The organism is Pseudomonas sp. S2_C11 (genome assembly GCF_054668395.1).
Genome location: NZ_CP162765.1, coordinates 4578972 through 4809657 on the forward strand (window position 1 = coordinate 4578972; position 230686 = coordinate 4809657).

Sequence of the window (230686 nt, forward strand, 5' to 3'; positions counted from 1 at the left end):
CCAAGGACGTTGACCAACTCATTCAGATCGGTCGCAGGGTCCTGCGGCAGAAATTCTTCGAAGCCGACATCGGCGTCTCCGGCGTCAACTTCGCCGTGGCCGAAACCGGCACCCTGCTGCTGGTGGAAAACGAAGGCAACGGGCGCATGACCACCACCGTTCCCCCGGTGCATATCGCCGTTACCGGCATCGAAAAAGTCGTGGAAAACCTGCGCGACGTGGTGCCGCTGCTGTCATTGCTGACGCGCTCGGCGCTGGGCATTCCGATCACCACTTACGTCAACATGATCTCCGGCCCGCGCAAGGAACACGAACTCGATGGCCCGCAGGAAGTGCATCTGGTCCTGCTCGACAACGGTCGCAGCCAGGCCTTCGCCGACAGTGAATTGCGCCAGACCCTGAACTGCATCCGCTGCGGCGCCTGCATGAATCATTGCCCGGTTTACACCCGCGTCGGCGGCCACACTTATGGCGAGGTGTACCCGGGGCCGATTGGCAAAATCATCACCCCGCACATGGTCGGCCTGGCCAAGGTCCCGGACCACCCGAGCGCGTCCTCACTGTGCGGCGCCTGCGGTGAAGTCTGCCCGGTGAAAATTCCGATCCCGGCGATCCTGCGCCGTCTGCGCGAGGAAAACGTCAAAGCCCCGGACGCACCGAATCAGGTGATGCGCGGCCAGGGCAGCAAATATTCGCGCAAGGAGCGTTTTATCTGGAACGCCTGGGCCAGACTCAACAGCTCGCCGACGCTGTACCGCATGTTCGCTTTTTTCGCCACGCGCCTGCGCGCCCTCACACCGAGCAACGTCGGCCCATGGACGCAAAACCACAGCGCACCAAAACCGGCCGCGCGTTCGCTGCATGACATGGCCCGCGAGCATCTGGCCAAACAGGGAGAGCGTCGATGAGCGCCAAGCAAAATATCCTCGGCAAGCTTCGGAAAAGTCTGACCGGCACCACGCCAATTGCCGACAACTTCGATGTCGATCTGGTCACCCAGCCCTACACCTACAGCGCCGAGCAACGCATCCCGCAACTGCGCAAACTGATGGAGGCGGTGCACACCGAAATCCACCTGACCTCGGGCGCCGAGTGGCCGGCATTACTGGCGCAACTGCTGCGTGACCGCCAGTTGCCGAGCCTGCTGATCGCACCGACCACAACGCACGGGCAACGCATCACCCAGCACTGGGCGAATAATCCCGAGCTGCCTGCACTGAAATCCTACGACCGGCCAATGGAAGAGTGGAAAGCCGAACTGTTCAACGACACCCCGGCCAGCCTCACCGGCACCCTCGGTGCGATCGCCGCGACCGGCAGCCTGATTATCTGGCCAACCCGTGAAGAACCGCGCTTGATGAGTCTGGTGCCGCCGGTGCATTTCGCCCTGCTCAAGGCCAGCGAAATCCGCGACAACTTCTATCAGGTGCAAGAGGAATTCGAATGGGCGCAAGGCATGCCGACCAACGCGCTGCTGGTCTCCGGCCCGTCGAAAACCGCCGATATTGAACAGGTGCTGGCGTATGGCGCGCATGGCCCGAAAGATCTGGTCGTGCTGATTCTGGAGGATCAATGAGTCTTCCTGCTGCTTTCCTGCGAGATGCCGAGCGACTGATTCCAGCAGACCGGCGCTTCGACGATCCGCTGTCGACTCTGGCCTTCGGCACCGACGCCAGTTTCTATCGACTGATTCCGAAACTGGTGATCCGCGTCGAGTCTGAAGACGAAGTCGTGGCGCTGCTGCAACTGGCCCAGCGCGACAAGGTGCCGGTGACCTTCCGCGCCGCCGGCACCAGCCTGTCCGGGCAGGCAATCAGCGACTCGGTGCTGATCGTACTCGGGGATAACTGGAATGCCCGCGAGATTCGCGGCCAGGGCACGCAGATCCGCCTGCAACCGGGCGTGATCGGCGCGCAGGCCAACGCCTGGCTGGCGCCGTTCGGACGCAAGATCGGCCCGGATCCGGCGTCGATCAATGCCTGCAAGATCGGCGGCATCGTCGCCAACAACGCCAGCGGCATGTGCTGCGGCACTGCGCAGAATACCTATCACACATTGGCCGGAATTCGGCTGGTGCTGGCCGACGGCACGCGCCTCGATACCGAAGATCCAGCCAGCGTCGCGGCATTTCGCTCCAGCCACGGCGACCTGCTCGAACGCTTGGCGACATTAGGTCGCGAGACCCGCGCCAACGCCGAACTGGCCGCGAGAATCCGCCACAAATACCGTCTGAAAAATACCACCGGCCTGTCGCTCAACGCCCTTGTGGATTTCGACGAGCCTGTGGATATCCTGAGCCACCTGCTGGTCGGCTCCGAAGGCACGCTCGGTTTCATCAGCGCGGTGACTTACGACACCGTCATCGATCACCCGAACAAGGCCTCGGCGCTGATCGTGTTCCCTGATGTCGAAACCTGCTGCAACGCGGTCACCGTGCTGAAAAGCCAACCGGTGTCAGCGGTGGAGTTACTTGATCGGCGCAGTCTGCGCTCGGTGCAGGACAAAAAAGGCATGCCCGCTTTCGTACAGCTGCTGTCGGAAAATGCCTGCGCGCTGCTCATCGAATCCCGCGCCGCTTCGTCGACATTGCTGCAAGAACAACTGGCGCAAATCATGGCGTCCCTGCGCGATTTCCCCGTCGAGAAGCAGGTCGACTTCACTGAAGACCCGGTGGAAAACGCCCGCCTCTGGGCCATCCGCAAAGACACCTTCCCCGCCGTCGGCGCCGTGCGCAAAACCGGCACCACAGTAATCATCGAAGACGTGACCTTCCCGGTCGAACAACTGGCCATCGGCGTCAATCGCCTGATCGAGCTGTTCGACAAACATGCCTACGACGAAGCGATCCTCTTCGGACACGCACTGGAAGGCAATCTGCACTTCGTCTTCACCCAAGGCTTCAACAGCCCGGAAGAAATCGCACGCTACCAAGCGTTCATGGACGACGTCGCGCAACTGGTTGCAGTGGAATTCGGCGGCTCGCTGAAAGCCGAACACGGCACCGGCCGCAACATGGCGCCGTTCGTGGAACTGGAATGGGGCAGCGACGCCTATCAACTGATGTGGCAGCTCAAACGCTTGCTCGACCCCAACGGCATTCTCAATCCGGACGTGGTGCTCAGCGAAGATCCGCAGATCCACCTCAAGCACCTGAAACCGCTGCCAGCGGCGGACGAGATTGTGGACAAGTGCATCGAGTGCGGTTTCTGCGAACCGGTCTGCCCCTCGAAAGGCCTGACCCTTAGCCCGCGCCAGCGCATCGTCATCTGGCGCGATATCCTGGCGAAAAAGCGCGCCGGCGTCGACACCACCGACCTGGAAAAAGCCTTCGACTATCAAGGCATCGACACCTGCGCCGCCACCGGCCTGTGCGCGCAACGCTGCCCTGTAGGCATCAACACCGGCGAGCTGGTGAAAAAGCTCCGTGGCCGACACGCCACGCATCAGAAAACCGCTGACTGGATCGAAGGAAATTTCGCCAAGACCCTACAAGGCGCGCGCTTCACCCTGCACGTCGCCAACGGTGCACGAATGATGCTCGGCGCACCGCGTCTGGCGAAGTTGTCGGCGACGCTGACGCGCTTGTCCAAAGGCCAGGTGCCGTTGTGGACCAACGCCATGCCACAGCCGGAAAAAGCCATTCGCTTCAGCCCGAGCGTGGCCGACGAGCGCCCGCGCGTGGTTTATCTGGCAGCTTGCGTGTCGCGGGTCATGGGCCCGGCGGCGGGTGACAAAGAGCAGATGTCGCTGTACGACAAAACCCGTGGCCTGCTGGAAAAGGCCGGTTACCAGGTAGTCTTTCCCGATGATCAGGACAACCTCTGCTGCGGCCAGCCGTTCGCCTCCAAAGGCTACGCCGAACAGGCCGAGCACAAACGTCAGGAGCTGATCAGCGCCCTGCTCCACGCCAGTCGCGGCGGCCTCGACCCGATCTATTGCGACACCAGCCCATGTACGTTGCGGCTGGTCCAAGACATCGGCGAAACGCGACTGGATCTGTACGATCCAGTGCGCTTCATCCGCACGCATTTGCTGGATCGTCTGGACTTCACACCCCAGGAAGCACCGATTGCCGTGCACGTGACCTGCAGCACTCAGCACTTGGGCGAAAGCCAAGCGCTGATCGATCTGGCGCGCAAATGCAGCAACACGGTGGTGATTCCCGAAGGCATACATTGCTGCGGATTTGCCGGCGACAAAGGCTTCACCACACCGGAGCTGAACAGCCATTCGCTGCGTACGCTCAAGGACGCCGTGCAGCACTGCAGCGAGGGCATTTCCACCAGCCGCACGTGTGAAATCGGCCTGACCCAGCACGGTGGCATCGACTACCACGGGCTGGTTTATCTGGTGGATCGGGTGACACGGGCGAAAGCCTGCTGAGGAAAAAATCAGAACCCTTGAGCGAGGCGGTAGTCCACTGCACATGCCCCGGACCATTCGGGGCCTGTTCAACGGTCAGCGAAGTCTGAACCCTCAGTTCAAGGAGATACACATGAACCGCTCTGTAATGTTAGGTCTGTTTGTCACTGCCTCGATGATGGCGTCCACTTCGTTCGCCGCTGAAAAACCTGGCGATTTATGCGATGCCAATCTGCAGAGAATCGATAGCGCAAAATCCCAATACCTGACGTCGACAGACCTGAATGCGCGCGTATCGGCCAGTGTCAGCAAAGCCCGCGCCCTGAAAGCACAAGGCAAGATTGACGACTGCCTCGCTGAAACACAGCAAACCCTGCTGGACATTCAAAACGCTACCGGTGACACCAAAAAATGATTCATGCGCCGACCTTTTACAGGCCGGCTGCATCGGCACCTGGCCGACCGATCTGGCCTTTTGACATTCGTTGCAAATAAAACCGAATTCCTGCGCAGCGAAGCGGTCAACCAGACAGGTCCTATACTGACCTCGCTTGTCTTGACCTCGGCATCGCGGCCAAACCGTCCGGCAGCACCGAGCCCCCATCGTTCAAGGAGATACCCATGAAGCATTCTGCAATTGCTGGATTGTTTATCACTGGTGCACTTCTGGCCTCGCCGGTGTTCGCGGCGGACAAAGACCTCTGCGCCGGGAATCTTCAAAGCATCAAAGATTTCGTCACCAGCCAGCCGTCCCTTCCTGAAAGCTCCATGAATAACATCAAGGAAGCACAGGAAAAAGCCACTGCGGCCCAGGCGTCCGGCAACGACAAGGAATGCATCGAGGTTACCAACGGCATCATCAGCAAGATGCAGATCCGTAACCCGACGCGTAACTGATGTCCCGCAGGCCAACCTTCGGGTTGGCCTGCCAAGCGTTTTGACGTACACTGTGCACGCTTGTTGCCCGAACAGATTCACCGGGCAATGAGTTCGGGGCCGTTTAGGATTCGACGCCGGTTGCGAAACTCTAGGTGCATGCCGACTTGGTAACAGAAGTCGTAAATCCACTGTTGCAACTACTTATAGTTGCCAATGACGACCAATACGGTGTTGCTCTCGCTGCTTAATTGCAGCTGACAATGCTCCTGGTACCTTCGGGTCCAGCAATCATCAGGGGATGTCTGTAAACCCGAAATGATTGTCATATAGAACAGAATCGCCGTGCAGTACGTTGTGGACGAAGCGGCTAAAACTTACACAACTCGCCCAAAGCACCCTGCCCGTCGGGTCGCTGAGGGTTAACTTAATAGACACGGCTACGCATGTAGTACCGACAGCGGAGTACTGGCGGACGGGGGTTCAAATCCCCCCGGCTCCACCAAATAATCATCTAAAGACGTCCACGGACGTCTTTTTTTGTGCCTGAAATCCAGTAAATACGGGGGTTTCAGGGCCATTGAGCTCCACAGCGCTTCAGGCAGATCCATTTTGAACTGTATTCCAAGGCGTATTCCAAGCCCGTGACTGGTAAATTTTGGAATACACAAACAGCGTTGGAGTACCCATGGGAGCCCGAGCCACACGCCTTTCAGACCTAAAAATCAAAGCCGCCAAGCCCAAGGACAAAGACCCACCAACTCTCAACGACAAAGCCCGCCCAGTGCGGGCTTTGTCGCATCTGGGGTTAGTCGAATGGCCGCCCATTTCCTTCACATTCTCAAGCCTGCCGGTGGCTGTGAATGTTCGACGTTGTACAAAAGGACGCTGGGGCGGCACCGATTCGGCTCACTCTCCAATTAAACGAAACCAATTTGGCTGTAAGACGATTGCGCTTGTGTGATAGCAAAACCACAGCCATCCCCTTACCATTCCGCGGCTGGCTGGACGCCTCGCAGAGAAAACCGGTTCGCATGTGGAAACTCAACCTGCACAAGGAAGGCAATAAACCATGAGCTTCATCGAAACAATCCAATCCAAGGAAGTCGATATCTACATATCGGCGTTCTTCACCATCCTCGGCCTGATTCTGGGAGCCATTCTGGATCGGGTACTGAAAGGCGATTCTCCACAATCCACCAAACAGCCGGGCCATTCGGTAAACCTGACCTTCAACACGGTGGTCAATCCACCGCTGGGCGTGAACGCCGCCAGCACAAGCCAGGATATGACTCCAGTCATCTTCATGATGATGGTGATTGCCGGGCTGATTTATGTGTTTTTCCGGGCCGAGATACTCAACCTGCTTTCCTGGATCACGCTATTCACCATTTCACTATGGGCTGGCGGCACCTTGCATAGCCTTTACCGAGGCTTCTTCGCGGGCATTAAGTGGATCGTTGCGCTGTTGTTTTGCTTGGCATTTTGCGTGGCCGCGACGTATGTCACCGACGAAGCTTTTATGCCCACCCTAGCGCCGCAAAACTTTCAGTACAGCCAGCAGATCATCAATGAGCAGGGCCTGACGGGAATAAAAAAATTTTTCGTCTTGCTGGACATGCACTGGTTCTTGCTACACCTGATAGGCGTACTGCTGTTTATCTATACCAGCCTTCGGATGATGCTTTTTTCAACCTACTTCATCGTTGCGGGTGCACATGCCAATAACAACGGTACTCACGAACCTTGGCTTTCCAGAAAAACCCGCAAGTACGCCAATCTGCGCAAAAACATCATCTTCATGCCTATCCTGCTGGTTCTCGCGTACCTGCTTACCTCGGGTCTTGCTTTCGACTGGTTCATCCACACGATGCCAAATCAGGTCAATGCGTTGATGAACACGGTGCTGTATGGGCGCTGATATTTTCATCGTGCGCTGGAGATCGACTGTCGGGACATCAACCCGGTCGGCAGAAGCGAGATGAACTTTTCTTCACTACGCCCACCCGACCAATCCCATAAAATCCCCCCGCTCATTCAAGAAACTACGGTTCGCCCGCGCTCCTAGCGGGCTTTTTTTCGCCTCGGCTTCTCCATATCTTGCCGCTCCCCACCATATGCGCGACTCTGCCTGCAGATCCCTCGCCAAGGAGCGCTCGATGCCGCTGTTATCCCTGCCCTGCCCGCGCCTGACCCTTGCCATCCTCTCCCCCGATCAAGCCGAGCTCGAAAGCGCGTTCTACCAGCGCAACCTCCGCCACCTGGCGCCGTGGTCGCCCATCCGCACCACCGACTACTTCTCCACCGCCAACATCCGTCGTCGCTTGGAGATCCAGGCCAGTGCTTTCGAAGCCGGGTTAGCCATGCATTTCGCGCTGCTGTCGTCGGACGGTCAGCAGATGATCGGTGCGTGCAATTTCAGCGGGGTTATTCGTGGGGCGTTTCAGGCGTGTTATTTGGGTTATCACATCGATGAGGCGCATCAGGGGCTGGGTTTGATGCAGGAGGGGCTGGAGGCGGGGATTGGTTATATGTTCGATGTGCAGAATCTGCATCGGATCATGGCCAATTACATTCCGGGCAATGAGCGCAGTGCGCGGTTGCTTGAGCGTTTGGGTTTCGAGCGTGAGGGCTATGCGAAGGCGTATCTGAACATTGCCGGGCGTTGGCAGGATCATGTGCTGACGGCGCTGGTCAATCCGGGGTTCGAGGCGCCGGATCAGCGTTGGTCGCGGCGCCTGGGTTGAGTTGCGCGAAACCTGTCAGACAAAAATCCTTTCAGCTCTCGGGTTTGCGGCCGATACAGACCTGCTAACACCCCTGCTGGCTCAAAAGAACAACAATCTTCCAGCTTAACTGACGACCAAGAAACCCAACGTTTCTGGAGGATTTGCATGAATAGCTGGTTCGGTAACATCAGCGTGAACATGAAACTCGGCCTGGGCTTCGGCCTGGTGCTGGCCCTGACCTGCATTCTGGCGCTGACCGGCTGGACCAGCCTCGGCGGCCTGATCGACCGCAGCAACTGGATGAGCGACATTACCCAGCTCAACGCTGGCCTGACCAAACTGCGCGTGGTGCGCCTGCAATACATGCTGACCAACGGCGACGAAACCGCCGCGCAGAATGTGCAGACCACCCTGGAAAGCTTCGCCGCTCAGCAGCAGGCGTTGATCAGCAAGTTCAAGAGTCCGGAGAACGTCAAACTGCTCAAGCAGCAGGCGGCGACCATCGCTGAATACCAGACCTCGCTGAACAAAATGCGCAACGCCTATCGCACCGGCAACAGCGCCCGCGACACCATGAGCGTCAACGCTCAGAGCGCGTACAACCTGATCGAATCGATCAGCCAGCGCGTGCAGCAGATGGAGTTGAGCGATCAGCGTTTCGAGCAGTTCCAGGCGGTTACTGCAGCGAAGGAAGCGTTCATCCTCGCGCGCTATGAAGTGCGTGGTTACACCGCGACCAGCAACGCCGAGACCGAGCAGAAAGCCGTCGGCCAGATCGACGCGGCCATCGCCAGCCTCAAGCCACTGAATGCGCAATTTGCCGCGACTCAGCAGGATGCCTTGCGCCAATTGGAAACCGCGCTGACCAGCTATCGCGGCGCGTTGATGGCGTACAAGAACGCCAACACCGAAGCCGTGCAGGCGCGTAAGGAAATGACCGATCAGGGCACCACCATCGTCGCCCTGAGCGAACAGCTGTACCAGATCCAGCTTGATCGCCGTGACGCCGAAAGTGCCCAGGCGCGCACCTTCCAGTTGATCAGTACGTTGCTGGCGCTGCTGGTTGGCGTGATTGCGGCGGTAATCATCACCCGTCAGATCACCCGTCCGTTGCAGGAAACCCTCGCCGTGGTCGAGCGCATCGCCAGCGGCGACCTGACCCAGAACGTCACCGTCACCCGTCGCGACGAACTCGGCGTGTTGCAGCAAGGCATTGCGCGCATGGGCGTGACCCTGCGCGACTTGATCAGCGGCATCCGCGACGGCGTCACCCAGATTGCCAGCGCCGCCGAAGAGTTGTCGGCCGTGACCGAGCAGACCAGCGCCGGTGTGAACAGCCAGAAAGTCGAGACCGATCAGGTCGCCACTGCCATGCACGAAATGACTGCCACCGTGCAGGAAGTTGCGCGCAATGCCGAGGAAGCGTCGCAAGCTGCCGCTGCTGCGGACGGCGAGGCCCGTGAAGGCGACAAGGTTGTGAATGAGGCCATCGCGCAGATCGAGCGTCTGGCCAGCGAAGTGGTGCGTTCGACCGAAGCGATGAGCGTGCTGCAACAGGAAAGCGACAAGATTGGTAGCGTCATGGACGTGATCAAGGCTGTCGCCGAACAGACCAACCTGCTCGCACTCAACGCCGCGATCGAAGCAGCGCGTGCCGGTGAAGCCGGGCGTGGGTTTGCCGTGGTCGCCGATGAGGTGCGCGGTCTGGCTCAGCGTACGCAGAAGTCGACTGAGGAAATCGAAGGTCTGGTCGCCGGTCTGCAGAACGGCACCCAGCAGGTTTCGGCAGTGATGAACAACAGCCGCGCGCTGACCGACAGCAGCGTCGCCCTGACGCGCAAGGCCGGCGCCTCGCTGGAAAACATCACCCGTACAGTGTCGAACATCCAGTCGATGAACCAGCAGATCGCCGCCGCTGCCGAACAGCAAAGCGCCGTGGCCGAAGAGATCAGCCGCAGCATCATCAACGTGCGCGACGTGTCCGAGCAGACCGCAGCGGCGAGTGATGAGACGGCAGCGTCGAGTGTTGAACTGGCGCGGTTGGGTGGTCAGTTGCAGCAGATGGTCAGCCACTTCCGCGTTTGATTTTGGTTTTGCGCTGAAGCTGAAATCGAATCGCGGGCAAGCCCGCTCCCACATTGGATTTGTGTGGCTCGCAGGATTTTGAGCACACCGCAATACCCCTGTGGGAGCGGGCTTGCCCGCGATGGCGGTGGGTCAGTCAAATCAACATTGCCTGACGCTGCGCCTTCGCGAGCAGGCTCGCTCCCACATTGGATTTCTGTGGGTCGCTGGATTTTGAGCACACCGCAATACCCCTGTGGGAGCGGGCTTGCCCGCGATGGCGGTGGGTCAATCCAATCAACATTGCCTGACACTGCGCCTTCGCGAGCAGGCTCGCTCCCACATTTGGATTTGTGTGACTCACAGGATTTTGAGCTCACCGAAAATCCCTGTGGGAGCGGGCTTGCCCGCGATGGCGGTGGGTCAGTCAAACCAACGTCGCCTGACACTGCGCCTTCGCGAGCAGGCTCGCTCCCATATTGGATTTGTGTGGGTCGCTGGATTTTGAGCACACCGCAAAATTCCTGTGGGAGCGGGCTTGCCCGCGATGGCGGTGGGTCAGTCAAATCAACATTGCTTGACGCTGCGCCTTCGCGAGCAGGCTCGCTCCCACAGGGGTCTATGGTGTCAGGACTATTCGGGATACCCGGTGATTTTGCGGATGCTTTGGTACAGCGGTTTGAGCTGCCGGTACATCCGCAAATACACCTCTCTGTACAACTGCTCATAGATCCTCTGCGCCTCGGGTTGTGGGTTAAAGACCGCTCCAACCCGAGTCATCGCCGCAATGGCCGATGGGAAATCCCTGTGCAGTCCCAACCCCACCGCGCAGCATATCGCCGCCCCCAACCCGGACGCTTCATACACATGCGGACGCTCTGCCGGCAGGCCGAAGATGTTGGCGGTCAGTTGCATGGCGGCGTCGCTTTGTGAGCCGCCGCCGGCGACGCGCAGGCGTTTGATCGAGACCTTTGAGCGTCGCTCGATGTTCTCCATGCCCTGGCGCAGCGCGTAGGCCAGGCCTTCGAGAATCGCCCGGTAGATGTGCGCGCGGGTGTGTACGTCGCCGAAGCCGATCATCGCGCCTTTGGCTTCCACGCCCGGTTCGCGGATGCCCGGTGACCAGTAGGGTTGCAGCATCAGGCCCATCGAGCCTGGGGGCACTTCGTTGACCAGCGCGTCGAACAGTTGCTCCGGCTCGATGCCCTGGGCTTTCGCCTGCTGCATTTCGCGCAGGCCGAATTCGTTCTTGAACCAGCTGACCATCCAGTAGCCGCGATAGATCATCACTTCGCAGTTGTACTGATCGGGCACGGCCGAGGGGTACGGCGGGATCAGCGGGACGATTTCCAGGTAGCGCGAGCGGGTGCTGGTGATGGTCGCGGTGGTGCCGTAGGACAGGCACACGGTGCGCGCATCGACCACGCCGGAGCCGATCACTTCGCAGGCCTTGTCCGCGCCCGCCGCGATCAGCGGCAGCCCTTCGGGAATGCCGGTGTGCCGGGCGGCTTCGCCGCTGATATAGCCGAGGGTTTCGCCGGGTTTGTGCAGGGTCGGCAACTGCTCCGGGCGCACCGCCAGTGCCTGCCATTTCCAGTCGCGCGGCGCCGCCCATTTCAGCCGTTTGAAGTCGAAGGGCAGATAGCCGACGCAGCAGCCGACCGAATCGACGAAGCGCCCGCACAAGCGATGGGTGAGAAAACCCGAGAGCAGCAAAAACTTGTCAGTCGCCGCCCACACCTCGGGCTGATGCCGGGCGATCCAGTTGGCCTCGGCCTGGGCGCGGAAATAATCCACCGTCGCTTGGGCGCCGACCAGCTTGAACAGCCAGCCCCACGGCCCTTTGATGCTGCCCTCGACCTCAGCCTGACGTTGATCGAGCCAGACAATTGCCGGGCGCAGCGGTTTGCCCTCGGCGTCGACATTGATCACGGTGCCGCGCTGGGTGGTCAGAGACACGCCGGCAATCTGCGCACGGTCGATGCCGGTCTGCTGCCAGAGTTGCTGGCAGGCCTCGCCGAGTTTCGCCCAGTAATATTCCGGATCCTGCTCGGCCCAACCGGGTTGCGTCGAGTAGTACGCCTGCAAGTCAACTTTGCCTTTGCCGAGCAGATTGCCCTGCAGATCGAAGAGCAATGCGCGCACGCTCTGGGTGCCGTTGTCGATCGCTAACAGGTATTTCATGGCGTGATCTCCGGCAAGCCGTGATCGCGCAGCCACAACAATCGATAACGCTGAATTTCCGCTAGCCAGCGCTCATCGTCCCAAGCCAATCGCGACTGGCAGAGCGTGCGAATTGCAGGCAGATAATCCTCACCACCGCGCGGCAGCAACAGGCCCAAACGGGTGCGACGCAGCAGCAAATCATCCAGGTGCAGAATCATTTCCGCCTCGCAGGCGAACGCCAGCTCTGCCCACAACGTATCGGTGGCGCCAACCGTTTCCAGACCGAGTTCGCCGAGCAATTGCGCCAGCCTCGGCAGGTATCGACCGTGACGTCCGGCCAAGCGTCGCCATTGATTGCCGCTCAGTCCCGCAATCGTCAGCGGCGGCACAGCGGCGAACACCGGCGCGCCGTCATCGACAAAAGAACGCCCGAGCATCACCGCACACGCCTTGAGCACTTCGATCGCTTGCGGGCGAAATGTGGTCAGTTTGCCGCCGGCCAAAGTCACGCAACCCGGTTCCTGCCACAGCACATGTTCGCGGGTCTCGTTGGACGGTTTGCCCTGCTGCGCACCCGTCGCGCTACCGACCACCGGACGCACGCCTGACCAGGTCGACAGCACATCGTCGACACCAATTTCGGCGCCGGGAAATTGCTGCTGGCACGCGGCGAGCAGATAGTCGAGTTCGTCGCTGGAAATGCGCGCGCTGTGGTCGAGGTCCTCGCGGTGATCGAGGTCCGTGGTGCCGACCACCGTCGCGCCTTCCCACGGAAACACGAACACCGGGCGCCGATCGCGCGCATGCAGAAAAGTGAATGCCTGCGCCACTGGCAGACGCCAGCCCGGCAGCAACAGATGACTGCCGCGCAACGGTCGCAATTGCTTCGCAGCGTCAGCGGGACGGAGGCGCTCAGCCCACGCGCCTGTGGCCACGGCCAACACAGCGGAGCGCAATTGCAGCGTCGCGCCGCCCTCGCCATCTTCGATCTGAACCCCGCACACCCGCCCGCCTTCACGCAGCAGTTGCGTGACCCGCACACCACTGATAATCACCGCACCATCGGCCCGGGCCTCGCGCAGTACGCGCATCACCAGCCGCGCGTCATCGGTCAGGGCATCGACAAAACAGCTGCCGCCGAGCAGGCCGTTTTCCTTCACCCCCGGGGCGAGAAAACGCAGTTGCTGCGCGTCATGAAAACGATGGTTGCGCCGCCCCGCCAGCGCGTCGTACACCGAGAGCAAGCCGCCCATGACGCGCGGCCCGGGAAAGCCGCCGCGATAGTGCGGCATCATGAAACTCATCGGCTCGACCAGCCCCGGCGCTTCATCAAGCAAACGCTGGCGCTCGCGCACCGAATCGCGGGTCAGGCGCCACTGGCCCTTGGCGATGTAACGCAAACCGCCGTGGACCATTTTCGACGATCGGCTGGAGGTGCCCCAGGCAAAATCGCGCTGCTCCAGCAGCAGACAACGCCAGCCCCGGCGCGCCGCTTCGCGGACGATCCCGGCGCCGCTGATGCCGCCGCCGATGACGATCAGGTCCCAGGTTTCATCCGCCAGCGTCGGCAGAATCTGCTCGCGCCATTGCGCGTGCCAGTTCGCCATCATGGCCGCGACTCTGGCAATAACGTGCCGGGATTGAGGCGCCCTTCCGGGTCGAAATGTTCACTCAGCGCCTGCAACGTCTGCATCGCCAGCGGGCCTTTTTCGCGCAGCAGATAGGGCGCGTGATCCTTGCCGACGCCATGCTGATGGCTGATGGTGCCGTGGTTGTCGACGATGGTCTGGCTGGCCGCGTGTTTGAGCATCCGCCAGCGCGCCAGCGTCGCGGCATAGTCGGCTGCCGGGCGAAATACGTAGGTGGTGTAGATGCTTGAGCCCTCGCCGTAGACGTGCGAGAGATGAGTGAAGACATGCACCCGTTCGCCCTCGGCGGCCAAGGCGTCGCGCAGGCTGTTTTCGATGAGGCTGAGCAAGTGGTCGACGTTGCTCCAGTCGGTGGCGGTTTCGAGGGTGTCGACCACGTAACCGGCGTTCCACAGGTTCTCGCGCAGGTAGGGAAAGCGGAAACGGTTCTGCGCCCACTTCTTGCCCAGCAGCGTGCCGGTGAACACGCCGCCGAAGGCTTTCAGATGCTGGCGCGCGTGTTTCAGTGACAGTGCGTTTTGCTGGCGATTGCCGGTGACGCCGAAGGTCAGCAGGCATTTGCCGTCGCCGGCGCCGCGCAGCTTGAGGTACTTTTCCAGCCAGGCGATCTGTTGCGGATGGCCGGCCAGCGCCAGTTGCGTTTCGGTTTCCACCGCGTTCGACAGACGCAGCATCGACAGCGGTACGCGCGCCTGCGCCAATTGGCGGATCGCTTGCAGCGCCTGCGGCCAATCGGGCAGAAACACGCCGTAGAAACGCTCGTCCGCCGGCAACGCACTGACTCGCACTTTGACTTCGGAAATGATCCCGAAACGGCCCTCGCAACCGAGCACCATTTCACGCAGATCGGGACCTGCCGCCGACGCGGGAAAGGTTGGAATCTGCAGAGGCCCGGCGAAGGTTTCCAGGGTGCCGCCGGCAAACAATTGCTCGATCCGCCCGTAGCGCAACGACTGCTGGCCACTGGAACGACTGGCCACCCAACCGCCCAGCGTCGACAGCTCCCACGACTGCGGAAAATGCCCCAGCGTGTAGCCGCGCGCGCGCAATTGGCTTTCGACTTGCGGCCCGCTGGCGCCGGGGCCGAATGTCGCCAGCAGGCTCTGTTCGTCGAGGTCGGTCAGGCGATTCATCCGCGCCAGCGACACCGTCAGCACTGGGCGCGCGGAGTTTGGCGGATTGATGTGCCCGGCCACCGACGTGCCGCCGCCATAGGGAATCAGGCACAGATCCTGATCATGGGCGAGCGCCAGCAATTGGCGGATCTGCTCGGCGGTTTCGGGAAAGGCCACGGCATCGGGATACGTGCCCAGCGCACCTTCGCGTAATGCCAACCAGTCCGGCAGGCTCTGGCCGCGGGCGTGCAGCAGGCGATCGTGAGTATCGACGCTGTACAAGCGATGAGGCACCAGACGCGAGGTCGGCACTTGCGCCAACGCCGCCGCCAGGGTCGCATCGGGCAACGCGTGGCCAGCGCCCAAGCGTTCATGGAGAAACGTCGCGCCTTGGGCCGGCAGTTCGACCACCGTGCCTGCCTCTCCCCAGCCGTTCCAGCGTCGCATGCGTGTGTCCTTTTTCTGCCGTTGGATCAAGCTTGCATACTAGTCAGCGCTGGAGATCTGTCACGGTCGCATCCGGCCAGATCCTGTAGCGAATGGCGCCAAACGTCCGGGCATTTACTTTCGCCGGGCAATCCACTTACCTTGCGGCATTCATTCGCTCACGCGCCGTCGATCAAAGGACCGCGACCATGCCATCGCTCGGCTTCACTTCCGTTCCGCCGCTGCTCAAATACCTGCGTCACGCCGAACAGTTGGGCATGGCCATCGAGCCTGCATTGGCGGCGGCCGGGTTGCAGGCGCAGCAGTTGAGCGACAACACCTTGCGCCTGCCGGGCGAGGTTCACGAGCGCTTGCTGGATTATTTCTGCGAGCACTCGGGCGATGGGTTGTTCGGGCTGCATGCGGCGAATTTCGTCCTGCCCAATTCGTGGAGCGTACTCGGTTACATCACCATGAATTGCGCAACGCTGGGCGATGCGATGAGCCGGATCATGCCGTTCGAAAAACTCGTCGGCGACATGGGCGTCAGCCGCGCCGAGGTGCAGGGCGAGCACGTGCATCTGATCTGGACCTGCCGCTACGAGCGGCCACGAATTCGTCGGCATCTGGTGGAAAACGTGCTCGGTTCGTGGCTGCACTATGCGCGCTGGATCGCCGACACGCAGCTGTCGCCGGCCTGCGTATGGCTGGAGCATGCGCGGCCGGATGCGGTGACGCAGGCCGAGTACGAGGCGTTTTTTGGTTGCCCGGTGCGGTTCGATCAGGCGTGTTCGGCGCTGGTGGTGCCGCTGGATTATTTGCAGTTGCCGCTGCGCCAGGCCGATGCGCAATTGCTGCGAACCCTGGAAGAACACGCGATGGGTTTGCTGGCGACGCTGGAAGAGGCGTCGCTGGCGCAGCAGGTGAAAAACATCCTGCGCGGTTTGCTCAAGGAGGGCTTGCCGCGCAAGGAGCAAGTGGCGGAGCAGCTCAGCGTCTCGGTGCGCACGTTGCAGCGGCAATTGCAGCACGCGGGGACGTCGTATCAGCAGATTCTCGATGAGCTGCGTCAGGAACTGGCCGAGCATTATTTGCTCAACAGTACGTTGCCGATTCAGGACATTGCGCAGTATCTGGGCTTCACCGAACCGCGCTCTTTTCATCGCACGTTCAAGAGCTGGCGCGGGATGCCGCCGGGGGAGTTTCGGCTGCGGAATCGGCGGTGATGCAGATGGCCTCTTCGCGAGCAGGCTCGCTCCCACAGTAGTTCTCGGTTGTCTGCATTTCCGAGTTCACCGCAGATCCCCTGTGGGAGCGAGCCTGCTCGCGAAGGCGTCATTTGCCACACCGATTAAACGCGTCTTGGCACAACTGTTTAAAGCCGCCAGACATTCAGCGAAACCACCCACAATTCCTTGCGCCGCTGCCTACGCCTGCGCCAGAATCCGCCGGCTTGTGCGCCTTGGGGCCTGCCGTTAACTTGATTCGGTCACTGATTTCTCAGTGATCGAGCTTAGCGGCTCGGACAGCATTCCGGTTGTACAAGTCCAATCCGGTCAGGCTCCCGCCTGCACTCGATGGTGGCTGTGCGCATGGCATCTTCGGATGCACCGGGTTGAATGCTTACCGGTCCGCTAACTTGCGCACAGCTGCCTCCCTTTGCTTAGCGGCGAAACGGATGCAGCTTCATAAGAGGCAAGCATTCATGTTCAAAGTAACCCCAAACCCGCCCCCCACCGACTCGGCATCCCCCTACGAATCCGCCGACTCGAAGAAATTCCACGAAGCCGCCGACCGCGCCCTCGACCATTACCTCGGCCCGTCCAGCGCTGAGTTCATGGCCCCGCCCTACAAATCCAACACGCTGTACATGGCCAATCCCGAGGCCGACAACGAATCGCTGCTGGCCGATGCCTGCGAAACCCTGGGGTCGGCGACGGTGATGCTCAACGATCAGGCGGGGCTGGTGAACGGCTCGCAGCGCAAGACGTTGCAGGGCATTGCGCAGATTGTGATGGTCGCGGAGATGGCGGTGAATCGGGTGCTGGATCGGTTGGTGCCGACTGATTGAGGGTTTTTGGGGGATTTGGTGTGGGCTGATTTTGGTGGGGTGTCAGGGATTGCCCTCACCCCAGCCCTCTCCCAGAGGGAGAGGGGGCCGACCGTGCGATGCTCACGAAATACGCCGACCTGAAATGATCGCTGTGAATCCATATTCGACACGGTCGTTCAGGTAGACGTTTGAAGCACGGTCAACTCGGTCGGTCCCCTCTCCCCTCCGGGGGAGGGCTAGGGTGAGGGGCTTTTGATCTCAGGCATGCAGATCAAAGACTGATCGCATTGGTAAACACCAACCGATTGCCAAACGGATCGGCAATGGTCATGTCCTGACTCCCCCAAGGCATCGCCTGAATCTGCGGATGGGAAAACTTGTAATCCTTGGCCATCAGTTGCTGCTGAAACGCCTCCAGCTCATCGGTCTCGATACGCAGCGCCGAACCCGGGCAGGCATCGCCGTGATGCTCGGACAGATGCAGCACACACTCGCCCCGCGACACCTGCAGATACAGCGGAAAATTCGCTTCGAAGCGATGCTGCCAGTCGATCTTGAAACCGAGAAAATCGACGTAAAACTCGACAGCCTTGGCCTCATCGAAGATCCGCAGGATCGGGGTGGTTTTGCCGAAGCTCATGGGGTGCTCCCTGACTGATTGGCCCCACAATGTAGACGGGGAGGATGTCAGCAAATCGGCTTGTGGATGGCTTTCTTTAATTGCACAGTGCCACTATGAGACATGGATCAAAAGATCGCAGCCTTCGATCTCCTGTAGGAGCTGCCGAAGGCTGCGATCTTTTGGCGCCATCATCATCAATAAAATCCTTCGCGCAAATTACCTTCGCGAGCCAGAAACCGCCCTGCCCTGCTGCCATTCGCCTGCCCGTCGCGATAACTCAACACGCCGTTGACCCAAACCCCGTCAATCCCCTGCGCCGCCCGCTGCGGATCGTTGAAATCGGCCACGTCACGCACGGTTTGCGGATCAAACAACACCAGATCCGCCCAATGTCCTTCACGAATCTCGCCTCTTTCCTGCAAGCCAAAACGCGCCGCCGACAGGCCGGTCATTTTGTGCACGGCGGTGTGCAGCGGAAACAGGCCGACGTCGCGACTGAAGTGGCCCAGCACCCGTGGGAAAGCGCCCCACAGGCGCGGATGCGGGAACGGGTCTTCGGGCAGTCCGTCGGAGCCGACCATCGAAAGCGGATGAGCGAGGATTCTTCTGACATCGGCCTCGTCCATGCCGTAATACACCGCGCCCGCCGGTTGCAGACGTTTCGCGGTTTCTTCCAGCGACAGTTTCCATTCGCCAGCAATGTCGATCAGGTCGCGCCCGCTGACTTCCGGATGCGGCGTCGACCAGGTAATGGTGATGCGGTGGGCGTCGGTGACTTGCTTCAAATCCAGGGTCGAGGAACTCGCCGCATAGGGATAGCAATCGCAGCCGACCGGATGGGTTTTCGCTGCCTCTTCCAGAGCTTCGAGCAATTGCGGACTGCGCCCCCAGTTACCGACGCCGGCGCATTTGAGGTGGGAAATGATCACCGGTGACTGCGCGTGGCGGCCGATCTGAAACGCTTCGTCCATCGCCTCCAGCACCGGGGCGAATTCGCTGCGCAGATGGGTGGTGTACACCGCGCCGAACGCCGTCAGTTCTTCGGTCAGTTGCATGACTTCATCGGTGGACGCGTTGAAGGCGCTGGCGTAGGCCAGACCTGTGGATAAGCCCAACGCGCCGGCCTCGAGGCTGTCACGCAACTGCACGCGCATGGCGGTGATTTCGTCGGGCGTTGCAGTGCGGAACAAGTCGTCGAGGTGATTGCTGCGCAGCGCGGTGTGGCCGACCAGTGCCGCAACGTTCAACGTGGTGTTGGCCGCTTCGACGGCAGCGCGGTAGTCGCTGAAACGCGGGTAGACGAACGCCGCTGCGCTGCCGAGCAGGTTCATCGGATCGGGTGGATTGCCCTTCAAGGTGACCGGCGAAGCGCTGATGCCGCAGTTGCCGACAATCACCGTGGTCACGCCTTGGCTAAGCTTGGGCAGCATCTCGGGTTGGCGAATGACCACCGTGTCGTCGTGGGTGTGCACGTCGATGAAACCCGGCGCCAGCACCCGGCCGGCGGCGTCGATTTCTTCGCTGGCGCGGGCGTCAGGCAGATCGCCGATGCGCTCGATGCGGCCATTGAGAATCGCCACGTCTGCGCGGTAGCCCGGCGTGTTGCTGCCGTCGATGACCAGCGCGTTGCGGATCAGGGTGTCGTACTGCATGTCAGTCTCCCAGCGGCAGGCGATCGTCGCCGCCACGGTATTCGTCGAGGGCGAGTTTGATTCGCCGCAGACGTTCTTGATTGTCTTCAGGGCTGGCCAGCGCCAATTCGGTGGCGAGCACGTCGATGGCCAACAGCATGCCGTAGCGCGCCGCCGTCGGTTTGTAGATGAACGAGGTTTCCGCGCCTTGCAGCGGCAGGACGACGTCGGCCAGTTCGGCCAACGGTGAATCGCCGCGAGTGATGGCGAGAATGCGCGCGCCGTAATTGCGCGCCAGCTCCACGGTTTCCAAAAGCTCCGGGGTGATGCCGGTCAGCGAGCAGGCAATCAGCACTTGCTCGGCGTTCAAACTGGCGGCGGTGACGCGCATCATCACCGCGTCATGACACACCGCAATCGGGTAACCGAGGCGCACCAGACGCACCTGCAGTTCATCGCTGCACAGGGTCGAGCAACCGCCCATGCCGAACGCGTGAATCATCCGCGCCTGGCTGAGCAATTTCACTGCGTCGGCGAACCGCGATTCGTCAAATCCGGCCAGATGCTGGCGCAGGGTGGTTTCGATGTCGCCGACGATCTGCCCATAGAACGCCGACTGCTCGGGCGTGCCTGCCGGGTCGAGAAAACGGCTGCCAACGCCGCTGGCCTGGGCCAGTTGCAGGCGCAGATCGCGCAAGTCGCGGCAGCCGACCGTGCGGGCAAAGCGCGACAGCGTGGCGGTGCTGACCTCGGCGCGTTGTGCGAGGTCTTCGAGGCTGGCGCTGGCGGCAAAGCCGACATCGTCGAGCATCAACCGCGCAATGCGCCCCTCGCCGGCACTGAAGGAATCCTGGCGGGCGCGGATCTGGTAGAGGATGTCCATGGGCGGCGGGCTCCGGTTACAGCAGGTAGGAAAGGCCGACGGTCAGCGCGAAAGCGACCAGCGAAATCAGCGTCTCGAGCACGGTCCAGGTCTTGAACGTCTGCGCGACCGTCATGTTGAAGTATTCCTTGATCAACCAGAAGCCGCCGTCGTTGACGTGGGAAAAGATAACCGAGCCCGCGCCGGTCGCCAGCACCAAAAGCTCAGGGTGTGGATAACCCAGACCGATGGCCACCGGCGCGACAACGCCTGATGCGGTGGTCATCGCCACGGTGGCCGAGCCAGTGGCAACGCGCATCAGCGCAGCGAACAACCAGCCCATGATCAGCGGCGACAGATGAAATTCGTGAGCGAGGCCGACGATCTGATCGGTAACGCCGGCATCCACCAGAATCCGGTTCAAGCCGCCACCCGCGCCGACCAGCAAGGTGATGCTGGCGGTGGGCGCGAGGCATTCGTTGGTGAACTTGAGGATCGATTCGCGGTTGAAACCCTGAGCAATGCCCAGCGTCCAGAAGCTCAGCAAAGTCGCCAGCAACAGCGCGATCACCGAATTGCCGATGAACAGCAGGAACTGGTTGAACGCACTGCCGGGGGTGGAAATCAGATTGGCCCAGCCGCCGATCAACATCAGCACCACCGGCAGCAGAATGGTCGCCATCGTAATGCCGAAACCCGGCAGTTTGTCGCGCGGTTCACGGTCGAGAAATTGCTTTTCCAGCGGGTTGTCCGCCGGCAATTGAATGCGCGGCACGATGAATTTCGCGTACAGCGGGCCGGCGATGATCGCGGTCGGAATGCCGATCGCGATCGCGTACAACAAGGTCTGCCCGACCGACGCCTGATAGGCCTGCACCGCGAGCATCGCCGCCGGGTGCGGCGGCACCAGCGCATGCACCACCGAGAGCCCGGCAACCATCGGCAAACCGACCATCAGAATCGACACGCCAACCCGGCGCGCCACGGTGAAGGCGATTGGCACCAGCAAGACGAAACCGACTTCAAAGAACAGCGGCAGACCGACCAGAAACGCAATGCAGACCATCGCCCAGTGCGCGTTCTTCTCACCGAATCTGTCGATCAGCGTGCGCGCCATCTGCTCGGCGCCGCCGGACTCGGCCATCATCTTGCCGAGCATCGTCCCCAATGCCACCACCAGCGCAATATGCCCCAACGTCTTGCCGACGCCGGCCTCATACGCACCGACCACAGCCGACGGCGGCATCCCGGCCACCAGCGCCAGGCCCAGGGAAATCAGGGTGATGACAATGAACGGATTGAGCCGGTAACGGGCGATCAACACGATCAGCGCGATGATGGCCACAGCGGCGTAGACCAGCAGCCAATAGCCGAAGGAAGGCGTCATGCGGTACTCCTCGAAAGGGTCACGTTCGAATGGGTTGTGAAACTCATAAATCATTTCGAGATAGAGATTTCAAACCGCATGAAAGTAATTTTCGTGGAGAGACAAGGTGTGTCGCTGATGGGTATGGCGTGTCGTGATTAATGAAAATCGGAGGGCGGGATTTTCATGGCTTCCTGGCCACCACAAAGTCCCTGTGGGAGCTGGCTTGCCAGCGATGACGGCGCCACGTTCAACATGGGTGGCGACTGATCCACCGCTATCGCTGGCAAGCCAGCTCCCACAGGAATTACATTTTTCCAGGCAGAACGCGGTCACCTGTGGGAGCGAGCCTGCTCGCGAATGGCTTCACTCGGTGCGCGCTGGACTCACACCATTTCGTTACGAATCCATTCAACCACCGACGTGCGCTTCGGCGTCCAGCCCAGCAGTTCCCGGGCGTGTTTGCCGCGTACGCGGCTGTTGGAACCGAGGCCGTAGTTGGCCATTTCGTAGCCCCATTCGGCTTCGGCGTCAGGCAATGGCCAGTCTTGCGGTTTGCCCAGATCGAGGGCTTCGGCCATGGCGGTGGTCATGTCGATGAACGAGGCTTCACCGCTCTCGACAAAGTAGAAAGTGCCCGGCACATTCCTGGTCAGCGCCAGCAGATACAAGGCGACGACGTCTTCGATGTGCACGTTGGACCAGATGTTCTGCCCTGTCCCGACGTGGCGAACGACGCCGCTTTTGCGCGCCTGCTTGAGCAGTCGCGGCAATTGCACGCTGTCGCGTTTGACGCCCAGGCTGTGGCCGTAAATCAAGGTGTTGCAGATCACCGCCGAGTTCACGCCATCCTTCGACGCAGCGAGCACCAGGTTGTCGATGGCTACGCGATCGGCCTTATCGACAGTCGGTTCCGGCAGGTGGTCTTCGTAATAAATGACATCGCTGGATTTGCCGCCGGAGGCATCGCCAACGATGCTCGAACCGCTGGTGTGCAGAAAGACTTTATTAGAACCGCGCAAAGCGTCGAGCAACGCTTCAACCGCACCGCGATGATCGCTGCTCGCAGCATTGATCACCGCATCGGCGGCACGCGCCTGTTGCGCCAGCAACTGGCTGTCATCAAGGGTGCCGATCAGCGCGTTCATGCCCAATGCTTTCAGCTCATCAGCCTGCTCGGCGCTGCGCACCAGACCTGTAACTGTGTGCCCGGCCTGCACCAGGCCGGTGGCGATGGAACCGCCGATAAAACCGGCAGCGCCGGTGACGAATACGTTCATGGAGAAACTCCCTGCGTGAATAAGTGATGCAGCGAGTATCGGCCGATGAAACCCGGCGAAAAACCCGCCCTCGGCCAATTCACTCTTGCGCAGGGATCACGAATCAGCCTTTGAATTCGGCGCTGGCATAGGCGGCGAGTTTGCCCTGGATAAAGTCGAGGAAACACTGAATGCGCAACGCCAGTTGCGAGTTGCGGTAGTACACGGCGTTGATCGGCTGGCGATAGCCACTGTTGAATTCACCGAGCAGGACTTTCAGGCGTCCGGCGCGGATGTCGTCGATGGTCATGAAGTGCGACAGACAGGCAATGCCCTGCCCTTCCAGTGCCAAATGGCGCACGGTCTCACCACTGGAGGCGCTGATTGCCGGGGTGATCGGCCAACGGTCGCCATGCACATAGCGCAGCGGCCACTGGTTGAGGCCTTCGTTCTGGGTAAAGCCGAGCAACGTGTGTTCGCTCAAATCCGCCACTTGTCGTGGCGCACCGTGTTTTTTCAAATAGGCGGGGCTGGCGACGATCATTAATGGGCTGCAACCGAGCGAACGCGCATGCAGCGTCGAATCGGCGAGGGTGCCGATGCGGATGGCGACGTCGGTGCTTTGTTCAAGCAGGTCAATGATCAGGTCATTGCTGTTGAGTTCGAGCAGGATGTCCGGGTACAGCTGCCGGAATTCGTCGATGTAGGGAACGATGGCGTGGAGCATGAACGGCGAGGCAGCGTTGATGCGCAGGCGCCCGGATGGGGTCTGCTGGCGCGAGGACAGGCGTTCTTCGAGTTGATCCATCTGGTCGAGAATCAGCTTGGCCTGTTCGAAGAAATACTTGCCCTCCTCGGTCAGGTCCATGCGTCGCGTGGTGCGGTTGATCAGCGTGGTGTCGAGCTTGGCTTCGAGCTTCGACAGCGTGCGACTGACGGCCGACGGCGTCTGGCCGACCTGCTCGGCGGCGGCGGAAATCGAACCGCACTCGATCACGCAGACGAAAATCTGCAACTCATCGGATCTGGCTTTCACGGGTGTCCTCGCTGGAATCGCCGATCGCAGCCCGTCGCCATGCCCCCTGCAGGAGCTGCCAAAGGCCGCGATCTTTTGCTGTACCCGGATAGTAGCCCGAAACCCATCAAGCCTTGAGGCCAAACACCTCAGTCAGATGCTGCTCATAGCGCACCACATCATTCTCGATATTCGGACGCTTCATTACGTCGACGCAGAGGAAGGTCGGCAGCGCGGTCATGCCCAGAAACTCGTTGGCCTTGTGGAACGGGAAGTACACGGCGTCCACGCCTTTGGCTTCGAAGAAATCCGTCGGATCATCGAAGGCTTGCTGCGGTGCGTTCCAGGTCAGCGACAGCATGTATTGCTTGCCCTGAATCAGACCGCCACTGCCGTACTTCTGCGAAGCATCGGAACGGGTGCGACCGTCGCTGGCGTAGAGGCTGCCGTGGCCTTCGGTGAAGACTTCGTCGATGTACTTTTTCACCGTCCACGGCGCGCCCATCCACCAGCCCGGCATCTGATAAATGATCACGTCGGCCCAGAGGAATTTCGCCACTTCTTCGGCAACGTCGTAGCCTTCATCAATGAAAGTGGTCTTGACGTCGACACCGCCGCGATCGAGCACGCTCAGCGCGGTTTCGTGCAGGGTGGTGTTATAGCGGCCATCGGAGTGGGCGAATTTTTTACCGCCATTGAGCAACAGCACTTTCTTCATCGGAAAACCTCGGCGCAGCCTTTGAGGCTGGATTGAATCAAGAATTGGAATGGCCGCAGATTAACCATCGATCTCGCGCGGAAACAGCCACATCGACGCAAAATACATTTGATCAAAACGCACGAATCGATCGCCAATTGTTGCCGTAGCATCGCCGCTTTCTGCTTTTGAGGAAGTTGTGATGAGTGAACGCCAGGGTTTTATCCTGCACGCCAAGACCCGCCCGGAAAAAGCCGCCGAATTCGAAGCGCTGTTCCGCGCTTACGTCGAGCCGAGCCGCGCCGAACCGGGCTGCATCGAGTACCACATGCTGCGCGACCAGCAGGATCCGACACTGTTTATCTTCTACGAGATCTGGGCCAGCCAGGCGCATCTGGATGAGCACTCGGCATTGCCGCACATGAAAGCGTTTTTCGCCAGGCGCATGGACTATCTGGAGCGCGATTTCGATATCCGCGCGATCGACATGCTCAGCGAATCGTCGGCTAGCCGCTGATCAGCAAATGGGCGCCGAGCGCGCCCAGTCCGATAAAGAACACCCGCTTGAACAGCACCGCACTGATGCGCTGACGCAGCCACTGACCGAGCCACATGCCAAGCATGGCCGGGATCAGCGCCAGCAGCGAGGCGCTCAATTCGCTACCGCCGAGTGCGCCGTGCCAGAGCAGCCCAGCGGCCAGCGCCAGGGTCGAGACGGTGAAGGACAGGCCGAGCGCCTGCACCAGCTCATCGCGGCTCAGCCCCAGCGCTTGCAGGTACGGCACCGCCGGAATCACGAAGACGCCGGTGGCTGAGGTGATGACGCCGGTGATCAGGCCACACAGCGGGCCGAGCCAGCGTTCATGACGCGGGTTGACGTGCAAAGTCGGCAGAAACAGTCCGCTCAATGCGTACAGCAGCAGCGCCGCGCCAAGTCCGCGCACCACCCAATGGCCGCCGGCCATGCCGATCCACAGGGTGCCGATGCCGGTGCCGAGGAAGATCAGCAGCAGCATGGGCCAGAGGCGTTTGATCAAGCTTTTCAGGTGACCACCGAAGGCCAGTTGCCAGAAATTGGTGAGGGTCGCCGGAATGATCAACAGCGCGGCTGCCTGCGCCGGCGCCATAGCCAGACCGAGCAGGCCCATCGCGACAGTGGGCAGGCCGAGGCCGATCACGCCTTTGACCGTGCCGGCGAGGAGGAAGGTGGCGATGACCAGTAGAGAAAGGGTCAGGCCGAGGGTTTGGTAGAAGTCGGTCAGTGTGTGCATTGGGGTAATGTGCACTGATCCGGGCTGGGGGAAAATCTGCCATATACTTAGGCAGCCTCTTCCTTTGCAAGAGGCTGACATCGGCTTTGAGGCATCTGACCTCTTCGCGAGCAGGCTCGCTCCCACACGGGATCTGCGCTGTACATAAGTCCCTGTGGGAGCGAGCCTGCTCGCGAAAGGGCCAGCCCAGCCACCGCGAAACCACAGGCAAACCCCATGCACTTCGACCTCACCGACCTGCGCCTCTACCTGCACATTCTCGACACTGGCAACATCACCGCCGGCGCCGCCCGCAGCCACTTGTCCCTAGCCGCCGCCAGCGCCCGAATCCGCGCGATGGAAGCCTCGCTGGGCGCCGAATTCCTCGAACGTGGTCGGCGTGGCGTCACCCCGACCCCGGCCGGTAAAGCCCTCGCCCGCCATGCGCGCATTCTTTTGCAACAGGCCGAACGCATGCAGCAGGATCTGGCCGATTATGCGCATGGCGTCAAAGGCCAGGTGCGGCTGTTATGCAACACCACGGCGATCACCGAGTACCTGCCAGAAGTGCTCGCGGACTTTTTGCGCAGCCATCCCAATCTCGACATTGATCTACAGGAACTGCCCAGTGCGCGAATTACCCATGCCTTGCGTGAAGGCGCAGCGGATCTGGGCATCGTCTCCGACGCGGTCGACACCAACGGCCTGCAGACCCAGGCGTTTCGTGATGATCCGCTGGTGCTGATTCTGCCGCTCGATCACCCGTTGTCCGACGTCGCCGGGGTCAGTTTCAGCGACGCGTTGCAGCACGACTTTGTCGGATTGAGCGCCGACAGCGCACTGGCGATTTATCTGGAAGAACAGGCGCTGCACAGCGGCGCACGGATGCAGGTGCGCATTCGCGCCGATGGCTTTGATGGCGCGATGCGTATGGTCGCCCATGGCGCCGGCCTGGCCATCGTGCCGTTGGCCGCTGTCGAACGTACGGCGCTCAAACGGTTCCAGTGCTTGACCCTGAATGAGCCGTGGGCGCGCCGCACGTTATTGCTCTGCGCGAGAGACTTCGCCGCGCTGCCGGGTTATGCCAACGCATTGTTACAAGCGCTCACCGCTGCGCGCGTTTCTGAGCACTCCGATGTCGACCCCAGACAACTGAGCGACGACCGGCCGCTATAGGGTGCGACTTCAATTCTCAAGTCCACCTGCCCGGAGTCCCTCATGACCGCGACCGCCCCTATCACCGTTCTGCGCGACACCCACCCGCTGCCGGTACTCGACGCCTGCAAATGGGAAAAACTCGAAGGCGACCCGCACACCGTCAACCTCAATGCCTACACCAGCGAAGACGGCAGCAAGATCATGGGCACCTGGATCTGCACACCGGGCAAGTGGCGCGTCGATTATGTGAAGTGGGAGTACTGCCATTTCCAGGAAGGCTACTGCGTGATCACCCCGGACGGCATGGCGCCGATTCATCTGCGCGCGGGCGATATCTTCGTGGTTGAGCCGGGTATGAAAGGCACGTGGGAAGTGGTCGAGACCGTGCGCAAATACTTCGTCTTCGCCTGATGCAAAAAAGCCGGGAAATCACCCGACATGATTTCCCGGCAAATATCCCGGCGTTGCTAAAAACCTGTGGCGAGGGGATTTATCCCCGCTCGACTGCGCAGCAGTCGCAAACCCTGAGCACTCGGTTTGCCTGACACAATGTAGGGGGCTGCTGCGCAACCCAACGGGGATAAACCCCCTCCCCACAAAGGGCTGATCGCGTTACTGCGGCTTGCGATAGCTGTTGATGATCGCCGAGAAGTCTTTCCCACCGTCACCGCGCTGACTCATCGCCTGATACAACTGCTGTGCCACCGCGCCGAGCACCACCGGTTGATGCGCCTGCCGCGCCGCTTCCGTCGCCAGCCCGAGATCCTTGAGCATCAGTTCTGCACCGAACCCGCCGGTATAACCGCGCGAGGCCGGCGCCGTTTCGACGATGCCCGGCCACGGGTTGTACATCTCCGAACTCCAGCAGCGGCCGGTGGAGCTGTTGATGATCCCGGCCAACACGCCGGTGTCGATCCCCAGCGCATCGCCCAACGCCATCGCCTCACTGACGCCGACCATCGAAATCGCCAGCAGCAGGTTGTTGCAGATCTTGGCGATCTGGCCGGTGCCGACTTCACCGCAATGCACAATGTTGCGGCCCATCTGCGCCAGCACCGGTTGCAGGGTGGCGAACAGTTCCGGGGTAGCGCCGACCATAAAGGTCAGCGTCCCAGCCGTCGCACCGCCAGTGCCGCCGGAGACCGGCGCATCGGCCATGGCCACGCCTTGTTTGGCGGCGGCCGCTGCGACGTCGCGGGCGGTCTGCGGATCGATGGTGCTGCAATCCACCGCCGGCACGCCTTGGCGAATGCCGGCGAGCACGCCCTCTTCACCCAGCCAGACACTGCGCACATGCACCGCGGCCGGGAGCATGGTGATCACCAGTTCGGCATCTTCCGCCGCCTCGCGGGCCGAAGCGCGGATGGTGCCGCCCAGTTGCTCGAGTTCCGCCAGCACGGTTTTGTTCAGGTCGACCAGATTCAGCGAGTGGCCGGCCTTGATCAGGTTGCGCGCCATCGGCGCGCCCATGTTGCCCAGCCCGATAAATGCGATTTTCATGATCGAATCCTCAGCGCAGGTTGATGGTGGTGTTCACGCCGTCGTTGACGCTGTCGTCATCGAACCAGCGCGCCGTGACCGTTTTGGTCTGCGTGTAGAACTGCACCACTTGCTTGCCGTACGGGCCGAGGTCGCCGAGTTTCGAACCGCGCGAACCGGTGAAGCTGAAGAACGGTACCGGCACCGGAATCGGAATGTTGATGCCGACCTGACCGACGTCGATTTCAGTCTGGAATTTACGCGCCGCCGCGCCGCTCTGGGTGAACAGGCCGGTGCCGTTGCCGAACGGGTTGGCGTTGACCAGCGCAATCGCCTGATCGAGGGTGTCGACTTCCAGCACCACCAGCACCGGGCCGAAGATTTCCTGGGTGTAGATCTGCATGTCGGTGGTCACACCGGAGAACAGGGTCGGGCCGACAAAATTGCCTTGTTCATAACCCGGCACGCTGATGTCACGACCATCGAGTTCAAGCTTGGCGCCTTCCTTGATGCCGCTTTCGATCAGTTCGAGAATCCGCGCCTTGGCCTTTTTCGAAATCACCGGACCGACATCGGTGCCTGGCTCGCTGCCGGCGTTGACCTTGAGTTTTTGCGCCAGTGCTTTCAGGTCTGGCAGCCACTGTTTTGCGGCACCGACCAGCACCACCACCGACGTGGCCATGCAACGTTGCCCGGCCGCACCGAAACCGGCGCCGACCAAGGCATTCAGCGCTTGCTCGCGATTGGCGTCCGGCAGTACCACGGCGTGGTTTTTTGCGCCCATCATCGACTGCACGCGCTTGCCGTGTTTGCCGGCCAGGTCATAAACGTGGGTGCCGACAGCGGTCGAACCGACGAACGACACGGCTTTGATGTCCTTGTGCGTGCACAGACCATCGACCACATCCTTGCCGCCGTGCACGACGTTGAGCACGCCCGCCGGAACGCCAGCCTCAATGGCCAGTTCCACCAGCAGCATGGTCGACAGCGGATCCTGTTCCGACGGCTTGAGCACGAAGGTGTTGCCGCAGGCGATCGCCATCGGGAACATCCACAGCGGAATCATCGCCGGGAAGTTGAACGGCGTGATGCCGGCGCACACACCGATCGGCTGGCGCAGGGTGTAAGTGTCGACGCCGCCGGCGACGTTCTCGGCGAATTCACCCATTTGCAGGGTGCCGATCGAGCACGCGTGCTCGACCACTTCCAGGCCACGGAAAATATCGCCTTCGGCATCAGCAATGGTCTTGCCCTGCTCGGCGCTGAGGACCACTGCGATGCGCTTGGAGTGCTCGCGGATCAGCGCTTGCAACTTGAGCATGATGCGCATCCGCGCGCCGATCGGGGTCAGTTTCCAGGTCTGGAACGCGCGCTGGGCGGCGCTGACAGCGGCATCGACCTCAGCGGCGGTGGCGAACGGAACCTTGGCCAGCACTTGCTGGGTGGCCGGGTTGACGATGTCGTGCCACTCGGTGGTCTGCGACTCGACCCATTCGCCGTCGATCAGCAGTTTGACCTTTTGCAGCGTGGTGTCGTTGGGCGTAAGCGATGCGTTCATGCTGGTCTCCAGAACTTGTTTTTATCGTAGGAGCCAAGGCGAAAGGTTCGCCTTGAGATGAGGCGTGTGTCACGAATTGGTTGTCGGACTGTTTTTGGAGTATAGATGTGCAAACTTCTAATAAGAACGCACATATAAGCCCGACCATCATGCAAAAAAACATCACCTCGCTAGGCTCGCTGAACTGGGACGACCTGAAGTTTTTCCTTGAAGTCGCCCGCACCCGCAAGGCCAGCACCGCCGCCAAACGCCTGGCCGTGGACTACACCACGGTGTCGCGACGGATCAGTTCGCTGGAAGCGGCGCTCGGCACATTACTGTTCGAGAAATCCCGCACCAGCGGCTTCGTCCTGACCACTGAAGGCCAGCGCTTGCTCGGTTATGCCGAGTCGATCGAAAGCACATTGCACATGGCTTGCGAGCAGGTTTCGGGCTCGGGCGTGGCCCTGTCCGGGCACGTGCGCATGGGCTGCACCGAAGGCTTCGGCAGTTTTTTCATCACCCCGCAACTGAGCCATTTCGTCGACGCCTACCCGGCGATCTCGGTGGACATCCTGCCGCTGCCGCACTTCATCAGCCTGTCCAAGCGCGAGGCCGACATCGTCATCGCCCTCGAGCGGCCGGAGCACGGGCCGTACGTCTGCTGCAAACTCTGCGACTACCGCTTGCAGCTGTACGCAACCCAGGACTATCTGGACAAACACCCACCGATCCGCCGCCCGGCCGATTTGAGCAAGCATCAATTCATCAGTTATGTGGACGACCTGGCGTTCAGCTCGGAGCTGCTCTACCTGGCCAACGTGCTGCCCGGCGCCAGCGCAAACTTGCGCAGCACCAGCGTGATCGCGCAATACGTTGCCGCGCAGCAGGGCCGCTCGCTGGCAATCCTGCCGTGCTTCCTCGCCGCGCAGGATCCACGATTGCTGCCGGTGTTGCCGGAGGAAATCGACATCACCCGGCAGTTCTGGATGTACTGCCGCGAGGATCTGCGCAAGTTGAAGCGGATTACGTTGTTGTGGGATTACATCCGCGAAGTGACTGAACGCAATCAGGCGTTGTTGATGGGTGAAACGCGGGAGATGCGCTTTGCCGATTAGTCGGCGCTGACCACGATCGACACCCGGCGATTTTCCGTGCGCCCCGCTGCGGTGTCGTTGGAAGCCACCGGTTCGCTGCTGCCCAGGCCTTGCAGCTGGATGTTTTCCTGCTTCATGCCGACCGTACCGAGGACGTTGGCGACGCTCTTGGCCCGGCGCAGCGACAGTTGCTGATTGTAGGTTTCCTTGCCGGACGCATCGGTGTGGCCATCGACGCGCACCCGCTCGATTCCCACGCCGAGCAACGCCTTGCCGATGCGTTCGACGATTTCCGTGCTGGCTGCGTTCAGGCTTTCGACATCGCTGCCAAACAACACTTTGCCCGACAGGCCGAACTCCCAACCGTCGTCGGTCAACTCGAAACCCTGCTGTTTGAGCACGGCGACCTGCGCGGGTGTCAGGCCTTTCTGTGGGGTGGTCTGGCAACCGCTCAGGGTCAGCGCGGCGATCATCAGCAATGCGGAAAAAAGTCGAACGGGAAGAGTGAACACGGACATCAGCTCCTGGTATGAACGGAATCGACCGGGCGCTCCGACCCGGCGGTGAATTGCGCGCCACGCGACAGGCGCTTGGCCTGGTACATTGCCGCGTCGGCTGCGTTGAGCAAGGCACCCGGCGTGGCGCCATGATCGGGGTAAACGGCGATGCCGATACTCAGCGAGGTCACCACACTGCTGTCGCCGGGCAGGGTGATCGGCATGTCCATGCTGGCGAGAATCTTGTCAGCGATGTGCTCAGCGTCTTCGACCGTGTGCAGCGGCGCGAGCAGCACGGCGAACTCGTCGCCACCCAGCCGCGCGACCAGATCATCCTCGCGCAATTGCGCTCGCACGCGATTGGCGATGGCCACCAGCACTGCGTCGCCCGAGGCGTGGCCGAAGTTATCGTTGATGCCTTTGAAGCGGTCGCTGTCGAGAAACAGCACGGCGACCCGCTCATCGTGTTTTTTGCCGTTGCGCAAGGCGCGGATCAAGCGGCCTTCGAAAAACGCGCGGTTGGGCAAACCGGTGAGGCTGTCGTGGGTCGCTTGGTGAGCGAGAGTTTCGTTTTCGTTTTGCAGATGGGTTTGCCACGACTCGAGTTCGCCGAGCAAGGCATTGAAGTCGTTGCCCAGATTATCCAGCTCAGCGATCTGCGCCGGCGGCACGCGCCGATCCAGCGCTCGCTCACTGCGCGCGGCGTGGGCGACGGCGGCGAGGCTGTGCAACGGGCCGATGATCGCGCGCAACTGCCGCCGCGCCAGATAGAGCGCGACCCAGGCGCTGATCGCGGTGCAGAGCACAATCCCGGCCAGGCCGCTGAGCAGGAAGCGCATCAGGCTGCCGCCGTGGCCGATGAGCAGGACGCGACCGATTTCACGGTCCTGATGCTCAATCGGCAGGCTCACCGGTTTTTCCAGAAGAGCGCGGGTGATCTGCATTTCCAGCTCGGAGAACAAGCCGGTCTCGACGCGCTGCCATTGCGCGATCAATTGGCCTTGCGCGTCGAGCACTCGGGCATCTGCCACTTCCTCAGTGGCGGCGATGATCGCCAGCGCCTCGGTTGCCGCCGCTTTGTCATTGAACACGACGGCCGCTTCGACGGTGTAGCTGATCGAACGGGCGATCAAGTGCAGGTTGTGATCGGCATACACCCGCAGCGCGAGCACGCCCAGCAAGGTCAGCGAAACACTGGCCATCGCTACCGCCACCAGCGCGACAATCAAATGCCCACGGCCAATGACCGAACCAAGGGTGGGGCGAGCCTTCCAACTGAACAGCTTCATGGCGCCGCCGCTTTGCGACGGGACAACTGCAACACGCTGGGGTGAATGCGCACACCACTGCGAGCCACGGAGTCGAGATTGACCTCGAACGACACTTGTTCATCGCCAACGCGCAGGCAGAACAGACTGCCGACGGTGCATTGATCGTCTGCTTCGCTGATGCTCAGCACCGGATGCCCGATCAACGATGCAAACAGGCGACTGCGTTCATCGGCGGTGAGCTTGCCGATGTACACCGCATCGCATTCGCTGACGATGCCCGGGTTGTCCGCCAGCAGACGCCGCACAGCCACCGGCCGGCCCGTGGCTTGGGTGGTGCCTTTGACCAGGTCATCGGTGTATTCGGTGGGGCCGACGATGCACAGACGCAATTGCGCCGGCTCCACTGGCCAGCGTGCGTAACTGAGGATGCCAAGAACCACTTGCGTGACCGCTTTGGCCCGTTGCTCGGCCGGCCCGGTTTGCGCTTGGGCGATGGCGCTGCCCGTGAACAACCAGAGCAAAACGATCAGCAATGCGTGCTGGCAGGCCACCACACGCTGTGTCGCCCAGACGGCCACCTTCATGGAGGGATTCTCTTGGAGCGTAACGAAATGATGCCGCAACGATAGCACAGCGCCAGAACACCAGCGAGGCGCCTGCCTCTGACCGGTTGGTCAGTACTCGTTGTCGGTCATTCAGCGCTTCATCCCGGAGGCTCGGTGCCCTCTTCCAGTTCCAGCATCAGCCCGCTCAGACGCTTGACCTTGCGCAGCACCGCCTCTTCAAACACGCCGGCACGCGGCTCGATCAAGGTGAACCAGTGCCGGGCGCGAGTGATTCCGGTGTAGATCAGTTCTTTGGTCAGCACGGGGTTCAACGCATCCGGCAGGATCAGCGCCGTGTGGGCGAACTCCGAACCCTGGGACTTGTGCACCGTCATGGCGTACACGGTTTCGACATCATTGAGTCGACTCGGCAACACGAAGCGCACGCCGCCCTGACCATCGTTACGCGGGAAGGCCACGCGCAGAACCGTCTTGCCGATTTCTGCACCTTCACGCTCGGGCAGTTTCAGGGCGATGCCGATGTCGCCGTTCATCAGGCCCAGACCATAGTCGTTGCGTGTCATCAGCACCGGCCGACCTTCATACCACTGCTGATCGCTCTCGATCAGACGCGCCTTGAGCAATGCAGCGGTAATGCGCTGGTTCAGACCTTCAACGCCCCACGGCCCTTTGCGCACCGCGCACAGCAACTGGAACGTGTCGAACGCCTGCAAGACTTCGCGCGCCCAATCGATCCAGTCCGCATGCTCAAGTGGCCGCGTTGACGGTGGACGCTGATCGCGCAATACGCTCAGGTAATGGCGGTAACCTTGCGGGCCGTTGCCGTGACCTTCGAGCAACAGGCGTTCGAGCTTCTGATCATGTTCGCCTTTGAGCGGTAACGAATACACGTCGTCGTAGCTGCCGGCCGCGAGCAACTGTCGCGCCTCGTCGGCCAATTGCTGATTGACCCGGCGCGCGAGCTGACCGATGCCACTGCCCTCGCCGAAACGGCGCGAGTGACGCAGCATCACGACTTGCTGCGCCAGCGGGTGGGTGCCGTCGCGGTCTTCATGCAAACCGCTGCCCTGCAACGACTCGCCACTGACTGACTCCAGCCATTGCCGCGTCTGCGGGCTGTACCAACCGCCCTCGGCGTCACGGCACAGATCGCCCAGCACCGCACCGGCCTCGACCGAGGCCAGTTGATCCTTGTCGCCCAGCAGCACCAGCCGAGCATGGGCCGGCATGGCGTCGAGCAAGTTGGCCATCATTTCCAGGTCGATCATCGAAGCTTCGTCGACCACCAGCACATCCAGCGGCAGGCGGTTGCCGGCATGGTGACGGAAGTGGCGAGTGCCCGGTCGACTGCCGAGCAGACGGTGCACGGTGGTCACGTCGCTGGGGATCGCCGCGCGCACCGCTTCGGCGACTTGCAGTGATTGCACTTGCTGACTGATCGACTCGGTCAAACGCGCAGCGGCCTTGCCGGTCGGTGCCGCCAGACGAATGCGCAGCGGATGGCCAGCCTCGACGGCTGGTGCCTGCAGCAACGCGAGCAAGCGCACCACGGTAGTGGTTTTCCCCGTGCCCGGGCCGCCAGTGATGATGCTGAAGGCGCTGCGCGTAGCGAGAGCACAGGCGAGTTTTTGCCAATCGATGACAGCTGCGGATTCCGCGCCGCCGAACAATTCGTTCAGACGCTGCGGCAGATCATCCGGCGTCGGCTCCTGTTGCATCAAGCGTTGGCGCAACGCTGCATCGATGCGGCGTTCGTAGGTCCAGTAGCGGCGCAGGTACAGGCGTTTCGAGGACAGCACCAATGGACGTGTCTGCGCTGTTTCACTCGGGTCAGCAGCCAGGGCCACCAATGGACTGCTTGCCAGCACTTTGCACCAATGGGCTCCATCGAGCGTTTCGAGCAGTTGCGAGGGCAGCAGCAACACACCGCCCTGCACGTCGCCTTCGGGCGGCAATGACAGTGCAAAATCCGGCGCCTTGAGGGTTTCAAACAGGTCCAGACACACATGACCATGGCCGAGCTGGTGACTGGTCAACGCCGCTGCCAGCAACACCAACGGGTCGGTCTCGGGCCCGAGTTCATGCAGGAAAGCGACAAAGGCGCGGTCCAGCGCGCGCAGCCAGCCGCGCTCGACCCAACGGCTCAGCAACAACAGCAAATCATCGGCGCGGGTCAGCGGCGAGAGTTTCGACAGGCTGTCCGCTTCCAGCGGCGTCGGCAACAGATCGGCGAATGTGCGGCTCATAGCAGGACTCCCTGTTCCCAGGCGGGTTCGGACTTGGGTTCGGGTTTGCCCTGGAACATCCGGTCGAGGCGTTCGATCAATTCCCGTGGCGGACGCACGAAGTACACGCCGCGACTCTCCGCACGCGTACCGCGTAGAAACAGATACAGCGCCCCGCCGACATGGCGGTCGTAATCGTAATCCGCCAGCCGCGCTTTCAACTGGCGATGCAGTGCCAACAGATAAAGTACGTATTGCAGGTCGTAACGGTTGTCGAGGATCGACTGCTCCATGGCCTGCACGGTGTAGGCCTGATCATCCACGCCGAGCCAGTTGGATTTGTAATCGGCGACGTAATAACGGCCTGCGTGCTCGAAGGTCAGGTCGATAAAGCCCTTGAACATGCCGTTGAGTTGCACCGGTTCTGCCGCAACACGAGCGACGCCATTGTGGGTGTGCTGGCGCACCTGTTCGTCGAGCTTGAGCACGTCGACTTTGTGGCTGGCGAACCAGAACTCCATCTCGACGCGGTATTGCTTCAACTGCTCAAGAACCACCGGCGGTTGCCCGCCAGCGATCGGCAACGGCGACTTGAGCAAGTGTTGCAGCCAGTCAGTCAGCGTGGTAATCCAGCCTTGCCAGCCGCGCAAGTTGCAGCGCCGGGCAATCGCATCTTCCAGCGCTTCGCGGGTAACCCCAAAACCTTCAGCGCCCGCCCATTCGAGCAAGCCATGCAAAAACGTGCCGGGATTCGGTCCGCGAGGAAAACGGTGGATATCGGCGCCACCGCTGATGATTTCGCGGGGTGCGTCGGGGTCGAGGCGCTCGTCGTCGAAGAGCTTTTGCGCCTGCGGACTGTCCGGTGCTTCATCGCTGCCGATGCTCATTATGTCGCTGATGCGCAGGGCGCTGTACGACGCGATCCACCAGTTTTCACTGGCTTTGCGCTTGGGCCGTAGCGTCGCTCGCAGCACCGCTTCATTGCGCGGCGGCTGGTAATGCTCATCAGTGGGCTGAGGCATTTCGCCGATGCCAATCGCCGCGCAGTCTTGCTGCAGATCGCGCAGCCAGCGATTCAATTCGCTGGACTCGCCCAAAGCGGCACCGCCACCGAGTAAGTAACCCAACGCCGACAGATGCAACACCGAGCTGTTGTTATTGCCGCGCTTGAGATCGGTGACGCCCAGCCAGCAGGCATGCTGCGCGCGCGTTAATGCGACATACAGAAGACGCAGATCTTCGGCCAGACGCTCATCGTCAGCCAGAGCGATCAACTCGGGAGTCGGCTTGAGGCTGATCTGCGCCTTGCCCGCAGCGTCGTGGTAATGCAGCGGCAAGCGGCTGCCATCCACCGGTTTCGCCGAGCAAATGAATGGCAGGAATACCAGCGGATATTCCAGGCCCTTGGATTTGTGGATGGTCACCACCTTGACCAGTTGCTCGTCGCTTTCCAGACGCAGAATCTGCTCTTCACCGGCCTGACCGGACAGTGCCAGCAGCTCGGCCAGATGGCGGATCAATGCTTGCTCGCCGTCCAGTTCAGCGGCGGCTTGCTGCATCAGTTCCGAGAGGTGCAAGAGGTTGGTCAGTACGCGCTCACCGTCGCTGCGCTGCATCAGGGTTTGCGGCAGGTGGAAGTCGTGAAGCAGGCGCCGCAACATCGGCAGCACACCCTGCTTGCGCCAGAGCTCTCGATAGCTGCGGAACTGCATGACCCGGGCTTCCCAGACCATTTCATCCTGGTTCAGGCGCTCCAGCTCGATCAGCGGCAGGTTCAGGGTGGTGCAGGCCAGCGCAGCCTTGAGCGAGCGCTCGACATCGGGTTCGGCGCAAGCCTTTAGCCACGCCAGCAGGTCGTGCGCCTCTTGCGCTGCGAACACCGAATCCTTGTCCGAGAGATAAACACTGCGCACCCCTCTGGCGGCGAGTTCAGCGCGTACGGCCTGGGCTTCTTTACCGTCGCGGACGAGGATTGCAATATCCGAAGGACGCAAACCTCTGAAGTCATCCCCCTGAACAAAACCAGCGCTACCGTTTTGCCCGCCATTGAGCAGTGCGGTGATTTGACTGGCGCAGGCGGCGGCCATTTGCTGGCGATAAACCGAGCCGGACAGCGGCTGATCGCTAGGCAGTAGCCAGACATTGAGTGCCGCGACGTCTTGCCCGGCAATCCGCAGCGTTTCCTTGCGTCCCTGAGACTCGACCGGGAGGAACGGTACCGGGTTTTCGCCATTTCTTTCGCGAAACAAAAACGCGCCGCGTCCCTGCTCTCGGGACTCGGCGCGTTCGAACACGTGATTGACCGCTGTCACCATGCCGTGGCTGGAGCGGAAGTTGGTGCCTAGTGTATGCAAACGGCCGGTAGTGGCCTGACGTGCGCGCAGATAGGTGTAGATGTCGGCACCACGAAAGGCATAGATCGCCTGCTTCGGGTCGCCGATCAGGAACAGGCCGGTGTCAGGGTGATTGTCTTCAATGCGGTAAATGCTCTCGAAGATGCGGTACTGAACCGGGTCGGTGTCCTGGAATTCGTCGATCAGCGCGACCGGGAACTGCTCGCGGATCAGCGTTGCCAGACGCTCGCCGCCCTCCGATTGCAGCGCGGCATCCAGACGCAGCAACATGTCGTCGAACCCCATTTCCGCGCGGCGACGCTTCTCTTCTTCAAAACGCGCGCCGACCCACTTGGCAGCGTGTTGCAGAACAGCAGCATCGGGCGTCGGCAAGGCATCCAGGCTCGACTTGAGTCCGGACATGGCGTCCAGCCCCGGATGACTGGGAGCCTGGCCTTTCCAGGCCTCGGCCATGCCATCGGGTGTCAATCGGGTGAAGCCGGTGCCTATGTCCAGTTGCTCAAGCGACTCGTCTTCGGCCCAGGTCTTGAGTTTCTCGAACCAGGGCTCGAAATAACGCGCCTGCATTTTGCGGCCATCGACGGTTTTGCTGGCGACGCCTTCATGGCAGAGAGCAAGCAGCTCGTCTGCCCAGTCACGCCAAGGCATTTTCAGTTCGACCAACGCCGCTCGCCGCTCCAGCAAACATTCGGCGATCAGCTCCGCAGGCACCTTGCCTTCATCGGTGTCACGCTCGCTGGCGAACAAGCCGCGTACCCGAGGCAACAACGCGGCAGGGCCACCCCAATTGCTGCGCACCCAGTTCAGCGCATCGCCCTGCATCGGGTAGCAGAACAGTCGCCAGTAATCGCGCAACACTTCGCCAAGCAGATCACTGTGATCGGTTTCCAGGGATTGCGTGAAGAGGCTGCCGCTGTCGAACGCATGCTCGCGCAGCATGCGCTGACACCAGCTGTGAATGGTCGAGACGGCGGCTTCGTCCATCCACTGCGCGGCGATATCGAGGCGGTTGGCACAGCCTGGCCATTGTTGCGGATCGAACTGATCGCGCAGCTCGGCAATCAGTCCGTCCGGGGCAACAATTTCGTCGCGGAAGAACCGCGCGGCCTCAGCCAAGCGTGTCCGAATCCGTTCACGCAGCTCTTTGGTGGCAGCGTCGGTAAACGTCACTACGAGGATCTGCGGCGGCAGCAGTTCGCGTGCGAAACCGCTTGTCTCCCCGCCATGACCGAGAATCAGCCGCAGATAAAGTGCCGAGATCGTAAAGGTTTTGCCGGTGCCGGCGCTTGCCTCGATCAACTGACTGCCGCGCAACGGGAAGGCCAGAGCCAACGGTGTTTTCGTACTCATGCGCGCGCACCTTCGCTGGACAAGGAACGCCACGGCGCTTCGAATAATGGGCGGTACAACGCGTCGCACCAGCCGGTGAAGGTTTCGTCTGCCAACAATGCATCGAAGTCGGGATATTGCCGGAGCAGTGCCGGGCTTTCACGCCGCTCGCCGTTGCTGGTCTGGCCGTCACCGTCATAGGCTTTTCGCGCAGCTGCTTCGGCTTTGACCGGGTCAGTTTGAGACAACCAGGCGAACGCGGTTTTTATCGCAATCGGCAAGGGTTGGCGCATGCCTGATTGCCACGCAAGAAGCAGGTCACCGAGCAAACGCAACGCTCGGTCTCGCTCCATTGGCTCCAGCAACAACGTGTCGTCACCGGCGACCAATGCCGTGGTCAGCGCATGCTCGCTGGCGCAGGCGACCAGATGGGTAACCCACGGTTTGGTCAGCCGATGCCACTTGCGAGTTTTGATTGAGCCGATGCTGTTGGGAATGGTCGTGACCGACAGCAGACCGCCATCGGCGCGTTGATGCAGGTTTGCGAGCCAGCCCTCCAGCCGCGAACCCTGCAGGTCGAGACTGACCGGGATCGCACTGGTCAACGGCGTCGGCCATAACGTCAGCAACTGTTGATAACGCTGCAGAAGATCCGGTAGCGGTTCGATCAACTCTCGCTGCAGACACTCGCCAAAACCCGCCATCGGCAACAAACCACTGTTTTGCAGGCGCAGCGCCCGGGCGTGCAGTGCCTGATCGACATCGTCCGGCTGACTGAGTGCGGCTTCCAGCAAACTGTCGCTCAGCGTGTAGCGCTGTAGCGCGTCCAGCACGAAAGGTTCTTCATCGGCCAACGGCGCTTGCGCAGCCTCGAAATAGACCTTGAGACGTTGTGTGAAAAAATGCCGAACCGGATTACGCAGAAAGTCCTGCAGCAATGCCAGCGTCAACGGTTCATCTTGAACATATGGCGCGAGTAACGGTGCTTCGCTTTGCTGCGCTTTCTCTTGATGTAACACCTGCCACTCGCTGGCGTAGCTGAACATTTGCTCGCCTTCGTGGAAATAGCGGGCACTGAAAGGTTGCAAGGGGTGTTCTTCGGTCAGCGCGTCCAACAGATCCTGGATTGGGTCGATTGAACGCCAGCCGCTGGCGAGGTGATCGCGCAACTGGCCGATGAGCACCGAGGCGGGTCGTTCGCTGTTGTCGCGAATGCTGCGACCGACCCAACTGATATAGAGCTGAGTGCGTGCGGATAACAGCGCTTCGAGTAACAGGTAACGGTCGTCTTCACGTCGTGAGCGGTCGCCTGGGCGGTAATCACTGCCCATCAGATCGAAGTCCAGCGGCGGCTGCGCGCGCGGATAATCGCCGTCGTTCATGCCCAGCAGACAAACCAGTTTGAAAGGAATGGCACGCATCGGCATCAAGGTGCAGAAATTCACCGCACCGGCGAGGAATCGTTGCGACAATCGGCCCTGATCGAGCCCGGCGAGCCAGGCTTCGCGCACAACAGTCAGCGGCAATTCGTCAGTCAGGCCGACCGCCTCGCAGGTTTCCAGCCAGGTCTCGCGAAGCTCTTCGAGCTGGGTCAGCAGGTAGTCGTCGTGCTCGTTGCTCGCCTGAAAGAACACCTGCATCAGCGCCTGCAAGCGCAGCCCCCACTCTTTCGGTTGAGCCGGTTGAGTGAGTTGCTGATGAGCGATTTCCAAGGCATCCAGCAGCGCAACCAATGGCCCGATCAGGGCAGCATCAAGTCCACCAATTTCGTCGTAAGGCTCGATACCTGCACATGCATCGGCACTGCCGACGGCGTAGCCCAGCAGCATTCGGCGTAGACCGAAATGCCAGCTGTTCTGCTCCAGTTCCTCAGGCAATCCGAGACCGGCCCGTTGTTCGGCACTCATGCCCCAACGCACGCCGGCGCCCTCGATCCAGCGGTGCAGAGTTGGCAGGTCACGTTCCTCTACGCCAAAGCGAGTACGCAGAGCTGGAACATCGAGCAGGTCGAGGATCTCGCTGACCGGGAAACGGCTGTCCGGCAGCTTGAGCAGGTGCTCGACGGCGATCAGTAATGGATCACGTCCTCGCTGGCCCTGGTCCGCCAAAGTGAACGGAATGAAGCGCGGGTCAAATCGATCGAGCTGACCGAAAACCGCGCGGATATGCGGGGCATAGCTGTCGATATCCGGGACCATCACGATCACGTCCCGTGGGCGTAGAGCCGGGTCGGCGCTGAAACGCGCCAGGAGTTGATCGTGCAGGATTTCGACTTCACGCTGGGCACTGTGGGCGATGTGGAAACGTATTGAATGGTCTTGGGTTGCATCAACCGCAGGCCAGAGTTCGCGTGTCTCGTTGAGGGGACGTAACTCCAGAATGTCATCCTGAAGCTGGTTAAGCATGTTGTGCGGCTGGGCTTCGCTGAACAGGTCGATGCGGCCGTCACGAAAGGCTGCGCGGTAGCTGTTGGGATCGTCGTAGCTGTCGAGCAGGTTGATATAGTCGCGACCTTGTTTGCCCCAAGCGGCCAGCAAAGGATGTGCATGCTGATGCAGGGTCTCGGCATCAAGGACCACTGGCATCCCGCTTTTGCGTTGTTGCCGCTTGTATTGATGTCGCAGCAGGTCCTTGTCGGCGACGATATCGGCCCAGTGATGGCGACAGGGGTTGTGTACGCAAAGCAGAACCTGACTGAAGCGCGCCAGACCGGCGAGCGCTTCAAGAACTTGTGCGGGCAATGAAGAAATGCCAAAGACGATCACGCGCGGCGGCAGCGCAGCCGGGGCCTTGTCGAGTATGTTGATGCGCTCCATGAAACGTTGATGCACGCCGGCACGACTCTGCGCCATGCCTTGTTCGCCGACGTCATCCAGCAGCGCTCGCCACAACTCTGCCTGCCAGCAACTGGTCGCTGGCAGAGGCTTGATTTCACCTCGCACATTGCGCAGTTGATGACGCCCCTCAGCCCAATCTTCCAGCCAGTCAGCCCGGTAGACCTGATATTGGTCGAACAGATCGGCTAGACGCTCTGACAACTGATAGCGCTTGCGCAGATCGCTGTCGTGAGTGAGGAAGCGTTGCAGCGGCTCGAAATGGGGGCGATCGATTACCTGTGGCAAGAGGCGCATCAGACGCCAGGTCAGCGGAGCTTTATCGAGCAGGGATTTCGCCGGAATTTCTTCTCGTCCCAATACCATGCGATACAGCTGCCACATGAAACTGCCGGGTAGTTGAACGTCAATCGCCGCAGCGATCCCGCAACCGCCAAGGTCATCGTCTTCAGGATCTTCGGCCAATGCGAGTTTGAGCCATTGGGCGATGCCGTTGCTTTGCACCAAAGCGATTTCGTTTTCCAAGGGTGCCAGTGGGTAGCGCCGCATGATGCTGACCACAAGACTGCGCAGCTCATCGAGACTGTTGCTCTGAACCACCATGAATGCAGCGTTGAGGGACTGGGCGTCCGACATATGGATTCCTTGGAAAATCGCTAAAGCCGAGGCAGAACCTTAGCATTGTCGGCCGGCTGTGACAGCCGGACGAGGTCTGCGAAGCCTGTAAGAACTTTCTCGCAGGCAAAACAAAACCCCAACTGCTTTCGCAATTGGGGTTTCGGAATTTAATCTTGACGATGACCTACTCTCACATGGGGAAACCCCACACTACCATCGGCGATGCATCGTTTCACTGCTGAGTTCGGGATGGGATCAGGTGGTTCCAACGCTCTATGGTCGTCAAGAAATTCGGGTACTGACTCGGGACCGGATGGCCTCGCTTCAGCAAATTGGGTATGTGACAGCTAGGTGTTTGTGAACTTCGAACTTTCGGTTCGTTTCGTCTTCACACACCGCAATCTGGTGCCTTTTCAGGTCAGCAAATTGCTTGGGTGTTATATGGTCAAGCCTCACGGGCAATTAGTATTGGTTAGCTCAACGCCTCACAGCGCTTACACACCCAACCTATCAACGTCGTAGTCTTCGACGGCCCTTCAGGGAACTCAAGGTTCCAGTGAGATCTCATCTTGAGGCAAGTTTCCCGCTTAGATGCTTTCAGCGGTTATCTTTCCCGAACATAGCTACCCGGCAATGCCACTGGCGTGACAACCGGAACACCAGAGGTTCGTCCACTCCGGTCCTCTCGTACTAGGAGCAGCCCCTCTCAAATCTCAAACGTCCACGGCAGATAGGGACCGAACTGTCTCACGACGTTCTAAACCCAGCTCGCGTACCACTTTAAATGGCGAACAGCCATACCCTTGGGACCGGCTTCAGCCCCAGGATGTGATGAGCCGACATCGAGGTGCCAAACACCGCCGTCGATATGAACTCTTGGGCGGTATCAGCCTGTTATCCCCGGAGTACCTTTTATCCGTTGAGCGATGGCCCTTCCATACAGAACCACCGGATCACTAAGACCTACTTTCGTACCTGCTCGACGTGTCTGTCTCGCAGTCAAGCGCGCTTTTGCCTTTATACTCTACGACCGATTTCCGACCGGTCTGAGCGCACCTTCGTACTCCTCCGTTACTCTTTAGGAGGAGACCGCCCCAGTCAAACTACCCACCATACACTGTCCTCGATCCGGATAACGGACCTGAGTTAGAACCTCAAAGTTGCCAGGGTGGTATTTCAAGGATGGCTCCACGCGAACTGGCGTCCACGCTTCAAAGCCTCCCACCTATCCTACACAAGCAAATTCAAAGTCCAGTGCAAAGCTATAGTAAAGGTTCACGGGGTCTTTCCGTCTAGCCGCGGATACACTGCATCTTCACAGCGATTTCAATTTCACTGAGTCTCGGGTGGAGACAGCGCCGCCATCGTTACGCCATTCGTGCAGGTCGGAACTTACCCGACAAGGAATTTCGCTACCTTAGGACCGTTATAGTTACGGCCGCCGTTTACCGGGGCTTCGATCAAGAGCTTCGCGTTAGCTAACCCCATCAATTAACCTTCCGGCACCGGGCAGGCGTCACACCCTATACGTCCACTTTCGTGTTTGCAGAGTGCTGTGTTTTTAATAAACAGTCGCAGCGGCCTGGTATCTTCGACCGGCATGAGCTTACGGAGCAAGTCCTTCACCCTCACCGGCGCACCTTCTCCCGAAGTTACGGTGCCATTTTGCCTAGTTCCTTCACCCGAGTTCTCTCAAGCGCCTTGGTATTCTCTACCCAACCACCTGTGTCGGTTTGGGGTACGGTTCCTGGTTACCTGAAGCTTAGAAGCTTTTCTTGGAAGCATGGCATCAACCACTTCGTCACCCAAAGGGTAACTCGTCATCAGCTCTCGGCCTTAAGATCCCGGATTTACCTAAGATCTCAGCCTACCACCTTAAACTTGGACAACCAACGCCAAGCTGGCCTAGCCTTCTCCGTCCCTCCATCGCAATAACCAGAAGTACAGGAATATTAACCTGTTTTCCATCGACTACGCTTTTCAGCCTCGCCTTAGGGACCGACTAACCCTGCGTCGATTAACGTTGCGCAGGAAACCTTGGTCTTTCGGCGTGGGTGTTTTTCACACCCATTGTCGTTACTCATGTCAGCATTCGCACTTCTGATACCTCCAGCAAGCTTCTCAACTCACCTTCACAGGCTTACAGAACGCTCCTCTACCGCATCACCCGAAGGTGATACCCGTAGCTTCGGTGTATGGTTTGAGCCCCGTTACATCTTCCGCGCAGGCCGACTCGACTAGTGAGCTATTACGCTTTCTTTAAAGGGTGGCTGCTTCTAAGCCAACCTCCTAGCTGTCTAAGCCTTCCCACATCGTTTCCCACTTAACCATAACTTTGGGACCTTAGCTGACGGTCTGGGTTGTTTCCCTTTTCACGACGGACGTTAGCACCCGCCGTGTGTCTCCCATGCTCGGCACTTGTAGGTATTCGGAGTTTGCATCGGTTTGGTAAGTCGGGATGACCCCCTAGCCGAAACAGTGCTCTACCCCCTACAGTGATACATGAGGCGCTACCTAAATAGCTTTCGAGGAGAACCAGCTATCTCCGAGCTTGATTAGCCTTTCACTCCGATCCACAGGTCATCCGCTAACTTTTCAACGGTAGTCGGTTCGGTCCTCCAGTCAGTGTTACCTAACCTTCAACCTGCCCATGGATAGATCGCCCGGTTTCGGGTCTATTCCCAGCGACTAGACGCCCTATTAAGACTCGCTTTCGCTACGCCTCCCCTATTCGGTTAAGCTCGCCACTGAAAATAAGTCGCTGACCCATTATACAAAAGGTACGCAGTCACAGAACAAAGTCTGCTCCCACTGCTTGTACGCATACGGTTTCAGGATCTATTTCACTCCCCTCTCCGGGGTTCTTTTCGCCTTTCCCTCACGGTACTAGTTCACTATCGGTCAGTCAGTAGTATTTAGCCTTGGAGGATGGTCCCCCCATATTCAGACAAAGTTTCTCGTGCTCCGTCCTACTCGATTTCATGACTAAGAGATTTTCGCGTACAGGGCTATCACCCACTATGGCCGCACTTTCCAGAGCGTTCCGCTAATCTCAAAGCCACTTAAGGGCTAGTCCCCGTTCGCTCGCCACTACTAAGGGAATCTCGGTTGATTTCTTTTCCTCAGGGTACTTAGATGTTTCAGTTCCCCTGGTTCGCCTCTTGCACCTATGTATTCAGTACAAGATAACCATCTTATGATGGCTGGGTTCCCCCATTCAGACATCTCCGGATCAAAGTCTGTTTGCCGACTCCCCGAAGCTTTTCGCAGGCTACCACGTCTTTCATCGCCTCTGACTGCCAAGGCATCCACCGTATGCGCTTCTTCACTTGACCATATAACCCCAAGCAATCTGGTTATACTGTGAAGACGACATTCGCCGAAAATTCGAATTTCTCAACTAAGAGAACTCACAAATTTTACCTTAGCCTGATCCGTTACCAGTGAAAGTAACGTTCAGTCTATCTTTCTATCACATACCCAAATTTTTAAAGAACGATCTAATCAAAAGACTAGAAATCAATATTCAGCTCGAATATTCATTTCTAAACTCTCAAACTTCGAAGCAGTTTATGGTGGAGCCAAGCGGGATCGAACCGCTGACCTCCTGCGTGCAAGGCAGGCGCTCTCCCAGCTGAGCTATGGCCCCATAACAAAATTGGTGGGTCTGGGCAGATTCGAACTGCCGACCTCACCCTTATCAGGGGTGCGCTCTAACCAACTGAGCTACAGACCCAATTTCGAGCTTGTAACTGTTAGCTCAGAGCTATCAGCTTGGAGCTTAAAGCTGCTTCTATCGTCTTCTTCAATGAATCAAGCAATTCGTGTGGGAGCTCATGCAGCAGCTGATGTCGTCGATTAAGGAGGTGATCCAGCCGCAGGTTCCCCTACGGCTACCTTGTTACGACTTCACCCCAGTCATGAATCACACCGTGGTAACCGTCCCCCCGAAGGTTAGACTAGCTACTTCTGGTGCAACCCACTCCCATGGTGTGACGGGCGGTGTGTACAAGGCCCGGGAACGTATTCACCGCGACATTCTGATTCGCGATTACTAGCGATTCCGACTTCACGCAGTCGAGTTGCAGACTGCGATCCGGACTACGATCGGTTTTATGGGATTAGCTCCACCTCGCGGCTTGGCAACCCTTTGTACCGACCATTGTAGCACGTGTGTAGCCCAGGCCGTAAGGGCCATGATGACTTGACGTCATCCCCACCTTCCTCCGGTTTGTCACCGGCAGTCTCCTTAGAGTGCCCACCATTACGTGCTGGTAACTAAGGACAAGGGTTGCGCTCGTTACGGGACTTAACCCAACATCTCACGACACGAGCTGACGACAGCCATGCAGCACCTGTCTCAATGTTCCCGAAGGCACCAATCCATCTCTGGAAAGTTCATTGGATGTCAAGGCCTGGTAAGGTTCTTCGCGTTGCTTCGAATTAAACCACATGCTCCACCGCTTGTGCGGGCCCCCGTCAATTCATTTGAGTTTTAACCTTGCGGCCGTACTCCCCAGGCGGTCAACTTAATGCGTTAGCTGCGCCACTAAGAGCTCAAGGCTCCCAACGGCTAGTTGACATCGTTTACGGCGTGGACTACCAGGGTATCTAATCCTGTTTGCTCCCCACGCTTTCGCACCTCAGTGTCAGTATCAGTCCAGGTGGTCGCCTTCGCCACTGGTGTTCCTTCCTATATCTACGCATTTCACCGCTACACAGGAAATTCCACCACCCTCTACCATACTCTAGCTTGCCAGTTTTGGATGCAGTTCCCAGGTTGAGCCCGGGGATTTCACATCCAACTTAACAAACCACCTACGCGCGCTTTACGCCCAGTAATTCCGATTAACGCTTGCACCCTCTGTATTACCGCGGCTGCTGGCACAGAGTTAGCCGGTGCTTATTCTGTCGGTAACGTCAAAATTGCAGAGTATTAATCTACAACCCTTCCTCCCAACTTAAAGTGCTTTACAATCCGAAGACCTTCTTCACACACGCGGCATGGCTGGATCAGGCTTTCGCCCATTGTCCAATATTCCCCACTGCTGCCTCCCGTAGGAGTCTGGACCGTGTCTCAGTTCCAGTGTGACTGATCATCCTCTCAGACCAGTTACGGATCGTCGCCTTGGTGAGCCATTACCTCACCAACTAGCTAATCCGACCTAGGCTCATCTGATAGCGCAAGGCCCGAAGGTCCCCTGCTTTCTCCCGTAGGACGTATGCGGTATTAGCGTTCCTTTCGAAACGTTGTCCCCCACTACCAGGCAGATTCCTAGGCATTACTCACCCGTCCGCCGCTGAATCCAGGAGCAAGCTCCTCTCATCCGCTCGACTTGCATGTGTTAGGCCTGCCGCCAGCGTTCAATCTGAGCCATGATCAAACTCTTCAGTTCAAACATCTTTGGGTTTTTAAGAAACCCTAAACTTGGCTCAGCAATCGTTGGTTACATCTTTGATTTCTCGCGGAGTAACTTGTGATGCTGATAATCTTGTTGACTACCAGTCTGACTGCACAAGCACCCACACGAATTGCTTGATTCAGTTGTTAAAGAGCGGTTGGTTAAGATCTTTCGTCTCAACCGAGGCGCGCATTCTACAGCAGCCTCATTTGCTGTCAAGTGATTATTTTCAGAAGTTTTCGAAGAATTCTTCAACAACTTCAACCACTTGCGCTTCCGATCTCTCGTTAGCGGGAGGCGAATTCTACAGCGTTAATCGCTGCTGTCAACACCTCTTTTTCTCCGCTTTCGACCGAGAAAATCGAACCGTTAAAAGAGCTACACATTACTGCTCTTTCAACTCCTTCCAGGCTTCGATGACCTGAAGCAAGCCGCTGTCGAAAACCGCGCAACTCTTTGAATCTCAAGGAGTTTTCCGTTTCGACTGCGCCGGAAGTGGGGCGAATTATAGACCTCTGGAATCTGCCGTCAACACCTATTTTCATATTTCTGTCATATCGGTCAAAAAGCCCCGAAAACGCGAAGGCCGACCTGAAAGGTCGGCCTTCTGCACATCCAGCTACTTATAAGCTAGGAAATGCGAACTGCGAAGCTTCATGGCTTGCACGCTGCGGCCAGCGCTGGGTGATCGCCTTGCGACGAGTGTAGAAGCGCACGCCATCCGGACCATACGCATGCAGGTCGCCAAACAGCGAACGCTTCCAGCCGCCGAAACTGTGATAAGCCACCGGCACCGGCAACGGCACGTTGACGCCGACCATGCCGACTTCGATCTCGTCGCAGAACAGCCGCGCCGCTTCGCCGTCACGGGTGAAGATGCAGGTGCCATTGCCGTATTCGTGATCATTGATCAGTTGCATCGCCTCTTCCAGGCTGTTCACCCGCACCACGCACAGCACCGGCCCGAAGATCTCTTCTTTATAGATGCGCATCTCAGGGGTGACGTTGTCGAACAGGCAGCCACCGAGGAAGAAGCCGTCTTCATGACCGGCGACGCTCAGACCGCGACCATCGACCACCAGGGTCGCGCCCGCCGCCACACCGTCATCCACATAACCGCTGACCTTGTCACGCGCCTGACCGGTAACCAACGGCCCCATGTCCAGACCGCACGAGGTGCCCGCGCCGATTTTCAGCGCTTTGATCTGTGGAACCAGTTTCGCCACCAGCGCGTCCGCGACCTGATCGCCAACACACACGGCCACCGAGATGGCCATGCAGCGTTCGCCGCAGGAACCGTAAGCCGCGCCCATCAGTGCACTTACCGCATTGTCCAGATCGGCATCCGGCATCAGTACCGCGTGGTTCTTCGCGCCGCCCAGTGCCTGTACGCGTTTGCCGCGCTTGGTGCCTTCGGCGTAGATGTACTCGGCAATCGGTGTCGAACCGACGAAACTCAGCGCTTTGACTTCCGGCGCTTCGATCAACGCGTCCACCGCTGTCTTGTCACCATGGACCACACTCATAACGCCTTTCGGCAACCCTGCTTCCAGAAGCAACTGAGCGATCAGCAGCGTCGAGCTTGGATCGCGCTCGGATGGCTTGAGGATGAAGCAGTTGCCGCAGACGATCGCCAGCGGATACATCCACAGCGGCACCATGGCCGGGAAGTTGAACGGGGTGATACCGGCAACGATGCCCAAAGGCTGAAAGTCCGACCAGGCGTCGATGTTCGGGCCGACGTTGCGGCTGTACTCGCCCTTGAGGATTTCCGGGGCGGCGCAGGCGAACTCGACGTTCTCGATACCGCGCTTCAATTCACCGGCGGCATCTTCCAGGGTCTTGCCGTGCTCTTCGCTGATCAGTTGCGAGATGCGCGCTTCGTTCTGCTCCAGCAGTTGCTTGAAACGGAACATCACCTGGGCGCGTTTGGCTGGTGGCGTGTTGCGCCAAGCCGGGAACGCAGCCTTGGCGGCATCGATGGCTTTCTGAATGGTAGCCTGGCTGGCCAATGGCAGTTTATGGATCGCCTGGCCGGTAGACGGGTTGAACACATCTACCGCGCGACCGGTTTCGGTTACCAGTTCGCCATTGATCAAATGCGGGATAACGCTCATCGAACACTCCTGAATTCTGGTCCGCAGGCGCCGTGAGAGGCGCCCGCACTTTTGTACATATATAGAGGGAAAAATCAGTCGAGCTTGTTCAGCACTTCGCCGACCGCGTCGAACAGACGATCAAGGTCTTGCGGCTTGCTGTTGAAGGTTGGGCCGAACTGCAGGGTGTCGCCGCCGAAGCGTACGTAGAACCCGGCTTTCCACAAGGCCATGCCCGCTTCGAAAGGACGCACGATCGCGTCGCCGTCACGCCCGGCAATCTGGATCGCGCCAGCCAGGCCGTAGTTGCGGATGTCGATGACGTTCTTCGAGCCCTTCAGACCATGCAGCGCGTTTTCGAAATGCGGCGCGACTTCGGCGACGCTCTGCACCAGGTTTTCCTTTTGCAGCAGGTCGAGTGCTGCAAGGCCGGCGGCACAGGCCACCGGGTGTGCCGAATAGGTGTAGCCGTGAGGGAATTCCACGGCGTATTCCGGCGTCGGCTGGTTCATGAAGGTCTGGTAGATCTCGGAGCTTGCAATCACCGCGCCCATTGGAATCGCGCCGTTGGTGACTTGCTTGGCGATGCACATCAGGTCCGGGGTCACGCCGAAGCTCTCGGCGCCGAACATCGAACCGGTGCGGCCGAAACCGGTGATCACTTCATCGAACACCAGCAGGATGTTGTGCTGATCGCAGATTTCGCGCAAACGCTTGAGGTAACCCTGTGGCGGAACCAGTACCCCGGCGGACCCGGCCATCGGTTCAACGAACACCGCAGCGATATTGGAAGCGTCGTGCAGTTCGATCAACTTGAGCAGTTCATCGGCCAAAGCGATACCGCCCTGCTCCGGCATGCCACGGGAAAACGCATTGCTCGCCAGCAGCGTGTGCGGCAGGTGATCGACATCCATCATCGCCTGACCAAACAGTTTGCGGTTGCCGTTGACGCCGCCGAGGCTGGTGCCGGCGATGTTCACACCGTGGTAGCCACGGGCGCGGCCGATCATTTTGGTCTTGGTCGCCTGACCTTTCAGACGCCAGTAGGCACGGACCATTTTCACCGCAGTATCGGCGCACTCGGAACCGGAGTCGGTGAAGAACACGTGGTTCAGATTGCCCGGGGTCAGTTCGGTGATTTTCTCTGCCAACTGGAACGACAACGGATGGCCGTACTGGAAACCCGGCGAGTAATCGAGAGTGCCCAGCTGTTTCGAAACGGCTTCCTGAATTTCCTTGCGGGTGTGCCCGGCGCCGCAGGTCCACAGACCGGACAGCGAGTCGTAGATCTTGCGGCCCTTGTCATCGAACAGCCAGCTGCCTTCAGCGCCGACGATCAGCCGCGGGTCGCGCTGAAAGTTGCGGTTGGCGGTGTACGGCATCCAGTGCGCGTCCAGCTTCAGTTGGCTGGCCAGTGGCGACGGCGCGTTTTCAGGCATGTTCATCGGGCAAAACCTCGCAGGGCATAAGCGTCAGGGAGATGGAAAGCGTTGTTGCAGCTAAATTGCCACGGCGATAAAGTCGGTGAAATCCAACTCTTCTAACCTTCAGTTAGATCATCGCTAAACAAAGAGAACAAAAAATGAGCAGCCGCCGCGCCGATCCACTGGCTCAGGTCAGTGACTTTGATATCCGTCTGCTGCGGATTTTTCGCAGTGTCGTGGAGTGTGGCGGCTTCTCCGCAGCGGAAACCGTGCTCGGCATCGGGCGCTCGGCGATTAGCCAGCAGATGAGCGATCTGGAGCAGCGCCTCGGCTTGCGCTTGTGTCAGCGTGGCCGGGCCGGATTTTCCCTGACCGAGGAAGGTCGTGAGGTGTATCAGTCGGCACTACAGCTGTTAAGTGCACTGGAGAGTTTTCGCACTGAGGTCAACGGTCTGCACCAACATCTGCGCGGCGAGCTGATCATCGGCCTGACCGATAACCTCGTCACCCTGCCGCACATGCGCATCACCCACGCCCTCGCGCAATTGAAGGAACGCGGGCCGGATGTGCAGATTCAGATCCGCATGATTGCGCCGAATGAAGTCGAGCAAGGCGTGCTCGACGGGCGTCTGCATGTCGGCGTGGTGCCGCAGGCCAGCGCATTGTCAGGGCTGGAATATCAGCCGTTGTACAGCGAGCGTTCGCTGCTGTATTGCGCGGTGGGTCATCCGCTGTTTTATGTCGACGACAAGCAACTCGATGATCAACGCCTCGACAGTCAGGACGCGATTGCGCCGACCTTTCGTTTGCCGGCGGAGATTCAGGCGCATTATCAAGCGCTCAACTGCACCGCCAGTGCCTCTGACCGTGAGGGCATGGCATTTCTGATTCTGACCGGGCGCTACATCGGTTATCTGCCGGATCACTACGCCAGCCTTTGGGTGCAGCAGGGGCGTTTGCGTGCGCTCAAGGCCGGCACGCGTTTTTACGATTTGAGTCTGGCATCGGTCACGCGCAAGGGGCGGCGCCCTCATTTGGTGCTGGAAAGTTTCCTCGAGAGTCTGGCCGCGACGCGATAGATAAGCGCGCAGAGCCCAGCCCGGTAGGGCCTCATCGACAGAATCCAGGAATAACCTGAGCAAGTGGACAGGTTTTTGCAGTGAAGGGCTGACTCGTCCTTCAACAAGAAGCCAAAACCATGCAGCCAGATTCCGATTCGTCCAGTGAACTGATCTACGGCCTCAACGACCGCCCCAAACCACTCGCCGCCATTCTCGCCGCGCTGCAACACGTGCTCGCGAGTTTCGTCGGCATCATCACCCCGCCACTGGTGATCGGTTCCGCGCTCGGGCTGACCGCGCATCTACCGTACCTGATCAGCATGGCACTGATGGTCTCGGGCGTTGGCACTTTTATCCAGGCGCGGCGACCGTTCGGTATTGGCGCGGGGATGATCTGTCTGCAAGGTACCAGCTTCGCGTTTCTCGGTGCGGTGCTGTCGGCCGGGTTTCTGGTCAAGCAGCGCGGCGGCAGCCCGGAAGATATTCTGGCGATGATTTTCGGCGTGTGCTTTTTCGGCGCAATCGTGCAGATCGTGCTCAGCCGTTTCATCGGTCAGTTGCGCCGAGTGGTCACACCGCTGGTGACCGGCATTGTCATCACGCTGATCGGCATCAGCCTGATCAAGGTCGGCATCACCGATCTGGGTGGCGGCTTCAATGCCCCGGACTTCGGCGCGCCGGGCAATCTGGCCTTGGGCGTGTTCGTGCTGCTGACGATCATTCTGCTCAACCGTTCGAACACGCCTTGGGTACGACTGTCGGCGATCATCATCGGACTGGTGCTCGGCAGCCTCGCGGCGTGGTTCAGCGGGAAACTGGTCCCGCAGCCCTTGCCTGACTTGCCACTGGTGAGTTTTCCTACGCCATTCAAGTTCGGATTCAACTTCGACTGGACCGCTTTCCTGCCGGTCGCTCTGATTTACCTGATCAGCACCATCGAAACCGTCGGCGACCTCACCGCCAACTGCATGCTCGCCCGCCAACCGATCAGCGGCCCTTCTTATATAAGCCGCTTGCGCGGTGGCGTGCTTGGCGATGGCGTGAGCTGCATGATCGCGGCGACCTTCAGCGCTTTCCCCAACACAACGTTCGCGCAGAACAACGGCGTGATCCAATTGACCGGCGTTGCCAGCCGCTACGTCGGTCTGTATATCGGCGCGATCCTGTTCTGCCTCGGCCTGTTCCCGATGATCGGTGCGGTGCTGCAACAGATCCCGAAACCGGTGCTCGGCGGTGCGACGCTGGTGATGTTCGGCGCAGTGGCGGCGGCGGGTGTACGCATTCTCGCGCAGTCACCGCTGGACCGGCGCAGCATGTTGATCATCGCCACTTCGTTCGGCGTCGGCCTTGGCATCGCCGCGCAACCGAACCTGCTGCACCTGTTGCCGAAACTGGTGCAGAACCTGTTCGACTCGGCGATCACCAGCGGCGGGCTGACGGCAATCGTCCTTTGTCTGTTGTTGCCGGAAGGCAAAACCGCAGCGGCAAAAAGCTCCGCGTCATTGAACAAGATCGAACAGGCGTAACTGTTTTTCCGCGCAAGGACTTGTCGGATGCCTGTGGGTGCGCTATCAACGCAACTGGTTGCACCCACAGACAATCCCGGAAGTGCCTATGACCTTTGAAGTCCCAGCCCACGGCGGCAAACCCGCCAGCCGCATTCGTCAGAAGAACGAAGAGACCATTCTCAAAGCCGCCGAAGACGAGTTCGCCCGTCACGGGTTCAAAGGCACCAGCATGAACACCATCGCGCAGAATGCCGGGCTGCCCAAGGCCAACCTGCATTACTACTTCACCAACAAGCTCGGTTTGTATGTGGCAGTGCTGAGCAACATCATCGAGTTGTGGGACAGCACCTTCAACACCCTCACTGCCGAGGATGACCCGGCCGAAGCGCTGACCCGCTACATCCGCGCGAAGATGGAATTCTCCCGGCGCCAGCCACAGGCTTCGCGAATCTTCGCCATGGAAGTGATCAGCGGCGGCGAATGCCTGAGCGAATATTTCAATCAGGATTACCGCACCTGGTTCACCGGGCGCGCGGCGGTGTTTCAGGCGTGGATCGATGCGGGCAAGATGGATCCGGTCGATCCGGTGCACCTGATCTTCCTGCTGTGGGGCAGCACCCAGCATTACGCCGACTTCGCCACGCAGATCTGCCGCGTCACCGGGCGCAGCAAGTTGACCAAGCAGGACATGGAAGACGCCGGCAACAACCTGATCCGCATCATTCTCAAAGGCTGCGGCCTCACTCCTTCTCTATAAGACGTTTATGCCTTTCACCCTCAGCGGTTTTTGCGAATACCGCGAAGAGATTCGCAAAAGCCGCTTCATCACTCTGGCGACGCCAATCAGCAGCCCCGCCGACGCGCAGGCATTTTTCGAGCAGCACAGCGATTTGAATGCCACGCACAATTGCTGGGCGTGGAAACTCGGCGCGCAATACCGCAGCACTGACGACGGCGAACCTGGCGGCACCGCAGGGCGCCCTATTCTCGCGGCGATCGAAGCGCAGGACTGCGATCAGGTCGCGGTGCTGGTGATCCGCTGGTACGGCGGCATTCAACTGGGCACCGGCGGCCTGGCCCGGGCCTACGGCGGTGGCGCCAACAAGTGCCTGCAAGCGGCGGAAAAAATCGAGCTGATCAGCCGCGTGCCGCTGAGTTGCGCCTGCGGATTTGCCGAGTTGGCGCTGGTGAAGTTGCGCGTGGCGGATCTCGGTGGATTGGTGGTGGAGGAAAACTTCACGGCCAATGGGGTTGAGTTGAAGCTGGCGGTGGGGGAAGCGCAGATCGAAGTGCTGCAAAGTCAGTTGGCGGATCTGAGCCGGGGGCGGATTTTGTTGCAGCGTTGAGAGTAGAAGATCAAAAGATCGCAGCCTTCGGCAGCTCCTACAGGGTGATCGCATTCCACCTGTAGGAGCTGCGGAACGCTGCGATCTTTTTGGGGCATTACATGCATTCCATTTTCTGCCGACTTGCCCACATCGGCTGTGCACCCGACTGTGGATAACCTGAGCACATACCGCTGTAACCCTTCTGTCATGCGGCTTTGCGCGATTTGTTCACTTTTCGTTCAATTGATCCGACGAAACGAAAAATCAGCGTAAAAACAGATAGTTAACATCGTTTATCACCATTAGAAGAAAGCATCGCAGTGCTTATGCCCGACCTCGGCGCTTGCGCACAATTACTGTGGAACAACCTGTGGATAAGCCGTTCATGACCGTCGCTGTCGCTGGATCTGCCTAGGCCCCAAGTGATTGCTCGTTTTTTAACCAACGTAACACGAGCAAAACTGGAGCCTGTTCAATGGCTTTGCGCTGAATTGGTGCTCGATAGAAAGACAAAACGCCCGCCGATGCGCTGCTGTCGGCACATACGGACTGGCTCCGCAAGCGTTCCTGACTCAATGGCCAGGAAATTGCTTTATCCACAGGCACAACTCCAAGTCAGTCGAGCCTGTCATGTCCATCGCCCCTTCCCCGCCGCGCCTGCAACTGCGCCAGATCAGCAAACGCTACCCCGGTTGTCTGGCCAACGACGCCATCGACCTGAGCATCGCGCCGGGTGAAATCCATGCCCTGCTCGGTGAAAACGGCGCAGGCAAAAGTACGTTGATGAAAATCATCTACGGGGTTACCCAGTGCGACAGCGGTGAAATGCTCTGGCAGGGGCAGCGCGTGCAGATCCGCAACCCGGCACAGGCACGGCAGTTGGGCATTGGCATGGTGTTCCAGCATTTCTCCCTGTTCGAAACCCTCAGCGTCGCGCAGAACATTGCCCTGGCGATGGGCGCGGCGGCCGGCACGCCAAAGCAACTGGAGCCGAAGATTCGCGAAGTATCGCGACGTTACGGCATGGCGCTGGAGCCGGAGCGACTTGTCCACAGCCTGTCGATCGGCGAGCGGCAGCGGGTGGAAATCATCCGTTGCCTGATGCAGGACATCCGCCTGTTGATTCTCGACGAGCCGACCTCGGTGCTGACGCCGCAAGAGGCGGACGAATTGTTCATCACCCTGCGGCGCCTTGCCGACGAGGGCTGCAGCATTCTGTTTATCAGCCACAAGCTCGGTGAAGTGCGGGCCTTGTGCCACAGCGCCACGGTGCTGCGCGGCGGTCGGGTAGCCGGGCATTGCCTGCCGGCGCAATGTACGGATCAGCAACTGGCACAACTGATGGTCGGCGAAGCGGCGGGATTGATTGGCGAGTATCCGAAGGTCAGCGGTGGCCCGGCGTTTCTGCAGGTGCAGGGTTTGAGCTGGCACAACCCGGATCCATTCGGCTGCTCGCTGACAGACATCGACCTGCAAGTGCGCAGCGGTGAAATCGTCGGCATCGCCGGGGTCGCGGGCAATGGTCAGGATGAGCTGCTCGCCCTGCTCAGTGGCGAACAAACCTTGCCCCGGGCGCAAGCGGCGACCCTGCGCTTCGCCGAGCGAAACGTCGCTGACCTGCGCCCGGACGCGCGGCGCAAACTCGGTCTGGCCTTCGTGCCGGCCGAACGCCTTGGCCACGGCGCGGTGCCGGAGTTGAGTCTGGCCGATAACGCCCTGCTCAGTGCTTTCCAGCAAGGACTGGTGAGCCGCGGGTTGATCCAACGCGGCAAAGTCGAAACCCTCGCGCAGCAGATCATCCAGCGTTTCGGCGTGAAGACCCCGGACACGCAAACCGCTGCGCGCAGCCTGTCCGGCGGCAACTTGCAGAAATTCATCCTCGGCCGGGAAATTCTTCAGCAACCGAAACTGCTGATCGCCGCGCACCCGACATGGGGCGTCGACGTCGGTGCCGCCGCCACCATCCATCGCGCCTTGATTGCCCTGCGCGATGCCGGCGCGGCGATTCTGGTGATTTCCGAAGACCTCGATGAGCTGTTCCAGATCAGCGATCGCCTCGGCGCGCTGTGCGGCGGGCGTCTGTCGGCACTGCAAGACACCGGCCTTACACAGCTGAGCGATGTCGGCGCGTGGATGGCCGGCCAGTTCGATCACTCACCTCGCGCCGCCTCGGTTTAACGGAGTTCCAACCATGCTGCTTTCTCTCGAACCCCGTGGCCAGCAATCGCGCCTGATGCTGTGGTGCTCGCCGTTATTGGCGGCGGCGCTGACCCTCGGCTGCGGCTCGCTGTTGTTCATCGCGCTGGGCCACGACCCATTGCAAACCTTGCACACACTGCTGATCGCGCCCGTCAGCGATTTGTATGGAGTGTCCGAATTGCTGGTCAAGGCGCTGCCGATTCTGCTCTGCGCACTCGGCCTGGCCGTCGCCTATCAGGCGCGGATCTGGAACATCGGCGCCGAAGGCCAACTTCTACTTGGCGCGTTGGCCGGCAGTGCTCTGGCAGTGAACGTTATCGACATGCAAAGTCGCTGGGCGCTGGTGCTGATTCTGCTGACCGGCACGCTGGCCGGCGCCGCATGGGCCGGGCTCACCGCATGGCTGCGCACGCGCTTCAACGCCAACGAAATCCTCACCAGCATCATGCTCAACTACATCGCGCTGAACCTGCTGCTGTTCTGCGTGCACGGGCCGTTGAAGGATCCAGCGGGCTTCAATTTCCCGGAGTCGGCGATGTTCGGCGACGCCAGTCGTTTGCCGCTGCTGCTGGAGGACGGCCGCGTGCATGCCGGCGTGTATTTCGCCCTGCTCGCGCTGGTTGCGGTGTGGGTGTTGTTGCAGAAAAGCTTTATCGGCTTCCAGATCAAAGTGCTCGGGCTGGACAAGCGTGCGGCAGGTTTCGTCGGCTTTCGCGAGAAGCGCCTGATCTGGCTGGCGCTGTTGATCAGCGGAGCTCTGGCCGGACTCGCCGGAGTCTGCGAAGTGACCGGGCCGATCGGCCAATTGGTGCCTCAAGTGTCGCCGGGCTATGGATACGCAGCGATCACCGTGGCGTTTCTGGGACGGTTGAATCCGCTTGGCATTCTGTTCTCCAGTCTGCTCATGGCGCTGCTGTACATCGGCGGCGAGAGCGCGCAGATGTCGCTCAATCTGCCGCAAGCGATCACCCAATTGTTCCAGGGCATGATGCTGTTTTTCCTGCTCGCCTGTGACGTGCTGATTCTCTATCGGCCACGCCTGAAACTGCGCTGGAGCCGGCGCGCCTCGACCCCTGCCGTAACCGCCGGAGCGCTGTGATGGATATCGATCTGTTGAGCAATATTTTCTATGCCATGGTCCGCTGCGGCACGCCGCTGTTGCTGGTGGCATTGGGTGAGTTGATCTGCGAGAAAAGCGGCGTCCTCAACCTCGGCCAGGAAGGCATGATGCTGTTCGGTGCGGTGATCGGTTTTATCGTCGCGCTGAACAGCGGCAACCTGTGGCTGGGTGTGCTGTTGGCGATGTTGGCCGGGATGTTGTTGTCGTCACTGTTTGCCCTGGTCGCGCTGGTGTTCAACGCCAATCAGGTGGCCACCGGGTTGGCGCTGACGATCTTTGGTGTCGGACTTTCGACGTTTGTCGGCGCGGCATGGGTGGGTAAGCCGCTGGCGGGTTTCGAGCCTCTGGCGATTCCGTATCTGAGTGAGATCCCGCTGATCGGGCGGATGCTGTTTGCCCAGGATCTGCTGGTGTATCTATCGTTCGCGCTGTTTGCGCTGGTGGCGTGGGTGATCATCAAAAGTCGTGTCGGCCTGATCATTCAAGCGGTCGGTGAAAACCCGGATGCGGCCAGCGCGATGGGTTTGCCAGTGCTGACCGTGCGTACCTTGGCGGTGTTGTTCGGCGGAGCAATGGCCGGGCTGGCCGGGGCTTATCTGTCGCTGGCGTACACGCCGATGTGGGCGGAAAACATGACCGCCGGGCGCGGCTGGATTGCCCTGGCGCTGGTGGTGTTTGCCAGTTGGCGGGTGTGGCGGTTGTTGCTCGGGGCGTATCTGTTTGGCCTCGCCAGCATCCTGCACCTGGTGGCACAGGGATTGGGACTGGCGATACCTTCGAGCCTGCTGGCGATGCTGCCGTATTTGGCGACGATCTTGGTGCTGGTGTTGCTGTCCCGCGATGCCGTACGCACTCGGTTGTATGCGCCGGTTTCGTTGGGGCAGCCGTGGCAATCGGGACATTAGTTGATGTCAGAGCGGGCCTCTTCGCGAGCAGGCTCGCTCCCACAGGAGATCTGAGTGAACACGGGCATATGTGGGAGCGAGCCTGCTCGCGAAGGCCTCCGCACCGGCAACATCTGGAGCACGACCCACAACTATTTCTGATCAAACACCCTCGAGAAACTCAAGACGCCTGGAGTATGCTCCGGGATCAAAGCCTGTTTTCGCCAAGCGCTGCAACTGTGGCGCGGTCAGGCGTGTCCATTGAATCCTGAATGCTGACTTTCAAGGAAACCCATCATGTCTCAGGCAAAAAACGCACTGATCATCGGCGCCTCCCGCGGCTTGGGCCTCGGTCTGGTGAAGACCCTGCTGGGCGATGGCTGGCAAGTGACCGCGACGGTGCGCAATCCGCAGAAGGCCGAGGCGCTGCAAGCGCTGGGTGACGTGCGCATCGAGAAGCTCGACATGGACGATCAGCAAGCGGTGATCGCTCTGAGCCAGAAACTCAAGGGCGAAACCTTCGATCTGTTGTTCGTCAACGCCGGGGTCAAAGGCCCGGACGTGCAGACGCCGGGCGGCGCGACATTGGCCGAGGTCGGGCAACTGTTTTTCACCAACGCGGTGGCGCCGATCAATCTGGCCCAGCGTTTCGTCGGGCAGATCCGCGACGGCAGCGGCGTGCTGGCGTTCATGAGTTCGGTGCTCGGCAGCGTGACCATGCCCGACGCGCCGGAGCTGGCGTTGTACAAGGCGAGCAAAGCGGCGCTGAATTCGATGACCAACAGTTTTGTCACGCAACTGGGTGAACAGAAACTCACCGTACTGTCGTTGCACCCGGGCTGGGTGAAGACCGACATGGGCGGCGAAGGTGCTGACCTGGATGTAGAGACCAGCACTCGCGGGCTGATTGACCAGGTCAATGCGTTCACCGGCAAGGGCGGGCATCACTTCGTCAATTACAAGGGTGAAACGATTGCCTGGTAAGCACTGAAAATCCCGATGTGGGAGCGAGCCTGCTCGCGAATACGATCTGTCAGGTAAATCTGTATCGACTGACATGACGCCTTCGCGAGCAGGCTCGCTCCCACAGGGAGTGATGGTGAATGGTCGGGTGGCGCTTGCCCGGCGCTGCGATTTGTTTGAAACTGCGCGCCTCGTCCTTCGCGGCGACCCTGGATCAGCAGACAGGGCAACACTGAGCTGGCAACCCTGAACCCAACTTTCAGAGGAGCCGGCCACAATGCCTGCGACCCGTACCTGGTTAAAAAACCCCCTCGCCATTTTCACCTCCAACGAGCTTGATGCCCGTGGCGGTCTAGTCGTGCAAGACGGTGTCATCGTCGAAGTGCTCGCTGCCGGTCAGCAGCCGTCGGCGCCGTGCAATGAAGTGTTCGATGCCCGCGAGCATGTGATCCTGCCGGGCCTGATCAACACTCACCATCACTTCTATCAAACCCTGACCCGCGCCTGGGCGCCAGTGGTCAATCAGCCGCTGTTTCCGTGGCTGAAAACCCTGTACCCGGTATGGGCGCGGCTGACCCCGGAAAAACTCGCCCTCGCCACCAAAGTGGCGCTGGCCGAATTGCTGCTCTCAGGTTGCACCACCGCTGCCGACCATCACTATCTGTTCCCGGACGGTCTGGAAAACGCCATCGACGTGCAGGTCGAAACGGTGCGTGAACTGGGCATGCGCGCCATGCTCACGCGCGGCTCGATGAGCCTTGGCGAGAAGGATGGCGGTCTGCCTCCACAACAAACGGTGCAGGAAGGTCAGGTGATTCTCGACGACAGCCAGCGGCTGATTCACGAGTATCACGAGCGTGGCGATGGCGCACAGATCCAGATCGCTCTGGCGCCATGCTCGCCATTCTCGGTGACCCCGGAAATCATGTCGGCCAGCGCTGATCTGGCGAACAAGCTCGATGTGCGTCTGCACACCCACCTCGCTGAAACTCTCGATGAAGAAGACTTCTGTCTGCAACGCTTCGGCCTGCGCACCGTCGATTATCTGGATAGCGTCGGCTGGCTCGGCCCGCGTACCTGGCTGGCCCACGGCATCCATTTCAACCCCGACGAAATCGCCCGCCTCGGCCAGGCCGGCACGGGCATCTGCCACTGCCCAAGCTCGAACATGCGCCTGGCGTCCGGCATCTGCCCGAGCATCGAGCTGACCGACGCCGGCGCGCTGTTCGGCCTTGGCGTTGACGGTTCGGCGTCCAACGATGCCTCGAACATGATCCTCGAAGCGCGTCAGGCTTTGTACATCCAGCGCCTGCGCTACGGCGCCGAAAAGATCACCCCGGAGCGCGTGCTGGGCTGGGCGACCAAGGGTTCGGCGAGCCTGCTCGGCCGCACTGACATCGGCGAAATCGCCGTGGGCAAACAGGCGGATCTCGCGTTGTTCAAGCTCGATGAACTGCGCTTCTCCGGTAGCCATGATCCGATTTCGGCGTTGCTGCTGTGCGGCGCTGACCGAGCGGATCGGGTGATGATCGGGGGCAAGTGGCGTGTGGTCGATGGGCAGGTTGAAGGGTTGGATCTGAAAGGTTTGATTGCCGATCACAGCCAGGCGGCTCGGCAGTTGATTGCCGGCACCTGAGTCACCGCCGTTCAAAACTGTGGGAGCGAGCCTGCTCGCGAAGAGGGAGTGTCAGACAACATGTTTGTTGGATGACACACCGCTTTTGCGAGCAGGCTCGCTCCCACATGGGTATCAGCCAGCCCTAAAGGCCCAGTAGCGACAGCATGATAAAGGTCGCAAACAGCACAAAGTGCGTCATGCCCTCAATGGCGTTGGTCTCGCCGTCATTGAGGTTGATTGCGCTGACGATCAGGGTGATGAAGATCATCACCGTTTGCACCGGAGTCATCGCCATCTGAAATGGCTGGCCGGTGTACAGCGCCATCGCTTCCATCACCGGTACGGTCAGAATCACCGTCGACAGTGACGCCCCCATCGCAATGTTGACCACCGACTGCATGCGATTGGCCAGCGCCGCTCGTAATGCGGTGAGAATCTCCGGCGCGGCGGAAATCGCTGCCACCAGAATCGCCGTGATTACCGGCGGCGCGCCCGTGCCTTCCAGGCCCAGATCGAGGGTCTTGGACATCACCTCGGCCAGTGCGCCGATGATCACCACCCCCGACACCAGAATGCCGACCGACAGCGCCAGGCTGACCGGTTTCGGCTCCTGCTCGACCGGCTCTTTCTTGCGACGTTTGTCCGGGTAGCTGTAGCTGAAAAAGTAACTGTGCGGGCCGACCTGCATGCGCAGGAACAGCGCGTAGAGCACCATCATTGCGCCGATGGTGAACGCCGAATACATCTTCCAGTTGGCCTCGGGAATGAACTCCGGGACCACCATCGATACGCCCATCGCGGTGAGGATCATGACGCTGTAGCTGCGCGCCGAATCGTCGTTGTAGGACTGCTCGCCGTGTTTGATCCCGCCCATCAGTGCGGCGAGGCCGAGGATGCCGTTGATGTCGAGCATGACCGCTGAATAGATCGTGTCGCGCACCAGCGTCGCCGAGGCTTCGTTGCTCATCATGATCGCCAGGATCACCACTTCGACCAGCACCGCCGAGAGCGTGAGGATCATCGTGCCGTAGGGATCACCGACTTTTTCCGCCAGCAGTTCAGCGTGATGAGCGACGCGCATCGAGGCGGCGACAATAAAGGCGATCAGCAGCAGACCGCCGACCAGCGCGACGATCTGGCCGTTGTGCAGCAGCCAGTGTTCGAGTGGATAAGCAACGCACGCGGCAAGGACTGCCAGCAGCAGGAAGCTTTCTTGTTTGAGGGTCGAGAGCATGACGGGCCTTTTGCCGAAAAGAGCTGATGAAGCTACTGACTGCCGCGCGCCGCTAACGTTTCGTTACATCTTTACGCACCACGCGATGGCAGCTGGATTCAGGCATGCACTTTTATTGGCCTTGCCGGCCTCTTCGCGAGCAGGCTCGCTCCCACATTGAAATGCGTCCCTGTGGGAGCGAGCCTGCTCGCGAAGGCCGCGCCGCGTTTTCGAATGCGTTTGTTGTCCTTTTGGTCAGCAATTTGCATTGGCCCTGACCACACACAACAAAATGGAGTTCGGGTTCATGCCAATACGTCCGCTGCACAAACTGCTGTACGCCGCCATCGGTCTGGGAATCAGCCTGAGCGCCAGCGCTGCCGATCCGCTGAAGGTCGGTTTCGTCTACATCGGCCCGATCGGTGACCACGGCTGGACGTATCAGCACGAACAGGGGCGCAAGGCCCTGGCGGAAAAACTCGGCACGCAGATCACCACCAACTACGTGGAAAACGTCGCCGAGGGCGCCGACGCCGAGCGGGTGATCCGCAACATGGCCAAGGACAAATATGACCTGATCTTCACCACGTCTTTCGGCTACATGAACCCGACAGTGAAAGTCGCCAAGCAATTCCCCAAGGTCACTTTCGAACACGCCACCGGTTACAAGCAGGACAAGAACCTCGGCACTTACCTGGCGCGCACTTACGAGGGCCGTTACGTCGGCGGTTTCCTCGCGGCGAAGATGACCAAGACCAAGAAGATCGGCTATGTCGCCTCGTTCCCGATTCCGGAAGTGATCCGCGACATCAACGCCATCCAGCTGGCCCTGAACAAGTACAACCCTGGCACCGAAATCAAAGTGGTGTGGGTCAACTCCTGGTTCGATCCGGGCAAGGAAGCCGACGCCGCCAACGCGCTGATCGATCAGGGCGTCGACGTGGTGTTCCAGCACACCGACAGCCCGGCGCCGATCCAGGCTGCCGAACGGCGCGGCGTGTATGCCGTGGGCTACGCCTCGGACATGGCCCACTTCGGCCCGAAAGCGGTGCTGACCTCTATCGTCAACGACTGGGCGCCGCACTACATTCAGGCGACGCAGAGCGTGATCGATCACACCTGGAAATCCCAGGATTACTGGGGCGGGTTGAAGGAAGGCACGGTGGAACTGCCGATCAGCGACCTGGTGCCAGCGCCGGTGAAAGCCGAGGCCGAGCAGTTGATCGCCGACATAAAGAGCGGCGCATTGCAGCCGTTTACCGGGCCGATCAAGGATCAGGCCGGTGTGGAAAAAATCCCGGCGGGCGTGAGCGCCACCAACGCGGAACTGGCTTCGATGAATTATTACGTTGAGGGCATGAAGGCCGAGATGCCGAAGTAGTCCCCCGATTCACCACACAAAACCCTGTGGGAGCGAGCCTGCTCGCGAAAGCGGTGTGTCATTAAACAAAAATGTTGTCTGACACTCCCTCTTCGCGAGCAGGCTCGCTCCCACATTGGAAACACAGCGTATTCAAGGATTGTGTATGGATCAGCTTCCGATCATTGATATCAGCCCGCTCTATAGCGACGACGAAAACGCCTGGCCTGCGGTGGCCGAACAAATCGACCAAGCCTGCCGCGAGTGGGGCTTTTTCTACATCAAGGGCCATCCGATCTCGGCGCAACGCATCGACGCCCTGCTCGATCACGCCCAGCGCTTCTTCGCCTTGCCCGCCGCAGAAAAACTCAAGATCGACATCACCCAGACCCGCCACCATCGCGGCTACGGTGCGATTGCCACCGAGCAACTGGACCCGGACAAACCCAGCGATCTCAAAGAAACTTTCGACATGGGCCTGCATCTGCCGGACGAACATCCCGAGGTGCTCGCGGAAAAACCCTTGCGCGGCCCCAATCGGCACCCGGCGCAACCCGGCTGGGAAACGCTGATGGAGCAGCATTACCTCGACATGCAGGCGCTGGCGCAAACCCTGCTTCGAGCGATGACCGTTGCGCTGGGCATCGAGCGCGACTTCTTCGATACGCGTTTTGTCGAACCGGTCAGCGTGTTGCGCATGATCCATTATCCGCCGCGTCACACCGCCAGTTCCGCCGAGCAGCAAGGCGCCGGCGCCCATACCGATTACGGCTGCATCACCCTGCTCTATCAGGACAGCGCCGGCGGTTTGCAGGTGAAGAACGTCAAAGGTGAATGGATCGACGCGCCACCGATTGACGGCACGTTCGTGGTCAACCTCGGCGACATGATGGCGCGCTGGAGCAACGACCGTTATCGCTCGACGCCGCACCGGGTGATCAGCCCGCTGGGCGTGGATCGCTATTCGATGCCGTTCTTCGCCGAACCGCACCCGGACACGCGCATCGAATGCCTGCCCGGCTGCCAGGACGCGCAGCATCCGGCGAAATATCCGACCACCACCTGCGCGCAATTCCTGCTGTCGCGTTTCGCCGATACCTACGCCTATCGTCGCGAGCAAGAGGCGGTTTGATCGATCACCTGGTCAGGTTTTGCCAATTGTTGCGGCCAGCCTCTGTAGAATGCCGGCATTGCACCTGATGAGAAAAGACTATGTACGACTGGCTCAACGCCCTGCCCAAAGCCGAACTGCACCTGCATCTGGAAGGTTCGCTGGAGCCTGAACTGCTGTTCGCCCTGGCCGAACGCAACAAGATCGCCCTGCCGTGGAGCGACGTCGAAACCCTGCGCAAGGCCTACGCCTTCAACAATCTGCAGGAATTTCTCGACCTGTATTACCAGGGCGCCGATGTGCTGCGCACCTCGCAGGATTTCTACGACCTGACCTGGGCCTACCTGCTGCGCTGCAAAGCACAGAACGTGATCCACACCGAACCGTTCTTCGATCCGCAGACCCACACCGACCGGGGCATCCCGTTCGAAGTGGTGCTCAACGGCATCGCCGCCGCGCTCAAGGATGGCGAGACGCAACTGGGCATCAGCAGCGGTTTGATCCTCAGCTTCCTGCGCCACCTCAGCGAAGACGAAGCACAGAAAACCCTCGATCAGGCGCTGCCGTTCCGTGATGCGTTTGTCGCGGTCGGGCTCGACAGTTCCGAGATGGGCCACCCGCCGAGCAAGTTCAAACGCGTCTTCGATCGCGCCCGCGACGAAGGCTTCCTCACCGTCGCCCACGCCGGTGAAGAAGGCCCGCCGGAGTACATCTGGGAAGCCATCGACCTGCTGAAAATCCAGCGCATCGACCATGGTGTGCGCGCCATCGAAGACGAGCGCCTGATGCAGCGGATCATCGACGAGCAGATTCCGCTGACCGTATGCCCGCTGTCGAACACCAAGCTCTGCGTGTTCGATCACATGTCGCAGCACAACATCCTCGACATGCTCGAGCGCGGCGTTAAGGTCACGGTCAACTCCGATGACCCGGCGTATTTCGGTGGGTACGTGACCGAGAACTTCCATGCGCTGCACGAGCATCTGGGCATGACCCAGGATCAGGCCAAGCGCCTGGCGCAGAACAGCCTGGATGCGCGGTTGGTAAAACCGTAAGCAACACCGCAAAACCAATGTGGGAGCGAGCCTGCTCGCGAAGAGGGAGAGTCAGTCAACATTTACGTTGAATGACACACCGCTTTCGCGAGCAGGCTCGCTCCCACATTCATATCGATGTTCACTCGGTAAGCTCTTCCAGGGTCTTGCCCCGCGTCTCCATCCCGAACAGCCACACCACGCCCGCCGCGATCGCAAAGCACGCCGCGCCCAGCGCGAACACCCCGCCCTGCCCGGTAATCGGGAACACCAGCCCGGTCACCAATGGCCCGAGCAGAGAGCCGACGCGGCCGATGGCCGAGGCGAATCCCGAGCCGGTTGCCCGTGCGGACGTCGGGTACAGCTCTGGCGTGTAGGTGTAGAGCACCGCCCACATGCCGAACAGGAAAAACTGCATCAACAGCCCGGTGCCGATCAGCAACGCCACGTTGCCGCCGAACACCGCACTCTGCCCATACAGAAACGCCATCACCCCGCCGCCCAGCAGGGTGACGATGCACACCGGTTTGCGCCCCCAACGCTCGACCAGCCACGCCGCCATGAGGAAGCCGGGAATCCCGCCGAGCGAGATCAGCACCGTGTAGTACACCGACTGCGTCACGGCGAAACCCGACTGCTGCAGCAATGCACTGAGCCAGGAAGTCAGCCCGTAAAAACCCAGCAATGCGAAGAACCACAGACTCCAGATCATCGTTGTACGCTGGCGATATTGCGGCGACCAGATCTGCTTGAGTGCCGAGAAGAAATTACCCGGTGGCGTCACCGTGCGTGGCAAACGAACCGGTTCCGGCAAGGCTGCACCGCAGAGCGAAGCACGCACTCGCGCTTCGATGCCGTTCAACACCTTGTCCGCGTCGACGTCGCGCCCGGCCTGTTCCAGCCAGCGCGGCGACTCAGGGATGAAAAAGCGGATAGCCAGGACAAACACCGCCGGCACCGCCAGTACCAGGAAGATATCGCGCCAGCCAATCAGCGGCAGCAGGAAGTACGAGAGTACGCCCGCCGCGACAAACCCCAGCGGCCAGAAGCCGTCCATCAGGGCGATATAGCGCCCGCGCCGTTGTGCTGGAATCAGCTCCGAGAGCATCGATTGCGCGATGGGAAACTCCATGCCCATGCCAATTCCGAGCAGGATGCGAAACAGCGTCAGCGTCTCCACCGTCTGCGCCGTCGAACACAGGTAACTGGCCACGCCCCACAGCACGATGCTCCACTGAAACACCGGTTTGCGCCCGAAGCGGTCGGCGAGCATTCCCGACAGCGACGCGCCGAGCACCATGCCGAAAAAGCTCGAACTGGCTAGCAACCCCGCTTGCGCACTGCTCAGGCCGAACTCGGCTTTGATCGAGCCGAGCAGGAAAGTCATCATCGCCAGATCCATGGAATCGAAGAAAAACGCCAAGGCGATGATGATGAAAATGACGCGGTGATAGCCGCTGAGCGGCAGCCGTTCCAGGCGTTCAGCCGCACTAAAGCGTTGTGTATTCATGTTGTGCTCCCCCATCCGGAAAATCCCCGGATCGAGTGTGCGCGATGGTCATACAGAGGTCGTACTGGATGCGACCTGTTCACAACCGTGGACGACGTGAGCCTTCAGCTCATCGCCGAGCAACGCTCTAGAACGCTGTTTCCAGCTCGGTTTCCTTGGCAAAGCGATGGATTTCGCGCTGGCCGGTGGCGGTCAACTGCAAGGCGCGGGAATCGTTGGGCAAGGTCAGCCAGCCGGACTGCATGAACAACTGCAACAGGGCCGCGCCCAGTGAGCCGCCCATGTGCGGACGGCGCTCGCTCCAGTCCGGGCAGGCGCAGGCGACCTGCACGTTGCGGTGGGCCAGGGCCTGGATGAACACGCCGCGCTGCGCCAGTCGGGTGGAGCCCTTGTGCGTCACCACCACCCGCTGCTCAAGCTGTTCGATCCAGCCGGCGTCGAGCAGGCGCTGATACAGGTCGGCCGCCAGGGTGCCGCCCAGATGATCGTCGCAGAACCGCGCGCGCAACAGCGAAGACGGCGCCGCCTGCGGCCTGACCATGGGAGTCGTGCGTTTCAGCGCATCAGGGATTTGCCGTGGCGCGCTGGCAATGGTGGCGCTGGCCAGTGCTTCGATCGCCGCGCCGATTTCCGGTGCCGCCAGGCGAAAGAAGCGTTTGCGCCCACGCATTTCGATGTTCAACAGCCCCCCTGCGGACAGGCGTCCCAGATGCGCACTGGCCGACGACGGCGAGAGCCCGGCCAGCAGCGCCAGCTCTTCGGCTTGCCGCGCCGAGCCATCCATCAACGCCCACATCATCGCGCTGCGCTTGGGGTCGGCCAGCAATGTCGCGATCTGGCTGATGCACGGTGCATGTTCCATATGTTCACTCCCTGTTGAATCGTATCGTCTACCGCTCGGAGACATCCTGGCCGGTTATGGGGCATCGGCCAACACGCGAAAATCGCCCGGGATCGGTGGCAAGGGATGCCACCGACACCAGCTGCTCCGGCACACAACCTGGCAGCAGAAGTAGCAACCGTCACCAAAAGCCGGCAACGCGTTACGGGGTCTGCGCGCCGGGTGTCAGTGCAGGCATGAGGCGGGCGCTAGTATAAGCGGGTTAAGCCAGACGTCCTGCGCCTGGGCCTGGGCAGGTGGCGATTGTTCCTGACAGAAATTTCTCTAATTGCCTGCGACTAATGATCAACTTTGAGGAAACCGGGAAATTGGCTACTCAATTCGGCGCATCGGCTGGCGAGCATCTCTCTCAGAAGGTTCACCGGCTTACTCAATTGTGCGCGATGGGCGCACAACAGATTCAGCGGTGCGCGCTCACACAGCAGTTCCGGCATCAGCACTTTCAGGCGCCCGGCCAATACATCGGTGCCGACGTCCAGCCAGGATTTGTAGGCAATACCGGCACCGGCCAGCGCCCATAGCCGCACGACGTCGGCGTCATCGCTGAAGCGGTCGCCACTCACGGTCAGGCCGACTTCGCGCTTGCCATCGTGAAAACTCCAGTGGTCGTGGACGCGGCTGCCGAGCATGTACAAAAGGCAGTTGTGCTGGGCCAGTTGCTCGAGATGGCGCGGCTCGCCCTGCCGGGCCAGGTAATCGGGGGATGCGCACAACACCCGGCGATTGTGTGGGGCGATGGGCAAGGCGATCAGGCTGGAATCCTCCGGCTCGCCGTAGCGCAGGGCGATGTCCACCGGTTGCCGGAACAGATCGGCGATGCGGTCGCCAAGCAGCAGGCGCACCGTCAGCTTCGGGTGTTCACGCTGGAACGCGTCGAGCCACGGCAGCAGCAGATTGCGACCGAAGTCCGAGGGCGCCGAAAGCTGCAGAATTCCGCTGACCTGGTCCTGACCGCTGGCGAGCAGGCGACGCCCCTCGTCGAGATTGCTCAGGGCGGCGCGGGCATACTCAAGGAAGCCTTCGCCCTCGGCGGTGAGGCGCAGGCTGCGGGTCGAACGCGCCAGCAGCCGCGCACCGAGTTGCTGCTCGATGCGCTTCAACGCCGCGCTGGCCACCGCCGCGGACATGTCCATCACCCGTGCCGCCGCCGACAGGCTGCCCAGATCCGCCGCGCGAACAAACAACTGCAAGTCATCAAAACGCAGCATGCGCAGCCTCGATTATCAAAAAAATATTGAAAGAGACTGCTCTTTTAGCCGGTTTTATCGCGCAGAGAAATAGCCAATGATGACCTCCATCGAATTCACCCCGATTCTGGAGTCCACGCATGTCCCAGCCCTTTACCGCTATCGCCACCCTGACCGCTAAATCCGGCCAGCAGGACGTTCTCGAACAGGCCCTGCGTGCCCTCGTCGAACCGAGCCGCGCCGAGCCCGGTTGTGGTCAGTACGACCTGCACCGCGACCTTGCCGATCCGCAGGTTTTTTATGTCATCGAACAGTGGGCCAGTGACGAGATTCTTGAGGCGCACAACGCCAGCGCGCATTTTCAGAAGTTTCAGGCCAGCGCCGGCCACACCATCGAACACTTCCAGCTCAAACGCCTCGGCAAGATTGCCTGAATCCTTCTTCTATCAACTGTACGGAGCCATTTATGAAAGCCATTGCCTATTACGCTTCCCTGCCGATCAGCGACGCCAAGTCCCTGCAGGACATTGAACTGCCAGAGCCGGTCGCCGGCCCGCGCGACCTCTTGGTGGAGGTCAAAGCCATTTCGGTCAACCCGGTCGACACCAAAGTGCGGCAGAACATGGCGCCGGAAAACGGCGCGGCGAAAGTGCTGGGCTGGGACGTTGCCGGTGTGGTCAAGGCGGTCGGCAGCGAAGTCACCCTGTTCAAGGCGGGCGACAAGGTGTTCTACGCCGGTTCGATCGCCCGGGCCGGTGGCAACAGCGAGTTGCACGTGGTCGATGAGCGCATCGTCGGCCACATGCCCAAGTCCCTCGGTTTTGCCGAAGCCGCCGCGCTACCGCTGACCGCCATCACTGCGTGGGAATTGCTCTTCGAGCGCCTGCAAATCAGCGAAGGCAGCAATGATGAGGGTCAGAGCCTGCTGATCGTTGGCGCGGCGGGCGGAGTGGGCTCGATCCTTACCCAATTGGCCAAGCAGTTGACCGGCCTGAAAGTGATCGGCACCGCTTCCCGCCCACAGACCCGTGACTGGGTCAGCGAACTCGGTGCCGATCTGGTCATCGATCACAGCCAGCCACTGAGCGAAGAATTGAAGCGCGCCGGCATCGCCAGCGTGACCCACGTCGCCAGCCTGACCCAGACCGATCAGCATCTGCCGCAACTGGTCGAAGCCCTCGCGCCGCAAGGCAAGCTGGCGCTGATCGACGATCCGAAGTCCCTCGACATCAGCCTGCTCAAGCGCAAGAGCCTGTCGCTGCACTGGGAGTTCATGTACACCCGCTCGCTGTTCGAAACGCCGGACATGATCGAACAGCACAAGCTGCTCAACCGCGTCGCCGAACTGATCGACGCCGGCACTTTGAAGACAACTTTGGGCGAGCACTTCGGTGTGATCAACGCAGCCAACCTGCGACGCGCCCATGAGCTGCTGGAAAGCGGCAAGGCCAAGGGGAAAATTGTTTTAGAAGGTTTCTAAAAAAATAAAGCCCCGCAACCGCTCGTGATGCCAGAGCGGTTGCGGGGCTTTTTGCCGTCAGTCGGTTGCTTGACCCTTGTCACAATTACGCGGGTATCGAGGTCTACAATCGAAGCCTCTGCGATACATCTTTTACGCAAGGGAGGTCAGCAATGAAGATCCTGATAAAAGAAGTGGCAAAGTCTCAATGGCAGGTGCGCCTGGACCAGCACGTCGTAACCTTTCGCAGTGAAGCCGAGGCTCTGGCCTTCACTCGCACCCTCGAAGCGCGACTCTGCGCGCCCCACCGAATCCCCGAACCCAGCCAGCAGCGCGCCGCCGGCTGAGCTCCAAAGTCGAGCGTTCAGACTTGGGCTTGCGCCAACGCCCGGGCATTCTGCAAACGCCGGGTGAGCAGCGCGACGCTCACCACCAGCAAACCGCACAGGCTGATGACCATCGCCATCGGCACGGCGCTGCCATCGTGCAACACCCCCACCAACGCGGCGGCACCGGCGGCGATGCTGAATTGCAGGCAACCGAGCATTGCCGATGCACTGCCGGCACGGGCGCCCTGACCGTTCATTGCGCAAGCTGAGGCGTTGGGAATGATGCAGCCGAGGCTGGCAATGCAGATGAACAGCGGAATCAGCAACGGCCACAACGCCTCTGGACGCATCGCGCTGACCGCCAACAGCGTCAGCCCGGCGAGGAAATACACCCACACCGCGCGCACCAGCAAGAACGCCGGGCCACGCTTGGCCAGCAGACGCGCATTGACCTGCGCCACCAGAATGAACCCCGCCGCGTTGGTGCCGAACAGCCAGCCAAAATGCTCGGCGGGTACACCGTAGAGCTTGATGAACACAAACGGTGAGCCAGCGATGTAGGCGAACATGCCGGCGATCGCGATGCCGCCGGTCAGGGCGTGGCCGAGGTAGACCGAATCCTTGACCAGTCGCGCGTACTGGCGCAACGCACCGGACAACGGCTGGCGCGGCACATGGGCCGGCATGCTTTCCGGCAGCCCCAACGCCACCGCCAGACCCGCCGCCGCACTGAACCCGGTGAGCACCAGAAAGATCGACTGCCAACCCGTGGTATTGACCAGCAGCCCACCGAGCATCGGCGCCAGAATCGGCGCCAGGCCCATCACCAGCATCAATTGGGAAAACACCTTCGCCGAGCCCACCGCGTCGCACTTGTCGGCAACCACCGCGCGGGAAATCACCATCCCCGCACAGCCACCGAGTGCCTGGACGAAACGCGCGCCGATCAGCCATTCCAGGCTCGGCGCGTAGGCGCAGGCCAATGACGCCAGGGTGAACAGAGCAACGCCGCTGAGCAGCGGAAGTCGCCGGCCGAAACGATCGGAAATCGGCCCGTAAGCCAGTTGGCCCAGCGACAGACCGAGGAAGTACGCCGCCAGCGTCAGCTGGACATGCTGCTCATCGGTGCCGAACGCCAGCGCCATGGCCGGGAAGGCAGGTAAATAGAAGTCGATCGCCAAAGGACCGAAGGCGCTCAAGGCGCCGAGTATCAAAATCGTGCGGAAATTCATCAGGCATCCAGGTGGGCAAGTCGCAGCCCGACAGTCTAGCCGCGCCCGGACGCCTTGAACATTCCGATAGCTCGCTAACGATCAATTTCAGACGAGCTTCACCTCATAACCCTCTTCGCGGATCGCTGCGATGACCTGATCGGCACTCAGCGCACTTTCGACGCCGACTTCCTTGGCCGCCAGATCGACGCGCACACTGGCCGCCGGATCCAGCGCCTGTATCGCAGTGGTGATGGCTTTGACGCAATGACCGCAGGACATGCCTTGAACGTTGAACACTTGCATGGGAAGACTCCTTTGAGTGAGGTTGCCGGCAGTCTCGAGCTTGCCACGATGGCAAGGTCAAGTTCTGCGAAAAACTGCCGGGCTGGCAATCGGCGCCGCGCTCGGCCAAGCTGCATGCATCAATGACTGGAATTCAGGAGATTCAGCCATGCGCTGGTCAGCTTTGGGCCTGTTTGGCTTGCTCAGCCTTTTCGCCGCCGTCCCGCAGGTGCAAGCCGCCGGCGAGGATTACGCGGTACTGATCATTTCCCGCGAGCGCCTCGAAGTGGCGACCTCGTGCGAGATCGGCGTGTACATCCAGGATCAGCTCTCGGCGCGCCTGTTCCAGGAGCAGAGCACGTCGTTCAACTTGCCGCCGGGCAAGGTTTCGCTGCGCTTGAAACTGCTGCCGGGCCAGGCGCCGGGTTGTAATCCCGGGATGCTCGCACCGGGCTCGCAGGAAGTCGTGCTGCATGCCGGGGATGTGCTGAAGTTCCGCCTGGCGATGAATGCCGAAGGCGTGTACCTCAAGCCGGCTGGCCTCGGTTACTGAGCAACCGCCTCGACCTGTGGGAGCGAGCCTGCTCGCGAAAGCGCCGGGTCAGCCAACATGATTGCTGAATGATGCACCGCATTCGCGAGCAGGCTCGCTCCCACAAGAATGGTGCTTGACCTTGCCCGCATGGCAAGGTTGATCCTGTAGACATCCACTACAGGGAGCGCGACCGATGTCCGAATCCACCACTTTCGATCTGCCGATTGCCGGCATGACCTGTGCCAGTTGCGCCGGGCGTGTCGAGCGAGCCCTGCGCAAGGTCAGCGGCGCCAGCACCGTCAGCGTCAACCTCGCCACCGAACAGGCCCGGGTGCAGGCGCCCGGCGACAGCCTGCCGGCGCTGATGCAAGCTGTGGAGCGCGCCGGTTACAGCGTGCCCCGGCAAACCGTCGAATTGAGCATCGACGGCATGACCTGCGCCTCCTGCGTCGGTCGCGTCGAACGTGCCCTGAACAAAGTCCCAGGCGTGAGCAGCGTCAGTGTCAATCTGGCCAACGAACGTGCGCACCTCGAATTGCTCGGCCAGGTCGATACGCAAACCCTGCTCGACGCGGTGAGCAAGGCCGGTTACTCGGCCAGCGTCTGGCAAGCTGAACGGCCACAGTCCGATGACCAGCAAAAACGCCTGCATCGCGAGCGCTGGGCATTGATCTGCGCGATCGCCCTCGCTCTGCCGCTGGTGTTGCCGATGTTGCTGCAGCCGTTCGGCATTCATTGGATGCTCCCGGCCTGGGCGCAATTCGCCCTCGCCACACCGGTGCAATTCATCTTCGGCGCACGCTTTTATGTTGCGGCGTGGAAAGCCGTGCGCGCCGGTGCCGGCAACATGGACCTGCTCGTCGCCCTCGGCACCAGCGCCGGTTATGGCCTGAGTGTCTATGAATGGGCCAGCGCCGCCGGACGCATGCCGCATCTGTATTTCGAGGCCTCGGCGGTGGTCATCGCTTTGGTGTTGCTCGGCAAATATCTCGAAAGCCGCGCCAAACGCCAGACGGCCAGCGCCATCCGCGCTCTTGAAGCGTTGCGGCCGGAGCGGGCGATTCAAGTCATCGACGGGCGTGAGCAGGACGTTGCGATCAGCGCCCTGCGCCTCGACGATCTGGTGCTGGTCAAACCCGGCGAACGCTTCCCGGTGGATGGCGAAGTCGTTGAAGGCCAGAGCCACGCCGACGAAGCGCTGATCAGTGGCGAAAGCCTGCCAGTGCCGAAACAGCCGGGCGACAAGGTCACCGGCGGCGCGATCAACGGCGAAGGTCGTTTGCTGGTGCGCACCCAGGCGCTCGGCGCGGAAACCGTGCTGGCGCGGATCATTCGTCTGGTCGAAGACGCGCAAGCGGCGAAAGCGCCGATCCAGAAATTGGTGGACAAGGTCAGCCAGATCTTCGTGCCGACCGTGTTGCTGATCGCCCTGGCCACGCTGATCGGCTGGTGGCTGTACGGCGCACCGCTGGAAACTGCGCTGATCAATGCCGTCGCCGTGCTGGTGATTGCCTGCCCGTGCGCCCTCGGCCTCGCCACCCCGACGGCGATCATGGCCGGCACCGGCGTCGCCGCACGCCACGGCATTCTGATCAAGGACGCCGAAGCACTGGAGCGCGCCCATGAAGTCAGCAGTGTGGTGTTCGACAAGACCGGCACGCTGACCTCGGGTACGCCGCGTATCGCGCACTTCAGCGCGGTCGATGGTGACGAAAACAATCTGCTGACACTGGCCGGTGCCTTGCAGCGCGGCAGCGAGCATCCGTTGGCCAAAGCCGTGCTGGATGCAGCCGCCGAACGCGGCTTGAACGTGCCCGACGTCAGCGACAGCCAGTCGCTGACCGGGCGCGGCATCGCTGGCACGCTGGATGGCCGGCGCCTGGCGCTGGGCAACCGGCGGATGCTCGACGAAAGCGCCTTGAATGCCGGTGAATTGAGCACATCCGCCGAAGCGTGGGAACGCGAAGGTCGGACACTGTCGTGGCTGATCGAACAAAGTCCTGAGCCGAAGGTACTGGGTCTGTTCGCCTTCGGTGACACGCTGAAACCCGGCGCACTGCAAGCGGTGCAACAACTCGCCGCGCGGGGTATCCAGAGCCACCTGCTGACCGGCGACAATCGCGGCAGCGCACGGGTGGTGGCCGAGGCCTTGGGCATCCGCAATGTTCACGCCGAAGTGCTGCCTGCCGACAAAGCCGCGACGGTGGCCGAGCTGAAGAAAACCGGCGTGGTTGCCATGGTCGGCGATGGTATCAACGATGCCCCGGCCCTCGCCGCCGCAGACATCGGCATCGCCATGGGCGGCGGCACCGACGTTGCCATGCACGCGGCCGGCATCACGTTGATGCGCGGCGATCCGCGACTGGTGCCGGCAGCGCTGGAGATCAGCCGCAAGACCTATGCGAAGATTCGCCAGAACCTGTTCTGGGCCTTTGTCTACAACCTGATCGGCATTCCGCTGGCGGTGTTCGGCTTCCTCAATCCGGTGCTGGCCGGTGCGGCGATGGCGCTGTCGAGCGTCAGCGTGGTGAGCAATGCGCTACTGTTGAAAACCTGGAAACCCACGGACCTGGAGGAACACCGATGAACATCGGCCAAGCAGCCCGGCAGAGTGGCCTGAGTGCAAAAATGATCCGCTATTACGAATCGATCGGCCTGTTCAAAGCGGCCAATCGCACCGACAGCGGCTACCGCGTGTACGGCAGCGATGACCTGCACACGCTGGCGTTCATCAAGCGCTCGCGGGATCTGGGCTTTTCCCTGGAGGAGGTCGGCAAGCTGCTGACCCTCTGGCAGGATCGCCAGCGTGCCAGCGCCGATGTGAAAGCACTGGCGCGCCAGCACATCGACGAGCTGAACCAGAAGATTCGCGAGCTCGGCGAGTTGCGTGACACCCTGCAGCACCTGGTCGAGCATTGCAGCGGCGACCATCGCCCGGACTGCCCGATCCTCAAGGAACTGGCGTCGGGCTGCTGCGCGCAACCCGCCCGCGCCTGATCCGCAAAAGCGTCACCACGCACAACGTACCCAGGGGAATGCCGTGGAACAGCATGACCACGGCCCCCGGCGTCCACCACGCATAGAACGGCGCAGCGACCAGCATGCCGATACCGAAACCGGTCATCTGCAGCAAGGTCAGCACGCTGAAAATCGGCAGGCGCAACGCCGCAGGTTCCCGTTGCAGCCGTGACATCAGGCTGACTTCGGAAACCCCGTCGCCAAGCCCGGCCGGCAAGGCGAACAGCAGCAGACCGTAGAGGTCGTGCTGCTGGAACATCAGAATGAAACCGCACGACATCAGCGCCACGCCGCAGAAAAATCTTCTTTCGAGGTGGCTGTTCTCCGAGCCCTTGAGGTGACTGGCGATGCGTGCGCCGAGCAGTTTGCCGCTGGCCCATACCGCAAGCGCCAAGCCCAAGGTCGTACTCGCCGCCTCCGGCGTGAGCAGTTTCGAAATGATCGGGAAGCCGACGTTGTGCGCGGCGCTGCCCAAGGTATCAGCCATAGTCACCGCGAGCATGGCCGCGACCACTGGCGCCGAACGCAGGCCCTGCCGTAGCGCAAACCATTCACCGCGCTCCGGCTGTTCGCTGACATCGGTTTTTTCGAAACGCAGCGGCACGATCAGCAGCGCCGCAAGCAAATAGGTCAGCGCGTTGAGGGCGAAGACCGTTTCAAAACCGAAAGCAGCCACCAGCAACCCCGACACCAGACTGCCGCCGACCATGGCGGCTGAAGAGGCTGAGGCGATCCAGGCATTGGCCTTGAGCAATTGCGCCGGCGCGATCAAACGCGGCAACTGGCTGTTGAGGCCGATGGCGAACATCGAATTGCCCAAGCCGAGGCCGAAGGCAATGAACGGCAACAGCCATGCCTGCTGACTCGCCGGTGTGATCAACAGCAGTCCCAGCAGTGCCGCACGCAACAGATCGAACGCAATCAGCGGCGCGCGGCCGTGCCAGCACCGGTAGAAGCGTGTGCCAATCAGACTGGCGAAGATTCCGCCACCGACGCGGCTGGCAAGGAAAACGCCGACGCTCATGGCGCTGTTGCTTAACAGGTAAACGTAGGTGGCGAGCGCGACCATGTTGAGGAAGGCGCCGAAATCGGAGATCAGCCGGGCGGTTACGATCAGGTGGGTGTTGCGTGGGGTGGTCACATTCAGTCCTTGAGTGTGGTTGGAGCGCTGGACAGTAGACGCGAATAAGCCAGGATCCGAAAGCCCCCTCACCCTAGCCCTCTCCCAAAGGGAGAGGGGACCGATTGGGGGATATTTGGGAGATACACCGACCTGAACGTTTTTCTTTGAATCCATAATCGACTCGGTTTTTTCAGGTCGATGTATGGCTAAAGACACCTCGGTCGGCCCCCTCTCCCTCCGGGAGAGGGCTGGGGTGAGGGTACTTTTTGACTCAAACAAAAAACCCGGCCGAAGCCGGGTTTTTCATCACGCGATCACTGCATCCACGGCGGTGGAGGCGGTTCTTCGGGTTTGCCTTTCGGCGCGTCGTCCGCCGCGCGAATGGCCTGCTTGCGTTCCTCGTCGAGGCGCGCCGCTTCGATTTCGCGCAGCACACCGCCGACATCCGCCAGGTCCTCCGGATCGTCGAACTCACCGGTCAGCACACTGTTCGGGTGCAAGGTGCCGGCTTCGTACAACGCCCACATTTCCTTGGCATATTTGGTCTTCTTCAATTCCGGCGCGAAGCGACCGAAGTACGAAGCCATGTTGCCAACGTCACGCTCGAGCATGCTGAACGCGTGGTTGTTACCCGCAGCGTCGACTGCCTGGGGCAGGTCAATAATCACCGGACCGGTCGGGGTCAGCAGCACGTTGAACTCGGAGAGGTCACCGTGCACCAGACCGGTACACAACATCAGCACGATCTGCGAAATCAGGAAGGCGTGATACTCGCGCGCCTGATCCGGCTCCAGCACCACATCGTTCAGACGCGGCGCGGCGTCGCCGAATTCGTCGGCCACCAGCTCCATCAACAGCACGCCGTCGAGGAAGTCATAGGGTTTGGGCACTCGCACACCGGCGCCGGCCAGACGGAACAGCGCCGCCACTTCGGCGTTCTGCCAGGCGTCTTCGGTCTCTTTGCGACCGAACTTGGACCCCTTCGCCATGGCCCGCGCCTGACGGCTGTTACGAACCTTGCGGCCTTCCTGATACTCGGCTGCCTGGCGGAAACTGCGTTTATTCGCCTCCTTGTAGACCTTGGCGCAACGTAACTGATTGCCGCAGCGCACTACATAAACAGCTGCCTCTTTGCCACTCATCAGTGGGCGCAGCACTTCGTCGACCAGACCGTCCTCGATCAGGGGTTCAATGCGTTTTGGAGTCTTCATCAGCTTTTATTGTGGGTCCTTTATTACCAAACACGCGAATGTCACTCGTTATACGGCAATCCTCGCCCGACGGGGAGGGGTTGCCGACCTGTGAACCTTGAGGATGCACACACTGTGCCGGATCAATCGCAGCGACCCGGGCGAATCATAGCCGAGACCGTGGCATTGATTGGTATCGGTCGGCAAGGGCATTTGCGACAGAATCTGACATGGTCGGTGAACTTCAGTTGCCCTCACCCCTGCCCTCTCCCAGAGGGAGAGGGGGCCGACCGAGGTGTCTCCCGTAATACATCGACCTGAGAGACCGAAGCGCTTATGGTTTGAATCGCATCTCTGGATTCGGTGAAGGGCGCTCAGGTCGGCGTCGATTTCAAGCATCCCCCAATCAGTCCCCTCTCCCTTTGGGAGAGGGTTAGGGTGAAGGGCTTTTTCAGCGTTCAATGATCGCGGTGACACCCTGCCCGCCCGCCGCACAGATCGAAATCAACCCTCGCCCCTTGCCCGCCGCATCCAGCAGCTTGGCCAAATTCGCGACAATGCGCCCGCCCGTTGCGGCGAACGGATGCCCCGCCGCCAGCGAACTGCCTTTTACATTGAGCCGACTGCGATCAATCGAACCCAGCGGTGCCTCGAGCCCCAGGCGGGTTTTGCAATATTCGGGATCTTCCCAGGCCTTGAGCGTGCACAGCACTTGCGCGGCGAAGGCTTCGTGAATTTCGTAGTAATCAAAATCCTGCAACGTCAGCCCATTGCGCGCCAGCAAGCGTGGCACGGCGTACACCGGCGCCATCAGCAGGCCCTCGGCACCGTTGACGAAATCCACCGCCGCCGCTTCACCGTCGCGCAAGTAGGCAAGAATCGGCAAACCGCGCTCTCTGGCCCATTCTTCACTGCCGAGCAACACCACCGAAGCGCCATCGGTGAGCGGCGTGGAATTGCCCGCCGTCAGCGTGCCCTTGGCGCTTTTCTCGAAGGCCGGTTTCAGCGCGGCGAGTTTTTCCAGGGTCAGGTCCGGGCGCAGATTGTTATCGCGGGTCAGGCCGAGGAATGGCGTCATCAGATCGTTGTGCCAGCCTTCGCTGTAGGAAGCGGCGAGTTTGTGGTGGCTTTCGAGGGCCAGTTGATCCTGTTCTTCGCGGGGGATATTCCAGGTCTGCGCCATCAGTTCGCAGTGCTCGCCCATCGACAGGCCAGTGCGTGGCTCGCCGTTGCGCGGGAATTCGGGGATCAGGTGCTGGGGGCGCAACTGCAAAAGGGTTTTCAGTTTGTCGCCGGTACTCTTGGCGCGGTTGGCGTGCAGAAGAATCCTGCGCAGGCCTTCGCTGACGCTGATCGGCGCGTCGGAGGTGGTGTCGACGCCGCCGGCAATGCCGCAGTCGATCTGGCCGAGGGCGATCTTGTTCGCCACCAGCAACGCCGCCTCCAGACCGGTGCCGCAGGCTTGCTGGATGTCATAGGCCGGTGTCGTCGGAGACAAGCGCGAGCCGAGCACACATTCGCGGGTCAGGTTCATATCCCGTGACAATTTAAGCACAGCGCCCGCCACTACCTCGCCGATGCGCTGGCCGTGCAGGTTGTAGCGCTCGATCAGGCCTTCCAGCGCGGCGGTGAGCATCGCCTGATTGCTGGCCGTGGCGTACGGCCCGTTGGAGCGGGCGAAAGGGATGCGGTTACCGCCGATGATCGCGACGCGGCGCAGCTGGGTCATGGATAACTCCTGTGGAATTTGCGGATTCACATGGAAACCTGTGGGAGCTGGCTTGCCAGCGATGGGGGCGGCACTCCCAACCCTTCAGCGGCTGACACTCCGCCATCGCGGGCAAGCCCGCTCCCACAGGGTCAGTGGTCTACTCTGCTAAACCAGCGTAGGCCTTATTGCGCCGATCGAACGATTGATTGCCGTAGACAGTCCACACTTTGAACCCCAACTTCTGGAGAGCGTTCCATGTCTGACCGCTATATCGACTTCGCCAACTCATCCTTCGGCCATCGTCTGGTCGGGGCCTTGGGCCTGCCGTCGCCGGTGCGGCTGGAACGCTGGCAGGCGGGGCGTCTGCGGCCGATCGAGGGCGCCCTGTTGATCGGTGGCGGGCCGCAGGCCGAACGGATCAGCGTGTTTGCCAATCGCTTGACCGACGCGATCTACAGCTACGGCACCGAGCCCTCGCTGGCCACCGCGTGGATCCCCGGCCACGGGCCGAAACTCAAAGCGGTGGTGTTCGACGCCAGCGATCTGCAACACACCGACCAGCTCAAGCAGTTGCGCGAGTTCTTCCAGCCATTGATGAAGAACCTCGACCATAGCGCGCACCTGGTGATTCTCGGCCGCGCGCCGGAAACCTTGGGTGATCCGTTCGCCTCCAGCGCGCAGCGAGCACTTGAAGGCTTCTCGCGCTCGCTGGCCAAAGAGCTGCGCGGCGGTGGCACCTTGCAGTTGATCTACGTCGGCGAAGGTGCCGAGGATCAATTGGAAGGCCCACTGCGATTTTTCCTCTCGCCGAAAAGTGCATTCGTTTCCGGCCAGGTTATTCGCCTGACCGCGTGCGCCACGCCAGTGACCGACTGGACCCGACCGCTGGCCGGGCGCAAGGCGCTGGTCACCGGTGCTGCGCGCGGCATCGGCGCGTCGATTGCCGAAACCCTCGCCCGCGATGGCGCCGAGGTTATCCTCCTCGATGTGCCGCCGGCCAAGACCGACCTCGAGGCCCTTGCCGCGCGCCTCGGCGGCCGGGCGATCACCCTCGATATCTGCGCCGATGACGCCGCCGCGCAATTGATCGAACAGCTGCCCGACGGCCTCGACATCCTCGTGCACAACGCCGGCATCACCCGCGACAAAACCCTGGCCAACATGACCCCGGAATTCTGGGACGCGGTGCTGGCCGTCAATCTCAACGCGCCGCAAGTGCTGACCAAGGCGCTGCTCGACAGCGGCACCCTGCGCGACAACGCACGGGTGGTCCTGCTCGCCTCGATCAGCGGCATCGCCGGCAATCGCGGGCAGACCAACTACGCAGCGAGCAAGGCTGGCCTGATCGGTCTGGCCCAGGCATGGGCGCCAACGCTGCTGGAACGCGGCATCAGCATCAACGCCGTGGCCCCCGGTTTTATCGAAACCCAGATGACCGCGCACATTCCGTTCGGCCTGCGCGAGGCCGGGCGGCGCATGAGTTCGCTGGGCCAGGGTGGCTTGCCGCAGGACGTCGCCGAAGCCGTGGCGTGGCTGGCGCAACCGGGCACGGGCGCGTTCACCGGCCAAGCGCTGCGGGTTTGTGGGCAAAGTGTTCTGGGGGCATAAAGATGAGCATCGAATGGCACACGCTGGATCGCGAACCGAGTCTGCCGGGGCTTTATTCGCGCGCAGCGACGCGACGCAAAATCACCGGTACGCAACTGCCCGACAGCGGCCTGCGCTGCTGGGTTGATATCGACGGCAAGCGGCTGGCGGCTTATCGCAAGGTCTGCGGTTTCGTCGATGACGGCCTGCTGCCGCCGACCTATCCACACATCCTCGCCTTTGCCTTGCAGATGCAATTGCTCACGGCCAAGGATTTTCCGTTCCCGCTGCTGGGGCTGATTCACCTGAGCAACCGCATCCGCGTGCTGCGGCCGATGGGCGCGATCAGTCGCGGGCAAGTCAGCGTGCGTGTGCACAACCTGCAACCACATGCCAAGGGCGCGACGTTCGATCTGTTGACCACCCTCGACGATCAGCTCGGGCCGCTGTGGGAAGCCGAGAGCCGCATGCTCTGTCGCGGGGTAAAGCTCGAGGGCGAGGCGCTGGCTCACGACTGGCAGCCGTCGCAGGATTTGCTTGAGGTGACGCGCTGGACTGCACCTGCTGATATCGGTCGCCAGTATGCGAAAGTCTCCGGCGACTACAACCCGATTCACCTCAGTGCGGCGAGCGCCAAACTGTTCGGGTTTCCCACCGCGATCGCCCATGGACTGTGGAACAAGGCACGGACACTGGCGGCACTCTCCGATCACCTGCCCAAAGCCAACCTGGAAATCGCCGTGCACTTTCGCAAACCGGTGCGCCTGCCCAGTGAAGTGATATTGCTGGCCAGTGCCGCGGGCTCCAGCGGTGAGTTGCGTCTGATCGGTGCCGGCGACCTGGAACATATGGTCGGTCAGTGGCAACCGATCGCCTGATCTGGCGGGGCGGAAAAACCCGTTAATTGTGTATATATCACTTAAGTTTTTCCGCGCCCTGCCCGCTGCTTTGCAAAAAACCGAGCCTTGAATTTCAAGGCTTTTTTTTGCCCGTTTATTACCGGGGTATTAGTCCTTCGGCATAGCGCCGAGCCCTCTATATAAAGGGGTTAATACCAACTTGAGAATGGTGAAAAACCTGCCCTCGACTGAGATTACAGCCACGGACGAGGCATCGCCGACGACAGATCGGCGAGCCATCGAAGGCAACGTAACGTTGTGACAGGTGCAGGAATCTCAATCATGAAAACTCAAGTGATGTGGTCCAAATCGGCAATCGCGCTGGCACTGATTCTTTCGGTCGGCCTCGTCGGCTGCAGCAGCGGCGGTGGCGGTCATCGCAGCAGTTCGGGCAGCTCGACGGCGGACGGCACGGCGGGCACCGATGGCAGCGGTGGCGCGGGCGGCGGGACCGGCGGCGATACTGCCGGCACTGGCGGCACTGGCGGCGGAACCGGTGGTACTGGCGGAACCGGCGGCGGCACCGATCCGACCAATCCAACCAATCCGACAGACCCGACCGATCCCACCAACCCGACCAATCCCGCTGCACCTTCGCTGGTGACCACAACACTTGTTCAGGATGTCGGCAAAACCGTCAGCGGTGTCGGCGATGGCGTCGGCCAGATCGGCGATTCGCTGAGCACTGTTCCGGTCGCTGGCGGCATCGTGCAAAGCCTGGCCAACACCACCGGCAACGTGGTCAGCACCTTGGGCGATGGCGTCACTGATGGCATCGGCAAACTGGCCACTGACCCCAATGGCCTGACCACCACCGTCGCCTCGGTTGGCGGCGTGGTTTCCGATGTTGGCGACGGCGTGTCGGACCTCAGCGTCAAACTCAACACAGCGACCCGCAGCGTTCCTGTCGTTGGCGGTGTAGTCACCCGCGTGGCGCCGCTGGTCGATGGCATCGGCGAAAAAGTCACCATGCTTGGCGACACCCTCAACACCTCAATGACCAGCGGCCCGACCAGCCAGTTGACCGACAAGGTCGGCAGCGGCCTGGTACCGGTGATCGCCATGGTCGAAAGCACCACCGACAAACTCGGCGATGCCACCGGTCTGGGTGATCCGCTCAAAGGGGTGATCTCCAAGGTGGGCGGCACGGTGAACAGCCTTGGCGGCAAAGTCACCGACGCAGGCAGCGGCAATGCCCTGACCAACACCCTCGGCGGCGCCCTGAGCAACACCGGCACGGCGGTCGGCAAAGCGGGTGGTCTGGTGTCCAATGGCACTGGCTCGGGCAGTGGCGGCATCGGTGGCGGGCTGGGCGGCACCGGTCTGCTGCAAACTGTCGGTGGTGCGGTGGTCAACGTCGGCAGCGGTCTGAATGCCGGCAGCACCAGCGGCGTGGTCAGTGCCGGCGGCGTCACCGCCGGCGGGCTGGGCAACACGATTGCTTCGATCAACACCGTACTCGGTGGTTCGGGCACACCGATTACTGCATCCACCTCGCCGCTGGCCAGCGTCGGCGCCGCAGTCGGAGCCGGCCTCAATCCGGTCACCAGCGCGGTGACCACTGTCACTCAACAGGTCGGCGCCGCTACCGGTCTCGGCACTCCGGTGGCGGGTATCACAAGTCAGGTCGGCGCTGCGGTGGGCAATCTCGGCGGGGCGATCGCCGCAACCAACAACCCGGTCACCACAGCGGTCGGCGGTCTGGTTACCAACGTCGGCGGCACCGTGGCAGCGGTCGGTGGTCTGGTCAACAGCGGCACTGCCACTGGCGGCGGCACGGCAACCGGTGGCCTGGGCGGGGTACTCGGCGGCCTGACCGGCGCGCTGGGCGGCAACAAACGCTAAATTGCACCTGGCCGATTCGACGGCCTTACCTACAGCGCCTACGCTTGGTTGAGGGCGGAAGATTCCCACGAGTCTTCCGCCTTTTTTCTAAGGAAAAATCTGCCCTGTGCTGTGTTCTGACCATGGAGTGTCCTATGCGCGTACTGGCATCCCTGCTGTGCCTGAGCCTCAGTTCCGCTGCCCTCGCCGACACCTTGCCCAGCTTTCTCAACAGCAACGAAACCATCCGCAACCTGCCCGTTCCCAACCTGCCCGCCGACGCCTATCGCCCGAGCGCGGCGCCGCTGCAAGTGCCGGACCCGGGTGCGACCGCCGCGCAGCCACTGCTGATGGAAACCAAGGTCAACCTGAAGACCGTGCAGATCGAAGGCGGCACGATCTACCCGCTCAACGAACTCGCGGAAATCTACAAGCCCCTGATCGGCCGTCAGGCCAGCCTTGCCGAACTGATCGAAGCCACGCGCAACATCACCCGTCGCTATCAGCAGGACGGCTATCTGTTGTCCTACGCGTTCCTGCCGCAACAGAACTTCGATGATGGCGTGGCCCGCGTGGTGCTGGTCGAGGGCTACGTGCGCGATATCCAGATGCAGGGCGACATCGGTCGGGTCAAAGGCCTGCTTGATAAACTCGCCGCGAAAATCCAGGCCGAACGCCCGCTGACGCGCAAGACCTTCGAGCGCTACACCACGCTGATGAGCCGCATTCCCGGCGTGACGATTCAAGCGCAAGTGCCACCGCCGGGCACCACCGATGGCGCGACCACCCTGGTTGCCCAGGCCAGTCGCAAACCGTTCACCAGCACCCTGAGCACCACAGAAGACAACCGTAACGGCCCGCAGGCGTTGCTCGGTGTCAGCAGCAATTCGCAGACCTCGATGGGCGAACAGTTGAGCCTCAGCGGCCTGTTCCCACCGGGTGACGACAAAGAGCATTACTACCGTCTCGACTACAGCCAATTCCTCGATACCGAAGGCACGCAGCTCAACGTCTCGGCCTCGCGTTACCGCGCCGACCCGGACACCGAAGTGCTGGTCGGCGGTGGCGGACGCCTGAGTACCCACCGCGAGAACGATCGCTACTCGATCGGCTTCAGCACGCCCCTGATCGCCTCCGCCAACGAACTGCTGACGGCCGGCTCACGTCTGTATGCGGTCGATGACAAGACGCGCTACGACGGCATCAACTTTCCCTTCAGCACCGAACTGCGCACCGATGTCCGCGCCCTGGCTTTCGAAGGCGACTGGCGCAAGGCCGACGCCCGCCAACTGCGCATCCTCAGTGCCGGCGTCTACCAGGGCTTCGACAGCCTCGGCGCACACACCAACTACGACGACATCGACCTGGATTTTTTCCGCGTCAGACTCTCCGGCGTGCAGAGCGACAAGTTCCTCGACAACTGGCAAGGCGTGCTCTCGGCGGCGCTGTACTGGAGCGACGACACCTTGCCCGACAGCGAACGCGCCGTATTCGGCGGACAGAACTTCGGCCGTGGCTACCCCGACGACCAGGCCTCGGGCGACAAGGGTTGGGGCGTGGCCTACGAGGTCAACTACAGCTTCAACCGCGACGGCAACTGGGTGCGCATCCTGCAACCCTACGTCGTTGTCGACCGCTCGCGCAGCTGGTTCAACCAACTGCCGGTGCAGGCCAACAACCTGTCATCGACCGCCGTCGGGCTGCGCTTTGGTGATGCCAAGTATTACAACGTGGCGCTGGAAGTGGCGAAGGCGATGTCGGATGAAGCACTGGATACGTTCAATCGCAAGCCTCGGTACAGCATCAGTTTCAGTTATCAGTTGTGATGGTCGAGCGGTGTGTCAGTCAGGATTTTTTTGACTGACGCACCGCCTTCGCGAGCAGGCTCGCTCCCACAGATTCGGCGGTGTTCATGGTTGCTGAGTACAACCGCCGTCCCTGTGTGAACGAGCCTGCTCGCGAAAGCGTTCGGCTATTCAACCGATTTATCGCAACGCTTAAACCAGCCGTTTAAACACAGGCCACGCTACCTCGCAACAGGCTACAAATCCTTGCGCCATTGCCTACGGCTACGCCAGAATCCGCCGGCTTGTGCGCCTGGGGCGCGGGTTCTATCGTTTGCCTGCCACTGCTCATCAGTGGTCGGGTTTAGTCGCCCGCTTGTCCACGACGCACAGGTTCCTGTCAGCCAGGTATTGCATACCTGCACTTGATGGTGGCTGTGCGCAGGGCGCCTTCGGGCGCGCCGATTTCGTGGCTCATCGGTCGACTAACCTGCGTGCAGCTGCCTCCCTTTCGTTTAGTCGCGAACCGGTTGCGGCCCTACTCCATCAGGAGACTGAGCCCGTGAAGAAGATAACGCCCGATCCACCCCTTGCCGATCCAACCTTCGCCGACCCGCTCGTCGAAGCGCAAAAACTCAAGGAAGCCGCCGACCGCGCCATCGATTACTACCTCAACCCCCGCCTCATCAAAGACCCCGCCGCACCGCGCAAACCCAGCACCCTGTTCATCGTCGACCCGGCTGCGGACAACGAAACCCTGCTGGTGCATGCCTGCGAATCACTGGCCTCGGCGAGCATCATGGCCAGCGACCTCGCCGGATTTATCGATGGACCACAGCGCAGCTCCCTGTTGGGGATACAACAGGTGATCATGCTGGGCGAACTGGCGGTCAACCGCGTACTGGACAGGCTTGTGCCGGAGTGACAAGAGCAAGAGGTTGATTGCGCAGGTGGTGAGTCAGGCAGAGCGTTGTTGGCTGACTGGCCGCCATCGCTGGCAAGCCAGCTCCCACAGGATTCATGTACATCAGGCAGGAATGGGTTGGCTGGCAGGGCGCTATCGCGAGCAGGCTCACTCCTACAGTTTTGATCGTGGGTGTTCAGTGAGAGACTGGTGGCTGGCAGGGCGCCTTCGCGAGCAGGCTCGCTCCCACAGGATTGATGTACATCAGGAAGAAATTGGTCGGCTGGCAGGCCGCCTTCGCGAGCAGGCTCGCTCCCACAGTTTGAATCGAGTACATCAGTGAGAAACAGGTCGGCAGGCAGACCGCCTTCGCTGGCAAGCCAGCTCCCACAGGATTGATGTAAATCAGGAAGAAATGGGTCGGCTGCCAGGCCGCTTTCGCGAGCAGGCTCGCTCCCACAAAAGCAAAAGCAAAAGCAAAGCAGCGCAGCTGCCCGCGGCGAAGCCGCACCACTCAACAATGAGCGCAAGCTCGAGTGCTCTTGATCTTGATCCCCCGGCGACGTCGGAAGGCTGAGTGGAGGGATTGATCCGGGCGTGGGAGCGTAGCGACCGTCTGGCGCAGCCAGACACAGCGGAAGGAGGTGCAGCGAAGCAAACCGGAGCCGCTGCGCCCGGATCAGTCCCGGAGCGAAGGAACCCGAGCCTGCGAGGGCCGAACGCAGGAGCTAGCGTTTTTTGCTTACTTTTTTAGGCGCTTGTAAAAAAGTAAGTCGCCGTCAGGCGAAACCGCCAGCCGCAGCACCCGAAGCAACGGATATTCACCCAAAACCCCACCAACACGGTCGGCCCAAAGGCCGCCGAGTTCACCCACCCTGAACCTTAGGCTTGGGAAAAAGATTATCGAGAGTCTCCAACAACCGAACGTGATAAATCGGCTTGCGAAAAAGATCCAGCACCTGCAACCGCAACATATCGCTGACATCCTCCATATCCGCATGCCCCGACATCACAATCACCGGCAAATGCGCCCGCGACGTATGCTCACGCAACCGCCTGATCAGCGACATGCCCGACTCCTCCGGCATACGCAGATCAGTAATCACCAAAGCAATATCCGGATGCCGGGTCAGATGATGCAGCGCGAGCTTCACCGACGTCGCGGTATGACAGACAAACCCCTCCCCCTCCAGCAACTCCGCCAACTCCAGCAACGCGTCTTCTTCATCATCAACCAGAAGCAGCTGTTGGCGGGGCGACGAAGACGCGTTCATAGGCAATACCTGAATACTGAAAGGTAAATCCAGTGTAGTGCGATATCAGCCAGGTGCAGTGTTCACAAGATCAGGGCGTTGGCCGAGTCACAGCCGTACCATCGAGCGAGGTCAGAATATTGTTGAAGATCGCCAATACCCTGTCTCCAAGCGGAGTGACGAACGCCACAACCACCACAGCCACCATCGCCACCACAATCGCATACTCGATCGCCGAAGCACCCTCTTCACTGCGGGCAAACGCGCGAGCCTTGGCGATCACATAATCAAAAGTCATACGAAACATAGGTCCACTCCTTCGCGCCTCTGGCGCCGACATCACCACCGCGGCAAGGTTCCACCGTGCCACCTGAGCATTGTCAACAAACCCCCGCCCAACAACTGTAAGAACGCATTAATCACAAAGCATTAATCCCATCGTTTTTCCGCCGTTTCCGGCTGTTAAGGGGCCAAAGTCATACTTTGGTACGGTTATTTCGCCTGTCACTAATGGCGCTTTTGCTTGGATCAGCTAGCTTGGAAATAGCGAAATAGTTGCATGTTCATAGCTGCCGATTCAGTCCGCCTTTCGCAAGCAAATGCAGTCGGTTGTGCAGCAGGAAAGGGAGAGCCGTCATGAACAGTCGCGTCACCATGGGCCTAGCCACGTTGCTGTTGCTCGGCGCGGTTTTGGTCGGTTACTGGGGGCTGGTGCTCAGTCGTCAGCCGGCCCCGGTCGCCGAGGCGCCCGTCGCCCCAGCGGTCAGCATTGAACAGACTGTCGCGATTGCCGAAGACCAGACCCGCCAACCGGTGGTGGTGCTGCTCCACGATGTAGCGCCGTTCACGCCGTTGACCGCCGCCGATGTGACCGTGGAAAAACTGCGCAGCGCACCGGCCGGCAGCCTGACCAGCATCGAACAAGCAGTCGGCCGCACGCCTTGGCGCCACCTCAGCGCCGGCACCTGGCTCAATGACGAAAGCTTTCAGGCCGGCGGCGCGCTGGCACGGATGATTCGCCGCGACGAGCGCGCGCTCACCGTGGCCGTCGATGAAGTGATCGGTGGTGCCGGGCAATTGCTGCCAGGCGATTACGTCGATGTGCTGCTGTATTTGCGCGAGGACGCGAGCAATCTGCAGCAGTCGGCGCAGATCGCCGTTCCGGCTTTGCGCGTGCTCGGGGTCGGCGATCAGTACGGCCTGACCAACGACGGCCAACCGGCAACGCCCAGCCTCAGCGCCGAAGAAAAACTCAAACAGGACCAGCGCCGCATCGCCGCGCGGACTGCGGTGCTGGCGGTGCCGGAACAACTGCTCAGCCGCCTGATGCTTGCCACTCAAGTCGGCACATTGCGCCTCGCGGTGCGCAGCAGCGAAGAACAACGGCTGGCCAAATATTGGGCCGGCGAAGCGCAATCGCCCGCGCATCTGGACCGCGCCAACAGCCAGCTCTTCCAGTTCACTCAACTAGCCCTGGGCAGCGCGCAAAGAGCACCTGCCACCGCCAGTGCCGGCGCGGCGCCCAGGCCTGCGGTGGAAATCATTCGCGGCAACCAGATCAGCCAACAAACCCCATGACTGCGCAAGGATTCACGTGCATGCAGAGTCGACTCAGACCGACATTGAAACCGGCGCTCCGGGCCTTGCTGTTGTTGGGATTGACGATGGATACCGCCCTCGCTGCGGTGGGCAATTGCTCGGCGCTGCCGCGCCTGCCCTCGGTGATCGAGATCGGTGAAGGCTTCCAGCAGGACATGCAGTCACCGGTGGCAATCACTCGGCTGGCAGTGGGCGACCCGAAAATTGCCGACGTGCATGCCAATGGCGGTTCGTCCTTTTTGCTCACGGGCGTCGGCCCCGGCGCGACCAGCCTGATGGTCTGGACCGCCTGCTCGGCGCAGCCGCAGCAAGCCATGGTCTTTGTCCAGGGCGCGGCGACCACGGCGCTGACCAGCAGCGTGCCGTCCGACGATCCGACGCTGCCATCGCAGGTGCAGACCGACATCCGCTTCGTCGAAGTCAGCCGCACCAAACTCAAGGAAGCCACGGCGTCGCTGATCGGCACGCGCGGCAATTTCCTGTTCGGTTCGCCCGGCACGCTGCCACCGATCGACGGCGTGCCGCAGCCGCGCCTGCCGGTGGATAACTCGCTGTTCAATTTCTCCTGGGTCGGCGGCAAGACCATGGCGATCATCAACGCCCTGGAAACCAGCGGCTTCGCCTACACCTTGGCGCGGCCGAGTCTGGTGGCGTTGAACGGGCAGAGTGCGAGCTTCCTGGCCGGCGGGGAAATCCCGATTCCGGTGCCCAGTTCCGGCAGCGACAGCGTGTCGATCGAGTACAAGGAATTCGGCATCCGCCTGACCCTGACGCCAACCATCATCGGCCGCGACCGCATCGCGCTGAAGGTCGCCCCGGAGGTCAGCGAACTGGATTTTGCCAACGCGGTGAACATCGCCGGCACCACCGTTCCGGCGTTGACCATCCGCCGGACCGACACCAGCGTGTCGCTGGGTGATGGCGAAAGTTTTGTCATCAGCGGTTTGATCAGCACCACCAACAGCTCGCAAGTGAACAAGTTTCCCGGCCTGGGTGACATTCCCGTCCTCGGGGCGTTCTTCAAGGGTTCGCAGATCAAGCGCGAGGAGCGCGAACTGCTGATGATCGTCACCCCGCACCTGGTCCAGCCACTGGCGGCGGACGCGCGACTGCCGTCGTTGCCGGGCGAGAAACTGCGCAATTACGACCCGAATTTCTATCGCATGTTCTTCCTCGAGAACGGCAACTTCGACAAGCGCAGCGGGTTGTCGCAATGAACCAGAATCTCAGCCAGACCTTCCTCGCCATCACCCGCAACAGCACCGATCTGGAATGGCTGCAAAGCGCACTCGCGCCACTGGGCCAGGTGGTCAGCGCCGGTGCCGGCAGCCTCGACGAACTGCTCGCACTGGTCGATGTGACGTTCGCCAATCTGGTCTTCGTCGGTCTCGATCGCGAGCATGTCGTGGCGCAAAGTGCGCTGATCGAAGGTGCGCTGGAAGCCAAGCCGATGCTGGCAATCGTCGCCCTCGGCGACGGCATGGACAATCAGCTCGTACTCAATGCGATGCGCGCCGGTGCACGGGATTTCGTCGCCTATGGCTCACGTTCAAGCGAAGTCGCCGGGCTGGTGCGGCGCTTGGGCAAACGCCTGCCCGCCGTCACTCCCAACACGCAGCTGGGCGGGCTTACCGTGATGTACGGCGTGCAGAGCAGTTCCGACGGTGCCTTGCTCGCCAATCACATGGCCATGGTGGTGCAGAAGAGCGGCCAGCAAACCTTGCTGCTCGACCTTGGCCTGCCCCGTGGCGACAGCCTCGCGCTGTTGGGGCTGGAGAGCTCGTTTCACTTCGGCGACGCCCTGCGAAATCTGCGCCGGCTCGACGCTACGCTGATCGACAGCGCTTTCACCAGCGCCGACCACGGCCTGCGCATTCTTGCCTACGCCAACACTGACGAGCCGCTGGAAACCACCAGCGCCGCCGAGCTGTACATGCTGCTCAGCGCCTTGCGCCAGCACTTCCAGCACATTGTCGTGAACCTCACCGGGCAGGCCGACAGTGAGGCATTGCGTACCTTCGTCAGCCATTGCGACAAACTGCTGTGGTACACCGACCAGAACGTACTCAACTGCCGACGCAACCTCGCCGTGCTTAACCAGTGGCGCGATAAAGGCATGAAACTCGAGCACGGGCGCTTGCTGATCGATCGCTACCTGAGCAACGTCGCGCCGGATGCCGAGACCTTGGGCAAGACCTTCAATCTGGAAGTCATCGCCGTGCTGGCGTTCAGTCCCGACGTGCGCCTGAACGCGAAAAACCAGGGCGTCAGCCTCTTCGAACTGGCGCCCCGGGAGAAACTCACCCAGAGCCTGCGCACCCTCGGCGAGCGCTTGGCGAAACGCTCCGAAGGCCTGAGCAAACCGAAAGTCACCTGGTTCGACCGTCTGCGAGGCCACTCATGAGCGCAGAAAAACTCTTTGGCGCAACGTCTCACGGAGCGATCGGCAACAGCGATCACGAAGGCCTGAAACTGGTCCTGCACCGCTACATCATCGACGCCATCGAGGAGTCGGGGAAAAACCTGCTGGAAGGTTCGCGCCAGCAACTGGCGCAGTTCGTCACCGACAAGGTCGCCGAATACATCGCGCGTTTGCACCTGGCGATCTCGCGCTACGAAATGGAGCGCCTCGGCGAAGAAATCGTCGACGAACTCACCGGATTCGGCCCACTGGAAGTCCTGCTGCGTGACCCGTCGGTGACGGAAATTCTGGTCAACGGCCCGCACCGGGTGTTCATCGAGCGCGACGGCGTATTGCATCAAAGCGATCTGCGTTTTATCGATGCGCATCACGTCGAGCGGGTCATGCAACGCATCCTTGCGCCGCTCGGGCGCCGCCTCGATGAGTCCTCGCCGATGGTCGATGCGCGCCTGCCGGACGGCAGCCGGGTCAACGCGATCATCCCGCCGATTGCCCTCGACGGCCCGTGCCTGTCGATCCGCAAGTTCCGCAAGGACATGCTCAAGAGCACCGACCTGATGGCGATGCAGACCATCGATCTGGCGATTTTCGAATTCCTGCAGAACGCCGTGGGCAAGCGCTGCAACATCCTGATCAGCGGCGGCACCGGCACCGGCAAGACCACGCTGCTGAACATCCTCAGCCAGTTGATCAACCCGCACGAACGGCTGGTGACCATCGAAGACGTCGCCGAACTGCAACTCGGCCATCCGCATGTAGTGCGTCTGGAAACCCGTCCGCCCAACGCTGAAGGGCATGGCGAGGTCAAGGCCAGCGACCTGATTCGCAACGCCCTGCGTATGCGTCCCGACCGGATCATTCTCGGCGAGATCCGTGGCGTCGAAGTGGTCGACGTGCTCACCGCGATGAACACCGGCCACGACGGTTCGATGAGCACCGTGCACGCCAACAACGCCCAGGACGCGCTGCTGCGTCTGGAGACGCTGGTCGGCCTGACCGGGCGCTCGATTGCCGAACGCACCCTGCGTCAGATGATCTGCGCCGCCCTCGACGTGATCATTCAACTGACACGCATGCCCGATGGCCGGCGCTGCGTCAGTGAAGTGGTGGAAGTGGTCGGCATTCGCGAGGACGTCTACGTCACCAACACCCTGTTCCGCCTCGACCGCCGCACGGGGTTCGGTTTTGTGCGCGAAGCGGTCAACCCGGCCGGCGACAAGCTGCGCCACGACGCTCACCTGGGCTGACGGCGAGGAGCACGAAGATGCTGGGACCGATCATTCTCATCGCCATTTGCCTGATGCTGCTGGGGCTGTCGATCTATCTGTTCCTGCAAGGGCTGCGCAAGACCGCGAAGGAAAAAGTCCTCAATCGACTCGCCGCCGGACAACCGCAGCTGGCCGTCGAGCAGGCCAGGTGGGTGGGACTGGAACGGATGTTTTTACGTGCTGGACTGGGTCGGCCGAGCGAGCGTTTCGGTCTGTGGCTGAGCCTGTGGGCAGCGGCAATGGGCCTGGGATTTCTGCTCGCCAGCTGGGTCGGTCTGCTGATCATGTTGCTCGTCCCGCCCGTGGCGTTGCGGTTGTACATCGCCATTCGCTACCGGCAACGGATCCGTCGCATGATCGAACAACTGCCGCAACTGCTCGACCACACCGTGCGCAGCCTCAAGTCCGGGCGCACGCTGAGCGATGCGGTGCTGGGCGGCATCGAGGCCAGTGAAGCCCCTTTGAAAGCGGCCATGGGCCGGGTGCAGCGCAACGTGCAACTGGGGGTGAACCTGCCCGATGCGGTCAGCGATTTTGCCGAACTCTACGAGCAGGACGAACTGCGCATGTTCGCCCTCGGCCTGAAGGTCAATCACCGCTACGGCGGCAATGCCAGTGAGCTGCTGGAGAATCTGATCAAACTGATCCGCGAGCGTGACCAGGGCGCGCGGCAGTTGCGCGCGCTGACCGGGGAAACGCGCATGACCGCTTGGGTGCTCGGTTTGCTGCCTTTGATTCTGGTCAGTTACTTCATGCTGACCAACCCCGGCTACATGCTCGGCATGTGGCACGACGAAAGCGGCCAGACCATGCTGCTCAGCGCCGCCGTGTTGCAGGTGCTGGGCAGTCTGGCGCTGTGGCGCATGTTGCGGAGCGTTTGAGATGGTCTGGCTCGCGGCGTTGCTGTTGCTCCTCGGTTCGCTGTTATTGCTGGGCAATCACCTGCTCACCGAGCGCCGCCGCGTGCGACAGGTGCATCAGCGCTTGCATGGCCAATTGGTGCGGGAGAACCGTTTCGGCCACTGGCTGCGCGCGCTGGGCAACAGCCGTTTCGGCCGGGGCTCGGTGAGCATCGACAGCGAAACCCAGACCCTGCTCGGCCGCCTCGGCTGGCGCCGCGCCAACGAACGCGCGCTCTTCGCCGCCTGCCAGATCGGCACGCCGCTGCTCGCTCTGGGGCTGGCGATCTTTTTGCAGGAAGTGTTTTTCCCGCAGGCCAGTCACCGCTGGATGGCACCGATGTTCGCTGCGGGCGGCGGCTATCTACTGCCCAAACGCCTGCTCGCCTACGCCGCCGCCCGCCGACAGAAAGCCATCGCCGTGGAAATTTCCACGTTCATACCGCTGCTGCGCATCCTCTTCGAATCCGGCATGGCGGTGGAACAAGCGTTGCGCGTGCTCAGCGTCGAAGCACAGAAACTGCTGCCGGAACTGACCAGCGAACTGCGCCTGATCCTCAGCCGCGTCGACTCCGGTCTGGAGCTGGGGCAGGAGCTGAACAAGACCGCAGTGATGCTCGCGGTGGACGAATTCACCGACACCTGCGTGATCCTCCAGCAACTGATCCACCAGGGCGGCGGTGCGATGAAATCGCTGCTGGCGCTCAAGCAATTACTCGATGACCGACGCCTGACCCGGCTGCAGGAATACATCTCGAAAATGTCGGCGAAGATGTCGGTGGTGATGATGCTGTTTCTGTTTCCCGCCCTGCTGATCGTACTGGCCGGCCCGGGCTTCACCGCCATTGCCCGCGCGTTCGCAAACTGACCTTGGCTCATGGAGAGCGTTTGATGAAAGTACTGATAGTCATGGCAAGTCTGTTGCTGCTCAGCGGCTGCGCCACGGATGGCCAGGCGCCGTGGACCTCGCTGCTGTCGCCGTCCAGCTGCAGCAAACTCACGTCGGAGCAGGAACTGTCGCTGAACCTCGCCGATGATCTGGCCAGCGACGGCAAGCTCCACGCCAGCCTCGCCAACCTGCAAAGCCTGCCGGACAACCTCAGCGAAGTGCGCCTGCGCAAAGCCAAGGTCTATCGCCTGCTCGGTCGCAGCGAAGCCGAGCCGCTCTACCGCAGCCTGCTCGGCGGCTGCCTCACCGCCCAGGCCGAACATGGCCTGGGCCAGGTCTACGCCGCCCGCGGCGACAACGGCCAGGCCCAGGCCCACCTGCAACGCGCCGCACGCCTGGCGCCCACCGACGAAAAAATCCGCAATGATCTCGGCGTGGTCTACCTCAACCAACTGCGCCTCAACGAAGCGAAATTCGAATTCCTCACCGCCATCGAACTGAGTCAGAACAATCAACTGGCGACGCTGAACATGGTCACCCTGCTGCTCTACCAGAACGACTGGCCGCAAGCTGCGGAAATCGTCAGCCGCTCGAAACTGACCCCGGAACAATTCACCGAAGCGCAGCAACGCGCGGAAAAACTCAAAGCCCCGGCCAACGCCAAAGCCACACCCGGCGACCGCGTCGCCGCCTTCATCGACCCGCTACCGCCGACGCTCGAATAGGAGACAGCCATGACCATCCGCAAAGGCCTGTGCTACCTGACCCTGCTCACCCTGCCCCTCGGCGCCCACGCCATCGACACCGGCCCTGCTTCTGCGCAGCAGCAGGAAACCGAAGGCTGGCTGGTTCTGCAAAGCCGCAACAAAGCCGCCTCCCCCAAACCTCAGAGTGCAACAGCCACCGAACGCGAACTGGCGATGCGGCGCTGGCTGAAGAAATACCAGTACGAGATCCCGGATTTTTATGATCCGGATGCGGGCGGGAAGATCGAGAGCAAGAATTAGTTTGGTGGTGCCCTTGAAGGCCCCTTCGCGAGCAGGCTCGCTCCCACAGTCGACCGCGTGCTTTCGGTGGGAGCGAGCCTGCTCGCGAAGAACGATAACGCGGTTTCAACGCTGCGGATCAACCCGATCCAGCGCCCGATTCACGGCTAGCTCGGCCAGCATGACAATCTGCTGAATCGCCAACGCCGTGCTGCGCTGAAACCCGCTCAACTCGCCAGCGAAATTACTCGCCATCGCACTCGCTGACGCCAGCGACTCACAGGCATGCGCCAACAAGCTTTCGGTATCGACATTGGGCACCACCATGAACAGCGTGCTGGGCGGGTGCGGTTTTGCGGGTTCGGGGCAGAGATAGAAATCGAGCGCGCGTTTTATCGCTTCGCGGTTTTTCACAAGATCGTCGGCGCGCATGGCGTCTTCGAGCGGGGTGGTGGGGGATGGGGGTGGGTCTGGGATCAGTTTGTCCATGAGAACTCCTACTTGGCTGTGACGCCCTCTTCTGTCGTTTCCACACGACAAAAGGTGGCAGCTGTACGCAGGGTGGAAAACCGATAAGTAGGCAACCGGCCAGACCAAAGTCTGCCCACGCACAGCCGCCGCGACACAGTTTGCAGACGAACGAACACGCCGACAACGATTACGGTAGCAATGCAAAGCAACTACTTGAATTTCAGGTTTCCACACCTGGCCGCTGAGTTGTCAGCGACAGCCAGAGACTAGTGACCCGACGTCCGACGGACAACCTGAAAACCTTGTGGGAAGGTTCTGGCAAATCACACACAGATTTAAACAATCAAAACCAAAAGCACCCTCACCCTAGCCCTCTCCCAGAGGGAGAGGGGACCGACCGAGTTGTTTGGGCGAAGTACACCGACCTGAAATACCGGGTCGAACACAGATTTTGAAGCAGATCAAAAGCACCCTCACCCTAGCCCTCTCCCAGAGGGAGAGGGGACCGACCGAGTTGTTTGGGCGAAGTACACCGACCTGAAATACCGGGTCGAACACAGATTTTGAAGCAGATCAAAAGCACCCTCACCCTAGCCCTCTCCCAGAGGGGAGAGGGGACCGACCGAGTTGTTTGGGTCAGGTATGCCGACCTGAGATACCGGTCGAATGCAAATTTTGAACAACCCGCAAATCGGCTCCCTCTCCCTCCGGAGAGGGCTGGGGTGAGGGGCGAATCCAGCGCAAAACAAAAGCCAGACACCGCATGCTTTTCACCACTCAAAACAATGAGCGCAAGCTCGAGTAGCTTTTGATCTTGATCTGGGAGCCCGTCGGCAGGCTGAGTGGAGGGATTGATCCGGGCGTGGGAGCGCAGCGACCGTACGACGCAGTCGTACTCAGCGGAAGGAGGTGCAGCGAAGCAAACCGGAGCCGCTGCGCCAGGATCGATCCCGGAGCGAAGGAACCCCGAGCCCCAGCGAGCGGGCCGAACGTCAGGGCGAAGACCTTTTGGTTACTTTTGGGGCGTTTGCCAAAAGTGACCCGCCGTAAGGGCGGAACCGTAATCAGCGACACCAAAAAAAACGGATATTCACCCCCCCCAAAGCATGGTCGGCCCAAAGGCCGCCAAGTCAATGCGCAGTAACCCGCTGCCGCCCAGCAGATCCAACGGGCGAAAGGGCCAAAGCCAACTGCGTCCGATTATGCATATGCGTCAACCGCAACACCTGCGACACATAAAGCTTCACCGTGTTCTCGGTAATCCCCAACTCACAGGCAATCTGATAATTGGTCTGCCCCTTGCCCACCAACCGCGCCACATCCAACTGCCGGGGCGACAACTGACTGAACACCGCCGGCATCTCTACGGACTCAGGCTCACCATCACTCACCACCGGCACAGGCGAGCGCCGCACCTTGTCCAGATCCTGATAAAGGTCATCGATCGACTCGGACAAGAACTGCAACTTCTGATTCAGATGACCCAGATGCAGATTCTTCTGCCGTTCCTGCAAAGCCAGCTCCTGACGCTGCACCCCCTCGAGCAACTCAGCCAGATCAATCGGCTTCTGATAGTAATCGGCAATCCCCGCACGCAAGGCCTTGATCACATCCTGCTTGTCAGCGCGCCCGGTGAGCATGATCGCCTCGAACACCCGCTGCTTGCCGGCCAGCCGCTGCAAAGCCTGGATCAACTCGATGCCGTCCATGTCCGGCATGTGCAAATCACTCAGCACCAGACCGATGTCCGGGTCCGCCCTGAACAGCTCGATGGCTTCAAGGCTTGAGTCGCACGGCACGCAACGGTAGCCACTGCTCTCGAGAAACTCACAGAGTTCTTCGACGATCAGCGGCTGATCATCGACCACGAGGATTTTTACCGAATTAGGCTTGTTCACGAACCACTCCATTTGCTCGGCCAACGCTGACGATTCCTGCACTTTGGTGGCGTATTCGCCTGAATTGAAAGTAGACCCACTTTCCGACTATGTACATAGGACTAGTGGCACTCCGCGATCAGGTGATCCAGTACAGCGAAAGCACTACCCCTACCCACACGAACGGCGCAAATGGCAGCTTTTTTGACTTGTCCGGGGCCAGATGACGCAGATGCGCTCTAAGCCCTTGAGCCATATGAGGCCAGACTTTTGGCGCGAGCAGCAGCCACAGCACGCTGGCCAGGCCAGCGCCGATAAACGCGCCAAGAACGAATATGCCGTTCGTCGCAAGACCCAGGGCTGCCATTAATTTCACATCACCAGCGCCCATGCGGCCCATGAAATAACCGGGCAGCGTCAGCAGCAAAGCGATCAGGCAGGCCCAGCCGCCCTGCCCCGCGTCGGCGCCCAGCCAGGTGCTGCCGGTCGCCAGCAACCAGACCAGCGCCAGCGCGCCCACGCCTAACGTCAATGCGTTGGAAATTCGCCGCTGCCGGGCATCTTGCGCGGCGCAGATCGCCAGCCAGATCAGAACGAGAGAAATCTGCATCCGCTGAAAGCCGTCCGTTTTGCCTGATTGATTCTATGCTGATACTACGCAGTGACTGTCAGGGTAGACGCACGCATGAAAAACGGCTTTCGCAGGTCGCAAAAAGGTTCGGTGGCGATCGAATTCGCCTTGGTGTTCATCATCTTTTTCGCAGTGTTTTACGGGCTGGTCAGCTACGGCCTGCCCTTCGTGATGATGCAATCGTTCAACCAGGCCACCGCTGAGGCGGTGCGCCGCAGCGTTGCGGTGGACCCGACCACGCCGAACTATTCGACGGTAGTGGTCAACACCGCCAATGCTGCGCTGACCCAACAACTGCAATGGCTGCCCTCGGCCTTGAATCTGGTGGTCGGGACCGACACCAGTGCGGCTTACGACGCGGGGACCGGCACCCTGACCGTCAGCGTCAATTACCCGGTGAGCAAGCTCAATCAGATCATGCCGTTTCTGGTGCTGCCCGGGATCGGCACGGTGCCTAATCTGCCCACGCATCTCACCGCCCGCTCGAGCCTGCAATTTTGACCGCCGGCGATAAGCTTTTCGGGCGCTTGCTCAAGCGCGCCCCCGCCGCAGCCCACGAATTGCCGGACCACCTCGGCGCGCCGCCGATCGGCCTGCATTTTTATCTGGATGGCAACGGCGATGTGTTGCAGATCGCCGGCCCGCTGCGGCATTTGCTCGCCCAGCACAAACCTCAGGGTCAGCCGCTGCCGCTTCGCGCCTATCTGCTGCCGCATAGCCTGCTGAGCGTCGAAGGCCAGCCGCGGGACTGGCACGGGCAATTGCTCGATCTGGATTTCACCGGCCTGAATGATCAGCCGCTGCACCTTCGCGGCTGGGTGCAGCCACTAAACGATGGCTGGCAACTGCAGATGCTCGACATCGCCGACCTGTTGCTCGAACGTCAGCAAGCGCGCGACCGCGACGCCTGCCAGGCCCTCGCCGCGCAAGTCAGCGATCGCCTGCGCACCTGCAGCCTGACGCGTTTGCCGATGGTGCTCGGCGAACAATTGCAGGCCATCGCCCAGCGCTGGCACATCCCCTGCCTCGCCGTGGCGCTGCTCGATGAACAGGCCCAGGGCTGGCAGATTCATCAACAGTTTCGTGGCCATGACGCTCCACAATTGTGGGAGGACGGCCAGCCATTGGGCACGCCGCTGGACAGCCTCAACGGCAGCGCGCCGCAACGCCTCGCCGGCCCGCAGGGCCGCTATGAACATTCGCGATTGCAGGCCACGTTCGGCAACGCCAACGGTTTCGCCGTGCCCTACAGCAATGACCAGGGCGTGGTCGCGTGGCTGCTCTGTGGGTTTTATACGGTCGACAACGTGGCGCCATGGCTGACCGATCGCGACTGGCTGACCCTGGCCGGTGCGCTGGCCGGACCGCTGCTCAGCCGCTTGCGCGAGCAGCGCCATGTGCAATCGATGGAGCGTCTTGATTCCCTGCAAAACCTGCTCGGCACTGGCTGGTGGGAAATCAGTGCCGAAGAGCAGATTGCGCTGGCGCCGACGCTGGCCTCGGCACTGAATCTCAGCGATCACCTGCTGCCGGTAGAGGACTGGCTGTCGCTGTTTCATCCCGCCGACCGCGATGAATTGCGCAGCCGTTTGCGCGCCCTGCAACTGCAAGGAGAGGCGCTGACCCTGAGCTTGCGTCTGCACCGCACGGAGGCCGGCGCAGCAGTGACGTGGTATCGGATTCAGGGCCAGGTCAGCGGCAAGGGCGAACATCGGCGTCTGGTCGGATTCATGCTCGACATCAGCGACATCCAGAATCAACAGCAGCGCGCCGCTGCCGCCCATGCGCGGCTGGACAATCTGATCGCCAGTTCGCCGGCGGTGATCTACGTGCAGCGCTACGCAGAAGGCGCGTTGATCCCGGCGTTTTTCAGCGCCAGCCTGCAACCCTTGCTGGGCTGGACGCTGGAAGATTGCGACACGACAGCGCTGGTCGAGCGCGTGCACCCCGACGACCGCGAACTGTATTTCCAGCGCAACCGCCAGTTGCTGCGTGAAGGCTCGGTGCGTGCGCGTTATCGCCTGCGCGACAACCGTGGCGAGTATCACTGGCTGCTCGATGAGGCAAAACTGCTGCGCAATGATCTCGGGCTGCCGGTCGAGGCGGTGGGCCTGTGGCTGGATGTCACCGACGCGACGCTTGCCGCCGAGCAGGTGCGGCAGAGCGAGGAGCGCTACCGGATTCTGGTAGAGGATTCGCCGGCGATGATCTGCCGTTATCGCCCGGACCTGACGCTGATCTTTGGCAACCGACCCTTGGCGACTTATCTGGAATGCACCCCGGAACAACTGCCCGGGGTTGATCTGGGTGGCTGGATGTCCGAAGAACAGCGCGCAGCGTTCGTTCAGCGCTTGAGCCAACTGACGCCGCAACAGCCAGTGAGTACAGCGGAAATCAGCCTGCAATTGCCCGGACGCGAACACGCCTGGTGGGTCTGGTCGGATCGCGGCGTGTTCGATGAGCAGGGACAGTTGATCGAAGTGCAAGCGGTGGGCCGCGACAACACCGAGGTGCGGCGCTCGCAACAACAACTCACGCAAAGCGCGAAAATGGCTACCCTCGGCGAAATGGCCACCGGCCTCGCCCACGAAATCAACCAGCCGCTCAACGTGATGCGCATGGCCATCGTCAACGTGCTCAAGCGCCTCGGCAACGGTGATGTGCAGGTCGATTATCTGACCGACAAACTCAACCGTATCGACGCTCAGGTTCAACGCGCAGCGAAGGTGGTCGACCACATGCGTGTGTTCGGTCGCCGCTCGGAAATCGAACAACAGTTGTTCAACCCGGCCCAAGCCATCGAAGGCACCCTGTCACTGCTGGCCGAGGGCATGCGCGGCAAAGGTGTCGATCTGCGCATCAGCGAAACTGCCTTCGAGGCGCAGGTGCGCGGCTACGTCGATCAGCTGGAGCAGGTGCTGATCAACCTGATGGTCAACGCCCGCGACGCGCTGCTCGGCAAGCGCGAGCACGACCCGGCATTCAAACCGTGGATTTCAATCTACGCCGAGCGTGACGAGGAAAGCGTGCGGCTGTGGGTCGAGGACAATGGCGGCGGCATCGATCCGCGTTTGCTGGAGCGGATCTTCGAGCCGTTCTTCACCACCAAGCCGATTGGCGTCGGCACCGGCCTGGGCCTGTCGGTGAGCTACGGCATCATCGCCAACATGGGCGGCCAGTTGAGCGTGCGCAACTCCACGGAGGGCGCACGGTTCTGCATCGAATTGCCGATTGCCACGGATGATCAGATCACCAGATAGGCCTTGCCGGTCTGCCCGCAGGTCATGTTGGCGCCCACCTCGGTGTTCATCAGATTGATGCCCAGGCCTTTGAGCAAATTGTTCAACAACGGGTCGAGCAAGGGACTGATCAATCCGGTGACCACTGGCAACAAGCGGTTGCTGACGTCGCTGATCAACGAAGCCACACCGGTGACGACAGCGCCCAGCGGGTTGCTGCCCACGGGTTTGTAGACGATCAGGTTGATGCCCGACAGGGTGTTCGCCAGGCTGCCGACGATGTTGCTGGTCGGCGCGGCCGGCAGCAGGCTCGGCGGCAGTTTCAGATTGGCCGGGGTGGCGAAGGGTGTGGTGCTGGAGAACAGCAGATTCTGCGTGGTCTGCGCGACGCTGGTGTCGAGTTTGAGGGCGATGCCGCCCGCGCCGTATTGCACGTGGGAGGCGGCATCGCAACTGCCGATGCCGAGAATCTTGTGGCAGGTGATGATGCCGAGATCGACCAGCGGCAACGGCGTCACGGTTGGTTCGGCGACTGAAGAGAACGCGGCGACGGGATCGATCTTGCCGAGTTTGAGATCAGCCAGAGAAGTCGTGGTGGCGGCAGTCAGGCTTTTGCTGTCGGTATCGCCGGTCGGGCAGCGGTAATCGGTGACATAGCTTTTCGCCCCGCCGGCATCCAGCGCGATGTCGATCTGCGGTGAGGGCAGCAGCTTCGGATCGAGCTGTTGGCAGCCGGCACCCAACAGGCAGAACACTGAATTGAGCGTGTCCACCAGATTCAGGCTCAACAGCGCATTGAGCGTCGGCGTCAGCGTACCGACGAGGCCCAGCACCGCATTGGTCAGCCCCGTCACCCCCGAGAGCACCGGCAGATTCACCGACAACAACGTGCGCACCTGCGCCGTGCGCACATAAATCCGGTCCGGCCCCAACGGATCGGCCTTGGCCCGCGCAGGGTCGCCAATCGCCGAGAACTGCGGCGGCTCGATCACCTTCACCCGCACCGTGACACCGGCCAGCCCCAGCACGTTGACCGGCAAGGTCGCCGCCACCGCGCTCTTGCTGTTGGCCAGTTGCACCACGCCCTGCACCAGTTGCAGCAATTGCAGATTGGCATCCAGCCCCGCCGCCGTAGTGCCGGTCTGCAGTTGCAGGATCTCGCCGAGTCTGACCGGCGCCGCGTTGATCGCGGCGACCTGCAACTGGCCCAGCGCGGTGACCACTTGCGCGGTTGCGCCGTTGAGCTGCACCACCGTCGCCGCTGCCTGAATCAGTTGCGTCACGGTCGCTTGGGTATTGAGCAACTGCGTGTAATTGCCGGCGCCGACGTTGAGGTCGATCGCCAGTTGATCGAGGTATTTGAGCAGGTTGATATCGGTGCGCAGCAAACCGTCCCAGCCCAACGCCGTGAGGTTGACGTTGCCGCCGAGCAACCCGGAAAACAGCGGATTGAGGATGTTCGACTGCGCCGTGTCGATGCTGGCGAGGGTGCTGCGGATATTCAGTTGGGCGATGGTCGGCTGCGGTTTGGCCGCGACTGCCGATGCATTGAGGGTGGTATTGAGGCTGACCGGCGTGGCGCTGAACAGCGCCTGCACACCACCAGCAAAACTGCTGGTGACCGTACGACTGGCGGCGACTTTGACTGCGCTTGATTGCGTGGCATCGACGGTGAAACTGCGCAAACCGCTGGCAGCGGTGGCCAGCGTGCCGCAAGTGGTGACGAGCGTATTGGCGGCGTCCACCACGTAACCATTGCGCAGCGCACTTTGCCCGGCATAACTGGCGGCGCTCAGCCCGGGCAGGCAATTGCCGCCGCGACTGACCGCTTCGAGGGCGGCGGTATCGACCACCCGCTGCAATTTGCGCTGTTCCATGTACAAGCGACCGCTGTCGACCACCAGCAACATCATCACCAGCGCCAGACTCAGGGTGGCGGCTGCCATCAAGCCGATCGCCCCGCGTTGCCGGGCCGGGCCGTTGCCTTGCGATCCTCGCGACATGGCGCACTCCTTTGCCGGCGCAGTGCCGAGCGCTACCTCCGTTGGTGAAAATGAGTGTAGACGCGGTCGGTCGAGAGTGCTGGCGTGGCGCCATTCCTGTCACCACCGCCACGGTGGGAGCGAGCCTGCTCGCGAAAGCGTCGTGCCAGAGGATTCAATGCTGAATGACACACCGCCTTCGCGAGCAGGCTCGCTCCCACAGGGACGGTTCAGAGCGGTTCAACGCGGTGGATAGTTGGCCAGAATCCGTGCGACGGTCTCGCGAATGGCATTGCTGCGGTCAGCCGGATTCGGGCGGTTGCTGAGCATTTGCTCATCGCTGCCACGCCAGACCAGTTTGCCGTCCTTGCCGTCGAGCAGGTCGATCTGAATGGTCGCGACCTTGTAGGTGATGTTGCGCGTTTCGTTGTACATCGGCGCGCCCCAGTAGCCGTTCCACGGGCCGCCCCAACCGCCGCCGTAATTGGTCGTCACTTGCTGCTGCCGGTCCTCGACGATCAGGTAGGTCTGCACGCTCAGATCACCCTTGCCACCGCCAGCGGCCGGGCGCAAACCGCGCTGATCGAGTTGATCGGACACCGCCTGGCGGATGCGCTGTTCGGTCAGGTCACTTTTGATGCGCGGATCATCGGGGCGATATTGCAGGGCCGGGTCTTTCCAACTCCAGCTGCGATACGCGGCAAAGTCGCGGCTGGCGTCGAAATCGTGATTGACCTGATTGGCGGCGCAGGCACTGAGCAGCGCAGCAACAGCGAATAGAGCGAGACGGCGGAACATGATTTTTCTCCGGGTGAAGACATGAACCTGCTGACACGACGTCAGCTGGGAGGATACGCCGCCATGGCTTTTTCCACAGCCTCGCGGATCGCATCGGCGCGTTCGATCTGATTGCCTTGGGTGCCGGTCTCGGCGCTGGCGCTCCACACTGGCTGACCATTGCCGGCATCGAACAGATCGACCCGCACCACTACGACCTGCTCTTGATAGGTGCGCACGATCGGCACGCTGTTGTACATGCCGTAACCACGACCATAACGATCATAGCCGCCGTATCCACCGTAGTAGCCGTAATCATCGCGCACCTGACGCAAACGGGTCTCCAGACGCAGATCGGCGCTGACCAGCAGGTCCGCCGGGCGGTTGTCGCGCATCGGCCGCAAGCCGCGCTGGTCGAGGGCGTTGCTGACCGCCTCGGCCACCTGCGCCGAGTCGGCCCACGCCGTGCCCGGCGGCAACTGCCCGTTGCGCCAGGCCCAGTTGCGGTAGCGCCCGTAATCACGCGGCGGCGCCGGGTAGGCGCTGCGGTCGAAGGTGGTGGCGGCTTGCGGCGGTGCCGGCGGCAACGGCCGTGACTGGGCCACGTAGGGGTTGCTGCCCTGGCAAGCGGCCAACCCCAGACTTATCAGCAATAACCCGCATCGAGCTTTCATGTCGCGCTCCGCTCAGATCGGCCGGCAGATCCAGTGCAAGTAACGCCCAAGCCCGGCGAAGCCTGGGTGACGACGGTGCGCGAGTTCCATTTCCAGCAAGTCCGCCAGTTCGGCGCGGGCCTGGAATTCCACCGGCATGTAATCGTGAAATACCCGTACGCCGCTCTGACTTTCGACCTGCCACATACCGGCGAGTTGCGTTGCCAATTCCCTTGGGTCGAGGGGCTGTTGCGGGGTCAGGCTCTGCTTCTCGCCGGCCATGACGTTCTTGCGCATTTTCTTGAAATGGCCCTTGAGCAGATTGCGATAAATCAGCGCATCACGGTTGTAGAACGCCAGCGACAGCCAGCCGCCAGGCTTGGTCAACTGATGCAGCACCGGCAGGATCGCGTGGGGTTCGGCGAGCCATTCCAGCACGGCGTGGCAGATCACCAGATCGTAGGGCTCGGTGAGCTGACCGGGCAGTTCCTGCCACGGCGCCTGAATGAATGTCGCGGTGTGTCCGGCCTCGGCAAAACGCTGGCGCGCACCCTCGAGCATCGGTTCAGCCGGCTCGGTGAAGGTGACGTCATGGCCGCGCTCGGCCAGCCACAGCGACATATGCCCCAGGCCCCCGCCGATATCCAGCACGCGCAGCGGCCGATCCGGCAAGGCCTCGGTCAGATCGGCCTGCAACACGGCGAGGCGAATCGCGCCTTTGGCGCCGCCGTAGATTTTTTCGGCGAAGCGCGTGGCCAACTGGTCGAAATGACGGTCGCTCATCAGCTGAACCGCCGTTCGCTGTCGGCGAGCTTGGCGCGCACCACTTCATTCATGTCCAGACCCAGTTCGCTGCACAGCAGCAACAGATACAGGACGATATCGCCGACTTCCTGCCCGGCGTGGGCGAGCTTGTCCGCCGGCAACTGGCGCGACTGGTCTTCTGTCAGCCACTGGAAGATTTCCACCAGCTCGGCCATTTCCACGCTGGCGGCCATGGCGAGGTTTTTCGGGCTGTGAAATTGCCGCCAGTCATTGCGGTCGCGAATGGCATGCAGGCGTTCGGTCAGTTCAACAAGGTTCATCGGGCTCTCCTGAAGACGCATAGCTTCGGGGGGATGCGGGCTGAAGGCAAGCAGCGCAGATGATCTATTGTGGGAGCGAGCCTGCTCGCGAAAGCGATGGATCATCCAGACCGGATTTGCCTGACACGCCCCCTTCGCGAGCAGGCTCGCTCCCACACATGATCCGGGCAAACCTTCTATCATGCAGGGAACTCGGCCGCCCTCGGCGTGGCCCAAGGCTCAGCTCTTTCATCAGGGATGCACACATGCGTGTAGAAAGCTTTTTCGAATGGCTCGGCCAGGCACTCGGTTCGATCATCCGCTTTATCGTCGACGGCCTCAGTGGCCTGTTCAATATGCTCAGCAACGCCGGCGGCAACTTTGTCGACGGCCTGGCGCAGACGCTGGGGATGGACACCTCGATCATCAGCATCATCGCGCTGATCGTAGGCCTGATGCTGCTGTGGTCGGCGATCCGGGCATTCATGAACGCGTCGATCATTGCCGGGATCATCTGGTTGTTGCTGGGGTTGTGGTTGTTGAGCTGGATTATTCACTAGCGCTTCAAAAGCCCCTCACCCCAGCCCTCTCCCAGAGGGAGAGGGCGCTGACCGCGTTGCTTTGAAATTCTCCACCGACCTGCAATATCGAGTCGAACTCACGCTTGAGAACGACGAAGATCGGCCCCCTCTCCCTCTGGGAGAGGGCTGGGGTGAGGGTGTTTCTGCCGCTACAATCCCCGCTCCCCCAAGGAGCCTGCATGTCCTCACTGATTACCGACTGGCGCGACCGCCCGACTCACCGCAAGGTCTGGGTGCTCGCCGCGCCGATGATTCTTTCCAATATTTCCGTGCCGCTGGTGGCGCTGGTCGACAGCACTGTCATCGGTCACTTGCCCCATGCCCATCAACTGGGCGCGGTGGCGGTCGGCGCCAGTCTGTACACGTTTCTTGCCTGGGCGATGGGTTTTCTGCGCATGGGCACCACCGGATTTGCCGCCCAGGCTGCCGGGCGCAGCGATGGCGCGGCGTTGCGGCAGATTCTCTTGCAGGGCCTGCTGCTGGCAATGGGGCTGGCCGTCGTGCTCGGCACTCTTGGCGTGCCGCTCAGCGGCGTCGCTCTGCACTTCATGCAGCCGTCGGCGGAGCTGGATCAGCTGACCCGGGAGTTTTTCCACACGCGCCTGTTTGGCCTGCCCGCCGCGCTGGCGACGTATGCGCTGGTCGGCTGGTTCCTCGGCACGCAGAACGCCCGAGCGCCGCTGGCGATTCTGCTGAGCACCAACCTGATCAACATCGTCCTCAATCTTTGGTTTGTCATTGGCCTGGACTGGGGCGTGGTCGGCTCGGCGCGGGCTTCGGTAATCGCCGAATGGAGCGGCGCCCTGCTCGGCCTGTGGCTGACGCGCACGGCATTGCGCGCCTATCCGGGGCAGATCATCTGGTCGGCGCTAAGAGTCTGGCAGAGCTGGCGGCCGCTGCTGGCTGTCAACCGTGACATTTTCATCCGCAGCCTCGCCCTGCAATCGGTGTTCTTCCTGATCACCGTGCAGGGCGCACGGCTCGGCGATGCGACCGTAGCGGCCAACGCGCTGCTGCTCAACGGCCTGCTGCTGACGGCCCACGCACTGGATGGCCTGGCCCACGCGGTCGAAGCCTTGTGCGGCCATGCCATTGGCGCACGGGATCGCCTGGCATTGCGTCGATCGCTGGTGGTGGCCGGCGGCTGGTCGCTGATCGCCAGCCTCGGATTCGCTGTGCTGTTTCTGCTGGCGGGGCACCTGTTCATCGAGATGCAGACCGATATTCAGAGCGTGCGCGAGACGGCGTTCGTCTACCTGCCCTACCTCGCCGTGCTGCCGTTGATTGCGGTGTGGAGTTACCTGCTCGACGGCCTGTTCATCGGCGCCACCCGTGCGCGGGAAATGCGCAACGGCATGCTGCTGACGGTGCTGCTGTTGCTGCCGTTCGCCTGGTTTTTGCAGACATTGGGCAATCACGGCCTGTGGATATCTTTTCTGCTGTTCATGGTCTTGCGCAGCGTGACCCTTGGCGCGCAAGCCCTGTGGCTGAAACGCAGCGATGGCTGGTTCAGCAGCAAGGCTCACTGATCAGAAAAGTCAGTCCGCCGCGCCCCACTGCCGACGCAAAAAATCGAGCCGTTCCGGCTGCGTCAATCCGGCCGGCGGCACAACCAGCACGGCGCGCGGATTGAGCAGGCGCAGCCACAGCCAGCCATCGAGCACAGCACGATCGCTGAAACCCAGCGCCAGACCTTGTTGCACATGCACAGCGATCGTCTGGTAATCAACGCTCAGAGACTGGCACCAGCGCCAGATGTGCTGCTCCAGCAGACAGGTTTGCAAGCGCTCGCGCTGGCGCCGGGTCAGGCTTTCTTCGATGCCCAAAGGTTCGACGAGCAGGCCGGGATTGCGCAGCTGTTGCCAGCCCTGACTGCCAATGGCGCGGTCGGCCCAGGTGCCGCCAAACCAGCGCAACTGGCGGATCGGCCCGAGCCAGCGACTCAGTTGCGCGGCGTCGCAGGCGTCGAAGAAGTAGCTGGCGGTCTGACGGTTGTAATAGCTGAGCAAGGCCCGGTGATTCAAACCGAACGAGACGGTAAGCATGCGCTGCAAGTGGCTGAGCAGCTGCTGCGCCGGTATTTCGCAGCTCAGCAACAGGCCACGCCAGGTATCCGGATCGCGCAGGCACAAGGCGGTCAATGCCGGACTCTCGCGCAAGTCGACGAGGACCGGGCCGTGCTCGCTGACCGGTTGAAGTTCGGTGCCGTCAAACAATCGGTGCCGCTGCACATCGGCAAAGCCCTGGCGCAAGGTCAGCAGGGCGCGTGCCGCGTCCGGGGTGTCGAGCAACAGCCATTGCGCCATGGGCTCAAGCGCCGCGCCGCTCATCGTGCGCTGCTCTGATCGAGCGCGGTGAGCAGCCGGCAACTGCACACGGACTCGGCGCAGTGGTTGAAGCTGCCACCGCCCGGCATCAGGCACAGCAGCAGCAACGGCTCGCCAGACTGCAACAGTTGCTGCAACCCATCGCTCACCAGCAGTTCTGGGAGCGATACCGGTTCATCGTCCTCGACCGCAGCCTCTGGCAACACCGATGGCTGAAGCACGCCACTGACCACCGGCTGATCGGGATCGCCCTCAAGAAAACTCACCACCACTTCCACACCATCAGCGAGTGCCGCCGAGGGCAGCTCGTTCAAGTCAGGCGCGAGGGGCAGCCAGCAATGACTCGGCGAAGCCCCTTCGCCCTGATAGAGCCAGTCGAATTGCACCGCCACCGGCCGCGAGCAATCCGGCTGCGGCTCATCGACGGTGACCACCCAGGCTCGCTGCAGGCTGTGCATGCGCTGCTTGGACTGCGCAGCGGCAGGCGCACAGACGGGTACCCGCGCGGCCGCGAACAGGCGATTGCAATAGGGCGGTTCGAGAGACTGATCGGCACGGTGCTCGATGCGGGTCAGCAACCATGGGCGGTTGCATTCGATGAAAGGATGGTCGTCCAGGGGCAACCACTGACCGCTGCGCAAGGCGGGCAGATCGCTGTGGCCTTCGGCACTGGGGCCTCGCTGGCTGGCCTGCGAGTCTTCGTGCAGTTGCCATTGGCGGACGGCTGGAGCGACGCCACGCTGGTCATGCTGGCCCTGATAGGGCGCGACGTCTGCATGGGGCATTCGCGTCGGATCGTCGCCGAACACCAGGCAGTGCCTGTCGCGGTGATGCTCGAAGTAATAGTGAATGCGCGCCTCTGCGCACAGGCGCTGGAGCAGTTGCAGATCGGATTCGCGGTATTGCGTGCAGAAGGTGCGGGTCGGGTAGTCGCTATGCAGGTCGAAACGTCGTTGCAAGCCGACGATGCCATGCTCGCGCAGAACCTGTTCGATGATCTGCGGCACGCAGCGGCCACTGAAAATGCGCTGGCTCAAACGCAGGTCGAGGCAGTCGAGCCTCGGCCCGAGACGCACTCGACACAAACGCAAGCCATGGCCATGCTCGTGCTGGACAAGGCTGTGCAACTGGCCGTGCACACCCTGGCCGGGCGAGCCGAAGCACAGGAACGCAGAACGATGCAGCAGGCTGGCAAGATCCAGATGCGGATCGTCGATCACCACATCGATCTCGAAGGCAAAGGGTTCGCTGAGCGCTTCCCTTCCGGTAAAGGCGAGAACTTCGAAGGGGTCGGACAGGCCCGCTACATCGAGACGAAACGACGGCTCGTTGACTGGATCGAACATGGGCGGATCTCTACAGGAGGGGCGGCCGGGGATTCTCGCCGAGAGCCATGGCCGAGTAGAGAGGCGAAGTACAACTTAGGAAATGACCTACGCGAAAAGCAGACCAGATGAGTTTGCTGACCGTGATCGCACAGGTTTTCGTGAAAAAATCAGGAGATGTCCCACCGGGTTATCCGAATTTTCCACAGCTTGCGGAAAAAAATCGGACAACCCGGGCGGAACGCTATCGGGTCTCAGGAAGACAGATAGGAGGAGCGCGTCAGGCCCAGACGCAAGGCATCGAGGAACTGCGTGCGCTCGCTGGCACTGATGCGGGCACTGGCGCATTTGTCGCGGTAGTGGGTCATCAGTTCTTCCGGCGACAAGTGCACGTAACGCAGCATGTCTTCGATGGTGTCGTGGGTCTCGATACCGGCGTGGTACACGCTGCCATCGGCGTTCTGGTAGATATTCACCGAGTCGGTGTCACCGAACAGGTTATGCATGTCGCCGAGGATTTCCTGATAGGCGCCGACCAGGAACACGCCCAGCAGGTAATCCTCGCCTTCATTCAACGCGTGCACCGGCAGGCTGGTTTCGATGCTCTGCTCGTCGACGTACTGGTTGATCTTGCCGTCGGAGTCGCAGGTCAGATCCTGCAGCACCGCACGGCGCAGCGGCTCTTCGTCGAGGCGATGCAGCGGGATGATCGGCAACACCTGATCGATCGCCCAGGTGTCCGGCAGGCTCTGGAACACCGAGAAGTTGCAGATGTACTTGTCGGCCAGCTTGTCGTTGAGTTCGTCGAGCACCTGGCGGTGCGAACGCTGACGCGCTTTCAGCGAGTTGTGCAGGCGACGGCACACGGCGAAGTAGCACTGCTCGGCGAGGGCTTTTTCCGCCAGGGTCAGCTTGCCATCGGCATACTGCGCGGCCACGTCGCTCATGTAGTGGGTGGCGCGCCAGTAGGTTTCGGTGACCATTTCGATGTCGGTCGGGCCGAGCAGATCGACCAGCCACTGCACGGTTTCCGGCAGGCTTTCCTTGTTTTCGATCAGCGGGATTTCGTCGTTGTGTTTCTCGACGTCGGTGACCTGCACAACCAGCATTGCGTGGTGCGCAGTCAGCGAACGGCCACTCTCGGAGAAGATGTGCGGATGCGGCAGACTCTGCGCGTCGCAGAATTCCTTGAGCATGCCGACCACGACACCGGCGTAATCGTCCATGTCGTAGTTGATCGAACTGGCGTTGCGCGAATGCGTGCCGTCGTAGTCGACACCGAGGCCGCCGCCGACGTCGATGTGATCGACCGGCAGACCGAGGTTGCGCAATTCGCCGTAATAACGGATCGCTTCCTTGAAGCCGTGCTGATAGTCAGCGAGGTTGGCGATCTGCGACCCCATGTGGAAGTGCAGCAGGCGGATGCCCTGATCCAGACCGGCGCCACGGAAGCGCTCGACCACCGACAGCAGTTGCGCCGCCGACAGACCGAATTTGGATTTTTCGCCACCGGTGTCCGCCCATTTCGACGAGGCCAGCGACGACAGGCGCACGCGCAGACCCACCTGCGGCTTGACCTTCAGCGAGGCGGCTTCTTCGATCACCAGGCCGACTTCGGACTCTTTCTCGATGACGATGAACACGTTATGGCCGAGCTTCTGGCCCATCAGCGCCAGACGGATGAACTCGCGGTCCTTGTAACCGTTGCAGACGATGGTGCCGCCCTTCGGCGCCAGCGCCAGCACCGCCAGCAGCTCAGGCTTGGAGCCGGCTTCCAGACCGATGGAGACGTTCTGGGTGGCGATGATGTTCTCGATCACCGCTTCTTGCTGGTTGACCTTGATCGGGTACAGCGCAGTGTATTTGCTCTGGTATTCCAGGCGCTCGATGTTCGAATCGAAAGCACCGGTCAACTGACGGACACGGTCTTGCAGGATGTCGGGGAACCGCACCAGCAGCGGCAAGGACAAACCGCTCTTGCGCAGTTGGTCGACTTGCTCGAACAGATCGATAGGCGAGCTGCTCGGGCCGTTCGGACGTACTTCGACGCGACCGGCTTCATTGATCGCGAAATACCCGGCCCCCCAATGGCGAATCCCGTAAACGCTGCGGCTGTCCGCAACTGTCCATTGGCTGCCATCGTCTTTACGTGTGCGTCGTACGGACATCGAAGTCCCCTATAAAGAAGTCAGAGTGCGTCGCCTGAAGTGCAGGCCGGCGCAGTCTAAAGAATGAAAATGACGGTTCGTCAGTGCGGCGGTAGACCGCACTGACTGCGTGGAGTTTAGAAACCGGTCATGAACAGGCTCTGTGAAAACCATGGCGACGACGCCGGATCCGAGAACACTCGAAGCCGGATCAAGCCGCCGGAGGGTTTCACAGAGGCTGCTAGCCGCCGGACTTCTTCGCTTTGAAACCGTGCTTGATCAGCTCTGCCAAGAGTAGCTCGACGTGATCGCCCTGGATTTCGATGATGCCGTCCTTCAACGCCCCGCCGGTGCCACAACGTTTCTTCAACGTCGTCGCCAGCTCCTTGAGCGCGTCTTCGGCCAAGGGCACGCCGGTGATGGTGGTCACCGTCTTGCCGCCACGGCCCTTGCTTTCGCGACGCACGCGGGCAATGCCGTCACCGGCCGGGATCACGGTTTGTTTGCAGATACAGGCGTCCACCGGCTTGCTGCATTCCGGGCAATGACGACCTGCGTCGGTGGAAAATACCAGGCCGCCCAGGGCGGCGAAGGATGCGGCTTTCTTGGCCACCGGCAATCCTCTCGGGAGGACAAAGACTGATCGCAACCTTGGGCAAGGTCAGCGACCGCGAAGCCCCACTCAGGCAGGGGCAGCGCTACTGCATCGGAAAACTTTGGACGCTGGACTGAATCTGTAGGAGCTGACGAGTGCAACGAGGCTGCGATCTTTTGATCCTGATCTTTAACGGCAAGATCAAAAGATCGCAGCCTTCGGCAGCTCCTACGGTAAATCTGCAGGCCAACCTCAAGCTATCCGGTGCAGCTTGAAAAGGTCGCGCAGTGTAACGGCAAAAATCGCGATTGCTAAGTGCCAATCGGCGCCAATTCATGTGTTCTTTGCGACGTTGCTTTGCTGCGCCTTGAGATAGCGCCTTAACGCGGCCAGAGAGTCCGGGCAATAAGGCTTTTCGCTGATTTCGCGCATGACCTGTTCGACAGGGATGAATCGCGCTTCGAGGACTTCTTCCGGCTGCAGTTTCAGCGGCCCGTCCCATACAGCGGAAAATGCCGAACACCACAGACGGTTGCCGGTGTCTTCGAAATAGAAGTGATCGTGAGCGGTGAGTTCGACGCCGCTGACGCCCAACTCTTCTTCCAGCTCGCGCGCCGCCGACTCGGCATAACTTTCGTCGGCCTGGACCATGCCGCCTGCGGCAACATCCCAGTAACCAGGATAAATCGCCTTGCTCAACGTACGGCGGTGCACGCACAGCTCACCGGCGGAATTGAACAGCATGATGTAAGTGCCACGGCCAATCAGCCCGCGCTCACGCAAATCTGAGCGCACCAGAGCGCCGAGCAGGTTGTCCTGTTCGTCGACCCAGGCGATCTGTTCAGCGTCCGAGGCGGCGCGATGGGCCGCCTCTCTTGTAGTCTGGCTCACGTATCAGCCCTGATTGAGCAGTTGACGCAAATCGATCACCGCAGCGTTGGCCCGGGAAATGTAGTTGGCCATGACCAGCGAGTGGTTGGCCAACACGCCGAAACCGCTGCCGTTGAGGATCATCGGGCTCCAGACCGGCTCTTGCGAAGCCTCCAGCTCACGGATGATCTGGCGCACGCTGACGGTGGCGTTCTTCTTCGCCAGCACATCGGCGAAGTCGACTTCGATGGCGCGCAGCAGATGCGACAGCGCCCAGGCCTGACCGCGCGCTTCGTAGAACACGTTGTCGATCTGCATCCACGGGGTTTCCACGACTTCTTCGTCAACCTGCGGCACTTCGCCGACTGCCGGAACTTCGGTCTTCAGGGCAGTGTTGAGCTTGACCCGGCCGACACTGGCCGACAGGCGTTGCGACAGCGAACCGAGACGGGTACCGACATCGCCCAGCCAGTTGTTGAGGTTGTCGGCGCGGGCGTAGAACAGCGCGTTTTTCTGATTCGGATCAGACAAGCGCGACTGATAACGGCTCAGGGAGTTGATGCCTTCCTGGTATTCCGACTCGCTGGACGGCAGCACCCAGCTCTTGTTATCGAAGTTGAAGCGTGGTTCGGCCTTGGCCAGATCGGCGTCTTCGGCCGACTGCGATTGCGAACGGGCAAAATCCTTGCGCAGGGCGCGGGTCAGGTCACGCACCTGCACCAGCACGCCGTATTCCCAGCTCGGCGTGTTGTCCATCCACAGGCCCGGCGGGAAACGGTCATTGGAAATGTAACCGCCCGGCTTGTTGAGCAAGGTGCCGGCAACGGTCTTCAGGGTCTCGACCGTGGTGTAGCCGACCACCATTTGCTTGCCTTCTTTCTCGGCAGCGACCTGGGCGTTCTGCGCCACCGGAAACAGTTCCGGCTCCTGGCTCCAGTACCAGCCCAGCGCGATGGTGACCAGCAAATACAGACCGATCACTGTGGCCAGCGCCCGGCTGAACAGCAGCCCGCCGACATAGCTGCGGGTGGCCGACTTGGGCTCGGCGGCACGTTCAGGCGCGCTGCCCGCGCGGTTTTTCCAGTCCAGCATGGCGATATCCTTTCAATCACTTGGGTTCAACGGTTCGACCACAACCATACAACAACGTGCCAAGGCCTAGCACCCGCTATCGCGGTACTGGCGCAAAACAAGCGAAGGACGTCGCGAACGAAAGGATAGACGCAGCTTTCAGACGTTGAAGATGCGCAGCGAAAGCTGCCGCACTTGGTCGTCGGTAAACAGATGTGCAATGCCTTGGGCGTCAGTTCGGCGCTGACTGGGTATTCCATCAATCGTGGCGATGTAGGCCTGCGCAGGCAAAGGCTCACCAGTCACACTGTCGACCAGACGAAAGATTCGCGCGGTGCGGGTTGGCTGCTCGGGAGGGTTGTTCATAAGCTCGAGCACGGCCTGTTGGAACACCGCTTCGGCGCCCTGCCAGTAGCCATAGTCGGCTTCGGCTTTGATCAGGCACCATTCACCCTGTTTGATCTGCGCCAGGACTTCGCTGTCCAGATTGATCATCAAACCGGCCCGCAGTTGATCCAGACCTTCGAGCGGTTGGCGCATGCTCAACAGACTGCTGACGTGCTCCAGCGCCTCTTCCACGCAACAGACATGCTGGCGCTCGTGGTCGGTCAGGCTCAGTTCACGGACCAGCCTCACCGAAGTCCCTCGCCTTGCCACTCGTCCGAACCCATCGTCCGGCTGATTTCGTGGCGCCAGTAGATGCGCCGATAGCTGAAGTGGACTTTCTCCAGCTGGGTGAGATGCGACGTGGCCGTGTCGAGACAGTTCGGCATCAATAGTTCGCTGCCGACGACCAACGCATCCTCCAGCTCCACCGTGTAGAAGTGCTCCTGCACGCCGCTGGCCGACGTGCGATAAAACTCCACGCGGCATTCGCTCAGCAACTCGCCGCTGGACAGCGCCATATTCAGCAAGGCGAAGCCTTGTCGAGGGTTTTGGTGATGATCAAGGGCCTGTGCATCCGCCGCCCGGCGCCCTGATCCTTGGGTATGTACATGCCATGACTGAGGGCCTGAACCATGATCTTGTCTTCGCGCCCGCTCTGGTAGGTATTGCCCACCGAGGCTTCAGTGAAAGCGCCGGCGGTGATCAGGCCCTGGCGGCTGCCGTGGATGGTCATGAAGGCTGGGATGGGCATGGAATGGCTCCTTTTTCGGGTAGGGGTGGGAGGAAGTGATGGGATTCGAGGCGGCGATCTTCGATTTCGTCGAAAGGAATCCAGGGTTTCGCCACGGCGAGAGTGATGAGGTAGCGCTCCTGATCGAGATGTCTGGAATCTCTGAAGCGTCCTAGAATCAGCATTGCCTGGTATTTGTCGCCGGCCTGCCAAAATGACCGCCCAGAAAGCACTCCTTGTCTGACGTATGCGCGCCAATCGGGGGTGTCCGTAATTGTCGGGTCGCCCTGCGTACCCATCGGTTTCCAGCCTTTTGCGCACCATTGGCTCTGCAGATCGGTAACAACCTTCATGGCGTCCTCAATCAGCAGAGGTTCGATTTGCGGAGACATGCGGATGCTCACGGTCAGATTATTGACGAACGTCACGGTGAAAAACCGAGCCAGCGGCGTCTCGAACCCGTACTGCGGATCAACGAAGCGCAGACGTGCATCCGTCTTCGGAATGCCACCGGAAACAGTCTTGCTGCCGCGATCCCACACACTGAACGGAGCGGTTGAATGTGCCTCCATGTACTCGTAGGTTTCGCCGATCCTCAAGGTAATGACTGGATCATTCCATAGCGGCTGCATCAATTGCCGCAAGGCGGCCAGTGCAGCAGCCACACAAACAATCATCCACACCCAGCGACGTCGGCTGATTTGCCGAAGGCGCAAGCTCATCAGCCCTCCTCCCTGAGCGCAATCTCGCGGATTGACTGCGCCAACAACGCCTTGTTGCTGTCGTTGAGCAACAGATCAAAACGACTTGCCGCCCGCAGCACAAACTTCATTCGCTGGTCGATATCGGACAAATCCGCCAGCGGGCTGCTATCAAAATCAATGGTCCGGCCATCATCGACACGCTGGCATTGGCTGGTCAGCGTCAGCTCGATGGCCTGAGCGACGCCGGAAGGGAAGTTGGTGACATAAGAAAAATGATTGCCGCGCAAAAGCGCAACCAGGTGGCTGTTTTCGTAAATGGTCGGCTGGAGAATATTTTGCTGCTCGTGCCACGCCAAATGCTTCACGCTTTCGGCGATTTTCCCAGCCTCTATTGCTTCAAAGGCCACCTCTATCTCGGGATATGCATCCCCGAACCTGAGGGTGTCTTGCCCGACCGGCCAAAGCACCGGCCACTTCGCATGCCCTTGAATCTTCTCCCGGTCGCGAAGACATTTCTTCAACTCCGCCAATCCCCGCACCGCATAGAACTGATGCAACGGATAAACATCCAGAAACAGCGTGGTATTACCCATCGCCATCATTTCGTAGACATGCCGGAACTGTTGCTCGGCCACCGACAGCTCTTCACCTGGCACCCGGGCATCCATGACAGACAGCGGATTACGCGCCTGAGCCTGTTGATATTCACGCAGGTCTTCGGCCTGTCCCGGCATTTTTTCCGGCGTGAGCAATCCGGATTCGCGTCGGCTGTCTCGCAGCCGCTGCCGCGCTTCGTATTCCTCGCGGATGCGTTCGATACTCTGTGCCGCATGCAGCAAGCCACAGCCGACCTGCTTGGAGGCAAACGCCGCCAGGCCCGCCCATTGAAAACGTGAGTCGTGCAACCACAACCGGGCATAAGCCGCGTTGATCGCCCGGTTGCGCGCGACCGGATCGGCAATCAGCACGCCGTTCGGGGCGACAATTGCCTCGGCGGCGCGCTGATAGCGCCGCCAGAGGCATTGGCAGGTCAGCACTGGCACCTCTGTCACCTGCACCCGCTCGCCGTACAACAGCTCTTCGTCGCAAGCGCAGTCGTCGATGGGCCTGATGTTGTGATTGAGGCGCTGGGCATCACTGGCGAGTTCGGTGAAACATTGGCTCATGATGGAAGGGCGGCAGCTAGGGGAATCCCTGAACCGTACCAGCCAATCTGGCCGGTGAAAGCGCGTAGAAGAAAAATCAGAAAGCGCTGTCAGACGCCGCCTATCAAGACCGGTGAAATGTCGACAGCGCTGGCCGGATTGCTCGCAAAATCCCAGCATGCGGGCACTTGGTCGAAATCAGAGGTAAAAACAAAACCACCCGGTCAGAAACTGAATCGTGTCGTTCAGCAGATTATTGACGTACGACACTCGTCTAAGGGAAAAGAGGTGCTAGCATAGAGCCACCAGTCGATCTCAGCATGCACCCTAACTAGTAGTCAGGATATGACCGAGCCAGAAGACCCCAGCCGTGAGCGTCTCAAGCACCACTTTGCCCAGCGGGTAATTCATCAGGCACGTCAGATTCTTGAGATATGGCAGCGCCTGCAACGCAGTGAGTGGTCCACCGTCGATCTTGCCGAACTGAGCGAGGCGAATCTGCGTCTGCTGCGTTTTGCCGAGCGCTTTGAACAGCCGGAACACACTCAGTTGGCGCATCACATCAGCCAGTCGCTGCAAGCGGTGGATGCCAACCGTGGGCGCCTCAGCAGCGGCCTGATCACCGATCTCAATCGTTTGATGCAGCGCCTGTCGCGCACTGGCCTGCGCCATGGCGATCAGCTCGACCAGACGTTCCTGCCGCCGCTGCGCAAGCCGATCTACGTGATGTTGCAGGATCACGACCGCGCTGAACGCCTGGCCAAGCAACTGGAATTTTTCGGCTTGAGCGCGCAGGCACTGGACAGCGTGGCCGCGTTTCGTTCGTCGATGGTCGAGCGCTTGCCCGCAGCGATTGTCATGGACGTGGATTTCAGTGGCCCCGGCATCGGCCTGAAACTCGCCGCCGAAGCTCAGGTCGGTCTCGAAGAACCGCTGCCGCTGCTGTTCTTCAGCCTGCACGAAACCGACACCCCGACCCGCCTCGCCGCCGTGCGCGCCGGTGGCCAGGAATTCCTCACCGGCACCCTTGAAGCATCGAGCCTGCTGGAAAAAATCGAAGTGCTGACCTGCGTCGCCCAGTACGAGCCTTATAAAGTGCTGATCATTGACGACTCGCGCGCCCAGGCCCTGCACACCGAGCGCCTGCTCAACAGCGCCGGGATTGTCACACGCACCCTGATCGAACCGATTCAGGCAATGGCCGAGCTGGCGGATTTCCAGCCGGACCTGATCATCCTCGACATGTACATGCCGGCCTGCACCGGCACCGAGCTGGCCAAGGTCATCCGCCACAACGACCGCTACGTCAGCGTGCCGATCATTTACCTGTCGGCCGAGGACGATCTGGACAAGCAGCTCGACGCCATGAGCGAGGGCGGCGATGACTTCCTGACCAAGCCGATCAAACCGCGGCACCTGATCACCACTGTGCGCAACCGCGCCGCCCGCGCGCGCAACCTCAAAGCACGGATGGTCCGCGACAGCCTCACCGGCCTGTACAACCACACGCATATTCTGCAATTGCTCGAAGACTGCTCGTTCCGCGCCCGCCGCGAGAACAAGCCGCTGAGTTTTGCCATGCTCGACATCGATCACTTCAAGCGGGTCAACGACAGCCATGGCCACCCGATGGGTGACCGGGTGATCAAGAGCCTGGCGCTGTTTCTCAAGCAGCGTTTGCGCAAGACCGATTTCATTGGCCGATACGGCGGCGAAGAGTTCGCCATCGTCATGCCCGACACCGATATCGACGCGGCGCACAAAGTCCTCGACGAGATTCGCCAGCGCTTCGCCGAGATTCATTACCCGGCGCAGCCGCAGGACCTCTGGTGCACGTTCAGCGCCGGCGTAGTAGAAATGTGCGATGACTCCGACAGCCTGATGATGGCCAGCCAGGCCGATGAGGCGCTGTATCGCGCCAAGGGTGCAGGACGCAATCGGGTGCAGACCGCGCGCCAGTCAAAGCAAAGTGCCACTTTTTCATCGGAATCCACTGATTCGGTCATAACCTTGTAATAGAACCGCAATAAATTCAGGCGCTTACCATTCCTGCCGTTGGTAGCCGTCATGCGCCTGAAGTTGCTCACCAATCTCAACACTCTGCTGCTGGTCGCCGTCTGCGTGGCCCTTGGCGCCACGCTGTGGTGGTCGCAAAAAGCCCTCGAACGCCCCTATCTGTTGATGGAGCGTTACCTGGGGCTGTCGCAACAATTTCAGAATGAAGTGGCGCGCAACGTCGAGGATTATCTGGCCAGCGGTGACGCGCTGCGCCTGAGCAGCGCCGCCCAGGCTATCGACAGCGTGCACAAGCAACTGGGTGAGCTGCCCCCGACGCTGGCCGACACCGTACGGCCAAGCCTGTCGAGCCTTGATGAGTTCAGCAAAACCGACCTGCTCGCCGCCGGCAAACTGGCTGGCGATCCGCAGGCGCTGCTGTTGCAGGCCGAACGCGAACTCAGCGCCAGCCTCGACCAGCTCAATACCTACGCCAATGGCAACGCGACTTATCTCGCGCCGCTGCTCGCCGCATCGCAGCATCTGGGCAAACTGTCGCTGGCGCGGGACAAACTGGTGAGCAGCGGGCGCAGTGAGCTGGCCGCCGATGTCGAGCGTGAAGTGAGCAACATGCGCGCCCAGGCCGAGGCCATCGATGCCCTGCCCTTGCTCGGTGTGGTCGCCAGCAACGAATCGAGCAGTGACGATTTCGCCGCGCTGATGGGCATCGAAACCACTGATAAAGCCGCCGCCGAAGATGCCGGTGTCGGCCTCAAACGCGAACTGAACAGCTTGCTCGGCCGCTATCCGGCGGAACTGACGCGCACCCGCGAGCAGATCCAGAAACGCGCCGAGCTCAGCGCCGCGACTCACGAAAAAATCGCCAGCGTGCAACACGCCATCGCCGGCCTCGAACCGGTGGTACGCGCGCAACATGGGCAGATCCAGGGCGAAGTGCGGCTGATGCAAGGCGTGATGATAGGCCTGATTCTGCTGATCGCCCTCCTCATCGATACCTTGCAGCGGCGCCTGGCCCGCACCCTGACCAACCTCGCCCCAGCGCTGTCGACCTGGGCCGAGGGCGATTTCAGTCGCGACATCCAACTGGGCAAGACCAATCGCGAATTGCATGACATCGAAGCGTCGCTCAACCGCTTGCGCGCCTATCTGGTGGATCTGGTCGGCACCATTCGCGGCAACGCCGAGCAGGTCGCGGGCAGCAGCCGCACCCTCGCCGAACTGAGCAATGACCTGCACAGCGGCGCCGAACATCAGGCCGGCGATACCGCGCTGATTCGCGATTCGCTGGGGGAACTTGAGGCGACCATTCAGCAAGTGGCCGGCGATGCCCGTCAGGCTGCCGACGCCAGTCGTCATGCCGGTCTCGCCGTCGAGCATGGGCAGGCTGTAATCGGCCAGAGCCTGACCGGACTGCATGCGCTGGTCGGTGAGGTTCAAGGCAATGCGCAGATGATCGAACATCTGGCAGAAGAATCAGCAACCATCGGCGGCGTGCTGACAGTGATTCGTTCGATTGCTGACCAGACCAATCTGCTCGCCCTGAACGCCGCGATCGAGGCGGCCCGCGCTGGAGAGATGGGCCGTGGTTTTGCCGTGGTCGCCGAGGAAGTGCGCTCGCTGGCACAACGCACCGCCGGGGCCACGGCGGAAATCCAGACACTGATCGCCGGCCTGCAGACCGCCGCGCGACAATCGGTCGAAGGCATGCGCGCGCAGGTCGAACACGCCGAAGCCACGGCCAGTCAGGCGCAAGCGGCGGACGGTGCACTGGACAAAATCGTTGGCGCGATCCAGACCATCGCCGACACCGCCGTGCGCATCGCCGATGTCACCGCGCAGCAAAGTGGCGCGGTCAGCGAGATCCGCGATCACAGCGAGCGCATTCATCAATTGGGTGGGGATAACCTGCTGCGCATCGGCCAAGGCCGCGAACAGGGCGAGAACCTGTTGGTTCTCGGCGGCCAATTGCATACGGCCGTTCAGGCCTTCCGCGTCTGACATACCACCTTCGCGAGCAGGCTCGCTCCCACATTGGAATGCATACCCCTGTGGGAGCGAGCCTGCTCGCGAAGGCGCCAGCCCAGTCACTACAAATGACCGGATCCTGATCCTCGGTCACAAATTTCGCGCAAACATCGCCCATCGTGCCGCCTATTGCATGGAACTGGACAGTCACAAAGGCTTTGCGGCATAGTCGCCGGGTTCTGACGACTGCTCATTGATAACAAGGACAACGCAGATGGCGACGCTACTGGTGCTGCACGGCCCCAACCTGAACCTGCTCGGCACCCGGGAACCGGGGACCTACGGGTCAACGACCCTGGCGCAGATCAATCAGGATCTGGAACGGCGCGCCCGTGAAGCCGGCCATCATCTGCTGCATCTGCAAAGCAACGCCGAGTACGAATTGATCGATCGCATCCACGCTGCACGCGGTGAAGGCGTGGACTTCATTCTGATCAATCCGGCGGCTTTTACGCACACAAGTGTCGCATTACGTGACGCGCTGCTGGGAGTGAGCATCCCATTCATCGAAGTGCATTTGTCCAACGTGCACAAGCGCGAACCTTTCCGCCATCACTCCTACTTCTCCGATGTAGCGGTAGGAGTGATCTGCGGCCTTGGCGCCAGCGGTTACCGACTGGCCCTGGAGGCCGCACTAGAGCAGCTTGAACACCAAGCTATACGCCCCTGACCGACCCTTGGGAGTTGATGATTCATGGATATCCGTAAAGTTAAGAAACTGATCGAATTGCTGGAAGAGTCCGGCATCGACGAGCTCGAGATCAAGGAAGGCGAAGAGTCCGTACGCATCAGCCGCCACAGCAAGACCCCGGCGCAGCAGTACTACGCGCCAGCCCCGATGCAGGCTCCGGCCGCTGCCCCTGCTGCCGCGCCAGTCGCTGCCGCTGCTCCGGCTGCCGCTGCTGCACCCGCGCTGAACGGCACCGTGGCCCGTTCGCCGATGGTCGGCACCTTCTACCGCAAATCTTCGCCAACCTCGCCTGCCTTCGTTGAAGTCGGCCAGACCGTGAAGAAAGGCGACACCCTGTGCATCGTCGAAGCCATGAAGATGATGAACCACATCGAAGCTGAAACCAGCGGTGTGATCGAATCCATCCTCGTCGAAGACGGCCAGCCGGTTGAGTACGACCAACCGCTGTTCACCATCGTTTGAACCGCGGAGAGCCTTTGATGACTGCGAAGTTGGAAAAAGTTCTGATCGCTAACCGCGGTGAGATCGCCCTGCGGATTCTGCGTGCCTGCAAAGAGATGGGCATCAAGACCGTCGCCGTTTACTCCAAGGCCGACAAAGAGCTGATGCACCTGGGTCTGGCAGACGAATCCGTCTGCATCGGCCCGGCGTCCGCCGCTCAGTCTTACCTGCACATTCCGGCCATCATCGCTGCCGCTGAAGTGACCGGCGCTACCGCCATTCACCCAGGCTACGGTTTCCTCGCGGAAAACGCCGATTTTGCCGAGCAGGTCGAGAACTCCGGCTTCGCCTTCATCGGCCCGAAAGCCGACACCATCCGCCTGATGGGCGACAAGGTATCGGCCAAGCACGCGATGATCGAAGCCGGCGTACCGACCGTTCCTGGCTCTGACGGCCCGCTGCCGGAAGACGAAGAAACGGCGCTGCGCATCGGTCGTGAAGTCGGCTACCCGGTGATCATCAAGGCCGCCGGTGGCGGTGGTGGTCGCGGCATGCGCGTGGTGCACAAGGAAGAAGACCTGATCGCCTCGGCGAAACTGACCCGCTCCGAAGCAGGCGCGGCGTTCGGCAACCCGATGGTCTATCTGGAAAAATTCCTCACCAACCCGCGCCACGTCGAAGTGCAGGTTCTGTCCGACGGCCAGGGCCACGCCATCCACCTGGGCGACCGCGACTGCTCGCTGCAGCGTCGTCACCAGAAGGTTCTCGAAGAAGCGCCGGCACCGGGCATCGACGAGAAAGCGCGCCAGGAAGTATTGGCTCGCTGCGTCAAGGCATGCATCGACATCGGCTACCGTGGCGCCGGTACTTTCGAGTTCCTCTACGAGAACGGCCGTTTCTACTTCATCGAAATGAACACCCGTGTTCAGGTGGAGCACCCGGTTTCGGAGATGGTCACCGGTATCGACATCGTCAAGGAGATGCTCAGCATCGCCGCTGGCAACAAGCTGTCGTTCACTCAGGATGACGTGGTCATCCGCGGTCACTCGCTGGAGTGCCGGATCAACGCTGAAGATCCGAAGACCTTCATGCCGAGCCCGGGCACGGTCAAGCATTTCCACGCCCCAGGCGGCAACGGCGTTCGCGTCGATTCGCACCTGTACAGCGGTTATGCCGTGCCACCGAACTACGACTCGCTGATCGGCAAGCTGATCACTTACGGCGCAACCCGCGACGAAGCCATGGCACGCATGCGCAATGCCCTGGACGAAATCGTGGTCGACGGGATCAAGACCAACATCCCGCTGCACCGTGATCTGGTTCGTGACGAAGGCTTCTGCAAAGGCGGTGTGAACATTCACTACCTCGAGCACAAGCTGGCCAAACAGTCGTAAGGCTGAAGCGGCATGAAAAACCCGATCCCTGCGGATCGGGTTTTTTTATGCCTGCAACAAGCAGATCAGACCATTACCGTGGAGAACGCCTGCTGCTCGACCATTGTGGCAGATGCCCCCAGGCCAGCCTCATCGACCACCGCTCCTGCTGCGTTTTCATGTAACGGTCTGCGGGTGAACCGCCTCGTAAAGTTTCGGGCACGTATCGAGAGCCCGTCCGTGGCATAGCTCGATCTGGCGATAAGCGGGTTGTACAACCTGCCAATCTGACCAGCGGAATGCTTGAACACTCTCGAGACTCCATTGTTCAGATTCAGCACCACGCCATAGCTGTTGCCCAGGCAGGACGAGTATGACCAGTAATCCCAGGTCGGCTGCAGGCCCTGTTCGCGCAACACTCGCCTGACCGGACCGCCGATGTCAGCACCCGCCGACAGCCAGTCGCCACCCACCAGCGTGGCGCGAATGTTCTGCGGTGTTCCCCCCAGACGCTCCAGCACCTGCGTGACACTTCGCTCGATCAACGGGCGAATATTGTGATCAAAATGAATGACCGCACCCACTCTCGTCGTCGGGTTATACAGCGAGGCGATGACGCAACTCTGCGCATTCAACGAAAACAGGTAGTTATCCTGCGATCCGGGACGGAAAGCCGCCACTACGGCTTCGCCCTGCAGCGCGCCGCGGTTCAGCACGGGCTCGACACCTCCAGGAAAAGCATCATTCAAATTGTTCACGCGCCCAAGGTTGCGCACGTTGCCTCCTGTGAGTCCGACCCTGGCATGTGTCCACTTGCCCCCCGGAGCAAGCTGAATCGGTTGCTGATAGATGGCGGTCGGGCGACGGGCATCGACCAGGCTCAGGCCACCGAAATGCGGATTTTCCCTGACCAGAAAGTACTTGCCTCTGTTGCGAATGTAATAGGCCGGTTGCGGCTGTGCAGCGCTGGACGGGCTGCGCCAGGTGCCGAAAAAGACGCCTTCTTCGCTCACCCTTTGCAAATGTTCGGGCGTCTTGCTGACAGCCTGCCTGGCATGAAAGCGTACTTCCCGGATCGCCGGCAGCGCGTCCCTGTGTAGCGGAGCCACGGTATTCAGACGCTCTGACAACAACGAGACCGGCCTCATCGTGTGCTTCAGACTTCTGGCCGCACCGCCCAGCCACTTGATCGCACTGCCTGCGCCGACCATGGCAAACAGCGCCCCCCACGACGCCTCCAGCCAGTGGCCGAGCGCGCCATCGATGTCGCCCTCCAGATGCGCCGCGACCGCCTGACCAGCGCTGACGGCAATGAACACGACATCAAGCAGCAAGGCAAACGGAGGAAACACCATACAAAACGGTGCAGCTGCAAACATCAGACCCTTGACCACTTGGCGTTCGATCATTTGCGCGCGGCTGGTGGTGATGTCCTGCACATCCGTGACCGCGCGCTCGATGTACGCATTGAACTCGATGCGCGCGTCAATCAGGCGCTGCGCTTCGTGCAGCGTATCGACGCGTTGTTTTTTTGCCGCAATCGCATACAGGGTGCGCGACACGATGCTGCGCGCAGCAACCGGCGTACGCGCCATCAAGTAGTCATGCAAAGCGCCGGCGATGTCGCCGAACAGTGACTGATATGCACGTACCACAATGCCGTCGGGGGCATCAGGCGTGTACAGCCACCAGGACGGCTCGGGGTCGAACGAGGTCAGCACATACACCCCGAGCACGACGTGATGGCGCACGGTGAACCTGAACACGCCGTCACTTTCAACCATGCTGGCGCCCGGAAAATGCGTACCCGGTGCTGGCACCTCGCTCAACAGAGAGACCTGACGCACCAGAGCCGAATACACCGCGTCGCTCAATCGCGCCTGACTTCTGGCAACGCGTAAATCCCGGTCCATCTTTGACAGCAGCACGTTGCGGTAGGCAAAGCGACGCGGTTCGTAGGCAGCATCACGCGGGTCGAGATATTTGCCACGGATCTCGCTGGCGTATTTTTCACCCAGCCACGCCCGGCGCAGATACAGCGCCAGATCGGCGCTGCGCACCTGGCTCAGATCCTGGCCAACCGACGATCGCACGCCTTTTTTCGGATGTTCGATGCCGGAGTTGTCATCGTAGCCGTGAATGGCCAGGTCGAGCAGCGTGGCCACCTGCTGCTTCCTGCGGTCGGCGACGCCAGGGTTGTAATCGATCAACACAGTGGCCGGATCGACCGGTTCCAGCACGTTCTTGCTGCGCATATAGGGCGTGATCACTGCGGCAACCGAGCGCCTGGCGAAATCGACAAAAACCTCGAAACCGCCCAGCAGCTCGTTGAAAACCTGCTGATGAACGCTCAGTTCCTGATTCAGACTGCTGATGCGCCGGCGAGCCTCGAGCGCGAGCGTCGTGTACCAGCGCAGCGAGTTGTCCTGCTCGACCCGCTGCAGGTTGTTTACCAGGGCCATTTTTGCAGCGGCTTCGACGCATTCGTCGAACGGCAAGGGCGTTCGTCGAAGGTCACTCTGCATGCCCCAGAGAGCAGGACTGGCCGCCGCAGCCACAAGATAATCACGTGCCGGGTGATGTGCCGTCGGCGAAAGCTGCTGCAACAGATACTCGCGACCGGATTCGCTCTGCGTCCAGCTCCATACTTCGCCGGTCAACGCCGCAATCGAAGGCAACCGGACCCACTCCTGACCGTCCGGTTTGTTGGGCGCGTACAGCACCAGGTTATTCACCGCTTGCTCAGTCTCTGCCTGGTAGAACACCAGAAGATCGGCGCATTGCATGCCGTTGGGCAGCGTCAATGCGGCCACTTGCAACGGTTTCATTGCCGCTTGCCCAGACCACATCTGCTCCAGACGCTCATGGTCGGAATCCGCCAGATGAGCTGCGCAGCGCGCGACGAATGCGCTCTGCCTGAGCCGTACGGTGAACCAGTCGATGAGTGCCTTTTGCACGTCGGTGCGCTGGTACTGCTCGGCGAGGGCGCGCAGGTAGTCCGCCGGATAATCCTGTTCCGCCAGCATGTCGGCAATGAATGCCGGCTTGAGTGACTGGTTGCGCAATGGCGCAGGACTGGTGATCTCCAATACCGCTGCGAAGTCCTGACCGATCGGCCCGCATGCCAGCAGGTCACTGAGGCTGCGATTGTGGGTCGGCTCACCGACCGCCGAGCGCCATCTGAGCCGCACGTCGATCCGGTCTGGTTCAACCGCCATGTCGAGCTTGAGCTGAATGTATTCGATGGCCTGCTGGCGGGCAAAGTCGCGCAACGAGCCGTGGCCCTGCAGCAGGTCATCGAGAGCTGCCTGCGCCAGTGACGTCTGCTCCTGATAATCGCGCAACAGGGCGCGATCCGGCTCCTTCAGCGCTTTGATCCATGACGGCAGTTGCGCGAAGGAATGCGCCTCGAGAATCTTTTTCTCTGCGCCGGTTGCCAGGGCAGTCAACCGGTACCGACGCGTGCTGCGGGCGTGAACCCGGTCGATTTTGCTGCGCAATTGATCCAGTGTCAGGCCCGCCAGTTGGTCACGGCGCAACAGTAACTCGATATCCTTGATATAGCGCCGCAGCTTGCGCTTGATCAGGCGATCAAACAGCGCTTCCTGCCCTTTTGTCGTCCAATGTTCTCGCAGGTATTTTTTGTACTGGTCGAGGAAGTGCAGCGAAACGCTATCCACCGTCCGGATCACATGCTCATGACGGCTGGACGGTAAACCGGGGTCAGCGCCCCCAGGCCAGCGAAATGGCGCGTCCTGGAGCGCCAGGAACATGACTGGCCGGCCGTCGATAAGCTTTTGCAGAATGGCGTCAAGCAGCGCAACCACAAAGCCCGGGGCGAAATGGCCGTCCGGGTAATGCCTGCGCAGTTCAGTCAAAGCGAAATGCTCCAGCGCCTCGAGCAACGTCATCTGGCTGTTCAAGCGCTTGTCGATCATCACCTGCCAGCGCGTGATGCGCAGGAGGATCTCCTGCACCGACCCCGTAGACGCAGCGGCTATCGGTGGTTTTTCTTCTACAGTCCCTTGTTGATCCGCCATGTCGTCCAGCCTTTTGTTGCGTAGAGATGAGCGCTCACTCTATTTGCCGACAAAAGTGCTCAGGCCATACATATGTATATCGCGGCCGCGAATGTGTAACAGCCAAGCGGTGTGTCCACTTTGCCGGCGACCTGGCGTAAACTGCGCGCTTTTGCAGCTTCGGGCTGCCCCACAGATTTTCAAAGGTGCCCGCCATGCCTTGGCTGCAAGTCCGTCTCGCCATCACCCCGGAACAAGCCGAAACCTACGAGGACGCATTCCTCGAAGTCGGCGCCGTGTCGGTGACTTTCATGGACGCCGAAGACCAGCCGATCTTCGAACCGGAACTCAACACCACGCCGCTGTGGTCGCACACCCACTTGCTGGCGCTGTTCGAAGGCGGTACCGAACCGGAGCCGGTTCTGGCCCATCTGGAATTGCTGACCGGCAGCCCGTTGCCCGAACATCACAGCGAAGTGATCGAGGACCAAGACTGGGAACGCAGCTGGATGGACGGTTTCGAGCCGATGCGTTTCGGCCAGCGTCTGTGGATCGTGCCGAGCTGGCACGCCGCGCCCGAGCCTGATGCGGTCAACCTGCTGCTGGACCCGGGCCTGGCGTTCGGCACCGGCACCCACCCGACCACCGCACTGTGCCTGGAATGGCTCGACGGTCAGGATCTGAAAGACTGCCACGTGCTCGACTTCGGCTGCGGCTCGGGGATTCTGGCGATTGCCGCCCTGCTGCTCGGCGCCAAACAAGCTGTGGGCACCGACATCGACGTACAGGCACTGGAAGCCTCGCGCGACAACGCTGGGCGCAACAATATTGCCGATGAGCTGTTCCCGCTGTACCTGCCCGAGGATCTGCCGCAGGTTCCGGCCGACGTACTGGTCGCCAACATTCTCGCCGGCCCGCTGGTATCGCTGGCGCCGCAGCTGTCCAGCCTGGTCAAGAGCGGTGGGCGCCTGGCGCTGTCGGGCATTCTCGCCGAGCAGGGCGAAGAAGTAGCGGCAGCTTATGCGCAGGACTTCGAACTCGACCCTATCGCCAATCGCGATGGCTGGGTGCGCATCACCGGGCGTCGGCGCTAAAATGACCGCTTGCCTGAACCGGATCGCCGCATGACCGACAGTTTCGTCACCCAATGCCCGCATTGCCAGACCAGTTTCCGCGTCAACCATGCTCAATTGAGCGTGGCGCGCGGGGTGGTTCGTTGCGGCTCCTGCCTGCAAGTGTTCAATGCCGCCAAGCAGCTGCTCGAGCAACATTCCGGCAAGGACACGGTGACGCCGGTCGCACCAGCGCTGCCTGAAGCGCCCGCGCCTGTCAGCGATTCTGCGGTCGTCGAAGAGATCCCCGCACCGCGCGCCATCAGCCAGAAGCAATGGAGCGCGTCGGAACTGGATCTGGACAGCCTCGATCTGGACGAAGAACTCGCCCGCCTCGAACAGCGCGAAATCCAGCCGGCCGCCGAATTCGGCCGTACCCGCGAAGAATCCTTGAGCGCCCGACGCGACAGCCCGGAGCCGGACGAAGGCACATGGCCCGACAGCCTGTTCAGCGAGCCTGCGGATGAGCGCAGCGTAGCGCCGGATATCGAGCCGGATATCGACGGCATCGAAACCCTCGAACCCGAGCGCACCGAACCTTCGCTGTCGCTGGAGCCGGTGGATCTGGATGACGAGCCGCCGATCCCGCAACTGCGCCTGCACGATCCGATCGATCCCAACGCCCGCCGCGAACGCCTGTCAGCCAGCGACGACAACGATGACGACGATCTGCCATTGATCACTTCGCCGCGCAAAAAACGCGAACGGGCCGAGCCCGGCGTGCGCGCCGAGGTCCTGCAGGATCTGACCGACGACCCGCTGCAACTGGACTGGCAGCAGCGCCGCTCGCCCTGGGGCCGGCGCCTGCTCTGGCTGGTGCTGGTGGTGTCGGCGGCCGGCGGCCTTGCCGCCCAGTACATCGCCTATCACTTCGAGGAACTGGCGCGGCAGGATCAATATCGACCGTGGTTCCAGCAGATCTGCCCGCAGATCGGCTGCACCGTGCCGTCGAAAGTCGATATCGGCAAAATCAAGAGCAGCAACCTGGTGGTGCGCAGCCATCCCGATTTCAGCGGGGCGCTGGTGGTCGACGCGATCATTTACAACCGGGCGACGTTTTCCCAGCCGTTCCCGTTGCTCGAACTGCGTTTTGCCGATCTCAACGGTCACCTGATCGCCAGTCGTCGCTTCAAACCCGGCGAGTATCTGAGCGGCGATCTCGAAGGCCTCGCGGAAATGCCGCCGCAGACGCCGATCCACATCGCCCTGGATATTCTCGATCCGGGGCCGAAAGCGGTGAATTACAGCCTGAACTTCCACTCACCGGAGTGAACCGCTTCAGCGTTTCTCGATTGACGGCATTTTTCTGACTGGATCGCGGCCAACCAAACCGTTGGCGATAACAGAATAACTGTTCAGATTTTGTTCAATTCAGCCTTTAACCAGTCATCGAGAGCGGGTATCATGCCCACCCTTTTTCGAACTCTCATGATCCGGCCCCACTTCAGGGAAGTCCTATGTCGGCGGTACGCATCGGCCCATATACATTGCAGAACGGTTTGATTCTCGCCCCGATGGCGGGCGTCACCGACCAGCCTTTTCGTCAGCTGTGCAAGCGTCTGGGCGCAGGGCTTGTAGTCTCGGAAATGGTCACCAGTGACATGAGCCTGTGGAATACCCGCAAGTCGCGCATGCGCATGATCCACGAAGGCGATCCCGAGCCGCGCTCGGTGCAGATCGCCGGTGGCGACGCGCAGATGCTGGCCGATGCGGCACGGGCCAACGTCGAACTGGGCGCACAGATTATCGATATCAACATGGGCTGTCCGGCCAAAAAGGTCTGCAACAAGGCCGCCGGCTCCGCGTTGCTGAAAGACGAAGCACTGGTGACCGAGATCCTGCAGGCCGTAGTGGCCGCGGTTGATGTGCCGGTCACCCTGAAGATCCGCACCGGCTGGGATCGCGAAAACAAGAACGGTCTGAACGTGGCGAAGATCGCCGAACAGGCCGGGATCACAGCGCTGGCCGTGCATGGCCGCACCCGCGCCGATCTGTACACAGGGGAAGCCGAGTACGACACGATTGCCGCGATCAAGCAGGCCGTGTCGATCCCGGTGTTTGCCAACGGCGATATCGATTCGCCGGAAAAGGCCCGATACGTGCTTGATGCGACCGGTGCCGATGGCCTGCTGATAGGCCGGGCCGCTCAAGGGCGGCCATGGATTTTTCGCGAGATCGATCATTTCCTGCGTACCGGCGAGAAATTGCCGGCGCCGGAACTGAGCGAAGTGGAACGCATCCTGCTGGAGCATCTGGCTGCCCTTCACGCCTTTTATGGTGACGTGATGGGCGTGCGCATTGCCCGCAAGCATGTGGGCTGGTATCTCGCAACCTTGCCGGGCGCCAGGGAGTTTCGCGCCCGTTTCAATCGTTTGGATGGTACGGAAACACAATGCGCCGACGTTCGGGAGTTCTTCGCCGAGCGTTACAAGAGCCTGACAGGGGACGAAGAAGGGGTGGCCGCATGACGATGATGACCGAGACTTTAGTGAGTGGAACAACACCCGTGAGCGACAACGTGAATTTGAAACAGCACCTCAACACGCCGAGCGAAGAAGGCCAGACCCTTCGCGGGAGTGTCGAGAAGGCGCTGCACAATTATTTCGCCCACCTTGAGGGCGCGTCCGTCACGGATGTGTACAACCTGGTGCTGTCCGAAGTCGAGGCGCCCCTGCTCGAAAGCGTGATGAACTACGTCAAGGGCAACCAGACCAAGGCCAGTGAGCTGCTGGGACTGAACCGCGGCACGCTGCGCAAGAAACTCAAGCAGTACGATCTGCTGTAAGCATTCAATCAAACCAGAAAGGCGCCCGCGTAAAAAACGGTCGCCTTTTTTGCTGACTTCCTTTGCTTTTGATGGAAATTGAGATGACCGACCAGACTACCCGCCTGCCGATCCGCCGCGCCTTGATCAGCGTTTCCGACAAGACCGGGATCCTCGAATTCGCCAAGGAGCTCGAAGCTCTGGGCGTCGAGATCCTCTCCACCGGCGGAACGTTCAAGCTGCTGCGTGACAACGGCGTTGCCGCAGTGGAAGTCGCGGATTACACCGGTTTCGCCGAGATGATGGACGGTCGGGTGAAAACCCTGCACCCGAAAATCCACGGCGGCATCCTCGGTCGTCGCGGTACTGACGACGCGATCATGAACGAGCACGGCATCAAGCCGATCGATCTGGTAGCGGTCAACCTGTACCCGTTCGAAGCGACCATCAACAAGCCAGGCTGCGACCTGCCGACCGCCATCGAGAACATCGATATCGGCGGCCCGACCATGGTCCGTTCGGCAGCGAAAAACCACAAAGACGTGGCCATCGTAGTGAATGCCAGCGATTACGCCAACGTTCTGGAAAATCTCAAGGCCGGCGGCCTGACCTACGCTCAGCGTTTCGACCTGATGCTCAAGGCCTTCGAACACACCGCCGCCTACGACGGCATGATCGCCAACTACATGGGCACCGTGAACCAGGCCGCTGAAACCCTGAGCACTGAAGGTCGCAGCGAATTCCCGCGCACGTTCAACAGCCAGTTCATCAAGGCTCAGGAAATGCGCTACGGCGAGAACCCGCACCAGAGCGCGGCGTTCTACGTGGAAGCCAGGCCGGCCGAAGTCGGCATCGCCACCGCCACCCAGTTGCAAGGCAAGGAACTGTCGTACAACAACGTCGCTGACACCGATGCCGCGCTGGAATGCGTGAAGAGCTTCGTCAAGCCAGCCTGCGTGATCGTCAAGCACGCCAACCCGTGCGGCGTGGCGGTCAGCCCGGATGCCGAAGGCGGCATCCGCCAGGCTTACGAACTGGCCTACGCCACCGACACCGAGTCGGCGTTCGGCGGCATCATCGCCTTCAACCGTGAACTGGATGCCGAGACCGCCAAAGCGATCGTCGAGCGCCAGTTCGTTGAAGTGATCATCGCCCCATCGGTCAGCGAAGAAGCCCGCGCCATCGTCGCGGCCAAAGCCAACGTACGCCTGCTGGCCTGCGGCGAGTGGTCGGCTGAGCGCGCCGCTGCCTGGGATTACAAGCGCGTCAACGGTGGCCTGCTGGTGCAGAGCCGTGATATCGGCATGATCAGCGCCGATGACCTGAAAGTGGTGACCAAGCGCGCGCCGACCGAACAGGAAATCCACGACCTGATCTTCGCCTGGAAAGTCGCCAAGTACGTCAAATCCAACGCCATCGTTTACGCCAAGAACCGCCAGACCATCGGTGTCGGCGCCGGCCAGATGAGCCGCGTCAACTCGGCACGCATCGCCGCGATCAAGGCTGAGCACGCCGGTTTGCAGGTGGCCGGTTCGGTCATGGCGTCCGACGCGTTTTTCCCGTTCCGCGACGGTCTGGACAATGCGGCCAAGGTCGGCATCACTGCGGTGATCCAGCCGGGCGGTTCGATGCGTGATGCTGAAGTGATTGCCGCTGCCGACGAAGCCGGTATCGCAATGGTCTTTACGGGCATGCGCCACTTCCGTCACTGATACACCGATTCAAATGTGGGAGCGAGCCTGCTCGCGAATGCAATCTGCCAGCGACGTTGACGTTGACTGACACACCGCTTTCGCGAGCAGGCTCGCTCCCACATAAAGCGCTCCAGCAGCGCCTGACAGATTTTTGAGGTTTTTGAAATGAATGTTTTGATCATTGGCAGCGGTGGCCGTGAACACGCTCTGGCCTGGAAAGTGGCTCAGGATCCGCGTGTGCAGAAGGTTTTCGTTGCACCGGGCAACGCTGGCACCGCCATTGAAGCCAAGTGCGAGAACGTTGCCATCGACGTGTTGGCGCTGGAGCAACTGGCCGACTTCGCGGAAAAGAACGTTTCCCTGACCATCGTCGGCCCGGAAGTGCCGCTGGTGGCCGGCGTGGTCGATCTGTTCCGCTCCCGTGGCCTGGACTGCTTCGGTCCGACTGCCGGTGCTGCGCAACTGGAAGGCTCGAAAGCCTTCACCAAGGATTTCCTCGCCCGCCACAAGATCCCGACCGCCGATTACCAGAATTTCACCGAGATCGAGCCGGCCCTGGCTTATCTGCGTGAGAAAGGCGCGCCGATCGTGATCAAGGCCGATGGCCTGGCTGCCGGCAAAGGCGTGATCGTCGCCATGACCCTGGCCGAAGCCGAAGACGCCGTGCGTGACATGCTCGCTGGCAACTCGTTTGGCGACGCCGGTTCACGCGTGGTGATCGAAGAATTCCTCGACGGCGAAGAAGCTTCGTTCATCGTCATGGTCGACGGCAAGAACGTGCTGCCGATGGCCACCAGCCAGGATCACAAACGCGTCGGCGACGGCGACAGCGGCCCGAATACTGGCGGCATGGGTGCTTATTCCCCTGCCCCGGTGGTCACCGCCGACGTGCACCAGCGCGTGATGGATCAGGTGATCTGGCCGACCGTGCGCGGCATGGCCGAGGAAGGCAACGTCTACACTGGCTTCCTATATGCCGGTCTGATGATCGACAAGGCCGGTAACCCGAAAGTCATCGAGTTCAACTGCCGCTTCGGCGATCCGGAAACCCAACCGGTGATGCTGCGTCTGCAATCGAGCCTGGTGCTGCTGGTTGAAGCCGCGTTGGCGCAGGCACTGGACAAAATTGAAGCACAGTGGGATCCGCGTCCGAGCGTTGGCATCGTTCTGGCTGCTGGCGGCTACCCGGGCGACTACGCCAAAGGCGCAGCGATCAACGGTCTGGACGCGGCGGCAGCTCTGGAAGGTAAAGTCTTCCACGCCGGCACCGCGTTGAAGGACGGTCAGGTCGTCACTGCCGGTGGTCGTGTACTGTGTGCCACTGCCATGGGCGCCACCGTGGGTGAAGCTCAGCAGCAGGCCTACAAACTTGCCTCGGCAATCGACTGGGAAGGCTGCTTCTACCGCAAGGACATCGGCTACCGCGCCATTGCCCGTGAACGCGGCGAAACCCAGGAGTAAGCGATCCATCAGGCCCGGCGCGGGATGCCATTCCTCGCCGGGCTGTTCGGTCGTCGCGCATCGTTATATTCTGGCATCAACCTACGAAGGGATTTCGCCGTGCGCTGGCTCAGGATTGCCATAAGCTTCACCGTCACGCTGATGACCTTGCTCTGCATGCTTCCGGCCCAGGCCGCGCAAGGCAGTGGCTGGTCGGTATTGCTTGACGATCAGGGCATCCTGCAACTGAGCGACATCCGCTCCGCTCGCTACACCAATCAATTCAGCCCCATCGAGCTTGACCGTCTGACCGCGGCCGAACCCGAGGGCGCCCTGTGGGTGCGCTTCAAACTGGCGCCGGGCAAGCACGAACAAGTGCTGCGCATCTTTGCCCCCGACCTGTCCCAACTCAATCTCTACGTGCTCGACGGCGACCGGCTGATCGAGCAACGCAATACCGGCAACGAACGGCCGCAGGCCGAACATCCTTTGCCAAGCAGCGATTTCATGCTGCCCCTGCCCCAGGCCGACAAGCCGCTGGACGTCTACGTACGCATGGTCTCCGGCCATCAGCTGCGCCCGCACATCACCCTGCAAGCGGCAATCGAGGGCGCAGCCGATCAGAAGCAGACGCTGATTTTCGGCCTGCTGTTCGGCTGCCTCGCCATGCTCCTGCTGCACAACCTGGTGCGCTACGCCTACTCGCGCTCGCGCAGCAGTCTGTGGCTGGCGATCTGTGAGGGCCTGCTCGGGCTGAGTCTGTTCCTGTTGCTCAATCTCGCCGGTCCGTGGTTGCCGAACTGGCAAGCCATTCAGACGCCGGGCGCTTATCTGGCATTGCTGCTGACGGCTCCAGCCGGATTGATGTACGCCCTGCGCTTCTTTGCACCACTGGGCCAGCATCCGCTGAACAAACTGCTGTGGGGCGACATTCTGTTGATCGTCACGTGCAGCCTGTTGCTGCTGTTCGTCAACACCTTGCCGCTGAACATCATCACCTACGCACTGGTCGCACTGGCCGGCCTGAGCATGTTGCTGGTGGGCTTCTATCACTGGCAAAAGGGTTATCGACCAGCGCGTCTGTTCGTCGCCGCCATGATCGTGTTCAACATCGGCACCCTGGTTATCCTGCCGGCGCTACTGGGGCTGACCCTGGTCACGCCGCAAGGCCTGATCATGACGCTGATGTTGTTCATTTGCATCAGCGGTCTGCTGATGAGCGTCGCCTTGGGCGAGCGACAGCGCAGCATCACTGAAAGTCGTTTCAGCATCAGCCGCGACCTGGCGGCAAGCAACGCCGAAATCAACGCCAAAGCCGAATTCCTCGCCAAGATCAGCCACGAAATCCGCACACCGATGAACGGCGTACTGGGCATGACCGAGCTGCTGCTGGGCACGCCGCTGTCGGTCAAGCAACGCGATTACGTGCAGACCATCCACAGCGCCGGCAACGAACTGCTGACCCTGATCAACGAGATCCTCGACATCTCCAAGCTCGAATCCGGGCAGATCGAACTTGATGACGTGCAGTTCGACCTCAACGCCTTGATCGATGATTGCCTGAGCATCTACCGGGCCAAGGCCGAACAACAGAACGTCGAGCTGATCAGCTTCATCCAGCCGCAAGTGCCACGGGTGATCAGCGGCGATCCGACGCGCCTGCGCCAGACCTTGCTGAGCCTGCTGGAAAACGCCCTGAAGAAAACCGAAGAAGGCGAAGTGCTGATCGTCGTTGCACTGGACGAGCGCAGCAGCAAGCCGCGCCTGCGCATTGCCGTGCAGGACAGCGGCGTGCCGATGGAGTCGGAAGAGCGCGAAGCGCTGTTGCACGCCGAATTGCACAGCAAGCACTTCCTCTCGGCCAATCGCCTGGGCGGCAATCTCGGCCTGGTGATTGCGCGCCAACTGATCCGCCTGATGCAAGGCGAGTTCGGCATCAAGAGCGGCGCCACCCAGGGCAGCACTTTGTGGCTGACCTTGCCACTGGACCCGGATCGCCTCGAACATCCGACCTCCGACCTCGACAGCCCGCTGCAGGGCGCGCGGGTGCTGGTGGTCGACGATAACGACACCTGCCGCAAGGTACTGGTGCAGCAGTGCAGCGCCTGGGGCCTGAATGTCAGCGCCGTGCCGTCGGGCAAGGAGGCGCTGGCGCTGCTGCGCACCAAGGCGCATCTGCGCGATTACTTCGACGTGGTCCTGCTCGACCAGAACATGCCCGGCATGACCGGCATGCAACTGGCAGCGAAGATCAAGGAAGACCCGAGCCTGAACCACGACATTCTGCTGATCATGCTCACCGGCATCAGCAACGCGCCGAGCAAGATCATTGCGCGCAATTCGGGGATCAAACGAATACTGGCCAAACCGGTGGCCGGCTATACGCTCAAGACCACGCTGGCTGACGAGCTCAATCAACGCAACAAGGGCCAGGTCGCGTTCCAGCCGCAGGTCGTTACGGCGGCCACAGCGGCCAAAGTGCCGAGCGACTTCCGCATCCTCGTCGCCGAAGACAACACCATCTCGACCAAAGTGATCCGTGGCATGCTCGGCAAGCTCAACCTGCAACCGGACACCGCGAGCAACGGCGAAGAAGCGCTGCAAGCGATGAAGGCCCAGCGTTACGACCTGGTGCTGATGGATTGTGAAATGCCGATCCTTGATGGCTTCTCCGCCACTCAGCAACTGCGCGCCTGGGAAGTCAGCAATCAGCGCATCCGCACACCGGTTGTAGCCCTCACCGCGCACATCCTCGCCGAACACAAGGAGCGCGCCCGGCAGGCCGGCATGGACGGGCACATGTCCAAACCGGTCGAGCTCTCCCAGTTGCGCGAGTTGATCGAACACTGGGTTGCCCAGCGCGATCAGCAGAACCGGGCCACGACCCAGCCGTCGTAAACCGACAGAATCTGGGGTGCCTGATAGACTCCCCCCGACTCCATCGCCAGTGAGCTTGCATCATGCTCCATGTGTTGTTCAGCGTTTATCTGAAGATGCTGGTGCTCTACAGCCCGTTCTTCGTGTTGTCGTGCTTTATCAGCCTGACCCGTGGCTATTCGCGCAAGGAACAGCGGCGTCTGGCGTGGAAGGTCGCCCTCGCCACACTGATTTCCAGTGTGCTGCTCTATTTGTTCGGGCGGGTGATTTTCGATGTCTTCGGCATCACCGTGGACGCCTTCCGCATCGGTGCCGGCAGCGTGTTGTTCATTTCCGCGCTGGGCATGGCTCAGGGCAAACCGGCGGTGCAGGCCGACAATGTGCAGCAGGACGTGACCATCGTGCCGCTGACCATTCCGCTGACGGTCGGCCCCGGCACCATCGGCGCCTTGCTGGTAATGGGCGTCAGCCAGCCGCACTGGGACGACAAGCTCACTGCAATCATGAGCATCGCCCTGGCCAGTTTTACTGTCGGAGTGGTGCTGTATCTGTCCAATCGCATCGAGCGGATTCTCGGCGATCAGGGCTTGCAGATTGTCAGCCGCTTGATGGGATTGTTTGTTTGCGCACTGGCCGCGCAGATCATTTTTACCGGCGTGAAAGGTTATCTGGTGCCTTGAGTGTTGTTGCAGCGCAACCGCCACAACGAAACGCCGCGTACGGTTACCGTTCGCGGCGTTTTGCTGTGCGGAGCGACATCAGCGCAGCGCTGCGATCACCGCTGTCAGGCTGACCGTGGCCTCTGCGCCGCGCACAGTGGCAAACGCTTCCAGCCCTTGAGCCAGCGTGAACGTGTGTGGCCGCCCGGCAATGGGCAGCATCAGTAGCAGTGGGCGTTGTCCGTCGAAATTACGCAAGATCAGACTGTGCCCGGAGTCCGGATCGGTCAGTACCACATCGTCATCGACCCGTGACATCCACCAATGCCCGCACTCGTCCAGATCCAGATCCAGCAGGCAAGGTTCTGCCGTTTCAGCATCCGAAGCCTGTCGTCCATCGACCACGATGCAGTCCAGGCGCTGGAAGGACGCTTGCGCCAGCCGATAACCCGAGGTCTGCGCACCGTAAGCCAGCAGCAGCCTGGTGACGCCATCCGGCAACAATGTTTCGATCTCTGTGATGTCATCACCTACCTCAAGCACCATGACCTCGGCGTCGCGATGGGCATAACTGCCGGGCAGCCAAACGCCGTCGTTCGGGCCGGCGCTGAAAATCAGTTGGTCGAGCGGGTCGAACAGCATCGGCTGCTTCGACCCGCGCGTACCGAGGAATGCCGACCACTGTCCGTCACTGCGCCCGGACAGATCAAACAGCCGATCAAGTTGCGGCAGGTAATACAGATAGCGTCCGGTTGCACTTGCCACTTGTATGACAGGCGCGTGGGCATGCCCGTGCAACAATGCTCGCAGGCGTGCACGTAACTGTTCATCGCTCTGCCCCGGCACATGAGACCAGCGATTTTCCACGCCTACGATCATTGCCGGCTGGTTATCCAGCAATTGCAGATGCACCCCGTCGAGGGTCTGCGCAATCAGCCCTTCACCCTGGCGCCGCACCTCAGCAAAGTCCATGACGTCCAGACCTTTTCAGGCCTGTCGAGCACCTCCGGTTTCAGCAAACGATGGTCAGCGGCAAACACTCCCCGCAGTGCTTCGGTCGCCATCAGCGGCTGCGGTAAAGTTGTCCGGCGCTGACCTCAAGCAACCAGACAGCGCTTTGATCCGGGGTCAGACCGAGCAGCGCCAGCTCCTTGCCCTGACCGATATCGGCCACAGCGACTTTGCCATCGACACACCACACAGTCAGGAACGCCTGACCTGCCCCATCTCGTAAACCGAAGACCGGGAACGGCAGCAACGCTGCGACCGTGGCCAGCGAGGGCAATGCGCTCAACCAATCGGGATTTCGCTGCAGCCAGCGCTGCCCAACGCCGGCGAACCGGAGAATCGAGGGTTTATCGGCCTGATCGAGCCATGCCTCATCGCTTCTGTGCGCAAGGGAAGGTACCCCGTACTGAAACACAATCACCTCGTCGATCGCTGCCGCTGCCGGCACGTCGACGATATCGACCTCGAACAGACGGCCGTCGTCCTTGGTGGCGATGAAGCGCTGATTTGTCTGAGTGACCTCCACCACATCGCGCTCGATCACCACATTCTGCCCATGACCGACACGGGGTTCGATGCCGCGGCTGATCGTCCGCTCCTGCTGGCTATAGAACAGCACCGCGTTGTTTTCAGGGCTGGACGGCATCAGCATCAACAAGTCTTCGGGCCAGGACAGGTCTTGCCTGGCCTGAATGCACTTGCCCGTCGTCTTGTTCAGCCAAGCCCTGTCGCGCAACTGCGACCCGGCATAGCCCTCGACAACAATGAACGGAGCACAAGACCAATCACTGCTGCTGGCGGCCATGTCTGACGAGACGCTCATGTCCGGGGCATCGGCTTGTCGAAGCGCTTCACGCGGCTCGAACCGATAGTCCTCGGCGGCAAAAGCGATCTGGCAAGCGGTCAGTTCTACATGCTGCCCGCTGATCCGGTACTCGACCGTGGTGGTGCCATGCAACGCTTCTGCCGTCAGCTTCTGCGCAATCCGCAGCGCTCCATCGGCTTGTTGTCGGCAGCCGATGATGGTCGAACCTGTACGCGGATTTTTCAGACGGTAGCGATGCTGGACAGTGCCGGTCAGCACATCGACCCGCCATACCGATGGATGATCGGGATGGTAGAACCACGCATGGCGGGCGTTGACGCCTGCCAGAACCACACCCTCGTTCACCTCCAGCGGCAGGTTACGCGCGAACAGCACCCGATCCCGCGCAGTGTCGTAATAGCCGGTAGTCACCACTGGCCGGTTCGGCGAATCGAACGGCACTCTGAAGTTACGCAACGGCAAATAGGCTGCGGTCAGTTGCCCGCTTGCGACCTGAGCGCGCAAATAGCGCTGCACCGGCGCCGGGATGCCACTGGCGGTCATGGTTGCGCTACGCAGTTGAGTCGCAGCGTTGTTTTCGTAGTCGAGGACAACGGCGATCAGATGCAGGCTGCGGCCCGTCCAGTCGATCCGGAACAACCCCTCAGCCAGCTCGATGACGCCGTAAAAACGATTCAACACGAGGCCATCGACCAGCATGTCAGGTGCGCTATCGATGCTGTCCCGTGGTTTTGCACGAAAGCTGACCTGCTCGACCCGTGCCCAGGACGCCTGCACCGTCCAGGTCACCTGTTCCCAGCCTTGGGCTTGCTCGAAATTCACCGCCAGCAGGCCCGGCACCAACCGAATTCGGTATTGCCCCTGCGGCGCGGTGATCCAGTAGGCAATCTTCTTGCGCCACTCTGGTGGCAGGTCCGGAACCACCAGTTGGCTGACCTCAGCGCTCAACTGCACCTTGATCGTCGTGGCCATGAATACCGGATGCAGCTTGTAGAGGATGTGTGGCGCAAATGGCGTACTGAACAGGTAAAACACCCGGTTACCGAGCGCGTCATATTCCAGCTGATGTGCCAGGCGGTCATGCAACCGCGGATAGCGGGTCGTGGAAAAAGGCACGGCCCCGACGCTGCCGAGTTGATATTCGTAGCCGTAGTAACAGATTGGCGAACAAGGCAGCACCACCATCCTGGGCAAAGTACCCCAGACGCTGCCGACAGCAGGACGTTGAAAGGCTCTGGGGATGTTGATCGCAGCATGCCGCCTGGCCGGATCATCGTCGTATTGCGGCAATTCCAGTGCACTGCCCTTCCAGGGGTAAAACTTCTGCCCTTCGAACGCCACCCTTCTGTTGTGCAGATCCAGCTCGGTAATCACTGCCAGTGCGGGGAACTGCAAGACCGCACCAACGCTTTCGTAAGACTGCTGATAAGCGTCGTGAATCTGCGAGAGGTGCTCGCCGATGGCCGCAGCCTTGTCCATGATCTGCCCGAGATTGCTGGCAATCGCGGTCACCCCGATACCGACGCCCAGTAGCGGCACGGACAGCGCTGCGGCGAACGCGCCCACCGTTCCGCCCGCCGCCAGGGCGACAATATCCAGACCCAGCGCCGCCGTATTGAACGCCAGGGACGTAGAGAATCGCGCTCGCTGCTCATGATTCTCTGCCTGCGTCAGGTTGTAGATGTCGAAACCGATATTGGCCACGGAAAATGCCACCCCGATACCCGTGGCGGCCTGCCCGGCCAGACGTGCGGAGAACGAGGTCTGCTGCAACGCCCGCTCGGCCACCGCTAAATGGCGCACCAACTGGATGACCTGCACCGAATCGCTGGCCACACCAAAGCCCAGCTGTGCATAACTGACGTACACCTGAAGTTGCAGGGCGACGGTCAGTGTCGGCGCTGTATCGCCAGCGCGGTACTCGCGCTGGCGCATTTCACTGATCAGCGTCTGGATCGCAAAGGCGAAACTGAGTCGGCTGCCACCGTCGTGATCAGCCGTCTGCCCGGGCCTGGCCGCACCGCCCTGCACGAGTCGTTCGACGTATTGCCTGATTTTCTGAAAGCGCGAATCCCGGGTGCTGACCGTCCGGGCATTTTGCGCATTGCGCAGATCCATCAGCGTAATGCTGTGGCCGCCGTCGGCGTTTTTGCTGTGGGTATCGAGCAACGGCACGTAATCACGCGCCAGGTTGTGCTCACGGCGCAAACGCTCGGTCGCCTGCTCGAACTCGCTGGTCCAGTAGCGTGCGTCCAGTTGCGCAAGGCTGGTGCCCAGCCGAGCGTTTTCCCCCAGAGATCGGGTACGGGCCAGCGCTTGCTTGTGCCAGATCGAGGCTCCCTGCGGATCGGCCAGTGCAACGTTGTGCAGAAAACTGTCCACACGCAGATCCGATGACAGCCTGCGTTCGGCGATCGCCGCAGTGTCCAGCTCAGTGACGGTGAACTGCGCCGTGGCCATCTCACCCAGACCATAAAGCTTCGCCAGCGCGTTATCGTCCGCGCTCAGATAACGCTCTACGCCACGTTGCAACTGCGCGCCATCGGCAAATCCGTAGAGGGCGAAGTTGGGATCGTAGAAGCGATAGGCCGCGTGCTCACCGGTTCGCACTTTCGCCAGCAGCAGGGCGTGGTCGCCAGTGTCGAGCAGCAGCACCGCAGGCGCCGCACTGGCGTCCAGCGCGGCGATGATGCTGTCCATGCGTTGCACGCCGCGAACGCTGCCGACCTCGCCGGTGGGCAAGGCGCGCAGTTCGTCCAGCGCACTGCGCAACGCCCGCGAGCCAAGTTCGTCCGGACTCGCGCTGGCGCTGGCGACATGCCCGACCAACGCCCGTTCCGCCGGCTCGCCGGCTGCCACTGCGGCGCCCATCAGCAGCGCCAGCGGATAACAGCGGCGCCCCGGGTCGCCCGCGTTGCGCTGCAACAGATCCTGCGGCAACTGCTTGACTGACACCGCGCCAGCCTTGAAAAAGACGTCACGCACTTGCCCGCTGCGCTGCAGGATCTGCGTGCGAAACTCCCGCTGCGCGCTGTGCTTGATCTGGCCGATACGTTCGCCCCACTGGCGCAGCGTCAGCGGCTCGGACATGGCTTGCACCTTGAGCTCGCGGGTCGTCGATGTGGCCGTCGGCAGCTCGCGTTCAAGTCCGTTTTCGAACGCCGCCGAGCGGCGCTGGCGCACGGCTTTTTCAATCGCATCGTAGCGCGCAAAAGTGCCGTCGCGGTCGGTGGCGATGGCCAGGTCGCGCACCTGTTGCCAGGTATCGGCGAACCCGACATCGTCCACGCTCGTTGCGCCGAAAATCCCCCCGAGCACGACTCGCATCGCGGGGCTCAGTTGTTCCAGCGGCAGCGTACCGTGGGCGATCCGGCTGAACAGTTCGTTGAGATGGCTGACCGATTCCGCACCATGGGAGGTCGGCACAACCACAGGTCCTTGCGCCAGCACTTGCTGACGGGCGTCGAAGTCGATGACCACGGCTTGAGCGAAATTGACCTCCCCGCTCAACTTGTCTCGCATCGCTCGAATGAACGGCTCGCCCAGATCATCCATCAAGCGTTGCAGCACTGAGGTCAACAGCACCGGTTTGCCCTCGACAACGGGCCAGCCGCGCTCGAAGGTCAGGCTTCGATCGCTGAGCAGGTTGGACAAGCGTCCGGCATAACGGGACTTGAGCTTCCCCTCGGCCCACCGGGCGTGTTCCTTCTCCAGCCAGTCTTTTTCCGTACCCCTGACGATCCAGCCGGAAATGGTTTCCTCTTCGGTATTGACGTTGTAGCCCTCGCGCAGACGCTGTTGCGCCAGCACCTGACGAGTGAAAAACGGATCGCAATTGGCTTCGATATATTCATGTAATCCGGCGAGTGCCGCGCCCGGGCCGGTGAGCGTTACCGTACCCGCCGCGTCATTGCGGATACCGTCCCGGTAATAGGTGACAACCGCTTTAAGCAATTGGTAGGCATAAGCTTCATTCCAGCTGGTGAAGTTCGACCTGACCAACATCTCTTCAATGACTGTCGCCGCGACCGTGGTCAGGGTTTCACCGTCGGCCCAACCGGATGCCGAGTTGGCCATGCGCTTTTCAACTTCAGCGAGCACGTCGTAATTGAGCCGAATGACTTGCATGATCGACATCGTCATGCCGCTGCCCGGCTGGGCGATGAAATGAGCATTCATTTCTTCATTGATTTGCAGCCCCATGCGAAAGCCGTTCTCCGCAGCCTCCACGACTTTTGGCGCTATGAACAGTTCAAGGACGTCGGGTTTGCTGCGAGCAAAATCCTCGAGAAGTTGTTTGTGTTGCTCTGGAAGACTGTCGGTCCTGTCGGGGTAATGCTGCGGATCGCGCCCCGGCATCAACTGCGGATTGTTGTTCAACAGAAGTTGCAGAACCGCGATTTTCTGCGTCTGGCTGTAATCGCTGATATCGACACCGCCCAACTTGTCGAGCAGCGGCGGCAGATAATCCATGTCGGTATAACGCCCGCCTTCACGAAGCTCGGCCTGCAAACGCACCACATCGCTCGCCGCAGCGAAATTGCCGCGCATCGACACTTCGCGGCGGTAGACGTCCGCCAACAAGTCATCGGCAAAGGCGTGAGTGACATCGCGCAATTGCAGATCCGGACCCACCATCGCCAGATGGCTGTCGAGGCAGCGCTGACGAAAAGCCTGCAGCGACGCGCGGTCCTTGCCATAAGCACGCACCATCAGATCGACGCGTGCTTCATCGGTCCGCCCCTTCCACCTCGGCTGGCTGAGGTAGTCGAACATCTGCTGTTTCAACACCCGTGCACGCTCTTCAATCATCGTCGCCAGTTGCCCGGCATGCTTGAGAGCTGCACCACCGGATGCCATCGCATCAGCCCTGGCGCTGTCGAGAATGATCCGGTTCATCTGGAAAGCCAGTAACGCATCGCTGTCGTACCAGAGATTGAAGCGGTAACCCTCCGCCGCCATCACCTGGCGCCAGATATTCATGTAATCGCGCTGATTGACCCCGACTTCGCTTCCGCCAACCCAGACGAAATGGATGACTTTCGGAACCGGCCGGGTCGGCCCCGACAACATTTCCACGGTCGTCGAAAGCCGTGACAGATAACGTTGCAGCCCTCGCGCAATGTCATCGACAGCCACCGGAACAGGGGTTTTATTGCGTTTCAACAACGCTGCAAGTTGCTCTTGAAACAGGCTTGCCAGGTTCAACAACGACACCGGGTCGGTCGTTTGACCGGCTTGCTGGTAATAGTCGTTCAGCGCTTGATATTGGGGGGTAGCAGAAAGCTCCCGCAATGCTTTTGAGAGTACGGAATACTCTTGCGCAGAAATGAATGCTCGCCCGAACGAGTAATCGTTTTTTAAAGCCATCACACACTCCTTGTTTACTTAATGGCCCATTGACGCGCGCACTCTTGCGCCGCTGCAGAGCGGTAAATTGATTTGAACGACACTCGACAAGTGCTATGAACACAGCACCCTAGTGGGCGAATACGCGCCACACAAATAACAAGGAATACAAAGCTTGTCCCCGGCAATATCTGATAACACCGGGAGCAGTTCGCTGTAACGGCAGCGTAATAATTATCGGACTGGCGCGCCCGTCGGCCATAAAAAATGGCCCTGCCCTGTGGGACATGACCATTGTTTATTGCTGGTGGAAAACAATTGAAACTTCAATCGGACTTACAACCGCTCAAACTTTCCAGTCGCTGAGAATTGCATGAGCGGAGGGTTTTTCAGGACAGCGGTTTTTCACCATACCAACGCGGCGTGTAAACCCACTCACCGCCTCCGGCACGGGCGAAGGTGCAGGTGGTCGAAGAACCGATCAGCACCATGGTGCGCATGTCCACCTGTTCCGGTGTCAATGCGCCCAGGGTCGTGGTGCGCAGCGTCTGCCCCGGCCGGCCGATGTCCCGACCGAGCACCACCGGTGTTTCAGGCGAGCGGTGCTGCGCAACAATCTCCAGTGCGCGGCCCAGTTGCCACGGGCGCGCCCGGGAAATCGGGTTGTAGAACGCCAGGGCCAGATCCGCTTCGGCGGCCAGATCCAGACGCTTTTCGATGATCGACCACGGCTTGAGGTTGTCCGACAGCGACATCACGCAGAAGTCGTGGCCCAGCGGCGCACCGGCCTGAGCCGCAGTGGCCAGCGAGGCGGAGACGCCGGGGAGGATTTCCAGATCAACGCTGTGCCACGCCGGATCGTCCGATTCGTGCAGGGCTTCGAGCACCGCAGCGGCCATGGCGAATACGCCCGGGTCGCCCGAGGAAACCACGATCACCGAGCGGCCTTCGGCGGCGAGCCTGAAGGCATGGCGGGCACGCTGCATTTCTTCACGATTGTCGGTGCAGTGCTGCACCTGATCGTCGCGGAACGGGCCGGCCATGCGCACGTAGGTTTCATAGCCCAGCACATCGGTGGCGCGGGCCAGTTCGGTTTTCACCGCTGGCACCATCAGTTCGGCGGCGCCGGGGCCAAGACCAATGACCGCGAGGCGACCACGCGGGCGGCCGATCTGCGCGACGTCCAGCGGTTGCTCGGCAATCGCGATCGCCAGATGTTCTGCGCTGATCACGGTCGCCGCTGGCACTGCCACGCGGGCCAACGTCTGAAGATCGCTTTGCGCCGCGACGAAGCGCAGTGGCACGCCCAACTCGAGCGCAGCTTCGCGCAAAGTCGATGCGGCCATTTCAGCGTCTGCTGCCACCAGACACGCCAGTGCCGGCACGGCGACACTGGCCTGTTGCAACGCAGCGCGAACGGCGTTCGGCAGATCCGCCACGTCAGCGCTCACTGCCACCGCCACACTGCGCGGGTAAATCAGCAATTCATCGGCGCTGGCCACCCGCTGCACACTGCTCACATGAATCGACCGCTGCGCCTGCGGATCCTGCGGCAACTGCGCCTGATCGAGCCATGGCGCCGCGCCTTCGATGCGCACGCTGTGCCCGGCGAGCAGGTCGGAAACGAAGCGTTTGCCCGATTCCAGATCCGCCAGTGCGTAGCCGCTTGGCGGATTGAGCAGGCAGGTACCAAAGCGCAATTCGCCGCTGGTGGTGATCGCCGGCGCCACTTGCAACGCCGCCGCGATGTCCCGGGCCATGACGTTGACCCCACCGAGTCCACCCAGCAATGGCACCACCGCGCTGCCGTCTTCGGCCACCGCCAGCACCGCTGGTTCGGCGCCTTTCTCCAGCAACAGCGGCGCCAAGGTGCGAATGACAATGCCGGCCGCGCACAGGGCAATGATCGGCGTGTCCTGTTGATACAACGCGCGCAGGGTCGCGCCGAATTCCTGATAGCTGCTGTCGGCGCCTTCAACCCGTCCGGCAAGGCCATGGATTTGCGCCGCCGGGTAGACCTGCTGAATGCGCCGCGCCGTCGCGAGGCTGCCCTGGCCGAGAATGACGATGGCGGGAGTCGCTTGGCTCATCAACCTTGCCACCGTTCGCCCGGGACGATGATCAGCGAGAAGTACGGCGAGGACATCGGCTCGACCTGATCCATCGGCACGATCTTCTGGTTGGCCATGGTCGCGCGCTCGACATACAACGCACGCTCGGCGAGGCCGAGTTCTTCCAGCACCTGACGGACCTTGGGAAAGTTGCGCCCCAGTTTCATGATCACCGCCGCATCGGCATCGGCCAGACGCCGTTTCAGTTCTTCGTGGGGCAGCACGCCGGAAAGCACCGACAGGCTCTGATTGCGATACACCAGCGGCGCGCCGAGCACCGAAGCGCCGCCGAGCATCGAGCACACGCCGGGCACCACTTCGGCCTCGTAACGGCTGGCGAGACGATCATGCAAATACATGTAGGAGCCGTAGAAGAACGGGTCGCCTTCGCAGATCACCGCTACGTCGCGGCCGGCGTCCAGATGCTCGGCGACCGCCACAGCGGCTTCGTCGTAGAAATCACTGATCACCTGCTCATACGACAGCGGCGCCGGCAACGCCTCGGTGGTCACCGGATAGACCAGCGGCAGCAGGTTCTGCGCCTCGACCAGATGCGCCTCGATGATCCCGAACGCATTGCCCTTCTTGCCCTTGGCCACGAAATACGCGACCACCGGCGATTCGCGCAGCAGGCGCAAGGCTTTGACAGTGATCAGTTCCGGATCACCGGGGCCGACACCGAGGCCGATCAGACGTCCTTTGGCCTGCATCATTCGATCTCCGTGGCGAGGGCATTGACGGCGGCCGCGGCCATGGCGCTGCCGCCCAGCCGACCCTGCATGATCACGAACGGCACGCCGCGACTGTCGGCGGCCAGCGCCGCTTTCGATTCGGCAGCGCCGACGAAGCCGACCGGGAAGCCAAGGATCAGTGCCGGTTTCGGCGCGCCGGCGTCGAGCATTTCCAGCAAGTAGAACAGCGCGGTCGGTGCGTTGCCGATCACCACCACACTGCCTTCGAGGTGCGGGCGCCACAGTTCCAGCGCGGCAGCCGAGCGGGTGTTGCCCAACTCGCGGGCGAGCTCCGGCACGCTGTCGTCGCGCAAAGTGCAGATCACTTGGTTATTGGCCGGCAGGCGCGTGCGGGTCACGCCTTCGGAGACCATCCGCGCGTCGCAGAGAATCGGCGCACCGGCCGCCAGTGCATCGCGCCCGGCCTTGCCCGCGCCCTCGGAGAATTGCAGACCGTCGATGGCCTCGACCATGCCGCAGGCGTGGATCACTCGCACCGCAAGTTTTTCCAGATCGGCGGGAATGCGCGCCAGATTGGCCTCGCGGCGAATGATCGCGAAGGAGTTGCGATAGATCTCCTGACCGTCGCGGATGTAATCAAGCATCAAGGGGGCTCCGGGAGCGGGCGTCGAGCAGGGTCGCGGCCGCTTCAATAGTAAGATTGCAGGCGTGCAGCGTGCCGAATCCGGGCTGTGCTGCATCGCGAAAATAGAGGTCGTAATGACCGGGGGCAACGGCCAGCAGCGTCGCTGGCGCGCAGTGGGCGGCGGCGCAGGAGCGCGAGCAACCCGACAGGTGCACGCTGAGGCCTGCGGGCAGCAGAGGTGCAAGTTGCCGGGCATCCTGTTTGGTGTCGGCAAGGCCTTTGCCGCAGCCATCGGCGCCGGTGCAGGCGATCAGGCGAGCCAGTGGCTCGGCCTCGGTCGTCAACAGGCCCAACGCCCGCAACTGCTCAAGCACGTTGTCGGTATCAGTGGCTTTCACGTTCGGCAGCAGCAGGCTCTGCCACGGCGTGAAGCGCAGACTGCCATCGCCAAATTGACGGGCCAGTTGTGCCGCGCCCCGCAGCATCGCCGGATCAAGTCGGCCCAGTGGCGGCACCGCGCCGACGTAGCAGCGACCTTGCGTGTTTTGCTGATGAGCGCCGATGTGCAGCGCGTCTGCCGACGTCGGGCGCTGCCAATTGCTGATCGCCTTGAGCGATACGCGCTCGCGCAACGACTCAAGGAACGCGAGCCTGGGCAACTCGTCGAGCAGATGGCGCATCCGTGTTTGCTCTGGCCGGGCCAGGTCGAGGAACAACTCCAGCGCGGCGACCACCAGTGCGTGAGCATTGTCCAGGCTCACAGCGCCGAGAGGGCGATCGGTCGGGCAACCGGCCAGACCGAATGCCCAGAGGATTTCGCCGTCACGCTCGAATGCCGACAGCCACAGATCATGCGGATGTTCGAGCATCACCAGGGCTTCGCCGCCATCGAGCTGCACGGCGAACTTGGCGCTCAACTCATGGAAGCGCGGATGACTTTGCAAGGTGTCGAGGATTTGCCCTGCGAGCGGGCGCGTGTCGAACAGCATCTGCCGATCGATGCCGGCAGCCGGGCTGAGCATCAGATTGCGCACATCGTCGCCGGCGGCGTGCTTCGGCCCAAGGCCGGCGGCCAGCAAACACTCGATCAGCGCTGCCGATTGCGCACCGATGCCGCGAATCTGCAGGTTGCCGCGATTGGTCGCTTCGATCGCTCCGCTCGCAAACGCTTCGGCGGCAGCGGCCACCGCATCGGCCTGATCGGCACTGATCGAACCGCCATCAAGCTTGATCCGGCAGATACCGCCGTCCAGTGCCTGGACGATACGCAGCAACCCCGGGCAGGCCGAGGGGCGTAAGGCAGTGGACATCGGGCGTTCGTTCAAGGGGCTGACCGGTTGTGTGGCAGAAGCGCTTCGCGGGCGAAGGCGCGGTATTATGCCTGCTTTGCCCACCGGTATGAAAAGTCTGCCCTCTGTCTCGACCGGTGGGGCAGGCAGGCTTCAGTTGTTGCCTCTGCCGCGCGCTCAGGTCAGGGCGATAATCTGCTTTTCGCGCCGCTCACCCAATAACGCAATAATCCTGGCTCTCGAGAAACAGTAATCATCGGCATCTATAAGAGCCTTGTAGCAATCAACAGCAAGGTTGCCCACTATCTGCTCGGCATTGAAGCGTTGCTCAAGCACATTGCCCGGAACAGGCTCTTTGACGGCAAACGAAATGACGACCATCGTAATCGTTGATTCCGCAGATACGCTGCCAAGCATGAAGCGAATCGACTTGCCCTCTTGCAGAATATTTCGCTGAAGCAACTCAAGGGCCGCACCGTTGCTCTCCAGTTGCGAGTTCAGATTGGCAATTACCTGTTGGTTAAAAACTGCCGGCGCCCAACCTTGCAAGAGTTCTTGTGCCAACTCCAGCAGAGTAAAAGTATCGGGCGTAGTGACCGGCGCGCTGATAACCGGATCGTCGAAAAACAAAGCACCGGTGACTTTCAAAGCCGTTTTATTGGCGTCATTCCATGCGTCGCATTCAACAGCATCGGGAACTTTATGCGAGGCGACCGTTTGTGAATAAAGCAGCGCATCGAGACTGTCGTCAATGTCAGATGCCGTCAGCTCTTTACTCACCAGCACTAATGCCCCTGCGCATACGAAAACCTTCGAAATCGCGAACATTTGCATCTCCCACAAAAAAACCAGAGGCTTGCGCCTCTGGCATTAATCACTTTCAGACCGATTGGCCAAATTCGTAGCTGAGCGCTTTCTCACGTTGCTCCGTCAGAGCCTTGACAATCAATGGTTCTACCATTGCATAGTCTTCCTCATCCATATACATCGTGGCACCGGCGTTATAAATCTCCACAGCAGATGTTGCCCATTCTACAAACAGTACTTTGGTAGGTTGAGCCGAAGCCAGATATTGCACAGCAGCGATTGCCAGGGTGATACCACCCTCATCATCCTGCGAAGCCGCACTCATGCAAAAGTTGCCACCTTCGGCTTTCTTCGAGTTGTTCTCGAACAGCGTCAGGGCCTGTGGTTCATTTTTCAGCGCATCCATGGTCGCATCTGCCACAGAGGACAATACTTTAAGGGCTGCCTGGCCCTGTCCTACTGCTGCACCAACAGCGGTATGCAGAACAGACAGGACAACATTATCCATGGTCAATTTTTGCGAAGTAGCGGTATATCGATTATAAGGCTGGCTGAAAGCAAACCAGCCAGCCAGTTTCATCAATCGCATAAACTCGTTATAGCGCTGTTCTTTTTGGTTGGACGCCGGATATTTGAGCAAGGCAACCAGATCAGCGTACATGTAGGTGTTTTTAACGATTCGCTTGCTGCGCTTGGACATGCTTGCATCAAAGCCTGCAATACCCGAGCCCATGATTGCAGCATTCAGTTCATCTTTATCAACCGGCAAGCTACTGCCAACACTTGCCGAACGCGAGCGCAGCACTGGCTGCGCAGCGATAAACTCATTGGTTTGTGCAATCAAACTAAACCGCTCAACAGCGGAGATTACATCTTTATTCAGCTCAGTCATAAATGAATTCCTTTCATGATTAAAACACCGACTTGGTGTGGAAAACAAACTAACCACAGCACCGGAGTTAATCAAATCGAAAATCCATGCATTTAATTTCAGACCGTCATACAAACCATCAAACAAAGCTGTACAACTAATATCAAGCGCCCCGAGCCAACTCAATTTCACGCGTGCGCATATCAAGCACTGCAGCAGCCAACTGAAGCCGATTTTCATTTATCGCGGCAGACCTGATCAAAAAGCGCCTGGAGCGGATATCAAGCTCCGAACCCGTATGCTGAATAGTCCAGAACAAATAGGTAGAGGACCACTTCGCATCAAGCAAGCGAACATTACTGACGACAATCTCCAACTCCCTATTGAAATTGTACTGAGCAGGAGAAAAACGAAAATCGCTCCATTCCCGAGCGCTGCCTCTAAATACGTCTATGGCGTCCGAATGTGTCTCAAGCATATGGAACGCTTCCTTCATTAGCGCGACTTTCTCCCGACTTAGTTGTTGCGACAAGGATCGCGCCCAGACGTCCAGCGCATTGCCGGTAAAGTTCTTGTCAACATGGATTACCGGAGCTTGTTCCAGGCTCCAGCCGACAGACCAAAGCACCCCGGAATAATATTCGAACCAAGCAGCTGGCTCACTGTTTCTGTTATGACGCAAATCGGCTCTGTACTCTGCCCAGCGCATACTGTCTTTGACGAATCGTTTGTCTTCCGCAGTCAACCCGGAAAAGTAGGACAACAGATTATTCCCCATCACCGTCGCACTGCCTTGGTCGGGCAGTGCTGAGATACTGTTCAAAACATCGCTCATTTCAATTATCCATTTGATTGTTCAATTTACTAAAAAAGTACCTTCCGGATAGCCACAAGCACTTCCAGCGGAACGCCAATTCAATACTTGCGAAGAACTCGAAAAATCACAAAAGACAATGTAAACATTGAATGTCGGCGATCCTCAAAAAAGGACAGCAGCCAGTTATCGATTGTCGCGTTATCATGTCGCCCGCTTCGCTGGACGCAGGATCTGGAGTATGAAATGGGCGATTGGCTGACCGTTGTGGGTATTGGTGAAGACGGCTTCAAAGGCCTGGGCAAGAACGCCCGGCGTGCTCTGATGGGCGCTTCGCGGATCGTCGGCGGCCAGCGTCAGCTGGATCTGCTGCCGCCGTGCATCGGCGGCGAGCGGCAATTGTGGCCGAGTCCGTTTTCCCTAGCGCCGGTGCTCGAGTCGCGTGGCGCGCCGGTCTGCGTGCTGGCCAGCGGTGATCCGATGTTCTACGGCGTCGGTGCCAGCCTGGCGCGTCAGGTGCCGAGCGCCGAGATGTCGATCATTCCCGCCCCTTCGTCCTGCGCACTGGCGGCGGCGCGCCTGGGCTGGCCGTTGCAGGAGGTGACGATTGTGTCGCTGGTGGCGCGTCCGCTGGCGGCGCTCAATGCGCATCTGTTCAGCGGCGTGCGTCTGTTGTTGCTGAGCAATGACGGCAGCAGCCCGGCCGCCGTTGCGCAATTGCTCTGCGAACGTGGTTTCGGCCCAAGTCGCATGACTGTTCTGGAGCATCTGGGCGGCGACGCCGAGCGACGTATCGAACGCAGCGCCAGCAAATGGAGCGATGCGGCGGTCGCCGACCTCAACGTCGTCGCTGTCGAGTGCCTGGCCGACCCCGGTGTTACCGGCCTGTCACGCCTCGCCGGTCTGCCCGATTCGGCGTTCCGTCACGACGGCCAGCTGACCAAGCGCGACGTGCGCGCCATCACCCTCGCCCGCCTGGCGCCGAAGCCCGGCGAACTGCTCTGGGATGTCGGCGCCGGCAGCGGTTCGATCGGCATCGAGTGGATGCGTGCGCACCCGAGCTGTCGCGCCATCGCGGTCGAGGCCGACGAGGGCCGTCAGCAATTGATCGAACACAACCGCGATGCGCTGGGCGTACCCGGCTTGCACCTGATTCGCGGCAAGGCGCCGCAAGCGCTCAATGGCCTTGAACGTCCAGACGCTGTTTTCATCGGCGGCGGCGTCACCCGTGAGGGTGTATTCGAGACCTGCTGGGACCAGCTCAAGCCCGGCGCCCGTCTGGTGGCCAACGCCGTGACCCTGCAAAGCGAAGTCACCCTGATGCACTGGCGCGAACAATACGGCGGTGAGCTGACGCGCATTCATGTCGCCCAGGCGCAACCGCTCGGCGAGTTCGACACCTGGCGTCAGGCATTGCCGATCACCCTGCTGGAACTGGTCAAACCCCTCGATGCGTGACGAAACCGCCGAACAACCCGCGCCCCTGCGCAGCGGCCTCACCACCGGCAGCTGCGCCACCGCCACCAGCCTCGCCGCCGCGCGCCTGTTGCTCACCGGCATCAGCGCCGACGCGGTGCACATCACGCTGCCCAAGGGCAAACAGGTGCAGATGCGCCTGGAGTTCTGCCGCTTGAGCGAGGGCGGCGCCGAGGCCGGTACGATCAAGGATGCTGGCGATGACCCTGACGTCACTCACGGCGCCCTGCTCTATTCACAGGTGCGACTGTCCGCCGAACCGGGAATCCACTTCAACGCCGGTGTCGGCGTCGGCACGGTGACCCGACCCGGCCTGGTATTGGCCGTCGGCGAGCCGGCGATCAATCCGGTGCCGCGCAAAATGATCAGCGATCACCTCGCCTTGCTCGCCGCCGAAACCGGTTATGGCGGCGGCTTCGAAGTCACAGTCAATGTCGAGGGCGGCGCAGAACTGGCGCTGAAAACCATGAATCCACGGCTGGGCATTCTTGGCGGCCTGTCGATCCTCGGCACCAGCGGCATCGTCCGGCCATTTTCCTGCGCCGCTTACATCGCCTCGATTCATCAGGGCATCGACGTAGCGAAAACCAATGGTTATCTGCACATCGCCGCGTGCACCGGCAACGCCAGCGAAGACACCATGCGCCGGGTCTATGACCTGCCGGAAATCGCCCTGATCGAGATGGGTGATTTCGTCGGTGCGGTGCTCAAGCATCTGCGCAAAGTACCTGTGGATAAACTCAGCCTGTGCGGCGGCTTCGGCAAGATCAGCAAACTCGCCGCCGGGCATATGGATCTGCACTCACGGCATTCGAGCATCGATTTGCCGCAACTGGCCGAGTGGGCGGCGGCGATTGGCGCGGATGCGGCATTGCAACAAGGCATTCGCGAAGCCAATACCAGCCAACAAGCCTTGGCCATGGCCAGCGCGGCGGGCATCGCTTTGGGGGATGAGGTTTGCCGCCATGCGTTGAATTTCGCCAGTAGCGTCGTGCCGGCACAGGTCCAGGTCGAGGTGTTTGCCATTGATCGTCAGGGCGGGATTGTCGGGCACGCCGGAGGTTTTGCATGAAACGGATCTTGCTGCTCGGCGGCGTGACTGAAGCGCTGGCGATTGCCCGCACGCTCGGCCCACAACATATCTACAGCCTCGCTGGTGTTGGCCGGGTGCCGAGCGATTTGCGCTGCCAGGTTCGGGTCGGCGGCTATGGCGGCGCTGAGGGTCTGGCGCAGTTCATCGCCGATGAACGCGTCGATCTGCTGCTCGACGCCACGCATCCGTACGCCGCACAAATCAGCGCCAACGCCGCCCGCGCGGCACAGCTCGCCGGCATCCCCTGCTGGGCCTTGCGCCGGCCCGCCTGGCAACCGCAAGCAGGCGATGACTGGCGCGAGGTCAGTGACTGGGCCGAACTCATCGCCGCCCTGAAACCGTTCCACCGCCCGCTGTTCACCCTCGGCCGTGAACCGCTGCAACACCTCGACGAAATCCCCGCCCACCAGTTCTGGACTCTGCGCGCTCTCGACGTTTATCCCGGCAACACGCGCTGCGAAGTGATCGGCGCCCGTGGGCCGTTTCTGCTGGAAGACGAGCGAGCGCTGTTCGAGCGCCGGCAGATCGATGTATTGATCAGCAAGAACAGCGGCAGCAGCGCCACCGAGCCGAAGCTTGAAGTGGCGCGCGAGCGTGGCGTTCCGGTGCTGGTGTTGAAGCGCCCGGGGTTGCCGGGGGTTGATCGGGAGTTTGAATCAGTCGCTGAAGTCCTCGCTGCCCTTTCCCACTGAATCGGCACGGCCCTTTGTGGGAGCGAGCCTGCTCGCGAAGACGTCAGCACCAGTAGCCTTCCATTGTCTGACACAGCGCTTTCGCGAGCAGGCTCGCTCCCACATGACTCCGGCTCGGCGGAATTTATGTCTCGATTCCTACAACCCGGCCAGACACCACCCACATAAATTCAAAACAACACCGACTTTCAGCGTTCAGGCACACCACTTACCCTTCGGCCTTTGAACTCAAAGGCGTGATATTCAATGTCAGAGAAATTTCTTCCTTTTGACGTTCGGGACTACCTGAAAACCCCAGCGGATCTGGGCCAATACATCAAGGGCTGTGAACTGGAAGACTCGGGAGATGGGCAACTTAACCGAGCAGCAGGTCGAGACGTTATGCAGACCATACGAGCACGAATAGAGACCGATGCGGATTTCGCCCAGGCATTGCGAGTCGAAGCCGCTACACTCATTCACAGCGGCGAAATCGAAACGGGGCGCAGACTGTTACAACTTTTGCAGCAAGCACTGCGACACCAAACCGCACGACGCTTTTTTACTTATCGGCCCTGATCAGGCTAAATGGGCCGCGCCTGATCGCCCACCCAACGGACCTGTCCCATGAACCGACGCCGGTTAGCATTTGCCTGGATCGCCTGCTTTGCAGTGCTGTTCAACATGCTCGCCATGCCGCTGAGCGGGGCGATGGCGCAGGCGGCCAGTTCACCGGCCGAGCAGATACTGTGGAGCAGTTTCTGCACCGGCAGCGGCATGAAGATGGTGGCGATCGACATCGGTGCCACGGATCAGAAGGCCCCGCAAAACGACAACCATTCGAACATGCAGCACTGCTGGTGTTGCTCAGGCGGGGCGCCATTGCTGGCGCTGCCGGGGCATTCGCCGCAGCTGTATTTCGCGCAATTTGAAAGCAACCGCAGCGTTGCGCCCGCCTCCCTGCAAACCCCGACGCCGCGCCAGCAATGGCCGAGTCTCAATCCCCGTGCCTCCCCTCTGGTCTGATTGGTTCGCGCCCTGAATCCGCGTTTCAAATCGTTCTGGAGAACTGCCATGTTGAAGAAACTCTTCGTCCTCGCTGCGCTGCTTTTGCCGGCGTGCTTTGCCCATGCCCACGAATACAAGGTGGGTGCGCTGGAAATCGCCCATCCGTGGTCGCAGGAACTGCCGCCGAATGCGCCGACCGTCGCCGCCTATTTCATCATTCACAACACCGGCAAAAGCGCCGATCGCCTGCTCAGCGTCGACTCGCCCATCGCTGCACAAGCGCAGTTGCATGAGCACGTCATGCAGGGCGATCTGATGAAGATGCAGCAGGTGCCAAGCGTGCAAATCCCCGCCGGCGGCACCGTGACCTTCGCGCCGATGGCTTATCACGTGATGCTGCTCAACCCGAGCGATCGCAGTCTGCTCAGCGACGGCAAGCGCTTCCCGATGACCCTGCATTTCGAAAAAGCAGGTGACGTCAGCGTTGAAGTTGCCGTGCAGAAGAAACCGCCGGAATCCGCCCAGGGCCACGTGCACGCTCAGTAACTGTTTCGGCTGACTTCGCCCATGCGTCCGTTGCGCGCCAGGCCCGTCCCGCATCACCGTCAGACTCAAGCGCTGACGCGTGGCAGCTGGATCGCCCTGTTCGCCATGTTGATGATCTTCATCGGTCCACTGATTTCTCAGTCGATGCCGATGGATCAGCACGCCTCGACGTCGATGCCAATGAGCATGGACATGTCGATGGACATGCCCGGCATGGATCACAGCGGCCATGACGCCCAGCCTGCTGCCGAGCATTGCCCGCCGCAATCTTCGCATCACGTGCTGTGGGAAAAGTGCGGCTATTGCAGCCTGCTGTTCAATTGCCCGGCGCTGACCGGCGGCGGCGATTTCGTCGCTTTCAACATCCCGCCACCCAACACCTTCACCCCACCCTCCCCGCGTCTGGGCCATGCCCGCCAACCCTTCTTCCCCGGCGCCCGCACCCGCGCCCCGCCCATCGCCACGTAAACACGCACCTCTGATTGCACACGGTTGAGAAGACAGCGCCAGGCTGCCGACCGTGGTGTTTACGACTGTTCGATGGAAATTGTCATGTCCAGGTTTACTGCTGTCCCCTGCGCGGAATCTGCCCGCGCGCACTTTGCCCTGAACGAATCGCGGATTCGTTGCAGGCACGCTATTGCCGTCCTTTGCGGCGTACTGCTGACACCGCTGGCGCTGGCCGACGCTCACGCCGGCCATGAACATGAACTGAGCCCGACGGTGATCACTGCCATCGCCCCGAGCTCGCCACTGACGATCGTCACCAACCCCAAGGATCCGCGCCAACCGGTGCCGGCCAGTGACGGCGGCGATTACCTGAAGACCATTCCCGGCTTCGCTCTGGTGCGCAATGGCGGCACCAACGGCGATCCGGTGCTGCGCGGCATGTTCGGTTCGCGGCTGAACATCCTCACCAACGGCAGCATGATGCTCGGCGCTTGCCCTGGACGGATGGACGCGCCGACCTCGTACATCTCGCCGGAAACCTACGACAGCCTCACGGTGATCAAAGGCCCGCAAACCGTCCTGTGGGGTCCGGGCGCATCGGCCGGTACGGTGCTGTTCGACCGTGAGCCGGAGAACTTCGGCGAACTCGGCACGCGCGTCAACGCCAGCCTCCTGGCGGGCTCGCATGGGCGTTTCGACAAGGTTGTCGACGCCGCTGCCGGCGGTCCTCTGGGTTACGTGCGGGTGATCGGCAACACTGCGCATTCCGATGACTATCGCGACGGCAACAACGACATCGTCGCCTCGCGTTACGACAAGTGGAACGGCGATATCGCACTGGGCTGGACGCCGGATGCCGACACCCTGATCGAACTCACCGCCGGCAAGGGCGATGGCGAGGCACGGTATGCCGGGCGCGGCATGGACGGTTCGCAGTTCCTGCGCGAGAGCCTCGGTCTGCGCTTGGAAAAATCCAACATCAGCGAGGTGCTGGAAAAACTGGAAGCGCAGGTCTACTACAACTACGCCGACCATGTGATGGACAACTACACCCTGCGCACCCCGTCCGGCACCGGCATGATGGCGGGACCGATGGCGTCCAACGTCGACCGTCGTACCCTCGGTGCACGGATCAAAGCAACCTGGCGCTGGGCTGATGTTCAGCTGATCACCGGCCTCGACGCACAGACCAACGAGCACCGTCAGCGCAGCTCAATGGGCATCGATACCTACAAGGAGCTGCCGTACAGCAAGGACGCCGATTTCCACAATTACGGTGTGTTCAGCGAAATGACCTGGTACGCCACCGAGCGTGATCGCTTGATCACTGGCGCTCGGGTCGATCGCGCCTCGGCCAAGGATTACCGGCAAACCACAGGGTCGGGGATGATGTCCCGCCCCAACCAGACCGCCGACGACAGCCGCGCCGACACGTTACCCAGTGGCTTCGTGCGCTATGAACACGATCTGGCCGACAGCCCGACCACGCTCTATGCAGGCCTCGGCCATGCGCAACGCTTCCCGGATTACTGGGAGTTGTTTTCGCCCAAGTCCGGCCCGGCAGGATCGGTCAATGCGTTCGACTCGATCAAACCGGAAAAGACCACGCAGTTCGACTTCGGCGTGAACTACAAGAGCGCCGACCTCGAAGCCTGGGCCTCGGGTTACATCGGTGTGGTACGCGATTACATCCTGTTCGACTACACGCCGGGAATGATGGGCATGAGCACCTCGCGCGCCGAGAACATCGACGCGCGGATCATGGGTGGCGAACTCGGAGCTGCCTACAACCTGACCGACAACTGGAAAGCCGATGCGACCCTGGCCTATGCCTGGGGCAAGAACAGCAGTGACGGCTCGGCATTACCGCAGATGCCGCCGCTGGATGCGCGCTTCGGCCTGACCTACAGCGAGGCCAAGTGGAGCGCCGGCGCATTGTGGCGAGTGGTCGCCGCGCAGCACCGCATCGACGCGAACAAGGGCAACGTGGTCGGCAAGGATTACGCCCAGAGCTCGGGCTTCGGCGTGTTCTCGCTCAACGGCGCGTACCGCATCAACCAGCACTGGAAGGTCAGCAGCGGCGTCGACAACCTGTTCGGCAAAGCCTACGCCGAACACCTGAATCTGGCCGGCAATGCCGGCTTCGGCTATCCGGCCAACGACCCGCAAGCGCTCAATGAACCGGGGCGCACGCTCTGGACCAAAGTGGATATGAGTTTCTGACACCCACCCATGTAGGAGCGAGCCTGCTCGCGAAGACGGCGCCACGGTCGGCATCGATATCGACTGAACAACCGCTTCGCGAGCAGGCTCACTCCCGCAGGTAAACAGACAACGAAAAGAACCAAGCCAAGCGGAGCACACGTGATGCAAAAGCCTCAACCCAATTTCTACAACCTGGCCTGGCGCTGGCATTTCTATGCCGGGCTGTTCGTCGCGCCGTTCATGGTGATGCTGGCCCTGACCGGGATCATTTATCTGTTCAAACCGCAGCTCGATTCGCTGATGTACAGCAGCCTGCTCGAAGTGCCGGCCGGGCACCACACGGTGCCGGCCGATGACTTGCTGCAACGGGTGAAAAGCGCTTACCCACAAGGCCAGGTCACTCAGTATCTGCCGCCGTTGAATGCTGAGCGCAGCGCGCAATTCGTGGTGAAGAACGCCGGTCATGAACTCAACGTGTTCGTCGATCCGCACCACGGTGACATCCTCGGCGAGCAGGATGCCAAGCAGAACCTGCAAGCCATCGCCCGTGCGATCCACGGCGAATTGATGATCGGCACAGTCGGCGATCGCCTGATCGAAATGGCCGCTGGCTGGGGCGTGGTGCTGGTGGTCTCGGGGCTGTTCCTGTGGTGGCCGCGTGGTCAGGCGGCGGGCATTCTATGGCCGCGTTTGAACAGCCGCGGTCGAGTGTTGTGGCGCGATCTGCATGCCGTCACCGGTTTCTGGGGCGCGACATTGCTGTTGGTGATGTTGCTCAGTGGCATGACCTGGACCGGTTTCTGGGGCAAGCAATACGCGCAGGTGTGGAACGTGTTTCCGGCAGCGATGTGGGACAACGTGCCGACCTCCGACATCGAGGCACGCAGCCTCAACAGCGCCACCCGCCAGACCGTGCCATGGGCGATGGAAAATACGCCGATGCCGATGTCCGGCGACCACGCCGAACACATGAATCACGGCAATGCCCATGCCGGCCCCGCAGCACCCGCGATCAGCCTGCAGGACGTGCAGAACATCGCCAGTGAACGCAAGGTTGAACCGGGCTACAGCATCACCCTGCCGACCACCGCCACCGGCGTGTTCACCATTGCCGTGTTCGCCGATGACCCGCGCAACGACGCCACCCTGCACGTCGATCAGTACACCGGCAAGGTCCTCGCCGATGTCCGCTTCGAGCACTACGGCACCGTCGCGCGCGCCACGGAAATCGGCGTGATGCTGCACGAAGGCAAGATGTTCGGCACCTTCAACCAGATTGTCGTGCTGCTGATCTGCCTGATGATTCTGCTCAGCGCCGTCAGCGGCGTGGTGATCTGGTGGAAGCGTCGGCCTGAAGGCAAATTCGGTGTGCCGCCGCTGCGCCATGACCTGCCGAAGTGGAAAACCGGCGTGGTGATCATGCTGGTGCTGGCGGTGGTGTTTCCACTGGTGGGGGCGTCGCTGGTGGTGGTCTGGTTGCTCGACCGGTTTCTCGTGCCCCGACTTGGCCAACGCGCCGCGCAGGTGCAGCGTTGATGTGACGGGCGCGGGCCGTTGCGGCGGCCCGCGCCTGTTCATTCATTTCATTTACAACTCGTCGCGCAAGCGCACGGTTCCGGGTGTCGGGGTCTGCTGACGACGGCTTCGCCAGGTAGTGTTCATGCGGCCGGTCTGGCGCCAGTAATAACCGCCGATCAGCACCCGAAACTCACCCAGCGCCATAAGCCGCGAAAGAAACTCTCCAGGGCTCAGCCGGCTGATCCAGCGTCCGCCCTCGAAAGTGGCTGAGCGGGTCAGCAACAGATCTCTTTCCGCCCTTGAATAGATGGGTGTGTACTTGAGCAGCACATCGTGCGGCGTTGAATAGTAGTAGTGCAGGATATGCAGGCCTTTTTCCGTGGGTGCATGGGTGTGCGCATGCACCAGCGAAGGCGCAGCGTAATTGGCATAGACCTGATCCACGTCCGCCGCCAGCGTGGTGTTGCCCGAGACATGCAATTGATGGGTGGCCATCACCGAGTAACCCTCGGGATAACGCGGCGCCGGATCGCGCCAACTGACAGCCGGATCCGCGACGGTACGCAGTATGCGCAACAGCGGATTGTCCTCGTTGGCCAAATACACGATCGGCTCAAGCGGAACGAAGCGACGGCTGGACGGGTTCGCCAGAATCGCACTCTCATAACCGGTGCCTATTACCGCCTGGCCGGCTACCCGCCCATGAACATGGCAGGCGGCATCATCGGGATGATGAAAGACAGGTCCCAGCGCTGGCGCCGGATGCTCGCGCCAGCGTTGCTCACTGGACACCTCGGTCAGCCGTGGCTGCCAGTGTTCATCCACCTGACCATGCCGCGACCAGTATTCACTCGTTTCAATTACCTCAAGTCGGCCGGCATGAGCCATCCGTTGGACATAGTCGACAAATCTGAACGTACCGCTGGCAATGCCCCGCTCATCGACCGCCGCTTCCACCTTCGACACAAAGGCATTGGGGCGCAGTTGCACTTGCCCGAACTCATCGTAGAAAGTGCCGGGCTCGAATGCATGCAGTTGCAATTTCAACAACGCGCCATCGGCGCAGGAGAAGTAGATCGGCCGGTACCCCTGGGGCGTGTTGGCCCATGCGCAGGCTGCCTGGACATCGTTGGGCAGCAGAAAAAAGTGCCGCATATCGTCCGGCCGCGCGCCCAGCGGTGGCAGCGCTGCTCGCAAATAAATGGCGCTCAGACTGAAACCTGACGGCAGCTTGCCCTGTTCGAAAACCCGATCCAGCGCCAACCCCGAACGCTGCACCGCAACTGGCAGAGTGGACACCAACAGGTCTTCAGGGCCGTTCAAAACGTAGCCGAAGGTCTGCGTATCCCTGCTCAACGACAGTTGATGAGCGTAACGCACGGCAGCGTCTGCCTGGATGAACAGCGGGCTGCCGACCGGGCGGCTCAACGCCTTGTCATAATCGGCGGCCGGCAACAGATCCCCGGAGTACGGTGCCCACTGGACTATCTGGCGCGGTTGCCCCCAGATCGCGCTTGCGGCGACCACCCACAGACGCCCGGCCCTGGCCAGATCGTTCACCCATTCGACGGGTTTCAATTGCCGATCGCGCAAGCGCTGTCTTATCGCTTTTGCATCGACGACGGACAGCCGCTCGCCCTGATCAAGCAGCTGCGAAAGCAGTTCGGCTTGCGGCCGATAGCCAATCACCGCGCCATCCGGACAGAACAGGTATTCATCCCGTGGGCCGGGTGTATAGCGAATCAGCGAACCGTCCGCCGCCACCCGGTATTCCTCTTTAATGCCGCGTTTGTTGAACGCCGACTCCAGCACCTCGACCGAAAACACGTTCTGGTACACCTGCTTTTGCACAGGCGCCAAGACCAATGACACCTCTTGGGCGACGCGCGAGCGGTACCGCGCCACGATGCGACAACCCGCAGGAAACAATCCGGCGGCGCGACTTTCCTCAGGGCAGATATCGGTGAAATCAAAATCCTCATGGCTGACTTCAACAGGCACTGTGGCGACGTAGCGCTTATCGACCGTCTCCAGAATCAGCCCGCCATGCACCCTGTCGGTCACCAGAGGCACGAGTGTCCTGGCGTGGACGGCCGCGTCGTCAGCCGTCAGAAAGACCGGACCGAGCCGGCGCCGTTCGAGATTTGCGTACGGTTGCCAGGTGGCTGGCACCAGCCCCGCCCGGTCCCAGCACAGACCGGTGCGCATGACGGACAGCTCGCCGCTGCTGGCGACCTCATGGATAAAGTCGGTCGGTAGACGGTTGCCAGCGGCCAGATCGCTTTTGATCTGTTCAAGCGTGCGCTGGGACGAGGCGTCATGAAACAGTTTGCTGGACTTGCTCCACACATATTTGAGCAAAGCACCATCGCGCACGGCGATATAAAGCGCTGCGGGAGCGTCCGACACCATGACCGGGCGCCGGCCGCCGTAATACATCGAGGCTGTCAGGTGGTCCGGCGAGATGAAGTAATGCGCCAGCCATTCATCCGGGCTTTTCGTCGGATCACCGGCTCGTTGCGACGCATAAAAATTGCCGTGCAGTTCGAAGCCCTCGGGCAACGCATGCCAGGGCTCTGAGGGCAGGTCGGCGAAAACCGAATCGAGCCTGAACAGATTTTTGCCTTGATCACTGACGGGCACCAGCTCGGTAGCCACATACTCTGGCCGGCTCTTGTGCCTGAGAATGAAGCCGAAGTACGCGCGCGTTTCGCCCTGTGGACGAAAGTCCCCCATGCATCGGTCCCGTGCAGCCTCATCCGCCGAGGGGAAAATCGCGCCGAATGCCACACCTTCCAAGCGTTTCCAGGGCAACGGCAATGTCAACGGCGGCAACGGGACTTGCGGCTGCGGGAGTGGCGTGGGTTTGGGCAGGATCGGCTTGTCTCTGTCCGGTTGGGGATACAGCAGCGGCGGCAGTTGCACCACCGGCAACTGCGGCGCGGGCGAAGGCGCGGGCGTGGTGCGCAGCGACCAGGCAGGCGGCACCCGCCCGCGATAGCCCCACAGTTCATTATCGATCAGAACCGTTAAAAGTCCGGCCGCTGCCTGTTCACGAATGAAGTCCTGCGGGCGTTTACGGCCGCTGTCCAACTCCAGCGCCAGGGCGCCAGGATGCTGACGCGTGCCCAGGCGCCGGGCCAATTCCGCGGAGCCCGCAGATCCGTTGACCTCATACCTGACGAGACTGTCCGGCGCCGCGCTGACATACAAGGCAATCTCGTCGAACAGAACCTGCCTGACCTCCGCCACACTCAACATCTGCAAGCTCACAGCCGCTTCCTGATACGCCCAGCCAAAAAGCTCCGTATCCACCGGCAAAAGTTGCGACATGGCAATGTGAGAGACGTAACGGGCGTGCAGCACATGGTCGTCGGGAAAGACCGGACGCCCATGATTGTCCATCGGATAAAGCCTGCCCTGGCTGAGCGTGTCGATATCTCCCGGCGACGGCTCGGACACCACGAAACGCTGGTCGCTGCGCTGAAAAACATATCCGGCGTAAGGTTTGTCACGGCGCACGCCGGCGAGTTCATGGGCATGACGAGCGGCATCATCGGCGCACAGAAAAACACCGCTCAATCGCGGCCAGGGGAAGTTGGCGAACGGTTGCCACTGCAGATCCACCGACCCCAGATTTGCCCACAGCGCACTGCCGCGCACGACCTCCAGGGTGCCAGCCAGTACCAGCATCGAGACAAATGCGCGGGTATCCAGTGTGCCGGCGGCCAGCCTTGCCTGCACACCATTGTCACTTACCGTGCCGTCCGACTGCGTAACGCTCAGTGCCGCTTCGATCGAATCGCCGCTGAAGCGGTACTTCAACATCGCATGATCCTGCGCCCGCATGTACAGCGACAACGCACGCCCTGCTTGCGCCAGATGTTGGCTGCGGGCATTCGCTTCGATAGCGACGGCGATCTCTCGGGGCGTGAAGAAGTTCTCGTAGAGCCACGGCTGAGCGGGCGGAAACTGTGCAGGGTCGGGCCGCGAGGCGAAGTAAAAGCCCTCCAGCAAATAACCCCTGGGCAGCTGCAATTGCCCCTGGGCATCAACCGGAAATATTCGCTCAGGATCCCATGCCGCCAGTCCGGCCGGGCGCGCATGGGTGGCGACATACTCCTCGCCGGTCAGTTTTTTCAAGATCAGGCCTGTCGTCTGCGCGCCTCTTGATTTCAAGGCGGCAAGCACGGCGCGTTCGGCATTGACGCATACCCGGGTCATCAGCGGCAGTTCGGTGACCACACCCGTGGAGAACGACGCGCCGGCCTTCCAGTCCGCAGGTACGCGCCCCACCGAGTAGCCCCAGTCGGCATTCGAAACAATGACTTTGAGTTCACCCACGGTCGCCAGCTTGTTGATCACCGCCATCACGTCATAGGCCCCCGCCGGATGGCCCGACGGCCCGCCGGACTGCTGCCAGAGGAAGTAGTCGCGTTCCTCGGGCGAGCCGCTCGAGACGTATTTGAGCAAGCTGCCATCCGGGCCTGAAAGGTAAGCGCTGCGGAAAAAATCCCGCGCCGACACATCGCCAATGAAATCGCCGCCTGAATAGAAGCTCATGAACAACCTGAGCAGGGTTTCATCCTGACGCCGATTGCCATTGCGGAACTGGTCATGTAGCGGCGGATGGCTGTGTACGCTGGCGATACATCGGTAGCCCAGCGGATGGAGCATGCCGCCAAGGGCATCGGTCTGCACAATCGTGCCGAAGTCGAAGCGCGTGGCTTCACCTGCGATGGGAGAGGTGGCGAGGAATTTCCCGTCCGGTCGCAGCAGGACCACGCTGCCGTACTCTTTGTCCGGGTTGAGTGGAATTCGTGTGTGCGCCCAATAGGCGGCGTCTTCTTCAGTCAGAAAAGCCGGGCTCAGTGGGGGCAGCTTGAACGTTGCTGAAGAACTTGCGGTACGACCGGATCGGCCTGAGACATGACTCATAAAAACCTGCGCTGAGAATCGGATGAGCAACTGAGTGTGGCCCTTCGGTTTTCTCGAGCTGTGGTACAGGGTTATCGCTTTTGTATCCGCATCTGAGTGCCAGCGGGCGCCCCAATCTGGCGCAACTCGACGCACCATCGGCCGACTACCGTCCCCTCCTGGTGCACGGTTTCAGCGCGCAAGCGCTCTGGCACGACATTTTCTTGCCTGAACGCGACCGGGCACAGCCTTTGCAAAACACAGCTTCAGTCGTCCGCATCTGCCAACCAGAAAAAATCGAATGTTCATGGAGATCGCACAATGAAGCGTCGCAGTTTGATCAAGGCTTTCACACTCACGGCATCCATTGCCGCGATGGGCATGACCTGGACTGTCCAGGCCGCCGAGACCATCAAGGTCGGGATTCTGCATTCGTTGTCCGGGACCATGGCGATCTCCGAAACATCGCTCAAGGACATGGCACTGATGACCATCGACGAGATCAACGCCAAGGGCGGTGTGAACGGCAAGATGCTCGAGCCGGTGGTGGTCGACCCCGCTTCCAACTGGCCGCTGTTCGCTGAAAAGGGCCGACAGCTGCTGACCCAGGACAAGGTCGCGGTGGTGTTCGGTTGCTGGACGTCGGTGTCGCGCAAATCGGTACTGCCGGTGTTCGAAGAGCTCAACGGTCTGCTGTTCTACCCGGTGCAGTACGAAGGCGAAGAGATGTCGCCGAACGTCTTCTACACCGGCGCCGCGCCGAACCAGCAAGCGATCCCCGCCGTTGAATACCTGATGAGCGAAGAAGGCGGCAGCGCCAAGCGCTACTTCCTGCTCGGCACCGACTACGTCTACCCGCGCACCACCAACAAGATCCTGCGCGCGTTCCTGCACTCCAAAGGCGTGGCCGACAAGGACATCGAAGAGGTCTACACGCCGTTCGGTCACAGCGATTACCAGACCATCGTTGCCAACATCAAAAAATTCTCCGCCGGCGGCAAGACTGCGGTCATCTCCACCGTCAACGGCGACTCCAACGTGCCGTTCTATAAAGAGCTGGCCAACCAGGGCCTGAAAGCCACCGACGTACCGGTGGTGGCGTTCTCGGTCGGCGAAGAAGAACTGCGCGGCATCGACACCAAACCGCTGGTGGGCAACCTCGCGGCGTGGAACTACTTCGAGTCGGTGGAAAATCCTGCGAACAAGAAATTCGTCGCGGACTGGAAAGCCTATGCGAAGAAACACAACCTGCCGGGCGCCGATAAAGCCGTGACCAACGACCCGATGGAAGCCACCTACGTCGGCATCCACATGTGGGCGCAGGCGGTCGAGAAAGCCAAATCCACTGACGTCGACAAGGTTCGTGAAGCACTGGCCGGGCAGACCTTTGCTGCGCCGTCCGGTTACACGTTGACCATGGACAAGACCAATCACCACCTGCACAAGCCCGTGATGATCGGCGAAATCCAGAGCGACGGGCAATTCAACGTCGTGTGGCAGACCGAAGGCCCGATCCGCGCACAACCGTGGAGCCCGTTCATTCAGGGCAACGACAAGAAGCCGGATTATGCGGTGAAGAGCAACTGAGGCGAATTCAGTTTTTGAGGCGAGCATGAGACTTCCCCCTCACCCCAGCCCTCTCCCTCAGGGAGAGGGGGAAAGGGAGCCGATCTTCATGCTCTTCAGACCCTGAGTTCGACTCGAGTTCGCAGGTCGCAGCACATCGTCCAGACACCTCGGTCAGTCCCCTCTCCCTCCGGGAGAGGGTCAGGGTGAGGGGGCGGTTGAACAGGACACCACTAATGCCCACTGCCATACACCGCGTACTTCTCGCCATAGCACTGTTGCTGCCACTCCTGGCCCACGCCGGCGACGCCGAAGACTTCGTCGCGGCCAACCCGATGCAACAGGCCAAACTGCTGGAAGCCTGGGCCGCGCAGCCCGATCCGGCGCGTATCGAATTGCTCAACGCCCTGCAACAAGGCGAACTGACGATCGACGGCCAAGCGAAAACCCTGCGCCTGAACAATCGCCTGCGGGGTCTGATCGACACCGCAATGGCCAGCCATCAATTGCTCGCCGCTGACAGCAAAATCCGTCTGAGCGCCGCGCAGCAATTGCAGAAAAGCGCGAAACCCGCGCAGCTGAAATTTCTCGACCGGCAACTCGCTGGGGAAAAAGACCCAAGCGTCCACGCCGCCCTGAGCCTGGCGCTGGCCAATCTGCAACTGGTCGACAGCGACCCGGCGGTGCGCCTCGCGGCGGTACGTCTGCTCGGTGAAACCGGCGACCCGCTGGCACGCACGCGTCTTGAAGGCCTGCTCGAGCCCGGCATGGAAAGCGATGCCGGCGTGCGCACCGCCGCCGAAACCAGCCTCGCTCAGGTCAAGCGCAAGCTGCTGATCGGCGAAGTGCTCGGCCAGGCCTTCAGCGGCATGTCGCTGGGCTCGATTCTGCTGCTCGCGGCCCTCGGCCTGGCGATCACCTTCGGCCTGCTCGGGGTGATCAACATGGCGCACGGCGAGATGCTGATGCTCGGCGCCTACTCGACCTACGTGGTGCAGTTGATGTTCCAGCGTTACGCGCCGCAAGCCATCGAGTTTTATCCGCTGATCGCGCTGCCGGTAGCGTTTTTCGTCACCGCCGCCATCGGCATGGCCCTGGAGCGCACAGTCATCCGCCACCTTTACGGTCGGCCACTGGAAACCCTGCTCGCGACCTGGGGCATCAGCCTGATGCTGATCCAGCTTGTGCGTTTGTTGTTCGGCGCGCAGAACGTTGAAGTCGCCAACCCGGCGTGGTTGTCCGGCGGCATCCAAGTGCTGCCCAATCTGGTGCTGCCGTACAACCGCATCGTCATCATCGCTTTCGCATTGTTCGTGGTGGTGCTGACCTGGCTGTTGCTGAACAAAACCCGCCTCGGCCTCAACGTCCGCGCCGTCACTCAGAACCGCAACATGGCCGCCTGCTGCGGCGTGCCGACCGGGCGCGTGGACATGCTCGCCTTCGGCCTCGGCTCGGGCATCGCCGGCTTGGGCGGCGTGGCGCTGAGCCAGATCGGCAACGTCGGTCCCGACCTTGGCCAGAGCTACATCATCGACTCGTTCCTGGTGGTGGTGCTCGGCGGCGTCGGCCAACTGGCCGGTAGCGTGCTCGCCGCATTTGGCTTAGGGATCGCCAACAAGATTCTCGAACCGCAGATCGGTGCGGTGCTCGGCAAGATCCTGATCCTCGCGCTGATCATTCTGTTCATTCAGAAACGTCCGCAAGGCCTCTTCGCACTGAAAGGACGGGTGATCGACTGATGAACCAGCCTCTGTTAGTCACGGCCACACAAAAGGCCGGGCCGAAAGTCACGCTCGCGGTCGGCGGGGTGATCCTCGCGCTGCTGATCGTTCTGCCGCTGCTCTCGTTGTTGTCGCCGGACAATGCCCTGCACGTCTCGGCCTACACGCTGACCCTGGTCGGCAAAATCCTCTGCTACGCCATCGTCGCTCTGGCGCTGGATCTGGTCTGGGGCTATGCCGGCCTGCTTTCGCTGGGCCACGGCCTGTTCTTCGCCCTCGGCGGGTACGCGATGGGCATGTACCTGATGCGTCAGGCGGCCGGCGATGGCTTGCCAGCGTTCATGACTTTCCTGTCGTGGAGCGAATTGCCGTGGTACTGGACCGGCACCAGCAGCTTCCTCTGGGCCATGTGTCTGGTGGTGCTGGCGCCGGGGTTGCTGGCGCTGGTGTTCGGCTTCTTCGCCTTCCGTTCGCGGATCAAAGGCGTGTATTTCTCGATCATGACCCAGGCCCTGACCTTCGCCGGCATGCTCCTGTTTTTCCGCAACGAGACCGGTTTCGGTGGCAATAACGGCTTCACCAATTTCCGCACGATCCTCGGTTTCGGCATCACCGAACCGGGCACCCGCGCGGTGCTGTTTCTGGCCACGGTGTTGCTGCTGGTGGCGAGCCTGTTCATCGGCTGGCGCCTGGCGCAAAGCAAGTTCGGTCGCGTGCTGACAGCGCTGCGTGATGCGGAAAACCGTTTGATGTTCTGCGGCTACGACCCGCGCGGTTTCAAGCTGTTCGTCTGGGTGCTGAGTGCGGTGCTGTGCGGTCTCGCCGGAGCGCTGTACGTGCCACAAGTCGGCATCATCAACCCCAGCGAAATGTCGCCGACCAACTCGATCGAAGCGGCGGTGTGGGTCGCCCTTGGCGGGCGCGGCACGCTGATCGGGCCGCTGCTCGGCGCCGGCGTGGTCAACGGCATGAAGAGCTGGTTCACCGTGGCCTTCCCGGAATACTGGCTGTTCTTCCTCGGTGCGCTGTTCATCGTCGTGACGTTGTACCTGCCCAAGGGCGTGATCGGTCTGCTGAAGAAACGAGGTGAACAATGAGAGTCACAGCGAGTGCTGAATTCATGCTGGAGCCGGCGTTTTTCCCCGTGGAACCGAACAAGGACGAAGGCACCAGCCGCGACTCGATCGGCCTCGGCCAGCGCGTCGGCCCGGGCCTCGATACGCGTCACGGCACGATCCTCACCCTGGAGGACATCAGCGTCAGCTTCGACGGCTTCCGTGCGTTGAACAATCTCAACCTGTACATCGGCGTCGGCGAACTGCGCTGCATCATCGGCCCCAACGGCGCGGGCAAAACCACGCTGATGGACGTGATCACCGGCAAGACCCGGCCCAGCCATGGCAAGGCCTGGTTCGGCGAAACCCTGGACCTGACGCAGATGAGCGAAGTGCAGATTGCCCAGTCCGGCATCGGCCGCAAGTTTCAGAAGCCAACGGTGTTCGAAGCCTTGAGCGTGTTCGAAAACCTTGAGCTGGCGCAGAAGACCGATAAGTCGGTGTGGGCCAGTTTGCGTGCACGCCTGAGCGGCGAACAGAAGGACCGCATCAGCGAAGTGCTCGAGACGATTCGCCTGACCACCTCGGTCAATCGCCAGGCGGGCTTACTGTCCCACGGCCAGAAGCAGTTCCTCGAGATCGGCATGCTGCTGATGCAGGACCCACAACTGCTCCTGCTCGACGAACCGGTGGCGGGCATGACCGACGCCGAAACCGAGTTCACTGCCGAGCTGTTCAAATCGCTGGCGGGCAAGCATTCGTTGATGGTGGTCGAGCACGACATGGGTTTCGTCGGCTCGATTGCCGACCACGTCACGGTGCTGCATCAGGGCAGCGTTCTGGCGGAAGGCTCGCTTGAGCAAGTGCAGGAAAACGAGCGCGTGATCGAGGTCTACCTCGGCCGCTGAAGACCTAGATCGTTCCCACGCTCTGCGTGGGAATGCCGCCATGGACGCTCTGCGTCCGCCGTTATGTGACGCGGAGCGTCACGGGATGCGTTCCCACGCAGAGCGTGGGAACGATCACCGGGGGAGAATTCGAACATGCTGCAAGTCGACAAGCTGCATCAGTACTACGGCGGTAGCCACATCCTGCGCGGCCTCAGCTTCGACGTGAAAGTCGGCGAAGTCACGTGCCTGCTCGGGCGTAACGGCGTGGGCAAGACCACCCTGCTCAAATGCCTGATGGGCCTGCTGCCGGCCAAGGAAGGCGCGGTGAACTGGGAAGGCAAACCGATCACCACGTTCAAACCGCATCAGCGCGTGCATGCCGGTATCGCCTACGTGCCGCAGGGCCGTGAGATCTTCGGGCGCCTGACGGTAGAAGAAAATCTGCTGATGGGCCTGTCGCGTTTTCCAGGCTCAGAAGCCAAAGAAGTCCCGGGTTTCATCTACGAATTGTTCCCGGTGCTGCTACAAATGAAGCAGCGCCGTGGCGGTGATCTGTCCGGCGGTCAGCAACAGCAACTGGCAATCGGCCGGGCGCTGGCCAGCCGCCCGCGCCTGCTGATTCTTGATGAGCCCACCGAAGGCATTCAACCGTCGGTGATCAAGGAAATCGGCGCGGTGATCAAGCAGCTCGCGGCGCGCGGTGACATGGCGATTCTGCTGGTCGAGCAGTTCTACGACTTTGCTGCAGAACTGGCCGATCAATACCTGGTGATGTCGCGGGGCGAGATCGTTCAACAGGGTCGCGGTGAAAATATGGAGGCCGAAGGTGTACGCGGGCTGGTCACGATCTAACGCGCCGGTCTAATCTGTAGCTTCCTAACGATAATCACAAACCATGAATTCGATTGTTGCACCTGCCCTGTTTACCCCGAGCTGGCACGCCGAGCTGGAACTGGCCTACGCGCGTTTCGGCGATTGCACGCGCCCGGTCATGCGCCGCCACCTCGGCCCGCTGCGCGTGCAAAAGCATCTGTACGCCGAAGGCCCGCAAGTCTGCCAGCACATCATCGTCCACCCACCGGGCGGAATTGCCGGTGGTGATCGGCTCGATATCAGCGCGCGCGTCGAACACAACGCCTGGGCGCAAATCACCAGCCCCGGCGCCGCCAAGTGGTATCGCGCGGGCGGGCCGGCTTATCAGCAGCTCGACTTGCAAGTCGCTGCCGGCGCGACTCTGGAATGGCTGCCGCAGGAAACCATCGTCTACAGCGCCGCGCAAGCCGAGTTGACCACAACGATCGAGCTTGAAGGCGATGCGCGGCTGTTCTACTGGGACGTGGTGGCGCTGGGCCGCCCGGCCAGCGGCGAGCGTTTTGACCTCGGGCATTTTCAGGCGCACCTGGACATCCGCCGCGACGGTCGGTTGCTCTGGCACGAACGGCAGCGCATTGTCGGCAACGATGGTTTGCTCGACTCGCCAATCGGGCTGGATGGGCAACCGGTGTTCGCGACGATGCTGGTGACCGGTGAGATAGACGCCGAGCTGCTGGAGCGTTGCCGCTCGCTGGGGCATGGGGTACGCGGGGATCTGACGCAATTGCCGGGACTGCTGGTGGCTCGTTGCCTGGCCAGTGAGGCGTTGCTCGCCCGCGCCTGGCTCATCGATTTGTGGCGATTGCTCAGACCTGCGCTGCTGGGGCGCGAAGCTATCGCGCCAAGAATATGGAGCACCTGAAACCCCGACCCTCACCCCCCGCCCTCTCCCGGAGGGGAGAGGGAGCCTGACCGAGTCGTCTGAAATAAATTTATCTGCCTGAACGAATATTGCTGACTGAATTGGCCATTGAAAACAACCAAGATCAGTCCCCTCTCCCTCGGGAGAGGGCTAGGGTGAGGGGCTGCTCCAACTGGCACCCCACACTTCTCGAGAGCCACCCGAATCTGCCCTGATGGAACCCGAACCATGGACCTGACCCCACGCGAAAAAGACAAGCTGCTGATCTTCACCGCCGGCCTCGTCGCCGAGCGGCGGCTGGCCCGTGGCGTGAAACTCAACTACCCGGAAGCCATGGCCTACATCTCCGCCGCGCTGCTGGAGGGTGCCCGCGACGGCCAGACCGTGGCCGAGCTGATGCACTACGGCACCACCCTGCTCAGCCGCGAACAAGTGATGGAAGGCATCCCGGAAATGATCCCGGAAATCCAGGTCGAGGCGACGTTCCCCGACGGCACCAAACTGGTCACCGTTCACCAGCCGATCGTCTGAGGCCGCGCCATGACTTACGCCATTCGCGATGCAAGCCGGGCCGACCTGCCGGCGATCCGCGACATCTACAACGACGCCGTGCTCAACACCACGGCGATCTGGAATGAACAAGCGGTCGACCTCGGCAATCGCCAGGCATGGTTCGACGCGCGTCAGTTGCAGGCGTACCCGATTCTGGTGATCGTCGACAGCCACAACGCGGTGCTGGGTTACGCCTCGTTCGGCGATTGGCGGCCGTTCGACGGTTTCCGCCACACCGTCGAACACTCGGTGTACGTGCGCAGCGATCAACGCGGCAACGGCCTCGGCCCGCAACTGATGACCGCGTTGATCGAACGCGCCCGCGCCTGCGGTAAACACGTCATGGTCGCTGCCATCGAGAGTGGCAACGCCGCGTCGATTCGCCTGCACCAGCGCGCCGGTTTCAGCGTCACCGGGCAGATGCCGCAAGTGGGCACCAAGTTCGGCCGCTGGCTCGATCTGACCTTCATGCAGTTGACCCTCAATCCCGGCGCACAGCCGCCGGATACTCACAAGGAGTGATGTCGATGAACGCCGCCCAGTTGCGCCGCGTCAACGCTGAAAGCTTTGCCCACTATCGCCAGGGCCTGATCGATCTGCTGCTCGACGCCGTCGGTTACGGCGCCAGCGTCGGTTTTATGGCCGACCTCGATGAGGTGCAGGCGCGCGCATATTTCGATGAGGTGCAGGACAACATCAACAAGGGCAGCACGCTGCTGTGGGTGGTGGTGAAGGACGAGCAGGTGCTGGCCAGTGTGCAATTGGGTCTGTGCCAAAAGGCCAACGGTCTGAACCGCGCCGAAGTGCAGAAGCTGCTGGTACGCGAAGACGCCCGGCGGCGCGGCCTCGGTCAGCAACTGATGCAGGCGCTGGAACTCGAAGCGCCCAAGCACAAGCGCGGCATGCTCTATCTCGACACCGAGGCCGGCTCGCCGGCGGAAGATTTCTACAAGGCGCTGGGCTACGTGCGCGCCGGCGAAATCCCTGATTACGCCTGCGACCCCAACGGCACCTATCGCCCGACCGCGCTCTATTACAAAGTCCTGCAAGGAGCCCAGCGATGATTCCTGGCCAATACCAGATCCAGCCCGGCGACATCGAACTCAACGTCGGCCGTCGCACCCTCAGCCTGAAAGTCGCCAACAGCGGCGACCGGCCGATTCAGGTCGGCTCGCATTTCCACTTTTTTGAAACCAACGACGCGCTGACCTTCGATCGCGCCGCCAGTCGCGGCATGCGCCTGAATATTCCGGCGGGCACGGCGGTGCGCTTCGAGCCGGGGCAAAGCCGTGAAGTCGAACTGGTGGATTACGCCGGGCATCGCCGGGTGTTCGGCTTTGCCGGCCGCATCATGGGTGATCTCTAAACAACACGGTGCCCGCTCTGGCCCCTTCGCGAGCAGGCTCGCTCCCACATGAGAACGCGATCAAATGTGGGAGCGAGCCTGCTCGCGAAAGCGAGTAATGCGAGCGATTTCAGACCCAATTGAATCTCAAGGCGAACGAATGAAGATTTCCCGTCAAGCCTACGCCGACATGTTCGGCCCCTCCGTCGGCGACAAGGTGCGCCTGGCCGACACCGAGCTGTGGATCGAAGTCGAAAAGGACTTCACCACCTACGGCGAGGAAGTGAAATTCGGTGGCGGCAAAGTCATCCGCGACGGCCAGGGCCAGAGCCAATTGCTCGCCGCCGAAGTGGTCGACACGCTGATCACCAACGCACTGATCATCGACCACTGGGGCATCGTCAAGGCCGACGTCGGCCTCAAAGACGGGCGCATCGCCGCGATCGGCAAGGCCGGCAACCCTGACGTGCAGCCCAATGTGACCATCGCCATCGGCGCCGGCACCGAAGTGATTGCCGGCGAAGGCATGATCCTCACCGCTGGCGGCATCGACACGCATATCCACTTCATCTGCCCGCAGCAGATCGAAGAAGCGCTGATGAGCGGCGTCACCACCATGATCGGCGGCGGCACCGGGCCTGCCACCGGCACCAACGCCACCACCTGCACCTCCGGCCCGTGGCATCTGGCGCGCATGCTCCAGGCCGCCGATGCTTTCCCGATGAACATCGGCCTGACCGGCAAGGGCAACGCCAGCCTGCCGGAGCCGTTGATCGAACAGGTCAAGGCCGGTGCCATCGGTCTCAAGCTGCACGAGGACTGGGGCACCACTCCGGCGAGCATCGACAACTGCCTCAACGTCGCCGACCAGTACGATGTGCAGGTGGCGATCCACACCGATACCCTCAACGAATCCGGCTTCGTCGAAACCACCCTTGGCGCGTTCAAGGGCCGCACCATCCACACCTATCACACCGAAGGTGCCGGTGGCGGCCACGCGCCAGACATCATCAAGGCCTGCGGCTTTGCCAACGTGCTGCCAAGCTCGACCAACCCGACCCGGCCGTTCACCCGCAACACCATCGACGAACACCTCGACATGCTGATGGTCTGCCATCACCTCGACCCGAGCATTGCCGAAGACGTCGCCTTCGCCGAAAGCCGGATCCGCCGCGAAACCATTGCCGCCGAAGACATCCTCCACGACCTCGGCGCGTTCTCGATGATCAGCTCCGACAGTCAGGCCATGGGCCGTGTCGGCGAAGTCATCACGCGCACCTGGCAGACCGCCGACAAGATGAAAAAACAGCGCGGCCCGCTGCCGCAGGACGGCGCAGGCAACGACAACTTCCGCGCCAAACGCTACATCGCCAAGTACACGATCAACCCGGCAATCACCCATGGCATCAGCCATGAAGTCGGCTCGATCGAAGTCGGCAAGTGGGCCGATCTGGTGCTCTGGCGCCCGGCGTTCTTTGGTGTGAAGCCGACGCTGATTCTCAAGGGCGGCGCGATTGCCGCCAGCCTGATGGGCGACGCCAACGCTTCGATTCCAACACCGCAACCGGTGCATTACCGCCCGATGTTCGCCAGCTACGGCGGCTCGCTGCACGCCACCAGCCTGACCTTTATCAGCCAGGCGGCGCAGGAGGCCGGATTGCCAGAAGCCTTGGGATTGAAGAAGCAGATCGCTGTGGTGAAGGGCTGCCGCGACGTGCAGAAAACCGACCTGATCCACAACGACTATCTGCCGAACATCGATGTCGATCCACAGACCTATCAGGTCAAGGCCGATGGCGTGTTGCTGTGGTGCGAACCGGCGGAAACGCTGCCGATGGCGCAGCGCTATTTTCTGTTCTGATGAAAGCGTGCGCTGAATACGGACGCGCAGGTCCGTATTCAGTCGCGATCGCTCAGGCAGTCACGGGAACAGTTTCGCGATGTCCGCATCGCTGTAGTTGTAATCGATGCGTAACTCGGTTCCCGCCGGAATGTCTTCGGTAGCGAAGATGGCGTTGAGAATGAAGTCCCGGGTGACCAATTCCTTGCCTATCCACTGTTGCGCTTCGACATCGAACGGTACGAACTCGACGTTGTAACCCTCCGTAGCCTGACGAACCGGCTTGCCCGTTGCGTCATACCAAAAGCGCGTGTTGATCCGGGAAATAATCGTGTCACCGACCAGCGCGAATTCGTAGGGGATCAAATATCCAGGCCCTGGTTGATAACGGACGCCGACCTTCATGGTGTATGACTGCTGGGGCAGCGGCACAAGACGTCCCGGCATGATCGCGCCAGCATAGACACCGACCACCTCGCCTCGGGTGATGCGCCGGTTGGCGACCACCATTGACTGGCCGACCAGGGCCCGCTCTCCGGGCACCGTCATGTCGGCCTCGGTGAACAATCGCCATTGCAGCTTTTCTTCATACAACCGCGCGACATGCTCGTAGGCGCCAAACTTGATGTAGGGCTTGATCTGCTCGGAGGTATAACGGCTGCCGTCTTCGAAACGCGCCAGGGTCTGGAGCTTCTTTATCCTGACAGGCCGGCCGGCCATGTCCCGGAAAGGGTATTTGCCGTTATTGGCACGGTCGTAGACCCCGGGCCGATTGGTGAGGAACGAAAACCGTGTTTCGCTGCGCATTGCACGCAATTCCTCAGCGGTGAAGGGTTTGACGGGCATCGACTCGGACGCCAGATAAAAATGTTCCTGCGTTACACCGCCATCGTCGGGCAGCTCCTCAACGGCAGACTCATAGTCTTCATCGCTCTGGCGCGCCACCCTGCGGCTTTTACCCGGGACAGCGGCAGCGTCCGGCGACGCGCCGGACTCTTCAAGCGCGTACCAGTGCTTGTTCAACGGATCGTAGGCAAGCACAGGGCCGGACGGCTGCAGCTCGCTGGACAATCTGGCCCGATGCAGACCGGTCTCGGCATCGACGCCGATCAGCACCGTACCACCGCCCTGCAGGTCCGCGTATTGGCGTCCTTTGAATACGCGAAACCCGTCAACGTCCGCTTGCGGTAGAGGGGCTGTCGAGGCAATCAGGTAACGCTCCAGAGCCGAGGTTTTAAGCTTCGGGACGGGACCAGATGTAGACGGCGTCGGGTCGACGTGCACGCTGTGCGGGGCAACTGCAGTTTCCATTTGCTGCGTGTTGCTGCCGGGCTCACTGGCATCGGGCGGGGTCTTGCGAATGAACGGACCGGGGGTCAGGTGCGACGACTCGATCCCGTGCGCGGCGGGATCCCGGGATGTGCGCCCAGGGGTGGTGATATCGACTGCGCCCGGCTTGGGCGGCTTGGGTCTGACTGGCATTGACAGGCTTCCTTGCAAAGATTGCGCAGCGCTGGCCAGTCTGGCTGGCGCTACGACCGTCGGCATCCATTGCCAACATGTGCCCGGAAAACTATCAGACCATCCTGCCGGTTCATACCGGACGAAACACCCGCAAACATTAATCAGGCGGGAGCGGGCCGGCCGGCGATGAGGCCAGCTAGGACCTCACGGCCTCAAACAATTCATTCGACCACCAACCGCCCCAAACGCTGGCGCAACATGCGGTTCTCGGCACGCAACTGCTTCACCTCGTCCAGCAGATCCAGCGCCAGCGCCACGCCTTCCCACTCCAGTTCCAGATCACGGCGCAGCTTGGCGGCGCGCTTGGCCAAGGCCAATTCGTAATCGGTGAAGCGCCATTCCCGGGGCTGCGCGCCCTGAGGTTCGAGGATGCCGTGCTCGACGATTTCGATCACGTAGACGTCCGACAAATCGGCCGCCTCACAGAATTCTGCCAGGTCCAGTTGAACGATCAGGGGGCTGCTCATGATGGGCTACTCCGTCGTCGGGTTCAGAAGTTCTCTCGCGGATTGAAGGCGGCTTTCTTCGCCAGTTCCTGCCACAGCGCCTTGACCTCATCGTCGGAGGCTTTGGGCATCACGGCCTTGAGCTGCACGAACAGATAACCGCGTTCGCCGGCCTTGTTCAGCAGGCCATGGCCCTTGGCGCGCATGCGCTGGCCGTTCTGGCTGCCGGCCGGGACCTTGAGGTTGATCTTGCCGGTCAGGGTCGGCACGGCCACTTCAGTGCCCAATGCCAATTCCCACGGAGCCAGGGGCAAGGTGATGATCAGGTTTTCGCCTTCGACATCGAATTTCGGGTGCGGCGCAAAACGAATGGTCAGGTACAGGTCGCCATTCGCCCCGCCACCGATGCCCGGTGCGCCCTGGCCCTTCAGGCGAATTCGCTCGCCATCGGTCACGCCGGCCGGAATCTTCACGTTCAGGCTCTTGCTGGTGTTGCTGACATGCTGGCCGTGCGCGTTGTATTGCGGCACCTGAAAGGTGACTTTCTTCGATTCGTTCGACAGGGTTTCTTCGAGGAAGACCGGCAGTTCCATTTCCACGTCTTGCCCTCGACGTCCGCGTGATTGGCGGCTCTCGGCGCCACCGAAACCGGGGCCGCGATTGCCGAAGATCGAACTGAAGAAGTCCGAGAAGTCGCCCGTGTCGCCACCGCCGCCACCGAAGCCGCCACGGCTCTGCCAGCCCGGTGGGCCCTGAAACGGCTGACCGTGCTGGCCATAACGGCGCAGTTCGTCGTATTCGGCGCGCTTGTCGGCGCTTTTCAGCGCTTCATAGGCTTCCGAGGCATCCTTGAACTTGGCCTCGGCGTCTTTTTCCTTGCTGACATCGGGGTGGTATTTGCGCGCCAGCTTGCGATAGGCCGCCTTGATGGCCTTGTCGTCGGCTGTCGGCTCCACGCCGAGTATCTTGTAATAGTCTTTGAAGTCCATGGAAGGATCACCATCCGTTATCGATTTCGCGCCGAGACCAGCATGCGCCGATTGGCACGTGCCGGGTTGACCGATCTCAAGTTTGTGACCGGGTGGCGCCGCAGAAGTTTATCGGCAGTGGACGACGGTTCTTGCGACCGCCGGTGTGTCTGCCGGCCCATGCCAGCAAGTTTGGGGCGATGCGGTGGTTTTCAACTGTCAGGTGGCGAAATAGCGGATGACCGGCCTTCGAATCTGCCGCGCACTGACATACACTGCGCGGCCGTTTTTTTGACCGGAAACCGAAAGACATGAAAGACGCCTCTCCAGCCCGTGCCTGCGGCATCGACTTCGGCACGTCCAACTCCACCGTCGGCTGGCTGCGCCCCGGCATGGACACCATGATCGCGCTGGAAGACGACAAGATCACCCTGCCGTCGGTGGTCTTCTTCAACATCGAGGAACGTCGCCCGGTCTACGGTCGCCTGGCCCTGCACGAGTATCTGGAAGGCTACGAAGGCCGGCTGATGCGCTCGTTGAAAAGCCTGCTCGGCTCCAAGCTGATCAAGCACGACACCAGCGTCCTCGGCACGGCGATGCCGTTCAAGGATCTGCTCGGGCTGTTCATCGGCCAGCTCAAGAGCCGCGCCGAAACCGCCGCCGGTCGGGAATTCGAGCAAGTGGTGCTGGGTCGCCCGGTGTTCTTCGTCGACGACGATCCGCTGGCTGACCAGGAGGCCGAAGACACCCTGGTCGAAGTGGCGCGCAAAATCGGCTTCAAGGACGTGTCGTTCCAGTACGAGCCGATCGCGGCAGCGTTCGACTACGAGTCGACCATCGAGAAAGAAGAGCTGGTACTGATCGTCGACATCGGCGGTGGTACCTCCGACTTCTCGCTGGTGCGCCTGTCGCCCGAGCGTCGCGGTGTCGACAACCGTCACGATGACATCCTCGCCACCGGCGGTGTGCACATCGGTGGTACCGACTTCGACAAACAGCTCAGCCTGCAAGGCCTGATGCCGCTGTTCGGCTACGGCAGCCGCATGAAGAGCGGCGCGTACATGCCAACCAGCCACCACATGAACCTGGCGACCTGGCACACGATCAACTCGGTGTACTCGCAGAAATCCACGCTGGCACTGGGCAGCATGCGTTACGACATCGAAGACACCGGCGGCATCGATCGCCTGTTCAAGCTGATCGAACAGCGCGCCGGGCACTGGCTGGCGATGGAAGTGGAAGAAACCAAGATCCAGCTGACCCACGCCGACAGCCGCCACGTGCCGCTGGACCGCATCGAAGCCGGGCTGAGCGTAGAGCTGAGCCGCGCGCTGTTCGAATCGGCGATCGAAGCCTTGCTCGAGCGCGTGCGCGGCAGCGTTACGCAGCTGTTGAATGACGCCGGCGTAGCAGTCGATCAGGTTGATACGGTGTTCTTCACTGGGGGCTCCAGCGGCATCCCGGCCCTGCGCAACAGCGTGTCGGCAATGCTGCCGAACGCTCGGCATGTCGAAGGCAACATCTTTGGCAGCATTGGTAGCGGTTTGGCGATTGAAGCGATGAAGCGTTACGGTTCGATGGCCTGATCACAATCTCTGTGGCGAAGAGCCTTTGTGGCGAGGGGATTTATCCCCGTTGGGTCGCGAAGCGGCCCCCGATTTATGAAAGCAGGGGCCTGCTGCGCAGGCCAACGGGGATAAATCCCCTCGCCACAGATGCATTCAATTCAGTTGCTTGGCCTTAGACCATCCCGCCCAGCTTCAGCTCACTCTTCAGATACGCGTAATAAATCGGCCCTGCCACCACCCCCGGCAAACCGAACGCGGCTTCGAACACCAGCATCGCCAGGAGCAACTCCCACGACTTGGCACTGATCTGCCCACCAACGATGCGCGCGTTGAGGAAGTATTCGAGCTTGTGAATAACGATCAGATAGCCCAGCGCGGCGATCGCCACCCAGATCGACAGCGACAGACCGACGATGGTGATCAGCGTGTTCGACATCAGGTTGCCGATCACCGGCAGCAGGCCGAGCAGGAAGGTCAGCACGATCAGGGTTTTGGTCAGCGGCAGCTTGATGCCGAACATCGGCAGGATCACCGCGAGGAAGATCCCGGTGAACACGGTGTTGAGCAGGGAAATCTTGATCTGCGCGAAGACGATATTGCGAAACGCCTGCACCAGCAGATGCAAACGGTCGAACAAAGCGGCGGCCAGCGGCTTGCGCTTGGTCACGTCGGGGATGCGCTGCAGGGCGATGATCGCGCCGAGCACCATGCCGATCAGCAGGGTGACGAACATGTGCGCGGCGTCCTTGCCGACCAGTTGCAGGTCGGCCAGATGCTTGCTCGCCCACTCGCCGATCGCCACGCGAAATTCCGCTGCACTCGCCGGCAGGTAGGCATCGATGAACGGCGGCAACTGCCCGCGCGCGCGATCGACTACGCCCATGAATTTGTCGAGTGAAGCGCCGGGGTTTTCCGCTTCATGCAGGAGGAAACTGATAGCCCCGGCGAAAATCAGCGCCAGCGCACTTACTACCAGCGTGCCGAGCAGCGCCACCGCCAACCAGCGGGCACGCCGCCCTTCGATCAGCCGTTGCAGTTGCGGGGTGAGCATGTTGACCAGCTCGAACACCAGCAACCCGGCCAGCAGGCTGGGCAACAGGCGCAGCGGCAGCACCAGCAGCAGACCGCCAAAAATGATGATGCAACTGACCCAGAACACAACATGACGCTGAGAAAACGTTGGCATACAGCCTCAAAACGAACGGCGTGAAAGGATGGGCAGTCTGCCAGCGATCCTGGGTTAGCACTAGGGATATGCGGGGTTTCGGATTTTCGTGCAAGGCTTGCGAATTTCCCCCTCACCCTAGCCCTCTCCCAGAGGGAGAGGGGACCGATTGGGGGTTGCTCGAAAAATTTTCCGACCTGAACGTGCAGTGCCGAATCCGCAATCGACCCGGTATTTCAGACCCCAGTTCCTGTCGGCATCAATGCGGTCGGTCCCCTCTCCCCTCCGGGAGAGGGTTAGGGTGAGGGGAAAATCTCAAGCCGACCGAGTCAATCGGACACCCATGGCGCCCCCTTATTTTTTCTTCAGACACTCACTCATGAACGCCTTGCGCGCATCGCCGGTCAGTGCCTTGGTTTTCGCATCGGCATTGCAGGTGGTCATCTTCTGCTGCTGCGGGGTCAGCTCCTTGCCATCGTTGGCCGCTGGTGCCGCTTTCAGGCAGGTGCTCATGAACGCCTTGCGCTCATCGCCCTTCAAACTCTTGGCGGTCGCATCGGCATTGCAGGTCGTCATCTTGTTCTGTTGCGCCGTGGCGGCGAAACCCTGGGAACACACAAGCAGCCCGATCATCAACAACGGCACACGCAACATCTTCATGGAGTTTTCTCCTTGTTGCCGCACCGATGGATGCGGCCTCTGTCGCAGTGTAGTCAAAGCTTGTTACACCTTCCTGCCCTCGAGGTGGCTGCGCCGATACTGCTCCGGCGTACAACCCGCCTGACGGGCAAACATGGCGATGAATGCCGAGCCGCTGCTGTAGCCGAGGTCGAAAGCGATTTCCTGCACCGAACGCGAGGTCTCAAGCGCCTCGATCGCCGCCAGATAACGCAAGCGCTGACGCCACTCGCCAAAACTCATGCCCAGCTCACGAACGAACTGCCGCGCCAGCGTGCGCTCGCTGACATGCACTTGCGCGGCCCAATGCGCCAACGGTTGGTTGTCGCCCGGCGCGGCCTGCAAGGCGTCGAGAATCGTCAGCAAGCCCGGGCTGCTCGCATACGGCAGGTAACATTCCTGCACCGGCGCCTGTTGCAGTTGATCGACCAATACCTGGGCCAGACGCTGATCGGCCTCATGCTCCGGAATCTTCACATCGCGGGCAGCGAAGTCCTTGAGAATCGCCTTGAGAATGTCACTGATCGCCAAGGTGCAGGCATGCGCCGGCAACCGTGTGCAAACACTTGGATCAAGACACACCGCGCGATAGTTGACCGGCTGATGGCTGTAGAAACTGTGCTCGACCTCGGGCGGCACCCACACCGCGTATTGCGGCGGCGACATGAAGCGACTGCCGTCGACATCCATGTGCAACACGCCATGGGCGGCATACTCGAGCGTGCCCCACGGATGGCGATGCGGCGCGGCATATTCGTGGGCATTGAAATCGGCGTAGCGGAAATACACCGCTGACGGCAATTCGCTGAAATCGAGCAGATCGATGTGTTTGCTGTTCATGCTGTCCGGATGCAGAGGCAGGTTGTCTGGATCGCAGTATAGGCCTGCATCCAGACAGGCGATAATCGCGCTTCATCAACGTTCTGGTTTTTGTCCCATGCAATACGCGTTTCCCCTGCTGGCGATTTTCATCTGGGCCGGCAACACCGTGATCAACAAACTGGCGGTCGGCGCGATCTTCCCGGCCGAGATCGGTTTCTATCGCTGGCTGCTCGCCGGCGTGCTGTTCACGCCATTCATGCTGAAGAAAGTCATCGCCCACTGTCCGCAGATTCGGCCGAACCTGGGGCGGATTTTCATCCTCGGCGTGCTCGGCATGGCGGTGTATCAGAGCCTCGCCTATTTCGCCGCAACACTGACCACCGCGACCAACATGGGCATCATCCTGTCGTTGATGCCATTGATGTCGCTGGCCATGGCGATCATCAGCCTCGGCCAGCGCCTGACGGCTGGTGCGCTGGTCGGTGCGGTGCTGTCGTTCGCTGGCGTGCTGGTGGTGGTGTCGTCCGGCAGCCTCGGTGCGCTGCTGCAACACGGGGTCAATCTGGGCGATGCGATGATGCTGGTCGCGACGCTGGCCTACGCGGTTTACAGCACGCTGCTGAAAAAGTGGCAACTGCGCCTGCCGCCACTGGTGCTGCTGTACTTGCAGGTGCTGGTGGCGATTGTGGTGTTGTTTCCGTTGTTCGCTGTTTCGCCGAAGACCGGTTTGAATCTGCAGAACGTGCCGCTGGTGCTCTATGCATGCCTGCTGGCTTCGATGGTCGCGCCGCTGGCGTGGATGCAAGCGGTGCAGCGGCTGGGACCGAGCCGGACGACGTTGTTCTTCAATCTGCTGCCGCTGATTACCGCGTTGATCGCAGCGCTGGTGCTGAAGGAACAGTTGGCGATGTATCACCTGGTGGGCGGATTGCTGACCTTGGGCGGGGTGGTTTTGTCGGAGCGCTGGACCACCGTGTTGGGCCGCCGGGTCAGCGTTGCCTGATAAGACCCCTTCGCGAGCAGGCTCGCTCCCACATTGAAATGCAGACACCTGTGGGAGCGAGCCTGCTCGCGAAGAACGATGACGCGGTCTGTTTGGCTATAACCCAGCCGCCTCCAGCCGCGCCGCATGCTCGACAAACAGCCTTACCGGATCCGCGCCCTTGCCCACCAGTCCCAGCGACTGATTGACGATGTCGAAATGATCCAGCGGATAGTCATCACCGATCACCGTGCCCAGATGCGAGCTGTAACGGCCGACCATGCCATCGCACTGCCCCGGCTCACGGACGAAGGTCTTGGCAAACAAGCGACAACTGCGGTTGGTGCCGTCAAAAAGATTGCCGCCACGATCAGTCTTGCCCGGTTGCAGCGTCCCTGACCAGGAGTAATAGCGCACACCGTTGACCTCTTCCGACCCCTGGCCGCCCCAGACTTCCGGCAACCCTTGTGGATAACGCTGATTGAATAATGCAACGCCCGCCGTCGTCAGCGATTGGTGAGAAGCGTGGATATCCACCGGCAGTTTCGGCCCGTGGTAACCCGTGTCGAGCAATGCCATGACCCAGCCGATCAAGCGCAGCAACGCTTCGAGCAAGCGGCCCTTGGCACTGCTACCGGGGTAGTGCTTTTCCAGATAATCAGCCAGCTCGGAACCATGATTCGGCCCGGCGACCGATGTTACCGAGGCGACCAGATCCGGACGCTTCGCCGCCGCATACCGTGCGGTCAACGCGCCTTGGCTGTGGCCGAACAGATTGACCTTTTGCGCCCCGCTCTCGCGCAGGATTTCCTCGATCCGCGCCAGCAACTGCTCGCCGCGCACTTCAGTAGAGTTGAGCGGCGAGACCTGCACCGCGACCACCGTCGCACCACCACGGCGCAAGGCCTTGATGATGCCGAACCAATACGGGTAAAGCACCAGCCGGATAAAGCCGAGCATGCCCGGCACCAGCACCAATGGATAACGTGTCGACATGGGTTACATCCTTGTGCGCGGTGAGTGGATGCCAGACTTGCAAGACGCCCGCCAAGCATCCAACGTGACGATGACAACTGAACGATGAGCCTACTTCAGCCCGCCACGATCCGCTCCACCGAAACCGGACTGACCAGCGTCAGGCCCTCCCGACATAGCAGTCTTCAGCAGTTCCTGCAGCGCGTCCGGCATAAATCGCATAAAACTTTTCGCTTCGCTCAAGACTCACAACCTGGGTAGCGACCGCGTCTTCAGAACGTGGCGCCTATCGGATTAGCCTCCAGGAGAATGAAATGAGTGACGTGCATTTGTCTGATGTTCAAACCCTGCGCGAACGCGCGCGGCAACACGTGGAAAACGGCGCGGTCACCGAGGGCTACAACGCCAACCGTGAAGAAATACTGCGTTTGCTCAACGAGTCGCTGGCCACCGAACTGGTGTGCACCTTGCGCTACAAGCGCCACTACTTCATGGCCAGCGGCCTGAAAGCCAACGTCGCCGCCGACGAATTCCTCGAACACGCCAACCAGGAAGCCGAGCACGCCGATCGCCTCGCCGAGCGGATCGTGCAACTGGGCGGTGAGCCTGAGTTCAACCCTGACCTGCTCAGCAAGATGTCCCACGCGCAATACGTGGCCGGCAACACGCTCAAGGAAATGGTTTACGAAGATCTGGTGGCCGAGCGCATTGCTATCGACAGCTATCGCGAAATCATCCAGTACATCGGTGACAAAGACCCGACCACCCGCCGCATCTTCGAAGACATCCTCGCCCAGGAAGAAGAACACGCCGACGACATGGCGGATATCCTCAACGACCTATAATCCCGTCACACCGCTTTCGCGAGCAGGCTCGCTCCCACACTGGAACGTATTTCGATTGAAGAAACGCGTTCGAATGTGGGAGCGAGCCTGCTCGCGAAGGCGCCCTCAGAGACGCCGCATTACTTGCTGGGTTTAACGGTCACCGGCGCCTTGCCCTGCTTCATCTGCTCGAGCAACGGCGCGCACTGATTCGGCTCGCCCCCGCTCGGCGCCACCAGCGCCAGCAATCCCGCCGCCGGTGCGGCAATCACGCCCAGCGCAACCATCCCCGCCCCGCGCAGCATCAACGGTACGGCTTTGACGCCGGCATCCGGTTTGATGAACTTGCCGCGCACATACAGCGGCGAGCGCAGCGAGATCAGACGCCAGCCCTTGGATTCCGGGGTCACGGTCAGATCGAGTTGTTCGGTGGCCATGTTCGCCGTGCCATCGATGTAGATGATTGCGTTCTCGGTATCGAAGACAAACAGCCGTGTCGTGGCCAGGCCGGTCTTGATGTCGAAGTCCGCCGCCGCGCAATTGATCTTCACTTCCTTGTCGCCAAAGATCTTGCCGACCACGTAGTTACCGACGTTGAGCCCGGCCAGCTCCATCAACTCACGGCTGATTGCACCGTCGTTGATCAGCATCTTCAGATTACCGTTGGCACCACCGAGCAGCTTGGCCACGGAGTTGCCCCGGCCACTGATGTCGGCATCGCCATTGAGCTCACCGAAACTGGTCTTCATCGGCTCGAAGGTCGGGAACAGCTCTTTGAGTTTGAATTTGCGTGCGGTCAAACGCGCGCGGCCTTCCAGCGGCTCGGTGCGGCCATTGAGGCGAATCAGCGCATCCAGCGTGCCGCCGGCGACACCAAAGCGCAGCGGTTCCAGGCTGAGCTCGCCGTCGTTGAGTTTCAGATGGGTATAGAGGTCGTTGAACGGCAGCTTCTCGCTGTGGACGATGCGTTTGCCGGTGAACTCGACATCGGCGTCCATGGCCCGCCAGCGATCGGTTTTGAATTCTTCGACCGGCAGGACTTTGTCCGCCGGTTGCTTGCTCGCGCCGCCACGGGCCTTTTGCTCGGTGTTGGAGTCGGCGCCGATCAGTGGCGCGAGGTCGGCAAACAGCAGTTGATTGGAGAGCAGCGCACCGCTGAGTTTCGGCCGTGGCTGGCTGGCCACGTAGGTCAGGTCGCCGTGGATGTCGCTGTCGCCGATCTTGCCGTTGAATTTTTCATAAGTGAATTTCGCCCCGGCTTCGTCATGCAGCCTGGCGATCAGGTGACCGTCGGTGGAATACGGTGGGGTGTCCGGCAGGGTCACGCCGGTCAGCGGGTAGAGATTGCCGAGGCTGTCGCCAGCGAGCTTGAGGCGCAGATCAAGAGCGCCAAGATTCAGCGGGTCAGTCAGGGTGCCGGCCAGTTCGATACGGGTATCGCCGATCTTCGCCTGGGCCTGCAACGGGAACGGCTTGCTCGCGTCCTGCAACGCCAGCAACCCGCCGATCTTGCCCTGCCCGGTGAGGTTCTGCCCGTGGTACTGGCCTTTGACCTTGAGCGCAAAGGCGTAATCCTGCGGTGCGCCGCCCTTGTCCTGAGCAGTTTTCGCCGCTTTGTCGCCGACGATCTCGCTGAATGGAATCGGCTTGCCGAGCGGGTCGATCAGCACATCGAGGTTGGTCTTCAAGGTCTGGTCGTCGAGGGTCACGTGGCCCTTGTCGAAACCGATCGCGCCGATGTCGACCACCCAGCTCGAAGGCTCGGCGTTCGGGTCCTTGGGATCGAATTTGAACGTCCAGTTGGCGCGGCCATCGGCCAGACGTTGCAGCTCGGCATTCGGCTCGGTCAGGTCGATGCGCGGAATCACCACGCGCTGGGCCAGCAGGGCCAGCGGCGAAATGCGCAGTTCAACGCGTTTGAGCGTGACCATCTGCGCCTGCTTCGACCAGTCCGGGTTGCCCAAGCTCAAGTCCTCGGCGACCACGTGCGGCCACGGCACCCAGGCACGCCAGCCGCCTTCTTCCGGCTCGCGCTGCCAGATCACCGCGAGGTTGCCATTGATGGCAAACGCCCGGTGCAGTTCTTCCGAAACTTTGGCATTGATCGTCGGTTTGATCCGGTTCCAGTCGAAGAACACGATGATCAGAATCAAGGCTGCCAGCAGCAGCACGAGGATGGCGAAGGTCCAGCTGAAGATTTTTCCAGTGCGCGTCATGCACAAAGCTCCTGATCACGACCGCACGCCGATTACCCGACGCACAGCTGAAACGGCAGACCTAAGCGGCCCCTATGCAGTCTGTGACTGGCGAAAGGCCCGCAGGTTTAATCGAAAGGCAGTTTAAGCCATAAAAAGCGCAGCAAAACTGACCGATCGGTCGAGCAGTGTTACCGCGACCCGCACTTTTGCGAGGCACGAGTGAGTCGAAAATACCCACGACGGTGCAAAACCGTCGCCCGCAAAGGCCCGATCTAGAGCCTTCGCGCCGAACAATCAATTCTGTTGATTATTACCATTGCGTTTATGAACTTTTATATCGACATATCGAGAGTAGCATTGCCCTCGTACCCACTTTATCGCCCTCCCAAGGAGCCACTATCATGAAACGCCAATTACTGCTCAGCCTTACCCTGTCGATGCTAGCCAGCACTGCTTTTGCCCTGCCCGCTGCCGATCAGGCCACTCCGCAAGTCAAAGACAGCCACTCGGTGTTCAGCCAGACGCTCGCTGAAGACGGCTACGACAAAACCCCACAAGGCCAGACTCTGGCTGAAGACGGCTATGACAAGACCCCTCAAGGTCAGACTCTGGCTGAAGACGGCTATGACAAAACCCCACAGGGCCAGACCCTGGCTGAAAACGGCCGCAATCGTCTCGAAGAAAAAGGTCTGGTGGAAGATGGCTACGACAAGACTCCCCAAGGTCAAGCCCTCGCCGAAGGTGGTGGTGATCGTGTAATCGAACGCAACAGCGCCGTGAGCTGAGCCTATGACGGCCCAGCGAAAAAGCCCAATCAGCGGATTGGGCTTTTGACTTTTCAGCTTCTGTGAATCCCTCGCTGCATGACTCCCCGTTCGACGCCGACAAAGCCGATTTGCTAGAGTGCGGCGCTTGTCCTGCCGAAGAACACACCCTGCGATGCTGCCCCGCGCCGAACAGAAACAACAGACCCGCAACGCCCTGATGGACGCTGCCCGCCACCTGATGGAAAGCGGCCGAGGATTCGGCAGCCTGAGCCTGCGCGAAGTGAGCAAGACCGCCGGCATCGTGCCCACCGGTTTCTACCGGCACTTTGCCGATATGGACGAGTTGGGTCTGGTACTGGTCAGCGAAGTCGGCCAGACCTTCCGCGAAACCATCCGCCTGGTGCGGCACAACGAATTCGTCATGGGCGGCATCATCGACGCTTCGGTGCGCATCTTCCTTGATGTGGTCAACGCCAACCGCTCGCAATTCCTGTTTCTCGCCCGCGAACAATATGGCGGCTCGCTGCCGGTACGCCAGGCGATCGGACGCCTGCGGGAGAACATCAGCGCCGACCTCGCGGCGGACCTGGCGCTGATGCCCAAGCTGCAACATCTGGACATCGCCGGTCTGAGCGTGATCGCCGACCTGATCGTCAAATCGGTGTTCGCCACCCTCCCCGACATCATCGACCCGCCCGCCGAGGCCTTGCCGGAGCATCTGACGCCGCAGGCGAAGATCACCCAGCAACTGCGCTTCATCTTTATCGGCCTCAAGCACTGGCAAGGGCTGGGCAGTACCGAGTAATCCCCTTCTCTATCTGACACAGCGCAAAGCCTCTGTGGGAGCGAGCCTGCTCGCGAAAGCGCTGGGTCAGCTGAATACATCTGTCTGACACGGCGCATTCGCAAGCAGGCTCGCTCCCACATTGAACATCCGTCACGGCATCGAATTGGTGCATGACAAATCCTTCATGCACCAAAACCTTCCAGAATCGCCGCGCCTGTTGAAAGATCAGGCAAGCGCCGACAGCTATTTCCTACAGATCACCCGATTGGCGCGGCGCTTGCTCTAGCCCATTCAACGTTCATTGCTGGAAGCTTTCCGATGCTGGTGATTCATCGCAGAATCGACCCTCAACCCGTCTGGGCCGCCGAGCTGCACCTGACCTTCGAAGCGCGCAGCAAAAGCCGTTTGCGCTGTTTCAGTGCCGAAGGCGAAGACGTCGGGTTGTTTTTGGAGCGCGGCCAGCCACCGCTGTATGACGGCGAATGCCTGCAGGCTGAAGACGGCCGTGTCGTGCGCGTCTGCGCCCGCCCTGAACAACTGCTCCATGTCACTTGCGCCAATGCGTTCGAACTGACCCGCGCGGCCTATCACCTCGGCAACCGCCATGTCGCCCTGCAAGTCGGCGGTGGCTGGCTGCGCCTGCTCGACGATTACGTGCTCAAGGCGATGCTCGAACAGCTCGGCGCGCAGGTCGAGGCTATCGAAGCGCCGTTCCAGCCGGAACACGGCGCTTACGGCGGCGGCCATCATCATTCCCGCCACGGCGACGAAGACTTCAACTACGCGCCGAAACTCCACCAGTTCGGCGTGCGCCTGTGAATCCGGCCTGGGCGCTGCTGCGTCTGGCCAGTCCGCAATTGCCGATTGGCGGCTACAGCTATTCCCAGGGTCTGGAAATGGCGGTGGATAATGGCCGGGTCCACAACCCGGACGGCGCCCGCCGCTGGATCAGCGATCAACTGCTGCTCAACCTCGCGCGCTTCGAAGCGCCGCTGCTGTTGGCGCATTGCCAGGCCGCAGCAGATGAAAACTGGGCCGAATTACGACAACTCTGCGAGAGCCACCGCGCCAGTCGCGAAACCCGCGAGTTGCATCTGGAGAGCCGGCAGATGGGCTACTCCCTGCAGCAGTTGTTGAACGGTTTGCCGGAACTCGATGCGCCCGCCCGCGACTTTCTTGAACAGACCACAGAACCGCATCTCGCCCTGTGCTGGGCACTGGCGGCACGCGCCTGGGGCATCACCCCGCAGGACGCTCTTGCCGCGTGGCTGTGGAGCTGGCTGGAAAACCAGCTCGCCGTGCTGATGAAAACCCTGCCGCTGGGCCAGCAAGCCGCGCAGCGCCTGACCAGCGAACTGCTGCCGCTGCTGCAACAGGCGCAGCACGACGCGACCCACCTCAACCCCGAACACATCGGCAGCGCCGCGTTTGGCCTGTCTCTGGCGTGCATGGCCCACGAGCGCCAGTACAGCCGTCTCTTCCGCTCTTAGGGCTGTTTATTTTGGAGAATGAAATGGATACACAACCTCTGCGCGTCGGCATCGGCGGCCCGGTCGGTTCCGGCAAAACCGCGCTGACCCTGGCCCTGTGCCTGGCCCTGCGCGAGCGTTACAACCTCGCCGTGGTCACCAACGACATCTACACCCGCGAAGACGCCGATTTCCTGGTGCGCAACGAAGCCCTCGCGCCGGAGCGGATCATCGGCGTGGAAACCGGCGGCTGCCCGCACACGGCGATCCGCGAAGACGCCTCGATCAACCTCGAGGCGGTCGATCAACTGAACCGGCGTTTTCCCGGGCTGGATCTGATTCTGGTGGAATCCGGCGGCGACAACCTCTCGGCGACCTTCAGCCCGGAGCTGTCCGACCTGACCATCTACGTGATCGACGTCTCCGCCGGCGACAAGCTGCCGCGCAAGGGCGGCCCGGGGATCTGCAAGTCCGACCTGCTGGTGATCAACAAGATCGACCTCGCGCCACTGGTGGGCGCCTCGCTGGAAATGATGGACAGCGACACCAAACGCATGCGCAACGGCAAGCCGTTCGTTTTCAGCAACCAGAAAACCGGTCAGGGCCTTGAAGAAATCATCGCCTTCATCGAACGCCAGGGCCTGCTGACCGCCGCCTGATCCACTTATCAACAAGGAAGCTTATCCATGACACTCAAACGCATTCTTGGCGCTCTGGCGTTGCTGCTGACACCGGCACTGGCCTTCGCTCACCCGGGGCATGGCGACAGCGGCCTCGTCGCGGGCATCAGCCACCCGATCGGCGGTCTCGATCACTTGCTGGCAATGCTCGCCGTCGGTTTGTGGGCCGCGCAGCAACAAGGCGCGGCGCGCTGGGCGCTGCCGTGCACGTTTGTCGGCACCATGCTGCTGGGCGGCCTGCTCGGTTTTGAAGGGCTGGAGTTGCCGGCGCTGGAAAGCGGGATTGCTGCTTCGGTATTGGCGCTGGGCCTGGCCGTGGCACTGGCCGTGCGTCCGCCGCTGGTGATGGCGGTGGCAGCGACGGCGCTGTTTGCGCTGTTCCATGGCGTGGCGCATGGGCTGGAGCTGCCGGAAATGAGCAGCCCGTGGGCGTATGCGGCCGGGTTTGTCGCGGCGACAGCGGTTTTGCATGCGCTCGGTTATGGCGTGGTGCGAGTTCTTCCGCAGGCAGCGGCGCCGCTGGTGCGGTTGGCGGGTGCGGCTTCGGCGGCGACTGGGGTGTGGTTGCTCGCAGGCTAATCTCTATCGCCTGAGCCGGCCTCATCGCTGGCAAGCCAGCTCCCACAGGTTATTGGGTAAGTCCACAATTGTGTGAACACTCAATTTCCTTGTGGGAGCTGGCTTGCCAGCGATGACGGCCGATCAGACACCAAACCTTTAAAGGCTGCCTCTCTGCTACCATGTCGCGCAATCGCCCCAGCCCGTGACGCCCGCCCATGCCCCACGCTTCCCGCTCCACCGCCCTGCCCGAATTGACCGCCCTGTTTGGCCAAGTGCAGCAGCACTTCCTCGACGTGATCGTGCCGCTGTGGCAAGGCCCGGGCTGGAATGCCGACATGGCGTTGCCGTACGAGGCGCTGGACGCCGCGCATCAACCGCTGCCAGTGCAGCGCTATCGGGCGATGGCCTGCGCACGGCAGCTGTATCTGTTCTCCAGCCTGATCGGGATTGTGGATAACGCCGAAGTCCGCGCCGCCGCGCTGTTCCGTTCCCTGCAACGGCATTTCCATGATGCCGAGCATGGCGGCTGGTTTTACAGCATCGACGCACAGGGCAAGCCGCTGGACCAGCGCAAGGATCTCTACACCCACGCCTTCATCCTGTTCGCCTGCGCGCATTACTGGGACAAGTCCCGGGATTCGCTGGCCGAGTCGACATTGAACGCCGCGCTGGAAATCATCGGCCGCCGATTCGCCACCGGCGACGGTTTATACGAAGCCTGCCTGGAGCGTGACTGGCTCACCCTGCAAACCGGGCCACTGCAAAATCCGCTGATGCATCTGGCCGAAGCCTTTCTGGCCACTCTGGCGGTGCGCGAAGACCCGCAAACGCAGAAGGCCCTGCTTGAGTTATGCACAGCCATGCACAAGCAATTCGTCGATCCGCAATATGGCGTGTTGATGGAGAAGCCGCTGGGCGCTGTGGATAACTGGTACGAGCCGGGGCACCAGTTCGAATGGTATTTCCTGCTCCAATCGTCGGCGCTGTTGCGCGATTCGAAACTGCACCGGGCGCTGGATCGGGCATTTGCCCTCACCGAGCAGTACGGCGTGCTGGAGTCCTGCGGCGCGGTGCGGGCGATGCTTGATCTGGAAAGCAATGGACGGCCAAGGGATTCGACCCAACGGATCTGGGCTCAAGCCGAATACCTGCGCGCGCTGACCTTGCGGGCGGACAGCGAAGCGGTGGTGCTGCGCCAGTTGCAGGCGTTGCAGCAGCGGTTTCTGCATGCCGGCGGCTGGCATGAGTGTCGCGATGAGAATGGAGAGGTCAGCCGCAAGGACATGCCTTCGACCACGCCTTATCATTTGGCGACTTGCTACCACGGTTTGGCTGAATATCTGCGTTGACCTGTGCAAAGCAGGATTTTGGGGCTAGAGAGTTACTGTGGCGAGGGGATTTATCCCCTCGCCACAACTGTGCTCTCAGCAGACATCCGGATCAGATCAGGCAATCCACTTCTTGTCCCCGGTGAAGCTGATCGTCAGCCACCTCGCCGCATCCGGTTCACCCAACTGCGCCGATATCTGCTCACGTAGCGCATCCAGCTGCGCGACATCGCGCAGCGGATAATCCGCCGGTAACACCACATGAATTTCGATGAACCGCGCTCGGCCGTGCTTTTGCACGTAGGACACGTAATCGTCGAAACCATGCTCGACCTTCGCCACCTCCATGACCTGCCTGACCTGCTCATCCAGAGTATCCGGGGCAATACCCAGCACATCACGCAATGCCGGGCCGAGGATCTTCAACGCCGGGGGCAGCATGGTCAGGGCCAGCACGATGAGGATCAGCGGGTCGACATACACCGCCCACTCGCCATAGCCCTGAGACTTGAGCAGCAGCGCCGCGAGGAAACTGATCAACAGGCCCACAGACAGCATCGCGTCGACCAGCCAACTGATGTTGTCGAACTGGATCAGGCTGGATTTGAGCTTGCGATTACGCTGGCGCACGTAGAAGAAGTAGGCGAACTCGACAACGGTGAATACCGCCGCGTAGACGATCACCAGACCCAACTCGATATCACGGCCACCATTGATGATGCCGAACACACCGTTGAGAAACGCATAGATCGCGATCAACAGCAGGAAGCTGCCTTCGATCAGCAGCACCATCGGCTCCAGATGCCAGAAGCCGAACTGGAAACGCTGATTGCTCTGCTTGGCGATCAGCCGGGCGGTGATCAGCATCAGGATTTTGATGAACGTCGCGATCAGCGAGAAAAAGCCATCGAACAGGATGGATTGCGAACCTGAAACAAAACCGGTGCCGATCCCGGCAATCGACACCGCCAGCATCAGCAGCGTCGATTGTTTGAGCAGTGCCTGCTCACCTCGGTTACTCACTTGAACTCCTCATGAAACCTTGAGCGCCGCGGGGTGCGGCCTGATGGTTGAGTGAGGAGTTTAGCTTATCGTCCTGTTTTGCCTGTGCCGACCCTTTCGCGAGCAGGCTCGCTCCCACAGGGAAAAATGCATGTCCAATGTGGGAGCGAGCCTGCTCGCGAATGGCCTCAGCGCGGTATCAAGCCTTGTTTCGCTCGATGGCAAACCCGGCCCAGGTCTGGCTCACCGGCATCAGTTCGAGGCTATTGATGTTGATGTGCGCGGGGGTGTTCATCACCCAGAAAATCGTCTCGGCGATGTCCTGCGGCTGGATCGGCTCGGCGCCGGCGTAAGTGGCGTTGTAGCGTTCCTGGTCACCGGCAAAACGTACCAGCGAGAACTCGCTTTCGCACAGGCCGGGTTCGATGTTGCTGACCCGCACGCCAGTACCTTGCAGGTCGCAACGCAGGTTCAGCGAGAACTGTTTGACGAAGGCTTTGCTCGCGCCGTACACGTGGCTGCCCGGGTACGGGTAGTTACCGGCGATGGAACCGAGGTTGACGATACCGGCACCACGGCCGTGGGCGATCAGCCGAGGCAGCAGCAGGCGGGTGGCGTACATCAGGCCTTTGACGTTGGTGTCGACCATGGTGTCCCAGTCATCCAGATCGCATTTCGGCGCCGGGTCGACGCCGAGCGCCAGGCCGGCGTTGTTGATCAAGCCACGGAGTTTGGCAAACGACGGCGGCAGGTTGGCGATAGCCTCCTCCATCGCTTTGCGATCGCGCACATCGAGAACCAGACCATGCACTTCGGTCTGCTTCGACAGTTCGGCGCACAGGGCATTGAGGCGTTCTTCACGACGGCCGGTCAGGACCAGCTTCCAGCCAGCCTCGGCAAAACGCCGGGCACAGGCTTCACCAAAACCGGACGTCGCGCCGGTGATAAACAGGGTGTCGGACATCGTGTTCTCCTTGCTTCGGCCGCCACGGCAGCCCTTGGAATAGAAAATCAGCAGGCAGCATGCCCGCCCTCGCGAATACGGGCAACACTTGCCAGCTGTACAAAAATCAACCAAGTGCGCCAAGACCTTAGCCTGCGTGGCCTGCAGCCATGTGCACGCATGTTATCCACAATCTGCTCCACAGTTTCCGGGGGCAAGTGCAAACGTGCAAAGCCGCGCCACACAAGGCTTTGCGGGCGAAATGGAAAGTTTTTTGCTTGACCGTGAGGCGGGGGATGTGCGGGACAGGGCATTTTGCACGACGGACGGTATCACCGGGTGATTGCGCGAGGCCAGCAATTACGGTGCTCCGCGAGGTCTTTCCAGAGTTTAGTCACAGACTTATCCACAGGCTTGCGCACATGGAATTGCCATGTCTCTCCTCTCCAGAAAAAGGTTGACAACGACGCCGCGCGCTCCAGCAAAAATGCCTGATCAAAAAACAAACACATCCCTGCAAGCCACGTTTCATAAGGCTTGCAGCCAGATACACCCACGTTATTCACAGCCAGCTCCACAGTAACCGGGGACAAGTCAAAACTGTGGAAAAACAGCCATTTGCAGCGTCTATATGTCGCGCTTTGGCAGCTTGGGGAATTTGTTTTCCACAATTCTGAATTCCGCTTGATGTCATGCCTTGATTCCATGTAGGAGCTTCCGAAGGCTGCGATCTTCTGATTTTTTTAAGATCAAAAGATCGCAGCCTTCAGCAGCTCCTACACAGTGAGTTTGAAGGATAAAAAAGCCCCGGGACTCTTGTCGCCGGGGCTGTGTGCAACCGCGAGAAGAATCAGTGCCCACCAAGATAGGCGTTACGCACCTCCTCATTCACCAGCAGTTCTTTGCCGGTGCCGGTCAGGCGAATCTCGCCGTTGACCATCACATACGCCCGGTCCGACAGCTTCAGCGCATGGTTGGCGTTCTGCTCGACGAGGAAAATCGTCATCCCGGTTTTCGCCAGCTCGCGCAGCGTGGCGAAGATCTGCTTCACCACGATCGGCGCCAGACCCAGGCTCGGTTCATCGAGCAGCAACAGCTTCGGCCGGCTCATCAGCGCACGGGCGATGGCGAGCATCTGCTGTTCACCGCCAGACATGGTCATCGCCCGCTGATTGCGCCGCTCCTCAAGCCGTGGAAACAGCTCGAACATGCGCTGCATGTCCTCTTTGGCGTACTTGTCGCCAATCGGGATGGTGCCCATCAGCAGGTTTTCCTCGACGGTCATGTCGGGGAAAACCCGCCGCCCTTCCGGCGACTGCGCGATACCGTTGGAGGCGATGTAGTGCGAGGACTTCTGCGTGATGTCGACGCCCTGATAGAGAATCTGCCCGCCCGCCGCTCTGGGCTGGCCGAAGATCGACATCAGCAAGGTCGACTTGCCGGCGCCGTTGGAGCCGATCAGGCTGACGGTCTCGCCTTCGTTGATCTGCAATGAAACGCCCTTGAGCGCCTGAATCGGGCCGTAGAACACGTCCAGATTGCGCAGTTCGAGGATCGGTTGGCTCATACCAGCTCCTCTTCATCGGCGCCCAGGTAGGCCGCGATCACTTTTGGATCGTTACGGATCGCTTCAGGCCCGCCCTCAGCGATGACGATGCCGTGGTCCAGCACCACGATGTGGTCGGAAATGCTCATGACCATGCCCATGTCGTGTTCGATCAGCACCACGGTCAGATCGTGCTCGTCGCGCAGCAGCCGGATCATCGCGCTGAGCGCTTCGGTTTCCTGAGGATTGAGGCCGGCGGCCGGTTCGTCGAGGCAGATGATCTGCGGCCGCGTGCACATGGCCCGGGCAATTTCCAGACGCCGTTGTTGGCCGTAGGACAGCTCACCGGCCAGACGGTTGGCGCAGTCCACCAGATCGACCACTTCGAGCCAGTAGAACGCGACATCCAGCGCGTCGCTCTCGGCCTTGCGATAGCCCTTGGTGTTGAGAATGCCGGCGAGCATGTTGCGGTTGACCCACATGTGCTGCGCCACCAGCAGGTTTTCCAGCACCGACATTTCCTTGAACAGGCGAATGTTCTGGAACGTCCGGGCGAGACCGGCACGGTTCACCAGATGAGTACCGCCGAACATTTTGTAGTACATGCGGCTGAGGAAGGATTTCGGCGAGACGAAATCGGTCGCCTTGAACGACTCGCCCAGCAGCTGGATCACGTTGGTCTGCTGGCCGCGCACGTTGAGTTCGATCTTGCCGCCCGTGGCCTTGTAGAACCCGGTCAGGCAGTTGAACACCGTGGTCTTGCCAGCACCGTTGGGGCCGATCAGGGCGAAGATCGAATTGCGTTTGACCTTCAGGCTGACATCGCTCAAAGCCTTGATGCCACCGAAATGCATCATCAGTTTTTCAACAGAGAGTACGACTTCACTCATGGCGCAGTCCTCTCGTAGTGAATGGCACCTTTGCGTGGTTTGACCCCGGTGCGGCTGATGCGGATCAGCCCGCGTGGTCGCCAGATCATCATCAACACCATCAGGATGCCGAACAGCAGCACGCGGTATTCAGCGAAGCCACGCAGCAGTTCCGGGGCGACGGTGAGCACGAATGCGGCGATGACCACGCCGATGGTCGAACCCATGCCGCCGAGCACGACGATGGCGAGGATCAGCGCCGATTCGAAGAAGGTGAACGAGGTCGGATTGACGAAGCCTTGATAGGTGGCGAAGAACACCCCGGCCAGACCCGCCGTCGACGCACCGATGGTGAACGCCGAGAGCTTGACCAGTACGTGGTTCAGGCCCATTGAGCGGCAGGCGATTTCATCTTCACGCAGGGCTTCCCAGGCGCGACCGACCGGCATCTTCACTAGCCGATGCTTGACGTACAACACCGCCAGCACCACCAGGAACAGCACCGCGTAGATGAAGTAATACTTCACGTCCGGGTTGTAGGTCAGGCCGAAGAACTCGTGAAACGGCACCCCGCCATCCTTCGCTCGCTTGCCGAACTCCAGACCGAAGAACGTCGGCAGTGGCGCCGGCATGCCGTTCGGGCCGCCGGTCAGGGACAGCCAGTTGTTGAGCACCAGACGAATGATTTCGCCGAAGCCCAGGGTCACGATCGCCAGATAGTCACCGTGCAGACGCAGCACCGGGAAACCGAGAATGCAACCGGCCAGGCCTGCGGTGATCGCCGCCAGCGGCAGCACGGTCCAGAAACCCAGACCCAGATATTGATAACCCAATGCCAGACCGTAGGCACCGATGGCGTAGAACGCCACGTAACCAAGGTCGAGCAGCCCGGCCAGACCGACCACAATGTTCAGCCCCAGCCCCAGCAGCACGTAGATCAAACCGAGGATGACCACCCCCAGCAGATAGGAGTTGGAGACAAACGGCACGATGATCGCCAACACGATAATCAGCGGGATGATCCAGCGCAGCCGTGATTTGTAATCCGCCGGCAGCACGTGCACACCGGAACCGGTGCTCTCGAACCCGTCGAGGATCTTCAGGCCCTTGGGGGTTTGCAGGAACAGGCTGAGGGCAAAGCGACCGGCCATGACGATGGCAATGATCCACGCCACACGGGTTGCTTCGAGGTTGAAGCTGTAGCCGTCGAGGACCACGCCGACAATCGGCCCGAACACGATCAGCGCAATCAGGCCGGCAAGAATCGCCTCGACCAGACTTTTTTTGATATCGATGGATTTTTCAGTGGTTGCAGACATCGCTTACACCTTCGACACAAGAGGACGGCCCAACAGGCCCTGCGGCCGGAAGACCAGTACGAGGACGAGCAGCGAGAAACTGAACACGTCTTTGTAGTCGGAGTTGACCAGACCGGAGAACAGCGACTCGGAGATGCCGAGGATGATCCCGCCGAGCATCGCGCCGGGCAGTGAACCGATGCCGCCCAGAACCGCTGCGGTGAACGCCTTGATGCCGATGATGAAGCCGGCATAGAAGTCGAACGTGCCGTAGTTCATGGTGATCAGCACACCGGCCAGTGCCGCCATGGCTGCACCGATGATGAACACGTAGGAAATCACCCGGTCGGTGTTGATCCCCAGGATCGAGGCCATCTTGCGGTCTTGCTGGGTCGCACGGCACATGCGGCCGAGCTTGGTGTATTTGATGATGTAGGTCAGCAGCCCCATGCCGACAAACGCGGCGATCAGGATGAAGACTTTGGTGTAGGTCAGTTGCACGAAGCCGGTGCCGACTTCAACACGCCAGGCACCGGTCAGCAGCGTAGGCACGCCCTGTTGTTTGGCGCCCTGAGCGATCTGTGCGTAGTTCTGCAGAATCAGCGAAATACCGATAGCGCTGATCAGCGGCGCCAGGCGGGTCGAGTTACGCAGGGGTTTGTAGGCGACACGCTCGATGACCCAGCCATACACCGCCGTGACGACGATGGTGAAGATCAGCGTACCGAGCATCAGCAGCGGGAAGGATTCGATACCGAAGTAAGCCAGCAGAGCCAGACTGATTGCCGCCAGGTAAGCGGAAATCATGTAAACCTCGCCGTGGGCGAAGTTGATCATGCCGATGATGCCGTAGACCATTGTGTAGCCGATGGCGATCAGGCCATAGACCGACCCGAGGGTCAGGCCATTGACCAGTTGCTGCAGGAAAATACCATCCATAACGCAATCTCACGCAGTGAGAACCTGCGCGCCATCGGCGCGCGGTTCTTCTAGGAAAAATACAGATGTACGTCGGAGCAATGTCGGAGCGTGATCAGCCCGATCACCACTGATCCCTCTGTGGGAGCGAGCCTGCTCGCGAAAGCGGTTGAACACTCAACGCAGAGGTTGTTTGTCAGTGCGTCTTCGCGAGCAGGCTCGCTCCCACAGGGGATCGGTGGTGATCAGATGATCGCTTCAGCCCTTACTTCTGCTTTTCCAGCTGGTGGTATTTGCCGTCCTTGTCCCACTGGTAAACCACGTAGTCGGAGACTTTCAGGTCGCCTTTGGCGTCCCAGGTCTTCTCGCCCATCACGGTTTTCACCGGGTTGGCCTTCAGCCACTTGGCAGCGGCTTCGCCGTCGTTTTTCTTCGCGCCATTGAACGCTGCCGCCAGGGTCTGAACCGAGGCGTAAGCGTACAGGGTGTAGCCTTCAGGCTCGGTGCCGGCCTTGCGGAACGCGTCTACTACGGTCTTGCTTTCCGGCAACAGGCGCGGGTCGGCGCCGAAAGTCATCAGCACGCCATCGGTGAATTGCGGGCCGCCAGCGGTGGTCACCAGTTCGTCGGTCACGATGCCGTCGTCGGACATGAACTTGACGTCTTTCAGACCTTGTTCACGCAACTGACGAACCAGCGGACCGGCTTCCGGGTGCAGGCCGCCGAAATAGACGACATCGGCGCCGGCGCCACGGATCTTGGTGACGATGGTGCTGAAGTCTTTCTCGCCACGGGTCAGGCCTTCGTACAGCACAGGCTTGACGCCGCGTTTTTCCAGCTGAGCCTTGGTGGCATCAGCCAGGCCTTGGCCGTAGGTGTCCTTGTCGTGCAGCACGACGACTTTCTTGCCCTTGAGCATGTCGACGATGTAGTCGCCGGCAACGATGCCTTGCTGGTCGTCACGTCCGCACATACGGAACATGGCGCTGAGGCCGCGTTCGGTAACTTGCGGGTTGGTCGAGCCCGGAGTGATCGCGATGATCCCGGCTTCGTCGTAGATTTCCGACGCTGGAATGGTCGAAGAGGAGCAGAAGTGACCGACCACGCCGGCGACTTTCTGGTTGGTGAGGTCCTTGGCGACCGTCACTGCCTGCTTCGGTTCGCAGGCGTCGTCGCCTTTGACCAGGACGATTTTTTCCCCGTTGACGCCACCCGCCGCGTTGACCGCATCGGCCGCCGCCTGTGCACCCTTCATGTACTGCTCGCCGAATGCCGCGTTGGCACCGGTCATAGGACCCGCTACACCGATCTTGATATCAGCTTGAGCAAACGCAGAAACACCCAGCGCAGTAGCGACTGCGAGGGCCAGAAAGCCTTTCTTGTAAAACGTCTGGGACATGAGGTGGTGCTCCAAGGTTTTTTTTAGTTGGCACTGCGACTTCACTTCACTCAAAGCTCAGAGCAAGGCCCGTGCCATCGGTTTTTTATTCTTCAAAAAGTCGCTGCGTTGTTGTTATTTCGACTGTTTCGGTCCCATTTTCATTGGGCGTGCAACCGTCTAAACCGCGGAAGGTGAAACCATTTGTTTTTTCAGGCGCAACCCGCACGCGCCATCATTGCAACCGCAGCGGCAAACGACGTGCAACCAGCCTGTAACAGCCCGCGTCACCGAACTGCACACTGCTGGTGCGGTACTGCTACAACCCGCACCATTACAGGCTAGTCGCTGGATGCAAAAGCGCCGCTTGCGGCAACAAATTTCAACACTCAAATAACGATGCGCAGGCACTGGCCCGCGTGATACAGGGAAAACCCGGCCTCGTACAGGCAACTGCGCAAGCCCACACCGGCCAGGGGCTGCATCGGTGCGAAGGGAATCGGCAGTGCCTGCGGATTGCCGTTGCACAGGTAATCGGCAAAAGCTTTGCCGACCACCGTGCCGGTGGTGACGCCGCGACCGTTATAACCGGTGACGGCCACCAGTCCCGGCGCCGGTTCGAACAGGCGCATCAGGTGATCAGGGGTAAACGCGATGCGCCCGGTCCAGGTGCATTGCCACTCGACCGGCTTCAGATTGGGGAAGTAATGCTGCTGCACCCGATCGGCCCAGGCTTTGAGAAACCAGGTCGGTTTCTGGTTGCCATTGCCGAGGCTGCCGAGCAACAGGCGCCCGTCCTTGTCACGGCGGATGCTGCTCAATACCTGACGGGTGTCCCACGAGCCCTGCCCGCCCGGGAGAATTTCTTGCGCAGCGTCTTCGGTAAGTGGCACCGAGGCGACCTGGTAGTAATAGCCGGGAAAGAAATTGCGCTTGAGTTCGGTCCAGTCGCCTTCGGTGTAAGCATTGGAGGCGATGACCACTTGTTCGGCGAGTACCGAACCCTGGGCGGTTTGCACCGACCACTTCTGCCCGACGCGCTCGAGGCGAGTCACCGGCGAATGATCGAACATCTGCCCGCCGAGCCCGCGCACGGCATTGGCCAGCCCGGTGACATAGGCCATCGGATTGAGCGTGCCGGCGCGGCGGTCAAGCAACGCGGCGGCGATTTTCTGCGTGCCGGTGGCTTGCTCGCAGGCCTTGCCGGTGAGCAGTTCGACCGGCGCGCCACGACGTTTCCATTGCTGCTCGCGACTGCGCAGATCCGCCTCGCCCTTGGCGTTATGCGCCATGTGCAAAGTGCCTTCGCGGCGCAATTGGCAATCGATAGCGTATTTATCCACAAGGCTGAACACCAGCGCCGGCGCCGCACCGAGCATGCGGTTGAGCTGACTGCCGACCGCCTCGCCGAACCCCGCTTCGATCTCGTCCGGAGGAATCCACATGCCGGCGTTGACCAGCCCGACATTGCGCCCGGAGCCACCGTGCCCTGCGCGATGCGCTTCCAGCACGCAGACGCTTTTGCCTTTTTCCAACAGATGCAGCGCCGCTGACAACCCGGTGAACCCGGCGCCGATCACACAGACATCGACCTTGACCTCGCCCTTGAGCGCGGTGTTATCCGGGCGTTGTGGCGTGAGCGTTTCCCACAGACATTCTTCGCGTAACGGCATTGCCAGACTCCAACAGAAACCCAACAAACACACAAACCTGAGTGAGCCCCCTGTGGCGAGGGGATTTAGCGAAACGTCGCACCGCCCCGCTGGGTCGCGGAGCGGCCCCAAAATTTCAAAAGCGACGACTGCTTCGCAGCCGAACGGGGATAAATCCCCTCGCCACAGTGCTCACTCCTACAGAGGATCTCCACCTGTCAGTCGAATGTAATGCCCTGCGCCAACGGCAATTCCAGCGAGTAGTTGACGGTATTGGTCTGCCGCCGCATGTACGCGCGCCAGGCATCGGAGCCGGACTCACGGCCGCCGCCGGTTTCTTTCTCGCCACCAAAGGCGCCGCCGATTTCCGCGCCGCTCGGGCCGATGTTGACGTTGGCGATGCCGCAGTCACTGCCGACCGCCGACATGAACCGCTCGGCCTCACGCACATCGGTGGTGAAAATGCACGATGACAGGCCTTGCGGCACGGCATTGTTCAGGCGCAGCGCTTCCTCGAAATCGCTGTAGCCGACCACGTAGAGAATCGGCGCAAAGGTTTCGCTGCAGACCACATCGCTCTGCTCGGGCATTTCCACGATGGCCGGCGACACGTAATAAGCATTGGGGAATTGCTCTTCCAGTTGGCGCTTGCCACCGAACACCCGGCCGCCTTCGCTCAGCGCCTGTTCCAGCGCATCCTGCATGTTTTCGAAGCTGTGCTTGTCGATCAGCGGGCCGACCAGATTGCCTTGCAGCGGATGGCCGATGCGTACTTTCGAATAGGCAGCCTTGAGGCGGGTGACGATTTCTTCCTTCACCGATTCATGAGCGATCAGACGGCGCAAGGTGGTGCAGCGTTGCCCGGCGGTGCCGACGGCGCTGAACAGAATCGCGCGCACTGCCATGTCCAGATCGGCGCTCGGGCCGAGGATCATCGCGTTGTTGCCGCCCAGTTCGAGAATGCTGCGGGCGAAACGCGCGGCGACTTTCGGCGCCACTTCGCGGCCCATGCGCGTGCTGCCGGTGGCGCTGATCAGCGCAACACGCGGATCATCGACCAGCGCTTCGCCGGCATCGCGACCGCCGATCACCACCTGGCACAGGCTCGGTGGGGCATCACTGAAATTTTTCACTACGCGATCAAACAGCGCCTGACAGGCCAGCGCGGTCAGCGGGGTTTTCTCTGATGGCTTCCACACCACCGGGTTGCCGCAGACCAGCGCCAGGGTGGTGTTCCACGCCCACACTGCGACCGGGAAGTTGAACGCGCTGATGACGCCGACCACGCCGAGCGGATGCCAGGTTTCACGCATATGGTGGCCCGGGCGCTCGGAGGCGATGGTCAGACCGTACAACTGGCGCGACAGGCCAACGGCGAAATCGCAGATGTCGATCATCTCCTGTACTTCACCCAGGCCTTCCTGAGTGATCTTGCCCGCCTCCCACGACACCAGCTCGCCGAGATCGGCCTTGTACTCGCGCAACACTTCGCCGAACTGACGCACCAGCTCACCGCGACGCGGCGCCGGCACCTTGCGCCAGTGCTCGAATGCATGATCTGCGCGACTGATGTGTTGCTCGACTTCGGCAGCGCCCTCCCAGTTCACCGAGGCAATTTCACTGCCATCGATGGGCGAATGCACCGGCACCTTGCCGTTCTGGTACAGGGCCGGGTTGACTCCCAGGCGATCAAGCAATGCGGCTACCATCGGTCTCTCCTCAAGCAAAAACAGAATGTGTGCGGCCATCCTTTGCATGGCCGGGCAGGCCTTTAGTTGTAGCCTCACTGCGGCGATGCAACAAACGACCTTTACGCCAGATATCATTCCGTTTATTCATGCTGCCTAGCGAAAGACAAGAAAAAGGACTGGCCATGCTGAACAGACGCCACTTGCCCTCGATCACCGCGCTGCAATGCTTCGAGGCCGTGACCCGGCACCTGAGTTTTACCCGCGCCGCCGAAGAGCTGAACCTGACACAGAGTGCGGTGAGCAAACAGGTCGCGCAGCTTGAAGAACTGTTGCAGCACTTGCTGTTCCGCCGCGTGCGTCGGCGCTTGCAGATGACGCCGGCCGGGGATTTGTATCTGGTCGAGGTCAGAAAAATCCTCAGCCAAGTGGAGATGTCGACGCATTACCTGCGTTCCTACGGCGGCGAAACCGAAGTCTTGCGCGTCTCCACCCCGTCAACCTTCGGCGCCCGTTGGCTGGTGCCGCGCCTGAAAGGCTGGCGCCTGCGCCATCCGTCGATTCATCTGGATCTGTGCAACGAGCAGGAAGCCGATGATCTGTTGCAGGGGCGCAGCGATCTGGCCTTCTATTTCGGCCAGGCTTCGCGACCGGGTACCGAATGCCTGAAATTGTTCGGCGAACAACTGGTGCCGGTCTGCGCCCCGGGCAGCCTGCCGGACACGCCATTCACTGACCCGACGCAACTCACCGACCTGGTACTGCTGCAAAATGCCTCGCGACCGCAGGCCTGGCACGACTGGTTCGACAGTCAGGGCTACCACACCGAACACAGCTACCACGGGCCGCGTTTCGAAACCTTTTACATGTGCATCCGCGCCGCCCAGGTCGGCTGTGGCGTGGCGCTGCTGCCGCAGTTTCTGGTGGAAGAGGAATTGGCCGAAGGCAAACTGGTCATACCCTGGCAGCATGCGATGCCCAGCAGCGATGCCTATTACCTGGCCTACCCGGAGCACGCGGCGGAAGTGCCGAAGGTGCGGGATTTTGTGAAATGGATGCTTGAACAAATCGATAGCCCGGTGTGAGGTCAACCGGGATCCCTGTGGGAGCGAGCCTGCTCGCGAAAGCGTCGGGTCAGCCACATCATCTTTAACTGACACACCGCCTTCGCGAGCAGGCTCGCTCCCACAGTGGATCTGCGGCGCTCTGAAAAAATGCTGGCAATCCCCACCGCCGATATGCGCCACTAGCGCCATCGATATAGACCGCGCCAGGCGCGGCGCAACTGGAGACCCGTTTATGAGCGAGAGTGTGTTTGCCGATCGCATCGTGCAGAACCTGCTCGACACCGACTTCTACAAGCTGACGATGATGCAGGCGGTGCTGCACAACTACCCCAACGTCGAAGTCGAATGGGAGTTCCGTTGCCGCAACGCCGAGGATCTGCGTCCGTATCTGGCCGAGATTCGTCATCAGATCGAGCGTCTGGCCGAGCTGAGCCTGAGTGCTGATCAGTTAAGTTTTCTCGAGCGCATCAGCTTTCTGAAACCGGATTTTCTGCGTTTCCTTGGCCTGTTCCGCTTCAACCTGCGCTACCTGCACACCGGCATCGAGAGCGGAGAACTGTTCATCCGTCTGCGCGGGCCATGGCTGCATGTGATCCTCTACGAAGTGCCGCTGCTGGCGATCGTCAGCGAAGTGCGCAACCGCTATCGCTACCGGGAGACTTCGCTGGAGCAGGCACGCGAACAGCTGTATCGCAAGTTCGACTGGCTGACCGCCAATGCCTCGGCCGATGAGCTGTCGCAACTGCAGGTTGCCGATTTCGGCACGCGCCGGCGCTTTTCCTTTGGCGTGCAGGCCGAAGTGGTCAACGTCCTCAAGCATGACTTCCCGGGGCGTTTCGTCGGTACCAGCAACGTGCATCTGTCCCGCGAACTGGACATGAAACCGCTGGGCACCATGGCCCATGAGTGGATCATGGCCCATCAGCAACTAGGCCCGCGTCTGATCGACAGCCAGATCGCCGCGCTCGACTGCTGGGTGCGCGAGTACCGTGGCCTGCTCGGCATTGCCCTCACCGATTGCATCACCACCGATGCGTTTCTTGGCGATTTCGATCTGTTCTTCGCCAAGCTCTTCGACGGTCTGCGCCATGACTCCGGGGACCCGGTGGCGTGGGGCGAAAAGTGCATCGCGCACTACCACAAGCTCGGCATCGACCCGATGAGCAAGACCCTGGTGTTCTCCGACAGTCTGACCCTGCCGAAATCGTTAGAGATTTTCCGCGCGCTGCACGGTCGCATCAATGTGAGCTTCGGCATCGGTACCAACCTCACCTGCGATATCCCGGGTGTCGAACCGATGAGCATCGTGCTTAAAATGACCGCCTGCAACGGCCAGCCGGTGGCGAAGATCTCCGACGAGCCTGGCAAGACCCACTGCAAAGATCCGAATTTCGTCGCCTATTTGCGACATGTGTTTCAGGTTCCTGCCGAATCCAGTCTATCTAGCAAGGAGTGAATTCATGCAAGCCGTACAGCGTGAGATTGCTGAGCAGCTCAAGGTGCAACCACCGTTCGCCGACGATCAGGCCCTGCAGGCCGAAGTCACCCGGCGCCTGACGTTCATCCAGGAATGTCTGGTCAATTCCGGGCTCAAGACCCTGGTGCTGGGCATCAGCGGCGGCGTCGACTCACTGACCGCCGGCCTCCTGGCCCAGCGCGCGGTACGTGAACTGCGCGAAAAAACCGGCGACGACCGCTACAAATTCATCGCCGTACGCCTGCCGTATGAAACCCAGTTCGACGAGCACGACGCCAAGGCCTCGCTCGATTGCATCGCCCCTGACGAAATCCACACCGTGAACATCGGCCCGGCGGTCAAGGCGCTGGCAGCTCAGGTGTCGGCGTTCGAAGGCAAACCGGCGGCGTCGGTGGACTTCGTGCTGGGTAATACCAAGGCGCGGATGCGCATGGTGGCGCAGTACACGATTGCCGGAGTGGCGGGCGGTCTGGTGATTGGCACCGACCATGCGGCGGAAGCGGTGATGGGTTTCTTCACCAAATTCGGCGATGGCGCCTGCGACCTCGCCCCGCTCAGTGGCTTGGTGAAAAATCAGGTGCGCGCCATTGCCCGCAGCTTTGGCGCGCCGGAATCGCTGGTCGAAAAAGTCCCGACAGCCGACCTCGAAGATCTTTCGCCAGGCAAGCCGGACGAAGCAGCGCATGGCGTGACCTATGCCGAGATCGATGCGTTTCTGCACGGTGAAGCGGTGCGGGACGAGGCGGCGAAGATCATTGTCGACACGTACAACAAGACTCATCACAAGCGGGTCATGCCGTTTGCGCCTTGATTTTTCAAAGGCATGAAAAAGCCCGCTGAGGAGTGATCCTAAGCGGGCTTTTTCTTTGGCCATCAGTCTTTCGGTGAAGCAGATGGCCTCTTCGCGAGCAGGCTCGCTCCCACATTGGCCCTGATTACTTGACGACGATAGTGCCTTTCATCATCGAGATGTGCCCAGGGAACGAGCAGAAGAAGCCGTAGCTACCGTCAGCCACCTTGGCCACATCAAAGGTCACCGAATCGGTTTCCTTGGCGCCGATGATCTTGGTGTGGGCGATGATGCGGGCGTCGCCATCTTTCAGGTAGTTCTTGTCGATACCGGCTGCCAGGCCGTCGGTAGCGATTGGCTGCATGTCAGCTTCTTTGCTGATCACCAGGTTATGGCCCATGACGTTCTTCGGCAGGCTGCCGGAGTGGGTCAGTTCGACGGTGAAGGTCTTGCAGCTCTTGTCGATCACGATTTCCTTGGTGTTGAAGGTCATCTGATCGGTGGAATCAACGGTGGTTTTGCACTCGGCAGCCATCAATTGGCTGCTGGCCAGCGCCAGCAGGGATACCGCAACAACTTTGGAAAACATGGTGAATCTCCAAGGCAGGGTTAACAAAAACACTAGTGGTGGAAAGACTGCCTGAAATCATCGCAAGTTCATATGACTTGAGTCAAAAATTGTATACAACTTTCAGGCTATGACACCCATCGACACAATCTAACGGCCATTTCGTACGGCCAGCCCTATGATCGGCCCACCTACTGAAACGGAGTGCCAGTCATGTTCTTTAACGGTCTGTTGTGCAGCTTGCTCGCCGCCTACGCCTGTGGCGCCAGCGGTACTTTTGAATCACCCGAACGCGAAGTCTAGTCCTTGGAGCGCAGCGTGCCAGCCGTTACCCTGTGCGCCTGATCGACTCAGGAGTAACGCATGTCGCTGAAATCCGTCTGTGTGTTTTGCGGTGCCAATGCCGGTACCGTGCCGGCCTACACTGAAGCTGCCGTGGCCCTTGGCCGGGCATTGGCCGAGCGAAATCTGACGCTGGTCTACGGCGGCGGCGCGGTCGGCTTGATGGGCATTGTGGCTGATGCCGCGCTGGCCGCTGGCGGCGAAGTAATCGGTATCATTCCGCAAAGCCTGATGGACAAGGAGATCGGCCACAAAAGCCTGACGCGCCTGGAAGTGGTCGACGGCATGCATGCGCGCAAGGCGCGGATGGCCGAACTCAGCGATGCATTCATCGCCCTGCCCGGCGGCCTTGGCACGCTGGAAGAGCTGTTCGAAGTCTGGACCTGGGGCCAGCTCGGCTACCACGGCAAGCCTTTGGGGCTGCTGGAAGTGAACGGTTTCTACAGCAAACTCACGGCTTTTCTCGATCATATCGTCGGCGAAGGCTTCGTTCGCGCGCCACACCGTGACATGCTGCAAGTGAGCGAATCGCCAGATTCCCTGCTCGATGCCCTCGATCAGTGGCAGCCGACCGTCACGCCCAAGTGGGTCGACCAAAAACCCGGTTAACCCCCGGACACCGATACAGGGCAGAATACGCGCCGCTCAACCTCACCTTCGACCCCAGAGGATCGCCCATGGCCAAACCCAATTACTCCTTCGCCAAACGTCAACGAGACCTGGCAAAGGAACAGAAGAAAGAGGAAAAGCTTCAGCGCAAGAAGCAATCCGCTGAAGAAGCGGCACTGAACCCTGACGGTGAAGTGGCGACCGATGATGATGTTGATGCATCCGATGCACCGAAAGATCAGGCGCCCGACGCCTGAGCCCCACCGGGTTTGATGATCGAATCAGACCCTGCGGATTTGTGACGGGGCTGACAGTTCTGCTGCCGGCCCTCACAGCCCTGCTTTCCCTGAAACACCAAAATCCCCTGTGGGAGCGAGCCTGCTCGCGAATGCGATATATCTGTTACAAATCTATTGGCTGACCTGACGCTTTCGCGAGCAGGCTCGCTCCCACATTTGAAGACTCATCAATTCTGAGGCATCACCGTAACCCGCACTTCCGGGTCGTGATTACCGCCACCGAGAATCACGCCACGCAGCGGCGACACATCGGAGAAATCCCTTCCCCACGCCAACGTGATGTGTTCCAGCGCCGGCCGCACATTGTTGGTCGGATCGAAATCCACCCAGCCCGATACCGGACAGAACACCGATACCCACGCATGCGAGGCGTCGGCGCCGATCAGGCGTGGCTGTCCCGGCGGCGGCTGGGTCAGCAGGTAGCCGCTGACATAACGCGCCGCCAGACCGCGCGAGCGCACACAGGCCAGCATCAGATGAGCGAAGTCCTGACACACGCCGCGTCGACGCTCCAGCACTTCCACCAGCGGCGTCGCCACCTGGGTGGCTTCGGCATCGAAGGTGAATTCGCTGAAGATCTTCTGCATCAGCGCCTGCACGCCGAGCAGCAACGGTCGCCCTGGCGGAAAACAGCTTTGCGAGAACTCGACGAAGCTGCGCTTCAAATGCACATAAGGTGACTGGAACCGGTAGCGACAGGCTTCGAGCAAGTCGGCGGACAACGGCTGACTGCTGTAGGTCAGCGCATCGCGGGTCTGCTCCCACGCCGGCGACTGATTGAAATCCAGCGCCGGTCGCGCCAGCACTTCGACCGTCAGCCGGGCGTTGACCTGCAATTGGTCATGGGGCCGCTCAAAGGCCAACCGCGTCAGCGGATTGCCGAAAACATCCAGCTCATCCCGGCGCATGGTCGGTTCGGGGCTGATCAGCAACTGCTGCTCGGTGCAGCGCTGCCAGCTGCATTCGCGCGGCCACAGGTGCGCCAGTTGCTGCGCGAGGGAGACCGGGCTGTCGTAGTGATAACAGGTGTCGTGAAAGATCTGGTACTGAGCGCTCATCACACGGACACCGTTCGCTGGCTGACATCATCGACATGGGCGAAATGGCGCAGGGCCAGACGATCCGATACCTGGCCGCTGGCTTCGGCGATTTCCTGCAACAGATCGGCCAGACCATCCAGCGCGGCACGTACGCTGGATTTGCCGAACAGCGGGTTCTCCAGACAACCGAGATCAAACCGCGAGAGGCGTTCGACCAGCTGCGGCAGCGCGGTTTCGCGAGGTGCGCCGAAGTCGTCGTTCAAGCGTTTCAGCGTGCGGGTGACCAGTTTCAGCTGAAACAGCACCGCGTGGGGGTTCTGCTCATCCAGCAACAGCAGATCGAGCACCGGAATCAGTTGCGCCACTGCCAGATAGCGCGAGCGGTAGGTGATGCTGCTGTTACCCAACTCCAGCAACCACTCAAGCCCCGCCTGATCGAACGCACCCGCACCGCGCAGAAACGCGGCGAGGCTGCTGCTGAGAAATTGCAGGCGTTCGATGCGCCGGCCAATCATCAGAAAGCGCCAGCCTTCGTCACGGGTCATGTCATCCAGCGCAAACCCCGACAGCGCTGCCAGCGACATCACCAGACGGTTGAGGAAATCCAGCAGTTCGCCGAAGTCCGGTTCATCGACTTCCAGCTCCAGCGCCTCGCGCTGCAACTCGACCAGCGCCTGCCAGTTTTCCCGGGACAGCTTGCCGCGCACTTGCGACGCAGCCCACTGCAAGCGCTGCAAGTTGGAACGCAGGCTGAACGACCAATCCTCGCCCAGCAACGCAGCGAGCAGGCGCTCCGGCAGTTCGCCTTCATCGGGCAGCAAGGCCAGCCGCTCGCCGAGATCGACCGCTGCTTGCAGCGCCTGCGGATCATCGCCATCGACGTAACGCGTGAGCATGATGCGCAGCAGCCGCGCGCTGTCGTCGCAGCGTTCGCAGTAGCGACCGAACCAGAACAGATTCTCCACTACCCGCGATGGCAGGTAAGGATCGCGCCGCACCAGATCGTGCACGCCGACATTGCGCTGCGCCTTCCACTGCTCGCCACTCGGCGCACGGTCGCTGAGCACCCAGGTGTCCTTGCTCGCCCCGCCGCGCTGCATCGACACCACTTCGGCATCAGCCTCGGCCGCCACTCGGGTCAGACCGCCCGGCAACACGCGGTAGCCATCGTGGCTGGCCACCGCATACATGCGCATGCCGATCGCGCGGGGTTGCAGATGACCGTCCTCGGCTTGCCAGACCGGCGCCTGCGACAGTTGCGCAAGCTCTTGCGCGACGTAGGCATAAGGCCGTGCCTGCATACGCTGCGCCAGCTCGAGGCGCTGGCTTTCATTCAAGTCACGGCCGAAAACAGGCGCGAAGCTCTGCGACGGGAACGCCGGTTTGATCAACAGCTCCGGAAGTTTTTCCAGCGCCTGCGCCAGCACCGGCGCTTCACCGCACCACCAGGTGGCGATCGAGGGCAGGATCAGTTCTTCGCCGAACAGGTACTGATTGATCTTCGGCAGAAACCCCAACAGCCCCGGCGATTCCAGCACGCCGCTGCCCAGCGCATTGGCCACCAGCACCCGCCCCTGACGCACCGCCTCAAGCAGACCGGGGACGCCAAGCGCCGAGTCGGTACGCAGTTCCAGCGGGTCGCAGAAATCATCGTCGAGGCGGCGCATGATCGCGTGCACCCGGCGCAGGCCACTGAGGGTTTTCAGGTAAACGGTGGCATTGCGCACCGTCAGATCGCCGCCCTCGACCAGCGGATAGCCGAGCTGGCGCGCCAGATACAGATGTTCGAAATAACTTTCATTGAACCGCCCCGGTGTCAGCAGCACCACCAGCGGTGCGTCATCGCCCTCCGGTGCCTGACGGGCCAAAGTTTCCTGCAAGGTGCGGAAGAAACCGGCCAGATGCTGGACCTTAAGATCCCGGTACAAATCGGGAAAGGCGCGGGAGACGATGGTGCGGTTTTCCAGCGCATAGCCGGCCCCGGACGGCGCCTGGGTGCGATCGGCAGTGACCCACCAGCGACCATCCGGTGTGCGCGCCAGATCCACGGCATACAAATGCAAAAAGGCTGATTCGGGCGGGGCAATGCCCTGACAGGGCCAGAGAAAATTGTTGTGTCCGAATACCAGCTCGGCGGGCAGCAGGCCTTCGCTGATCAACCGCTGCGGACCGTACAGATCCGCCAGCACTGCATTGAGCAAGCGCGCACGCTGAGCGATGCCGGCGGACAATTGCTGCCATTCATCTGCCGCGATCACATGGGGCAGCAGATCCAGCTCCCACGGCCGGTCAGCGCCCTTGGGATCGGCATAGACGTTGTAGGTGACGCCGTTTTCCTGAATCTGCCGCGCCAGCAAGGCTTGGCGCTGCACCAGTTGCGCCGGACTGCTGCGCTGCAACTGATCGAACAGGCGCTGCCAATGCGAGCGCACCGCGCCGCTGCCGTCGAGCAGTTCGTGATAGGTGCCCGCGGTCAGCGGGTAGCGGTCTAGCAGGTCAGGCATGGAAAGCTCGGCAGACAGCAGGGAACGGTCAGACTAACGCAGGCACATGACACGCGGATATACGAAAAATCCGCGTGTTGCGTAGGCTCTAGAAACGGCGCAGATCGATGGTCATCGGTAGCTCGTCATTGATTTCTACTTTGGGTACGGGAAGTTTCCCCGGCGTGTGTCCGAGGCGGAAAAACCGCGCCATGCGCCGGCTCTCCGCTTCATTGGCATTGACCGGCAAGGTTTCGTAATTGCGCCCGCCGGGATGGGCCACGTGATACTGGCAACCGCCCAGCGAACGCCCCATCCAGGTATCGAGCAGGTCGAATACCAATGGTGCGTGCACCGCTATGGTCGGATGCAGACAGTTGGCTGGTTGCCAGGCCCGAAAGCGCACCCCGGCGACAAACTCGCCTACTCGTCCGGTCGGGTGCAACGGCACCGCGACGCCATTACAGGTCAGCAGATAGCGCTGTGGCGGCAGGCCGTTGAGCTTGACCTGCAAGCGCTCCAGCGATGAATCGACGTAGCGCACCGTGCCGCCCGCCGAGCCCTCCTCGCCCAGCACATGCCAGGGTTCAAGCGCCTGACGCAGCTCCAGCTCGATGCCATTGACGGCGTAGTCGCCGACCTTGGGAAAACGAAATTCCAGATGCGCCGCGAACCACTCGGCGCGCAACGGGTAGCCAGCGTTGTTGAGTTCGACGATAACGTCGGCGAAATCCTCTTCGATAAAGTGCGGCAGCAGAAAGCGGTCGTGCAGCTCGGTGCCCCAGCGCGCCAGTTTCGCCGGCGCATAAGGCTCGCGCCAGAACCGCGCGACCAGCGCCCGCAGCAACAACTGCTGAGCCAGACTCATGCGCGCATGGGGCGGCATTTCAAAAGCGCGCAGTTCCAGCAAGCCAAGACGCCCGGTGGCGCCGTCCGGTGAATACAGTTTGTCGATGCAGAATTCGGCGCGATGGGTATTGCCGGTGACGTCGATCAGCAAATTGCGCAGCAGTCGATCGACCAGCCACGGTGCACATTCCTCGCCCGGTTCCGGCATTTGCGCAAAGGCGATTTCCAGTTCGTACAAGGCGTCATTGCGCGCCTCATCAACCCGTGGAGCCTGGGACGTCGGACCAATGAACAGCCCGGAAAACAGGTACGACAGCGAAGGATGGTTGTGCCAGTAACTGATCAGGCTGCGCAGCAGATCCGGCCGCCGCAGAAACGGTGAGTCCGCCGGTGTCGCGCCGCCGAGGACGAAATGGTTGCCGCCGCCGGTGCCGGTGTGGCGCCCGTCGATCATGAACTTCTCGGTGGTCAGGCGGGTTTGCCGTGCCTGTTCATAGAGAAACTCGGTGCGCTCGACCAACTCGTCCCAGGTCGCCGATGGCTGCACGTTGACCTCGATCACGCCCGGGTCCGGAGTGACACGGAAGTTGCTCAGGCGCGGATCACTTGGTGGTTCATAGCCTTCCAGCAGCACCGGGCAGTGCAGTTCTTCGGCGGTGGCCTCAATGGCCGAGACCAGTTCCAGATAATCCTCGACCCGCTCCAGCGGCGGCATGAACAGATACAGCCGGCCTTCGCGGGCCTCGGCGCAGAATGCGGTACGGGTCAGCCAGTCAGCGGATTCGTCGATTTTCGGCACCCGCTCATCCAGCGCAGCAGGTTCGCCGTGCACACCGAGCTGCGCCGGATCCGGCAGTTCAGCGAAGTCCTGATTCGGATCGTTGGGATGGATGAACGGATATTCCGCCGCTTTCACCCACGGCTGCGAGGCCAGCGGCAAGCGGTAACCCAGCGGCGAATCCCCCGGCACCAGGCGACAGTGCTCGTCACGCAGATACCAGCGCCCGCTCTGCCATTGATCGCCCTTGGCCGTGCGCGCCAGCGGCAGCACCTGGCCGATCACCTTGTTCAGGCCCTGACTGAAGACCTTGCGCAATCGCGCGCGCTCCAATGGCTCTTCCAGACGCGAATCTTCGGCGCTGACGTTGCCGGGCAACGCACCCTCGCGCCACAGGTAGTAGAGATGATCCTCGTAAGCCGGGAAGACGAAGCGCGCAGGCAACTTCAGACGCTCGGCGACGCTGGCGAGAAAGCGTCCGGCCAGTGCGCCGTCGGCGCCATAGTCCTGCTGTTCGTCGGCGATCAATGCGTCGTTGTGCCAGATCGGCTGACCGTCGCGGCGCCAGTAACAATTGAGCGACCAGCGCGGCAATTGCTCGCCGGGATACCACTTGCCCTGACCGAAATGCACCAGCCCCTGCGGCGCGTATTGCTTGCGCAGGCGTTGAAACAGTTCGGCGGACAGCCGGCGCTTGTCCGGCCCCAGTGCGGCGGTGTTCCATTCGGCGCCGTCCGGGTCGTCGATGGAGACGAAGGTCGGTTCGCCGCCCATGGTCAGGCGCACATCGCCTTCGAGCAGATCGGCATCGATCTGCCGGCCCAGTGCCTGGATCGCCCGCCACTGTTCATCGGTGTAAGGCTTGGTGACGCGCGGCGCTTCCCAGATTCGCTCGACCGACATTTCATGGCTGAACTGTGTCTCGCAAGGTTCGACCAGACCACTGATCGGCGCCGCCGAGGACGGATCGGGACTGCAGGCCAACGGAATATGCCCTTCCCCGGCGAACAACCCGGACGTCGCATCAAGGCCAATCCAGCCGGCACCCGGCAAATACACCTCGCACCAGGCATGCAGGTCGGTGAAGTCGACTTCAGTGCCGGACGGGCCGTCGAGGCTTTTCACGTCGGCGGTCAGTTGAATCAGGTAACCGGAAACAAACCGTGCCGCCAGACCGAGATTGCGCAACAGCTGCACCAGCAACCATGCCGAATCACGGCAGGAACCGGAGGCGTGTTGCAGTGTGTGCTCAGGAGTCTGCACGCCGGGCTCCATGCGGATCAGGTAGCCGATGTCTTCACTGAGGCGCTGATTGAGCGCCACCAGAAAATCCACCGCCGGCAGTGGCGTGCGGTCGATGCTGTCCAGGTAAGCCTTGAACGTTGGCGTCAGCGGCAGGGTTTCGAGGTACGGCGCCAGCTCCTTGCGTTCATCGGCGGCGTAGCTGAACGGAATTCTCTCGGCGTACGGTTCGAGGAAGAAGTCGAAGGGATTGAACACCGCCATTTCCGCGACCAGATCGACTTCGATGCGCAGCTCTGCGGTTTTTTCCGGGAACACCAGACGTGCCAGGTAATTGCCCTGGGGGTCCTGCTGCCAGTTGATGAAATGCTGCTCGGGCGAGACTTTCAGCGCATAGGAAAGAATTCGCGTGCGGCTGTGGGGCGCCGGGCGCAGGCGGACGATCTGCGGGCCGAGTTCGACAGCGCGGTCGTAGCGATAATGCGTGACGTGATGCAATGCGACATGAATCGACACGGCGTGCCTCCTGCGAGCCTTGGGCGTATGGGAAAGCGCGCAAGACTTATGCCATGCACAGGCTTGCGCGCTTTCGCGAAATGCTCAAGGCAGTACAGCACCAAAACCGGGCGATGCGAGGAAATGCTTGGACTCAGTTGCACGCAAATGTTGCGGACGCTGATTCTTGCGGTGTTTGATCGGACGCTTTCGCGAGCAGGCTCGCTCCCACATTTGGAATGCGTTCCCCTGTGGGAGCGAGCCTGCTCGCGAAGAGGCCAGTGGCAACAACTTGATCATTCCCACGCTCTGCGTGGGAATGCAGCCCGTGACGCTCCGCGTCACAACCATGTTCGACAATACTGCGAGTAACGGCTGGAACGCGGAGCGTCCCGAGAGGCATTCCCACGCGGAGCGTGGGAACGATCAGCAAAACGCCAACCCGAAGGTTGGCGTTCTGTTCAGCTCAAGCAGTGTTTAGCGCGGCACGACCGGCTTGCGTGTCGGCTTCGGCCCTTTGCCTTTGGCCGCATCCTTGCGCTCCTTGGCCGCCTGCTGGTTGCGGGCGAATGCCGCAGCCTTGGCCTGTTCACGCTTGTCCCACGGATTACCGCCATCACTGGCACGCGGCGGCAGACCGGTGTGCTGAGTGAGAATCTTGGTGGTCTTCTCTTTGGCGACCTTGTGGCTGCCGGCCGGCGTCGAGTTCTTGCGACGGGCGCTCTGGTAGCTGTCGGTGGCCGGCTGATGCGCCGGGATCAGTTGATCCTTGCCCGGGCCGATCAGATCGGCGCGGCCCATGCGGATCAGCGCTTCACGCAGCATCGGCCAGCCTTTCGGGTCGTGATAACGCAAGAACGCCTTGTGCAGACGACGCTGATCTTCGCTCTTGACGATGGTCACGCCGTCGCTCTTGTACGTCACCTTGCGCAGCGGGTTCTTGCCCGAGTGGTACATCGCCGTGGCGGTGGCCATCGGCGACGGGTAGAACGCCTGCACCTGGTCGGCGCGGAAGCCATTGCCCTTGAGCCACAGAGCAAGGTTCATCATGTCTTCGTCGGTGGTGCCCGGGTGGGCAGCGATGAAGTACGGAATCAGGTACTGCTCCTTGCCCGCTTCCTTGGTGTACTTCTCGAACATGCGCTTGAACTTGTCATAGCTGCCGATGCCCGGCTTCATCATCTGGTTGAGCGGACCTTCCTCGGTGTGCTCCGGGGCGATCTTCAGATAACCGCCGACATGGTGAGTCACCAGCTCCTTGACGTATTCCGGCGACTCGACGGCGAGGTCGTAACGCAAACCGGAGGCGATCAGGATCTTCTTCACACCCGGCAGGGCGCGGGCGCTGCGATACAGCTGGATCAGCGACGAGTGGTCGGTGTTCAGGTTCGGGCAGATACCGGGGAACACGCACGACGGCTTGCGGCAGGCGGATTCGATTTCCGGGCTCTTGCAGGCGATGCGGTACATGTTCGCAGTCGGGCCGCCGAGGTCGGAAATCACGCCGGTGAAACCCGGCACCTTGTCGCGGATCTCTTCGATTTCGCGAATGATCGACTCTTCGGAACGGTTCTGGATGATGCGGCCTTCGTGCTCGGTGATCGAGCAGAAGGTGCAGCCACCAAAGCAGCCACGCATGATGTTCACCGAGAAACGGATCATGTCGTAGGCCGGGATCTTCTCCTTGCCGTACGCCGGGTGCGGCACACGGGCGTAAGGCATGCCGAACACGTAGTCCATTTCTTCGGTGGTCATCGGAATCGGCGGCGGGTTGAACCAGACATCGAGCTCGCCATGCTTCTGCACCAGCGCACGGGCGTTGCCCGGGTTGGTTTCCAGGTGCAACACGCGGTTGGCGTGGGCGTAAAGAACCGGGTCGTTGCGCACCTTCTCCATCGACGGCAGACGAATCACGGTCTTGTCACGGGTCATGCGCGGGCTGGCCAGGATCTGCACGACCTTGGCTTCCTGCGGATCTTCGACCGGGCCTTTTTCCTGCTCGATGGCGCAGGCCTGGGTGTCCTGGGTATTCACGTACGGGTTGATGATCTTGTCGACCTTGCCCGGACGGTCGATGCGCGTGGAGTCGACTTCGTACCAGCCCTGTGGCGTGTCGCGACGGATGAACGCGGTGCCGCGCACATCGGTGATGTCTTCGATCTTGTGGCCCCACGACAGGCGCTGGGCAACTTCGACAATGGCCCGCTCGGCGTTGCCGTACAGCAGAATGTCGGCGCTGGCGTCGATCAGGATCGAGTTGCGCACGCGATCCTGCCAATAGTCGTAGTGGGCGATGCGGCGCAGCGAGGCTTCAATGCCGCCGAGCACGATCGGCACATGCTTGTAGGCTTCCTTGCAGCGCTGGCTGTAGACCAGACTGGCGCGATCCGGACGCTTGCCGGCCATGCCGCCGGGCGTGTACGCGTCATCGGAACGGATTTTCTTGTCCGCGGTGTAACGATTGATCATCGAGTCCATGTTGCCCGCCGCGACGCCGAAGAACAGGTTCGGCTCGCCGAGCTTCATGAAGTCGTCTTTGGACTGCCAGTTCGGCTGCGCGATGATCCCGACGCGGAAGCCTTGCGACTCCAGCAGCCGGCCGATGATCGCCATGCCGAACGACGGATGATCGACGTAGGCATCACCGGTAACAATGATGATGTCGCACGAATCCCAGCCGAGCTGATCCATCTCCTCCCTGCTCATCGGCAGGAATGGCGCTGGCCCGAAACATTCGGCCCAATATTTTGGATAGTCAAATAACGGCTTGGCTGCTTGCATGTCGACGACCGGTGTTGAAGTGAAAAATCGCGGGCGCGGAATATAGCACAAATTTTGACCAATTCCGACGACGGTGGTCGGTTTCTCTGCGAGCTGGTCTCGCGCAGCCAGCCCGCGACACATCACGAGTTTTCGCTGAGCGTACGACGCACCAAAACGGCAAGGAAGCCGCCCGCCCGCAGCACTCCCCCGGGAGTAACGGGGCATTCAACGTAAAGGAAGACAGGCAATGTCACCCAAACCGCCAATCAGAGGTATTACCACCGTCTCGGTCCATAATCCGCGACCCGATTATTCGCTAACCCGGCCTGGTTTCCCCCTGTCCTTCGATGGCACGTCGGGGCTCAGGATTCCCACGCGCCCGACGACAACGATCGCAACAGCGATCGATCACGTGCTCAACCACATTATCCCCATGCCTGCGCGGGCGGCGGTCAGAACGGCAGCGGTAGCGCAATCTGTTGCCTTTGTGCACGACCGCCCTTTGAAGGATTACTGGATCACTTCGCTGGTTGTGCTGCCGGCGGCCGATGCCGAAGGCATGTCGACGCTCAATGGACGCCAGTATGTCCAGGTACCGGAGGGTGGCACCGTACAGGTGAGTCTGGACTCGGCCAGCGGTTTCTACCGGGCAAAATTGCCCAGCGAATTGCACGCGTCGGGACCGCTATTGCGCTTCGATACCGACAGCCGTCTCTGGCAGCCCATCGACACCTCGGCGCCCTCCACCTACCCCTTGTCCACTACCCGGCTGGAGGCGTTTCGCACCGATCTGGATTTCAGCACGGTCGAGCCGGACGGCGATGGCCTGTTGCGCTTCAACGGCAAACTCTATGTGCAGATCGAGAGCTACGCCTATCAGGTTCTGCATGATCTCGACGCCTCGACACCGCACAGAGCGGTGATGCGCATCGTTCGCCCTGAAGATCCGATCGCCGCCGATGCGACAAACGTTTACGTCGCATCACGTCCCGGCAGGTCGGAAGCGATTACTTTCAATGCTCAATCCGGCTGGCGCGGAACCTCCTTGACAGGTGTAGCCGGAATGCCGAGAGGCGCAGCGGCGCGACCCTCAGACTTATGGCTGCATCTGGAGGTGACAGTCGCACTCGAGGGTATCAACAAGCGGATCAAGCAAGATCAGGATAAACGTGAACAGCTGATAAACGCCTGGCTGGAGGCGAGTAACGCGCAGGGAGAGCATGCGCAAACCGTTCGACGCGAAACAATGGCGCTGCTTGATCGCGAGGTTCACTGCCACAAAGAACTGAAACACCTTGGAAAGGCGCTGAAATACTACGAGGAGCAAAAATCCTCGATCAAGCGCTTCATGAAGCAGGACGCTTACCTGAACAACATAATCAGGCTGCAAAAAAAACAGATGCTCGCCTATCAGCAACTGATCGAATGCGGCTTGACGCGCCACGCCCTGGAGGGTCCGATGATCGACCTCGACCCGGAGCGGCTGCCGCGAACAGTCAACGTTCTGGGCAGGATGCTGAGTCATCTGAAAGAGCGCCAGCAAATCGCCGACAATCTGGTGAACAAATGGCGGGTCTCTCCAGACGAGTTCAGCGCGGATGTTCTTTCACCAATGGACACCCATAACGTTGTTGCCTCCTGGGTCCTGACCAAAAGTCTGATGCTGGATACCCCACAATCGGCCGGCAACGCCCCTCTGGCATCGGAACTGGCCACCCGCTTTGGTCAGGTGACCTTTGTTTACGGAGCGCTTGGCGCAGTTCCCGAGGTTTCCCACCCTGCCGTATTGAATAACCTGTTCCAGGAATGCACAGCCATCCGCCACTGGTTCGAACGCCTTGATCTGGCACCGGGGGAGCAGCACGCCACTTCACGCAGGGAGATCACTGCGGAAATCGAAATATTCGAGCAGACGCTGGTAGGCCGCTTGAACCAGTTTCTCCATCAGGCTGACCGTCCGGTGCTGACGTTCGACCAGCAGAACATTGATTTCGAGTTCATTCCGGCCCAGGACAGAAGCGGTCTCCAACCGCCGCCCAAGCTCATCTTTCGGGCAAAGAAAAACGGCGTCTACAAGCTCAATGTCGGCGAGTCTCGACGCACCGCGCAAAACGAAGAGGTGATTGAGGTCCGCAACCTCCACAATCCCAGGCAGCCGTCACAGACCTATGACCGAGGACGCGGTGAATGGCGTTCGCCGCGGACAACGCCGCAGAGGAGCTTGCCGTCATTGGTTGCCGAAGCCACTCGGCACCTTGACCGTGTCGACGCGCATGTTCGCGCTGCCCTGCACGAAGAACGGCAAAGAAACCATCCGGACAACATTGTCGAGATGCTCGAAAGCAGCGCCGGGGCAATGGATGACACCGTATTGCAGTTGCAGCGGGCGGAACTGGCCCATGATGAGAGCGCCGCGCTGATTCGGCGCCTGCAGGACGCCAGTGAACGTCTGCGCAATGAGGGCGAAAACATCCGCCTGCGAATCTATAAGGACAAGCATGTTCTGAACGTCGACCGACTGCTGTACCTGATCGACAAGGGCCACGTGAACGCCCGGAAAATCGAGAGCCGATTGAAACGTGGCAAGGGTTCGGACCGGCAATATCTCGACATCTATCTAGTCACCGATGCACATACCCACGATCCCCTCTGGCACGCACATTTTCATTATGCGAGACAGGATTCCCCGGACTTGAATTTCAACGTGCGCGGCGCGCATCTGAAAACCCTTGAACAAAGCAGCAGGGGTATTCAATCGCAGCGCAGGGAAGAACTGGCGCAGCGGCCGCATCAACCTGTCTGGCGCGAATATCTCGATGGACGCACAGCGCAGAAAATCTTCGACCTCGCCGCCGCCTCCGCTCACCCGATGACACAGCCTCAGGCAATGACGCCGAACAGGCCGGCAGCTTCCGATGAAGAAGCTACCGTGCAACGACTACAAGGAATGTAAGACATGCCAAGCAAACCGCCGTCGAAAGTGACGCTTCCCGGTCATTCACATATTCGACCGGACACATCCATGGATACGCCCCCGCCACGCCTCAACCTGACCCCGCGCCCCGGCCTGGATCCGACCACGTTGAGCGGCCCGTCAATCCGCGCGAACAGGCTCACAGACGGTATCGATCCTGATGCAATCGTTCCTGCTCCCAACGTCACAGTGCAGGCGATTGCTTCAATGCATGACGCCTTCGCTCATGTGGGCCACCCGCCTGAGCATTACCGGCTCAGTGCAACGATCGGCTTGCCCGATGCCGACGCTGAAGGCCTGAGAACTTTCAAGGGGCGCCATTACGTGGAAATGACCGATGGTGGCTTCGTGCAGGTGGGCAAGGATGCGCAGAGCGGCCTCTGGCGCGCCAGGCTGGCCAGTGAATCGATCCCCTCCGGACCGCTGATGCTGCACGACCCCGAGAGTGGTCGATGGCATGCGCTGGAATTTTCGCAACCAAGCACCTTCGCTTTATCGGGGGCGCGTCTGCAGGCGTTTCGCACGCCGCTCGACTTCAGCACCAGCTCACCCGACAGCGACGGGCTGCACCGCCATGACGGCAAGCTCTATGCAGTGATCGATAATCACGGCTATCAGGTCCTGTACGATTCCGATGCGTCGACGCCTCTGGCCGAAGTGATGCGCATCGTTCGCCCGCAAGATCCTGTCGCCGCCGACGTCGACAACATCTACAGCGCTACGCGCCCTGGCAGATCCGAGCCTGTGGTGTTCGATGCCCGTCAGGGCTGGCAAGGCATCTTAGTCGGCGGAGCCGGCGGAATGCAGCGTGGCAGTCCCGACCAACCGGCTTCACCGGGGCTGCGGGAACGGCTCAACACCGCGTTCAACCGACTGCGCACGCCACAATCGCGACTGCGAAAACTTTATCCCTCTCTGGACAGCGAGCAGATCCGCACGCTGCTGAGCCCCCACGGCGACGATGTACAAGGCTTCTTGACCCGCGTCGAGACTGAATACAAGACCTTGAAGCTGGAACTCGCGACGTGGCTGAAGACCAGTACGCTGGCCGGCGGGGCGGCCCATCCCTCGGTGGAGCGCGCCGCGCAAGAGATCAAGCGTTGCTGGAAACGGCAGACGGGAACAACGCTGCAGCTGGATCTTGGCGGCGCCGGCATCGCTGCGCTCTCGGCAGATTTCAGCCATGTACGCACGCTGCACTTGCAGGCGGTGGCATGGTCGGCGGGCTCCGAAACTTTTCTCAAGCGGTTCACAGCCCTTGAGCGCTTGAAAATCAACGCTTCGGCGCTCGATACACCGCCGGCGAACCTCACGCAGATGCCCGGCCTGAAGGAACTGGACCTGCGAGCGAACCGCATTGAACTGAGCGAGCAAACCGCCGGCGAGCTGGCTTCGCTCAGCCAACTGGAAAACCTTGATCTGTCGGACAACCCGCTGGGCAAGACCCTGGACTTCAGCGGCATGCTCCAGCTCAAGACCGTGAGTCTGCGCAACACCGGGCTGGATGAATGGCCAACCGGGCTGCGAGATCAGCTAGCGATAGAGTCAATCGATCTGCGCAACAACCGATTGCGCGAAATTCCACAGACAATCATCAACCCGGCGAGTGATCAGTTGCTCGCCATCGCCAACATCAACCGCGTCACCCTGATCGAAGGCAATCCCTTCGCCAGCGGTTATTGGCGGCGGCTGGAAGTCTATTGGCAGCGGGTTACGGCGCAATACCCGGCACTGATCACCAGCGCACGCACGGCTGCATTCCGGATTGATGGCGACATTCCAGAAGTCGCCATGCTGCTGCAGATGCATCCAGAGAGAACCCCGCAAACTGCCCGGGAATACCTGATCGGTCTGGGGGATGATGCAGAAGCCACGATCAGCCGGCGTTTCGAGGAGTTCAAGGTGCTCGACGCACAGCTGCAGGCTTACGTCGCCGACAGCACGTCGGCAGCATCCAGCGCCGCCGGCCAGGAAAAGCTTCGGGCAGAATACATTGCCCGGACTATCAAGGACTGCTGGCTCCAGGAATCGACGTCGCTCATGCTGCCAGCAGTGAACGGACCGCTACCGTCACTGACTGCCGACTTCAGTCGGTTGAAAATGCTCATCCTCAATAACGTCGTCTGGTCCGACACTGCCGACACGTTCCTGTCGCGGTTGCCTGATCTGGACATTCTGACGATCACCCGCTCCGGCCTGAAAAAATTGCCCGCAGCCATCAGCGGGATGAGCCGGCTCGCCCACCTCAATCTGACTGAAAACCAGATAAAACTCGATGAGCACAGCGCTGGTGCATTGAGTGCATTGCATCAGCTGGTTACCGTCAAGCTCTCTGACAACCCACTGCAGATACCGCCCGATTTCAGCGCGATGTCCGGACTGCAGACACTGGAGCTGAGGAACACCGGAATCAGCGAGTGGCCCCTCGGGCTGGCTGACAAGACCACCTTGACCGGCGTCGACCTCAGCAACAATAAACTGCGCAACGTCCCCGACGCGCATATCAACCCGCCTGCCGATCAATTGGCCGTGGTCGCGCGGATCAACAACCGCACGCTGATTGAGGGCAACGACTTCCCTTCGCCTTACTGGAGAAAGTTCGATGGCTACTGGCGAAGACTCAATGAACTGCATCCCGAGTTGATGACTCCAGCCCACCCCGCCGTATTCGATACTGAGAACTCGCGAGCGCAACGCTACCGAAGACTGTTTCCGGGCAAAAGCATCAAGGCCTGCCGGGATTTTATCTGGAGCCAAGACAAGGGCACTGTCGCGACCAGGCTGTTGGCGCTCGAGCAGGATTTCGCCGTGCTGAAAAACCAGTTGGATGACTGGGTTTTTTCCGGAGGCAGCAATCGTCTGCGCTATATCCGCGTCAATCAATTGCACGCCAACACTCAAACCCGCAATGAGCGCATCGAGGCACGTGACCGGATCATCAGTTGCTGGCGACGTGAAACGCCCGAGCAACACGCCTTCGACGGCACGCCGATAGGTCTTGAACTG

The 230686-nt window shown here is 61.0% G+C and carries 183 protein-coding genes, 2 tRNA genes, 3 rRNA genes, 1 other RNA gene and 2 pseudogenes (2 of these 191 only partly in view); 102 read left to right on the plus strand and 89 right to left on the minus strand.

Annotation, left to right across the window (positions count from 1 at the left end):
• The 11 genes and pseudogenes from AB4N48_RS20750 to AB4N48_RS20800 all read left to right on the plus strand — a co-directional run.
• On the plus strand, positions 1 to 908 hold the 3' portion of the coding sequence (locus tag AB4N48_RS20750; protein ID WP_460094237.1) for a LutB/LldF family L-lactate oxidation iron-sulfur protein. It extends 550 nt beyond the left edge of the window; the window shows 908 of its 1458 coding nt (coding positions 551–1458); the start codon falls outside the window, past its left edge; it ends in the stop codon at positions 906 to 908.
• Positions 905 to 1576, plus strand: coding sequence for a LutC/YkgG family protein (locus AB4N48_RS20755; protein WP_212615288.1), 672 nt, complete (start codon positions 905 to 907; stop codon positions 1574 to 1576). The genes AB4N48_RS20750 and AB4N48_RS20755 overlap by 4 nt, the downstream gene beginning before the upstream one ends.
• A complete protein-coding gene (locus AB4N48_RS20760) occupies positions 1573 to 4383 on the plus strand; it encodes an FAD-binding and (Fe-S)-binding domain-containing protein (protein WP_460094238.1) in 2811 nt (936 codons plus the stop codon). The genes AB4N48_RS20755 and AB4N48_RS20760 overlap by 4 nt, the downstream gene beginning before the upstream one ends.
• A 112-nt stretch (positions 4384 to 4495) precedes the next feature.
• A complete protein-coding gene (locus tag AB4N48_RS20765) occupies positions 4496 to 4777 on the plus strand; it encodes a hypothetical protein (protein ID WP_041477921.1) in 282 nt (93 codons plus the stop codon).
• 206 nt (positions 4778 to 4983) lie between these two features.
• Entirely contained in the window at positions 4984 to 5259 is a 276-nt protein-coding gene (locus tag AB4N48_RS20770; protein ID WP_016771781.1) for a hypothetical protein, read from the plus strand.
• Positions 5260 to 5354: 95 nt separating this feature from the next.
• Positions 5355 to 5743: a transfer-messenger RNA gene (ssrA, locus tag AB4N48_RS20775) on the plus strand.
• 358 nt (positions 5744 to 6101) lie between these two features.
• Positions 6102 to 6314 (plus strand): hypothetical protein, encoded by a 213-nt coding sequence (locus AB4N48_RS20780; protein ID WP_156388155.1) that lies wholly within the window; start codon positions 6102 to 6104, stop codon positions 6312 to 6314.
• A complete protein-coding gene (locus AB4N48_RS20785) occupies positions 6311 to 7159 on the plus strand; it encodes a hypothetical protein (protein ID WP_460094239.1) in 849 nt (282 codons plus the stop codon). Before AB4N48_RS20780 ends, AB4N48_RS20785 begins: the two co-directional genes overlap by 4 nt.
• 238 nt (positions 7160 to 7397) lie before the next feature.
• A complete protein-coding gene (locus AB4N48_RS20790; protein ID WP_252877409.1) occupies positions 7398 to 7985 on the plus strand; it encodes a GNAT family N-acetyltransferase in 588 nt (195 codons plus the stop codon).
• A 282-nt stretch (positions 7986 to 8267) separates the two neighbouring features.
• Positions 8268 to 9146, plus strand: a pseudogene (locus tag AB4N48_RS20795) (methyl-accepting chemotaxis protein); the annotation flags it as partial.
• A gap of 201 nt (positions 9147 to 9347) precedes the next feature.
• On the plus strand, positions 9348 to 10052 hold the full coding sequence (locus AB4N48_RS20800; RefSeq protein ID WP_370593651.1) for a methyl-accepting chemotaxis protein: 705 nt from the start codon (positions 9348 to 9350) through the stop codon (positions 10050 to 10052).
• A 612-nt stretch (positions 10053 to 10664) separates the two neighbouring features.
• Here the strand turns inward: AB4N48_RS20800 and AB4N48_RS20805 are convergent.
• From AB4N48_RS20805 to AB4N48_RS20815, 3 genes are read right to left on the minus strand one after another with little or no spacing between them, the layout of a single operon-like run.
• Positions 10665 to 12215 carry an FGGY-family carbohydrate kinase gene (locus AB4N48_RS20805; RefSeq protein WP_460094240.1) on the minus strand — a complete coding sequence of 517 codons (1551 nt, stop codon included), beginning with the start codon at positions 12213 to 12215 and terminating at the stop codon, positions 10665 to 10667.
• A complete protein-coding gene (locus tag AB4N48_RS20810) occupies positions 12212 to 13807 on the minus strand; it encodes a glycerol-3-phosphate dehydrogenase/oxidase (protein ID WP_460094241.1) in 1596 nt (531 codons plus the stop codon). The genes AB4N48_RS20805 and AB4N48_RS20810 overlap by 4 nt, the downstream gene beginning before the upstream one ends.
• Positions 13804 to 15408 (minus strand): FAD-binding oxidoreductase, encoded by a 1605-nt coding sequence (locus tag AB4N48_RS20815; RefSeq protein ID WP_236169269.1) that lies wholly within the window; start codon positions 15406 to 15408, stop codon positions 13804 to 13806. Before AB4N48_RS20815 ends, AB4N48_RS20810 begins: the two co-directional genes overlap by 4 nt.
• Positions 15409 to 15596: 188 nt before the next feature.
• On the opposite strand from AB4N48_RS20815, the gene gliR reads away from it, so the two are divergent.
• Positions 15597 to 16613, plus strand: coding sequence for an AraC family transcriptional regulator GliR (gene gliR / locus AB4N48_RS20820; protein WP_460094242.1), 1017 nt, complete (start codon positions 15597 to 15599; stop codon positions 16611 to 16613).
• A 479-nt stretch (positions 16614 to 17092) separates the two neighbouring features.
• Complete coding sequence (locus AB4N48_RS20825) at positions 17093 to 17458, plus strand: DUF6124 family protein (RefSeq protein ID WP_095180333.1); 366 nt, start codon at positions 17093 to 17095, stop codon at positions 17456 to 17458.
• Positions 17459 to 17711: 253 nt separating this feature from the next.
• Here the strand turns inward: AB4N48_RS20825 and AB4N48_RS20830 are convergent, their stop codons facing one another.
• From AB4N48_RS20830 to AB4N48_RS20860, 7 genes are all read right to left on the minus strand, one after another.
• Positions 17712 to 18080 (minus strand): glyoxalase superfamily protein, encoded by a 369-nt coding sequence (locus AB4N48_RS20830; protein ID WP_016771789.1) that lies wholly within the window; start codon positions 18078 to 18080, stop codon positions 17712 to 17714.
• A 176-nt stretch (positions 18081 to 18256) separates the two neighbouring features.
• Complete coding sequence (locus AB4N48_RS20835; protein WP_095180332.1) at positions 18257 to 19714, minus strand: N-acyl-D-amino-acid deacylase family protein; 1458 nt, start codon at positions 19712 to 19714, stop codon at positions 18257 to 18259.
• A 1-nt stretch (position 19715) separates the two neighbouring features.
• The gene (locus AB4N48_RS20840; protein ID WP_056782832.1) at positions 19716 to 20576 is read right to left on the minus strand and encodes a MurR/RpiR family transcriptional regulator; all 861 of its coding nucleotides are present in this window, start codon (positions 20574 to 20576) and stop codon (positions 19716 to 19718) included.
• Positions 20577 to 20592: 16 nt separating this feature from the next.
• On the minus strand, positions 20593 to 21942 hold the full coding sequence (locus AB4N48_RS20845) for a GntP family permease (protein WP_460094243.1): 1350 nt from the start codon (positions 21940 to 21942) through the stop codon (positions 20593 to 20595).
• A 365-nt stretch (positions 21943 to 22307) separates the two neighbouring features.
• On the minus strand, positions 22308 to 23201 hold the full coding sequence (locus tag AB4N48_RS20850; RefSeq protein WP_252885290.1) for an NAD-dependent epimerase/dehydratase family protein: 894 nt from the start codon (positions 23199 to 23201) through the stop codon (positions 22308 to 22310).
• 103 nt (positions 23202 to 23304) lie between these two features.
• On the minus strand, positions 23305 to 24216 hold the full coding sequence (locus tag AB4N48_RS20855; RefSeq protein ID WP_252887289.1) for a LysR family transcriptional regulator: 912 nt from the start codon (positions 24214 to 24216) through the stop codon (positions 23305 to 23307).
• Between the two features lie 106 nt (positions 24217 to 24322).
• Positions 24323 to 24913: an NADPH:quinone oxidoreductase MdaB gene (locus AB4N48_RS20860; protein ID WP_042608814.1), complete on the minus strand. Its 591-nt coding sequence runs from the start codon at positions 24911 to 24913 to the stop codon at positions 24323 to 24325.
• A 181-nt stretch (positions 24914 to 25094) separates the two neighbouring features.
• Here AB4N48_RS20860 and AB4N48_RS20865 point away from each other — a divergent pair, with 181 nt between their 5' ends.
• On the plus strand, positions 25095 to 25409 hold the full coding sequence (locus tag AB4N48_RS20865; RefSeq protein ID WP_130927351.1) for a putative quinol monooxygenase: 315 nt from the start codon (positions 25095 to 25097) through the stop codon (positions 25407 to 25409).
• On the opposite strand, the gene AB4N48_RS20870 is transcribed toward AB4N48_RS20865, so the two are convergent.
• Positions 25399 to 26163, minus strand: coding sequence for a sulfite exporter TauE/SafE family protein (locus AB4N48_RS20870; protein WP_315435344.1), 765 nt, complete (start codon positions 26161 to 26163; stop codon positions 25399 to 25401). The two genes, AB4N48_RS20865 and AB4N48_RS20870, sit on opposite strands and share 11 nt — an antisense overlap.
• 216 nt (positions 26164 to 26379) lie before the next feature.
• Here AB4N48_RS20870 and AB4N48_RS20875 point away from each other — a divergent pair, with 216 nt between their 5' ends.
• Together AB4N48_RS20875 and AB4N48_RS20880 are read left to right on the plus strand one after the other, a co-directional pair.
• Entirely contained in the window at positions 26380 to 27318 is a 939-nt protein-coding gene (locus tag AB4N48_RS20875; RefSeq protein WP_460094244.1) for a LysR family transcriptional regulator, read from the plus strand.
• A gap of 42 nt (positions 27319 to 27360) precedes the next feature.
• The gene (locus AB4N48_RS20880; protein WP_016770579.1) at positions 27361 to 27711 is read left to right on the plus strand and encodes a cupin domain-containing protein; all 351 of its coding nucleotides are present in this window, start codon (positions 27361 to 27363) and stop codon (positions 27709 to 27711) included.
• Positions 27712 to 27912: 201 nt separating this feature from the next.
• Here AB4N48_RS20880 and mmsB read toward each other — a convergent pair whose 3' ends face one another.
• The gene (gene mmsB / locus AB4N48_RS20885; protein ID WP_042608810.1) at positions 27913 to 28800 is read right to left on the minus strand and encodes a 3-hydroxyisobutyrate dehydrogenase; all 888 of its coding nucleotides are present in this window, start codon (positions 28798 to 28800) and stop codon (positions 27913 to 27915) included.
• A 10-nt stretch (positions 28801 to 28810) separates the two neighbouring features.
• A complete protein-coding gene (locus AB4N48_RS20890; RefSeq protein ID WP_024011486.1) occupies positions 28811 to 30337 on the minus strand; it encodes a CoA-acylating methylmalonate-semialdehyde dehydrogenase in 1527 nt (508 codons plus the stop codon).
• A 149-nt stretch (positions 30338 to 30486) separates the two neighbouring features.
• Between AB4N48_RS20890 and AB4N48_RS20895 the strand changes: the two genes are divergently transcribed.
• Complete coding sequence (locus AB4N48_RS20895; protein WP_016771799.1) at positions 30487 to 31434, plus strand: LysR family transcriptional regulator; 948 nt, start codon at positions 30487 to 30489, stop codon at positions 31432 to 31434.
• Here AB4N48_RS20895 and AB4N48_RS20900 read toward each other — a convergent pair.
• From AB4N48_RS20900 to aptA, 13 genes are all read right to left on the minus strand, one after another.
• Positions 31431 to 31931 carry an OmpA family protein gene (locus AB4N48_RS20900; RefSeq protein WP_460094245.1) on the minus strand — a complete coding sequence of 167 codons (501 nt, stop codon included), beginning with the start codon at positions 31929 to 31931 and terminating at the stop codon, positions 31431 to 31433. The genes AB4N48_RS20895 and AB4N48_RS20900 overlap by 4 nt on opposite strands.
• Positions 31931 to 33199 carry a diguanylate cyclase domain-containing protein gene (locus AB4N48_RS20905; RefSeq protein WP_076565622.1) on the minus strand — a complete coding sequence of 423 codons (1269 nt, stop codon included), beginning with the start codon at positions 33197 to 33199 and terminating at the stop codon, positions 31931 to 31933. The genes AB4N48_RS20900 and AB4N48_RS20905 overlap by 1 nt, the downstream gene beginning before the upstream one ends.
• On the minus strand, positions 33196 to 33765 hold the full coding sequence (locus AB4N48_RS20910) for a YfiR family protein (RefSeq protein WP_024011482.1): 570 nt from the start codon (positions 33763 to 33765) through the stop codon (positions 33196 to 33198). The genes AB4N48_RS20905 and AB4N48_RS20910 overlap by 4 nt, the downstream gene beginning before the upstream one ends.
• Before the next feature lie 119 nt (positions 33766 to 33884).
• Positions 33885 to 35993, minus strand: coding sequence for an exodeoxyribonuclease V subunit alpha (gene recD, locus AB4N48_RS20915; RefSeq protein ID WP_460094246.1), 2109 nt, complete (start codon positions 35991 to 35993; stop codon positions 33885 to 33887).
• Complete coding sequence (recB, locus tag AB4N48_RS20920) at positions 35990 to 39676, minus strand: exodeoxyribonuclease V subunit beta (RefSeq protein ID WP_460094248.1); 3687 nt, start codon at positions 39674 to 39676, stop codon at positions 35990 to 35992. The genes recD and recB overlap by 4 nt, the downstream gene beginning before the upstream one ends.
• Positions 39673 to 43125: an exodeoxyribonuclease V subunit gamma gene (gene recC, locus AB4N48_RS20925; RefSeq protein ID WP_460094250.1), complete on the minus strand. Its 3453-nt coding sequence runs from the start codon at positions 43123 to 43125 to the stop codon at positions 39673 to 39675. The genes recB and recC overlap by 4 nt, the downstream gene beginning before the upstream one ends.
• Before the next feature lie 153 nt (positions 43126 to 43278).
• Positions 43279 to 43394: ribosomal RNA gene (gene rrf, locus AB4N48_RS20930) — 5S ribosomal RNA — on the minus strand.
• Positions 43395 to 43548: 154 nt separating this feature from the next.
• Positions 43549 to 46442 (minus strand): 23S ribosomal RNA (locus AB4N48_RS20935).
• A 238-nt stretch (positions 46443 to 46680) separates the two neighbouring features.
• Positions 46681 to 46756, minus strand: a tRNA-Ala gene (locus tag AB4N48_RS20940).
• A 10-nt stretch (positions 46757 to 46766) separates the two neighbouring features.
• Positions 46767 to 46843 (minus strand) — tRNA-Ile (locus AB4N48_RS20945).
• 123 nt (positions 46844 to 46966) lie between these two features.
• A 16S ribosomal RNA gene (locus AB4N48_RS20950) occupies positions 46967 to 48503 on the minus strand.
• Together the 16S, 23S and 5S rRNA genes with 2 tRNA genes alongside form the textbook arrangement of a ribosomal RNA operon.
• A 629-nt stretch (positions 48504 to 49132) precedes the next feature.
• The gene (locus AB4N48_RS20955; RefSeq protein WP_071174323.1) at positions 49133 to 50626 is read right to left on the minus strand and encodes a CoA-acylating methylmalonate-semialdehyde dehydrogenase; all 1494 of its coding nucleotides are present in this window, start codon (positions 50624 to 50626) and stop codon (positions 49133 to 49135) included.
• Between the two features lie 74 nt (positions 50627 to 50700).
• Positions 50701 to 52050, minus strand: a complete 1350-nt coding sequence (gene aptA, locus AB4N48_RS20960) for an omega-aminotransferase AptA (RefSeq protein WP_064362892.1) — start codon at positions 52048 to 52050, stop codon at positions 50701 to 50703.
• 137 nt (positions 52051 to 52187) lie between these two features.
• Here aptA and AB4N48_RS20965 point away from each other — a divergent pair, with 137 nt between their 5' ends.
• The 9 genes from AB4N48_RS20965 to AB4N48_RS21005 all read left to right on the plus strand — a co-directional run bounded on the left by AB4N48_RS20965 (position 52188) and on the right by AB4N48_RS21005 (position 62728).
• Positions 52188 to 53108, plus strand: a complete 921-nt coding sequence (locus tag AB4N48_RS20965) for a LysR family transcriptional regulator (protein ID WP_056787796.1) — start codon at positions 52188 to 52190, stop codon at positions 53106 to 53108.
• 119 nt (positions 53109 to 53227) lie between these two features.
• The gene (locus AB4N48_RS20970) at positions 53228 to 54616 is read left to right on the plus strand and encodes a uracil-xanthine permease family protein (protein ID WP_236169701.1); all 1389 of its coding nucleotides are present in this window, start codon (positions 53228 to 53230) and stop codon (positions 54614 to 54616) included.
• A gap of 88 nt (positions 54617 to 54704) precedes the next feature.
• Positions 54705 to 55355 carry a TetR/AcrR family transcriptional regulator gene (locus tag AB4N48_RS20975; protein WP_016771809.1) on the plus strand — a complete coding sequence of 217 codons (651 nt, stop codon included), beginning with the start codon at positions 54705 to 54707 and terminating at the stop codon, positions 55353 to 55355.
• A gap of 7 nt (positions 55356 to 55362) precedes the next feature.
• A complete protein-coding gene (locus AB4N48_RS20980; RefSeq protein ID WP_125917571.1) occupies positions 55363 to 55944 on the plus strand; it encodes an IMPACT family protein in 582 nt (193 codons plus the stop codon).
• A 612-nt stretch (positions 55945 to 56556) separates the two neighbouring features.
• Positions 56557 to 58104: an ABC transporter ATP-binding protein gene (locus tag AB4N48_RS20985; protein WP_375123094.1), complete on the plus strand. Its 1548-nt coding sequence runs from the start codon at positions 56557 to 56559 to the stop codon at positions 58102 to 58104.
• 13 nt (positions 58105 to 58117) lie between these two features.
• Complete coding sequence (locus AB4N48_RS20990) at positions 58118 to 59224, plus strand: ABC transporter permease (RefSeq protein WP_056787784.1); 1107 nt, start codon at positions 58118 to 58120, stop codon at positions 59222 to 59224.
• Positions 59224 to 60150 carry an ABC transporter permease gene (locus AB4N48_RS20995; protein ID WP_150638115.1) on the plus strand — a complete coding sequence of 309 codons (927 nt, stop codon included), beginning with the start codon at positions 59224 to 59226 and terminating at the stop codon, positions 60148 to 60150. Before AB4N48_RS20990 ends, AB4N48_RS20995 begins: the two co-directional genes overlap by 1 nt.
• Before the next feature lie 276 nt (positions 60151 to 60426).
• A complete protein-coding gene (locus tag AB4N48_RS21000; RefSeq protein WP_039764086.1) occupies positions 60427 to 61113 on the plus strand; it encodes an SDR family oxidoreductase in 687 nt (228 codons plus the stop codon).
• Between the two features lie 256 nt (positions 61114 to 61369).
• Positions 61370 to 62728 carry an 8-oxoguanine deaminase gene (locus AB4N48_RS21005; protein ID WP_073471861.1) on the plus strand — a complete coding sequence of 453 codons (1359 nt, stop codon included), beginning with the start codon at positions 61370 to 61372 and terminating at the stop codon, positions 62726 to 62728.
• Positions 62729 to 62852: 124 nt separating this feature from the next.
• On the opposite strand, the gene AB4N48_RS21010 is transcribed toward AB4N48_RS21005, so the two are convergent.
• A complete protein-coding gene (locus AB4N48_RS21010) occupies positions 62853 to 63944 on the minus strand; it encodes a calcium:cation antiporter (protein ID WP_460094253.1) in 1092 nt (363 codons plus the stop codon).
• A gap of 286 nt (positions 63945 to 64230) precedes the next feature.
• Between AB4N48_RS21010 and AB4N48_RS21015 the strand changes: the two genes are divergently transcribed.
• From AB4N48_RS21015 to AB4N48_RS21025, 3 genes are all read left to right on the plus strand, one after another.
• Positions 64231 to 65304 carry a BMP family ABC transporter substrate-binding protein gene (locus tag AB4N48_RS21015; protein ID WP_016771815.1) on the plus strand — a complete coding sequence of 358 codons (1074 nt, stop codon included), beginning with the start codon at positions 64231 to 64233 and terminating at the stop codon, positions 65302 to 65304.
• A 145-nt stretch (positions 65305 to 65449) separates the two neighbouring features.
• A complete protein-coding gene (locus AB4N48_RS21020) occupies positions 65450 to 66415 on the plus strand; it encodes a 2-oxoglutarate and iron-dependent oxygenase domain-containing protein (protein ID WP_095180883.1) in 966 nt (321 codons plus the stop codon).
• A gap of 80 nt (positions 66416 to 66495) precedes the next feature.
• Complete coding sequence (locus AB4N48_RS21025) at positions 66496 to 67449, plus strand: adenosine deaminase (RefSeq protein ID WP_024011466.1); 954 nt, start codon at positions 66496 to 66498, stop codon at positions 67447 to 67449.
• Between the two features lie 121 nt (positions 67450 to 67570).
• Here AB4N48_RS21025 and AB4N48_RS21030 read toward each other — a convergent pair whose 3' ends face one another.
• From AB4N48_RS21030 to AB4N48_RS21040, 3 genes are all read right to left on the minus strand, one after another.
• Positions 67571 to 68938 (minus strand): MFS transporter, encoded by a 1368-nt coding sequence (locus AB4N48_RS21030; protein ID WP_056787772.1) that lies wholly within the window; start codon positions 68936 to 68938, stop codon positions 67571 to 67573.
• 127 nt (positions 68939 to 69065) lie between these two features.
• Positions 69066 to 69800, minus strand: a complete 735-nt coding sequence (locus AB4N48_RS21035; RefSeq protein WP_041479646.1) for an ArsR/SmtB family transcription factor — start codon at positions 69798 to 69800, stop codon at positions 69066 to 69068.
• Between the two features lie 317 nt (positions 69801 to 70117).
• The gene (locus AB4N48_RS21040; protein WP_252868758.1) at positions 70118 to 71047 is read right to left on the minus strand and encodes a LysR family transcriptional regulator; all 930 of its coding nucleotides are present in this window, start codon (positions 71045 to 71047) and stop codon (positions 70118 to 70120) included.
• 119 nt (positions 71048 to 71166) lie between these two features.
• Between AB4N48_RS21040 and AB4N48_RS21045 the strand changes: the two genes are divergently transcribed.
• The 3 genes from AB4N48_RS21045 to AB4N48_RS21055 all read left to right on the plus strand — a co-directional run bounded on the left by AB4N48_RS21045 (position 71167) and on the right by AB4N48_RS21055 (position 72832).
• The gene (locus AB4N48_RS21045) at positions 71167 to 71460 is read left to right on the plus strand and encodes a putative quinol monooxygenase (protein WP_016771821.1); all 294 of its coding nucleotides are present in this window, start codon (positions 71167 to 71169) and stop codon (positions 71458 to 71460) included.
• 32 nt (positions 71461 to 71492) lie between these two features.
• Entirely contained in the window at positions 71493 to 72506 is a 1014-nt protein-coding gene (locus AB4N48_RS21050) for a zinc-binding alcohol dehydrogenase family protein (RefSeq protein WP_460094254.1), read from the plus strand.
• A 152-nt stretch (positions 72507 to 72658) separates the two neighbouring features.
• Entirely contained in the window at positions 72659 to 72832 is a 174-nt protein-coding gene (locus AB4N48_RS21055; protein ID WP_016771823.1) for a hypothetical protein, read from the plus strand.
• Positions 72833 to 72849: 17 nt separating this feature from the next.
• On the opposite strand, the gene AB4N48_RS21060 is transcribed toward AB4N48_RS21055, so the two are convergent.
• Entirely contained in the window at positions 72850 to 74046 is a 1197-nt protein-coding gene (locus AB4N48_RS21060) for a multidrug effflux MFS transporter (protein WP_024011460.1), read from the minus strand.
• An 87-nt stretch (positions 74047 to 74133) separates the two neighbouring features.
• Positions 74134 to 74331: a cation transporter gene (locus AB4N48_RS21065; RefSeq protein ID WP_016771825.1), complete on the minus strand. Its 198-nt coding sequence runs from the start codon at positions 74329 to 74331 to the stop codon at positions 74134 to 74136.
• A 148-nt stretch (positions 74332 to 74479) separates the two neighbouring features.
• Here AB4N48_RS21065 and AB4N48_RS21070 point away from each other — a divergent pair, with 148 nt between their 5' ends.
• The 3 genes from AB4N48_RS21070 to cueR all read left to right on the plus strand — a co-directional run bounded on the left by AB4N48_RS21070 (position 74480) and on the right by cueR (position 77842).
• Positions 74480 to 74863 carry a hypothetical protein gene (locus AB4N48_RS21070; protein WP_024011458.1) on the plus strand — a complete coding sequence of 128 codons (384 nt, stop codon included), beginning with the start codon at positions 74480 to 74482 and terminating at the stop codon, positions 74861 to 74863.
• A 175-nt stretch (positions 74864 to 75038) separates the two neighbouring features.
• Positions 75039 to 77432, plus strand: a complete 2394-nt coding sequence (cueA, locus tag AB4N48_RS21075; RefSeq protein ID WP_460094255.1) for a copper resistance metal-translocating P1-type ATPase CueA — start codon at positions 75039 to 75041, stop codon at positions 77430 to 77432.
• Positions 77429 to 77842, plus strand: coding sequence for a Cu(I)-responsive transcriptional regulator (gene cueR, locus AB4N48_RS21080; protein ID WP_460094256.1), 414 nt, complete (start codon positions 77429 to 77431; stop codon positions 77840 to 77842). Before cueA ends, cueR begins: the two co-directional genes overlap by 4 nt.
• Here cueR and AB4N48_RS21085 read toward each other — a convergent pair.
• The 3 genes from AB4N48_RS21085 to AB4N48_RS21095 form a co-directional block, all read right to left on the minus strand.
• Positions 77796 to 79004: an MFS transporter gene (locus AB4N48_RS21085; RefSeq protein ID WP_460094257.1), complete on the minus strand. Its 1209-nt coding sequence runs from the start codon at positions 79002 to 79004 to the stop codon at positions 77796 to 77798. The genes cueR and AB4N48_RS21085 overlap by 47 nt on opposite strands.
• Positions 79005 to 79300: 296 nt before the next feature.
• Complete coding sequence (locus tag AB4N48_RS21090; protein ID WP_016771829.1) at positions 79301 to 80197, minus strand: PA4780 family RIO1-like protein kinase; 897 nt, start codon at positions 80195 to 80197, stop codon at positions 79301 to 79303.
• A 430-nt stretch (positions 80198 to 80627) separates the two neighbouring features.
• Positions 80628 to 81905 carry an acetyl-CoA C-acetyltransferase gene (locus AB4N48_RS21095; RefSeq protein WP_460094258.1) on the minus strand — a complete coding sequence of 426 codons (1278 nt, stop codon included), beginning with the start codon at positions 81903 to 81905 and terminating at the stop codon, positions 80628 to 80630.
• 237 nt (positions 81906 to 82142) lie between these two features.
• Here AB4N48_RS21095 and AB4N48_RS21100 point away from each other — a divergent pair, with 237 nt between their 5' ends.
• The 5 genes from AB4N48_RS21100 to AB4N48_RS21120 all read left to right on the plus strand — a co-directional run bounded on the left by AB4N48_RS21100 (position 82143) and on the right by AB4N48_RS21120 (position 88906).
• The gene (locus tag AB4N48_RS21100) at positions 82143 to 83495 is read left to right on the plus strand and encodes a 3-oxoacyl-ACP reductase (protein WP_460094259.1); all 1353 of its coding nucleotides are present in this window, start codon (positions 82143 to 82145) and stop codon (positions 83493 to 83495) included.
• 2 nt (positions 83496 to 83497) lie between these two features.
• Complete coding sequence (locus AB4N48_RS21105) at positions 83498 to 84352, plus strand: MaoC family dehydratase (protein ID WP_150638144.1); 855 nt, start codon at positions 83498 to 83500, stop codon at positions 84350 to 84352.
• Between the two features lie 303 nt (positions 84353 to 84655).
• Positions 84656 to 86218: a collagen-like triple helix repeat-containing protein gene (locus tag AB4N48_RS21110; protein WP_315436076.1), complete on the plus strand. Its 1563-nt coding sequence runs from the start codon at positions 84656 to 84658 to the stop codon at positions 86216 to 86218.
• A gap of 134 nt (positions 86219 to 86352) precedes the next feature.
• Positions 86353 to 88023 (plus strand): ShlB/FhaC/HecB family hemolysin secretion/activation protein, encoded by a 1671-nt coding sequence (locus AB4N48_RS21115; RefSeq protein WP_056787743.1) that lies wholly within the window; start codon positions 86353 to 86355, stop codon positions 88021 to 88023.
• Between the two features lie 520 nt (positions 88024 to 88543).
• Positions 88544 to 88906 carry a DUF6124 family protein gene (locus AB4N48_RS21120; protein WP_041479635.1) on the plus strand — a complete coding sequence of 121 codons (363 nt, stop codon included), beginning with the start codon at positions 88544 to 88546 and terminating at the stop codon, positions 88904 to 88906.
• A gap of 175 nt (positions 88907 to 89081) precedes the next feature.
• On the opposite strand, the gene AB4N48_RS21125 is transcribed toward AB4N48_RS21120, so the two are convergent.
• The 3 genes from AB4N48_RS21125 to AB4N48_RS21135 all read right to left on the minus strand — a co-directional run bounded on the left by AB4N48_RS21125 (position 89082) and on the right by AB4N48_RS21135 (position 90445).
• Positions 89082 to 89396 carry a hypothetical protein gene (locus AB4N48_RS21125; protein ID WP_375123085.1) on the minus strand — a complete coding sequence of 105 codons (315 nt, stop codon included), beginning with the start codon at positions 89394 to 89396 and terminating at the stop codon, positions 89082 to 89084.
• 355 nt (positions 89397 to 89751) lie between these two features.
• Complete coding sequence (locus AB4N48_RS21130) at positions 89752 to 90159, minus strand: response regulator (RefSeq protein ID WP_041480644.1); 408 nt, start codon at positions 90157 to 90159, stop codon at positions 89752 to 89754.
• A gap of 70 nt (positions 90160 to 90229) precedes the next feature.
• Positions 90230 to 90445 (minus strand): Flp family type IVb pilin, encoded by a 216-nt coding sequence (locus AB4N48_RS21135; RefSeq protein WP_370593582.1) that lies wholly within the window; start codon positions 90443 to 90445, stop codon positions 90230 to 90232.
• A gap of 329 nt (positions 90446 to 90774) precedes the next feature.
• On the opposite strand from AB4N48_RS21135, the gene cpaB reads away from it, so the two are divergent.
• The 8 genes from cpaB to AB4N48_RS21175 are packed head-to-tail and all read left to right on the plus strand — an operon-like array spanning position 90775 to position 98222.
• The gene (gene cpaB, locus AB4N48_RS21140; protein WP_460094262.1) at positions 90775 to 91716 is read left to right on the plus strand and encodes a Flp pilus assembly protein CpaB; all 942 of its coding nucleotides are present in this window, start codon (positions 90775 to 90777) and stop codon (positions 91714 to 91716) included.
• Between the two features lie 20 nt (positions 91717 to 91736).
• Entirely contained in the window at positions 91737 to 92954 is a 1218-nt protein-coding gene (locus tag AB4N48_RS21145; RefSeq protein WP_281881566.1) for a type II and III secretion system protein family protein, read from the plus strand.
• On the plus strand, positions 92951 to 94141 hold the full coding sequence (locus AB4N48_RS21150) for a pilus assembly protein (protein ID WP_460094263.1): 1191 nt from the start codon (positions 92951 to 92953) through the stop codon (positions 94139 to 94141). Before AB4N48_RS21145 ends, AB4N48_RS21150 begins: the two co-directional genes overlap by 4 nt.
• Entirely contained in the window at positions 94138 to 95406 is a 1269-nt protein-coding gene (locus AB4N48_RS21155; protein ID WP_041480648.1) for a CpaF family protein, read from the plus strand. Before AB4N48_RS21150 ends, AB4N48_RS21155 begins: the two co-directional genes overlap by 4 nt.
• 17 nt (positions 95407 to 95423) lie before the next feature.
• Positions 95424 to 96308: a type II secretion system F family protein gene (locus AB4N48_RS21160; RefSeq protein WP_406228184.1), complete on the plus strand. Its 885-nt coding sequence runs from the start codon at positions 95424 to 95426 to the stop codon at positions 96306 to 96308.
• 1 nt (position 96309) lies between these two features.
• Positions 96310 to 97194: a type II secretion system F family protein gene (locus AB4N48_RS21165; protein WP_460094265.1), complete on the plus strand. Its 885-nt coding sequence runs from the start codon at positions 96310 to 96312 to the stop codon at positions 97192 to 97194.
• 23 nt (positions 97195 to 97217) lie between these two features.
• Positions 97218 to 97940 carry a tetratricopeptide repeat protein gene (locus AB4N48_RS21170; protein WP_150741613.1) on the plus strand — a complete coding sequence of 241 codons (723 nt, stop codon included), beginning with the start codon at positions 97218 to 97220 and terminating at the stop codon, positions 97938 to 97940.
• A gap of 9 nt (positions 97941 to 97949) precedes the next feature.
• Positions 97950 to 98222 (plus strand): DUF3613 domain-containing protein, encoded by a 273-nt coding sequence (locus AB4N48_RS21175; RefSeq protein ID WP_150741614.1) that lies wholly within the window; start codon positions 97950 to 97952, stop codon positions 98220 to 98222.
• 105 nt (positions 98223 to 98327) lie between these two features.
• On the opposite strand, the gene AB4N48_RS21180 is transcribed toward AB4N48_RS21175, so the two are convergent.
• The 3 genes from AB4N48_RS21180 to AB4N48_RS21190 form a co-directional block, all read right to left on the minus strand.
• A complete protein-coding gene (locus AB4N48_RS21180; RefSeq protein ID WP_041480653.1) occupies positions 98328 to 98690 on the minus strand; it encodes a DUF6124 family protein in 363 nt (120 codons plus the stop codon).
• A gap of 1112 nt (positions 98691 to 99802) precedes the next feature.
• The gene (locus AB4N48_RS21185) at positions 99803 to 100582 is read right to left on the minus strand and encodes a response regulator (RefSeq protein WP_370695132.1); all 780 of its coding nucleotides are present in this window, start codon (positions 100580 to 100582) and stop codon (positions 99803 to 99805) included.
• A gap of 106 nt (positions 100583 to 100688) precedes the next feature.
• A complete protein-coding gene (locus AB4N48_RS21190; protein ID WP_315435347.1) occupies positions 100689 to 101159 on the minus strand; it encodes an A24 family peptidase in 471 nt (156 codons plus the stop codon).
• 75 nt (positions 101160 to 101234) lie between these two features.
• Here AB4N48_RS21190 and AB4N48_RS21195 point away from each other — a divergent pair, with 75 nt between their 5' ends.
• Both AB4N48_RS21195 and AB4N48_RS21200 read left to right on the plus strand, forming a co-directional pair.
• Positions 101235 to 101681 carry a TadE/TadG family type IV pilus assembly protein gene (locus AB4N48_RS21195; protein ID WP_315435348.1) on the plus strand — a complete coding sequence of 149 codons (447 nt, stop codon included), beginning with the start codon at positions 101235 to 101237 and terminating at the stop codon, positions 101679 to 101681.
• Positions 101678 to 104440 carry a PAS domain-containing sensor histidine kinase gene (locus AB4N48_RS21200; RefSeq protein WP_460094267.1) on the plus strand — a complete coding sequence of 921 codons (2763 nt, stop codon included), beginning with the start codon at positions 101678 to 101680 and terminating at the stop codon, positions 104438 to 104440. Before AB4N48_RS21195 ends, AB4N48_RS21200 begins: the two co-directional genes overlap by 4 nt.
• Here AB4N48_RS21200 and AB4N48_RS21205 read toward each other — a convergent pair.
• The 5 genes from AB4N48_RS21205 to AB4N48_RS21225 all read right to left on the minus strand — a co-directional run bounded on the left by AB4N48_RS21205 (position 104425) and on the right by AB4N48_RS21225 (position 108916).
• Complete coding sequence (locus tag AB4N48_RS21205) at positions 104425 to 106422, minus strand: pilus assembly protein TadG-related protein (protein ID WP_460094268.1); 1998 nt, start codon at positions 106420 to 106422, stop codon at positions 104425 to 104427. The genes AB4N48_RS21200 and AB4N48_RS21205 overlap by 16 nt on opposite strands.
• A 219-nt stretch (positions 106423 to 106641) precedes the next feature.
• Positions 106642 to 107199, minus strand: coding sequence for a DUF4136 domain-containing protein (locus tag AB4N48_RS21210; RefSeq protein WP_056787721.1), 558 nt, complete (start codon positions 107197 to 107199; stop codon positions 106642 to 106644).
• 41 nt (positions 107200 to 107240) lie between these two features.
• Positions 107241 to 107852, minus strand: a complete 612-nt coding sequence (locus AB4N48_RS21215) for a DUF4136 domain-containing protein (RefSeq protein WP_056787719.1) — start codon at positions 107850 to 107852, stop codon at positions 107241 to 107243.
• Between the two features lie 12 nt (positions 107853 to 107864).
• The gene (locus AB4N48_RS21220) at positions 107865 to 108614 is read right to left on the minus strand and encodes a methyltransferase (RefSeq protein ID WP_024011431.1); all 750 of its coding nucleotides are present in this window, start codon (positions 108612 to 108614) and stop codon (positions 107865 to 107867) included.
• Positions 108614 to 108916: a MazG-like family protein gene (locus AB4N48_RS21225; RefSeq protein WP_016771852.1), complete on the minus strand. Its 303-nt coding sequence runs from the start codon at positions 108914 to 108916 to the stop codon at positions 108614 to 108616. Before AB4N48_RS21225 ends, AB4N48_RS21220 begins: the two co-directional genes overlap by 1 nt.
• A 245-nt stretch (positions 108917 to 109161) precedes the next feature.
• Between AB4N48_RS21225 and AB4N48_RS21230 the strand changes: the two genes are divergently transcribed.
• A complete protein-coding gene (locus tag AB4N48_RS21230) occupies positions 109162 to 109455 on the plus strand; it encodes a hypothetical protein (protein WP_073471796.1) in 294 nt (97 codons plus the stop codon).
• A 200-nt stretch (positions 109456 to 109655) separates the two neighbouring features.
• Positions 109656 to 111005 carry an MATE family efflux transporter gene (locus AB4N48_RS21235; RefSeq protein ID WP_460094269.1) on the plus strand — a complete coding sequence of 450 codons (1350 nt, stop codon included), beginning with the start codon at positions 109656 to 109658 and terminating at the stop codon, positions 111003 to 111005.
• A 9-nt stretch (positions 111006 to 111014) separates the two neighbouring features.
• Here the strand turns inward: AB4N48_RS21235 and AB4N48_RS21240 are convergent, their stop codons facing one another.
• From AB4N48_RS21240 to AB4N48_RS21285, 10 genes and pseudogenes are all read right to left on the minus strand, one after another.
• Positions 111015 to 111806, minus strand: a complete 792-nt coding sequence (locus tag AB4N48_RS21240; protein WP_460094270.1) for a DUF4123 domain-containing protein — start codon at positions 111804 to 111806, stop codon at positions 111015 to 111017.
• Positions 111803 to 113149, minus strand: coding sequence for a type VI secretion system Vgr family protein (locus AB4N48_RS21245; protein ID WP_460094271.1), 1347 nt, complete (start codon positions 113147 to 113149; stop codon positions 111803 to 111805). The genes AB4N48_RS21240 and AB4N48_RS21245 overlap by 4 nt, the downstream gene beginning before the upstream one ends.
• Positions 113150 to 113382: 233 nt before the next feature.
• Positions 113383 to 115296, minus strand: coding sequence for an arginine decarboxylase (gene speA / locus AB4N48_RS21250; RefSeq protein ID WP_016771856.1), 1914 nt, complete (start codon positions 115294 to 115296; stop codon positions 113383 to 113385).
• Positions 115297 to 115516: 220 nt separating this feature from the next.
• Positions 115517 to 115888, minus strand: coding sequence for a translation initiation factor Sui1 (locus AB4N48_RS21255; RefSeq protein ID WP_007914613.1), 372 nt, complete (start codon positions 115886 to 115888; stop codon positions 115517 to 115519).
• Positions 115889 to 116203: 315 nt separating this feature from the next.
• Positions 116204 to 116761: an NUDIX hydrolase gene (locus AB4N48_RS21260; RefSeq protein WP_041480663.1), complete on the minus strand. Its 558-nt coding sequence runs from the start codon at positions 116759 to 116761 to the stop codon at positions 116204 to 116206.
• A gap of 3 nt (positions 116762 to 116764) precedes the next feature.
• Positions 116765 to 117832, minus strand: coding sequence for a DUF2333 family protein (locus AB4N48_RS21265; protein WP_041480664.1), 1068 nt, complete (start codon positions 117830 to 117832; stop codon positions 116765 to 116767).
• A 138-nt stretch (positions 117833 to 117970) separates the two neighbouring features.
• The gene (locus tag AB4N48_RS21270) at positions 117971 to 118447 is read right to left on the minus strand and encodes a hypothetical protein (RefSeq protein ID WP_122601518.1); all 477 of its coding nucleotides are present in this window, start codon (positions 118445 to 118447) and stop codon (positions 117971 to 117973) included.
• A pseudogene (locus AB4N48_RS21275) lies at positions 118444 to 118949 on the minus strand (Hcp family type VI secretion system effector). The gene AB4N48_RS21270 and the pseudogene AB4N48_RS21275 overlap by 4 nt, the downstream one beginning before the upstream one ends.
• Positions 118928 to 119650, minus strand: coding sequence for a hypothetical protein (locus tag AB4N48_RS21280; protein ID WP_177434211.1), 723 nt, complete (start codon positions 119648 to 119650; stop codon positions 118928 to 118930). Before AB4N48_RS21280 ends, AB4N48_RS21275 begins: the two are co-directional and overlap by 22 nt.
• On the minus strand, positions 119650 to 120798 hold the full coding sequence (locus tag AB4N48_RS21285) for a DUF2515 family protein (protein ID WP_150638335.1): 1149 nt from the start codon (positions 120796 to 120798) through the stop codon (positions 119650 to 119652). The genes AB4N48_RS21280 and AB4N48_RS21285 overlap by 1 nt, the downstream gene beginning before the upstream one ends.
• A 324-nt stretch (positions 120799 to 121122) precedes the next feature.
• Here AB4N48_RS21285 and gcbA point away from each other — a divergent pair, with 324 nt between their 5' ends.
• From gcbA to accC, 5 genes are all read left to right on the plus strand, one after another.
• Positions 121123 to 122793 carry a diguanylate cyclase GcbA gene (gene gcbA / locus AB4N48_RS21290; RefSeq protein WP_016771860.1) on the plus strand — a complete coding sequence of 557 codons (1671 nt, stop codon included), beginning with the start codon at positions 121123 to 121125 and terminating at the stop codon, positions 122791 to 122793.
• Between the two features lie 954 nt (positions 122794 to 123747).
• On the plus strand, positions 123748 to 124791 hold the full coding sequence (locus tag AB4N48_RS21295) for a methyl-accepting chemotaxis protein (RefSeq protein ID WP_409037437.1): 1044 nt from the start codon (positions 123748 to 123750) through the stop codon (positions 124789 to 124791).
• Between the two features lie 241 nt (positions 124792 to 125032).
• Positions 125033 to 125488: a type II 3-dehydroquinate dehydratase gene (aroQ, locus tag AB4N48_RS21300; RefSeq protein ID WP_016771861.1), complete on the plus strand. Its 456-nt coding sequence runs from the start codon at positions 125033 to 125035 to the stop codon at positions 125486 to 125488.
• Between the two features lie 24 nt (positions 125489 to 125512).
• A complete protein-coding gene (accB, locus tag AB4N48_RS21305; protein ID WP_016771862.1) occupies positions 125513 to 125971 on the plus strand; it encodes an acetyl-CoA carboxylase biotin carboxyl carrier protein in 459 nt (152 codons plus the stop codon).
• Positions 125972 to 125988: 17 nt separating this feature from the next.
• A complete protein-coding gene (gene accC / locus AB4N48_RS21310; RefSeq protein WP_024011424.1) occupies positions 125989 to 127344 on the plus strand; it encodes an acetyl-CoA carboxylase biotin carboxylase subunit in 1356 nt (451 codons plus the stop codon).
• 65 nt (positions 127345 to 127409) lie between these two features.
• On the opposite strand, the gene AB4N48_RS21315 is transcribed toward accC, so the two are convergent.
• Positions 127410 to 131363 (minus strand): type III effector 1, encoded by a 3954-nt coding sequence (locus AB4N48_RS21315; protein WP_460094273.1) that lies wholly within the window; start codon positions 131361 to 131363, stop codon positions 127410 to 127412.
• A gap of 194 nt (positions 131364 to 131557) precedes the next feature.
• On the opposite strand from AB4N48_RS21315, the gene prmA reads away from it, so the two are divergent.
• From prmA to AB4N48_RS21355, 8 genes are all read left to right on the plus strand, one after another.
• Positions 131558 to 132436, plus strand: coding sequence for a 50S ribosomal protein L11 methyltransferase (gene prmA, locus AB4N48_RS21320; protein ID WP_150741624.1), 879 nt, complete (start codon positions 131558 to 131560; stop codon positions 132434 to 132436).
• A 30-nt stretch (positions 132437 to 132466) separates the two neighbouring features.
• Entirely contained in the window at positions 132467 to 133726 is a 1260-nt protein-coding gene (locus AB4N48_RS21325) for a DUF3426 domain-containing protein (protein ID WP_460094274.1), read from the plus strand.
• A gap of 185 nt (positions 133727 to 133911) precedes the next feature.
• Complete coding sequence (dusB, locus tag AB4N48_RS21330) at positions 133912 to 134922, plus strand: tRNA dihydrouridine synthase DusB (protein WP_016771866.1); 1011 nt, start codon at positions 133912 to 133914, stop codon at positions 134920 to 134922.
• The gene (fis, locus tag AB4N48_RS21335) at positions 134919 to 135239 is read left to right on the plus strand and encodes a DNA-binding transcriptional regulator Fis (protein ID WP_002555375.1); all 321 of its coding nucleotides are present in this window, start codon (positions 134919 to 134921) and stop codon (positions 135237 to 135239) included. The genes dusB and fis overlap by 4 nt, the downstream gene beginning before the upstream one ends.
• Before the next feature lie 83 nt (positions 135240 to 135322).
• Complete coding sequence (gene purH, locus AB4N48_RS21340) at positions 135323 to 136930, plus strand: bifunctional phosphoribosylaminoimidazolecarboxamide formyltransferase/IMP cyclohydrolase (RefSeq protein ID WP_253498693.1); 1608 nt, start codon at positions 135323 to 135325, stop codon at positions 136928 to 136930.
• A gap of 147 nt (positions 136931 to 137077) precedes the next feature.
• Positions 137078 to 138373, plus strand: a complete 1296-nt coding sequence (gene purD, locus AB4N48_RS21345; protein ID WP_095180918.1) for a phosphoribosylamine--glycine ligase — start codon at positions 137078 to 137080, stop codon at positions 138371 to 138373.
• 99 nt (positions 138374 to 138472) lie between these two features.
• Positions 138473 to 141250, plus strand: a complete 2778-nt coding sequence (locus tag AB4N48_RS21350; protein WP_460094276.1) for a hybrid sensor histidine kinase/response regulator — start codon at positions 138473 to 138475, stop codon at positions 141248 to 141250.
• A gap of 62 nt (positions 141251 to 141312) precedes the next feature.
• Positions 141313 to 141909 carry a MarC family protein gene (locus AB4N48_RS21355; RefSeq protein WP_016771870.1) on the plus strand — a complete coding sequence of 199 codons (597 nt, stop codon included), beginning with the start codon at positions 141313 to 141315 and terminating at the stop codon, positions 141907 to 141909.
• Positions 141910 to 141987: 78 nt separating this feature from the next.
• Here the strand turns inward: AB4N48_RS21355 and AB4N48_RS21360 are convergent, their stop codons facing one another.
• The 9 genes from AB4N48_RS21360 to AB4N48_RS21400 form a co-directional block, all read right to left on the minus strand.
• Positions 141988 to 142860, minus strand: coding sequence for a hypothetical protein (locus AB4N48_RS21360; protein ID WP_460143619.1), 873 nt, complete (start codon positions 142858 to 142860; stop codon positions 141988 to 141990).
• Positions 142861 to 142951: 91 nt separating this feature from the next.
• Positions 142952 to 149092, minus strand: coding sequence for a TcdA/TcdB pore-forming domain-containing protein (locus tag AB4N48_RS21365; protein ID WP_460094279.1), 6141 nt, complete (start codon positions 149090 to 149092; stop codon positions 142952 to 142954).
• A 368-nt stretch (positions 149093 to 149460) separates the two neighbouring features.
• A complete protein-coding gene (cobJ, locus tag AB4N48_RS21370; RefSeq protein WP_460094280.1) occupies positions 149461 to 151161 on the minus strand; it encodes a precorrin-3B C(17)-methyltransferase in 1701 nt (566 codons plus the stop codon).
• Positions 151161 to 151895 carry a precorrin-2 C(20)-methyltransferase gene (locus AB4N48_RS21375; protein WP_370695113.1) on the minus strand — a complete coding sequence of 245 codons (735 nt, stop codon included), beginning with the start codon at positions 151893 to 151895 and terminating at the stop codon, positions 151161 to 151163. Before AB4N48_RS21375 ends, cobJ begins: the two co-directional genes overlap by 1 nt.
• Positions 151892 to 152518 carry a precorrin-8X methylmutase gene (locus tag AB4N48_RS21380; RefSeq protein WP_056787678.1) on the minus strand — a complete coding sequence of 209 codons (627 nt, stop codon included), beginning with the start codon at positions 152516 to 152518 and terminating at the stop codon, positions 151892 to 151894. The genes AB4N48_RS21375 and AB4N48_RS21380 overlap by 4 nt, the downstream gene beginning before the upstream one ends.
• Positions 152511 to 153809, minus strand: coding sequence for a precorrin-3B synthase (gene cobG, locus AB4N48_RS21385; RefSeq protein WP_457264497.1), 1299 nt, complete (start codon positions 153807 to 153809; stop codon positions 152511 to 152513). The genes AB4N48_RS21380 and cobG overlap by 8 nt, the downstream gene beginning before the upstream one ends.
• A 156-nt stretch (positions 153810 to 153965) precedes the next feature.
• Positions 153966 to 154616, minus strand: a complete 651-nt coding sequence (locus tag AB4N48_RS21390; RefSeq protein WP_457264499.1) for a hypothetical protein — start codon at positions 154614 to 154616, stop codon at positions 153966 to 153968.
• A gap of 52 nt (positions 154617 to 154668) precedes the next feature.
• On the minus strand, positions 154669 to 155706 hold the full coding sequence (locus AB4N48_RS21395; RefSeq protein ID WP_406228161.1) for a hypothetical protein: 1038 nt from the start codon (positions 155704 to 155706) through the stop codon (positions 154669 to 154671).
• Positions 155630 to 156301 (minus strand): hypothetical protein, encoded by a 672-nt coding sequence (locus AB4N48_RS21400; protein WP_150638214.1) that lies wholly within the window; start codon positions 156299 to 156301, stop codon positions 155630 to 155632. The genes AB4N48_RS21395 and AB4N48_RS21400 overlap by 77 nt, the downstream gene beginning before the upstream one ends.
• Before the next feature lie 225 nt (positions 156302 to 156526).
• Here AB4N48_RS21400 and cbiE point away from each other — a divergent pair, with 225 nt between their 5' ends.
• The 9 genes from cbiE to AB4N48_RS21445 all read left to right on the plus strand — a co-directional run bounded on the left by cbiE (position 156527) and on the right by AB4N48_RS21445 (position 165265).
• Complete coding sequence (gene cbiE / locus AB4N48_RS21405; RefSeq protein ID WP_406228159.1) at positions 156527 to 157738, plus strand: precorrin-6y C5,15-methyltransferase (decarboxylating) subunit CbiE; 1212 nt, start codon at positions 156527 to 156529, stop codon at positions 157736 to 157738.
• The gene (locus AB4N48_RS21410) at positions 157731 to 158828 is read left to right on the plus strand and encodes a cobalt-precorrin-5B (C(1))-methyltransferase (protein ID WP_460094281.1); all 1098 of its coding nucleotides are present in this window, start codon (positions 157731 to 157733) and stop codon (positions 158826 to 158828) included. Before cbiE ends, AB4N48_RS21410 begins: the two co-directional genes overlap by 8 nt.
• Positions 158825 to 159541, plus strand: coding sequence for a cobalt-precorrin-6A reductase (locus tag AB4N48_RS21415; protein ID WP_460094283.1), 717 nt, complete (start codon positions 158825 to 158827; stop codon positions 159539 to 159541). Before AB4N48_RS21410 ends, AB4N48_RS21415 begins: the two co-directional genes overlap by 4 nt.
• Positions 159542 to 159787: 246 nt before the next feature.
• Entirely contained in the window at positions 159788 to 160099 is a 312-nt protein-coding gene (locus tag AB4N48_RS21420) for a hypothetical protein (protein WP_406228156.1), read from the plus strand.
• Positions 160100 to 160147: 48 nt separating this feature from the next.
• On the plus strand, positions 160148 to 160546 hold the full coding sequence (locus tag AB4N48_RS21425; RefSeq protein WP_041480684.1) for a DUF2946 domain-containing protein: 399 nt from the start codon (positions 160148 to 160150) through the stop codon (positions 160544 to 160546).
• A gap of 48 nt (positions 160547 to 160594) precedes the next feature.
• Positions 160595 to 161074, plus strand: a complete 480-nt coding sequence (locus AB4N48_RS21430; RefSeq protein ID WP_056787657.1) for a copper chaperone PCu(A)C — start codon at positions 160595 to 160597, stop codon at positions 161072 to 161074.
• A gap of 21 nt (positions 161075 to 161095) precedes the next feature.
• Positions 161096 to 161542, plus strand: coding sequence for a DUF2946 domain-containing protein (locus tag AB4N48_RS21435; RefSeq protein ID WP_076565498.1), 447 nt, complete (start codon positions 161096 to 161098; stop codon positions 161540 to 161542).
• Between the two features lie 84 nt (positions 161543 to 161626).
• Positions 161627 to 163747, plus strand: a complete 2121-nt coding sequence (locus AB4N48_RS21440) for a TonB-dependent copper receptor (protein WP_423664031.1) — start codon at positions 161627 to 161629, stop codon at positions 163745 to 163747.
• A gap of 144 nt (positions 163748 to 163891) precedes the next feature.
• On the plus strand, positions 163892 to 165265 hold the full coding sequence (locus AB4N48_RS21445) for a PepSY-associated TM helix domain-containing protein (RefSeq protein ID WP_460094285.1): 1374 nt from the start codon (positions 163892 to 163894) through the stop codon (positions 165263 to 165265).
• Between the two features lie 51 nt (positions 165266 to 165316).
• On the opposite strand, the gene AB4N48_RS21450 is transcribed toward AB4N48_RS21445, so the two are convergent.
• Positions 165317 to 170215, minus strand: a complete 4899-nt coding sequence (locus tag AB4N48_RS21450) for a DUF4329 domain-containing protein (RefSeq protein ID WP_460094286.1) — start codon at positions 170213 to 170215, stop codon at positions 165317 to 165319.
• Positions 170216 to 170485: 270 nt separating this feature from the next.
• On the opposite strand from AB4N48_RS21450, the gene urtA reads away from it, so the two are divergent.
• The 11 genes from urtA (at position 170486) to ureC (ending at position 180889) form a co-directional block, all read left to right on the plus strand.
• Positions 170486 to 171751, plus strand: coding sequence for an urea ABC transporter substrate-binding protein (urtA, locus tag AB4N48_RS21455; RefSeq protein ID WP_056787644.1), 1266 nt, complete (start codon positions 170486 to 170488; stop codon positions 171749 to 171751).
• Between the two features lie 215 nt (positions 171752 to 171966).
• Entirely contained in the window at positions 171967 to 173469 is a 1503-nt protein-coding gene (gene urtB / locus AB4N48_RS21460; protein WP_375123057.1) for an urea ABC transporter permease subunit UrtB, read from the plus strand.
• Positions 173469 to 174548: an urea ABC transporter permease subunit UrtC gene (gene urtC, locus AB4N48_RS21465; RefSeq protein WP_056787639.1), complete on the plus strand. Its 1080-nt coding sequence runs from the start codon at positions 173469 to 173471 to the stop codon at positions 174546 to 174548. The genes urtB and urtC overlap by 1 nt, the downstream gene beginning before the upstream one ends.
• Positions 174545 to 175414, plus strand: a complete 870-nt coding sequence (urtD, locus tag AB4N48_RS21470) for an urea ABC transporter ATP-binding protein UrtD (protein ID WP_016771888.1) — start codon at positions 174545 to 174547, stop codon at positions 175412 to 175414. The genes urtC and urtD overlap by 4 nt, the downstream gene beginning before the upstream one ends.
• A gap of 135 nt (positions 175415 to 175549) precedes the next feature.
• Positions 175550 to 176248 carry an urea ABC transporter ATP-binding subunit UrtE gene (gene urtE, locus AB4N48_RS21475; protein ID WP_016771889.1) on the plus strand — a complete coding sequence of 233 codons (699 nt, stop codon included), beginning with the start codon at positions 175550 to 175552 and terminating at the stop codon, positions 176246 to 176248.
• Between the two features lie 43 nt (positions 176249 to 176291).
• Entirely contained in the window at positions 176292 to 177131 is an 840-nt protein-coding gene (locus AB4N48_RS21480) for an urease accessory protein UreD (protein WP_460094288.1), read from the plus strand.
• 228 nt (positions 177132 to 177359) lie between these two features.
• A complete protein-coding gene (gene ureA, locus AB4N48_RS21485) occupies positions 177360 to 177662 on the plus strand; it encodes an urease subunit gamma (protein ID WP_003221215.1) in 303 nt (100 codons plus the stop codon).
• Between the two features lie 9 nt (positions 177663 to 177671).
• Positions 177672 to 178205, plus strand: a complete 534-nt coding sequence (locus AB4N48_RS21490) for a GNAT family N-acetyltransferase (protein WP_353188087.1) — start codon at positions 177672 to 177674, stop codon at positions 178203 to 178205.
• Positions 178206 to 178210: 5 nt separating this feature from the next.
• Complete coding sequence (locus AB4N48_RS21495; protein ID WP_236169796.1) at positions 178211 to 178747, plus strand: GNAT family N-acetyltransferase; 537 nt, start codon at positions 178211 to 178213, stop codon at positions 178745 to 178747.
• A complete protein-coding gene (locus AB4N48_RS21500) occupies positions 178744 to 179049 on the plus strand; it encodes an urease subunit beta (protein WP_095180936.1) in 306 nt (101 codons plus the stop codon). Before AB4N48_RS21495 ends, AB4N48_RS21500 begins: the two co-directional genes overlap by 4 nt.
• A gap of 139 nt (positions 179050 to 179188) precedes the next feature.
• Positions 179189 to 180889: an urease subunit alpha gene (gene ureC, locus AB4N48_RS21505; RefSeq protein ID WP_460094290.1), complete on the plus strand. Its 1701-nt coding sequence runs from the start codon at positions 179189 to 179191 to the stop codon at positions 180887 to 180889.
• 60 nt (positions 180890 to 180949) lie between these two features.
• Here the strand turns inward: ureC and AB4N48_RS21510 are convergent, their stop codons facing one another.
• The 3 genes from AB4N48_RS21510 to AB4N48_RS21520 form a co-directional block, all read right to left on the minus strand.
• On the minus strand, positions 180950 to 182350 hold the full coding sequence (locus tag AB4N48_RS21510) for a hypothetical protein (RefSeq protein ID WP_460094291.1): 1401 nt from the start codon (positions 182348 to 182350) through the stop codon (positions 180950 to 180952).
• Between the two features lie 203 nt (positions 182351 to 182553).
• A complete protein-coding gene (locus tag AB4N48_RS21515; RefSeq protein WP_016771896.1) occupies positions 182554 to 182859 on the minus strand; it encodes a chaperone modulator CbpM in 306 nt (101 codons plus the stop codon).
• A gap of 23 nt (positions 182860 to 182882) precedes the next feature.
• Positions 182883 to 183827: a DnaJ C-terminal domain-containing protein gene (locus AB4N48_RS21520; protein ID WP_024011397.1), complete on the minus strand. Its 945-nt coding sequence runs from the start codon at positions 183825 to 183827 to the stop codon at positions 182883 to 182885.
• Positions 183828 to 184117: 290 nt separating this feature from the next.
• On the opposite strand from AB4N48_RS21520, the gene AB4N48_RS21525 reads away from it, so the two are divergent.
• Positions 184118 to 185392: an Hsp70 family protein gene (locus AB4N48_RS21525; RefSeq protein WP_130929365.1), complete on the plus strand. Its 1275-nt coding sequence runs from the start codon at positions 184118 to 184120 to the stop codon at positions 185390 to 185392.
• 154 nt (positions 185393 to 185546) lie between these two features.
• On the opposite strand, the gene AB4N48_RS21530 is transcribed toward AB4N48_RS21525, so the two are convergent.
• The 3 genes from AB4N48_RS21530 to AB4N48_RS21540 all read right to left on the minus strand — a co-directional run bounded on the left by AB4N48_RS21530 (position 185547) and on the right by AB4N48_RS21540 (position 188057).
• The gene (locus AB4N48_RS21530) at positions 185547 to 186560 is read right to left on the minus strand and encodes an AI-2E family transporter (protein ID WP_016771899.1); all 1014 of its coding nucleotides are present in this window, start codon (positions 186558 to 186560) and stop codon (positions 185547 to 185549) included.
• Positions 186561 to 186893: 333 nt separating this feature from the next.
• Entirely contained in the window at positions 186894 to 187199 is a 306-nt protein-coding gene (locus AB4N48_RS21535) for a PsiF family protein (RefSeq protein WP_016771900.1), read from the minus strand.
• Between the two features lie 63 nt (positions 187200 to 187262).
• Complete coding sequence (locus AB4N48_RS21540; RefSeq protein WP_282387441.1) at positions 187263 to 188057, minus strand: AraC family transcriptional regulator; 795 nt, start codon at positions 188055 to 188057, stop codon at positions 187263 to 187265.
• 97 nt (positions 188058 to 188154) lie between these two features.
• Here AB4N48_RS21540 and AB4N48_RS21545 point away from each other — a divergent pair, with 97 nt between their 5' ends.
• Complete coding sequence (locus AB4N48_RS21545) at positions 188155 to 189042, plus strand: DMT family transporter (RefSeq protein ID WP_460094293.1); 888 nt, start codon at positions 188155 to 188157, stop codon at positions 189040 to 189042.
• 96 nt (positions 189043 to 189138) lie between these two features.
• Here the strand turns inward: AB4N48_RS21545 and AB4N48_RS21550 are convergent, their stop codons facing one another.
• Positions 189139 to 190017 carry an esterase/lipase family protein gene (locus AB4N48_RS21550; RefSeq protein WP_305382106.1) on the minus strand — a complete coding sequence of 293 codons (879 nt, stop codon included), beginning with the start codon at positions 190015 to 190017 and terminating at the stop codon, positions 189139 to 189141.
• 293 nt (positions 190018 to 190310) lie between these two features.
• On the opposite strand from AB4N48_RS21550, the gene AB4N48_RS21555 reads away from it, so the two are divergent.
• Positions 190311 to 190841 carry a ferritin-like domain-containing protein gene (locus AB4N48_RS21555; protein ID WP_041480703.1) on the plus strand — a complete coding sequence of 177 codons (531 nt, stop codon included), beginning with the start codon at positions 190311 to 190313 and terminating at the stop codon, positions 190839 to 190841.
• 119 nt (positions 190842 to 190960) lie between these two features.
• Here the strand turns inward: AB4N48_RS21555 and AB4N48_RS21560 are convergent, their stop codons facing one another.
• Positions 190961 to 193036 (minus strand): AsmA family protein, encoded by a 2076-nt coding sequence (locus AB4N48_RS21560; protein ID WP_252877345.1) that lies wholly within the window; start codon positions 193034 to 193036, stop codon positions 190961 to 190963.
• Between the two features lie 383 nt (positions 193037 to 193419).
• On the opposite strand from AB4N48_RS21560, the gene AB4N48_RS21565 reads away from it, so the two are divergent.
• The 7 genes from AB4N48_RS21565 (at position 193420) to AB4N48_RS21595 (ending at position 198631) form a co-directional block, all read left to right on the plus strand.
• A complete protein-coding gene (locus tag AB4N48_RS21565; protein ID WP_041480705.1) occupies positions 193420 to 193803 on the plus strand; it encodes a hypothetical protein in 384 nt (127 codons plus the stop codon).
• Positions 193804 to 193957: 154 nt separating this feature from the next.
• Positions 193958 to 194590, plus strand: coding sequence for a TetR family transcriptional regulator (locus tag AB4N48_RS21570; RefSeq protein WP_056787610.1), 633 nt, complete (start codon positions 193958 to 193960; stop codon positions 194588 to 194590).
• 300 nt (positions 194591 to 194890) lie between these two features.
• Complete coding sequence (ureE, locus tag AB4N48_RS21575; protein ID WP_056787607.1) at positions 194891 to 195391, plus strand: urease accessory protein UreE; 501 nt, start codon at positions 194891 to 194893, stop codon at positions 195389 to 195391.
• On the plus strand, positions 195388 to 196062 hold the full coding sequence (locus AB4N48_RS21580) for an urease accessory protein UreF (protein WP_150638248.1): 675 nt from the start codon (positions 195388 to 195390) through the stop codon (positions 196060 to 196062). Before ureE ends, AB4N48_RS21580 begins: the two co-directional genes overlap by 4 nt.
• Before the next feature lie 23 nt (positions 196063 to 196085).
• Complete coding sequence (gene ureG, locus AB4N48_RS21585; protein WP_016771910.1) at positions 196086 to 196700, plus strand: urease accessory protein UreG; 615 nt, start codon at positions 196086 to 196088, stop codon at positions 196698 to 196700.
• 27 nt (positions 196701 to 196727) lie between these two features.
• On the plus strand, positions 196728 to 197300 hold the full coding sequence (locus tag AB4N48_RS21590; RefSeq protein ID WP_123443929.1) for a HupE/UreJ family protein: 573 nt from the start codon (positions 196728 to 196730) through the stop codon (positions 197298 to 197300).
• 197 nt (positions 197301 to 197497) lie between these two features.
• A complete protein-coding gene (locus AB4N48_RS21595) occupies positions 197498 to 198631 on the plus strand; it encodes an AGE family epimerase/isomerase (protein ID WP_460094294.1) in 1134 nt (377 codons plus the stop codon).
• Positions 198632 to 198727: 96 nt separating this feature from the next.
• On the opposite strand, the gene AB4N48_RS21600 is transcribed toward AB4N48_RS21595, so the two are convergent.
• From AB4N48_RS21600 to amaB, 9 genes are all read right to left on the minus strand, one after another.
• A complete protein-coding gene (locus tag AB4N48_RS21600; protein ID WP_236168121.1) occupies positions 198728 to 199633 on the minus strand; it encodes a cation diffusion facilitator family transporter in 906 nt (301 codons plus the stop codon).
• A 178-nt stretch (positions 199634 to 199811) separates the two neighbouring features.
• On the minus strand, positions 199812 to 200576 hold the full coding sequence (locus AB4N48_RS21605; protein ID WP_016771914.1) for an SDR family oxidoreductase: 765 nt from the start codon (positions 200574 to 200576) through the stop codon (positions 199812 to 199814).
• 829 nt (positions 200577 to 201405) lie between these two features.
• Positions 201406 to 202122: an ABC transporter ATP-binding protein gene (locus tag AB4N48_RS21610; protein WP_016771915.1), complete on the minus strand. Its 717-nt coding sequence runs from the start codon at positions 202120 to 202122 to the stop codon at positions 201406 to 201408.
• The gene (locus tag AB4N48_RS21615) at positions 202119 to 202991 is read right to left on the minus strand and encodes an ABC transporter ATP-binding protein (RefSeq protein ID WP_041480710.1); all 873 of its coding nucleotides are present in this window, start codon (positions 202989 to 202991) and stop codon (positions 202119 to 202121) included. The genes AB4N48_RS21610 and AB4N48_RS21615 overlap by 4 nt, the downstream gene beginning before the upstream one ends.
• Positions 202988 to 204289: a high-affinity branched-chain amino acid ABC transporter permease LivM gene (gene livM / locus AB4N48_RS21620; protein WP_024011385.1), complete on the minus strand. Its 1302-nt coding sequence runs from the start codon at positions 204287 to 204289 to the stop codon at positions 202988 to 202990. Before livM ends, AB4N48_RS21615 begins: the two co-directional genes overlap by 4 nt.
• Positions 204290 to 204292: 3 nt before the next feature.
• Positions 204293 to 205207, minus strand: coding sequence for an ABC transporter permease subunit (locus AB4N48_RS21625; RefSeq protein WP_041480712.1), 915 nt, complete (start codon positions 205205 to 205207; stop codon positions 204293 to 204295).
• Positions 205208 to 205451: 244 nt separating this feature from the next.
• Positions 205452 to 206585: an ABC transporter substrate-binding protein gene (locus AB4N48_RS21630; protein ID WP_041480713.1), complete on the minus strand. Its 1134-nt coding sequence runs from the start codon at positions 206583 to 206585 to the stop codon at positions 205452 to 205454.
• Between the two features lie 368 nt (positions 206586 to 206953).
• Positions 206954 to 208237 (minus strand): L-pipecolate oxidase, encoded by a 1284-nt coding sequence (gene amaA / locus AB4N48_RS21635; RefSeq protein ID WP_252877341.1) that lies wholly within the window; start codon positions 208235 to 208237, stop codon positions 206954 to 206956.
• Positions 208238 to 208434: 197 nt separating this feature from the next.
• Positions 208435 to 209925 carry an L-piperidine-6-carboxylate dehydrogenase gene (gene amaB / locus AB4N48_RS21640; RefSeq protein ID WP_290128313.1) on the minus strand — a complete coding sequence of 497 codons (1491 nt, stop codon included), beginning with the start codon at positions 209923 to 209925 and terminating at the stop codon, positions 208435 to 208437.
• Between the two features lie 164 nt (positions 209926 to 210089).
• Here amaB and AB4N48_RS21645 point away from each other — a divergent pair, with 164 nt between their 5' ends.
• The 3 genes from AB4N48_RS21645 (at position 210090) to nadE (ending at position 213259) form a co-directional block, all read left to right on the plus strand.
• Entirely contained in the window at positions 210090 to 210989 is a 900-nt protein-coding gene (locus AB4N48_RS21645; RefSeq protein ID WP_460094295.1) for a LysR family transcriptional regulator, read from the plus strand.
• A gap of 214 nt (positions 210990 to 211203) precedes the next feature.
• Positions 211204 to 212427, plus strand: coding sequence for a nicotinate phosphoribosyltransferase (pncB, locus tag AB4N48_RS21650; RefSeq protein WP_460094296.1), 1224 nt, complete (start codon positions 211204 to 211206; stop codon positions 212425 to 212427).
• Positions 212428 to 212431: 4 nt separating this feature from the next.
• Positions 212432 to 213259 (plus strand): ammonia-dependent NAD(+) synthetase, encoded by an 828-nt coding sequence (nadE, locus tag AB4N48_RS21655; RefSeq protein ID WP_323620023.1) that lies wholly within the window; start codon positions 212432 to 212434, stop codon positions 213257 to 213259.
• A 124-nt stretch (positions 213260 to 213383) separates the two neighbouring features.
• Here the strand turns inward: nadE and azu are convergent, their stop codons facing one another.
• Entirely contained in the window at positions 213384 to 213827 is a 444-nt protein-coding gene (gene azu, locus AB4N48_RS21660; protein WP_305382097.1) for an azurin, read from the minus strand.
• 342 nt (positions 213828 to 214169) lie between these two features.
• Here azu and AB4N48_RS21665 point away from each other — a divergent pair, with 342 nt between their 5' ends.
• Both AB4N48_RS21665 and AB4N48_RS21670 read left to right on the plus strand, forming a co-directional pair.
• On the plus strand, positions 214170 to 214757 hold the full coding sequence (locus AB4N48_RS21665; RefSeq protein ID WP_024011379.1) for an LOG family protein: 588 nt from the start codon (positions 214170 to 214172) through the stop codon (positions 214755 to 214757).
• Positions 214758 to 214825: 68 nt separating this feature from the next.
• Positions 214826 to 215014, plus strand: a complete 189-nt coding sequence (locus AB4N48_RS21670) for a hypothetical protein (protein ID WP_460094298.1) — start codon at positions 214826 to 214828, stop codon at positions 215012 to 215014.
• Positions 215015 to 215223: 209 nt separating this feature from the next.
• Here the strand turns inward: AB4N48_RS21670 and AB4N48_RS21675 are convergent, their stop codons facing one another.
• The 4 genes from AB4N48_RS21675 to AB4N48_RS21690 form a co-directional block, all read right to left on the minus strand.
• Positions 215224 to 216114 carry a transglutaminase family protein gene (locus tag AB4N48_RS21675; protein WP_110602754.1) on the minus strand — a complete coding sequence of 297 codons (891 nt, stop codon included), beginning with the start codon at positions 216112 to 216114 and terminating at the stop codon, positions 215224 to 215226.
• The gene (locus tag AB4N48_RS21680) at positions 216114 to 218600 is read right to left on the minus strand and encodes a circularly permuted type 2 ATP-grasp protein (protein ID WP_310219195.1); all 2487 of its coding nucleotides are present in this window, start codon (positions 218598 to 218600) and stop codon (positions 216114 to 216116) included. Before AB4N48_RS21680 ends, AB4N48_RS21675 begins: the two co-directional genes overlap by 1 nt.
• 88 nt (positions 218601 to 218688) lie before the next feature.
• On the minus strand, positions 218689 to 221964 hold the full coding sequence (locus tag AB4N48_RS21685; protein WP_460094299.1) for a transglutaminase family protein: 3276 nt from the start codon (positions 221962 to 221964) through the stop codon (positions 218689 to 218691).
• A gap of 456 nt (positions 221965 to 222420) precedes the next feature.
• The gene (locus AB4N48_RS21690) at positions 222421 to 224724 is read right to left on the minus strand and encodes a YgiQ family radical SAM protein (RefSeq protein ID WP_016771932.1); all 2304 of its coding nucleotides are present in this window, start codon (positions 224722 to 224724) and stop codon (positions 222421 to 222423) included.
• Between the two features lie 229 nt (positions 224725 to 224953).
• Here AB4N48_RS21690 and AB4N48_RS21695 point away from each other — a divergent pair, with 229 nt between their 5' ends.
• Positions 224954 to 227659: a hypothetical protein gene (locus AB4N48_RS21695; RefSeq protein ID WP_460094300.1), complete on the plus strand. Its 2706-nt coding sequence runs from the start codon at positions 224954 to 224956 to the stop codon at positions 227657 to 227659.
• Positions 227660 to 227662: 3 nt separating this feature from the next.
• Positions 227663 to 230686: the 5' portion of an NEL-type E3 ubiquitin ligase domain-containing protein gene (locus tag AB4N48_RS21700; protein ID WP_460094301.1), read on the plus strand. It continues 1617 nt past the right edge of the window; only the first 3024 of its 4641 coding nucleotides appear in the window; it begins with the start codon at positions 227663 to 227665; its stop codon lies beyond the right edge, outside the window.

Coding starts and splice junctions, on each gene's coding strand:
- AB4N48_RS20755 (WP_212615288.1), top strand. CDS start 905: ATGAGCGCCAAGCAAAATATCCTCGGCAAGCTTCGGAAAAGTCTGACC.
- AB4N48_RS20760 (WP_460094238.1), top strand. CDS start 1,573: ATGAGTCTTCCTGCTGCTTTCCTGCGAGATGCCGAGCGACTGATTCCA.
- AB4N48_RS20765 (WP_041477921.1), top strand. CDS start 4,496: ATGAACCGCTCTGTAATGTTAGGTCTGTTTGTCACTGCCTCGATGATG.
- AB4N48_RS20770 (WP_016771781.1), top strand. CDS start 4,984: ATGAAGCATTCTGCAATTGCTGGATTGTTTATCACTGGTGCACTTCTG.
- AB4N48_RS20780 (WP_156388155.1), top strand. CDS start 6,102: ATGTTCGACGTTGTACAAAAGGACGCTGGGGCGGCACCGATTCGGCTC.
- AB4N48_RS20785 (WP_460094239.1), top strand. CDS start 6,311: ATGAGCTTCATCGAAACAATCCAATCCAAGGAAGTCGATATCTACATA.
- AB4N48_RS20790 (WP_252877409.1), top strand. CDS start 7,398: ATGCCGCTGTTATCCCTGCCCTGCCCGCGCCTGACCCTTGCCATCCTC.
- AB4N48_RS20800 (WP_370593651.1), top strand. CDS start 9,348: ATGACTGCCACCGTGCAGGAAGTTGCGCGCAATGCCGAGGAAGCGTCG.
- AB4N48_RS20805 (WP_460094240.1), bottom strand. CDS start 12,215: ATGAAATACCTGTTAGCGATCGACAACGGCACCCAGAGCGTGCGCGCA.
- AB4N48_RS20810 (WP_460094241.1), bottom strand. CDS start 13,807: ATGATGGCGAACTGGCACGCGCAATGGCGCGAGCAGATTCTGCCGACG.
- AB4N48_RS20815 (WP_236169269.1), bottom strand. CDS start 15,408: ATGCGACGCTGGAACGGCTGGGGAGAGGCAGGCACGGTGGTCGAACTG.
- gliR (WP_460094242.1), top strand. CDS start 15,597: ATGCCATCGCTCGGCTTCACTTCCGTTCCGCCGCTGCTCAAATACCTG.
- AB4N48_RS20825 (WP_095180333.1), top strand. CDS start 17,093: ATGTTCAAAGTAACCCCAAACCCGCCCCCCACCGACTCGGCATCCCCC.
- AB4N48_RS20830 (WP_016771789.1), bottom strand. CDS start 18,080: ATGAGCTTCGGCAAAACCACCCCGATCCTGCGGATCTTCGATGAGGCC.
- AB4N48_RS20835 (WP_095180332.1), bottom strand. CDS start 19,714: ATGCAGTACGACACCCTGATCCGCAACGCGCTGGTCATCGACGGCAGC.
- AB4N48_RS20840 (WP_056782832.1), bottom strand. CDS start 20,576: ATGGACATCCTCTACCAGATCCGCGCCCGCCAGGATTCCTTCAGTGCC.
- AB4N48_RS20845 (WP_460094243.1), bottom strand. CDS start 21,942: ATGACGCCTTCCTTCGGCTATTGGCTGCTGGTCTACGCCGCTGTGGCC.
- AB4N48_RS20850 (WP_252885290.1), bottom strand. CDS start 23,201: ATGAACGTATTCGTCACCGGCGCTGCCGGTTTTATCGGCGGTTCCATC.
- AB4N48_RS20860 (WP_042608814.1), bottom strand. CDS start 24,913: ATGAAGAAAGTGCTGTTGCTCAATGGCGGTAAAAAATTCGCCCACTCC.
- AB4N48_RS20865 (WP_130927351.1), top strand. CDS start 25,095: ATGAGTGAACGCCAGGGTTTTATCCTGCACGCCAAGACCCGCCCGGAA.
- AB4N48_RS20870 (WP_315435344.1), bottom strand. CDS start 26,163: ATGCACACACTGACCGACTTCTACCAAACCCTCGGCCTGACCCTTTCT.
- AB4N48_RS20875 (WP_460094244.1), top strand. CDS start 26,380: ATGCACTTCGACCTCACCGACCTGCGCCTCTACCTGCACATTCTCGAC.
- AB4N48_RS20880 (WP_016770579.1), top strand. CDS start 27,361: ATGACCGCGACCGCCCCTATCACCGTTCTGCGCGACACCCACCCGCTG.
- mmsB (WP_042608810.1), bottom strand. CDS start 28,800: ATGAAAATCGCATTTATCGGGCTGGGCAACATGGGCGCGCCGATGGCG.
- AB4N48_RS20890 (WP_024011486.1), bottom strand. CDS start 30,337: ATGAACGCATCGCTTACGCCCAACGACACCACGCTGCAAAAGGTCAAA.
- AB4N48_RS20895 (WP_016771799.1), top strand. CDS start 30,487: ATGCAAAAAAACATCACCTCGCTAGGCTCGCTGAACTGGGACGACCTG.
- AB4N48_RS20900 (WP_460094245.1), bottom strand. CDS start 31,931: ATGTCCGTGTTCACTCTTCCCGTTCGACTTTTTTCCGCATTGCTGATG.
- AB4N48_RS20905 (WP_076565622.1), bottom strand. CDS start 33,199: ATGAAGCTGTTCAGTTGGAAGGCTCGCCCCACCCTTGGTTCGGTCATT.
- AB4N48_RS20910 (WP_024011482.1), bottom strand. CDS start 33,765: ATGAAGGTGGCCGTCTGGGCGACACAGCGTGTGGTGGCCTGCCAGCAC.
- recD (WP_460094246.1), bottom strand. CDS start 35,993: ATGAGCCGCACATTCGCCGATCTGTTGCCGACGCCGCTGGAAGCGGAC.
- recB (WP_460094248.1), bottom strand. CDS start 39,676: ATGAGTACGAAAACACCGTTGGCTCTGGCCTTCCCGTTGCGCGGCAGT.
- recC (WP_460094250.1), bottom strand. CDS start 43,125: ATGTCGGACGCCCAGTCCCTCAACGCTGCATTCATGGTGGTTCAGAGC.
- AB4N48_RS20955 (WP_071174323.1), bottom strand. CDS start 50,626: ATGAGCGTTATCCCGCATTTGATCAATGGCGAACTGGTAACCGAAACC.
- aptA (WP_064362892.1), bottom strand. CDS start 52,050: ATGAACATGCCTGAAAACGCGCCGTCGCCACTGGCCAGCCAACTGAAG.
- AB4N48_RS20965 (WP_056787796.1), top strand. CDS start 52,188: ATGAGCAGCCGCCGCGCCGATCCACTGGCTCAGGTCAGTGACTTTGAT.
- AB4N48_RS20970 (WP_236169701.1), top strand. CDS start 53,228: ATGCAGCCAGATTCCGATTCGTCCAGTGAACTGATCTACGGCCTCAAC.
- AB4N48_RS20975 (WP_016771809.1), top strand. CDS start 54,705: ATGACCTTTGAAGTCCCAGCCCACGGCGGCAAACCCGCCAGCCGCATT.
- AB4N48_RS20980 (WP_125917571.1), top strand. CDS start 55,363: ATGCCTTTCACCCTCAGCGGTTTTTGCGAATACCGCGAAGAGATTCGC.
- AB4N48_RS20985 (WP_375123094.1), top strand. CDS start 56,557: ATGTCCATCGCCCCTTCCCCGCCGCGCCTGCAACTGCGCCAGATCAGC.
- AB4N48_RS20990 (WP_056787784.1), top strand. CDS start 58,118: ATGCTGCTTTCTCTCGAACCCCGTGGCCAGCAATCGCGCCTGATGCTG.
- AB4N48_RS20995 (WP_150638115.1), top strand. CDS start 59,224: ATGGATATCGATCTGTTGAGCAATATTTTCTATGCCATGGTCCGCTGC.
- AB4N48_RS21000 (WP_039764086.1), top strand. CDS start 60,427: ATGTCTCAGGCAAAAAACGCACTGATCATCGGCGCCTCCCGCGGCTTG.
- AB4N48_RS21005 (WP_073471861.1), top strand. CDS start 61,370: ATGCCTGCGACCCGTACCTGGTTAAAAAACCCCCTCGCCATTTTCACC.
- AB4N48_RS21010 (WP_460094253.1), bottom strand. CDS start 63,944: ATGCTCTCGACCCTCAAACAAGAAAGCTTCCTGCTGCTGGCAGTCCTT.
- AB4N48_RS21015 (WP_016771815.1), top strand. CDS start 64,231: ATGCCAATACGTCCGCTGCACAAACTGCTGTACGCCGCCATCGGTCTG.
- AB4N48_RS21020 (WP_095180883.1), top strand. CDS start 65,450: ATGGATCAGCTTCCGATCATTGATATCAGCCCGCTCTATAGCGACGAC.
- AB4N48_RS21025 (WP_024011466.1), top strand. CDS start 66,496: ATGTACGACTGGCTCAACGCCCTGCCCAAAGCCGAACTGCACCTGCAT.
- AB4N48_RS21030 (WP_056787772.1), bottom strand. CDS start 68,938: ATGAATACACAACGCTTTAGTGCGGCTGAACGCCTGGAACGGCTGCCG.
- AB4N48_RS21035 (WP_041479646.1), bottom strand. CDS start 69,800: ATGGAACATGCACCGTGCATCAGCCAGATCGCGACATTGCTGGCCGAC.
- AB4N48_RS21040 (WP_252868758.1), bottom strand. CDS start 71,047: ATGCTGCGTTTTGATGACTTGCAGTTGTTTGTTCGCGCGGCGGATCTG.
- AB4N48_RS21045 (WP_016771821.1), top strand. CDS start 71,167: ATGTCCCAGCCCTTTACCGCTATCGCCACCCTGACCGCTAAATCCGGC.
- AB4N48_RS21050 (WP_460094254.1), top strand. CDS start 71,493: ATGAAAGCCATTGCCTATTACGCTTCCCTGCCGATCAGCGACGCCAAG.
- AB4N48_RS21055 (WP_016771823.1), top strand. CDS start 72,659: ATGAAGATCCTGATAAAAGAAGTGGCAAAGTCTCAATGGCAGGTGCGC.
- AB4N48_RS21060 (WP_024011460.1), bottom strand. CDS start 74,046: ATGAATTTCCGCACGATTTTGATACTCGGCGCCTTGAGCGCCTTCGGT.
- AB4N48_RS21065 (WP_016771825.1), bottom strand. CDS start 74,331: ATGCAAGTGTTCAACGTTCAAGGCATGTCCTGCGGTCATTGCGTCAAA.
- AB4N48_RS21070 (WP_024011458.1), top strand. CDS start 74,480: ATGCGCTGGTCAGCTTTGGGCCTGTTTGGCTTGCTCAGCCTTTTCGCC.
- cueA (WP_460094255.1), top strand. CDS start 75,039: ATGTCCGAATCCACCACTTTCGATCTGCCGATTGCCGGCATGACCTGT.
- cueR (WP_460094256.1), top strand. CDS start 77,429: ATGAACATCGGCCAAGCAGCCCGGCAGAGTGGCCTGAGTGCAAAAATG.
- AB4N48_RS21090 (WP_016771829.1), bottom strand. CDS start 80,197: ATGAAGACTCCAAAACGCATTGAACCCCTGATCGAGGACGGTCTGGTC.
- AB4N48_RS21095 (WP_460094258.1), bottom strand. CDS start 81,905: ATGACCCAGCTGCGCCGCGTCGCGATCATCGGCGGTAACCGCATCCCT.
- AB4N48_RS21100 (WP_460094259.1), top strand. CDS start 82,143: ATGTCTGACCGCTATATCGACTTCGCCAACTCATCCTTCGGCCATCGT.
- AB4N48_RS21105 (WP_150638144.1), top strand. CDS start 83,498: ATGAGCATCGAATGGCACACGCTGGATCGCGAACCGAGTCTGCCGGGG.
- AB4N48_RS21110 (WP_315436076.1), top strand. CDS start 84,656: ATGAAAACTCAAGTGATGTGGTCCAAATCGGCAATCGCGCTGGCACTG.
- AB4N48_RS21115 (WP_056787743.1), top strand. CDS start 86,353: ATGCGCGTACTGGCATCCCTGCTGTGCCTGAGCCTCAGTTCCGCTGCC.
- AB4N48_RS21130 (WP_041480644.1), bottom strand. CDS start 90,159: ATGAACGCGTCTTCGTCGCCCCGCCAACAGCTGCTTCTGGTTGATGAT.
- AB4N48_RS21135 (WP_370593582.1), bottom strand. CDS start 90,445: ATGTTTCGTATGACTTTTGATTATGTGATCGCCAAGGCTCGCGCGTTT.
- cpaB (WP_460094262.1), top strand. CDS start 90,775: ATGAACAGTCGCGTCACCATGGGCCTAGCCACGTTGCTGTTGCTCGGC.
- AB4N48_RS21145 (WP_281881566.1), top strand. CDS start 91,737: ATGCAGAGTCGACTCAGACCGACATTGAAACCGGCGCTCCGGGCCTTG.
- AB4N48_RS21150 (WP_460094263.1), top strand. CDS start 92,951: ATGAACCAGAATCTCAGCCAGACCTTCCTCGCCATCACCCGCAACAGC.
- AB4N48_RS21155 (WP_041480648.1), top strand. CDS start 94,138: ATGAGCGCAGAAAAACTCTTTGGCGCAACGTCTCACGGAGCGATCGGC.
- AB4N48_RS21160 (WP_406228184.1), top strand. CDS start 95,424: ATGCTGGGACCGATCATTCTCATCGCCATTTGCCTGATGCTGCTGGGG.
- AB4N48_RS21165 (WP_460094265.1), top strand. CDS start 96,310: ATGGTCTGGCTCGCGGCGTTGCTGTTGCTCCTCGGTTCGCTGTTATTG.
- AB4N48_RS21170 (WP_150741613.1), top strand. CDS start 97,218: ATGAAAGTACTGATAGTCATGGCAAGTCTGTTGCTGCTCAGCGGCTGC.
- AB4N48_RS21175 (WP_150741614.1), top strand. CDS start 97,950: ATGACCATCCGCAAAGGCCTGTGCTACCTGACCCTGCTCACCCTGCCC.
- AB4N48_RS21180 (WP_041480653.1), bottom strand. CDS start 98,690: ATGGACAAACTGATCCCAGACCCACCCCCATCCCCCACCACCCCGCTC.
- AB4N48_RS21185 (WP_370695132.1), bottom strand. CDS start 100,582: ATGGAGTGGTTCGTGAACAAGCCTAATTCGGTAAAAATCCTCGTGGTC.
- AB4N48_RS21190 (WP_315435347.1), bottom strand. CDS start 101,159: ATGCAGATTTCTCTCGTTCTGATCTGGCTGGCGATCTGCGCCGCGCAA.
- AB4N48_RS21195 (WP_315435348.1), top strand. CDS start 101,235: ATGAAAAACGGCTTTCGCAGGTCGCAAAAAGGTTCGGTGGCGATCGAA.
- AB4N48_RS21205 (WP_460094268.1), bottom strand. CDS start 106,422: ATGTCGCGAGGATCGCAAGGCAACGGCCCGGCCCGGCAACGCGGGGCG.
- AB4N48_RS21210 (WP_056787721.1), bottom strand. CDS start 107,199: ATGTTCCGCCGTCTCGCTCTATTCGCTGTTGCTGCGCTGCTCAGTGCC.
- AB4N48_RS21215 (WP_056787719.1), bottom strand. CDS start 107,852: ATGAAAGCTCGATGCGGGTTATTGCTGATAAGTCTGGGGTTGGCCGCT.
- AB4N48_RS21220 (WP_024011431.1), bottom strand. CDS start 108,614: ATGAGCGACCGTCATTTCGACCAGTTGGCCACGCGCTTCGCCGAAAAA.
- AB4N48_RS21225 (WP_016771852.1), bottom strand. CDS start 108,916: ATGAACCTTGTTGAACTGACCGAACGCCTGCATGCCATTCGCGACCGC.
- AB4N48_RS21230 (WP_073471796.1), top strand. CDS start 109,162: ATGCGTGTAGAAAGCTTTTTCGAATGGCTCGGCCAGGCACTCGGTTCG.
- AB4N48_RS21235 (WP_460094269.1), top strand. CDS start 109,656: ATGTCCTCACTGATTACCGACTGGCGCGACCGCCCGACTCACCGCAAG.
- AB4N48_RS21240 (WP_460094270.1), bottom strand. CDS start 111,806: ATGAGCGGCGCGGCGCTTGAGCCCATGGCGCAATGGCTGTTGCTCGAC.
- AB4N48_RS21245 (WP_460094271.1), bottom strand. CDS start 113,149: ATGTTCGATCCAGTCAACGAGCCGTCGTTTCGTCTCGATGTAGCGGGC.
- speA (WP_016771856.1), bottom strand. CDS start 115,296: ATGTCCGTACGACGCACACGTAAAGACGATGGCAGCCAATGGACAGTT.
- AB4N48_RS21265 (WP_041480664.1), bottom strand. CDS start 117,832: ATGCTGGACTGGAAAAACCGCGCGGGCAGCGCGCCTGAACGTGCCGCC.
- AB4N48_RS21280 (WP_177434211.1), bottom strand. CDS start 119,650: ATGAGCTTGCGCCTTCGGCAAATCAGCCGACGTCGCTGGGTGTGGATG.
- AB4N48_RS21285 (WP_150638335.1), bottom strand. CDS start 120,798: ATGAGCCAATGTTTCACCGAACTCGCCAGTGATGCCCAGCGCCTCAAT.
- gcbA (WP_016771860.1), top strand. CDS start 121,123: ATGACCGAGCCAGAAGACCCCAGCCGTGAGCGTCTCAAGCACCACTTT.
- AB4N48_RS21295 (WP_409037437.1), top strand. CDS start 123,748: ATGATAGGCCTGATTCTGCTGATCGCCCTCCTCATCGATACCTTGCAG.
- aroQ (WP_016771861.1), top strand. CDS start 125,033: ATGGCGACGCTACTGGTGCTGCACGGCCCCAACCTGAACCTGCTCGGC.
- accB (WP_016771862.1), top strand. CDS start 125,513: ATGGATATCCGTAAAGTTAAGAAACTGATCGAATTGCTGGAAGAGTCC.
- accC (WP_024011424.1), top strand. CDS start 125,989: ATGACTGCGAAGTTGGAAAAAGTTCTGATCGCTAACCGCGGTGAGATC.
- AB4N48_RS21315 (WP_460094273.1), bottom strand. CDS start 131,363: ATGGCGGATCAACAAGGGACTGTAGAAGAAAAACCACCGATAGCCGCT.
- prmA (WP_150741624.1), top strand. CDS start 131,558: ATGCCTTGGCTGCAAGTCCGTCTCGCCATCACCCCGGAACAAGCCGAA.
- AB4N48_RS21325 (WP_460094274.1), top strand. CDS start 132,467: ATGACCGACAGTTTCGTCACCCAATGCCCGCATTGCCAGACCAGTTTC.
- dusB (WP_016771866.1), top strand. CDS start 133,912: ATGTCGGCGGTACGCATCGGCCCATATACATTGCAGAACGGTTTGATT.
- fis (WP_002555375.1), top strand. CDS start 134,919: ATGACGATGATGACCGAGACTTTAGTGAGTGGAACAACACCCGTGAGC.
- purH (WP_253498693.1), top strand. CDS start 135,323: ATGACCGACCAGACTACCCGCCTGCCGATCCGCCGCGCCTTGATCAGC.
- purD (WP_095180918.1), top strand. CDS start 137,078: ATGAATGTTTTGATCATTGGCAGCGGTGGCCGTGAACACGCTCTGGCC.
- AB4N48_RS21355 (WP_016771870.1), top strand. CDS start 141,313: ATGCTCCATGTGTTGTTCAGCGTTTATCTGAAGATGCTGGTGCTCTAC.
- AB4N48_RS21360 (WP_460143619.1), bottom strand. CDS start 142,860: ATGGACTTTGCTGAGGTGCGGCGCCAGGGTGAAGGGCTGATTGCGCAG.
- AB4N48_RS21365 (WP_460094279.1), bottom strand. CDS start 149,092: ATGGCTTTAAAAAACGATTACTCGTTCGGGCGAGCATTCATTTCTGCG.
- cobJ (WP_460094280.1), bottom strand. CDS start 151,161: ATGAGCCAAGCGACTCCCGCCATCGTCATTCTCGGCCAGGGCAGCCTC.
- AB4N48_RS21375 (WP_370695113.1), bottom strand. CDS start 151,895: ATGATGCAGGCCAAAGGACGTCTGATCGGCCTCGGTGTCGGCCCCGGT.
- AB4N48_RS21380 (WP_056787678.1), bottom strand. CDS start 152,518: ATGCTTGATTACATCCGCGACGGTCAGGAGATCTATCGCAACTCCTTC.
- cobG (WP_457264497.1), bottom strand. CDS start 153,809: ATGTCCACTGCCTTACGCCCCTCGGCCTGCCCGGGGTTGCTGCGTATC.
- AB4N48_RS21390 (WP_457264499.1), bottom strand. CDS start 154,616: ATGTTCGCGATTTCGAAGGTTTTCGTATGCGCAGGGGCATTAGTGCTG.
- AB4N48_RS21395 (WP_406228161.1), bottom strand. CDS start 155,706: ATGAAAATCGGCTTCAGTTGGCTGCTGCAGTGCTTGATATGCGCACGC.
- AB4N48_RS21400 (WP_150638214.1), bottom strand. CDS start 156,301: ATGAGCGATGTTTTGAACAGTATCTCAGCACTGCCCGACCAAGGCAGT.
- cbiE (WP_406228159.1), top strand. CDS start 156,527: ATGGGCGATTGGCTGACCGTTGTGGGTATTGGTGAAGACGGCTTCAAA.
- AB4N48_RS21410 (WP_460094281.1), top strand. CDS start 157,731: ATGCGTGACGAAACCGCCGAACAACCCGCGCCCCTGCGCAGCGGCCTC.
- AB4N48_RS21415 (WP_460094283.1), top strand. CDS start 158,825: ATGAAACGGATCTTGCTGCTCGGCGGCGTGACTGAAGCGCTGGCGATT.
- AB4N48_RS21420 (WP_406228156.1), top strand. CDS start 159,788: ATGTCAGAGAAATTTCTTCCTTTTGACGTTCGGGACTACCTGAAAACC.
- AB4N48_RS21425 (WP_041480684.1), top strand. CDS start 160,148: ATGAACCGACGCCGGTTAGCATTTGCCTGGATCGCCTGCTTTGCAGTG.
- AB4N48_RS21430 (WP_056787657.1), top strand. CDS start 160,595: ATGTTGAAGAAACTCTTCGTCCTCGCTGCGCTGCTTTTGCCGGCGTGC.
- AB4N48_RS21435 (WP_076565498.1), top strand. CDS start 161,096: ATGCGTCCGTTGCGCGCCAGGCCCGTCCCGCATCACCGTCAGACTCAA.
- AB4N48_RS21440 (WP_423664031.1), top strand. CDS start 161,627: ATGTCCAGGTTTACTGCTGTCCCCTGCGCGGAATCTGCCCGCGCGCAC.
- AB4N48_RS21445 (WP_460094285.1), top strand. CDS start 163,892: ATGCAAAAGCCTCAACCCAATTTCTACAACCTGGCCTGGCGCTGGCAT.
- urtA (WP_056787644.1), top strand. CDS start 170,486: ATGAAGCGTCGCAGTTTGATCAAGGCTTTCACACTCACGGCATCCATT.
- urtB (WP_375123057.1), top strand. CDS start 171,967: ATGCCCACTGCCATACACCGCGTACTTCTCGCCATAGCACTGTTGCTG.
- urtC (WP_056787639.1), top strand. CDS start 173,469: ATGAACCAGCCTCTGTTAGTCACGGCCACACAAAAGGCCGGGCCGAAA.
- urtD (WP_016771888.1), top strand. CDS start 174,545: ATGAGAGTCACAGCGAGTGCTGAATTCATGCTGGAGCCGGCGTTTTTC.
- urtE (WP_016771889.1), top strand. CDS start 175,550: ATGCTGCAAGTCGACAAGCTGCATCAGTACTACGGCGGTAGCCACATC.
- AB4N48_RS21480 (WP_460094288.1), top strand. CDS start 176,292: ATGAATTCGATTGTTGCACCTGCCCTGTTTACCCCGAGCTGGCACGCC.
- ureA (WP_003221215.1), top strand. CDS start 177,360: ATGGACCTGACCCCACGCGAAAAAGACAAGCTGCTGATCTTCACCGCC.
- AB4N48_RS21490 (WP_353188087.1), top strand. CDS start 177,672: ATGACTTACGCCATTCGCGATGCAAGCCGGGCCGACCTGCCGGCGATC.
- AB4N48_RS21495 (WP_236169796.1), top strand. CDS start 178,211: ATGAACGCCGCCCAGTTGCGCCGCGTCAACGCTGAAAGCTTTGCCCAC.
- AB4N48_RS21500 (WP_095180936.1), top strand. CDS start 178,744: ATGATTCCTGGCCAATACCAGATCCAGCCCGGCGACATCGAACTCAAC.
- ureC (WP_460094290.1), top strand. CDS start 179,189: ATGAAGATTTCCCGTCAAGCCTACGCCGACATGTTCGGCCCCTCCGTC.
- AB4N48_RS21510 (WP_460094291.1), bottom strand. CDS start 182,350: ATGCCAGTCAGACCCAAGCCGCCCAAGCCGGGCGCAGTCGATATCACC.
- AB4N48_RS21515 (WP_016771896.1), bottom strand. CDS start 182,859: ATGAGCAGCCCCCTGATCGTTCAACTGGACCTGGCAGAATTCTGTGAG.
- AB4N48_RS21520 (WP_024011397.1), bottom strand. CDS start 183,827: ATGGACTTCAAAGACTATTACAAGATACTCGGCGTGGAGCCGACAGCC.
- AB4N48_RS21525 (WP_130929365.1), top strand. CDS start 184,118: ATGAAAGACGCCTCTCCAGCCCGTGCCTGCGGCATCGACTTCGGCACG.
- AB4N48_RS21530 (WP_016771899.1), bottom strand. CDS start 186,560: ATGCCAACGTTTTCTCAGCGTCATGTTGTGTTCTGGGTCAGTTGCATC.
- AB4N48_RS21535 (WP_016771900.1), bottom strand. CDS start 187,199: ATGAAGATGTTGCGTGTGCCGTTGTTGATGATCGGGCTGCTTGTGTGT.
- AB4N48_RS21540 (WP_282387441.1), bottom strand. CDS start 188,057: ATGAACAGCAAACACATCGATCTGCTCGATTTCAGCGAATTGCCGTCA.
- AB4N48_RS21545 (WP_460094293.1), top strand. CDS start 188,155: ATGCAATACGCGTTTCCCCTGCTGGCGATTTTCATCTGGGCCGGCAAC.
- AB4N48_RS21550 (WP_305382106.1), bottom strand. CDS start 190,017: ATGTCGACACGTTATCCATTGGTGCTGGTGCCGGGCATGCTCGGCTTT.
- AB4N48_RS21555 (WP_041480703.1), top strand. CDS start 190,311: ATGAGTGACGTGCATTTGTCTGATGTTCAAACCCTGCGCGAACGCGCG.
- AB4N48_RS21560 (WP_252877345.1), bottom strand. CDS start 193,036: ATGACGCGCACTGGAAAAATCTTCAGCTGGACCTTCGCCATCCTCGTG.
- AB4N48_RS21565 (WP_041480705.1), top strand. CDS start 193,420: ATGAAACGCCAATTACTGCTCAGCCTTACCCTGTCGATGCTAGCCAGC.
- AB4N48_RS21570 (WP_056787610.1), top strand. CDS start 193,958: ATGCTGCCCCGCGCCGAACAGAAACAACAGACCCGCAACGCCCTGATG.
- ureE (WP_056787607.1), top strand. CDS start 194,891: ATGCTGGTGATTCATCGCAGAATCGACCCTCAACCCGTCTGGGCCGCC.
- ureG (WP_016771910.1), top strand. CDS start 196,086: ATGGATACACAACCTCTGCGCGTCGGCATCGGCGGCCCGGTCGGTTCC.
- AB4N48_RS21590 (WP_123443929.1), top strand. CDS start 196,728: ATGACACTCAAACGCATTCTTGGCGCTCTGGCGTTGCTGCTGACACCG.
- AB4N48_RS21595 (WP_460094294.1), top strand. CDS start 197,498: ATGCCCCACGCTTCCCGCTCCACCGCCCTGCCCGAATTGACCGCCCTG.
- AB4N48_RS21605 (WP_016771914.1), bottom strand. CDS start 200,576: ATGTCCGACACCCTGTTTATCACCGGCGCGACGTCCGGTTTTGGTGAA.
- AB4N48_RS21610 (WP_016771915.1), bottom strand. CDS start 202,122: ATGAGCCAACCGATCCTCGAACTGCGCAATCTGGACGTGTTCTACGGC.
- AB4N48_RS21615 (WP_041480710.1), bottom strand. CDS start 202,991: ATGAGTGAAGTCGTACTCTCTGTTGAAAAACTGATGATGCATTTCGGT.
- livM (WP_024011385.1), bottom strand. CDS start 204,289: ATGTCTGCAACCACTGAAAAATCCATCGATATCAAAAAAAGTCTGGTC.
- AB4N48_RS21625 (WP_041480712.1), bottom strand. CDS start 205,207: ATGGATGGTATTTTCCTGCAGCAACTGGTCAATGGCCTGACCCTCGGG.
- AB4N48_RS21630 (WP_041480713.1), bottom strand. CDS start 206,585: ATGTCCCAGACGTTTTACAAGAAAGGCTTTCTGGCCCTCGCAGTCGCT.
- amaA (WP_252877341.1), bottom strand. CDS start 208,237: ATGCCGTTACGCGAAGAATGTCTGTGGGAAACGCTCACGCCACAACGC.
- amaB (WP_290128313.1), bottom strand. CDS start 209,925: ATGGTAGCCGCATTGCTTGATCGCCTGGGAGTCAACCCGGCCCTGTAC.
- AB4N48_RS21645 (WP_460094295.1), top strand. CDS start 210,090: ATGCTGAACAGACGCCACTTGCCCTCGATCACCGCGCTGCAATGCTTC.
- pncB (WP_460094296.1), top strand. CDS start 211,204: ATGAGCGAGAGTGTGTTTGCCGATCGCATCGTGCAGAACCTGCTCGAC.
- nadE (WP_323620023.1), top strand. CDS start 212,432: ATGCAAGCCGTACAGCGTGAGATTGCTGAGCAGCTCAAGGTGCAACCA.
- azu (WP_305382097.1), bottom strand. CDS start 213,827: ATGTTTTCCAAAGTTGTTGCGGTATCCCTGCTGGCGCTGGCCAGCAGC.
- AB4N48_RS21665 (WP_024011379.1), top strand. CDS start 214,170: ATGTCGCTGAAATCCGTCTGTGTGTTTTGCGGTGCCAATGCCGGTACC.
- AB4N48_RS21670 (WP_460094298.1), top strand. CDS start 214,826: ATGGCCAAACCCAATTACTCCTTCGCCAAACGTCAACGAGACCTGGCA.
- AB4N48_RS21675 (WP_110602754.1), bottom strand. CDS start 216,114: ATGAGCGCTCAGTACCAGATCTTTCACGACACCTGTTATCACTACGAC.
- AB4N48_RS21680 (WP_310219195.1), bottom strand. CDS start 218,600: ATGCCTGACCTGCTAGACCGCTACCCGCTGACCGCGGGCACCTATCAC.
- AB4N48_RS21690 (WP_016771932.1), bottom strand. CDS start 224,724: ATGCAAGCAGCCAAGCCGTTATTTGACTATCCAAAATATTGGGCCGAA.
- AB4N48_RS21695 (WP_460094300.1), top strand. CDS start 224,954: ATGTCACCCAAACCGCCAATCAGAGGTATTACCACCGTCTCGGTCCAT.